Genomic DNA, 228,161 nt, shown 5'->3' with positions numbered 1-228,161 from the left:
GCGAGCTGCGCGAACAACTCGGCCATTGGGCCGCGCAGTTCCAGCAGGTGCTCGACACCCAGGACGAACGCCGCATCCGCGAGGCCCGCAGCGAACTGACCCGTCAACTTGAGCAGCTCGACAACGGGTTCTGGCGCTAAGGGAACAACCACATGGATTGTTGGACCGTACTGCAACTGCCGCAAGAGAGCGACGAACGCAGCATCAAACGCACCTACGCGCGGCTCCTCAAAAACTGCCGCCCGGACGATGACGCCGAAGGCTTCCAGCGCCTGCGCGAAGCCTACGAAGAAGCCCTGGCCTACGCACGCTGGCGGGCAGACTGGGAAGAAGAGGCCGAGACCGTACCGGCCGCCGTGGCCGAATCGGCCTACGGCAACCTCAACGACCTCGCCGAACTGATGGACGTCAACGCCCGCCCTCCTGCCCCGCTTGCAACGCCCCGGCCCGACCCGGCCCAGGCGCTGATCAACGGCCTCACCCTGCACAACCTGGACGAACGCTGGGCCCAGGCCCAACAACAGGGCTGCACCGAGGCGTTCCAGGCCGGCCTGTTGCGCCACTGCTTCGAAAGCCCAGGCGAGCGCGCCGCGATTACCCGTTGGGCGGTGCAGCATCTTGAATGGCTGACACCCTGGCAACAGGTGGCCATGACCCCGTGGCAGCACGACGCGCTGAGCGGCGAGTTGTTGCAGGAGTACCGGCGCACCTTGCAGGAGCTGCTGGAGCAGAAGGCCGAACGCGAGTTCATCACCCAACTCACGCAAATGACCGGCCAACCCTGGCTGCGGGTGTTCGACCTGCAACAACAGTGGCAACGCATCGTCCTGCACCTGCTGCATGACACCACCTGGAGCGTGCCGCTGTTCGAGCGCGTGTGCCAGGCGTTCGGCTGGGACGACCAGGCCGGCGTGTTCCCGGAACCGGCCTGGATGTGGCGCGAACTGGTCACGCGCTGTGAACAGGAGAGCTTTTTCGAACACTTGCAGGCCAAGGCCGAGGACCGCACCTGGAAATCCGCCGATGCCATGGCGGCGCGCCTGCTGCTGACGCCGATGTCCAAGACCCAGCAAAACTGGATGACGGCGCAGTTCAGCGACAACGACTGGCACGCCTGCCAACAGCTGGCCCAAACCCTCAACTGGCGTTACCCGCAGTTGTTGGAACGCCTGCCCCAGGCCGACGTGTTTTTCTGGCGTAAATTCCTGCCACGCCCGGTGTCCCATCGCAGCTGGATAAGGGTGTGGGGCGGTTTGGCCCTGGCCGCGGCACTGGCCGTCGCGCCCGAGACCAAATCGGAGATGATCACCGAAGCGGTGATGGTGGTGCTGCTGACGCTCATTCCAGCGTTCATCGCTATCCGTTCCACACAGCTATGGGCCGCCCTGACCTCTCGCTTGATCATCCCCGACCTGTGGCTGACAGAGCGCCTGCTGCCCGAACGGTTCAACCCGCATCAGCAGTGGCTGGTATTGCGCCACGGCATCCCGCAATTGGGCATGTTGTGGATGTTTGGCCTGCTGCTGGGGGTGATGGGCATGCTGGGCTACCTGGGAATGATCCTGATCCACCTGCTTCACCGCAGGCGCATCGGCCAACCCAGCGAGAACTTCGAGCAGCTTTACCCGTGGATCAGCGGCCTGCACTGGGCCCACTGGAGTCCGTTGCAGGTGGCATTCCTGGCGGTGATGGTGCCCGCTACGCTGCTGTGCCAGCGCTATTTGCCCGAGATCCCCTGGACCAGCCTGATGCACGTGCTCTAGGCGCATAAACGCCGGGCGCCACTGCCCGGCAACTTGCGTGCGATCACCGCCCACAACCCGCCTCCCCCCGATTGAACCGCCTGCATACCGCCCCGCACCATGGCCCGCACCTGCACACCTCCAATAACAATAGGTTCAACGCCATGAGCACGTTCCACCCTCGCCAGCTGTTGCTGGCTGCCGCCGTCACCAGCCTTGCCTTGCCCGTCGTCGCCGAAGAGCACGGCTTCCTGGAAGACGCCAGCGCCAACCTCAACCTGCGCAATTTCTTCTTCAACCGCAATTACACCAACCCGACCAAGACCCAGGGCGGCGCGCAGGAGTGGACGCAGAGTTTCATCCTCGACGCCAAGTCCGGCTTCACCCAGGGCACGGTGGGTTTCGGGGTGGATGTGCTGGGCATGTATTCGTTGAAGCTCGATGGTGGGCGCGGCACCGGCGGCACCCAGTTGTTGCCACTGGACCACGATGGCCGCCCGGCGGACGAGTTCGGGCGTCTGGGCGTGGCGTTCAAGGCGCGGATCTCGAAGACCGAGCTGAAGGTCGGCGAATGGATGCCGGTACTGCCGATCCTGCGCGCAGACGATGGCCGCTCCCTGCCGCAAACCTTGCGCGGCGGGCAGATCACCTCCAAGGAAATCGACGGCCTGACCCTGTATGGCGGCCAGTTCCGCGCCAACAGCCCGCGTGACGACAGCAGCATGAACGACATGTCGATGGTCGGTAAAACCGCCTTCACGTCCGACCGTTTCAACTTCCAGGGCGGTGAATATGCGTTCAACGACAAGCGCACCCAGGTCGGCCTCTGGAACGCCCAGCTCAAGGACATCTACCGCCAGCAATACGTCAACCTGATCCACAGCCAACCCCTGGGCGACTGGACCCTGGGCGCCAACCTTGGTTTCTTCTACGGCAAGGACGACGGCAGCGCCCGCGCCGGCAGCCTCGACAACAAGACCTGGTCCGGCCTGTTCTCGGCCAAATACGGCGGCAACACCTTCTACGTCGGCCTGCAGAAACTCACCGGCAACAACGCCTGGATGCGCGTCAACGGCACCAGCGGCGGCACCCTGGCCAACGACAGCTACAACTCCAGCTACGACAACGCCCAGGAAAAGTCCTGGCAACTGCGCCACGACTACAACTTCGCCGCCCTCGGCGTGCCGGGCCTGACCCTGATGAACCGCTACATCAGTGGCAGCAACGTGCACACCGGCACCATCACTGACGGCAAGGAGTGGGGCCGCGAAACCGAAGTGGGCTATACCGTGCAAAGCGGTGTGGCCAAAAACCTCAATGTGCGCCTGCGCAACTCCAGCATGCGCCGCGACTACAGCAACAACGAGTTCGATGAAAACCGGTTGATCGTCAGTTACCCGATCAGTCTGCTGTAAACCGTCATCGACCTTGCTGTATGGTGCGCGCCTGCCGCTGCTGAGCTGAATCAGCAGCGGCTTTTTATTCGAGCCCGTGCACACCATGAAATCCTTTGCTTTAGCGTGCGCCCTGCTAGCCCTGGCCCTGAGCCTCAGCGGCTGCATCGGCGCACCCATTGCCCTCACGCCGCAGACCGAGCAACGCCTGCAGAGCATGGCGCCGATCCGCTTCCTGCTGACCTTCGATGACGGCCCCAGCGCCTCGGGCTACAACAACCCGAGCCGTTCGGTGATCAACGACCTGGCGCACAACCCGGTATTGCCGGGGATCAAGGCGGTGTTCTTCCTGCAGACCGAATCCTCACGCTCCGGCGGCAGCTCCCGCGGGCGCAAGACCATGGAGCGCGAGTACGCCGGCGGGCATGTCCTGGCCTTCCACACGGCCACAACGTTCCACACCAACCATCGCTGGCTGAACGATACCGAACTGGAAAGCACCCTAACCCAAGGCGCGGCCGACATCGCTTCGATCACAGGCCGCCCGCCCCTGCTGGTACGTCCACCGTTCTGGAACTACGACCGCCGCACCTTCGCCGCCTACCAGCGTCATGGCATGCACGTGCTGCTCACCGACTTGAGTGCCAACGACGGCAAGATCTGGGGTTTCAACGGCAGCCCGCGGCGCCGCGCGAATTTGTATCGCCAACTGTCGGTGGTGCGCGAGCGCATCGCCCTGGGTGAATTGCCGACGGTGGACGGGGTGATTCCAGTGGTGGTGACGTTTCATGACATCAACCGCTATACCGCGCGGCATATGCAGGAGTACTTGCAGATCTTGCTGGACAGCGCACGGATCAACGGCATGAATACTGCCGCCGAGCCGTTCTACACCGACACGGCCCAGCTCGAACGCGCCGCGCTGGCCCGCACGGTGAAGGATGTGAGCGAACCGGTGCACCTGCCGGGCGTGTGGAACTGGGTGTGGGACGCGGATTCCCACTGACACACAAAAATCAATGTGGGAGCGGGCTTGCTCGCGAATGCGGTCTGTCAGTACCAGATGTATTGGCTGATCCACCGCATTCGCGAGCAAGCCCGCTCCCACACTTTTTACTGTGTTTCAGGTTCAGGAGGGTTGGCGGGATTCCACGCCCAGCTCATCCCACACCGACTCCGCCAGGTGGAACGTCGCATTCGCCGCCGGTATCCCGCAGTAGATCGCGCTCTGCATCAGCACTTCCTTGATCTCGGCACGGCTCACGCCATTGCTGGCTGCTGCACGCAGGTGCAGCTTCAACTCGTCATTGCGGTTCATGCCGATCAGCATCGCAATGGTGATCAGGCTGCGGGTGTGCCGAGGCAGGCCCGGACGGGTCCAGATGTCACCCCAGGCGTGGCGGGTGATCATGTCCTGGAACTCGCTGTTGAACTCGGTCAAGGCATTGAGGCTGCGATCGACATGGGCGTCGCCCAGCACTTCGCGGCGCACTTGCAGGCCGTCGGCGTAACGTTGTTTCTCGTCCACAAAAGACTCCTCAGTGGGCCAGCAAAAATTCGACAACCCGGTCGCTGAACGCTGCGCCGGCCTGGACATTGGACAGGTGCGCCGCATAGAACTCGGCGTATTCGGCACCCTGCACATGGTTCTGGATAAAGCGGCTGCCCTCTGGTGGCGTAACAGCGTCGTCGGTACCGGCAATCACCAGGGTCGGGGCCTTGATCAACGCCAGTTGCTCGCGAAAATCCGCATCGCGCACGGCGGCGCAGTTGGCGGCATAACCTTCGGGGGATGTGGCGGCCAGCATGTCGGTGATCTGCTTGGCCTGGTGCGGGTTGGCCGCCGCAAAGTCGGCAGTGAACCAGCGCGCAATCGACGCATCACGCAGGGCGACCATTGCCGCCGTGCCGTCGCGCAGGACCATCTCGATACGCGGGTTCCAGATCTGCGGCGTGCCGATCTTGGCAGCGGTGTTGCACAGCACCAGGCGATGCAGGCGCTCCCCCGCATGGATGCCCAGCCACTGGCCAATCAAGCCGCCCATGGACAAGCCACAGAAATGCGCGCGTTGGATATCCAGCGCATCCAACAGCGCGATCACGTCGCGGCCCAGTTGCTCGATGCTATAGGGCCCTGGCGTGACTAGGGATTTGCCATGGCCACGGGTATCAAAGCGCAGCACACGAAAATGCTCGGTGAACGCCGGGATCTGGATGTCCCACATGTGCAGGTCAGTACCCAGGGAGTTGGACAACACCAAGACCGGCGCGCCCACGGGGCCGTCCAGTTGGTAATGCAGTTCGCCATCGGCGAGTTGTACAAAGGCCACGGTGGTCTCCTCAAGAGAAATGTTCGGTTACCGCGCGGCTGACCCACGTGTGGGCCAGCCCCAGGTAATGGGCAGGGTCGAGCAGGCGGTCGAGTTCGGCCGCTGACAGTTCGGCGGTGACCTGGGGTTCGTCCGCCAGCACCGCACGCAAGTGCCGCCCTTCGGCGACCGCGCGTTTGCAGCAGTGCTCCAGCAGATGGTGTGCGGTCTCACGGCCCAGGCGCTGGGCGAGCACGATGCTCACGGCTTCGGCCAACACCAGGCCTTGGGTCAGATCGAGGTTTTGCGTCATGCGCTCAGAATCGACCTCCAAACCTTCACTCACCAGCAACGCCTGTTGCAGCGCGCCGGACACCAGCCGGCAGATCTCCGGCAGGGTTTCCCATTCGGCATGCCACAGGCCCAGGCTGCGCTCGTGTTCCTGAGGCATGGCGCTGAACATCGTCGCCACCAGCCCGGGCACACGGGTGGCGGCGCTGATCAGCACGGCAGCGCCCACCGGGTTGCGTTTGTGCGGCATGGTGGACGAGCCACCTTTGCCCGGCGCGGAGGGCTCGAACACCTCGGCCGCTTCGGTCTGCATCAACAGGCTGATGTCGCGCCCCAGTTTGCCCAGGCTGCCGGCGATCAGGCCCAGCACGCTGGCGAACTCCACCAGGCGATCGCGCTGGGTGTGCCAGGGTTGTTCGGGCAGGCTCAGTTGCAACTCATCGGCCAGGGCTTGTGCCACCGGCAGTGCCTGCTCGCCAAGCGCCGCCAACGTGCCGGAGGCGCCACCAAATTGCAGCACCAGCAAACGCGGTTTCAATTCGGCCAGGCGTTGCCGGCTACGGGTCACCGCCCCCAGCCAACCGGCGATTTTCATCCCCAGCGTGACCGGCGTCGCATGCTGCAACCAGGTGCGCCCGGCCAGTGGCACGTCGGCATAGCGCTGGGCCTGGGCGGCCAGAATATCGCCCAGGCGCGCCAGGTCCGTTTCGATCAGCGTCAGCGCCTGGCGCAGTTGCAGCACCAGGCCGCTGTCCATCACATCCTGGCTGGTGGCGCCCAGGTGTACATAACGCTCGGCACCGGCGTCTTCACTGGCGATCAACTTACCCAGGGCCTTCACCAGCGGAATCGCCGAGTTGCCCGCCGTGGCAATCGCCACGCCGAGGGCATCGACGTCGTACAGCGAGGCCAGGCACGCCTGGGCAATCGGCGCAACGGCGGCCTGCGGGATCAACCCGACCTTCGCCTCGGCCCGGGCCAACGCAGCCTCGAAATCCAGCATGCCCTGCAAGCGTCCTCTGTCGCAGAACACCTCGGCCATGCTGCTCGCCGTGAAGTAAGCGTCGAACAGTTGATTGCTCGTGCGCAATGTCATAACCCGTCCCTTACAGATCGTGGTGCAGATACGCCGCCTGTTTCGGCAAGCGCAAGCTGAACAGGAAAGCGATTGCCATCATCGCCGTGACGTACCAATAAAAGCTGTTTTCCATACCGATGGATTTGAGGCTCAGCGCGACGAATTCCGCCGAGCCGCCAAAGATCGCATTGGCCACCGCATACGCCAGGCCTACGCCCAACGCACGCACCTGGGGCGGGAACATTTCCGCTTTGACCAGACCGCTGATGGAGGTGTAGAAGCTGACGATCGCCAGCGCCAGGGTGATCAGCACAAAGGCCAGGAACGGGCTGCTGACGGTTTTCAGGGTGAGCAGGATCGGCACGGTGAACAAGGTGCCAAGGCCGGCAAACCAGAGCATCGAGTTACGGCGGCCGATCCTGTCTGCCAGCATGCCAAACACCGGCTGCATGCACATATACAGGAACAGCGCGCCGGTCATGATGTAGCTCGACGTCTTGGCGTGCATGCCGACCGTGTTCACCAGGTACTTCTGCATGTAGGTGGTGAAGGTATAGAAAATCAGCGAGCCGCCAGCGGTGTAGCCCAGCACCGTGATAAACGCCGCCTTATGGTCGCGAAACAAGGCGGCAATGCTGCCGGCGTCCTTGTCTTCGCGCATTTCCTTGCTGGTGGTTTCCTTGAGCGTACGGCGCAGCAGCAACGAGATCACCGCCGCAACGGCACCGATCACAAACGGAATCCGCCAGCCCCAGGCACGCAACTCTTCCTCAGTGAGGATCTGTTGCAGGATGACCACCACCAGCACCGCCAGCAGTTGACCGCCGATCAGGGTCACGTATTGGAAGGAGGCAAAGAACCCGCGCTGGCCCTTGAGCGCGACTTCACTCATGTAGGTCGCGGTGGTGCCGTACTCGCCGCCCACGGACAAACCCTGGAACAGCCGCGCGATCAGCAGCAGGATCGGCGCCCACACGCCGATGTCGTTGTAGGTGGGCAAAAACGCGATGACCAGGGAGCCGGCGCACATCATCAGCACCGAGATCATCATCGAGTTCTTGCGCCCGTGTTTGTCGGCCACGCGACCGAACAGCCAGCCGCCGATGGGGCGCATCAGGAAGCCGGCAGCAAACACGCCAGCGGTGTTGACCAGTTGCACCGTGGGGTTGTCCGAAGGGAAGAAGGCCGGGGCAAAGTAGATGGCGCAGAAGGCGTAGACGTAGAAGTCGAACCATTCTACGAGGTTGCCGGAGGAAGCACCGACAATCGCAAAAATCCGTTTGCTGCGTTCTTCTCCGGTGTAGTGACTGGTGGTTGTTGTCATGATTTTTCACTCAGTGGGAACGGTTATAGCCTAGACATACTTTGCAACAAGCTCGTTCCACAACAAGACCTTTAGAGGTGGGGTGGCCGAACTGGCCCTATCGCAGGCAAGCCAGCTCCCACCTTTGACGGTGTTCACACATCAAGATGTGGGAGCTGGCTTGCCTGCGATGAGGCCCTCAAGACCACTTCAATAATCGAAGAACACCGTCTCCTTGTCGGTCCCCTGCAAAATCACATTCCACTGATGCACACCCTCCGCATCCTGCTTGGCAATCAAAGTCTCACGCCGCTCAGCAGGTACACACGCCAACAACGGGTCATCCCCATTCATTGGCTCGCCCTCAAAGTAGATCCGCGTAAGCAAGTGCTTCACCAGGCCCCGCGCAAACACCAGCACCACCAGGTGCGGCGCCTGGGTCGTGCCCTTGAGCCCCGGCACTGCGCCCGGTTTGATGGTGGTAAAGCGAAACCGCCCTTCCCCATCCACGGGTACGCGGCCGAAGCCTTCGAAGTTCGGGTCGACGGCCTTGTCCTGCTCGTCTTCCGGGTGGTCGTACTTGCCGGCGGCGTTGGCCTGCCAGACTTCCAACATAGCGTCGTTGACGACTTCACCGTTGCCGTCCAGCACTTGCCCGCTGATTACCACGCGTTCGCCGAGGGTGGCGGCGGTGGTCAGGTCTTCGCGGTTCAGCCAGGTCAGGCCGATGTGGTAATACGGCCCGACAGTGTGGGACGTGGTCGCGTTGAGTGTCATCTCATTTCTCCATCGGCGTGGCGTCGCGGCCGCGCAGGACGATGTCCCAGCGGTAGCCGAGGGCATAGGAAGGAATGGTTTTTTCCAGGTCGAAACGGGCGATCAAGCGTTCCTTGGCGCGGGTGTCCGGCACGCAGTTGTAGATCGGGTCGTATTCCAGCAGCGGGTCGCCGGGGAAGTACATCTGCGTGACCAGGCGCGTCAGCACGCTGGGACCGAACAGCGAAAAGTGGATATGCGCCGGGCGCCACGCGTTGTGGTGGTTGCCCCACGGGTAGGCGCCGGGCTTGATGGTCTGGAACTGATACCAGCCATCGGCATCGGTGACGGTACGGCCGGTGCCGGTGAAATTCGGGTCCAGCGGCGCGTCATGCAGGTCGCGCTTATGGTTGTAGCGCCCGGCGGCGTTGGCCTGCCAGATTTCCACCAGAATGCCCGGCACAGGCAGGCCGTTTTCGTCGAGCACGCGGCCGTGAATGATGATGCGTTCGCCCTGGGGCTCGCCGTCATGCTGGGCGGTCAGGTCGTTGTCCTTCGCGTTGATCCGCTCGGCGCCGATGGTCGGGCCGGTGATTTCCGACAAGGAATGGGGCAGAAACACCAACGGCTGGGACGGCGAACGGACGTTCGTCGACTGGTAGGCCGGGTGCAGGTAATCAGGTTGAGTGCCCGCTTGCGGGCGCCGGTATCCAGGCTTGTCACTCATGGTGCAGTCCTCTTTTATTAGATGCGTTCAATCGCCAGGGCCAAGCCTTGGCCGACGCCCACGCACATGGTCGCCAGGCCTTTGCGGCCGCCGGTTTTTTCCAATTGATGCAAAGCCGTCAGGACCAGGCGCGCGCCGCTCATGCCCAGGGGATGGCCGAGGGCGATGGCGCCGCCATTCGGGTTGACCTGCGGCGCATCGTCGGCAATGCCCAGTTCACGCAGTACCGCCAAGCCTTGGCTGGCGAAAGCTTCGTTGAGTTCGATGACATCAAAGTCGGTGACCGCCAAACCGAGGCGCGCCACCAACTTGCGTACCGCTGGCACCGGGCCGATCCCCATTACACGCGGCGCGACACCGGCGCTGGCCATGCCCAGGACGCGGGCGCGGGCAGTCAGGCCGTGTTTTTGCACGGCCTCGGCGCTGGCCAGGATCAAGGCGGCGGCACCGTCATTCACACCGGAAGCATTGCCGGCGGTGACGGTTTTGTCCGGGCCGTTCACGGGTTTGAGCTTGGCCAGGGCTTCCAGGGTGGTGTCCCGTGGATGCTCATCGTGTTCTACCAGCGTCTCGCCTTTTTTATGGGCAACCCGTACCGGCACGATTTCTTCGGCGAAGAACCCGGCGGCTTGTGCGGCGGCGGTGCGTTGCTGGCTGCGCAGGGCGAAGGCGTCCTGGTCGACGCGGGAAACCTGGTAGTCATCGGCAACGTTGTCGGCGGTCTGCGGCATCGCATCCACGCCGTACTGGGCCTTCATCAGCGGGTTGATAAAACGCCAGCCGATGGTGGTGTCTTCCAGTTTCATCGTGCGTGAGAACGCCGCGTCGGCCTTGCCCATCACGAACGGCGCCCGGGACATCGACTCGACGCCGCCGGCAATCGCCAGCTCCATTTCGCCACTGGCGATCGCACGGAACGCGGTGCCGATGGCGTCCATGCCCGAGGCGCACAATCGGTTGAGGGTCACGCCGGGAATACTCTCCGGCAGGCCCGCGAGCAACAGCGCCATGCGCGCGACGTTGCGGTTGTCTTCACCGGCCTGGTTGGCGCAGCCGAGAAATACTTCGTCGACGGCATTCCAATCCACCGACGGGTTGCGCTCGATCAGCGCCTTGATCGGCAACGCCGCCAGGTCATCGGCGCGTACCGTGGCCAGGCCACCGCCGAACCGGCCGATGGGCGTGCGGATCGCGTCACAGATAAATACGTCACGCATCAGGCTTCTCCAGGCGCTTGGCCGTGGGCGGCCGCCGTGCGCGCTTCGAGGTCACGCAGGGCGCTCAGTTCCAGGTCGGTCGGTGCGGCGGTGGTGCTGACCTGGTCGGCAAACCGAATTGCCCAACCAGTGGCAGCCACTACTTGCTCGCGGGTCACGCCGGGGTGCAGCGCGGTGACCACAAACTCATGGGTGCCCGCTTCCGGTTCCATGATGCACAGGTCGGTAATAATCCCGACAGGACCGGCGCCCGGCAGGCCCAGACGCTTGCGCGAATCGCCGCCCTCGCCGTGGCCGACCGAGGTGATGAAGTCCAGCTTGTCGACAAACGAACGCGCCGATTGTTTGAGGATGATCAGCACGCTCTTGGCCGAGCCGGCAATTTCCGGTGCGCCACCGGCACCCGGCAGGCGCACTTTGGGCTGGTGGTAGTCACCGACCACGGTGGTGTTGATGTTGCCGAAGCGGTCAACCTGCGCTGCGCCGAGAAAGCCGACGTCGATGCGCCCGCCTTGCAGCCAGTAGCGAAAGATCTCACCCGTGGGCACGACGGTGTCGGCGGTTTCCGCCAGCTCGCCATCACCGATGGACAGCGGCAACACGCTCGGCTTGGCGCCAATCGGGCCGGACTCGTAGATCAGCACCACGTCCGGCGAGGAGGTCAGGCGCGCCAGGTTGGCAGCCTTGGACGGCAAGCCGATGCCGACGAAACACACGGAGCCATTCTGGAGACGGCGCGCGGCAGCGACGGTCATCATTTCATTGGTCGAGTAAGCCATTACTGGGCCTCCTGCTGTGTGGTCAGCTTGGCCTGGAATTCACTGAAGTCGGCAGTGCCGTGGATGTATTCATCGATCCAGGCGGTAAAGGTCTCGCGGTCACGGGCGATGGGGTCCCACGCCTGGTAGAAACGGTTGTCGCGCTCGTTGTAGCCGTGGGCGTAGGACGGATGCGCGCCACCGGGTACATGGCACACGGCCGTCAGGGCCCAGGTCGGCAATACGCAGCTGTTCATCGGTGCATTCAGGTCATCGACGATTTCTTCCACGGTGACGATGCAGCGCTGGGCCGCCAGGGCCGCCTCCTTCTGCACACCGAGAATGCCCCAGAGCAGCACGTTGCCCTTGCGGTCGGCCTTTTGCGCGTGGATCACGGTCACGTCCGGGCGCACCGACGGCACCGCCGCCAGCACTTCGCCGGTGAACGGGCACGTCACGCTCTTGATCAGCGGGTTGACCTTGGGCAGGTCGGAACCGGCGTAGGCACGCAGCACCGCGAACGGCAGGCCGGAAGCACCGGCGACGTAGGCATTGGCCAGGTCGGCGTGGCTGTGTTCTTCGATCTCCAGCGGTTGCGGCCATTGCTTCTCGACCGCGTCGCGCAGGCGGTGCAGGGAACCCACGCCCGGGTTGCCGCCCCAGGAGAAAATCAGCTTGCGGGCGCAACCGGCACCGATCAATTGGTCGTAGACCAAGTCAGGGGTCATACGCACCAGCGTCAGGTCTTTCTTGCCCTGACGAATGATTTCATGACCCGCTGCCGTAGGGATCAGGTGGGTAAAACCTTCGAGTGCAACGGTATCGCCGTCGTTCACGAAGCGCTTTACCGCGTCGGTCAGGGTGAGCATTTCAGCCATGGGGTTGGGCTCCCGGTGTGGATCAAAAAAGGCGCGGAGGTGGCGCCGAAGTGCTTTGAAGGTTAAGTCGGGGGAATGCGCCAAACAATCCGATAATCGACTCAGTGTTCGATTATCGAACCGATTGTTGTCTAGCTAATCTTTTCTCCATGCAGGCCTAAAGTGGGCACGGCCCCCTGTGGGAGCGGGCTTGCTCGCGAATGCGGTGTATCAGTCAACTCATGTATTCACTGACCCACCGCATTCGCGAGCGAGCCCGCTCCCACATAAACCCGGTCGGCATAGCATCAGCGCCAAGCGCTAGGTCGCATCCGCATGACTGACCATGCCTTTGATCACCACCGCAGCCGTGGCCAGCGCAGCCGGAATCACCAGTGCCGTCAGCACTTGCTCGAAATTCCAGCCCAGCCCCAGCAACGTCGCGCCCATCCACGCGCCGAGGATCGCGCCGAAGCGACCGATGCCGAGCATCCACGACACGCCCGTGGCACGGCCCTGGGTTGGGTAGAAACGTGCGGCCAGCGATGGCATCGCCGATTGCGCACCGTTGACGCACATCCCGGCGATCAACACCAAGGTTGCCAGCAGCGTGATGTTGCCCAGGCTCTGGCCGACCGCGTAGGCAAACACCCCGGCCAACAGGTAGAAAGTGCCGATGACCTTGTGCGGATTGAACCGGTCCATCGCCCACCCCACACCGACCGCACTGAGCACGCCACCAAACTGGAACAGTGCACCGATAAACGCGGCCTGTTCCATGCTGGCGCCGCTGTCGCGCATCAGGGTCGGCAACCAACTGGTCAGCAGGTACACGATCACCAGGCCCATGAAGTAGGTCAGCCACAACAGCAAGGTGCCGGCGCTGTAGGTGCCGGAGAAGATCACCGCGAAGACGTTGCGCGCCTTGACGGTTTTTTGCTCGGGCACGCTGAACGCAGTGGCTTGGGCGACGATATTCGGTTCGATGGGCGCCAGGGTCTTGCGCACCTTGTCGGTGCCACGATTGCGCACCACCAGGTAACGCGCCGACTCCGGCAGCCAGAGCATCAGCACCACCACCAGGATCAAGGGCAGAATGCCGCCGATCATCAACAGGGCATGCCAGCCGAACGCCGGGATCAGCTTGGCCGAGATAAACCCGCCACCGGCCATGCCCAGGTTGAAACCGCAGAACATGCTGGTCACCAGCAGCGACTTGTGGCGCTCGGGGGTGTATTCGGAGAGCAGCGTGGTGGCATTCGGCATGCCCGCCCCCAGGCCGAGCCCGGTGAGAAAGCGCAGCACCAGCAACTGGTCGACGTTACTGCTGTAGGCCGACGCCAGGCTGAACGCACCAAACACCAGCACCGCGCCGACCAACACCACTTTGCGCCCGAAGCGGTCGGCCAGCGGGCCCGAGCCGAGGGCGCCGAAGACCATGCCGATCAACGCGGCGCTCATCACCGGGCCGAGGCTGGCGCGGTCGATGCCCCAGTCCTGGGACAAGGCCGGCGCGATAAAGCCCATGGCCGCCGTGTCGAGGCCATCGAGGAAGACAATCAGGAAACACAGGATCACCACACGCCACTGGTAGCGTGACAACGGCTGGGCGTTGATGAAGGACTGGACGTCCAGGGTAGTACCGACAGAAGGCTGATTCATTATTGTTATTTCCACACCGATGGGCGGGCTGACAACCTTTGGTCATCATTATTATTGGGGCGCGCCCTAGAGCGCTGCCGCACATTAATAAGCCAGGGGAAACATCGTCAATTGACCGAGCCGGGATCTGTGCGGTCACCGAACACCTTAGGTAAACAGCTGCGCGCTCAGTTCGCGACTGGCGCTGAGCATACTCGGCAGGAAACGCTGCTCCAGCTCGTTGCGGCTGACGCGTCCGGCGTGGGTGCTGACGTTGAGCGCGGCCAACACCTGGCCAGACGCGTCATACACCGGCACGGCGATGGAACGCAGGCCCTGCTCCAGTTCCTGATCGACGATGCACCAGCCTTGCTGACGTACTTTTTGCAGGCAGTCGAGCAAGGCCGTCGGCGTGGTCAGGGTGCGGCTGGTCTTGGTTTGCAGGTCGGCGTGGTCGAGGTAGTCCTGTAAAGAGGCGTCGTCCAGTGCGGCAAGGAGGATGCGGCCCATCGAGGTGCAATACGCCGGCAGGCGCCCGCCTACCGACAGGTCGACCGAGATCAGGCGCTGGGTCGTGGCGGAGCGGGCGATGTAGAGGATGTCATCACCCTCGAGGGTGGCCATGTTGCAGGCTTCGTGGAGTTGCTCGCTCATGCGGTCCAGATAAGGCTGCGCCGACACTGCCAGCGGCGTGGACGATAAGTACGCATGGCCGAGGGTCAGCACTTTGGGCAGCAGCGAATAGGTGCGCCCATCGGTGGTGGCGTAGCCGAGCTTGATCAGCGTGTAGAGGCAACGGCGCACGGCGGCGCGGGGGATTTCGGTGCGATGGCTGATTTGCGCAATGGTCAGGTGCCGCTTGCGCTCCTGGAACGCCTGCACCACGGCCAGGCCACGGGCCAGGGAGGTCATGAAATCCGGATCGCCGGTAAACGCCTGAATCCGCTTGGCCGGTGAAGCCACGATCGGTGGCGCCACTGATGCGAAAGAGTTGCGCAGTTGATCGTTCATCTCAGGGATCCTTTTTCTTGTTTTCAACCACAAAAGGTTTGGCCTCTATTACAAGCCCCGCGGGTCGCCAGACACAATGTCCGCCCCGCAACGCTGGGCGATTATCGAACACATATCCGATTATCGCAATTCACCCCGCCCGGATCATAAAGCTGGGTGGCGCCTCGCAACAGCATGAAGAGGAGATATTTCTTGACGCCAGATTTTCAGCAATTACGCACGCGCTCAAGTAACAGAACGCTCACACAAAGTTGTCGATTTTTAACTTTATGGTGATAGTGTTATTCAAATGCGCCGCTATACTGCAAGCTGTGCAGAGGTCAGCCCGGTTTGATAATCGGGACCAGAGCTCGCCAGGCGGCACACTCAGTGTGTGACGTCGGTCACAAGTACCGGTTTATTGAATGGACTCCAGGCACGACTTTCAAACTTGAAGGGTTCAACTTGGAATTGCCTGAGCACGACTGTCCAATACACCCCTGTACGGCAATTAAACTCAACTCACTTCAATCAGGTATTCAATAAAGTGACAAAAGATGAACTGCGCGCGGAACTTGAGCGCCAGGAACAACGTTACAAGGACGTTTACGGCGGGGAAGTCACCACCTACGCCGCCCAGCCAGAACCTGAACGCAAACCTTGGCGTAAACGCGCCAGCCTGCTTGACCAGGCCTTTGCCCAGGAAATCCAAAAGATTGAACAGGAACTCAAAGCCGAAGAGCCATAAGCACTTCGGCCCGAGCGCCAGGATTTGCCACCTTGGCTGGCGTATTGCCAGCTGAGGGCAGCCACTCCTCTAACAAGCGACCTACAGTCGCAGACGAAATTTCATACAAATGTTTCAGGCATGCCATTTTCATGGCAATTCCCTGCCCTGCAAGCCTTGTGCTTTATAAATCAAAGACTTGTCAAAGCCCCGAAAACCCTGGGATAGGCGCCTTTCCCCCAGGCTTTTTCAATGAAGATTGTTACCGATGAGCAGCTAATGCATCGATTACTGAGGTTTTCTGGCATAATCGCGCCCCCTTACGACCGGGTCAGAAAACCTTCATGATCGATTTATTCAGCGGACTGGATGCTTGGGTTCTAGTGAGCCTGTTGCTCGCCCTGGCCTTTGTCCTCGCCTTCGAGTTCATCAATGGCTTTCATGACACCGCAAACGCGGTGGCCACAGTCATCTATACCAAAGCCATGCCGCCACACCTGGCCGTGTTCTTCTCCGGGGTGTTCAACTTCCTCGGCGTTTTGCTCGGTGGTGTCGGTGTCGCCTACGCCATCGTGCACTTGCTGCCGGTGGAGTTGCTGATCAATGTGAACACCGGCCACGGCTTGGCCATGGTCTTCTCCTTGTTGGCGGCGGCGATCACCTGGAACCTGGGCACTTGGTACTTCGGTATCCCGGCGTCCAGCTCCCACACCCTGATCGGCTCGATCCTCGGTGTCGGCCTGGCCAACGCCCTGATCAACGACATCCCGTTGGCCGATGGCGTGAACTGGCAGAAAGCGATCGATATCGGCGCCTCCCTGGTGTTCTCGCCGATGGCCGGCTTCCTGGTCGCAGCCCTGGTGCTGATCGGCCTGAAGTGGTGGCGCCCGCTGTCGAAGATGCACAAGACGCCGGACCAGCGCCGCAAGCTCGACGACAAAAAGCACCCGCCCTTCTGGAACCGCCTGGTCCTGGTGATCTCCGCCATGGCCGTGAGCTTCGTGCACGGTTCCAACGATGGCCAGAAAGGTATCGGCCTGATCATGCTGGTACTCATCGGTATCGTGCCGGCGCAGTTCGTACTCGACCTGGGCAGCACCACCTACCAGATCGAACGCACCCGCGACGCCACGGTGCATTTGAGCCAGTTCTACCAGCGCAACAGTGCCACCCTTGGCGAGTTCCTGGCCCTGGGCAAAAGCGTGAAGGATGACCTGCCGGGCAAGTTCCAGTGCAACCCGCAGCAGACCGAACCCACTATCAGTGCGCTGATGGAGACATTGAAAGGTGTGTCCGACTACCACTCGTTGACCGCCGATCACCGTATCGAAGTACGTCGCTACCTGCTCTGCCTGGACGATACCGCCAAGAAAGTCGGCAAGCTGCCGGGCCTGGAAGCCCGTGAGAAGGCCGACCTGGACAAGCTGCGCAAAGACCTGACCGCCACCACCGAGTACGCACCGTTCTGGGTGATCCTCGCGGTTGCACTGGCCCTGGGCCTGGGCACCATGGTGGGCTGGAAGCGTGTGGTACTGACCATCGGTGAGAAAATCGGCAAGCAGGGCATGACCTATGCCCAGGGCATGTCGGCACAGATCACCACGGCGAGCATGATTGGCCTGGCCAACATCTTCAGCCTGCCGGTGTCGACCACCCACGTGCTGTCGTCGGGCGTCGCCGGCACCATGGTCGCCAACAAGAGCGGCCTGCAAGGCGGTACGGTCAAGACCATCCTGATGGCGTGGGTATTGACCCTGCCGGCAACCGTGGGCCTGTCGGCCGGGCTGTTCTGGCTGGCGTCCAAGGCGCTGGGCAACTGATAGTCTGCTTGCAATAAAAAAGGTGCGATCCGCGAGGGTCGCACCTTTTTTTATGCCTGTAGCCAAGCTCAATAAAAATGTCTTGTTGATTAAATTACAGGCAAAAAAAAGGGCGACCGAAGTCGCCCAAAATGCCTTGCGTGCTCATGTAACCTGGAAAGCCCTATGGTTTTTTACGCTTGTTCGCGTCTTTCCAGATAAAAATTCCAAACCCTACAAAAAACAACACCATGAGGCTGACGGTCAGCACTCCGGCAAATACCACATTGTCGATAAACATGACCGGCCTCCTGCACTTGCCCTGTTGCGATAGGGCTAAGTTAATCGAGAAGGTGGATTGGAAAATTGACGGGGATCAATGTCGCCCACGACGGGGCGTAAAGAAGGGCAATAACTGACCTGCATCAACAGATGCAGGTTGTTTCAACGCTTTTTCGGTTTGTTCTTTGATTTTTTCTTAACTTTGCCCAACGGCATCGCTTGTTCGAATGCCTGGCGCACTTCATTCAGGCGTTTGTCATTGAGGTCATGCACACGCTTGGCACGTTCGGCATTCAGGTCAATCAGCTTGTCGTCATCACTCATGGCTTGGCTTACGTCGTGGCGGAAATGCCTCAATAATGCGGCCTGCCCCGCCCGACGGCAAATCAGCGGGCGACAAAAGGCAGGTCATCGCCCAAAATCGGCACTTCCCATTGGTACTGGAGCGCACGCGAGTGGCACTGCACAAGGACCTTCCGCCGTTGCTGGCCCTGCGCGCCTTCGAAGCCGTGGCGCGGCACTTGAGCTTTATCAAGGCGGCGCAAGAGCTGTCGGTGACCCAGAGTGCGTTGAGCCATCAAGTACAGAAACTTGAACAGCATCTGGGCAAACCGCTGTTCATCCGACGCACCCGTGCGATCGATCTGACTGCCGACGGCCAACGCTACTACGATGAAATCCGCCCTGCCCTCGATGCAATTGCCACCGCCACCCGCACCCAGCGGGCAACACCCAGCGCCACGGTGTTGCGCATCGGCCTGCTCGCCTCCTTCGCTACCCTGTGGCTGGCGCCGCGCCTGGCCGGGTTTCTCAACCGTTACCCGCATATCCAGGTCGAGCTGCTGCCAGCCATCCAACTGGCCGACGTCGCCGGTGCCGAAGTCGACCTGGCGATCCGCTACGGCAAGGGCGATTGGCCCGACGTGCAGGCCACCCGACTGATGGCGGAAGTGATCTCCCCCGTATGCAGCCCGGCATTCAAGGCCCGTCATGACGGCCCGTTGCTGATGGCTACATCGCACAAACCCTTCGAATGGACGGATTGGTCTGCGCATTACCAGGTCGACCTCAGCCGTCACCCCCGCGTGATGCTGCACGACTACAACATCGTGGTCGAAGCCGCCGTGGCCGGCCAAGGCATCGCCATGGGCCGTCATCGCCTTATCGAGCGTCGGCTCCAAGACGGCAGCCTGGTGCAAGCCTTCGACTGGCCGCCCTACCACAGTGACATCGGCTACTGGCTGATCGCCCCCCAAGGCCGCCTCAGCGCAGCGGCCGAGTGTTTCAGCCAGTGGTTGAAGGAAGCCTGCAGCGACGCGTGAGTTATTTTGATACGTCGTGTGAGATCTATCCGTTTGTCGCCAATCCGACCGAGCAACATGATCAGTCCTCCCTAACCCTTGAGGATGGATCATGAGCGACTCCCTGCGCCAACGCGTACACACCCTCGGCCTCACGCTGCCAACGCCCAGCCTGCCGGCGGCCAACTACATCAGCCATGTCATCAGTGGCAACCAGCTGTTGATCTCCGGGCAAATTCCCCTGATCGATGGCCAACCTGCCTATGTCGGCCGCCTCGGGGAATCCCTCAGCGATGAAGAAGGCGCCCACGCCGCAGAACTGGCGGCGTTGAGCCTGCTCGCGCAATTGGGCGATGCACTGGAGGATGACCTGTCACAGCTGGTTCGTACGCTGCGCCTGGGCGTTTACATCGCCAGCAGCGGCGACTTCCAGCGCCAGAGCCTGGTCGCCAACGGCGCGTCGAACCTGTTGGTCAACGCCCTCGGTGAAAAAGGCCGCCATGTGCGCACCGCCGTGGGTGTCTCCAGCCTGCCCGCCGGTGTGGCGGTGGAGATTGACGCCATTTTCGAGCTACGCCCGTGAGCCCGCTCAACATCCAGGCGCTGCGCGACGCCACCCCCGGCTGCCAGTCCGGCATCGCGCACTTCAATCACGCAGGGGCATCGCTACCGAGCCAGGCCACCCTCGATGCCATCATCGAACAACTGCACCGCGAGGCCCGCGACGGGCCGATGGAGGCAGGCGAGTACGGCGCGCAACTGCTGGATAACGCCCGTCACGCCGCCGGGCAATTGCTCAATGCGCCCACCGCATCCATCGCCTTCGCCGGCAGCGGCTCGGCCGCCTGGAACATGGCGTTCCAGGCCCTGGCCCCATGGCAGCCGGGCGACCGTATCCTGGTGGGGCGTCATGAATGGGGCGGCAACCTGGCGAGCATGCAACTGGCAGTGCAAGCCGGTGCCCGCATAGAAGTCATCCCCTGCGACGCAACCGGCGCGGTCTGTCCGCTGGCGCTGGAAGCAATGATCGATGCCAAGGTCAGGCTGATCGACCTCACCTGGCTGCCCGCCAACGGCGGCCTGATCAACCCCGCCCAGGCCATCGGCGAAGTGGCCAGAAGGCACGGTATCCCTTACTTCATCGATGCCGGCCAAGCCGTCGGCCAAGTGCCGGTGGATGTGCAGGCGCTGCACTGCGACGTGCTCAAGTCGGCCGGGCGCAAACACCTGCGCGGGCCACGCGGCACGGCACTGTTGTATGTGCGACCAGACTTTCTCAAGCAACTGAACCCGGCCCAGCGCGATGTATTTTCTGCACCGTGGACAACCGAAGGGTTCGACTTGCGCAACGACGCCCGCCGCTTTGAAACCAGCGAAGCGTCCTACGCCTTATTGGCGGGATTGGGCAATGCGTTGCAGGAAATCAATCAGTTGGGGATTGCGCGGGTATGGGAAACGGTCTCACAGGTCAGCGAGCGAATCCGCGAAGGGCTGCGTCAGATTCCAGGAATTACCCTGCACGACCTGGGCACCTGCCAATCCGGGCTGATCGCTTTCAACCTCGCCGGCTGGGACGCCTTCGAACTCAAGCGGCAATTGGGCCTCAAGCGCATCAATATCGGCGCCAATGACGTGGCGTACACCCCGCTGGACATGCAGGCGCGCGGCCTGGCCAGCATTGCGCGGGTTTCCGTCAGCCCGCTCAATAACACACACGACGTCGAACGGTTGCTGGTAGCCCTGGAGCAATTGCGCGGCTAAACCTCGACGTCCACCCACAAGCCCTGGCGCGGCGCGTCTTCGATCAGCGGCACCACCGGCACGGTGTTGTCGGCGTTGAGCAGGTCGCCCGGAATGGCCAGGTGCTGCTCCGGATCTTCATCGGCTTCGCGGCGGCGTTTTTGCTGCTCTTGCTGGCGGCGTTGTTCTTCGCGCAGCAGAAAGGTCGACTGCTCGGCATCGCCCTTCTTCAGGTCGATGGTGCTTTCGTTGGAGCCCGCCTGAACTGGCACCACGGGCGGAATATCCGGTTTCTGGCGTACCGGATCGAGTTGTGACGTGACCGGCACAACGCTGACGGGCAGCATGGGTGGCAGCATAAGGTTTGTTCTCCTGATCAACAGGCTGTCGGCGCGCCTGCGGGCGACTTGAGCCTACACTCGCCAAGCTGTGACCCAGTCGACACTCCCAAGTGCCCGCCACCCGTCGATCCGACTTCCGGGCAGCCACTCAAACGGAGTAGTTTTTGTCAGGAGTTCTTTGGCTGAGGGCCGTGTTCCGTTAAGATAGTCGGCTTTTTCACGGCGGGAGTCAGGCAGCATGGCGCAGCAGTATCAACCGGGGCAACGCTGGATTAGTGACAGCGAAGCAGAGCTGGGGTTAGGCACCGTTCTGGCACAGGACGGCCGCTTGTTGACCGTGCTCTATCCGGCCACTGGCGACACCCGCCAGTATGCGCTACGGAATGCGCCCCTCACTCGCGTGCGGTTCTCGCCGGGTGACACCATCACCCATTTCGAAGGCTGGAAAATGACCGTGCAGGAAGTCGACGACGTCGACGGCCTGCTGGTGTACCACGGCCTCAATGGGCAGAACGAGCAGGTCACCCTGCCGGAAACCCAACTCTCCAATTTCATCCAGTTCCGCCTGGCCAGCGACCGTCTGTTCGCCGGGCAGATCGACCCGCTGGCCTGGTTCTCGCTGCGCTACCACACCCTGGAACACACCAGCCGCCAATTGCAGTCTTCGCTGTGGGGCCTGGGTGGCGTGCGTGCGCAACCGATTGCCCACCAATTGCACATCGCCCGTGAAGTCGCCGACCGTATCGCGCCGCGGGTATTGCTGGCCGACGAAGTAGGCCTGGGCAAGACCATCGAAGCCGGCCTGGTGATCCATCGCCAACTGCTGTCGGGCCGCGCCAACCGCGTGCTGATCCTGGTCCCGGAAAACCTGCAACACCAATGGCTGGTGGAAATGCGCCGCCGCTTCAACCTGCAGGTTGCGCTGTTTGACGAAGAACGCTTCATTGAAAGCGATGCCGCCAACCCATTCGAAGACACCCAGCTTGCCCTGGTGGCACTGGAATGGCTGGTGGACGACGAGAAGGCCCAGGACGCGCTGTTCGCCGCCGGCTGGGACCTGCTGGTGGTCGACGAAGCTCACCACCTGGTCTGGCACGAAGAAAAGGCCAGCGCCGAATACGCCCTGGTCGAGCAACTGGCCGAAGTGATTCCTGGCGTGCTGCTGCTGACCGCCACCCCGGAACAATTGGGCCAGGACAGCCACTTCGCCCGCCTGCGCCTGCTGGACCCGAACCGCTTCCACGACCTGGCCGCCTTCCGCGCCGAGAGCGAGAACTATCGCCCGGTGGCCGAAGCCGTGCAGGAACTGATGGACAAGGGCCGCCTGTCGCCAGCCGCCCACAAGACCATCCAGGGTTTCCTCGGTGACGAAGGCGAAGCCCTGCTCACCGCCGTCAACGATGGTGACACCGAAGCCAGCGCACGCCTGGTGCGCGAGTTGCTCGACCGCCACGGCACCGGCCGCGTGCTGTTCCGCAACACCCGCGCCGCCGTGCAGGGTTTCCCGGAGCGCAAGCTGCACGCCTACCCGCTGGCGAACCCGGACGAATACCTCGAATTGCCGCTGGGCGAGCACGCCGAGTTGTACCCGGAAGTCAGCTTCCAGGCGCAACCGGACATTGAGGAAGAAAACCGCTGGTGGCGCTTCGACCCACGGGTCGAATGGCTGATCGACCAGCTGAAAATGCTCAAGCGCACCAAGGTCCTGGTGATCTGCGCCCACGCTGAAACCGCCATGGACCTGGAAGACGCCCTGCGCGTGCGCTCCGGCATTCCGGCCACGGTATTCCACGAGGGCATGAACATCCTCGAGCGTGACCGCGCCGCCGCCTACTTCGCCGATGAAGAGTTCGGCGCCCAGGTGCTGATCTGCTCCGAGATCGGCAGCGAAGGCCGCAACTTCCAGTTCTCCCACCACTTGGTGCTGTTCGACCTGCCGTCTCACCCGGACCTGCTGGAACAGCGGATCGGCCGTCTGGACCGGATCGGCCAGAAACACGTGATCGAACTGCACGTGCCGTACCTGGAGACCAGCCCGCAAGAGCGCCTGTTCCAGTGGTACAACGAGGCGCTGAATGCATTCCTCAACACCTGCCCGACCGGCAACGCCTTGCAGCATCAGTTCGGCCCACGCCTGCTGCCGCTGCTGGAAGCAGCCGACGACGGCGAGTGGCAAGCCCTGATCGACGAAGCCCGCACCGAGCGCGAGCGCCTGGAGCAAGAGCTGCACACCGGTCGCGACCGCTTGCTGGAACTCAACTCCGGCGGTGCCGGGGAAGGCGACGCGCTGGTCGAGGACATCCTGGAGCAAGACGATCAGTTCGCCCTGCCGATCTACATGGAAACCCTGTTCGATGCGTTCGGCATCGACAGCGAAGACCATTCGGAAAACGCCCTGATCCTGAAGCCGAGCGAAAAAATGCTCGACGCCAGCTTCCCCCTCGGCGACGACGAAGGCGTGACCATCACCTACGACCGCAACCAGGCACTGTCACGTGAAGACATGCAGTTCATCACCTGGGAACACCCGATGGTGCAGGGCGGCATGGACTTGGTGCTGTCCGGTTCGATGGGCAACACCGCCGTGGCCCTGATCAAGAACAAGGCGCTGAAACCGGGCACCGTGTTGCTGGAACTGCTCTACGTCAGCGAAGTGGTCGCACCGCGCGCCCTGCAACTGGGCCGCTACCTGCCGCCGGCCGCCTTGCGCTGCTTGCTGGATGCCAATGGCAATGACCTGTCGAGCCGTGTGTCGTTCGTGACGCTCAACGACCAGTTGGAAAGCGTGCCACGGGCCAGCGCCAACAAGTTTATCCAGGCCCAGCGCGACCAGCTGACGCCACGGATCAACGCCGGCGAAGAGAAGATCACCCCGCAGCACGCCGAGCGTGTGGCCGAGGCCAAGCGTCGCCTGGCAGCGGACACCGACGAAGAACTGGCACGCCTGACCGCGTTGCAAGCGGTCAACCCAACCGTGCGTGACAGTGAGTTGGTGGCGTTGCGCAATCAGCGCGAGCAAGGTTTGGCGATGCTGGACAAAGCCGCGCTGCGGTTGGAAGCGATTCGAGTCCTGGTCGCAGGCTAGTAATAAAGAAGGCCCGCGCAATGCGGGCCTTCTTTATATGCCTTGAGGGCCTCATCGCGGGCAAGCCCGCTCCCACAGTTGACCGAGTTCCAACGTTGGAATGCAGCCAAATGTGGGAGCTGGCTTGCCTGCGATGAAGTCACCGCGGTCTCAAGCTGTAACCGCCGAAGCCGGCACCTCAATACCCCCCAGCCCCTCCTTCATCTTCTTGGCATCACGCACAAAACACCGCGACGCCTGGAACAGAAACAGCATGGTCAGCAACAGCGCCACCGGGATCAGATACATGGCGTCATGCAACCCCACTGCCTTGTACGCCTCGGTCATCTGCTCCGCCCCCGCCGCATACATCGCCGAATGGGCGAAATGATCGGACAAGCCCCCCACCACGATCGGCCCCATGCCGCCGCCCAGCAAGTACAACCCGGCAAAAAACAGCGCCATCGCCGTGGCCCGCAGACGCGGCTCGACCACGTCTTGAATCGCCGTGTACACGCAGGTGTAGAAGTTATAGGCAAACAGCCAGCCCACACTGAACAACGCCACGAACACCCCGATCTCGATACGCCCGGCGTGCAACGCCCAGGCCGTGGTGACGGTGGAAATGATCAGGCTGAACGCCGCGAACAGCAGGCGGCCGTTGGCAACCCGCTGATGAATCTTGTCGGCCACCCAACCGCCCAGGGTCAGGCCCACCAAGCCGGTCAGGCCGACAATCACGCCCGTGGCGACCGCTGCATCCTGCAATGGCATCAGGAAGTAGCGCTGTAGCATCGGCACCAGGAACGAGTTGCAGGCATAGGTAGCGAAGTTGAAACACAGCCCGGCCAGCACCAGCCAAAGGAACGTCGGCACCGCCAGCACGCGACGGATCGGGCGGTCGACGCGCGCCTGGGAGACTTGCACGGTTTCAGCGGCGCCGCGCTTGGGCTCCTTGATATAGAACATGAACACCGCAAGGATCATCCCCGGCACGGCGGCGATAAAGAACGGCGCGCGCCAGCTGTCGAACGCCTTGACCATCCAACCGATAGTGAAGAAGGCCAACAACAGGCCCAGGGGCAAGCCGAGCATGAAAATGCCCATCGCCCGGGCACGGCGATGGGCAGGAAACAGGTCGCCGATCAGCGAGTTGGCCGCCGGGGCGTAGCTGGCTTCGCCGATACCGATGCCCATGCGCACCAGCAAAAAGCTCCAGAAACTGCCGACCAGGCCATTGACCGCCGTCAGCCCACTCCAGGCGAACAGGCCCCAGCCCATCAATTTGCTGCGCGAACCGGTATCGGCCAGGCGCCCGAGGGGCAGGCCGGCGATGGCATAGACGATGGTGAAGGCGGTACCGATGATGCCGAGCTGGAAGTCGCTCAGGTGCCATTCCATGCGGATCGGCTCGATGATGATCGCGGGAATGGTGCGATCGAAGAAGTTGAATAAATTGGCGAGGAACAGCAGGAACAGAATGCGCCAGGCATTCGCCGCTTGGGTCGAGTTCTGCATGGGTCCGTCTCTTTTATTGTTATGAGAGCTGCGATGCCCGATGCATCCTGCCCGGTCCCTGCAACATAGTGGGGCTGGCAGCGCTTGTCTGTAATGATTCGTAAAGCTGATAGGGCATGATTTCCCCCGGTTTCATGGGACTTTCCCTACGAAAATATATATCTGCTCCCCTCTTCCCAACGGCCATGGCGCAGATAGAATGGCAAGCCTTCCTGTAGTCCCCCTCTTACTTTCTTATCGATGACGCCCATGTCCGAAGCCAGTCCGTGCCTGAGTTGCGGTGCCTGCTGTTCACACTTTCGCGTGTCTTTTTTCTGGGGTGAGTGCGCCTCGTCCGGAGGGACGGTACCCGACGATCTGGTGGTACAGATCAACCCGACCCGCGTGGCGATGATCGGCACCGACCAGAAACCCGTACGCTGCTGCAGCCTTGAAGGTGAAGTGGGCAAGGGCACCAGTTGCTCGATCTACACGCAACGCTCGAGTACCTGCCGCGAATTTGAAGCGTCCTGGCACGAGGGCGTGCACAACGCCGATTGCGATGCAGCCCGCGCCGCCTTCGGCCTGCCGCCCCTGGAAGCGCCCTTCGAGCTGGATCTGCCCATCAGCGCTTAGCATCAAACGCTATGGCCGGCATGCCAAAATCATTCAGAGCAAAGTGCCATTATTCATGGCGAATCCTGCAAGGCTTCTATACTCGACTGCATAGGTCATCGCCGTAGGCAGTGACGAGACTCTATGATGGGGCACGCTATGGAATGGCTTGGTCTGAATTTTTTTACCGAGCTTCCAGCGAACGGGCATTTATTACTCAATTGCAGTCATAACCCCTTCCTGGTGCTACTGGCCTACCTGGTCGCCTGTGCGGCCGGTTTCGGTACGCTCGATATGGCCGAGCGCGTCGGCCACGTCGAAGACCCTACTGCACGTCGCCGCTGGCGCTGGCTCGGTGCCGGTTGCCTGGCCGGTGGTATCTGGTCCACACACTTCATCAGCATGCTGGCCTTCCAGGCGCCCATCGCGATTCACCACGAATTGTTCATGACCTTCATTTCGCTGCTGATCGCCATGATTGCCTCGCTGTTCGCCATGCAAACCCTCAGTCATCCCCGGCTGCGCTTGCACCAGTATCTGCTGGCGTCGGTATGGATGGGCCTGGGCATCGCCCTGATGCACTACGTCGGCATATCCGCCATGCGCTCCCAGGCCCAGGCGTACTTCGAGTCAGCACTGTTCATGGCCTCGATTGGCATCGCCATCGGTGCCAGCCTTGCGGCGCTGCTGCTGTCGAGCTACCTGCGCAACGGCGCCGGGGTGTTTCACCAACTGCTCAAATACGCGGCCAGCCTGGTGCTGGGCGCCGGCATCCTCAGCATGCACTTCACCGGCATGGCGGCCATGCGCCTGATCGTGCCCACCGGCGCAGACCTCTCACTGCCGCTGAACAACAACCCCATCCAACTCGGCCTGTCGGTCGCCGTCATCACCTTGCTGGTGATCGGCAGCAGCGTCAGCGCGGCGCTGGCGGACAAGAAGCTGCAACACAAGGAGCGCGACCTGCGCCGAGTCAACGCCCTGCTCAGCGAGTTGGACCAGGCCCGTGCCTCGCTGCAGCAAGTAGCGCATTTTGACGCCCTGACCAGCCTGCTCAACCGGCGCGGATTCAACCAGATCTTTGCGGAAAAAGTCGCTGAAAAAACCGCATCAAACGGCATGTTGGCGGTTATTTTCCTTGATATCGACCATTTCAAGCGCATCAACGACAGCCTCGGCCACGACGCCGGCGACCAATTGCTCAGCGTCCTCGCCGGGCATATCAAAGGGTCGGTGCGCAGCCATGAAGACGTGGTTGCGCGGTTTGGCGGCGACGAGTTCTGCATCCTGATCAACATCCACCACCGTGACGAAGCGCGGCACATGGCCCAGCGCATCATGCAGAAGATGAAAGACCCGATAGAGTTGGCCGGGCGGCGCATGGTGATGACCACCAGCATCGGCATCAGCCTGTTCCCGGACGATGGGCAGACCTGCGAAGAGCTGCTGAAAACCGCTGACCTGGCGCTGTACCAATCCAAAGACAGCGGCCGCAATACCCTGAACTTCTTCAGCTCCAACCTGAAAACCCGCGCCTTTCTCGAACTGCAACTGGAAGAAGAGCTGCGTGGCGCACTGCGGGCCAGAAACCAGCTGGTGTTGTTCTACCAACCGATCTTCGACATGAAACTGGGCAAAGTCTCGCGCCTGGAGGCCTTGGTGCGCTGGCAACACCCGACACACGGCCTGTTGGCTCCGGACCGGTTTATCGGGATCGCCGAAAGCAACGGCCTGATTGCCGAACTGGACCACTGGGTGTTGCGCCAGGCCTGTCACGATCTGAGCCTGTTGTCTGACCGGGGCTACTACGAACTGACCATGGCGGTGAACTGCTCGGCCTTGAACATGGCCCGCGACGAACTGGCCGATGAAATCGAAGACGCACTGCGTTTCGCCGGTGTAGCGGCCCACCGCCTGGAACTGGAAGTCACCGAAAACGCGCTGATGGGCAATATCAGCAGCACCCTGGCGCTGCTGCGCCAGATCCGTGCACTGGGTGTTTCACTGGCCATCGATGATTTCGGCACCGGCTATTCCTCCCTCGCCTACCTTAAGCGCCTGCCGCTCAATACCTTGAAGATTGATCGCTCGTTTATCCAGGACATCCCCAAATCCACTGCCGACATCGAGATCGTCCAGGCGATTATCGGCATGGCCCACACCCTGCACCTGCAGGTGGTCACCGAAGGCGTGGAAACCCAGGCGCAGTTCGAGTTGCTGCTCAAGCATGGCTGCGATTTCGTCCAGGGCTACCTGCTCAGCCCGGCGGTGTGCGCCGCCGACATCATCGGCGTGATCCAAGGCATTGAAAGGCACAACCCGCTGCATGCGTTGAGCGCGGCGGGCGCGACGGACATTTGCGCCCCCAAGGCGCCCTCCCCCGGCCGTGCCGGTTCCACCTCGGTGGTGCGGCCAATCCGCTGACGTCGAAACTTTGGCATTTCGCCATCATTTGCTTAAAGAAACCCGACCAACGGCCGATTCATCAGAGTCCGGCTACGTTTTCCCTTGAGAACGCAGGGTTAATTTTCACATCCCGGACGAAGACGCGCTGCAAAGTCGCGAACTCCCATTCAGTGATGGCTCCTTGAAATTCTCCAGCCATCCGTCCAGGTACATGGCGCCCAATGACTTCCAAAAATAACTCTGCCACCGTGGTCCCCGACGTGTTGCCGACAGCACCTGTGGAAAAATCCCCAGGTTCAAAGTCATTGAGCAGCGCCCGCCCGCTGGCCACCCAGCAATACCTGTACTTCACCGAAACCAACACCGACCGCATCCTCGACAACCTCGACGGCCTGCGCGACATGGTGTTCCCACGCCTGCCCCAGCAGGAAGGCGACGGCGACCCGCGCAACGAGCAGGAATTTCCTTCGGTCTGCCTGATCGGTCTGGGGCGCTGCGGTTCGAACATCGCGCTGGACGTGGCCGAGCTGGTGTACAACGCGCGCAAGTTCTACCTGAATGAGTTCAGTAACGAAGACAAATCGGCGGACAAGGGCTACAGCCCGGCGCAGTGGATCCGCAACAACCTGCGCCTGGGCGGCGGCAAGGCCAGCAAGCCGGTGTTCCTGGTGGAACCGCTGGTGATGCTCGGCGACCTGGACAAGGACATCGCCGGGCGCATCCGCTTCTCGCGCAAGGGTGAAAAAAGCGGGTTCCTGCGCGACTACAGCAAAATGAAAATCATGGACCTGTCGGAGGTGCATGCCGGTGGCGCGGGTAACGCGCCGATCCTCGGCCAGTACCTGGCCAAGATCATCCTCAACAAAGATACCCAGCGCTTCTCCAGCCCCGACTGGAAAATGATCCACTCGTACCTGATCGACTCCTGCGGCATCAAGGCCAACCAATCGCGCCTGTACTTCTCGATCTTCAGCGCCGGCGGCGGCACAGGTTCAGGCATGGCCTCGGAATTCGGCCTGGCCCAGCAACACTCGTACATGAACAAGACCTTCGACACCAAGCCCGCCGACGAGCACGACAGCAAGAGCGGCCACGCGTTTGTGTTCGAGCCGATCTTCACCAGCGGCATCTGCGTGCTGCCGAACATCTCCGACCACCGCAGCGAAATGTCCGAGGCACTGCATATCAACGCCGGGCGTTTGCTCTGCAAGTATCTGTCGGAAGAATGGGATTTCTCATACAACTTCGCCAATGAAGACAGCAGCGAGGCCAGCGTGAAGGGGCGAATCCGCCCATGGAACGCGATGATGCTGATCTCCAACGACATCATGCGCTACGCCGAAGAGAGCGATGACGGCAACATCCAGAACATTGACGTCAATGCCATGGAAAAACACGCCAATCAGTATATTTCCCAGCAGATCTTCAACATCCTCACCGCCCAGGCGGTGACCACCGACTACGACCAGAACTACTTCCGCCGCGCCGGTATCGACATCGGCGAGACCATCCGCCTGGATGCCAACGACCTGTTTATGAGTCTGGCCGGGCCGGTGGCGATTGCCTACGCCGAGTCGGTGGTGCCGGAAACCCCGGCGCCGTCCAACGACAAGTTCAAGGTGTTCGACAAAGAACCGCAGCGCCTGAACATCGACGACCTGTTCTTCCGCTCCATCGACCTGCCGCACTTCAACAAGGTCACCCAGGCCATCGAAGGCATCAGCTTGCTGCCGATTGAATCCAAGCGCTACAGAGCGTCCCTGGAGCAGTACAAGAACTCCGGCTACGACGCTGCGGCGTTGCACGACCTGCACTTCTTCAAGAACTGCTCGTCGGTGGTGTCGATCGTCTCGCTGCCCAAGGACTACAAACTGTCCTACATGGACCTCAACCGGCTCAAGACCCACCTCAACAGCCTGTTCCCCAATACCACGCTCAAGCGCTATGCCCTGGTGATCGGCGCCTCGGCCAACCTGTCGCTGACCACCTTGATCGCCAAGAGCCCATGCCTGTCGGACGACTTCCTGACCTTGATCGTGGCGTTTATCAAACGCTGCTTTGCGCGCAACCCATACCGCTTCGACGAGACGCTGGACAACTCGATCCTGGACTTCATCATCCACGAGGACTTCGACGAAGACCGCATCGACGAGTTGCTCAACGAGTTTGAAAACCCGGCGAAGATCCTCGATACCAACTGGTACGCGATCAAGCCGATGTATGAGAAGAAGTACCGCGAACTGATCAACGACAAAGAGAAATTCGTGTCGATCAATGACATCCGTCTGTCGCGGGACTGTGTGAAGAAGGCGATCAAGTACCTGCGCGAGATCTACCGTCACCGCATCGGCAAGACCAAGGTTATTTCGCTGAATAACCACACAGGTAAAACGGCCTGACGCCTTGAGACGGCGCCCATCGGCGCCGTCGTTGTTTCAGAGTGCCATGCGCTGGCGCTGCCAGGCCTGTGGCATGGGTTTGACGCGCTCTACCGTGCCGGCTGAAAAAGTACGCCGGCATGGCGTGGAAGAAACGTTTTGCCGCGTAGAAGTGGTGCACGAACTTCCTTGCTTCACCGCTTCACACAGATTTATCTGATAGATACCCGCCGTTTATTCACACCAAGAAACAATTCACCCGCGCTTTTGGCCGCGAGAAAACTGTTCCCATGACGTGCACGTCACCCTGCGCTGTGACCTTTCTCTACGGCAACATGCCATCACGGCGTCAGCGGTTACTCCGCTACACACTTCCTTCGGCGAAAAACACGCACCTTTTTGGTGCCTAGCTTTCTTGTGCTGCCCTTTCCTGGATCAGAATCCACGGCGAAACCACCACCGCCCATAGGCTTGGATCACGTTCCACCAGGTCCAATGCCCGCGTCGCAGACACTTCGCCCAGGCTCCCCGAGGCCAGCCAGGAGGCGACTTTGTCACGGTTATCTTCGGCCATTCCTTCGGCGGCCTCGATCAAATCCAGGCCGGCGTCGACCCACAATAGGGCACCCTTGGCAAAGAACGGTTCAAGCTCCTTCCAGGAAATTTCGGCGGTTTCACCGAGCAGCTTGGCATAGAGGGTGCTAGGTTCTTGCGTCATGGGAATTCACCTGAGTAAAAAATCGGCGCAATCATAACGTCGAGGCTTTCGCATAAAAAGCCAGGCAGAAAAACCCAGTTGCAAATGAGTCATCGATAGAAAGTGTCAGAAAAGCCAAGGATTGCCCGAAACTCTGGCATCAGCCCGCCGCGATTCTGTCTTTTTCTTTCATTTAAGCGACATGCCCGGGTTTTGCCCCCAGCAGCCAGCTTTTCAAGCGATCAACCGGCGCTCTACACTGTACCGGTACAGTTGCCAGGCCGCTGCCGGGGGGATGTCCGAGATATCCGATCCGGTTCTGCAGCTCACAAGGCCGCTAGAACTATAAAAAATACAACAGCAAGAGTGGAGCACTATGAATAAGGCTACTAAGCAGATTTCCAAACTGTTTGCCGCTATGGTCCTGGCTGGGGTTGCCGGCCATTCGTTTGCAGCCGACACCATCAAGATCGGCATCGCCGGCCCGAAGACCGGCCCGGTTACGCAATACGGCGACATGCAGTTCGTAGGCGCAAAACAAGCGATCAAAGACATCAATGCCAAGGGCGGCGTCGATGGCAAGATGCTTGAAGCCAAGGAATACGATGACGCTTGCGATCCAAAACAAGCCGTTGCCGTAGCCAACAAAGTGGTCAACGATGGCGTCAAGTTCGTGGTCGGTCACCTCTGCTCCAGCTCCACTCAGCCAGCGTCGGACATCTATGAAGACGAAGGCGTCATCATGATCACCCCGGCCGCTACCAGCCCGGACATCACCGCCCGTGGCTACAAGCTGGTCTTCCGCACCATCGGCCTGGACAGCGCCCAGGGCCCAGCGGCCGGCAACTACATCGCCGACCACGTGAAGCCGAAAGTCGTTGCCGTACTGCACGACAAACAGCAATACGGTGAAGGCATCGCCACCGCCGTCAAACAGACCCTTGAGAAGAAAGGCACCAAGGTTGCCGTCTTCGAAGGCCTGAACGCCGGCGACAAAGACTTCTCCTCGATCATCCAGAAGCTCAAGCAAGCCAACGTCGACTTCGTCTACTACGGCGGCTACCACCCAGAGCTGGGCCTGATCCTGCGCCAAGCCCAGGAAAAAGGCCTGAAAGCCAAGTTCATGGGTCCGGAAGGCGTCGGCAACGACTCCATCTCGCAAATCGCCCAAGGCGCTTCCGAAGGCCTGCTGGTCACCCTGCCGAAGTCGTTCGACGCCGAGCCTGAGAACAAGGCCATCGTTGACGCCATCAAGGCTGACGGCAAGGACCCAAGCGGCCCGTTCGTGTTCCCGGCCTACTCCGCCGTTGAGCTGATCGCCGGCGGTATCGCTGCCGCGAAGAGCGAAGACACCGCCAAAGTGGCAGCCGCCATCCACGCGGGCACGTTCAAGACCCCTACCGGCGACCTGAGCTTTGACGCCAAGGGCGACCTGAAGGACTTCAAGTTCGTGGTCTACGAATGGCACTTCGGCAAACCAAAAACCGAAGTTTCCCCTCAGTAAGCCAGGCGTTACTGGTCCAACAAGCCCACTGTGAAAGCAGTGGGCTTTGTTTTACGAGGTTTATGGGCCTGTCACCCGCGATCCGGGCGCTGGCTCACCTGAAAATCTTAAAACCGTCACCAGCGGTTCGCTGGCAAACGCTTCGTGCAAATGTGCTCATAGAACACAGCGCGGGGCCGGAACATGACTCCACCAGTGAAATGCGTATCGGGTTTTTAGGAGCGCTGTAATGCCTGAGATCTATCATTTTTTCCAACAGCTGGTTAATGGCCTGACCATTGGCAGCACCTATGCCTTGATAGCCATTGGCTACACAATGGTTTACGGCATCATTGGAATGATCAACTTCGCCCATGGCGAGGTGTACATGATTGGTTCCTACGTGGCCTTTATCGCCCTTGCCGGGCTGGCCATGATGGGAATCCACTCCCTGCCGCTGTTGATGACCGCCGCGTTTATCGCGTCAATCGTTGTAACCAGTGCCTACGGCTACAGTATCGAGCGTGTTGCCTATCGTCCCTTGCGTGGCAGCAACCGTTTGATCCCGTTGATTTCCGCCATCGGCATGTCGATTTTCCTACAGAACACCGTATTGCTGTCCCAGGATTCCAAGGATAAATCCATCCCCAACCTGATCCCTGGGAGCTTCTCCTTCGGCCCGGGCGGCGCGGAGGAAGTGCTGATTTCCTACATGCAGATCCTGGTCTTCGTCGTCACCCTGGTGGCCATGCTGGGCCTGACCCTGTTCATCTCCCGCTCCCGTCTGGGGCGCGCCTGCCGGGCCTGCGCCGAAGACATCAAGATGGCCAACCTGCTGGGCATCAATACCAACAACATCATCGCCCTGACCTTCGTGATCGGTGCCGCGCTGGCGGCGGTCGCGGCGGTGCTGCTGAGCATGCAGTACGGCGTGATCAACCCCAACGCCGGTTTCCTGGTAGGCCTCAAGGCCTTTACCGCAGCGGTATTGGGCGGCATCGGCAGTATCCCGGGCGCGATGCTCGGTGGCCTGGTGCTGGGTGTGGCCGAAGCCTTTGGCGCCGACATCTTCGGCGACCAGTACAAGGACGTCGTGGCGTTCGGCCTGTTGGTTCTGGTGCTGTTGTTCCGTCCGACCGGCATTCTGGGCCGTCCGGAGGTTGAGAAAGTATGAGCAGATATCTTAAATCGGCGTTCTTCAGCGCCCTGCTGGTGTGGGCCGTGGCCTTTCCGGTACTCGGCCTCAAGCTGAGCATTGTCGGCATCAACCTGGAAGTGCATGGCACCGGTCCCGTGACCCTGACCATCATCGCCTTGTGTTCGGTGCTGATGTTCCTGCGCGTGTTGTTCACCCAACAGGTCGGTGCCTTGTTCAAGGGCAACCGTGGGCCGTTGGTATCGCCCAAGGTCAGCCAATTCCTGACCCTGCCGCGTACCCAGCGCTACATCATCATCGCGTTGATCATCGCCGCATTGATCTGGCCGTTCTTCGGCTCGCGCGGCGCCGTCGACATCGCCACCCTGATCCTGATCTACGTGTTGCTGGGCCTGGGCCTGAACATCGTGGTGGGCCTGGCCGGTCTGCTCGACCTCGGTTATGTGGGTTTCTATGCGGTGGGTGCCTACACCTACGCGCTGCTCTCGCACTACCTGGGCTGGAGCTTCTGGATCTGCCTGCCACTGGCGGGCATGGCGGCGGCGACGTTCGGCTTCCTGCTGGGCTTCCCGGTATTGCGCTTGCGCGGTGACTACCTGGCGATCGTGACCTTGGGCTTCGGGGAAATCATCCGACTGTTCCTGCGTAACCTGACCGACATCACCGGTGGCCCGAACGGCATCAGCAGCATCCCCAAGCCGACCTTCTTCGGGCTGACGTTCGACCGCAGCGCCGCAGAAGGCATGCAGACCTTCCACGAGTATTTCGGGATCGACTACAACCCGGTAAGCAAAGTGGTGTTCCTGTACCTGGTGGCGCTGTTGCTGGCGTTGGCGGCCTTGTTCGTGATCAACCGTTTGCTGCGCATGCCGATCGGCCGTGCGTGGGAAGCGTTGCGCGAAGATGAGATCGCCTGCCGTGCCCTGGGCCTGAACCCGACCATCATCAAGCTCTCCGCCTTCACCCTGGGTGCTGCGTTCGCCGGTTTCGCCGGCAGCTTCTTCGCCGCGCGCCAAGGCCTGGTCACCCCGGAGTCGTTCACCTTTATCGAGTCGGCGATCATCCTCGCCATCGTGGTACTGGGTGGCATGGGCTCGCAGTTGGGCGTCATTCTGGCGGCAATCGTGATGATCCTGCTGCCGGAAATGATGCGTGAGTTCAGCGAATACCGCATGTTGATGTTCGGCGCCATGATGGTGCTGATGATGATCTGGCGTCCTCAAGGCCTGCTCCCTATGCAACGTCCACACATGGAGCTGCGCAAATGAGCCGCGAGATCCTGAAGGTTGAAAACTTGAGCATGCGCTTCGGCGGCTTGCTGGCGGTCAACGGCGTGGCCCTGACCGTGAAAGAGAAACAGGTGGTTGCATTGATCGGCCCCAACGGCGCCGGCAAGACCACGGTGTTCAACTGCCTCACCGGTTTCTACAAGCCGAGCGGTGGCAGCATCCTGCTGGACGGCCAGCCGATCCAGGGCCTGGCCGGTCACGAGATCGCCCGCAAGGGCGTGGTGCGGACCTTCCAGAACGTGCGCCTGTTCAAGGACATGACAGCGGTCGAGAACCTGCTGATCGCCCAGCACCGTCACTTGAACACCAACTTCCTGGCGGGCCTGTTCAAGACCCCGGCGTTCCGCAAGAGCGAGCGCGAAGCCATGGAATTTGCCGCGTACTGGCTGGACAAGGTCAACCTGACCGAGTTCGCCAACCGCCCTGCCGGCACCCTGGCCTATGGTCAGCAACGTCGCCTGGAAATCGCCCGTTGCATGATGACCCGTCCGCGCATCCTCATGCTCGACGAACCGGCTGCCGGCCTGAACCCCAAGGAAACCGAAGACCTCAAGGCGCTGATCAGTGTGCTGCGTGAGGAACACAACGTCACCGTGCTGTTGATCGAACACGACATGAAACTGGTCATGAGCATTTCCGATCACATCGTGGTGATCAACCAGGGCACGCCGCTGGCCGACGGGACGCCGGAGCAGATCCGCGACAACCCGGAAGTGATCAAAGCCTATTTGGGGGAAGCGTAAAATGCTGCAATTCGAAAACGTTTCCACTTTCTACGGCAAGATCCAGGCCCTGCACAGCGTCAACGTGGAAGTGCGCCAAGGTGAGATCGTCACGCTGATCGGCGCCAACGGTGCCGGCAAGTCGACCCTGCTGATGACCCTGTGCGGTTCGCCGCAAGCCCACAGCGGCAGCATCCGCTACATGGGTGAGGAACTGGTGGGCCTGCAATCGTCGCAGATCATGCGCAAAAGCATCGCGGTGGTGCCGGAAGGTCGTCGGGTATTTTCCCGCCTGACCGTGGAAGAGAACCTGGCCATGGGCGGGTTCTTTACCGACAAGGGCGACTTCCAGGAACAGATGGACAAGGTGCTGCACCTTTTCCCTCGGCTCAAGGAGCGCTTCAGCCAGCGCGGCGGCACCATGTCCGGCGGCGAGCAGCAAATGCTCGCCATCGGTCGGGCGCTGATGAGCAAGCCCAAGTTGCTGCTGCTCGACGAACCGTCCCTGGGCCTGGCACCGATCATCATCCAGCAGATCTTCGACATCATCGAACAGCTGCGCAAGGACGGTGTAACGGTGTTCCTGGTGGAGCAGAACGCCAACCAGGCCCTGAAAATCGCCGACCGTGCCTATGTGCTGGAGAACGGCCGGGTGGTGATGGAAGGTTCGGGTGAGCAATTGCTGACCGATCCCAAGGTGCGTGAGGCGTACCTGGGCGGTTAACCACCGGTTGCAGCACGAACCGGGTCAAAAAATGTGGGAGCGGGCTTGCTCGCGAATGCGGTGGATCAGCCAAGTATCTGTTGGCTGGCACGCCGCTTTCGCGAGCAAGCCCGCTCCCACATTTGCGTTGTGTGTTTCTTTGAATCCGATGAGACCCGAAATTATTTTGGGTGGGTTTGTAACGGATCCCCCCCTCCTGTCTCTAGTGGTGCAAGCAGGCAATCAAGCCCGCCAACTCAACCCACTGCTGGAGATTCACCATGACCACCAAACTGTCCGCTGCCACCCTCGTCCTGGCCCTCGGTTCCGCCCTGAGCCTGTCCGCGCTGACCACCACCGCCCACGCCGCTGACGATATGCAGAAATGTTTCGGCGTCGCTGAAGCCGGTAAAAACGACTGTGCCGCAGGCGCTGGCACGTCCTGCGCTGGCACCTCGAAAACCAAGGACCAGGCCAACGCCTGGAAGCTGGTCCCCGCTGGCACCTGCACCCAAACCCCAAGCTCCACCTCGCCGACCGGTTTCGGCCAGGAAGCGGCCTTCACCGCCAAGTCCTGAAACCCTGGGCCGCCTGAGTACTGATGATGATTCTTTCATCCCTGCACCCCGCCTCCCAGGCTCAGGCGCCCGGCCTTCCGCGCCGGGCCGGGCTGGGGCTCAAGCACGAGCACTTGAGCGAAGTGCTTGAGACCACCCCCGACATCGGTTTTTTTGAAGTGCACGCCGAAAACTACATGGTCGCCGGCGGGCCCTTTCATCACTACCTGGGATTGATCCGCGCGCAGTACCCGCTGTCGTTGCACGGCGTGGGCCTATCCATCGGCGGCGAAGGCCCCCTGGACCCTGCGCACCTGGCACGCCTGGCCACGCTGATCGAGCGCTATCAACCCCAGTCCTTTTCCGAACACCTGGCCTGGTCGAGCCATGGCCCGGTGTTTCTCCATGACCTGCTGCCCCTGGCCTACGACGCCGCCACCCTCAAGCGTGTGTGCGAACATGTTGACCAGGTCCAAAGCGCGCTCAAGCGCCCGATGCTGCTGGAGAATCCGTCGACCTACCTGCAATTCCAGCGCTCGACCCTGGACGAGACCGACTTCATCAGCGAAATCGTCCGCCGCACCGGCTGTGGTTTGTTGCTGGACGTCAACAACGTCTACGTGTCGTGCATCAATCACCAGCGCGAGCCACTGGCCTACATAGACGCGTTACCGCTGCACGCCGTCGGTGAGATTCATCTGGCTGGTTTTGCCGAAGACACTGACAGTCTCGGCGAACGCCTACTGATCGATGATCACGGCGCGCCCATCGATAACGCCGTATGGCAGTTGTACGAAAGTGTACTGACACGCACCGGACCGGTCGCCACATTGATCGAACGCGACAATCAGGTACCGGCCTTCAGCGTGCTGCAAGCCGAAGCCCGGCACGCGGACTGGCACCTGTCGCAGGTCAGCCCATGAGCCTGCACGCCGATTTTGCCGCCGCCTTGCTGGCCCCCGAAGCGACCTGCCCCGACGGCCTGTTCAGCCGTAACGGCGCCGACCCCGCCAGCCGCTTCGCGGTGTATCGCAACAATGTACACAGCGCGTTGATCAACGCGCTGGCCACCGCGTACCCCGTGACCCTGCAACTGGTGGGCGACAGGTTTTTCCGCGCCATGGCCGGCCTCTACCTACAGAGCTGCCCACCCACCAGCCCGTTGATGTGCGAGTACGGCAGTACGCTCGCCGACTTCATCCAAGGTTTCGAACCGGCGGCCAGCGTGCCCTACCTGGCGGATATGGCACGGCTGGAACGCTTGCGGGTCTGCGCGTATCACGCGGCCGACCATGCGCCGCTGGCCCCTCAAGCGCTACTCCAGGCCCTGCAAGGCCAAGCCGACCTGGGGGCGCTGCGCGTGCAACTGCATCCGTCCGTGACCACGCTGGCTAGCGCGTATGCGCTGGTGGCGATGTGGGCTGCGCATCAGGCAGAGGGTGGCGTAGGCACCCTGGACCCCTGGCATGCCCAGAGTGCCCTGGTATTGCGCCAAGGCCTGGAGGTCAAGGTGTTCGCCATCGACCCTGGATCGCTGGCCTTTATCGACCGCCTGGGCCACGGCTTGCCTTTGCAGAGGGCCGTGGAGTGCGCCCTGGAGGCCAACGCTGAATTCGACCTGCACCAATGCCTGACGCTGCTGATCAGCCAACAGGCCATCATTCATTTGCATCTGGACCAAAAGGTATCGCCATGAACACCTCCGCACCGTGCCTGGTAAGACGGGTCATTCAACTATTCGAAAAAATCCCCTACAGCCTGATCGCCTTCATCGCACGGTTTTCCATCGCCGCGGTGTTCTGGAAATCCGGGCAAACCAAGGTCGAGGGCTTTGCCGTGGACCTGATCGGCGGCACCTTTGAGCTGGGTGAGCCACGCCTGGCCGCGTCGACCTTGCCGCTGTTTCGCAGCGAATACCACGTGCCGTTGCTGTCGCCGGAGGTGGCCGCACATATGGCGGCGTTTGCCGAGCATTTTTTCCCGGTGCTGATTCTGGTCGGGTTCGCCACGCGATTCTCGGCCCTGGCGCTGATCGGCATGACCCTGGTCATTCAGCTCTTCGTCTACCCGGACGCCTACCCGACCCACGGCACCTGGATCGCCGTGCTGTTGCTGCTGGTGGCCAAGGGACCGGGACGCTTGTCCATCGACCAGTTGATCGCCCGCCGCTACCACTAAAGCCGGTCGAGGGCCTCGCCGCTGCGCTTGAACCAGTCCACCAGGTAATCGGCCAACACTTGAGTGCGACGCGGCAGGCCGCCTTGATAGGGATGCACCAGGTACATCGGCATGCTCCGCGTCTGAAAGTCGCGCAGGAGCAAGCGCAAGCGCCCGTCAGCCAATTCCGCGGGTAAGACGTAGGACGGCAGACGGGCAATACCAGCCCCGACCAGCGCAGCCTTTTTCAACAGGTTGTAATGATTGGAGGCGAAGGTGCCACTGACCCGCACCCGCAATAATTCGTGCTGCTGGTGGTACAGCCACTCTTCGCGGCCGCTGTAGTGACTGTTGAGCAGGCAGGTGTGGCGGGCCAGATCCGCCGGGGTCTGCGGCTCGCCATGCTGCTCCAGGTAAGCCGGGCTGGCGCAGGTCATCTCATGCCAGGCCAGCAATGGCTTGGCCACCAGGCGCGCGTTTTCGATGGCACCGGAACGCACCCCCAAATCGAAGCCATCCCGCGCCAGATCGCGATAGTTGTTGTTCAGCTCCAGCTCGAGCTGAACTTGCGGGTACTGCTTGGAAAACTCCAGTAACAAGCCATCAAAGAAGGTTTCGCCCAACGACACCGGAACCGTCATACGCACCGGTCCGACAAGATCGTCTTTGAGCCGCGCCAATGCCTGACGGGCGCGGTCGACCTGGACCACCAGCGCCTGGGCCTGGGGCAGCAGCGCCGCGCCCGCCGCGGTGAGGCTGAGCTTGCGCGTGGTGCGATGCAGCAACACGACCGAGTACTGCGTTTCCAACTGGCTGATGCGCTTGGACAGTTGCCCCTTGCTACAGCCCAACTGCTCCGCCGCCACGGTGAAACTGCCGGCTTCGATCAACACGGCAAAGGCCGCCAGGTCATCCATCTCGCTCATGGATTGTTTCCAAAAGAAAACCAAAGGTTGCCTATTAGCACGTTTATCCAGGGAAAAAGCCACTCTAGACTGAACCCTCACTTACCCCCACTGGAGGAACAGCACCATGAAAATCCTATTGATTGGCGCCAGCGGTACCGTCGGCTCGGCAGTCAAGAGCGAACTGGCGCAGCGTCACGAAGTGATCAGCATCGGCCGCACCAGCGGTGACTTTCAGGTGGACATCAGCGACAGCGCCTCAATCCGCAAGCTGTTCGAGCAGACCGGCACGTTCGACGCGCTGGTCTGCGCCGCCGGCAGCGTGAAGTTCGCGGCACTGGGTGAAATGAGCGCCGCCGACTTTGAACTGGGCCTGCGCGACAAACTGATGGGCCAGGTCAACCTGCTGCTGATCGGCCGCGAGTACGCCAACGACGGCGCGTCGTTCACCTTTACCAGCGGCATCCTCAACCGCGACCCGATCCGCACGGGGGCATCGGCGGCGCTGGTCAACGGTGCGCTGGATGCGTTCGTCAAAGCAGCGGCAATCGAATTGCCACGGGGCCTGCGCGTCAATTCTGTAAGTCCTACGGTACTGGTGGAAGCGATGGGCAGCTACGCGCCTTACTTCCGCGGCTTCAAACCGGCGGCGGGGGCAGATGTGGCGTTGGCCTACGCCAAAAGCGTCGAGGGCTTGCAGACCGGTCAGACCTTTATCGTGGGCTGATCTTCACGTCTGTCAGAATCGCCTGAAGCTGGCAGGCGGGCTTGTGATGCGGCGCCAGCCTGCGTAACGTGGCGGCACTTGTCTGGAGACCCTCTATGCGTGCCGCTCGTACCCTTGCCCTGTTTGCCCTGCTCCCCCTGTTCGCCGCCTGCCAGATGTTCGAAGGCGAGCCGGCCAAGCCGTCGACTGCCGGCCTGACCCGCATGCAGGGCGAACTCACGGCGGTCAACGGCAAGCTGCTGTTCCAGCCGTGCAACGACCAACGCAACTACGTGGTCAACGACACCGGCGGCACCAGCGTCCTGCAGGAAGCCGCCTCCCTGGCCGGCCAGCAAGGCACTTTGTTCGCCGACCTGCGTGGCAAGTTCTCCGGCGTGGCCAGCGGCACCCAGGGCAGCGTCGACCTGCAACAGCTCTACCGCGTGGAGCGTTCGACCTCGGCCTGCAACGACCCGGACTTCAAGCGCATGATCCTGCGCGCCAACGGCCACAAGCCGGCCTGGGCGATGAATGTCACGGCCAAGGGCATGGTGCTGGAGCGCGAAGGCCAGCCGCCACTGGCGGTGCCGTATGTGGAAGAACAGATCGGCGATGGCCGTTTCAACCTGATGACCGAAGCCAACAACCAGCACGTCGAACTGTGGGTAGCCCCGCAACGTTGCGTGGACAGCGTCAGCGGCAGCCTGCAACACATGACCGCCGAATTGCGCGTCAACGGCCAGGTGCAACGCGGTTGCGCGGCGTTTGGCGGCTCGCGCGACGACTGACGCCGCCCTGGGCTGTTTTAACATGACGGAAAATGTCCATTGGGGCTTATAATCGCCGGTTTGCAAAACAGCCGGCCTCTTTGCCCGCCGCCTACCGGATCCCGTCATGCTACGAATCACCGAACTCAAGCTGCCCATCGACCATCCCGAAGAAGACCTGCGCCCTGCCATCGTGCAGCGCCTGGGCATCGCCAGTGATGACCTGCTCGATTTCACCCTGTTCAAACGCAGCTACGATGCACGCAAGAAATCATCGGAGCTGTGCTTCATCTACACCATCGACCTGGATGTCAAAGGCGAAGCCGCCCTGCTGCTCAAGTTCGCCGATGACCGCAACGTCAACCAGGCGCCGGACGTCAGCTACAAAGTGGTCGGCCAGGCGCCTGAAGGCCTGACGGAACGCCCGATCGTGGTCGGCTTTGGCCCGTGCGGTATCTTCGCCGGGCTGCTGCTGGCACAAATGGGCTTCAAGCCGATCATTCTTGAGCGCGGTCGCGAAGTGCGCCAGCGCACCAAGGACACCTGGGGCCTGTGGCGTAAGAATGTGCTGAACCCCGAGTCCAACGTGCAGTTCGGCGAAGGCGGCGCCGGGACCTTTTCCGACGGCAAGCTGTACAGCCAGATCAAGGACCCGAAATTCCACGGGCGTAAAGTCCTGCACGAATTCGTCAAGGCCGGTGCGCCGGAAGAGATCCTTTACGTCAGCAAGCCGCACATCGGTACATTCCGCCTGACCGGCGTGGTGGAAAACATGCGCGAGCAGATCATCGCCCTCGGCGGTGAAGTGCGTTTCGAGCAACGCGTCACCGATGTGCTGATCGAAGATGGCCAACTGCACGGCGTCGTCGTCGACGGCGGTGAGCAGATCCTTTCCAGGCACGTGATCCTGGCGCTCGGCCACAGTGCCCGCGACACCTTCCGCATGCTCCACGGCCGCGGTGTGTACATGGAAGCCAAGCCGTTCTCGGTGGGTTTCCGTATCGAACACCCGCAGTCGCTGATCGACGCGGCACGCCTGGGCAAATACGCTGGCCATCCAAAACTCGGCGCTGCGGACTACAAACTGGTGCACCACGCCAAGAACGGCCGCTCGGTCTACAGCTTCTGCATGTGCCCAGGCGGTACGGTGGTCGCTGCCACCTCCGAGCCGGGCCGCGTGGTGACCAACGGCATGAGCCAATACTCGCGTAACGAGCGCAATGCCAACTCCGGCATCGTGGTTGGCATTACGCCTGAGGTGGATTACCCGGGTGGACCGCTGGCGGGTATCGAGTTGCAGGAGCGTCTGGAGTCCCACGCCTACATCCTCGGCGGCAGCAACTATGAGGCCCCGGCGCAACTGGTGGGCGATTTCATCGCGGGTAAGCCATCCACGGCTATCGGTAGCGTGGAACCGTCCTACAAGCCGGGGGTAGCCCTGGGTGACCTGGCCCTGGCCCTGCCGGACTTCGCCATCGAAGCGATCCGCGAAGCACTGCCGGCGTTCGAGAAGCAGATCAAGGGCTACTCGCTGCACGATGCCGTGCTGACCGGGATCGAGACGCGCACGTCGTCGCCGTTGCGGATCACTCGTAATGAGTCGATGCAGAGCTTGAACGTCAAGGGCCTGTTCCCGGCCGGTGAAGGCGCGGGCTATGCCGGTGGGATTCTGTCGGCGGGTGTGGACGGGATTCGGATCGCCGAAGCGTTGGCGCGGGATATGTTGGGCCTCGAAGCCTGATAACTCGCTTATTTATTGAATGTGAGCGGGCTTGTGTGGGAGCGGGCTTGCTCGCGAAAGCGGTGGATCAGTTGAACAGTGTGTGACTGACACACCGCATTCGCGAGCAAGCCCGCTCCCACATTGGTTTTTGTGTTGAGTCAGATATTAGCGCGCAAGACGCTGGCCGGCAGCGGCTCGCCCCGCTCCACACTCGCCGCAACAGCCGCAATCAAGCCCTCCAATTGATAACCCTGCGTTTTAAGCCACGCCTGATCATAGTAAGTGGTGGCATACCGCTCTCCCCCGTCACACAAGATCGCCACGATCGACCCCGACTTGCCGGCTGCTTTCATCTGCAGCGCAGCCATCAACGCGCCGATCAAGTTAGTCCCACTGGACCCGCCGACCCGCCGCCCCAAGCGCGCGGCCAGGTAATGCATGGCCGCCAGCGATAATGCGTCTGGCACCTTGACCATCGCATCAATCACCTTGGGCAGAAACGACGCCTCGACCCGCGGCCGGCCAATGCCTTCGATGCGCGAACCACAGTCCAGGCGCAAACTGGCGTCGCCGCTCAAGTAGTAATCAAAAAACACTGAGCGCTCCGCATCGGCACACAGCACGCGGGTGCAATGCTGGCGATAACGCACGTAACGCCCCAGGGTTGCCGTGGTGCCGCCGGTACCGGGGCTGGAAATCAGCCAGCTCGGCTCTGGGTAATGCTCAAACCGCATCTGCTGGAAGATCGACTCGGCGATGTTGTTGTTCGCGCGCCAATCGGTGGCCCGTTCCGCGTAGGTGAACTGGTCCATGAAGTGACCACCACTTTCCTGCGCCAACCGTTCGGATTCGGCGTAGATCTGCGTCGGATCGTTCACCAGATGGCTCTTGCCACCGTAAAAGGCGATCTGCGCGATCTTTTCCTGGGAGGTGGTGGCCGGCATCACCGCGATAAACGGCAAGCCGAGCAGGCGGGCGAAGTAGGCTTCCGATATCGCCGTCGAACCGCTGGACGCCTCGATCACCGGTGCGCCCGGCTTCAACCAGCCATTGCACAGCGCATACAGGAACAGCGAACGCGCCAGACGATGCTTCAGGCTGCCGGTGGGGTGGCTGGACTCGTCCTTGAAGTACAACTCGACACCCGGCAAGCCGGGCAGCGGCAAGGGGATCAGGTGTGTGTCGGCGCTGCGCTGGAAGTCCGCTTCGATGATACGAATGGCTTCGCGGGCCCAGGGACGGTGATCGCTCATGAGGAGGTTCTCTAAGGATTTCACGCCCAATCTTAGGAGGTTTCCTACACTCCACACAGATACAGTACCGACTCAATTGGACACACAATTGCTAAGCTTTGGCGCACTGCCCTCCCAATCACTCTCTTATAACAAATAAGAATATAACTTTTGTTTTAACAACTAACGGTACGGGTTAGGGTAGCCACCTATTGAACCTGGATTGGAGAGCATCCCTTGCCTCTGCGTAGCACTTTCACCCGTTTCTTCCAGCTGGAGGCCGCCAGTGGCTTGCTGTTGATCGCCGCTGCCGCACTGGCGCTGATCATCAACAACTCGCCGTTGTCGCACCTCTACAACGCCTTTCTCGATGTGCCGGTGGTGGCACAGATCGGCGCACTGAAAATCGCCAAACCTGCACTGCTATGGATCAACGACGGCCTGATGGCGCTGTTCTTCCTGCTGATCGGCCTGGAGGTCAAGCGTGAGTTGCTTGACGGCCATCTGTCCAAGCCGTCCCAGGTGGTGCTGCCCGGCGCAGCCGCGATTGGCGGCATGGTCGTACCGGCGCTGATCTACTGGGCGATCAACAAGGACTACCCCGCCGCGCTGTCGGGCTGGGCGATCCCCATGGCCACCGACATCGCCTTCGCCCTCGGCGTACTGGCCCTGTTGGGCAAACGCGTGCCGGTGTCGCTCAAGCTGTTCCTGATGACCCTGGCGATCATCGACGACCTGGGCGCAATCATCGTGATTGCGGTGTTCTATTCCTCCGACCTGTCGGGCGCCGCACTGGCGGGCGCGGGCGCTTGCCTGATTGCATTGATCACGATGAATCGCCTCGGTGTGATCAAGCTTGGCCCGTACCTGATCATCGGGTTGATCCTGTGGGTTTGCGTGCTGAAAAGTGGTGTGCATGCCACCCTGGCCGGCGTGACATTGGCCTTCTGCATCCCGATGCGCACCAAGAATGCCGAGCCTTCGCCATTGATGACCCTGGAACACGCCCTGCACCCTTGGGTGGCCTACGGCATCCTGCCGCTGTTTGCGTTCGCCAACGCCGGTGTGTCCCTGGCCGGCGTCAGCCTGGAAAGCTTCACCCACCACGTACCGCTGGGCATTGCCGCCGGCCTGCTGATCGGCAAGACCGTCGGCGTGTTCGGCCTGACCTGGCTGGCCATCAAGACCGGCCTGGCCGCACTGCCCAGCGGCGCCAACTGGGGCCAGGTGTTTGGTGTGGCGATCCTGTGCGGCATCGGCTTTACCATGAGCCTGTTTGTCGGTTCCCTGGCGTTTGTGCCGGGTGCCAGTGAATTTGCCGGGGAAGACCGAATGGGGATTCTGACCGGGTCGATTCTGGCTGCGTGCATTGGCTATGCAATAACGGCGATGGCGAGTCGCAAGAAAGCATAACGAATGCAATGACTGTGGCGAGGGAGCTTGCTCCCTCGCCACATTTCCCTCCTGTTCCCATTCCCTCCTCAGATAAGACCTACATCGCCCCTGCTCGGCTTGCCATAACGTCGGCCCTCGTTATGCAGCACGCTAGGAGGGCACGATGGCAAATACCAAGGATACATTCCAAGTCTGGCGGTCCTACGGAACCGGCACCGGCGGTTATCGCATGCTTGAGCCCATGAACGAGGCCGAATTGGCGGCCCGTGCAGCGCGGCAAAAAGCCCACCAAACCCTGCTCGCCCGCCAGGAAGCCTATGAAAACAGCCGCCTGGCTGATCCGCACCCCGCCCCAACGCCCTTGATAGGCTGCGTTTTTACCAAGTCCTGCAACCTGCCGGACAGCATCATCGACTATCACGACCCCACCGGTTATGTGCCGCTTGATCGCCTTGAGGACTATGGCGAGTACGCGTTGCTGGGCGGTCGCGAGACCGACGAGTCTGGTGTGCTACCTCTCAAGAAAATCAGCGGCAGTGCTTTGCCGGCAGGCCTCGGAACGCTGGCGCTGGCCGGCACTGTTACAGGCTCAGTCGCCGCAGCCGGGGCAAGCACTGCCGGGGCAGCCTTCCTGACGGGCCTGGTGGGGCTGATCTGGCCCTCCAGTCTTGGCGACAGCGCGCTCTACACCGAAGAGCAACTGCGCTCCATGGCGAGAGCACGCACGCGGGTTCGCTTGCATGTCGAGCAACGGGAGGACGGCACGCTCAAGGGATACGCGTTCTACACAGGCAAAAATCGCGACTGGGAAATGGTCGATGTGGTGCAGTTTCAGTTGCAAGAGATGCAGTACATCGCCGACCTGGGTGACGGGATTGAACTGATCTGGACGCCTGCTGCAAATCCCGGTGACACCCTCGGCATCCCGGCGTTGCAAGCCGCGCCTTCGACACCGCATATATGGGTGTACCCGGCCAACGAGAAGGCCGCCAACATTATCGTCGACCCGATATATCCGCCGGACTACAAAGATTTCATCCTGGTGTTCCCGGCGGATTCGGGTGTTAGACCGCTGTATATCGTCGTCAGTTGGAAGTACGAGGACGCGCCTTATCACAGTAAAAAGGGGAATTCGGTTAAAAGTAAAAGGCCTGAAAACGGACTTGATTCACTTGATGCGTCGATAGAGGTGAACCCACCAAATTCGCGCCGCCGTATTGCGATCGATCCGCATACCAAAGAATTCGTAGTGATAGACCGTACCGAAGAGGGTTCGTATCACGCCCATGTAAGACCTTGGAGTGGATTGCGACAAGAAATGAAAAACGCCTTGATCAGAGCTGGTAAAACCAACCGCAAGGGAAAAATACTGGGAGAGACCAAATGACTATGCGATACCACGATCCATCATTGACCCATGATGAAGCAGTACAATATTTAGCCACTTCAGATGTGAGCAAAGTGACAGAAGCGTTGATTTCAATTGGGCTTGATGAAATGGACGGTGCATGGGCACAAGAAACCTGCCTCCAGTTTATCGAACATATTGAAGGTGACATTGCTGCCGCAGCTATTGTCGCTATCGGTCACATTGCACGTCGATTCGGCGAGGTAGATATGGAAAAAATCGCTCCCGCCTTTGAGCAAGCCAGGCGAAGAAGCCCTTCTTTGTCGGCGGCAGTAAATGATGCAATGGACGACATAGAAATGTTCACCTGAACCCCACCAAAAAGCCGCCTTGACCTGAACCAAGACGGCTCCGCCTCTCAGACCTTAAAGGTCATCAAAGCTGTCCCGCAGGAACTTCCAGACGTGATAAGCACGCAGGCCGTTCACTACGAGGTTCCACGTACGTCGTGCAAACTTGGACATACTCGGCCCTCCGTGAGTTGGGCCTTACCTCCAGCACACTTACCGGAACACGTGGGCCTTTGGATGCAGGTCGATGCATCTTTGAAGCCGCAAGCCCAGCCACTAACCGGGCTTGCAACAAAAACCCCCAACCGGTCACCCGATTGGGGGTTTTTCGTTTCTGCGACTAATTCTTAGCGAGTAACCCGGCTAGTCCCATCAACGGTCATGATGCGCACGCGGTCGCCAATGCGGAAGATTTCATTCTCCTGCACGGCCTGCACGTAGGCGCGCATGCTGCCGTCGTCTTCGCGGACGGTGATTTCCACGCCCTGGGTGCGGGTCAGGCCTTCTTCGGTGGCCGAGCCCAGCAGGCCGCCGGCAACTGCGCCGATCACCGCGGTCACGATACTGCCACGGCCGCCGCCGATGGCGCTGCCGCCAACGCCGCCGATGACTGCGCCGGCAGCACCGCCGATTGGGGTCTTGGTACCTTCGATTTTCACTGGGCGCAGGGATTCGATGGTGCCCATGCGAACGCTCTGTACACGACGCGCTTCGTCACGGGAGTACGAGTCGCCGGTCAGACTCGAAGCACAGCCACCCAGCAGAAGTGACAGGGTGGTGAAGCAGGCAACTAGTAAAACGGACTTACGCATAGCATCAACTCCAAAGGACAGGTGGTCATTAAACGCGGCAGCTTGGCGCCTGTCACGGCCCGCACCGCAAAAAATTGCTTTCATTCAGCCTGAGTACAGACTGCCAGTACCAGAAAACTCGACAAACGGTAGCCCAGCTCTTGTGCCAATAGATGTCACGACTGTTTCAACATTGTAGTCACGCAGCCGGATGCGGCCGAAGTCTGTGCAATAGAGACTTCGGCGCAACGGACAATATTCAGGTGAGGTGACGAAAGGTGACGCTCAGGGCGCCAGGCGCTCGCGGGTCCAGTCGGTCCCTTGCAGGCGATAGTTCAGGCGGTCGTGCAGGCGGCTGGCGCGGCCCTGCCAGAACTCGATGCGCTCGGGCAGCAGGCGATAACCGCCCCAGTGCTCGGGGCAGTCGGGCTGGGTATCGCTGAAACGCTGCTCGGTGGCCTTGAGCAAGTCCTGCAGTTCTTCACGGTCACGAATGACCTTGCTCTGCGGCGACGCCCACGCGCCCAAGCGGCTGCCCAATGGGCGGACCTGATAATAAGCGTCCGACTCCTCAGGCGTGACCTTGACCACCCGCCCCTCGATGCGAACCTGGCGCTCCAGGGTTGGCCAGAAGAAAGTCATCGCCGCGAACGGTCGCGCCGCGAGCTGTTCACCCTTGGCGCTCTGATAGTTGGTGAAGAAGGTAAAACCCTGGGCATCCAGGCCCTTGAGCAGCAGGATGCGGCAGTGCGGGCGCCCGTCCTGGTCAACCGTGGCCAGAGTCATGGCATTGGCTTCCACCGGCGGTTGCTCGGTTTTCACCGCATCGCCAAACCACTGGTGGAACAACGCAAACGGCTCGCTCGGGGCCTGCGCCTCGCTCAAACCATCCCGTGTGTAGTCACGGCGCATATCGGCCAGTGCCTGGGTCATGCGGTTTTATCCTTCTTTCAACAGATCAGTTTTTCGCCTGGTCGTTAGCCGGTGCAGCCGCCTTGGCTTTGGCTGGGGCCGCTTTCTTGGCAGCGGGTTTGGCCGGGGCTTTCTTGGCGGCGGGCTTGGCAGCGGCTTTCTTCGCGGCAGGCGCCTTTTTCGCCGGGGTCTTGGCGGCCGGAGCAGGTGCTGGAACGTCCTGCACCGCAACCATCTCAGCCACTGGCGGGGTCTTGCCCGAGTTGTACTTGCTCAGCAAGGCCAACATAGTTGTACGCTGAGTGAACATAATTTCCATGCGACGGTTCAGCGCACGGCCCTGGGAGCTGTCGTTGGCGGCACGTGGCATCAGGTCACCCATGCCGCGCAGCATCAGGCGGTCCTGCTTCAGGCCGCTGAGGCTGAAGATCGATGCGATCGACTGTGCACGTTCCTTGCTCAACGCCTGGCTCGCCGGTGCAGTGCCGGTGGCGTCGACGTGGCCCAGGACCAGTACGGCGGTCTTTGGATCGGCTTCAACAGCCTTGGCGACGCGGGTGAACGGGCCCAGGGTGACCGGCAGCAACATCGACGGACGTTTCGGGTTGTAGGAACCGTCCACCGGGGCGATCACGACCAGTACGTTGTCACGACGTTCCAGTTGCAGGTTGCTGTCCTTGATCGCAGCACGCAGGCGCGGCTCATAGTCGTCCAACCAGGCCTGGGTGATTTTCGGGTCAGGCATTGGGATATTGGTCACGTCGACCTTGGCCAGGGGCTTTGGCTTGCTTTCGAACGGCCACCACCAATGGGTTTCGCTCTCTGCCTTGGCGACAGCTGGCGCGGCGGCAGGTGCAGGGGTAGCAGCCTTGAGGTCGGCTTTCAAGTCAGCGGCCTTGGCGTCGGCGGCAGCCTTGGCGTCCGGCTTGGCGTCCGGCTTGGCGTCGACCTTGGTCACTGCGTCCTTGGCAGCCGTTTTATCCGATCCAAATGACCACCAATGCCCACCGTCGGCATCATTTTGTGGAGTTTGTGCACAGCCGGTAATAGTGAGGCAAAGCGCGAGTGCCAAGGACTTGTTCGATAACATGAGGTATCCACAAAATGAGAAAAAACCAGGGGTCTCGAGGACCCGTTAAACAGACGCCAGGATAAGAATAAAGTTACATACTTTCCGTCAGCGTCTTCTTATAGTTGCCTTTGTAACAAAAAAACGTGAAACAGCAAGGGGTTTACAGACAACCGGCCAATATTCCGACCAACTTCTGTGCACGTGGGTCCATAAGTACATAAGGCCCCAATGTATTAGTCACGAAACCAAACGCTACATCATGCTCCGGATCGGCGAAGCCCACCGAACCACCCGCGCCAGGATGCCCGAACGCACGCGGGCCAAGGCCGAAGGTGGCATTCGGCAGTTGCGGTTGATCCAACATGCAGCCCAGGCCAAAACGGGTTTGTGTCAATAATGTTTTATCCGGCCCGATACTGTGTTCACGGGTCAACTCTTCAAGCATGTCGCTTTCGAGCAAACTACCGTCCAACAAACCGCTATAAAAACCCGCCAGGCTGCGCGCATTACCGTGACCATTTGCCGCCGGCTGCTGCATGCGTCGCCATTCAGGTTTATTAGTGCTGGTCAGAATAGACGGAGGATTGGCAAATGCCCGCGTAGTCATTGCAGTCGGTTCACGCATCATTACTTGCAGTAACCGTTGCGCGGCGGCATCGCCCATATTGCCTTTGCTGCGCGCTATATGCGCAACACGATAAAACTCTTCATCCGCCAGGCCTACGTGGAAGTCCAAGCCCAGTGGCCGTGCAACCCGCGCCACGATGGACTCCCCTGGCCCGCGCCCGTCGGCACGCCGCAACAGCTCGCCGACCAGCCAGCCATAGGTGATCGCCTCGTAGCCATGTCCTTGGCCCGGTGTCCACCACGGGGCCTCGGCCGCCAGGGTGTCGACCATTAATTGCCAGTCGTACAACGCCTCGGCGGGTAGCATCTCGCGGATCGCAGGCAACCCGGCCTGATGGCAGAGCAACTGGCGCAAGGTGATGGCTTCTTTGCCCGCCGCCGCAAATTCCGGCCAGTAGTCGGCCACGGGCGCATCCAGCTTCAGCTTGCCCTCGGCCACCAATTGCAGGGCCGTGACGGCGGTGAAGGTCTTGGTGCAGGAGAACAGGTTGACGATGGTGTCGCTGTGCCACGCCTCGGCACCGTCCTTGTCGGCGGTGCCGGCCCACAGGTCGACGACGGTTTCGCCGCCGACCTGGATGCACAGCCCGGCGCCACGCTCCTGGGGGTCATCGAACAACGCGGCGAACGCTTCACGTACCGCTTCGAACTGGAGCTCGTAATGACCCTGAATCTGCACCTAAGCCCCCTCGGAAAACGCCGTAAAAAGTGGCCGACATTGTTCCAGTCATTCCAGGATTTGGGAACCCGTCAACGCTGAATCAATGACCATTTCCAGCATGCCCGCCGGCATGTCCGGCGCCTTTGCCGTCACCGCCCGAGCGACCGCTTGCATGCTCATGCGCCGCGCTGGCCGCCTTGGCTTTTTCCGCCTCCTTGCCCAACTGCTCGACGGCCGCCAGGTTGCTCTTGCGCACGCTGTCGACAAAGCCCTGGAACGGCACATCGGTGATGCCGACCAGCCCGAAGTGGCCGTTTTCAGCGTCCAGCAGACGCCCGGTCACCGGCTGATCCAGGTACTGGAACCAGTGCACGCCAATAATCGACGGCTCGGCCATGGCCTGCTTGAGGAAGTTGGCGTACGCCGCGCCGCGATCTTCCTCCCTGGCCAATTGGGTCACGCCGCCCCAGAACGGCCCACGGTCCGCCGAGCCGAAGTTGAATTCGGTGATCAGCACGGGTTTGTCCAACGCGCGCAGAGCCGCGAAGTCATAACCGTCCTGGGGTTTGAGGGTGTACATGTTGAAACTCAGCACATCGCAATACTGGGCGCACGACGCCACCGCTTCCGGAGTGCTCACCGCGTAGCGCCCGCCCAGTAGCAACTGGTTCGGCGCGTGCCATTTCAGCGCATCGGAGATGGTCTTGAAGTAGGCGTCGGCGAAGGTCTTCTGGAAATACTTGAAGTCGGCCTCGATTTCCGGGTGCTCGGCATTCGGCATCGGCGCTTCGAAACCCGGGTCTTCCATCAACTCCCAACCCGCCACATGAACGCCCCAGGCTTTCGACAGGCCGTCCTCGTTACGATACTTGTCGCGCAATTGCTTGAGGAACGCGCGTTTGGCCGGCACATCGGTGGTCATGCGCAAAGTGCCGTAGGCCAGGGCGTAACGGGACTTCGGATCATCGCCAGGACCGGCCCAGGCCAATTCATTGTCGGCGAAATAGCCGATCAACCATGGGTCATCACGGTGATCGCGGGCGGCAATGGCCACGGCGCGTTCGGTGGCCATGGCGAAGCGCGGATCAAACGGGTCGGGCATGCCGCCCCACCAGTCGGTGCCGGTGCTGATACTGGCGTAGTCGCCGACAATTGATAGCGGCAAGGTGTACGGCACGCGGTCGGCGCGGGCCAGCGCTTCGTCACTCCAGTTGCCCACAGTGTTGAAACCCCAGGCTTGCAGGCGATCGAGGGTGTGGCTGACCCAACGCTTGTGGTCGAACCCCTCACCGCCATAGGTACGTTGCAGGTTGGCGCCGTAGAAGTCGTACCAGCGCCCGGCACCATAGCTGCGCCCTTCGCCGGCCCCATTGCCGGTGCGGTTATCGCCGCTGCCGTAGTAGTTATCCAACGGCTCGCCGGCCTTGGGTAACGCCGCGAACATCCATTCACGACCGGATACGTAGGTCTGGCTGTTATCCGGGGCCACGGTATTGACGCCCAACGAGTAGAACGGATGGCCTTGCGGCGTCACCAGATACCAGCGACCATCGCGCTTCTCGGTGCGGAAAAAACCGCTGGCCTCGAACGCCGGGCCTTTGTTCCAGCCGCCGTACGGGTCCAGTGCGGATTTATCCCGCGAGGCCAACCAGCCCTGGAGCTGTTGCTGCTCCCTGGCGGCAGCGGCCTTGAGTTGTTCGTCGCTGCCAACCTTCTCCGGCCAGCGCGCACGGGTGGACTGACCATACGCATCCACCAGCTCGCTGTAGGCAGCCTTGATCACCGGCTCGCTGTCCTGCACGCCAAAGCGCTCCAACAGGATGCTCTGGGCCGCGCTGGGCTTGAGCATCGACAAGGTCACCGAAACCACCTGGCTGCGGTCGACTTCGCCAAAACTGCCGCCGAGCAACACGCGTTGGCCGTCCACGGTGATCGGCATCGGCGGGCCAGCCTTCATGCCCTGGCTCAACGGTGAGTTGGCTTGCAACGGGATCAGCAAGGTCTGCGCCGGACCCGCCGGCAGGTCGATGCGGCTGCGCAAGATCTTGCCGTCCGCGCTCTGCACTTTGACGTATAGGGTCAGCGCCCAGTCCATCGCACTCTGGATGCGCAGGCTCATGGCGCCGGACTGCGACCAGTCCCAGACGCCGCTCTGCGGGCTGAGCACCAGGCTCGGTTCGGCGGCCGGGTTGAAGGTGATGCGGCGCAACACCTCGCCTTTAGGGGTTTGTTCGGCGTTGTATTGCGGCAGGCTGGCGTCCTGGGTCGCCACCTTGACCACATCGGCAGGCCGGACGAAATTGAACAGGGTCTGTTGCCCGGCAGGCGCGGCCATCAAGGGCGCGGCGAACAACAGGGCAAATAGAGCGGGCAGCGTGCGAATCATACAGACAAGGTTCTCCCAGACGGCCGATGAATGGCCTGATGAAATACAGTGAGATAGACCACGGAGTGGGCAAAATCGCCCACGGCGGCTTAAGAAATTTCGCGCCTGAATGGCGGCAAGGCATTCAGGATAGCCTTGCCATAGCGCTGGGTGACCAAACGACGGTCGAGCAAGGTGATGGTGCCCCGGTCCTGTTCGGTACGCAGCAAGCGCCCGCAGGCCTGGACCAGCTTCAAGGAAGCGTCCGGCACCGAGATTTCCATGAACGGATTACCGCCCCGCGCTTCGATCCATTCAGCCAACGCCGCCTCGACCGGATCATCCGGCACCGAGAACGGGATCTTGGCGATCACCACGTGTTCGCAGTAGGCGCCCGGCAAGTCCACGCCTTCGGCAAAGCTGGCCAGGCCGAACAGCACGCTGGAGTCGCCGCCATCCACCCGCGCCTTGTGCTTGTTCAGGGTTTCCTGCTTGGACAGGTTGCCCTGGATAAACACCTGCTTGCGCCAGTCGCGGTCGAGACCGTCGAACACGTCCTGCATCTGTTTGCGTGACGAGAACAGCACCAGGGTGCCGCGCGAACCTTCCACCAGCTCCGGCAGGTCGCGGATGATCGCCGCGGTGTGCGCTGCGGCGTCCCGCGGGTCGGCCTTGAGGTCGGGCACTCGCAGCACACCGGCGTCGGCATGATGGAACGGGCTGGGCACCACGGCGGTGACGGCCTTTTTCGGCAGGCCGGCGCGCATGCGGAAGCGGTCGAAGGTGCCCAGGGCCGTCAGCGTGGCGGAGGTCACCAGGCAGCCGTAGGCCACGTTCCACAGATTGCGACGCAGCATTTCGGCGGCGAGGATCGGGCTGGCGTTGACCTCGATGTCAAACAGCGCACCGCTTTCCGACAGGGTCAGCCAGCGGGCCATGGGCGGGTTGTCTTCCGGGTCTTCGACGGTGAAGGCGGTCCACAACTCCCAGTTGCCTTGGGCGCGGGACAGCAGGCTGCCGAACAGCGGATACCATTCCTCGGCCTGGTTGCTGGCGATGCCGATGTTGACCTCGCCGTCCATGCCTTCCTTGAGCAAATCGGTGAGACGGGTAAACAGGTCGGTCAGGCGCGAAAAACCCTTCTTCAACTCGATGCCCATTTCGCGCATATGTTCGGGGATCAAGCCGCCGACGAAACGGTGACGTGGGCGCTCACGGCCTTCCACATCTTCGCCGGGCTTGAAGTCGGCGACCTGCTCGCAGGCGCTGAACATGAATTGCTGCTGGGTCTTGATCTCCCGCGCCAGCTCCGGCACTTGTTCGATCAGCTTGCCGAGGTCGCCGGGCAGTGGGTGCTGGGCCAGCAACTTGGTGAGGTTCTTCGCGGTGCTTTCCAGCCAATCGGCGGTGGATCGCAGGCGCGTGTAATGGGCGAAGTGACCGATGGCCTTGTCCGGCAGGTGATGGCCTTCGTCGAAGACGTAGAGCGTGTCACGCGGATCGGGCAATACGGCACCGCCGCCCAGGGCCAGGTCAGCCAGCACCATGTCGTGGTTGGTGACGATCACATCGACCTTGCCCATGCCCTCGCGGGCCTTGTAGAAGGCGCATTGGCCGAAGTTGGGGCAATGGCGGTTGGTGCATTGGCTGTGGTCGGTGGTCAGGCGCGCCCAGTCGGAGTCTTCCAGGGCGGTGGGCCAGCTGTCGCGGTCGCCGTCCCATTTGTTGCCGGCCAGTTTCTCGATCATGCTGGTGAACAGCTTCTGGCTGACCTCATCCACCTCGATCTTGAAGCCTTCTTCTTCGAACAACGACGCGGTGGCGGTTTGCGCGTGGCCTTCCTGCAACAACACGTCGAGCTTGGACAGGCACATGTAGCGGCCACGGCCCTTGGCCAGGGCGAAGGTGAAGTTCAGGCCGCTGTTGCGCATCAGGTCGGGCAGGTCTTTGTAGACGATCTGCTCTTGCAGGGCCACGGTGGCGGTGGCAATCACCAGGCGCTTGCCGGCGGCCTTGGCGGTCGGGATCGCGGCCAGGCTGTAGGCCACGGTCTTGCCCGTACCGGTGCCGGCTTCGACGGCCACGACCGCGGGCTCACCTTCGCGGCGACCTTCGTCGTCGGTGTCGATATCCCCGAGGACCTTGGCCACTTCGGCGATCATCAGGCGTTGGCCGTAGCGCGGTTTCAAGCTCTTGGCTTCGAGAAAACGCGAGTAGGCGCCCTGGATCGTGGTTTTGAGTTCAGTGCTGATCATGGATAGTCGGGCGCAAAAAAACGCTGGATAAATTTTCAGTGGTTCGGATCGGCCGCTATCATACCCCGCTAATGAATCCCGCGCAGAACGGAGTACCGCAATGACCGCGTTTAGCCTCGCCTACACCCTGCATGTATTGGCCGCCCTGATCTGGGTCGGCGGCATGTTTTTCGCCTGGATGATCCTGCGCCCCGCCGCCGGGGCGGCACTTGAGGGCCCTGCCCGGCTCACGCTGTGGGCAAATGTGTTTCAACGTTTTTTTGTGTGGGTATGGGTCGCGGTGGCGATTTTGCCGATCAGCGGCATTGGCTTGCTGCACCTGCGCTTCAGCGGGTTTGAGACTGCGCCGCGTTATGTGCAGGTGATGATGGGCCTGTATCTGGTGATGACGGCGTTGTTTATCCGCATTCAGGCGTTGAAGTTCCCGGAACTGCGCGCGGCGGTGGCGGCGCAGGACTGGCCGGTGGGGGCGGCGGTGCTGGGGCAGATTCGCCGGTTGGTAGGCATCAATTTGATTGTGGGATTGGTAACAGTGGCAATCGCCTCAGCCCGACCAATGCTCTGAGCTTGTAGTGAGCGGGCTTGCCCCGCGCTGGGTGGCGAAGCCACCCCAACCGGTACGCCGCGGTGTTTCAGAAAGACCGAGGTGTCTGGATTTGGGGCGGCTTCGCCCCCCAGCGCGGGGCAAGCCCGCTCACTACAAGTTACAGGCGTTGGATGGTGACGGAACCTGCGGGACCCGCTGGTCCTGGTTGGCCTTCCAACCCAGGACGGCCCTTCTCGCCGCCATCGGCCTGATACACCAGGCACCCCTTGGACTGCCCGCCTTTGCCCGGCTTACCCGCCGCGCCCGCCAAACCACCCGCGCCACCGTCGACCCAGACCTTGATCTGCTGCGCCGGGAAGTCCTTTGGCAATTCGACCCGCACTTGCGCACCCGCCGCACCCGGCAAGCCATCACCACCGTTGTCGCCATTGGCGCCACGCCCGGCCGCGCCCCAGGTGCAGCCCGGGTCCACGCCGTTGGCACCGTCCAAACCGGCATAACCTTTGGCACCAGCACCACCACGGGCATCCACCGACAACTCATCGGCCGCCAATGATTGAATGCGCAAGGTCAGGTCGCGCCCGGCCTTGGCCGGTTTTTCATGGGTGCCGGGAGCGCCGCGCGAGGTGAACTGGCTGCCGTGGTCAAGTTGCGCATGGCGCACCTGCAATTGCAGCGCGGTATTACCCGGGACGATGGCGATACGCGCGTCACGCCCCAAGTGCAATTCATCCACCGTGACCTGGCTGATACTGGCCGGAATCAGCAACGTGCCGTAGTCCGCCACATCCAGGCGCTCCAATTGCAGCACGCTGGTGCTGTTGGGCAGGCGCATCAACGAGTTGGTTTCAACACTGACGCTCTGGGCCAGGGCAATGGGGCTGACCAACAGGGCCAACAGTAAAACCTTACGCATCTTGGGGCTCCCGAGTTTGTTCTAGTTTTTTCTTTGGACGCACAGTAACGACTTCTACCGGCGATTTGCCAGTGAAGGTTCAAAAAAGTTGGGAAAGGTCGGTTTCGGTAAAGATTGCCGGCAATGCCCCTGTGGCTCCCACAGGGGCAAGGGCTGTCAGCGGTTGATCTGGATTTCCACGCGGCGGTTCAACGCACGGCCTTCAGCGGTTTTGTTGTCGGCGACCGGATGGCTTTCGCCAGCCCCCGTTACCGAGACAAAACTGCTGCGCGGCACACCCGATTGGATGAGGTACTCGGTGACCGAATGCGCACGTTTTTCCGAGAGTTTCTGGTTGTAGGCGTCTTTGCCGACGCTGTCCGTATGACCACTGACCCGCAGTTGCGCGCCCGGTGCTTCTTTTTTCAGGCGGGTGGCGATGGTATCGAGCTTGGCTTTATCCGCCGCCGTCAACTTGGCCGAATCGAACTGGAACAACACATCGCGGATCACGATGGTTTCTTCCTTGACCACGACCACTTCCTCAACCACTGCCGCGACCGGCACCGGCGGGCAACCGTTGGCATCTACATGCACGCCCTTCGGCGTGCCCGGGCACTTGTCGCGGCTGTCCGGTACGCCATCGCCGTCCTCGTCGCCATCGCCATGCACCCAGCAATAGGCGCCGGCCATGCCGCCGACCAACAGCGCGCCATAGCCCGCGTAGGCCGAGCTTTCCGTTGCACCGATCGCCGCGCCGGTCACACCGCCAACGGCGGCGCAGGTGGGCCAATCGGTTTTTTGCAAGCCTGCGCAACCTGTCAATACGCCGGTTAGCAGAATCAAGGGCAGAGCTGTCCGCATGATGCTCATCTGATTTCTCCTGAGGGGATCGGCGGGGGCCGATGGGTGGAGTAAAGACCGCTCTTTTCATCTGCGCCAGTAGGCCGCACCCCCGGTTTCATTGAGGATCGCCGCCAGTGCCTGGCTTTTCGCAATCACCCGCTCTAGGCCAGCACGCTCAGCCGCGCTAGTCTCTATGGTCCTGATGTGAGGATCTGTGATGACCGCTGGTATTTCCGCTCGTACACCCCAACAAGCCTTGGCTGCCCTGCTCGACCTGCACCAGCCCAAGCGCCTGTTGCTGTTGGGGGCCAGCCAGTTCCCGGCGCTGGAGGCTTTTGAAGCCGAACACCCGGACACCCAAGTGTCCATCGCCCCACCCGGCCCCCTGCCCGCCGAACTGGCCGCGCAGCGTTTTGACCTGGCGCTGGTGGTCGACTGCCTGGAACACCTCTCAAAGGCACAAGGCCTGACCCTGCTCGGCGGCATCCGCAACCTCAATGCCAGCCGCATTGCGGTGCTGGTGGACCTCGGCGCGTGCCAATGGCAAGACACCGACTTCTTCTCCCTGGCCCTGCAGGCCGGCGAGCGTTTCCAGCGCGATGAGCAGGTTCTGACGCTGTTTACCTACGATCTGCTTGACTATAAACAGGTGCCGGACTGGCTCAACGCCCGGTTCTGGGCCAACCCGGAAAACTTCGGAAAGTATTGGTGGTAACCCGATGAGTACATCCATTTGCCCCTGCGGCAGTGGCAACCTGCTGGATGCCTGCTGCGGCCATTATCACGCCGGCCACCCGGCGCCCTGCGCCAGCGCGCTGATGCGTTCGCGCTACAGCGCCTATGTGCTGGGCCTGGTGGACTATCTGGTGGCAACCACCCTGCCCGCGCAACAGGCCGGCCTGGACCGTGACGCCATCGGCGCGTGGAGCGCCCAAAGCACCTGGCTGGGCCTGGAGGTGGAAAGCTCCGAGGTGTTCGGCGGCCAGCCGGAGCACGCGTTCGTGACCTTCACCGCCCGCTGGCATGACAGCACTGGCGAACACAGCCACCGCGAACAGTCTTCTTTCGTACAGAATGACGGGCGCTGGTACTTCATCGATCCGACCGTGGAGGTGAAGACCGGGCGCAACGATGCCTGTCTGTGTGGCAGCGGGCAGAAATTCAAGAAGTGTTGTTCCAGTTATCTCTAACCAACACAGGACAAACGCCATGCTTCGGATCTACAGCTTGATGCTGGCGTTAACCCTCGGCCTGAGCGGCTGCGCGTCGTGGTTCGAAGACGACGCGCCACCGCCCCACGTGTCCCTGGTGAAAGTCGAAGTGGTGCGGGCCAAGCTGTTGGAGCAGAAGTTCAAGCTGTACTTTCGCGTGGACAACCGCGACGACGCCGACCTGACCGTACGCGGCCTGGTCTACAAGGTCAGCCTGGACAACTTTGTGCTGACCGAAGGTGAATCCAACGAGTGGCTCACCGTGCCGCCCAGAGGCCATGCTTTTTTCAAGGTTTCGGTACGCACCAACCTCTGGCCACAGATCCGCGATGTGGTGCAGATGCTGAAAAACCCGAGCAAGCCAGTGCCCTATCGCCTTGAAGGCGAGCTGAAAACCGGATTATTCATCGGTTATGACGTGCAGGTGGCCCACAATGGCGAGATAATCCCCGGCGATTTTATTCCGGAGCGACATCAATGACTCAGCAACCCCATGTCCATGGTCCTGACTGCAACCACGATCACGATCACCATGATCACGACCACGGCCATGTCCACGGCCCGAACTGCGGCCACGCTCACCAGGAGCCGGTGCGCAACGCCTTGAAGGACGTGGGTCGCAACGATCCGTGCCCGTGCGGCAGCGCAAAAAAATTCAAGAAGTGCCACGGGGCGTAATACGCCACTTGAATCTGTAAGCGGGCTTGTGTGGGAGCGGGCTTGCTCGCGAAGGCGGTGTGTCAGTCACAGGTATTTCAACTGACCCGCCGCCTTCGCGAGCAAGCCCGCTCCCACATTGGATTGCATCTCAAATCAGGATTTGAGCTGAAACAACAGCTCAACCTCTAGCCCGCCACCGTCTCGATTCCTCAAGCTCAACCGCCCTTCATGCGCCCAGGCTTAGCCCAGCACATCACGGGAGTTGATCACCGTGGCGTATTCGCCGTGCAGGTTGCCCAGGGACATGGCGTGCACCAACTCGGCGGGGTGCGGCGCACCGAAAAAGTCCGGTTTGTCGAAGGTGTAGCACGCGTCCTCAATCACCCAGGTATCAAACCCGAGGTTGCCGCCAGTGCGGGCGGTGGCTTCCACCGAGTTGTGAGTGGCCACGCCCACCAGCACCAATTGCACGATGCCGGCCGCGCGCAACTGCGCTTGCAGCGGCGTACCGCTGAAGGCATCCGGTACGCGTTTTTGAATCAATTGCTCGCCGGGCGCAGGCACGCAATTGTCCTGGAACTCGACGCCGGACTGCCCAGGCCAGAACACCGAGTCCGGCAAATGGGACAAATGCTGCACATGGATCACCGGGCGCCCGGTACTGCGCCAATGCCGCAACAGCGCCTGGATGCGTTCTTCGGCCTGTGGGTTATTACGCCGCCCCAGCTTGGGGTGATGAATGCCTTTTTGCTGATCAATCACGATCAGCGCCGCGTCCTGTCGAAATGTCATAACGATAGACCTAAATGTTTCATTGAATTTTCGCGCTCCCAGCATCACCTATTCCTACAGCCATTCGCGCACTTGGAGAGCGTCATGATCGACTTGTACTACTGGACTACCCCCAACGGTCACAAAGTATCACTGTTCCTGGAAGAAGCCGGCCTGCCTTATGAGGTGCATCCGATCAATATCGGCCAGGGCGACCAGTTCAAGCCGGACTTCCTGAAGATCGCTCCCAACAACCGCATTCCGGCCATCGTCGATCATCAACCGAGCGATGGTGGCGCGCCGATTTCGTTGTTCGAATCCGGCGCCATCCTGCTGTACCTCGCGGAAAAAACCGGCCAGTTCATTGCCAAGGACCTACGCGGTCGTCAGGAAACCCTGCAATGGCTGTTCTGGCAGATGGGTGGATTGGGGCCGATGGCCGGCCAGAACCATCACTTCAGCCAGTTCGCACCGGAAAAGATTCCCTACGCGATCAAGCGTTACGTGGATGAAACCGCGCGCCTGTACGGTGTATTGGACCGGCGCCTGGCAGACCGCGCGTTCGTCGCAGGCGAGGACTACAGCATTGCCGACATGGCCATCTATCCGTGGATCGTTTCCCACAAGTGGCAGAGCCAGCGGTTGGAAGATTTCCCCCATGTGCAGCGTTGGTTCAACAGCATCAAGGAGCGGCCGGCGACAGTGCGGGCCTACGAACTGGTGCAGAAAGTGAATCCGCCCAAGGCCTGACCCCAAAGCATTTGATTTGAGCCCGTCTCAAGATCTGATGCTTTCCCCAAACTCCTGCTTGCGTCGTTCCACCGCGCTCACTAACGTAGCGCCTTTACTGACGCTACCCCCCGCAGGAGCTTTGCCATGGCCTCGCCAGCCCTCTCACATTTTCTTCCCCGGTTCGGCGTTGCCGCGGCAGTGGCCAGTGCATTAAGCCTGGCCGGCTGCCAACTCCAGAGCATCCAGGACACCCTGCCGCCGGTCGCCGGCGTGCAACCGATCAAAGGCCTGGCACAGAATGTGTCGGTGCGTCGCAATGCCCAGGGCATGCCGTTGATCGAAAGCAACACCTTCCATGACGCGCTGTTCAGCCTCGGTTATGTACATGCCAGTGACCGCATCACCCAGATGGTCACGTTGCGCCTGCTGGCCCAGGGCCGTCTGGCGGAGATGTCCGGTCCCGATGTGCTGGATGCCGACCGGTTCATGCGTGCGGTCAACCTGAAAAAAAGCGCCGGCGAGCTGTATAACGCCTCCTCGCCACGCCTCAAGCGGTTCTTCGAGGTGTACGCGCGCGGCGTCAACGCCTACCTGTTCCGCTACCGCGACAAGCTGCCGCCGGACCTCGCCCAGACCGGCTACAAGCCCGAGTACTGGAAACCGGAAGATTCGGCGCTGTTGTTCTGCCTGTTGAATTTCAGCGAGTCGGCCAACCTGCAGGAAGAAATCGCTTCCCTGGTGCTGGCGCAGAAAGTCGGCGTCGACAAACTCGCCTGGCTCACCCCGAGCGCGCCGGATGAAGCGATCCCGCTGGCCGAAGCCGAAAAACTCAAAGGGGTCAACCTGGGCCAGATCACCGGCCTCGCCGGGCTGGACACGGTCAGCCAGCAACTGAACCGCCTCAACGCCCTGGCCGTGACCACCTCGAGCAACTGGGCGATTGGCCCGCAACGCAGCCGCAGCGGCAAAAGCCTGCTGGCCAACGACCTTGCCGCCCAGCCGCAAGCGCCGTCGCCGTGGAGCTACGTGCAGATCCGCGCGCCGAAATACCAGGCGGTCGGTGCCTCGATTGCCGGTCTGCCGACCCTGTTGTCCGGCTTCAACGGCAAAGTCGCGTGGAGCATGAGCACGGTCAAGGGCGACACCCAGGACCTGTTCCTGGAGAAGGTCAAACGTCAAGGCAGCGCGTTGTACTACGAGAACAACGGCAAATGGCTACCGGCCGCTGTGCGTAACGAAACCTTCTTCGTCAAAGGCCAACGCTCGATTCGCGAAGTGGTGTACGAAACCCGCCATGGTGCCCTGCTCAACAGCAGCCAGGCACTGACCAGCGGCCTGGGTCTGGCCTTGCAAACCGCCGACTTCAAGGACGACAAGAGCCTGGACGCGTTCTTCGACCTGTCCCGCGCACAAAACGCCGGCAAGGCCTCGGACGCGACCCGCGAGATTCGCGCCATCGCGTTGAACATGGTGTTTGCCGACGCCAGCAACATCGGCTGGCAAGTCACCGGCCGCTTCCCCAACCGCCGCGAAGGTGAAGGCCTGCTGCCCTCGCCGGGCTGGGACACGCGCTTTGACTGGGACGGTTACGCCGACGCAATGCTGCACCCTTACGACCAAGACCCGGCCCAAGGCTGGATCGGCACCGCCAACCAGCGCACCGCACCACGCGGTTATGGCATGCAGCTGTCCAACTCCTGGGACGCGCCCGAGCGCAGCGAGCGCCTGGCGCAACTGGCCAATGCGGGCAAGCATGACACCCGCAGCATGATCGCCATGCAGTACGACCAGACCACCACCTTCGCCGCCAAGCTCAAGAGCATGTTCCAGGCGCCAGGCATGGCCCAGCCGCTGAAACAGGCGATTGACGCCCTGCCGGCAGCCGAGCAGGCCAAGGCCCGCGAGGCGTTGAGCCGCTTGATGGGGTTCGATGGGCGCCTGGTGTCCACCTCCGCCGACGCGGCGCTCTACGAACTGTTCCTGCAAGAAAGCACCAAGCAGATCTTCCTCGATGAACTCGGCCCGGAAAACAGCGCCAGCTGGAAGGCGTTTGTCAGCAACGCCAGCCTGTCCTACGCCGCCCAGGCCGACCACCTGTTGGGCCGTGAAGATAGCTCGCTCTGGGACGACATCCGGACCCCGCAGAAAGAAGACAAACCGGCAATCCTCGCCCGTAGCCTGGCCGCGGCGATCAGCGCCGGCGACAGCCAACTGGGCAGCGATCACAAGGCCTGGCAGTGGGGCAAGTTGCACAGCACCACCTGGAAAAACGCCGGGGGCCAGGTGATTCGAGGCCCATTGGCATCCGGTGGCGACCACAACACCCTGAACCCGGCACCGTACAACTGGGGGCAGGACTTCACTACCACCCAGGTGCCGGCGCTGCGCATGATCGTCGACTTCGGCCAAGTGGAACCGATGACAGGCCAGGGTGGCATCGGCCAATCCGGCAACCCCGCCAGCCCGAACTATGCCAACGGCATCGACCCATCGCTCAAGGCGCAATACCTGAGCTTCCCGATGCAGCCGCAGAACTTTGACAAGGTGTACGGGAAGACGCGGCTAACCCTGACCCCAGGCAAATAACCCCGCCCCCCTACGAAGGGCAGCCCCGCTGTAGTGAGCGGGCTTGCCCCGCGCTGGGTGGCGAAGCCGCCCCAAACGGTCCGCCGCGGTGTTTCAGGAAAACCGAGGCGCCTGGATTTGGGGCGGCTTCGCCACCCAGCGCGGGGCAAGCCCGCTCACTACAACAGCCCTCCGACATTTTCAGGTGCGCCCGACCCAAGACGGTGCGCTGATTTTCCAATGCCCAATTTCGGGCATCTCCTACACTCAGAAGTATTCCTTCGTACCTTTTAAAACGACTATTCGGAACTATGGTTCAGAAATTGCTATGGGTGTTGGGTCTGACACCGTTCAGTAACAGTCCTAAACGCGCCACAAGCGCTTATCTTGGTTTCAAGGGATTACATAATGAAAAAAGCATTGCTGACCCTTTCTGCACTGGCTCTGTGCATGGCCGCAGGTTCCGCCTTGGCCAAGGAATACAAGGAATTGCGTTTTGGTGTCGATCCGTCCTACGCGCCGTTCGAATCCAAAGCCGCCGACGGCAGCCTGGTGGGCTTCGACATCGACCTGGGCAATGCGATCTGCGCGGAGCTGAAGGTCAAGTGCAAGTGGGTCGAAAGTGATTTTGACGGCATGATTCCGGGCCTCAACGCCAACAAATTCGACGGTGTGATTTCGTCGATGACCGTGACCACCGCCCGTGAAAAGGCGATCGACTTCTCCAGCGAGCTGTTCTCCGGCCCGACGTCCCTGGTGTTCAAGAAAGGCGCCGGCTTCTCCACCCCGGAGTCGCTCAAGGGCAAATCCGTGGGCTATGAGCAAGGCACCATCCAGGAGGCCTACGCCAAGGCCGTGCTGGACAAGGCCGGTGTGACCACCAAGGCCTACGCCAACCAGGACCAGGTGTACGCGGACCTGACCTCCGGCCGCCTCGACGCCTCGGTGCAGGACATGCTGCAAGCCGAACTGGGCTTCCTGAAGTCGCCGGCCGGTGCCGGTTATGAAGTCAGCGCGGCCATCGATGACCCACTGCTGCCGTCCAAAACTGCGATCGGTATCAAAAAAGGTAACAAAGACCTCAAGGCCTTGCTCGATAAAGGTATCAAAGCGTTACACGATGATGGCACCTACGCCACCATCCAGAAGAAACACTTCGGCGACCTGAACCTGTACAGCGGTAAATAACACCCTGGCGCCCACCCCTTTGCGGTGGGCGCTTTTTTATCGCCATAGGTCCTGAAGTCATGTTTGAAGATCTTTTACAAACCCTGGGGCTGGGTGCCTTCAGCTTGAAGGGGTTCGGCCCGCTGTTGCTGCAAGGCACATGGATGACCGTGAAGTTGTCGGTCGCTTCCCTGGCCGTCAGCGTCCTGCTTGGCCTGCTCGGCGCCAGCGCGAAGCTGTCCAGCCTGCGCCTGCTGCGTATCCCCGCCCAGCTCTACACCACCTTGATCCGCGGCGTACCCGACCTGGTGCTGATGCTGCTGATTTTCTACAGCCTGCAAATCTGGCTGACCGGTTTTACCGACTTTATGGAATGGGACTACATCGAGATCGACCCATTCAGCGCCGGGGTCATCACCCTGGGCTTTATCTACGGTGCTTACTTCACCGAAACCTTTCGCGGCGCGATCCTCGCCGTGCCCCGCGGCCAGCTGGAGGCGGCGACAGCCTACGGGCTCAAGCGCGGGCAGCGGTTCCGCTATGTCACCTTTCCGCAGATGATGCGCTTTGCCCTGCCGGGCATCGGCAACAACTGGATGGTGATGCTCAAGGCCACCGCGCTGGTGTCGATCATCGGCCTGGCAGACCTGGTCAAGGCGGCCCAGGATGCGGGCAAGAGCACCTATCAACTGTTCTATTTCCTGGTGGTCGCCGCGCTGATCTACCTGTTGATTACCAGCGCCTCCAACTTCGTGTTGCGCAGGCTTGAGCGGCGCTACTCCGCCGGGGCCCGGGAGGCCGTGCGATGATCGAACTCCTGCAGCAATACTGGCGGCCGTTCCTGTACAGCGACGGCCAGCACATCACCGGCCTGGCAATGACCATGTGGTTGCTCAGCGCCTCGCTGGTGATTGGTTTCCTCGTGTCGATCCCGCTGTCCATCGCACGCGTCTCGCGCAAGCGCCTGGTGCGCTGGCCGGTGCAGTTCTACACCTACCTGTTTCGTGGCACGCCGCTCTATATTCAGTTGCTGATCTGCTACACCGGCATCTACAGCATCGCGGCAGTGCGCGAACAACCGTTGCTGGATGCGTTCTTTCGCGATGCGATGAACTGCACCATCCTCGCCTTCGCCCTCAACACCTGTGCCTACACCACCGAGATCTTTGCCGGGGCGATCCGCAGCATGGCCCACGGCGAAGTCGAAGCGGCCAAGGCCTACGGTCTGAGCGGTTGGAAGCTGTATGCCTACGTGATCATGCCCTCGGCCCTACGCCGTTCGCTGCCGTACTACAGCAACGAAGTGATCCTGATGCTGCATTCGACCACGGTGGCATTTACCGCGACGGTGCCGGACATTCTCAAGGTGGCCCGGGACGCCAATTCGGCTACCTACATGACCTTTCAATCATTCGGCATCGCTGCGCTGATCTACCTGACCGTGACCTTCGCCCTGGTTGGTCTGTTTCGCCTGGCAGAGCGCCGCTGGCTGGCCTTTCTCGGGCCGAGCCACTAAGGAGTCGCAATGCGTCATCAGATTCATCAACTGATTGCGCCGGTGCCAGGTACGGCGCGGCAGATTCACAGTTTCCACTTCGGGCCCGCAGAGGCCGAGGGCAAAATCTATATCCAGGCGTCGCTGCATGCCGACGAACTGCCGGGCATGCTGGTGGCCTGGCACCTGAAGGTGCGCCTGGCCGAGTTGGCCGCGGCCGGGCGTCTGCGCAGTGAGATTGTGCTGGTGCCGGTGGCCAATCCGGTGGGCCTGGAACAGGTGCTGATGGATATTCCATTGGGCCGCTACGAGCTGGAGAGCGGGCAGAACTTCAATCGCCTGTTCGTCGACCTCAGTGAAGCCGTCGGTACTCAGGTCGAGGCGTTGCTCAGCGACGACCCGCAGCACAACGTGCGGGTGATCCGTGCTGCCCTGTGCGACGCGTTGGCGGCGCAGACTGCTGCGACCCAGTTGCAATCCCAACGCCTGGCATTGCAGCGCCTGGCTTGCGATGCCGACATAGTGCTGGACCTGCATTGCGACTTCGAAGCCGTGGCGCACCTGTACACCACGCCCGAAGCGTGGCCGCAAGTGGAGCCGTTGGCGCGCTATATCGGCTCGGAGGCCAACTTGCTCGCCACCGACTCCGGTGGGCAATCCTTCGATGAATGTTTCACCCTGGTCTGGTGGCAGTTGCAGCAACGCTTCGGCGAGCGCTTCCCGATACCCATGGGCAGCTTTTCGGTGACCGTCGAACTGCGCGGCCAGGGCGATGTGAACCACGGCCTGGCCAGCCTCGACTGCCAGGCGATCATCGACTACCTGATCCACTTCGGCGCCATTGCCGGCGATGTCGCCCCGCTGCCCGACCTGCCCTACCCGGCCACGCCGCTGGCCGGTGTCGAGCCGGTGGCTACGCCGGTTGGCGGCCTGCTGGTGTTCAGCGCCCTGCCCGGCGAATACCTGGAGGCCGGGCAACTGATCGCCGAAATCATCGACCCTATTACCGACCGCGTAACGCCCGTGCACTGCCAGAAGGCCGGCCTGCTTTACGCCCGTTCGCTACGCCGCATGGCCACTGCCGGGATGGTCATCGGCCATGTCGCAGGCACCGAGGCCTACCGCAGCGGCTATCTACTTTCGCCTTGAGGATGCACGCCCCATGTACAAATTGACCGTTGAAGGCCTGCATAAAAGCTATGGCGACAATGAGGTGCTCAAAGGTGTTTCGCTCAAGGCCAAGACCGGTGACGTGATCAGCCTGATCGGCGCCAGCGGCTCGGGTAAGAGTACCTTTCTGCGCTGCATCAACTTCCTGGAGACCCCCAACGACGGCGCCATGACCCTGGATGGCAAGCCCATCCGCATGGTCAGCGACCGCCACGGCATGCGCGTGGCCGACGACGCCGAGTTGCAGCGCCTGCGCACGCGCCTGGCGATGGTGTTCCAGCACTTCAACCTGTGGAGCCACATGAGCGTGCTGGAAAACATCACCATGGCCCCGCGCCGGGTGCTGGGCTGCAGCAAGAAGGACGCCGAGGAGCGCGCCCGTCGTTATCTGGACAAGGTCGGCCTGCCGGCACGGGTGGCCGATCAATACCCGGCGTTTCTCTCCGGCGGCCAGCAGCAACGGGTCGCCATCGCCCGCGCCCTGGCGATGGAACCTGAGGTGATGCTGTTCGACGAACCCACTTCGGCCCTCGACCCGGAGCTGGTGGGCGAAGTGTTGAAAGTGATCCAGGGCCTGGCCGAGGAAGGCCGCACCATGATCATGGTGACCCACGAGATGAGCTTTGCACGCAAGGTGTCGAGCCAGGTGCTGTTCCTGCACAAGGGCCTGGTGGAAGAGCAAGGCGCGCCGGCGGATGTGCTGGGCAATCCGCAGAGCGAGCGCTTGCAGCAGTTCTTGAGTGGCAACTTGAAGTAAACCTTTGCGCGCCCAGGAAGGTCTGTGCAATAGACCTTCCAGAGTGTCAGCGCGCCCATGGCAAAACCTACCGACTACGCCAAGCATTGGTTTGCCGCCAAGGGTTGGAAGCCGTTCGCTTTTCAAAAAGATGTGTGGGCGGCGGTCAGGAGCGGCCAGTCGGGGCTGCTGCACGCCAGCACTGGCGCCGGTAAGACCTACGCCCTGTGGTTTGCTGCCCTCAACCGCTTTGCCATCTCGCGCCCGCCCGCGACCGGCAAGCGTAAACCCCTTGCCGAACCGCTGAGCGTGCTGTGGATCACGCCGATGCGCGCCCTGGCCGCCGACACAGCCCGTGCCCTCGAAGCGCCGCTGGAGTCACTACAGATTCCGTGGAGCGTCGGCCTGCGCACCGGCGACACCAGCAGCAGCGAACGCGCACGCCAGACCCGGCGCCCGCCCACCGCACTGGTCACCACCCCGGAAAGCCTGACCCTGATGCTCGCCCGTGCCGACAGCGAAACGAGCCTGGCGCACCTGCGCATGGTCATAGTGGATGAATGGCATGAATTGATCGGCAACAAGCGCGGCGTCCAGTTGCAACTGGCGCTGGCACGGCTGCGACGCTGGCATCCCGAACTGATGGTGTGGGGGATTTCCGCCACGCTGGGCAATCAATCCCACGCCTTGGAAGTGTTGGTCCCACAGGGCGGCGGGATCAATGTGCAGGGGCAAACAGCCAAGCAGCTGAAGGTCGACACCTTGCTGCCAGCGCACGCCGAACGCTTTCCCTGGGCCGGGCATATCGGCCTGAAGATGTTGCCCCAGGTGCTGGCGGAAATAGACGCCAGCAGCAGTTGCCTGGTGTTTACCAATACGCGGGCGCAGTCGGAAATCTGGTTCCAGGCATTGCTGGATGCGCGTCCCGATTGGGCCGGGGTGATTGCACTGCACCATGGTTCACTGTCGCGGGAAACCCGAGACTGGGTAGAGCGGGCGTTGAAAGACGGCCAGCTCAAGGCGGTGGTCTGCACCTCCAGCCTGGACCTGGGGGTGGATTTTTTGCCGGTAGAGCGTGTGCTGCAGATTGGCTCGGCCAAAGGCGTCGCACGCCTGATGCAGCGCGCTGGGCGCTCGGGGCATGCGCCGGGTCGGCCGTCGCGAGTGACGCTGGTGCCGACCCACAGCCTGGAACTGGTGGAAGCGGCGGCGGCCCAGGATGCAATTGCCCAGCGGCGTATTGAAGCGCGGGAGTCGCCCTACAAGCCATTGGACGTGCTCGTACAACATTTGGTGAGCATGGCGTTGGGCGGCGGCTTCACGCCGGATGCGCTGCTGGAAGAGGTACGCGGCACCTGGGCTTATCGCGACCTCGGTAAAGAGGATTGGGGCTGGGCGCTGGGATTTGTGCGGCATGGCGGTCTGTCCCTGACCGCCTATCCCGATTACCGCCGGGTGGAACCCGATGAACAGGGCATCTGGCGTGTCCCTGATGCACGACTGGCGCGGCGTCACCGCATGAGTGTGGGCACAATCGTCAGCGACGCCAGCATCCAACTGAAATTCTGGAGCAAAGGCGGCGGGGGCAAGAACCTGGGCAGTGTCGAGGAAGGTTTTATTGCGCGGCTCAAGCCAGGTGATGGCTTCCTGTTTGCCGGACGCTTGCTCGAGCTGGTCCGCGTGGAAAACATGACCGCCTATGTACGCCGCAGCAGCGCGAAAAAAGCCGCCGTACCGCGCTGGAACGGCGGGCGCATGCCACTCTCCAACGAGCTGGCACAGGCCGTGGTGGCACGCTTTGACGCGGCGGCCCAGGGGCACTTTGACGGCCCTGAAATGCGCGCGGTGCAACCTTTGCTACAGACGCAGTTGCACTGGTCCGGCCTGCCGACGCGCACATGCTTACTGGCCGAAGCACTCAAATCCCGCGAGGGCTGGCACCTGTTCCTCTACCCGTTCGGCGGGCGCCAGGTGCACCAGGGGTTGGCCGGTTTGCTGGCGTGGCGGGTCAGCCAGGGGCAACCCGTGACCTTCTCGATTGCGGTGAACGACTACGGGTTGGAGCTACTGAGTGCTACCGAGGTGGATTGGCCTGCATTGTTGAACAGCGCATTGCTGAGCCCCGAGAACCTGCGCCACGACGTGGCCGCCAGCCTGAATGCCGGTGAGTTGGCCTTGCGCCGCTTTCGTGAGATCGCGCGCATCGCCGGGCTGGTGTTTGCCGGTTACCCCGGCGCACCGAAAAGCACGCGGCAGGTGCAGGCGTCCAGCGGGCTGTTCTTCGAGGTGTTCAAGCAATATGACCCACAGAACCTGTTGCTGACCCAGGCGGGGGAAGAAGTCCTGCGTGACGAGCTGGATATGCGGCGGCTGGAAGAGACCTTGTGCCATCTGTCGACACTGAAGCTGGATTTGCACTTGATCGAACGCCCGACGCCACTGGCGTTCCCATTGCTGGTGGAGCGAATGCGCGAAAGCATGAGCTCGGAAAAGCTCTCGGCGCGCATCGCACGGATGGTCAAGGACCTGGAAAAGGTCGCGGATAACAGGAAGCGTTGATGGTTTGCAAGGTGCTGCTGGAAGGTGAATGGCTATGGTTGCTGGCGGACAAGGCGGTTTACTGGCCCGCGCGGCGGTGCCTGTTGATTGCCGATGCACATTTTGGCAAAGCCTCGGCCTATCGCAGCCTGGGGCAGCCAGTGCCCGAGGGGACGACAACAGCCAATCTGGCACGCCTGGATCGACTGTTGTCGGCGTATGCCTGTGAGCAGTTGATCTTTCTTGGCGACTTCTTGCACGGCCCTGGGTCACAGGCCAGTGGCACCCTGAACGCAATGAGGGCCTGGCGTGAGCGCAATGCTGCCCTGGAGATGACCTTGATTCGTGGCAATCACGATAAACGCGCAGGCGACCCACCCGCCGACTTGAGGATCGACGTGGTGACTGAGCCACTGCTGATGGGGCCTTTCGCCTTGCAACACGAACCGCACGCCCACCCCGTTCACCACGTGCTGGCAGGGCATGTGCATCCGGTGTATCGGCTGCGTGGCAAAGGGCACCAGAGCCTGCGGCTGCCCTGCTTCCAGATCGGGGGGCGGATCAGTCTGTTGCCAGCGTTCGGCGCATTCACCGGGGGGCATGGGGTGGAGCAGGACAATGATCGCCGAATCTATGTGATTGGCGATCATGAAGTCTGGCCACTGGGCTAGATGTCAGACAACGGGAGCGGGAGGCGGCTCGTCCGGCAGGGTTGGAACACCGTTTTCATCGGGCTGCTCGGGTTGACCTGGGGCGGGGTCAGGATCCGGCTGCCCCGGCACTCCCCCATCGAAGGATGGGTTTGCCATCAGGGACCAGGCCATGACACCAATCTGGTTGGGTTCAAGCCGGGCAAGTTCGGCGCTGATTCGCGGGTCGATCTTCATAAGGTACTCCTCAAGCGTGGCCCGGCGCGTTGTGCACGCGCCGAGGCAGTACACCCAATAGAGTGCCTACCCGCTGACAAATTCCCTTTACGTGTAAGACCTTTCGATCAAGCGCGTGGGAGGGTAACGCCGCGCTGGCCCTGGTACTTGCCTGCACGGTCTTTATAGGACACTTCACAAGCCTCGTCGGACTGCAGGAACAGCATCTGTGCCACACCTTCGTTGGCATAGATCTTCGCCGGCAACGTGGTGGTGTTGGAGAACTCCAGGGTCACGTGACCTTCCCACTCGGGCTCAAGCGGCGTCACGTTGACGATGATGCCGCAGCGCGCGTAGGTGCTCTTGCCCAGGCAGATGGTCAGCACGTCGCGGGGAATGCGGAAGAACTCCACGGTGCGCGCCAGGGCGAAGGAGTTTGGCGGAATGATGCACACGTCGCTCTTGACGTCGACGAAGCTCTTTTCGTCAAAGTTCTTCGGATCGACAATCGCCGAGTTGATGTTGGTGAACACCTTGAACTCATCGGCGCAGCGCACATCGTAGCCGTAGCTGGAAACACCGTAGGAAATCACCGGGGCATCGCCTTGACCACGGATCTGGCGCTCGACGAACGGTTCGATCATGCCGTGCTCTTGCGCCATGCGGCGAATCCACTTGTCCGATTTGATGCTCATGGCGGGTGTCCTGAATAGCGAGGTGGAAAAATTCTGTTGGGCATCTTACCGGGGCCGGCGTTGGGGTTCAAAGGGCGCCGGACTTTTCTTGACGATAGGCCTGCCTGCCGGAGGCCGCAGCCAGCGGGGCCGGGACCCGGCTCAGGGTGACCGATGGCAGTAAATACCACCGCCAGTCACGAAATTAGAGAAACCTTCGGAAATACCATTGGCACGTTCCGGAAAAAGGGTTAAGGTGGCGCCACTGTGCTGCTTGTGTCACTGAGAATCTCTACACGATATGTTGAATTTCGATCCAACCATCTCCAAGAATTTTTCCTGCTCTTTGCACTCAGTCTCGGCCAGGGCTTTTCCTGAGTCGCAGTTAACTTTGTCCAAGGAGATACACCATGTCTAATCGCCAAACTGGTACCGTTAAGTGGTTCAACGATGAAAAAGGCTTCGGCTTCATCACTCCACAATCCGGTGACGACCTGTTCGTTCACTTCAAAGCTATCCAATCCGACGGCTTCAAAAGCCTGAAAGAAGGCCAACAGGTTTCTTTCATCGCTACCCGCGGTCAGAAAGGCATGCAAGCTGAAGAAGTTCAAGTTATCTAACTTGTACTGACTTAGTCGAAAAGACCCCGCCCTTAAAAGCGGGGTTTTTTTATGCCTGGGATTTGGCATTGTCGCCGATGTAATGGCCAGGCAAAAAAATGTGGGAGCCAAACCTATGTGGGAGCTGGCTTGCCTGCAATAGCATCACCTTGGTGTCACTGACAAACCGAGGTACTGCTATCGCAGGCAAGCCAGCTCCCACACAAGCCTGGCTCCCACACTTTCAACGTGCGCCGCTATTGGAACAACGACTCACTCGACAAGCCATTCTTCTCCAGGATCTCACGCAAGCGCTTGAGGCCCTCCACCTGGATCTGCCGCACCCGCTCACGGGTCAAGCCGATTTCCAGGCCGACATCCTCCAAGGTACTGCTCTCATGGCCGCGCAGGCCGAAGCGGCGAATCACCACCTCACGCTGCTTGTCCGTAAGCTCGGATAACCACTGGTCAATGCTTTGCGACAGATCATCGTCCTGCAACAGCTCGCAAGGATCTGTGGGACGATCATCGGTCAAGGTATCCAGCAGGGTTTTATCCGAATCCGGACCCAGCGAGACGTCGACCGAAGACACGCGCTCGTTCAAGCCGAGCATGCGCTTGACCTCACCCACCGGCTTCTCCAGCAGGTTGGCGATCTCTTCAGGCGACGGTTCGTGATCGAGTTTTTGCGTAAGCTCACGTGCCGCCCGCAGGTAGACGTTAAGCTCCTTGACCACATGGATCGGCAACCGGATCGTGCGGGTCTGATTCATGATCGCCCGTTCGATGGTCTGGCGAATCCACCAGGTAGCGTAGGTCGAAAAGCGGAAGCCCCGCTCCGGATCAAACTTCTCCACCGCCCGGATCAAGCCGAGGTTGCCCTCCTCGATCAGGTCCAACAGGGATAGCCCACGATTGACATAGCGTCGGGCGATTTTCACCACCAGCCGCAGGTTGCTTTCAATCATGCGCTTGCGCCCAGCCGGATCACCTTTTTGCGACAAGCGCGCAAAATGGACTTCTTCTTCGGGAGTGAGCAGAGGGGAAAAGCCGATTTCATTGAGGTACAACTGGGTCGCGTCGAGCGCCCGGGTGTAGTCAATGTACTTGTGTTGCTTTAACGCAGTGGAGTTCTTGGATTTGGTGCGAACTGAAGGTGTTGCAGGTCCCTCATTCGACATCGAATCCTCAGCGATACCGGTCTCCATAAGGAGGACCTCATCGTCGATGTCAAACTCCGGCGCTTCTTTACTGAGAGCCATTGTTATAGTCCTTTGGTGAGTTCGACCTCAAGCTCAAGCATCGCCTTTATCCTTGGCAACGCTGGAGCCTGTTCCTTCTACGTGAGGGAACAGGCTGGCAACACATCAACGACGGGGTAGGAATTGCAGTGGATCTACAGGCTTCCCTTGGCGGCGAATCTCAAAGTGCAGTTTCACCCGGTCTGTACCAGTTGACCCCATTTCGGCAATTGTTTGTCCGACTTTGACTTGCTGCCCCTCCCGAACCAACAGCCTGCGGTTGTGACCGTAAGCACTGACGTAGGTATCGCTGTGTTTGATGATGACCAGCTCGCCGTAGCCCCGTAAACCACTCCCGGCGTACACCACTGTCCCATCAGACGCAGCTAAAACAGGCTGTCCCAAATCCCCGGCAATATCAATGCCTTTATTCAAACTGCCGTTTGAAGAGAATTTTCCAATAAGCACTCCGTTTGAGGGCCATCCCCAACCGGTCGGTGCAGGCCCTGCCGGAGGCAGCGGCGCAGAGGTCGGCTTGCTCGCAACCGCAGGCGCAGCGGTGCCTGCAGGCCGGGTGATGATCGTGGTTTTGCTCGAAGACGACGGCGACGAAGTGCTGTTTGTGACAACCGCAGCAGGCGTTGAGCCGGTGCGCCCGTCAAAGCGAATCGTCTGACCCGGATGTATCGTGTAGGGCACCGGAATATTGTTACGTGCTGCAAGCGCCTTGTAATCCCAGCCATAACGGAAGGCGATCGAGAACATCGTGTCGCCCTTGCGTACCACATATTGCCCGGTGGTCACCGTCGGCTTTTGCGGAGCCGCGCTATTGCGGTCGACCACCCGTGCGCCGCTGCTTGGCGAGCTGGAGCACGCCACCAGGGAGGAACTCAAGACAAGGCCAAGCACCAGTCGCTGAAAGCTTGTTTTACTCATACGCTGCGCAAGACCTGTGAGACTCACCCGCCGCTCCCTTTGTGGTGGCTGAACATGAACGCCTGTATCAGGCTTGAAATATGACGCAAGTATAACTGGGCATTGGCTTTTTTCCGGCACACGACTGAAACGAAACATTCAGCATGTTTAACCCGGATGGCCAATCATGTTGACTCAACAGGCCCCGGCATAAGACACATCCCGGCCAACAGAATTCACTGCCGGTAGACAAATGATCAGGCCAGCGGACCATTGAGCAACGGGACGAAGCGTACGGCGCCCAGCACATGCCGTGAAAACCCTTCGTCCTCACGGATAATGAGCATCAATTGTTGCACTTCGCCGGAGCCCACCGGGATGACCAACCGCCCACCAGGGGCCAATTGATCAAGCAAGGCTTGCGGCACATCGGTGGCCACGGCGGTGACGATGATGCCGTTGTAAGGCGCCAACGCCGGCCAGCCTTCCCAGCCGTCACCCCAGCGGAACACCACGTTGCGCAGGTTCAACTCTGCCAGGCGCTCCTTGGCGCGGTCCTGCAGGACCTTGATGCGCTCCACCGAGAACACCCGTTCCACCAACTGCGACAGCACCGCGGTCTGGTAGCCCGAGCCGGTGCCGATCTCCAGCACCTTGTCCAACGGCCCGGCCGCCAGCAGCAGCTCGCTCATGCGCGCGACCATGTACGGCTGGGAGATGGTCTGGTTGTGGCCGATGGGCAGCGCGGTGTCTTCATAGGCACGGTGCGCCAGGGCTTCATCGACAAACAGATGCCGTGGTGTACGGCGGATCACTTCCAGCACCTGGGCGTTGGACAAGCCCTCCTCGTACAGGCGCTGGATCAAACGCTCACGGGTGCGTTGGGAGGTCATCCCGATGCCGCGGCGCAGTAGGTCGTCTTGTTCACGGCCCATCAGTTCAGCGCCTCCAGCCAGCCATCGAGACTACTGAAGGCATCACTGAAGGTGCGATCAAGTTGCAACGGGGTAATCGATACATAACCTTGCATCACCGCGTGAAAGTCCGTGCCCGGGCCGCCATCTTCGGCATCGCCGGCGGCGGCGATCCAATAACCCTCCTTGCCGCGCGGATCGACCACCTTCAACGGCGCCGCCGCACGGGCACGATGGCCCAGGCGCGTCAGCTGGATGCCGCGGATATGGTCGAGGGGCAAATTGGGGATATTGACGTTGAGCACCGTTCGCGGCGGCAGGTCCAGGGAACCATGGGCCTCCACCAGCTTGCGCGCGAAATAGGCGGCAGTAGGCAGGTTGTCCAATTGGCGCGAAGCTAACGAGAAGGCAAACGAGGTCCGCCCCAGGAAGCGCCCTTCAAGGGCCGCCGCCACCGTGCCGGAATACAGCACGTCGTCACCCAGGTTGGCGCCGAGGTTGATGCCCGACACCACCAGGTCCGGCTCGTGCTCCAAGAGGCTGTTGATCGCCAGGTGGACACAGTCGGTGGGGGTGCCGTTCACGCTGATAAAGCCGTTGGCCAGAACCTGCGGGTGCAGCGGACGGTCGAGCGTCAGCGAACTGCTGGCGCCGCTCTTGTCCTGGTCGGGGGCAACCACCATGCACTCGGCATAATCTTCCAGCGCAGCATAGAGCGCGGCAAGACCGGGTGCGGTGGCACCGTCATCGTTTGATATCAGAATACGCATGGGCTGTCCGTCTGCCCCACCGGCACCAGATCAACAAGCTCGCGCACCAAGACAGTGGCGAAGCATCCGGCCGGCAGGACGAATTCCAATTGCAGAATGTCAGGACCGGGATAATGCCACGTCAACCCGCCAATGGGCAGTCGCAGAATGCGACGCTCCTGGCTCATGCCGGCATTCACCAGCCAATCGCGCAGGTCGGCTTCGCCGGCGGCAATGGCCTGTTCCAGCGCATGGGTTGCGCCTGAGGCGGGCGAGTCGCCCTCGCCCCACTGCGGCCCGGTGGGGTGCAGGTCCAGAATTGCCAGGCGCGGGTCGCTGCATTCAGCTTCGCCCGCCGGGAAAAAGCTGCGGCTGTCGGTAAACGCCAACAGGTCGCCGACTTGGGCACGCTGCCAGGAGCCGTCGGCAACACGCGCCGCCAGCACCTTGTTGAACAGGAAACTGCGGGCGGTGGACAACAGCCGCGAACGCACATTGCGCTGCTCCGGCAGGGCCTTGCGCGCAGCCCACTCGCGGGCGTCGACGACATTGCCGCCGTTGTGGCCAAAGCGCTGGGCGCCAAAATAATTGGGAATGCCGTGCTGGGCGATCAATTGCAAGCGCGCATCGATGGCGGCGGTGTCGCCAGCCAACTGGGTCAGGCGCAAGGTGAAGCCATTGGCCGAATGCGCACCGCGCTGCAGTTTGCGCTTGTGCCGTGCAGTCTTGAGGATCTTGAGGGTGTCGTTTTCTGCCGCGCTCATGTCCGGGTCGGCCTTGCCTGGCAGCTGCACGCTGAACCATTGGCGGGTCAGCGCCTGGCGATCCTTGAGCCCGGCATAACTGACGGTGCGCAACGGCACACCGGCGGCCTTGGCGATACGCCGAGCCGCTTCCTCAGTGTTCAGGCCGCGCTTTTCCACCCACAACCACAGGTGTTCGCCCTCGCCGGTCAGCGGGATGTCGAGTACCTCATCGACTTGAAAATCTTCCGCCGTCGCCTTCAGTACCGCGCTGCCCAAGGCCTCGCCATAGGCCCGTGGGCCCAACAGTTGCAGGTCGTTCATGCGCGCAGCAACAAGGCGACGGAGTGCACGGCGATGCCCTCTTCACGACCGGTAAACCCGAGCTTTTCGGTGGTGGTGGCTTTCACGTTCACTTGATCCAATTCTATTTGCAGATCCGCGGCGATCAGCGCGCGCATCGATTCGATATGGGGGGCCATTTTCGGCGCCTGGGCCACGATGGTGTTGTCGACGTTGGCGACCTTCCAGCCCTTGGCGTGGATCAGGCCGACCACATGCCGCAGCAGCACGCGACTGTCCGCACCCTTGAAGGTCGGGTCGGTGTCTGGAAAGTGTTTGCCGATGTCACCCAATGCCGCCGCGCCGAGCAAGGCATCGCTCAAGGCATGCAGCACGACATCGCCGTCGGAATGAGCCAGCAACCCGTGGTGATGCGCAATGCGCACGCCGCCCAGGGTGATGAAATCGCCTTCAGCGAAACGGTGCACATCGTAGCCGTGGCCAATACGCATAAAAAAACGCCCCGATTTAATTCAGGGCGTGATTCTACCTACTTTTGCCTCACATTAACCGAGCAAAGCACGGCCATGATGTCGCAAATGCTCTTCGATGAAGCTGGCGATAAAGAAGTAGCTGTGATCGTAGCCAGGCTGCAGGCGCAGTTCGAGCGGATGGTTGGCCGCTTTCGCAGCTTGCTGCAAGGCTTCGGGCTTGAGCTGCACCGCGAGGAAGTCGTCACGATCCCCCTGATCCACCAGCAACGGCAGCTTTTCCGAGGCTTCGCCGAGCAACACGCAGGCATCCCATTCGCGCCATTTGGAACGTTCTTCGCCGAGGTAGCGGGAGAAGGCTTTCTGGCCCCACGGGCAATCCATCGGGTTGTTGATCGGCGAAAACGCCGACACCGACAGGTAACGCCCAGGGTTGCGCAAAGCACACACCAGCGCACCGTGGCCGCCCATGGAGTGGCCGCTGATACCGCGTTTATCCGAAGCCGGGAAATGCGCTTCGACCAAAGCCGGCAACTCCTGCACCACGTAGTCATGCATCCGATAGTGCTTGGCCCAGGGTTCCTGGGTAGCGTTCAGGTAAAAGCCCGCACCGAGGCCGAAATCCCACGCGTTATCCGGATCACCCGGCACACCAGGGCCGCGTGGACTGGTGTCCGGCGCGACGATGATCAGCCCCAGCTCGGCGGCCATGCGCTGGGCACCGGCCTTCTGCATGAAGTTCTCATCGGTGCAGGTCAAGCCGGACAGCCAGTACAGCACAGGCAACTTGCCGCCCTGCTCCGCTTGCGGCGGCAGGTAGACGGCGAAGGTCATGTCGCAACCGAGCACATCGGAATGATGCTTGTAGCGTTTATGCCAGCCGCCGAAGCTCTTCTGGCACGACAGGTTTTCCAGACTCATGGCCGACCTCAGAAGTGGATGACGGTGCGGATGCTCTTGCCTTCATGCATCAGGTCAAACGCTTTGTTGATGTCTTCCAGACCCATGGTGTGGGTGATGAAGGTGTCCAACGGGATCTCGCCGGTCTGGGCCATTTCCACGTAGCTTGGCAACTCGGTCCGACCGCGCACGCCGCCGAATGCCGAACCGCGCCAGACGCGACCGGTCACCAACTGGAATGGACGGGTGGAAATTTCCTGGCCGGCGCCGGCAACACCAATGATCACCGACTCGCCCCAGCCTTTGTGGCAGCACTCAAGGGCGGCGCGCATCAGTTGCACGTTGCCGATGCATTCGAAGGAAAAGTCCACACCGCCGTCGGTCAAATCGACAATCACGTCCTGAATTGGGCGGTCGTAGTCTTTCGGGTTGATGCAGTCGGTAGCCCCCAGTTGCTTGGCGATCTCGAACTTGGCCGGGTTGATGTCGATGGCAATGATGCGCCCGGCCTTGGCCTTGACCGCACCGATCACCGCCGACAGGCCGATACCGCCGAGGCCGAAGATGGCCACGGTATCGCCCGGCTTGACCTTGGCGGTGTTGATTACCGCGCCGATGCCGGTGGTGACGCCGCAACCCAGCAGGCAGACTTTCTCCAGCGGGGCTTCTTTGGGAATCTTGGCCACGGAAATTTCCGGCAGCACGGTGTACTCGGAGAAGGTCGAGGTCCCCATGTAGTGGAAAATCGGCTGGCCTTTGTAAGAGAAGCGCGTGGTGCCGTCCGGCATCAGGCCCTTGCCCTGGGTCGAGCGGATGGCTTGGCACAGGTTGGTCTTGCCCGACAGGCAGAATTTGCACTTGCCGCATTCCGGGGTGTACAGCGGGATCACGTGGTCGCCAACCGCCACCGACGTCACGCCCTCGCCAATCGCTTCAACCACCGCACCGCCTTCGTGGCCGAGGATCGACGGGAAGATGCCTTCCGGATCGGCACCGGACAGGGTGTACGCGTCGGTGTGGCAAACGCCGGACGCAACTACGCGCAACAGCACTTCACCCGCCTGGGGCATGGCGACATCCACTTCAACGATCTCAAGAGGCTTCTTGGCTTCGAAGGCTACGGCGGCGCGGGACTTGATCATCCGGGTTTCTCCATCGGGTTAAAAACTAAGGCACAGAGTGTAAAACATGGCTGACTGATGAATAATCCAGCCAAAAGCAAAACTTTATTGCTGTACAGGGATAATCATCATGTTGGAAAACCGCTGGGAAGGCATTGATGAATTCGTCGCGGTAGCCGAATGCAGCCAATTCACCGCGGCAGCCGAGCGCCTGGGCGTGTCCTCATCCCACATCAGCCGGCAGGTGGCACGCCTGGAAGAACGCTTGCAGACGCGCTTGCTCTATCGCAGTACGCGCAAGGTCACGCTGACCGAGGCCGGCCAGACCTTTCTGCAACATTGCCAACGTTTGCAGGACGGGCGCGAAGAAGCCCTGCGCGCGGTCGGCGACCTCACCAGCGAACCCAAGGGCATGTTGCGCATGACCTGCGCCGTGGCGTACGGCGAGCGATTCATCGTGCCGCTGGTGACGCGGTTCATGGCGTTGTACCCGCAGTTGCGCGTGGATATTGAGCTGAGCAACCGTCAACTGGACTTGGTGCACGAAGGCCTCGACCTGGCGATTCGCCTCGGGCGCCTGCAGGATTCGCGCATGGTCGCCAGCCGCCTGGCGCCGCGGCGCATGTACTTGTGTGCGTCGCCGTCCTACCTGGCACGGTATGGTCGGCCACACAGTTTGTCGGAATTGAGTCGGCACAACTGCCTGATCGGTAGCTCGGACATTTGGCAACTGGCCCAGGATGGGCGGGAATTTTCCCAGCGTGTACAGGGAAACTGGCGTTGTAACAGTGGGCAGGCGGTGCTGGATGCAGCGCTGCAAGGCGTCGGGCTGTGCCAGTTGCCGGATTATTACGTGCTGGAGCATCTGCACAGTGGTGCGCTGGTGTCGTTGCTGGAGGCGCATCAGCCACCAAATACAGCGGTGTGGGCGTTGTATCCGCAGCAGCGGCATTTGTCGCCGAAGGTCAGGAAGTTGGTGGATTTCTTGAAGGCGGGGTTGGCTGAAAGGCCGGAGTACAGCAGCTGATTGTGGGGGTGTTTGTAATGGCCTCTTCGCGAGCAAGCCCGCTCCCACACTTGACTGCATTCACAAATCAAAATGTGGGAGCGGGCTTGCTCGCAAAGGGGTCGATGCGGTCTATCTGACTACCTACGGTTAGCCCACCGCAACCGCAACCACTCCAGATCTTCGGGCCGGGTCACCTTGATATTGTCCGAGCGCCCTTCAATCAAGCGCGGCGCCTGGCCGGCCCATTCCATGGCCGAGGCCTCATCAGTGATCACCGCATCCGCCACCAAGCTATCGGCCAACGCACGGTGCAAGGCGCCCAGGCGAAACATCTGTGGCGTGTAGGCTTGCCAGATCAGACTGCGGTCGACGGTTTCCACCACCCGCCCATGCTTGTCCACGCGCTTGAGGGTGTCGCGGGCCGGCACGGCCAGCAGGCCGCCGACCGGGTCATCCGCCAGTTCGCTTAATAACTTGTCGAGATCATCACGACTCAGGTTCGGCCGCGCAGCATCGTGCACCAGCACCCAATCGTCATCGCTGGCGCCGAGGGCATTCAGATGCAGCAGCGCATTGAGCACCGAGCCCGAACGCTCCGAACCACCGTCCGCACGCTGAATGCGCGGGTCGGCAGCACAAGCCAGGCTGGGCCAATAAGGATCATCGACAGCAAGACTGACCACCAACCCGTTGAGGCAAGGATGGTCGAGAAAACAGCCGAGGCTGTGTTCGAGAATTGTGCGCCCGCCCAGCTGCAAATATTGCTTGGGACGGTCCGCAGCCATACGAGCACCAACGCCCGCGGCAGGAATCACGGCCCAGAAGGCCGGCAAACCATTACTCATTGGGCCAACTGGTAGAGGGTTTCGCCCTCCTTGACCATACCCAACTCATGGCGAGCCCGTTCTTCAACAGTCTCCGTGCCTTTTTTCAGCTCAAGCACTTCGGCGTCGAGGACGCGGTTTCGCTCCAGCAGGCGTTCGTTTTCGGCGTGCTGGTCGGCAATTTGCTGGGTCAGATCCTTTACCTGCGCAAAGCTGCCATTACCCACCCATAGGCGGTACTGCAGGCCAGCCAGCAACAGGAGCAAGATGAGGAACAACCAATTGGGACTGCGCATCGAAATCCGGGTATCCAGTGAAAAAAGACAGCCATGTAAAACTTTTGCAGCAACTGATAGCACGAAGCCTGGAAGAACCAGGCTTGTGCTCGGTAGCCATGAGATTAGCGTCGAAATTCACTTCATCGTGAAATTTGCGACGCTATCAGACGACTTTTACCATTTAACCATCAGCCGCGAAACTCGCCGCGACCGTTGTACTTGGCCTTGCCTGCCAGTTGCTCTTCGATACGCAGCAATTGGTTGTACTTGGAAACGCGGTCCGAACGGCACAGGGAGCCGGTCTTGATCTGGCCAGCCGAAGTGCCCACGGCCAGGTCGGCAATGGTCGAATCTTCGGTTTCGCCGGAGCGGTGCGAGATCACGGCGGTGTAGCCCGCAGCCTTGGCCATCTGGATGGCTTCCAGGGTTTCGGTCAGGGTGCCGATCTGGTTGAACTTGATCAGGATCGAGTTGGCGATCTTTTTATCGATGCCTTCTTTCAGGATCTTGGTGTTGGTCACGAACAGGTCGTCGCCCACCAGTTGGATCTTCTCGCCGATCTTGTCGGTGAGGATTTTCCAACCGTCCCAGTCGGACTCGTCCAGGCCGTCTTCGATCGAGATGATCGGGTAGCGCTGGGTCAGGCCCTTCAGGTATTCAGCGAAACCTTCGGAGTTGAACACCTGGCCTTCGCCGGACAGGTTGTACTTGCCATCTTCGTAGAACTCGCTGGCCGCGCAGTCCAGGGCCAGGGTCACGTCGGTGCCCAGCTTGTAGCCAGCGTTGGCCACGGCTTCGGAGATCACTTTGAGTGCATCTTCGTTGGACGCCAGGTTCGGTGCGAAACCACCTTCGTCACCCACCGCAGTGCTCAGGCCACGGGCCTTCAGCACAGCCTTGAGGTGGTGGAAAATCTCGGTGCCCATGCGCAGGCCTTCGGAGAAGGACTTGGCGCCAACCGGCTGCACCATGAATTCCTGGATGTCGACGTTGTTATCAGCGTGCTCGCCACCGTTGATGATGTTCATCATCGGTACTGGCATCGAGTAGACACCCGGGGTGCCGTTCAGGTTGGCAATGTGCGCGTACAACGGCAGGTCCTGGTCCTGTGCAGCAGCCTTGGCGGCAGCCAGGGACACGGCGAGGATGGCGTTGGCGCCCAGGCTGCCTTTGTTTTCGGTGCCGTCGAGCTTGATCATCGCGTGGTCCAGGGCTTTCTGGTCCAGCGGGTCCTTGCCCAGCAACAGGTCACGGATCGGGCCGTTGATGTTGGCAACAGCTTTCAGTACACCCTTGCCCAGGTAACGGCTCTTGTCGCCATCACGCAGTTCCAGCGCTTCGCGCGAACCGGTAGAAGCACCGGACGGCGCGCAGGCGCTGCCGATGATGCCGTTATCGAGAAGCACGTCGGCTTCGACGGTGGGGTTGCCACGGGAGTCGAGAACTTCACGACCTTTGATGTCGACGATTTTTGCCATTGTTGTAAACACTCCAAAGTTGACGAAAACGACGCAGCTGAAGGAAAACTTTTGACCGACCGCAAGGGTGGAACAACGGGGCAGGCTTGCAGGCGACAAGGCTCAGGCCCGGGGGCCTGAGCTTTTAGCGTGGGATACTTTACCGGAGAAACGCGGCTTACGCGGTCTCTACCGTCGGAAAACTCTTGACCAGTTCGTCCAACTGCTTGAGCTGGGCCAGGAACGGCTCCAGCTTGTCCAGGCGCAGGGCGCATGGGCCGTCGCATTTGGCGTTGTCCGGGTCCGGGTGGGCTTCCAGGAACAGGCCAGCCAGGGACTGGCTGATGCCGGCCTTGGCCAGGTCCAGCACCTGGGCACGGCGCCCACCGGCGGAATCGGCACGACCACCGGGCATTTGCAGCGCGTGGGTCACGTCGAAGAACACCGGGTATTCGAACTGTTTCATGATGCCGAAACCGAGCATGTCCACCACGAGGTTGTTGTAGCCGAAGCTCGAACCGCGCTCGCAGAGGATCAACTGGTCGTTACCCGCTTCCACGCACTTGTTCAGGATGTGTTTCATCTCCTGGGGCGCGAGGAACTGGGCTTTCTTGATATTGATCACAGCGCCGGTCTTGGCCATCGCCACGACCAGGTCGGTCTGGCGCGACAGGAAGGCCGGCAACTGGATGATGTCGCACACCTCGGCGACCACGGCAGCCTGTTCAGGCTCGTGGACGTCGGTGATGATCGGCACGCCGAAGGCTTGCTTGATGTCCTGGAAGATCCGCATGCCTTCTTCAAGGCCCGGGCCGCGATAGGACGTCACGGACGAACGGTTGGCCTTGTCGAAGCTGGCCTTGAATACGTAAGGGATACCGAGTTTCTCGGTGACCTTCACGTACTCTTCACAGACCTGCATCGCCATGTCGCGGCTTTCCAGCACGTTCATGCCGCCAAACAGCACCATGGGCTTGTCGTTGGCAATCTCGATGTCGCCGACGCGAATGATCTTCTGGGCCATCAGGGTTACGCCTTCTTCTGGTGTTGCGTCAGTGCCGCCTTGACGAAACCGCTGAACAACGGGTGACCGTCGCGCGGCGTCGAGGTGAACTCCGGGTGGAACTGGCAAGCGACGAACCATGGGTGATCCGGTGCTTCAACCACTTCAACCAGTGCGCCATCACCGGAGCGACCGGAGATTTTCAGGCCGGCTTCTTTGATTTGCGGCAGCAGGTTGTTGTTCACTTCGTAGCGGTGACGGTGACGCTCGACGATCACGTCCTTGCCGTAGCAATCGTGAACCAGCGAGCCCGCTTCCAACAGGCAGTCTTGCGCGCCAAGGCGCATGGTGCCGCCCAGGTCGGAGGCTTCGGTACGGGTTTCGACCGCGCCGGTGGCATCTTCCCACTCGGTGATCAGGCCCACGACCGGGTGGCCGCTCTTGCTGTCGAACTCGGTGGAGTTGGCGTCTTTCCAACCCAGCACGTTACGGGCGAACTCGATAACGGCCACTTGCATGCCCAGGCAAATCCCCAGGTACGGCACCTTGTTCTCACGAGCGTACTGCACGGCAGTGATCTTGCCTTCCACGCCACGCAGGCCGAAGCCGCCTGGAACGAGGATCGCGTCCACACCTTCGAGCAAGGCGGTGCCTTGGTTCTCGATGTCTTCGGAATCGATATAGCGCAGGTTGACCTTGGTACGGTTGCTGATGCCCGCGTGGCTCATCGCTTCGATCAGCGACTTGTAGGCGTCCAGCAGTTCCATGTACTTGCCGACCATGGCGATGGTGACTTCGTGCTCGGGGTTGAGCTTGGCGTCAACCACGGCTTCCCACTCGGACAGGTCCGCGCCGTTGCATTGCAGGCCGAAACGCTCGACCACAAAATCATCCAGGCCTTGCGAATGCAGGATGCCCGGGATCTTGTAGATGGTGTCGGCGTCTTCCAGCGCGATCACCGCACGTTCTTCAACGTTGGTGAATTGCGCGATCTTGCGACGCGAGGAAATGTCGATCGGGTGATCGGAGCGGCACACCAGCACGTCCGGCTGCAGGCCGATGGAACGCAGTTCCTTGACCGAGTGCTGGGTAGGCTTGGTTTTGGTTTCGCCAGCGGTGGCGATGTACGGCACCAGTGTCAGGTGCATCAACATCGCGCGCTTGGCGCCGACTTCGAAACGCAACTGGCGGATGGCTTCGAGGAACGGTTGGGATTCGATGTCACCCACGGTGCCACCGATCTCGACCATCGCCACGTCGGCATCGCCTGCACCCTTGATGATGCGGCGCTTGATTTCGTCGGTGATGTGCGGGATCACCTGGATGGTTGCACCCAGGTAGTCACCACGGCGCTCTTTGCGCAGCACGTGCTCGTAGACACGGCCTGTGGTGAAGTTGTTGTTCTGGGTCATGGTCGTGCGGATGAACCGCTCGTAGTGGCCCAGGTCCAGGTCGGTCTCGGCGCCGTCATGGGTGACGAACACTTCACCGTGCTGGAACGGGCTCATGGTGCCCGGGTCAACGTTGATGTACGGGTCCAGCTTGAGCATGGTGACCTTAAGTCCCCGCGCCTCCAGGATGGCCGCCAATGAAGCCGATGCGATGCCTTTCCCCAATGAAGAAACAACACCGCCCGTGACGAATATGTAGCGCGTCATGAAAAACCCTAGAAGTCTGCGTTAAAGCGGTCCGAGCCGCCGGGGAAAGCGAAGAGAGGCCGAAGCCCCCGATCACCTGCATTAATCACAGTGCACCTTTCAAAAAAACCGCCGCGTTGTGACAGACCAGCAATGAAACACCGGTACGTTGATCGCTACACATTTTTTGGAATCGCCCAGCAAAGACTGCTTGGTAATCGGCAACTGCTGCGATTCAGGCGAATCCACAGAAGTTGTATCAAGAAGGGAGCGTAGTCTACCGGAAAGGCGCTATCAGCTCAAACCTTGATCGCAGTTCTGTGGCATCCAATGTAATTGCCAGTCGCTGGCCGAGTTGGGCCATAGCCCGGCGAGGGTTGGGATACCCAGCAATTGCTCACCCCGATACAGCAGCGGCAATCTGCCACGGACAAAGCCCGGCAAGCCGCATTCATTCAGCAGGCGCTTCACGTCACGCCGGCCACGGCCCGGCACTTCGATGGCTTCGCCGCCCTGGCGATAGCGGATCACCAGTGGGCCGTCAGGGGCCGTGCCGATCAGTCTCAGGCGACCATTGCCGGGTAACTCTAGTGGGATTTGTGGATCGGGCCAGCTCACCGATGCGTCGGAAAATTCCGACCAAGCGGTAGGCAGCCACCAGATGCGCTCGCCACAACGGTGCAACTCGCCATCGGCAAGGTGCCACAGGGGCTGCGCGTCGCCCTTGGCGTCCCGCAGGGAATGCCAGCTGGCCCAATGGTCACTGTCGGGTAACCGAGTCAGCGGCGTCAGCCAATGACGCAGGGTGTTGCGTTGGCGGGCATCGGAAAGTTCGCGCAACGGCGCAAGGGCCAATGACGGCAATGGCAACCAGGGAAAGGCTGAGGGCTGGTCAGCGGTACGCAGGTCCAGTTGCGCCAATTCGTCGAGCAACCCTTGCGCCTCCCCCAGGTGCTCGGCGGCGCGCGCCAGGCTGGAGACCGCTTGCGGCCAACGCTCCGTGAGTACCGGGAACACTCGGTGGCGCAGGTAGTTGCGCGAGAACCGCGGGTCGGTGTTGGACGGATCTTCAATCCACGTGAGTTGATGTTCGCTGGCATAGGCTTGCAACTCAGCCCGCGATACCTCCAGCAACGGTCGCACCAGATGACCGCCCGCCAAGGGGCGATGCGCAGGCATTGCCGACAACCCCCGCACGCCTGCCCCGCGCAACAGGCGAAAAAGCAGGGTTTCGGCCTGATCATCACGATGCTGGCCAGTGAGCAACACCTCCCCTGCCCCGGTCACCTCGGCAAACACCTGGTAGCGCGCATCACGGGCGGCACGCTCAAGGCTGGCGCCGGGCCGGACTTGCACGCGCATGACGCGCAGGGGCACGCCCAGAGCGTCACACATCGACTGACAATGCGCTGGCCAGGCGTCGGCGACAGCTTGCAGGCCGTGGTGGACATGGATGGCGCTGAGGGGAGGAAGATGCTCAGTGTTAGCGAGCAGGTGCAGCAGGACAGTGGAGTCGAGCCCGCCGGAGAAAGCGATATGCCAGGCCGGGGCGTTGCGCCAGGCAGAGAGGGCGTGAAGGAGCTTGGCGGACAAGGAGGATTTCATGAAAAACACCGCCACTGATCTGGCATACGATAACCCAGCATACACAAAGCAAATGTGGGAGCGGGCTTGCTCACGAATGCAGAGTGTCAGTCACTGAAAAGGTTGACTGATCCACCGCTTTCGCGAGCAAGCCCGCTCCCACATTTTAGGGCTATGTCGAATTACAGACCGTAGCTCATCAAGCGCTCGTAACGACGGGCCAGCAGCGCTTCGTTATCCAGCTTCTTGAGCATCGCCAGTTGCGAGCCCAATTCTGCGCGGATGGTCGCAGCGGCGGCAGCCGGGTCACGGTGGGCGCCGCCCAGTGGCTCGGCGATCACTTTGTCCACGATCCCCAGGCCCTTGAGACGATCGGCAGTGATGCCCATGGCTTCGGCAGCGTCCGGCGCCTTTTCTGCGGTTTTCCACAGGATCGAGGCGCAACCTTCCGGCGAGATCACCGCGTAGGTCGAATATTGCAGCATGTTCAGCTGATCGCAGACACCGATGGCCAGTGCACCGCCGGAACCACCTTCACCAATCACGGTGGCGATGATCGGGGTCTTCAGGCGGGACATGACGCGCAGGTTCCAGGCAATCGCTTCGCTCTGGTTGCGTTCTTCAGCGTCGATACCCGGGTACGCACCCGGGGTGTCGATGAAGGTCAGGATCGGCATCTTGAAGCGCTCAGCCATCTCCATCAGGCGGCACGCCTTGCGGTAGCCTTCCGGGCGCGGCATGCCGAAGTTGCGACGTACTTTCTCGCGCACTTCACGACCTTTCTGGTGACCGATCACCATCACTGGCTGGTCGTCCAGGCGAGCGATACCGCCCACGATGGCCGCGTCGTCGGAGAAGTGGCGGTCGCCATGCAGCTCGTCGAACTCGGTGAAGATGTGGTCAATGTAGTCCAGGGTGTATGGACGGCGCGGGTGGCGGGCCAGGCGCGCGATCTGCCAGCTGGTCAGCTTGCCGAAGATGTCTTCGGTCAGCGTCTTGCTCTTGTCTTGCAGGCGCGAGATTTCATCGCCGATATTCAGCGAATTGTCATTGCCGACCAGGCGCAGCTCTTCGATCTTGGCTTGCAGGTCAGCGATCGGCTGTTCGAAATCAAGAAAATTCGGGTTCATAAGCGTCCGTCTTGGGTCGACGGCCAGGGAGTGCCTGGCCAGCCGGTTGTCTATTCGCGCCCTACCTTAAGGGAGAGGCGCGTTTAGGTCGAGATTAAATATTTAGTCGAGATCAGACATATCTGACCGTCAACGGTATTGGAGGAAGACGTTGTCACGGCCGAACTGGTCACGCAAAGCTTGAATCAAGCCATCCGCAGGATCAATTCGCCAGGTCTCGCCGAACTGCAACATCGCCTTGGCATCGCTGCCGGTGTACTCCATGGTCACCGGGCACGCGCCACGATGGCGTTTGAGCAATTCGCCCAACAGGCGTAGCTGATCGCCCTTGAGCGCCTCGGTCTTGACCCTCAGGCGCAGGCTTTCGGCAAGATTGGTGCGCGCATCTTCCATGCTCATCACCCGCTTGATCCGCAGGCGCAGGCCGCCGGAAAAGTCGTCATTGCTGACCTCCCCCTCCACGACGACCATGGCATCGGTCTGCAACAACGACTGGGCCGAGTGGAAGGCATCGGCAAACAGCGACGCTTCGATCCGCCCCGAGCGGTCATCGAGGGTGATAAAGCCCATCTTGTCGCCTTTCTTATTTTTCATCACCCGCAGGGCGATGATCATGCCGGCGACGGTCTGGGTGTCTCGCGCCGGCTTCAGGTCGATGATGCGTTGACGGGCGAAACGACGGATTTCGCCCTCGTATTCGTCAATCGGATGACCAGTGAGGTAAAGGCCCAGGGTGTCTTTTTCACCCTTGAGACGCTCCTTGAGGGTCAACTCCTTGGCCTTGCGGTGGTTAGCGTACACATCCGCATCTTCTTCGACGAACAAACCGCCAAACAAGTCGGCGTGGCCGCTGTCGTGGGTGCGGGCGGTCTGTTCGGCGGCCTTGATCGCCTCTTCCATGGCGGCGAGCAACACCGCGCGGTTACGGTCGATATTGGCTTGGTAAGCTTTCGGTTCATCGTGGAAATACGGGCCGAGACGGTCGAGTGCACCGCTGCGGATCAGGCCATCAAGGGTACGTTTGTTGATGCGCTTGAGGTCGACCCGCGCGCAGAAGTCGAACAGGTCCTTGAACGGCCCGTCCTGACGCGCTTCGACAATCGCTTCCACCGGGCCTTCGCCCACACCTTTGATCGCGCCCAGGCCGTAAATGATGCGACCTTCGTCGTTCACCGTGAACTTGAACTCCGAGGCGTTCACATCCGGTGCGTCGAGGCGCAGCTTCATGGTGCGCACTTCCTCGATCAAGGTCACGACCTTGTCGGTGTTGTGCATATCCGCCGAGAGTACCGCCGCCATGAATGGCGCCGGGTAGTGGGCCTTCAGCCAAGCGGTCTGGTACGACACCAGGCCGTAGGCGGCGGAGTGGGATTTGTTGAAACCGTAGCCGGCGAACTTTTCCACCAGGTCGAAGATGTTACCCGCAAGGTCGGCGTCGATATTGTTGGTCGCGCAACCTTCAATGAAGCCGCCGCGCTGCTTGGCCATCTCCTCGGGTTTTTTCTTACCCATGGCCCGACGCAGCATGTCCGCACCGCCAAGGGTGTAACCGGCCATGACCTGGGCGATCTGCATCACCTGTTCCTGATACAGGATGATGCCGTAGGTCGGTGCCAGTACGGGCTTGAGGCCTTCGTACTGATAGTCCGAGTGCGGGTAAGCCAGCTCGGCACGTCCGTGCTTACGGTTGATGAAGTCATCCACCATGCCCGATTGCAGCGGGCCCGGACGGAACAGCGCCACCAGTGCGATCAAGTCTTCCAGGCAGTCGGGCTTGAGCTTTTTGATCAGCTCTTTCATGCCGCGCGACTCAAGCTGGAACACCGCCGTGGTCTCGGCTTTTTGCAGCAACTGGTACGTTGGTTTGTCGTCCAGCGGGATAAAGGCAATATCCAGTGGCGCTTCGTTGACCTTGGCGCGGTCACGGTTGATGGTCTTGAGCGCCCAGTCGATGATCGTCAGGGTCCGCAGGCCGAGGAAGTCGAACTTCACCAGGCCGGCCGCCTCCACGTCGTCCTTGTCGAACTGGGTTACCAGGCCGTCACCGGCCTCGTCGCAATAGATCGGCGAAAAGTCGGTGAGCTTGGTAGGCGCAATTACCACACCACCCGCGTGTTTACCGACGTTACGCACCACACCTTCGAGCTTGCGCGCCATGTCCCAGATTTCGGCGGCCTCTTCATCGACCTTGATGAAGTCGCGCAGGATTTCTTCCTGCTCGTAAGCCTTTTCCAGGGTCATGCCGACTTCGAACGGAATCATCTTCGACAGACGATCCGCCAGGCCGTAGGACTTGCCCTGCACCCGCGCCACGTCGCGAATTACAGCCTTGGCAGCCATGGAGCCGAACGTGATGATCTGACTTACCGCATTGCGGCCATATTTCTCGGCCACGTATTCGATTACGCGGTCGCGGCCGTCCATGCAGAAGTCGACGTCGAAGTCGGGCATGGAAACCCGTTCCGGGTTGAGGAATCGCTCGAACAGCAGGTCATATTCCAGCGGGTCGAGGTCGGTGATCTTCTGTACATAGGCCACCAACGAACCGGCACCCGACCCCCGGCCGGGCCCAACGGGTACGCCATTGCTTTTGGCCCACTGGATAAAGTCCATCACGATCAGGAAGTAACCGGGGAACCCCATCTGGATGATGATATCCAGCTCGAAATTCAACCGATCCACGTAGACCTGGCGCTTGGCCTCGTAGTCCTCGGTGGTGTCCTTGGGCAGCAGAACGCTCAACCGCTCTTCCAGACCGTCGAACGAGACTTTGCGGAAATATTCGTCGATGGTCATGCCATCGGGAATCGGGAAGTTGGGCAAAAAGTGCTTGCCCAGCTTCACTTCGATATTGCAGCGCTTGGCGATCTCCACCGAGTTTTCCAGCGCTTCCGGCAGGTCGCTGAACAGCTCGGCCATCTCGTCGGCGCTTTTGAGGTATTGCTCCTCGCTGTAGTTCTTCGAGCGACGCGGGTCATCCAGGGCCCGGCCTTCGCCGATGCACACGCGGGTTTCGTGGGCCTCGAAATCTTCCTTCTTGATAAAGCGCACATCGTTGGTCGCCACCAACGGCGCGCCCAGCTTGTCGGCCAGGGCGACGGCGGCGTGCAGATGCTCTTCGTCGTTGGGGCGGTTGGTGCGTTGTACTTCCAGGTAGAAACGGTCGGGGAAGACCTGCATCCACTCGCGGGCCAGTACTTCGGCTTCCTGGGGGTTGCCGCCGAGCAGCGCGAGACCGATCTCACCCTCTTTGGCGGCCGACAGCATGATCAGGCCTTCACTGGCCTCGGCGACCCATTCGCGCTCGATAATGATCGAGCCATTGCGCTGGCCGTCGATGAAACCGCGGGAAATCAGTTCAGTGAGGTTGCGATAACCGACGCCGTTCATCGCCAGCAGGCTGATGCGGCTCAGGGCGTTGTCCGGATCTTTGTTGGACAACCACAGGTCGGCACCACAGATCGGCTTGATGCCGGCGCCCATGGCATTTTTGTAGAACTTGACCAGGGAACACATGTTGTTCTGATCGGTCACCGCCACCGCTGGCATGTTCATGCCCACCAGGGTTTTGACCAGCGGTTTGATCCGTACCAGGCCGTCGACCAGGGAGTATTCAGTGTGCAGGCGCAGGTGAACGAATGAAGCCGGCATAGTGATCTCTTATACGTGGAAACAACAAGGCCCGGATTGTACCGGGCCTTGGCAAAAACATCAGCCTCGCGACTACACCTCTGCGAGACGCTCCCGTGCCTCGTAAGCCAGGCGCACCGGGGCGAACGAGCGACGATGGATCGGCGTTGGACCCAGGCGGGCCAAGGCTTCCAGATGAACGGGCGTCGGGTAGCCTTTGTGACCACCGATGCCGTAGCCGGGGTAGGTCAATTCGAAAGCAGCCATTTCACGGTCACGGCTGACCTTGGCCAGGATCGACGCCGCGGCAATCGCCGGCACTTTGCTATCACCCTTGACCACGGCTTCAGAGGGCATCGCCAGTTTGGGGCAGCGGTTGCCGTCGATCATCGCCATTTTTGGCGTGATGTGCAGGCCTTCGACCGCGCGCTGCATGGCGAGCATGGTGGCGTGGAGAATGTTCAGCTCGTCGATTTCCTCGACTTCGGCACGGGCAATGTGCCAACTCAAGGCTTTTTCACAGATCTCGTCGAAGAGCTTTTCGCGGCGGGCTTCGGTGAGTTTTTTCGAGTCGTTGAGACCGAGGATCGGACGGTTCGGATCAAGGATCACCGCCGCCGTGACTACCGCGCCGCACAGCGGCCCGCGACCGACTTCGTCGACACCGGCCACCAGTTCGTGGGCTTCGGCAACCAAGCTGAAGTCCAGGCCCATTTGCGTGGTCATAGGGTTTCCTGTTTTTTACCGATCAACGTCAGCACGGCGTCCGCCGCCTGGTTGGACGCATCACGGCGCAGGGTGCGGTGAATCTCATCAAAACCGCGGGTCTGCTCTTCGCCGCCATCGATCAAGGGGAGTACGGTTTGCGCCAGGGCTTCGGGCGTTGCGTCGTCCTGCAACAACTCCGGCACCAACAGGCGTTGAGCCAGCAGGTTCGGCAAGGAGATGTAGGGGCTTTTGACCATGCGCTTGAGAATCCAGAACGTCAGCGGCGCCAAGCGGTAGGCCACGACCATTGGGCGCTTGTACAGCAGCGCTTCCAGGGTCGCGGTGCCCGAGGCGATCAGTACCGCATCACAGGCCGCCAGGGCCAGGTGCGATTGGCCGTCGAGCAAGGTCAGCGGCAGGTTGCGCCCTTCAAGCAAGGTTTCGATCTGGGCCCGTCGTTGCGGGCTGGCGCACGGCAGCACGAAGCGTACGCCTGGCTTCAAGGCCAGCAGGCGTTCGGCCGCATCAAAAAACAACGCCCCCAGGCGCCCGACTTCGCCGCCACGGCTGCCCGGCATCAGCGCGACCAACGGCCCGTCAGCCAAACCCAGTTCGGTACGGGCTGCTGCGCGGTCGGCGTGCAGCGGAATGGTGTCGGCCAGGGTATGCCCAACAAACCGCACCGGCACGCCCTTCTCCTCGTAGAAACGGGCCTCGAACGGCAGCAGGGTCAGCATCAGGTCGCAGCCTTCCCGGATCTTCAACACGCGCTTCTGTCGCCACGCCCACACGGACGGGCTGACGTAGTGCACCGTCTTGATCCCGGCCTGACGCAATTTGAGTTCGATGTTGAGGGTGAAGTCCGGCGCATCGATTCCGATAAAGACGTCGGGTTTTTCTTCGATGAGGGTCTGAATCAGCAGTTTGCGCCGAGCCAGAAGCTCACGCAGACGCCCCAGCACTTCCACCAACCCCATGACCGACAAGCGCTCCATGGGGAAATAGGAAGTGAGGCCTTCGGCCTGCATCAGCGGACCACCCACACCGATAAACTCAACCGCAGGATGCTGGGCCTTGAGGGCTCGCATCAGGCCTGCGCCCAAGATGTCGCCGGAAGCTTCTCCGGCCACCAACGCAATACGCAGATTGGCCATGATCAGCGCGTGATGCCGCGGGTCGACGCCTGGATCGAGTCACGGAATACCGCGACTTCCGGGAACAACGCTGACGGCTCGGCCAGTTCGGTCAAGGCTTGGTCAACGGTGAGCCCCTGGCGGTAGACCACCTTGTAGGCGCGACGCAGGGCGTGGATCGCCTCTTCGCTGAAACCACGACGGCGCATGCCCTCGAAGTTCATGCTGCGGGCTTCGGCCGGGTTGCCGAACACGGTGACGAACGCCGGAACGTCCTTGCCGATGGCGGTCCCCATGCCGGAAAAGCTGTGGGCGCCGATGTGGCAATACTGATGCACCAGGGTGAAACCGGACAGGATCGCCCAATCATCAACGTGCACGTGGCCTGCCAACGCGGTGTTGTTGACCAGGATGCAGTGGTTGCCGATCACGCTGTCATGGCCGATATGGGCATAGGCCATGATCAGGTTGTGATCACCCAGCGTGGTCTCGGCACGATCCTGAACGGTGCCACGGTGAATGGTCACACCTTCACGAATGATGTTGTGGTCACCGATTACCAGGCGCGTTTCTTCACCCTTGTACTTCATGTCCGGGGTGTCTTCGCCTACCGAGGAAAACTGGTAGATGCGATTGTGTTTGCCAATGCGGGTCGGTCCCTTGAGGATCACGTGCGGCCCGATGACAGTCCCCTCGCCGATTTCAACACCTGCGCCGATGATCGACCAAGGGCCGACCTCAACGTCGGCGGCCAGAACGGCCGACGGATCGATGATTGCACGAGGGTCAATCAAACTCATAGTTTGCGTTCCGCGCAGATGATCTCGGCGGAGCACACCGGCTTGCCATCTACCGACGCCTGGCATTCAAACTTCCAGATCTGGCGCTTGCAGCTGATGAACTTGGCTTCCAGGATCAACTGGTCACCCGGGGTGACCGGATTGCGGAAACGCAATTTGTCGGAACCGACAAAATAGTAAAGCGTGCCGTCGGCAGGCTTGAGGTCGAGCATTTTGAAACCAAGGATACCGGCAGCCTGGGCCATCGCTTCAATGATCAATACGCCCGGCATGATTGGATGCGCAGGAAAGTGACCGTTGAAGAACGGTTCGTTGATGCTGACATTCTTGTAGGCACGAATGCGCTTTTCCTCAACATTGAGGTCCACTACGCGGTCCACCAGCAGGAACGGGTAACGGTGAGGCAGGTATTCGCGAATCTCGTTGATGTCCATCATTTCGGGGGGAAGCCTGTAATAAAGATTGGGGGCGGGCGGACTAAAAGCACGCCCCGCTAGCAAATCAAGGAGGCAAGTCTAGCGGCTGTGCACACTTGATATGGAAATGGTATCAGCCTTCTGATGAAACATTACCGCCAGGGGTCACGTCACCAACACGCTTTTCCAGCTGTTTGAGGCGTCGTGCCATGTCGTCCAGATGCCTCAAGCGTGCTGCACTCTTGCGCCATTCAGCTGCGGGCTGCATGGCCGTACCGGAGGAATAGGCGCCTGGCTCGGTAATCGAGTGGGTCACCATGGTCATCCCGGTAATGAAGACGTTGTCGCAAATATCGATATGGCCCACCAGCCCAACGCCACCGGCGAGCATGCAATGCTTGCCGATCTTGGTGCTGCCGGAGATGCCGACACACGCCGCCATGGCGGTGTGATCACCGATCTGCACGTTGTGGGCGATCTGGATCTGGTTGTCGAGCTTCACGCCATTGCCGATCACGGTATCGGCCAAGGCCCCGCGATCGACAGCAGTGTTCACACCGATTTCCACATCGTCGCCGATCAATACACCACCGACCTGGGCAATCTTGTGCCAGACACCTTTGGAGTTGGCAAAGCCGAAGCCTTCGCCACCGATCACGGCACCCGACTGAATGACTACACGCTCACCAATACGCACATCGTGGTACAGGGTAACGCGCGGGGCCAGCCAGCCACCGGCGCCGATTACGCAGCGCGCGCCGATAAAGCAATGGGCTCCGACCGTGACACCGGCAGCAATGCGCGCACCACTCTCGACCACCGCAAAGGCGCCAATGCTGGCCGCAGGGTCAACCTGGGCATCATCCGCAATTACCGCCGACGGATGAACACCGCCCGCCGCCTTGGGTTTTGGATCGAACAAGTGCGAAGCCTTGGCGTAGGCCAGGTACGGATCAGCCACCACCAGCGCGTCCCCGGCAAACCCTTCGGCATCAGCGGCTTTGAGCAACACGGCGGCGGCTCTGCTGTCGACCAGGTATTTACGGTATTGGGGATTTGCGAGGAAGCTCAACTGAGCTGGGCCAGCCTCCTGCAAGGTGGCTAGCCCAGTGATTTCTTTCTCCGGGGAGCCGCGCAAGGCGGCTCCCAGGAACTCGGCCAACTCGCCGAGCTTGATAGTCGCGGTCATGGCTTACTTCAGCTGGTTCATGCGCTCGATCACCTGGCGGGTGATGTCGTATTGAGGCTTGACGTCGATCACGGCGCCGCGTTCGAACACCAGGTCAAAGGCACCTTTCTTGATGACTTCTTCCACGGCGCTGTCGAGTTTCGGCTTCAACTGCTTGAGCATTTCACGGTCGGCAACGGCCTTGGCTTCGTTCAGCTCCTTGGATTGGAACTGGTAGTCACGGGCCTTTTGCTTGAATTCAAGCTCCAAACGCTCGCGCTCGCCTTGCTGCATCTTGTCGCCACCAGCCACCAGACGATCCTGGATGCCCTTGGCACTGCTTTCCAGGGTCTTGAGCTTGGTCAGTTGCGGACCGAATTTCTTCTCGGCATCCACGGCGTACTTCTTGGCCGCATCGGATTCCAGCAGAGCCATCTGATAGTTCAGGACGGCGATTTTCATTTCGGCGAAGGCCGGGGTGGTTACCAGCACGGTGGCCAGCAGAACCAATTGAGTCAACTTACGCACGATGTACTCCTACAGAATCCGTTGTCGTTATCTTGGGTCAGACGCTTAGAACGTCTGGCCGAGGGAGAATTGGAAAATCTGGGTTTCAGCGTTATCCGGTTTCTTGATCGGCATGGCCAGAGCAAAGCTCAATGGGCCAAGCGCAGTCACCCAAGTCACACCCACACCAACGGAGCTCGCCAGGTTGCTCAGGCTCACGTCGTTGCACTGGGTCTGAGATTTCACGCCGCTTGGGTTGGTGATCTGCTCACACTTGGAATCGAATACGTTACCCACGTCCCAGAATACCGAAGTACGCAACGAACGCTGGTCCTTGACGAACGGCAGCGGGAACAGAATCTCCGCACCACCCTGAATCAACACGTTACCACCGAACGGCAGAGGCTTGTTGTCGGAGTCGACCACAGTGCCCTGGTTACCGGTTACACCAACACCACGGCTCGGCGTACCACGCGGGCCCAGGGTGCTGTCCTTGAAACCACGTACGGAGTTGAAGCCACCCGCATAGTAGTTCTCGTAGAACGGCAGGCCATTGGTCGAACCATAACCGTCACCGTAGCCCAACTCAGTGTGCAGGCGCATGGTGTAGTTGTCGCTCAACGGCTGGAACAGCTGGCCGCGGTAGTCGAGTTTGAAGAACGACAGGTCACTGCCCGGCGTGGTGGTTTCCAGGGTCAGGCTCTGGGAATGGCCACGGGTTGCCAGTACACCTTTGTTCAGGGTCGACTCAGACCAGCCGGCGGACGCCTTGAAGTTCAGGAACTTGTCACCTTCACGACGGGTGAAGTCGAAGATTTCGTCCACGGTGTAGACACCGGTCTTGATCTCATCCTGTTGCGCGGTCAGGCCGAAGGTCAGACGCGAGGTCTCACTGATCGGGTAACCGATGTTCACGCCAGCACCCAGGCTGTCGATCGCATAGCTTGCAACGTCGACGTCGAGGTCTTTGTAGTCGGTGGTACGGTAGAAGGCGTTGTAGCCCAGGCTCACACCGTCAGCAGTCCAGTAGGGGTCGACATAACCAAAGTTATAGCGGCTCTGGTATTCGCTGCGGGTCAGGCCGATGGAGACCTTGTTACCGGTACCTAGGAAGTTATTCTGGGTAATCGAACCACCAAGGATCAGACCGGCACTCTGTGCAAAGCCGACACTCGCGGTGATCGAACCCGAGGCTTGTTCTTCTACGGCGTAGTTCACGTCAACCTGGTCATCCACACCTGGCACGGCCGGGGTTTCGACGTTGACCTCTTTAAAGAAGCCCAGGCGCTCAAGACGGGTCTTGGACTGGTCGATCAGGTATGTCGACGCCCAGCCACCTTCCATCTGACGCATTTCACGACGCAGCACTTCGTCCGCAGACTTGGTGTTGCCACGGAAGTTGATGCGGTTCACGTAGGCACGCTTGCCCGGGTCGACGACAAAGGTGATGTCCACGGTGTGGTCATCATCATGTGGGGTCGGCACGCCGTTGACGTTGGCGAAGGTATAGCCTTCGTTGCCCAGGCGACGGGTGATCAGCTCGGAGGTCGTGGTCATCAGTTTGCGCGAGAACACCTGGTCCTTCTGCACCAGCAGCAAGGCCTTGACCTGATCTTCGGGAACTTTCAGATCACCGCTCAGCTTGACGTCACGAACCTTGTACTTCTCGCCTTCGTTGACGTTGACGGTGATGTAGACGTGTTTCTTGTCCGGGGTGATGGACACCTGGGTGGAGGCAATATCCATGTTGATATAGCCACGGTCCAGGTAGTAGGAACGCAGGCGCTCCAGGTCACCGGAGAGTTTTTCGCGGGCGTACTTGTCATCGTTCTTGAAGAACGACAGCCAGTTGGTGGTCTTCAGTTCGAACAGGTCGATCAGGTCTTCATCGGCGAACTTGGTGTTGCCCACCACGTTGATGTGCTGAATGGCCGCCACGGTGCCTTCGTTGATGTTGACCTTGAGGCCGACACGGTTACGAGGCTGCGGGATCACTTCGGTTTCCACGGACGCGGAGTAGCGGCCCTGGGCAACGTACTGGCGTTGCAGTTCGTTACGCACACCTTCAAGGGTGGCACGCTGGAAGATCTCGCCCTCGGCCAGGCCGGATTGCTTGAGGCCTTTCATCAGGTCTTCAGTGGAGATCGCCTTGTTGCCCTCGATCTCGATACTGGCGACGGAAGGTCGCTCGACCACGGTGATAACGAGGACGTTGCCTTCGCGACCCAGTTGGATATCTTGAAAGAAGCCGGTTTTGAACAGCGCACGAGTGGATTCCACCAGGCGACGGTCATCAGCCTGTTCCCCGACGTTCAACGGCAACGCACCAAAGACGCTACCTGCGGATACCCGCTGGAGGCCGTTGACGCGAATATCGGAGATGGTGAAGGACTCGGCGTGAACTTCGGCGATCATCAATACGGTGAGAACCGCAGTTAGCAGCAGACGTTTCATGAAGTCCTTTCTTATTCCAACTGGCAATAAACAAACTGCCGCAAAATGCGGCAGATTCGCAATTCAGCGAAGCGTTACAGACGTCCCAGATCGTTGACCAAGGCTAACAACATCACCCCGACCACCAAACTGATACCGATCTGTATCCCCCAACCTTGCACCCGATCCGACAAGGGGCGACCACGCACCCACTCGACCAGATAAAACAACAGATGCCCCCCATCCAATACTGGGATGGGCAGCAAATTCAGAACCCCCAGGCTAATACTCAGATAAGCCAGGAAATTCAGGAAATCCGCGACACCCGACTGGGCAGAAGCGCCCGCCACTTTAGCAATGGTTATCGGTCCACTCAAGTTTTTTACCGAGAGCTCGCCGAACAACATTTTCTTCAGGGATTCGAGGGTCAGCACACTCATGGTCCAGGTGCGTTTCGCAGCCTCGCCAATCGCCGCCACCGGCCCGTAACTGACCTCGCGCAGCATCGACGGCGGCCACTCCGGACTCTTCACCCCGGCGCCCAGGTAACCCCCGGCCGCCTTGGCTTCCCCACGCACCGACAGGGTCACGGGGACATCGATTTGAGCACCCTCGCGCTCAACTTTCAGCACAATTTTGGTATCAGGGCGTACACGCACCAGATCGACCACTTGCTGCCAATCGGCCAGCGCCTGACCATCAAGCGCCAACAAACGGTCGCCGGTTTTCAGGCCGGCCGCCTGGGCCGGACCTTTCGGATCCAGCTCGGCGAGGACCGGCGGCAGGCTCGGACGCCACGGACGAATGCCCAGGGACTTGATCGGATCAGGCTCATCCGCGCCCTGGAGCCAACGGTCCAGCTTGAGCTCACGTGGCGATTCGGCCGTGAAGTCCTGCTCACGTACCACCACATTGATGGTGCCACTCTCCCCCAGGCGACGCACCAACTGCAGGTTGACCGCGCCCCAACCTGTGGTTGGCTCGCCATCAATCGCAACAATTTCCTGGCCGCTGGTCAAGCCAGCCCTGGCCGCAATACTGTCCGCCTCGACCGCACCGATGATCGGACGCAGTTGCTCGCTGCCCAGCATGGCCAAGACCCAGAAAAAAAACATCGCCAGCAGGAAGTTGGCGATCGGGCCGGCAGCAACGATGGCAATACGCTGACGAACGGTCTTGCGATTGAAGGATTGGTCCAGCTGATCGGCCGGCACTTCGCCTTCGCGCTCATCAAGCATCTTGACGTAGCCGCCCAGCGGAATCGCCGCGATCACGAACTCGGTACCCTGGCGGTCATGCCAGCGCAGCAACGGCATGCCGAAACCGACGGAAAAGCGCAATACCTTGACGCCGCAACGACGCGCAACCCAGAAGTGGCCGAATTCGTGGAAGGTAACCAGCACGCCCAGAGCAACCAGGGTGCCGACAATCATGTAGAGCGCACTCATCTAATTTCTCCGCATTCCAATCCAGTGCCTGAAGGCTCAAACGCGCCCGCAGACTAACGCGCGTTGCGGTTCAACCATTGCTCGGCCAGGGCCCGCGCCTTTGCATCAGCCTCGAACACTGCCGCCAAATCATTTACAGCGACCACAGGCTCAAGACCCAGTACGTCCTCGATGATACTCGCGATCTGCGGAAAGCGGATGCGCCCATCAAGAAACGCCGCCACAGCCACTTCATTCGCCGCATTGAGCATCGCCGGCGCGCTGTTACCCGCCTCGGCCGCTTGCCGCGCCAGGCGCAGGCAAGGGAAACGCTGCTCGTCCGGTGCTTCGAAGTCCAGGCGGGCAATGGCAAACAGGTCCAACGGCGCCACGCCGGAATCGATCCGCTCAGGCCAGGCCAGGGCGTTGGCGATCGGCGTGCGCATATCGGGGTTACCCAGCTGCGCCAATACCGAACCGTCCACATAATCGACCAGGGAATGAATCACACTTTGTGGGTGAATCACCACCTCGACCTGATCAGGCCTGGCATCGAACAACCAGCACGCCTCGATCAACTCAAGGCCCTTGTTCATCATGCTCGCCGAGTCAACGGAGATCTTGCGCCCCATCGACCAGTTCGGATGGGCACACGCCTGGTCAGGCGAGACGTGCTCCAGCTCGGCCAGCGGAGTCTGTCGGAACGGACCACCGGACGCAGTCAGCAGAATCCGGCGCACACCGACCTGGCTCAAGCCACGGGCAAAATCACCCGGCATGCACTGGAAGATTGCATTGTGCTCGCTGTCGAGCGGCAGCAACACAGCACCGCTCTTGCGCACCGCCTGCATAAAGAGTGTGCCGGACATCACCAGCGCCTCTTTATTGGCCAACAAGATCTTCTTGCCGGCGTCGACAGCCGCCAAGGTTGGGCGCAGGCCCGCGGCACCCACGATGGCAGCCACAACGGTGTCTACCTCGGCATCCGCCGAGACCTGGCACAGCCCTTCCTCTGCGACCAACACCTCGGTCGCCAGGCCCGCGGCCCGCAGATCATCCTGCAAGCCTCGCGCGGCGACTGCCTCAGGCACCACGGCATAGCGAGGCGCATGGCGCACACACAGGGCCAGCAGCTCTGCCAAACGCGAGAAGCCGGTCAGGGCAAACACCTGGTAACGATCAGGATGACGAGCGATCACGTCCAGGGCGCTCAGCCCGACCGAGCCGGTGGCGCCCAGCACGGTCACCTGTTGCAGGCGGCTCACGAAGCGATCATCCACAACAGCACAGCAAAGATCGGAATAGCGGCGGTCAGGCTATCAATACGATCCAGCACACCGCCGTGACCCGGCAGCAGGTTGCTGCTGTCCTTGATCCCAGCCTGGCGCTTGAACATGCTTTCAGTGAGATCACCCACCACCGAGATAAAGACGACGATGGCCGTACCCAGCAGGCCCAGGAAAATCTCCTTCACCGACCAGTCACGCACGAGGCCGACCACCAGCGTGATGACCAGCGTCAATGCCAGGCCGCCATACACGCCCTCCCAGCTTTTGCCGGGACTGACCGCCGGCGCCAGCTTACGCTTGCCGAAGGCCCGACCGGAGAAGTAGGCACCAATATCGGCGCCCCACACCAATACCATTACCGCCAGAATCAGCCAATTACCGATGGGATAACGCTTGATCTCTACCAACCCCTGCCAGGCCGGCAGCAGGATCAGCAAACCGATCACCAGCTTGCAGGCAACGCTGGACCACTGGCTGCTGGTACGCGGATAGGTCAGCACCAGGAACGTCGCCAGTGCCCACCACAACACCGCCGCCCCCAGCACCCAGGGTGCGATGTCCGGCAGGATGTACATCAGGAACAGCAGAAGCGCCACGACAGCGGCGTACACCACCCGCGGCAGTTGAGCATTGAAACCCGCCAGGCGCGCCCATTCCCAGGCTCCCAGGGTCACGACCAGGCCGATAAACAGCGCAAAGCCGGAACCGTCGAGCAGGAAAAACCCACACAAGGCAATCGGCAGCAGGATCAGTGCTGTGATGATTCGTTGTTTAAGCATTTAAACCCGGGCTCCAGCTTCGATCTGCTCGCTCGTTTTACCAAAGCGACGCTGACGGGAAGCGAAATCGGCCAGCGCATTGCGCATGGCATCGTGTTTGAAGTCCGGCCAGAACAGGTCGGAGAAGTACAGCTCGGTGTAGGCCAATTGCCACAGGAGGAAATTGCTGATGCGGTGCTCGCCACCGGTACGGATGCACAAGTCCGGCAACGGCAGGTCGCCGGTCACCAGGCAGGTTTGCAACAGCTCGGGCGTGATGTCGTCCGGGCGCAGGTGACCGGCCTGTACTTCACGGGCCAAGCGTTGCGCGGCCTGGGCGATGTCCCACTGGCCGCCGTAATTGGCGGCGATCTGCAGCACAAACCGGCCGGAGCCGGCAGTAATGGCTTCAGCCTCGCGCATGGCCGCCTGCAACTCCGGATGGAACCGTGAGCGGTCACCAATGATTCGCAGGCTGATGTTGTTGTCGTTGAGGCGCTTGGCTTCGCGACGCAGAGCCTTGAAGAACAGATCCATCAGGGCACTGACTTCATCGGCCGGGCGCTGCCAGTTTTCACTGGAGAAGGCAAAGAGGGTCAATACCTCGACCTTGGCCTCGGCACACACCTCAATCACAGCCCGCACCGCATCGACACCCGCTTTATGCCCGGCAACACCCGGCATAAAGCGTTTTTTCGCCCAGCGATTATTCCCATCCATGATGATCGCGACGTGACGCGGCACCATAGAAGGTACAGTCTGCTTGGTCTTTTCCATGAAGGCGTCCTGACCCCTTATACGGCCATCAGGTCCTTTTCTTTTTCTTCCGTGGCCTTGGTGATCTGGGCCTCGGCATCTTTGGTCAGCTTGTCGATGTCAGCGACGGCACGACGCTCTTCGTCTTCGCTGATTTCCTTGTCCTTGACCAGCTTCTTCAGCTCACCCAGGGCATCGCGACGGATGTTACGCACCGCTACACGTGCATCTTCAGCGGCGCTGCGAGCCTGCTTGGTGAAGCCCTTACGGGTTTCTTCAGTCAGGGCCGGCATGGAGATCAACAGCAACTCGCCCAGGTTGGTCGGGTTGAGGTTCAGGCCGGCGCTCTGGATGGCCTTGTCGACAGCACCCAGCATGTTGCGCTCAAACGCTACGACCTGCAGGGTGCGCGAGTCTTTAACGGTAATGTTGGCGACGCTGCTGATCGGTGTATCGGAACCGTAGTAAGGCACCATCACGCTACCCAGGATGCTCGGGTGCGCCTTGCCGGTGCGAATCTGGCCGAATGCGTGGCTCAGGGATTCCAGGGATTTTTGCATACGCGCCTGGGCGTCTTTCTTGATTTCGTTGATCATTGTTGGCCTTCCTCGATCAGAGTCCCTTCAGCGCCGCCGTGTACGATATTCAGCAGGGCGCCGGGCTTGTTCATGTTAAATACGCGCAGCGGCATCTTGTGGTCGCGGCACAGGCAAATAGCCGTCAGGTCCATCACACCCAGCTTGCGATCCAGCACTTCATCGTAGGTCAGATGATCGAACTTCTCGGCATGCGGGTCTTTGAATGGATCTGCAGTGTATACGCCATCGACCTTGGTCGCCTTCAGCACGACGTCGGCGTCGATTTCGATCGCGCGCAGGCACGCAGCCGAATCGGTGGTGAAGAACGGGTTACCCGTGCCAGCGGCAAAGATCACCACTTCCTTGGAGTTCAGGTGGCGCATGGCTTTGCGGCGATCATAGTGATCAGTCACGCCAACCATGGAAATAGCCGACATCACGATAGCCGAGATATTGGCACGCTCCAGGGCGTCGCGCATGGCCAGGGCGTTCATCACAGTAGCCAGCATGCCCATGTGGTCGCCAGTGACCCGATCCATACCCGCCGCACTCAGTGCCGCGCCGCGGAACAGGTTACCGCCACCAATCACCAGACCGACCTGCACACCGATGCCAACCAATTGGCCGACTTCCAGCGCCATGCGGTCGAGCACCTTGGGATCGATCCCGAACTCTTCCGAGCCCATCAGGGCCTCGCCGCTGAGCTTGAGTAGAATGCGTTTATAGCGAGCCTGATAACCACTGCCCTGCTGAGCCATTGCGAATCTCTCCTGCGGCGTATTTTAAAAATTCTTGGCGAGCCGTTTACGGCTTGCGTTCACTCTAGCTGGACGCTCTCACAGCGCCATCGGAACACGGCTTTGTAAGCCAGTTCCGAAGGGAATCCAAATAAAATTGGCCTTCCCATTTGAAAAGAGGCTGCGCGCGTGAGCGGGCAGCCTCTTTCGGGCGACAGTTGAAAACTGTCTTATTGCTTGGCGGCAGCCAGCTGGGCAGCAACTTCTTCAGCGAAGTTGTCGACCGGCTTCTCGATGCCTTCGCCTACTTTGAAGTAAGTGAAGGAAACGATTTCTGCACCGGCTTTCTTGGCCAGTTCGCCAACCTTGATTTCAGGGTTCTTGACGAACGCCTGCTCAACCAGGCTTGCTTCGGCCAGGAACTTGCTGATACGGCCTTTGACCATGTTCTCAACAATGTTTTCTGGCTTGCCTTTGATTTTTTCTTCGTTCAGCTGCAGGAACACAGCTTTTTCACGCTCGATCGCTTCGGCAGAAACTTCCGAAGGCAGCAGGAACTCAGGGTTGCTGGCTGCTACGTGCATGGCGATGTCTTTGGCCAGCTCGACGTTGCCGCCTTTCAGGACAACTGCAACACCGATCTTGTTGCCGTGCAGGTAACCACCAACAACATCACCTTCAACGCGAACCAGGCGACGGATGTTGACGTTTTCGCCAACCTTGCCGACCAGTACCAGGCGAGCAGCTTCTTGAGCTTCGATCAGAGGCTCAACGGTAGTCAGCTTGTCAGCGAATGCTTTTTCAACGCTGGCAGCAACGAATGCCTTGAAGTCATCTTGCAGAGCCAGGAAGTCGGTCTGCGAGTTCACTTCCAGCAGAACGGCGGACTTGCCGTCTTCTTTCAGAGCGATCGCGCCTTCAGCAGCTACGTTGCCTGCTTTCTTGGCAGCCTTGATGGCGCCGGAAGCACGCATGTCATCAATGGCTTTTTCGATGTCGCCGTCAGCCTTTTCCAGGGCTTTCTTGCAATCCATCATGCCTTCGCCGGTACGCTCACGCAGTTCTTTAACCAACGCTGCAGTAATTGCTGCCATTTTCAAATTCCTCTTGGATAGGTTTTCAACCATTCCACCCGATCGAACGGGGGATCAATTCTTCCCGAACCACCTTTGTAGGCCGCTGCACGTTACAGATGATGTAGCTGCGCTGCCGACAAATGGTTTTCGAGGTGGCAAAAAGGGGGCCAAGCCCCCTTTTTGCTTACTGAGTCAACGCCAGGGCGTCAATTACTCAGCTGCGGCTACCGGAGCTTCTTCAACGAACTGCTCGGTACCACCAGCAACGTGGTTGCGACCACGGATTACAGCGTCAGCCATCGAACCCATGTACAGCTGGATAGCGCGGATTGCGTCATCGTTGCCTGGGATGATGTAGTCAACGCCTTCCGGGCTGCTGTTGGTATCGACTACGCCGATAACAGGGATGCCCAGCTTGTTGGCTTCGGTGATCGCGATGCGCTCGTGATCAACGTCGATAACGAACAGTGCGTCAGGCAGACCGCCCATGTCCTTGATACCACCCAGGGAACGATCGAGCTTTTCCAGGTCACGGGAGCGCATCAGCGCTTCTTTCTTGGTCAGCTTGGCGAAAGTACCGTCTTCGGCTTGTACTTCAAGGTCACGCAGACGCTTGATGGAAGCACGGATGGTTTTGAAGTTGGTCAGCATGCCGCCCAACCAGCGGTGATCGACGTACGGCGAACCGCAACGTGCTGCTTCTTCAGCAACGATCTTGCCAGCGGAACGCTTGGTGCCGACGAACAGAATCTTGTTTTTGCCCTGGGCCAGGCGCTCTACGAAAGTCAGAGCTTCGTTGAACATTGGCAGGGTTTTTTCAAGGTTGATGATGTGGATCTTGTTACGTGCGCCGAAAATGTATTTACCCATTTTCGGGTTCCAGTAACGGGTCTGGTGACCGAAGTGCACACCGGCCTTCAGCATATCGCGCATGTTGACTTGGGACATGATAGTTCCTTAATAAGTCGGGTTTGGCCTCCACGTATCCCAATGACCAACCAGCGGCATCAAGGCCTCCGGCACCCAGGTCATCGTGTCGACACGTGTGTGGATTTAAGCTTTGCGGGGTATCCCCGGAAAGCGGCGCATTTTATACCACAGCATCGACGAAAACGAAACCCGCAATCACATTTGCCGCCCAGCGCATTTACCCAAGCCCTTGAATAGAGCCAACATCACCCTACCTTATAGAGAGAAGCGATCATCAGGGGCTCATGATTTGACGCCAGCGTCTGTTAGAATCGCGTTTTTTGGGGCTTGTGCGAATTCTGTAACCTTTTGTCGCACGCCCGTGAACCGTATTGATTTCAGCGCGTCGCGCTAGAGAGAGCCTGTATGACCGTTAGTTTGAAAACCGCCGAAGACATTGCTGGCATGCGCATCGCCGGCAAACTGGCTGCCGACGTACTGGAAATGATTGCAGAACACGTCAAGCCCGGCGTCACCACCGAAACCCTGAACCAGATCTGCCACGACTATATAGTCAACGTGCAGGGCGCCATCCCCGCGCCGTTGAACTACAAGGGTTTCCCCAAGTCGATCTGCACCTCGGTCAACCACGTGGTCTGCCACGGGATTCCGGGCGACAAGCCGTTGAAGGACGGCGACACCCTGAACATCGACGTCACCGTGATCAAGGACCGCTACTTCGGCGACACCAGCCGCATGTTCCACGTCGGCACCGTGCCGGTCTGGGCCGAGCGCCTGTCCCAGGTCACCCAGGAATGCATGTACAAGGCCATCGAAATCGTCAAGCCAGGCTGCCGCCTGGGCGACATCGGTGAAGTGATCCAGAAGCACGCGGAAAAGAACGGCTTCTCGGTGGTCCGCGAATTCTGCGGCCACGGCATCGGCACTGTGTTCCACGAAGAACCGCAGATCCTGCACTACGGCCGCGCCGGCACCGGCATGGAACTGAAGGCCGGCATGACCTTCACCATCGAACCGATGATCAACCAGGGCAAGGCCGACACCAAGGTACTGGGCGACGGCTGGACCGCCATTACCAAGGACCGCAAGCTCTCGGCCCAGTGGGAACACACCCTGCTGGTCACGGAAACCGGCTACGAGATCTTCACCCTGCGCGCCGACGATACGATCCCACGCGTTTCGGCTGCCGTTTAGGTATAAGCAGGGTTGCTCAGGTTTTCCCACAGCGTGTTGTGACTGACTGAATAGATAGAAAGGAAAGCCGATCGATGCCCCAGGTGGATCCCGAACTCTTCGACCGTGGCCAGTTCCAGGCCGAACTGGCCCTGAAGGCAAGCCCCATTGCCGCTTTCAAGAAGGCGATCCGCCAGGCCCGCGAGGTGCTCGATGAGCGCTTTCGCAACGGTCGCGATATTCGCCGGCTGATCGAAGATCGCGCCTGGTTCGTCGACAACATCCTGCAAAAGGCCTGGGAGCAGTTCAACTGGAGCGAGGACGCCGACATCGCCCTGGTGGCCGTCGGCGGCTATGGTCGTGGGGAGCTGCACCCCTACTCCGACATCGACCTGCTGATCCTGCTGGACAGCGCCGACCATGAGATCTTTCGCGATTCCATCGAGCGCTTTCTGACGCTGCTGTGGGACATCGGCCTGGAAGTCGGCCAGAGCGTGCGCTCCGTCGACGAATGCGCCGAAGAGGCCCGCGCCGACCTCACCGTCATCACCAACCTGATGGAAAGCCGCACCATCGCCGGCCCCGAGCGCTTGCGCCAACGCATGCTCGAAGTCACCAGCACTGCGCACATGTGGCCGAGCAAGGATTTTTTCCTCGCCAAGCGCGCCGAACAGAAAGCCCGCCACCACAAGTACAACGACACCGAATACAACCTGGAACCCAACGTCAAAGGCTCGCCCGGCGGGCTGCGGGACATCCAGACGATTCTGTGGGTGGCCCGTCGCCAGTACGGCACCCTGAACCTGCGCGCCCTGGCTGGCGAAGGCTTCCTGGTAGAGAGCGAAAACGCCCTGCTGGCCTCGTCCCAGGAATTCCTGTGGAAAGTGCGCTACGCCCTGCACATGCTCGCCGGGCGCTCCGAAGACCGCCTGTTGTTCGACCATCAACGCTCCATCGCCACCCTGCTGGGCTTTGAGGGCGAGGACGCGAAGACCAGCATCGAAAGCTTCATGCAGCAGTACTACCGGGTGGTCATGAGCATTGCCCAGCTCAGCGACCTGATCATCCAGCACTTCGAAGAGGTGATCCTGGCTCCCGAAGACGAAGCGCCGCCGCAGCCGATCAATGCGCGCTTCCAGCTGCACGATGGCTATATCGAGGCCCGCAACGACAACGTGTTCCGGCGCACGCCGTTCGCCATGCTGGAAATCTTCGTGCTGATGGCCCAGCAGCCGGAAATCAAAGGCGTGCGCGCCGACACCATCCGCCTGCTGCGGGAGAACCGTCACCTGATCGACGATGAGTTCCGCAACGACATCCGCAACACCAGCCTGTTTATCGAGCTGTTCAAGTGCAAGATCGGCATCCACCGCAACCTGCGCCGGATGAACCGTTACGGCATCCTCGGGCGCTACCTGCCGGAGTTCGGTTTTATCGTCGGGCAGATGCAGCACGACCTGTTCCACATCTACACCGTGGACGCCCACACCCTGAACCTGATCAAGCACCTGCGTAAGTTGCAGTACACCCAGGTATCAGAGAAATTCCCGCTGGCCAGTAAGCTGATGGCCAAGCTGCCCAAGCCCGAACTGATCTACCTGGCCGGCCTGTACCATGACATCGGCAAAGGTCGGCATGGCGATCACTCGGAAGTCGGCGCCGTCGACGCCGAGGCGTTCTGCCAGCGCCACCAGTTGCCGCTGTGGGACAGCCGCCTGATCGTCTGGCTGGTACAAAACCACCTGGTGATGTCGACCACCGCCCAGCGCAAGGACTTGTCCGACCCGCAGGTGATCCACGATTTCGCTGGCATCGTCGGCGACGAAACCCGCCTCGACTACCTGTACGTGCTGACCGTCTCCGACATCAACGCCACCAACCCGACCCTGTGGAACTCCTGGCGCGCCAGCCTGTTGCGCCAGCTCTACACCGAGACCAAGCGTGCCTTGCGCCGCGGCCTGGAAAACCCGGTCGACCGCGAAGAACAGATCCGTCGCACCCAAAGCGCGGCGCTGGACATCCTGGTACGTGGTGGCAATGACCCGGACGACGTCGAGCAACTGTGGTCGCAACTGGGCGACGATTACTTCCTGCGCCACACCGCCGGCGACGTGGCCTGGCACAGTGACGCGATCCTGCAGCAGCCGGCCGATGGCGGCCCGCTGGTGTTGATCAAGGAAACCACCCAGCGCGAATTCGAAGGCGGTACGCAGATCTTCATCTACGCGCCGGACCAGCACGACTTCTTTGCCGTGACCGTGGCGGCCATGGACCAGCTCAACCTGAACATCCATGACGCGCGAGTGATCACCTCCAGCAGCCAGTTCACCCTCGACACCTACATCGTGCTCGACACCGAAGGCGAGTCCATCGGCGACAACCCGGCACGGGTGAAAAAAATCCGCGAAGGCCTGACCGAGGCCCTGCGCAACCCGGACGACTACCCGACCATCATCCAGCGCCGGGTGCCGCGCCAGCTCAAACACTTTGCGTTTGCGCCCCAGGTGACCATTTCCAACGACGCCCAGCGCCCGGTCACGGTGCTGGAGCTCAGCGCGCCGGACCGTCCAGGCCTGCTGGCACGCATCGGCGGGATATTCCTGGAGTTCGACCTGTCGCTGCAGAACGCCAAGATTGCGACCCTTGGTGAGCGCGTGGAAGACGTGTTCTTCATCACCGACGCCGACAACCAGCCGCTGTCCGACCCTGAGCTGTGCCTGCGCTTGCAGGAAGCCATCGTCCAGCAACTGAGCGTGCCCCAGGAGCCCGGCGTCGAACTGACGCGCCTGACCATTTGAATTGTTAACTTTGTGAACACGATCCCTGTGGGAGCTGGCTTGCCTGCGATGCGGGCGCCGCGGTGCAACAGATGACTGGCGGCGATGCGATCGCAGGCAAGCCAGCCCCCACAGGTTCGGTGCTCACCGTGATAGAGGCTTACATGAACAACGCCCTGAACCAGTTGCAACCCTACCCGTTCGAGAAACTGCGCGCCCTGCTCGGCAGCGTCACGCCGAACCCGGACAAGCGCCCGATTGCGCTGTCCATCGGCGAACCCAAGCACAAGTCCCCGGAATTCGTGGCCAAGGCCCTGGCCGACAACCTCGATCAGATGGCCGTCTACCCAACCACCCTGGGCATCCCGGCCCTGCGCGAGGCCATCGGCGCCTGGTGCGAACGCCGCTTCGACGTGCCCAAGGGCTGGCTCGACCCGGCACGCAATATCCTACCGGTCAACGGCACCCGTGAAGCGCTGTTCGCCTTCACCCAGACCGTGGTCAACCGTGGCGACGACGCGCTGGTGGTCAGCCCGAACCCGTTCTACCAGATCTACGAAGGTGCTGCGTTCCTGGCCGGGGCCAAGCCGCATTACCTGCCATGCCTGGATGCCAACGGCTTCAACCCGGACTTCGACGCCGTGACCCCGGACATCTGGAAACGCTGCCAGATCCTGTTCCTGTGCTCCCCCGGCAACCCGACCGGTGCGCTGATCCCGGTCGACACCCTGAAGAAGCTCATCGCCCTGGCCGACGAATACGACTTCGTGATCGCCGCCGACGAGTGCTACAGCGAGCTGTACTTCGACGAACAGACCCCGCCGCCGGGCCTGCTGAGCGCCTGCGTCGAACTCGGCCGCCAGGACTTCAAGCGTTGCGTGGTGTTCCACAGCCTGTCCAAGCGCTCCAACCTGCCGGGCCTGCGCTCGGGTTTCGTGGCCGGTGACGCCGACATCCTCAAGGCCTTCCTGCTGTACCGCACCTACCACGGTTGCGCGATGCCAGTGCAAACCCAACTGGCCAGCATTGCCGCCTGGCAGGACGAGGCCCACGTCTTGGCCAACCGTGACCTGTACCGCGAGAAGTTCGACGCGGTGCTGGCCATCCTCAAGCCAGTACTGGACGTACAAAGCCCGGACGGTGGTTTCTACCTGTGGCCGAATGTAAAGGGCGACGATGCCGCGTTCTGCCGTGACCTGTTCGTGGAAGAACACGTGACCGTGGTGCCAGGTTCTTACCTATCGCGGGAAGTGGACGGTTTCAACCCTGGCGCCGGGCGTGTGCGCCTAGCGCTGGTTGCACCGTTGGCGGAGTGTGTGGAAGCGGCGGAGCGGATTCGCGATTTCATTCAGCGTCGCAAGTAACCCTGTAATACCCGCACTGTGCAACGCAGTGCGGGGCATCCAGGCGCACGTCGAGACGGAGCACTTTGCTCACTGCACATGGAACCAGACTTCAGGACTTACCACCCAACGGACGGACTCATAAACTGAATGGATGCTCTTGCCGGCCGACGACGGTCCTGGAACATTAATGATCAATAATCTCTCGCGCTACTCTTACAACATCCCCGCACTCCCATCCCCCCAAACAGCCGCCCCCGTGCTGATCAGGCACGAACGTGGCATTGCCTCGACCCAACACTTATGGCCCCAAGGCTCAACGCTTAATATTTCATTGTTCGACATGCCGGATAAAGCAAAAGAATACATAAAGAAAAATATTAATCTTTGGCAGCCTTATACAAACTTGAAGTTCAACTTTATCAACACCAATGACGGTGACATTCGAATATCGGGCAAAAATGACGGTACAGGCAATTGGTCGGTCATTGGCACAGAGGCAAAACAAATGCCTCTGCACGAACCCACCCTGCACATCGACCTGGTGCAGACTGCCGATATGCTCAACCACTCAATACGGCACGAATTCGGGCACGCATTGGGGCTGTTGCATGAACACCAACATCCGGATAACGACATACAGTGGAACAAGGAAAAACTGTACTCGGAATCCGAAAGTCTTGGTCATACAAAAGAGGTCACCGACGAGAATTTTCTAAACCCTCCCGATTCGAGCACCACTCTCACATCAGCCTACGACTCAAAGTCAGTGATGCACTACAAAGTTCCGCCGCACGTAACAACCAATGGCGTCGGCGTGGATTTCAATGAGGATATATCGGAAGGCGATAAGCAATTTATCGCGCTCCTATACCCACCCGCTTCCGTCGACAAACCAGTGATCCATTTATTGGCCGATTGATATTCAGCCAGGTGAGGACACCACGCCTGCACGCTGCCAGTAAGGTGCGAGGTATAGGATACTGACGGGTCATTTCAGCGAGCCCAGGTTCGCCTCGCTCATATCCAACTCGGCCAACACCTCCCGCAACACGTCATCACCAATCTGGTGATGACGGCTCAAGCTGTACAACTCCAGGCGCTGCGCCCGCAGGGCCTTGAGGCGTAACTTGCGCTCAAGCAGGTCCATCTGGCGAGCCAGCGCCTGGGCTTCGGCGGAGTCGTTGAACACGTCCAACTGATGGCGATACTCCGACATCAGGCGTGCCTTCAACTCAGCAGCAAGCGCGGCCTGGGCGGCGTCCTGGTTGTCGCTTTCCACAGGCTCTTCGGCTTCCAGGGCATGGATCGCGGCCACGGCGGTTTTCTTCCAGGCCTCGCGAACCTCGTTGTGGCGCTTCTCATCGGGGCTCTTTTCGACGCCGCGCAACAACAGCGGCAAGGCGATGCAGGCGGCGACCAGCGACAGCAGGATCACGCCAGCGGCGATAAAGATCAGCAAGTCGCGCTCAGGGAAGGCCTGGCCCGGCGCCAGCAGCAACGGCACCGACATCACACCCGCCAGGGTCACCGCCCCCCGCACACCGCCGACCGTCAGAAGCCAGCATGAGCGCGCGGTCGGCACCAGGGTCAGCTCACTTTTCCCACGCAGCCTGCGCAACAAACCCGACAGCCGCCAGATGCTCTGCACCCAGATAAATCGCAGCACCAGCAACACCAGGAAGATCGCGATCACGTCCAGGCAGCGATACAACAACGTCGGCCACAGCGTCGGCTCATGACTGACCACCGCCTTGATGATGTCCGGCAGTTGCAAGCCCAGCAGCAGGAAGATCAAGCCGTTGAAAGCAAACTCCAACAGCGACCAGACGCTGCGATTGAGCAAGCGCGTACTGGTCTGGCGCGGCAACAGGTCGAGCCAGCTTTGCATCATGCCCGCTGCCACCGCCGAGAGAATCCCCGATGCCCCCAAACGCTCAGCCAGCACATACGCGGCGAAGGGCAGCAGCAACATGAACACCACGTGAGTCGCCGGGTCGTCCCAACCCCGCGCGATCATCCACGCACGCAAGCGACCGACCAGCCAGCTCAACGCCACGCCAACGGCCAAGCCGCCGGCGGCCACCAACACAAACGTGAGGCCGGCATCCGCCAGGGAAAACACTCCGGTCAACGCCGCAGCCAGGGCGAACTTGAACGTCACCAGGCCCGAAGCATCATTCATCAAGGCCTCCCCCTGAAGCATATGCATCAACGGCGTGGGCAAACGATTCTGGGAAATGGCCGACACTGCCACGGCATCCGTCGGCGACAGCACTGCCGCCAGGGCGAAGGCCACAGGCAGTGGGATCGTAGGCAAAAGCCAATGAATGAAGTAACCGGCGCCGACCACGGTAAACAGCACCAGCCCCACCGCCAACGTCAGGATCGGCCCGCGCAGCCGCCACAACTCACGCTTGGGCATGCGCCAGCCATCGGAAAACAACAGCGGCGGCAGGAACAGAAACAGGAACAACTCCGGGTCAAGCGCCACATGCAACCCCAGCGTCGGCCAGGCCAGCAAGGCGCCTGCGCCGATCTGCACCAAGGGCAACGGCAAAGGAATGACACGCCCGACCAGACGCGAAACGCTGACCAGCATCAGCATGATTAGAACGGTATAGGCGGTTTGCATAACGCGGGGTTCCCGGACAATCGACTTGCTATGAAACACATAAGGCAATGCCGCGCCTTTGAAGTGCCATATTAGCCAGCTATGTTACCTGCCTCGGCTGCCGCCCGGCATTTGCACATAAGTCGCACGCTGGCATGACGAGCGGCACCACAGGCCGCCGGTCGTGGCATAATCCGTGACCTTGCGTTTTCATTGGTCCAAAGGGGGGCAATTCCTTGACCGTTTCAAGCAAAACCTTGCACCTTTTCGGCATCAAAGCCTGCGACACCATGAAAAAGGCGCGCACCTGGCTCGATGAGCACGGGGTGAGCTACGAGTTCCACGACTACAAAACGGCCGGTATCGACCGCGAACACTTGACCCAATGGTGCAATGAGCACGGTTGGCAGGTGGTTTTGAACCGTGCGGGCACCACCTTTCGCAAACTCGAAGACGAACGCAAAGCCGATCTCGATCAGTCGAAAGCCATTGAATTGATGCTCGCACAACCCTCGATGATCAAGCGCCCGGTGCTCGATCTCGGTGACAGAACCCTGATTGGCTTCAAGCCAGATAGCTATTCGGCGGCCCTCAAGTAGGCCAGCCCTTTCCATTTTTGTAGAGGTAACAGCATGTCCAATTCCCTGTTCAGCCTGGGCTTCGGCGTCGGCACTCAGAACCGCCAAGGTGCTTGGCTGGAAGTGTTTTACGCACAACCGCTGCTCAACCCGTCGGCAGAGATCGTCGCCGCCATCGCGCCGATCCTCGGCTACACCGAAGGCAACCAGGCGATCACCTTCACCATCAGCCAGGCGCTGCAACTGGCCGATGCACTCAAGAACGTCGACGCCACCCAGGCTGCACTGCTCAATCGCCTGGCTGAAAGCCACACCCCGCTGGTCGCCACCCTGCTGGCCGAAGACGCCGCGCTGACCTCCACGCCTGAGGCCTACCTCAAGCTGCACCTGCTGTCCCATCGCCTGGTCAAGCCCCACGGCCTGAGCCTGGCCGGTGTGTTCCCGCAGCTGCCGAACGTGGCGTGGACCAGCCAGGGCGCGATCGATCTCGGCGAACTGCCAGAGCGCCAGCTGGAAGCCCGCCTGCGTGGCGAGCTGCTGGAAGTGTTCTCGGTGGACAAGTTCCCGAAAATGACCGACTACGTGGTCCCGACCGGCGTGCGTATCGCTGACGCCGCGCGGATCCGCCTCGGCGCCTACGTGGGCGAAGGCACCACCGTGATGCACGAAGGCTTCGTTAACTTCAACGCCGGCACCGAAGGCCCGGGCATGATCGAAGGCCGTGTGTCGGCTGGCGTGTTCGTCGGCAAGGGTTCCGACCTGGGCGGCGGTTGCTCCACCATGGGTACCCTGTCGGGCGGCGGCAACATCGTGATCAAGGTGGGCGAAGGCTGCCTGATCGGCGCGAACGCCGGTATCGGTATCCCGTTGGGCGACCGCAACACCGTGGAATCGGGCCTGTACGTCACCGCCGGGACCAAGGTCGCGCTGCTGGACGAGCAGAACCAACTGGTCAAGGTGGTCAAGGCACGTGATCTGGCCGGCCAGCCGGACCTGCTGTTCCGCCGCAACTCCGAGACCGGTGCCGTGGAGTGCAAAACCCACAAATCGGCCATCGAACTGAACGAAGCGCTGCACGCTCACAACTAAGCAGCCACTCGATGCCACTAGCGGGCCCCGACCCTGGGGCTCGCTTATACGAGTCTTGAACACCATGCTAGTGCCCTCTCCCTGGCGCGCCGATTTCCCGGCCATCGCCACCCTGCAACGGCAAGACCAGACCTACCTGGACAACGCCGCAACCACGCAAAAACCCCAGGCCTTGCTGGACGCCATCAGCCATTACTACGCCAATGGCGCAGCCAATGTGCACCGCGCCCAGCACCTGCCGGGGGCCCATGCGACCCAGGCATTCGAAGACAGCCGCAGCAAGGTCGCGCAGTGGCTGAACGCAGGCGACAGCGGGCAGATCGTCTTCACCCACGGCGCAACCTCTGCGCTGAACCTCTTGGCCTATGGCCTGGAGCATCTATTCAATGCGGGCGATGAGATTGTCATCAGCGCCCTGGAACACCACGCCAACCTGTTGCCCTGGCAGCAACTGGCCAAACGCCGCGCGCTGACGCTGGTGGTATTGCCACTGGGCGATGACGGCGTGATCGACCTCGCCGCCGCCAGTGAGTTGATCGGCCCGCGCACGCGCCTGCTGGCGGTGAGCCAGCTGTCCAACGTACTCGGCGCCTGGCAGCCGTTGGACGCCTTGCTCGCACTGGCCAAGGCCCATGGCGCCCTGAGCGTGGTGGACGGCGCCCAGGGCATCGTCCACGGCCGCCACGACGTGCAGGCCCTGGCTTGCGATTTCTACGTTTTCTCCAGCCACAAACTCTACGGCCCGGATGGCGTCGGCGTGTTGTTTGGCCGCAATGAAGCGCTGCATCACCTGCGCCACTGGCAGTTCGGCGGCGAGATGGTGCAACAGGCCGATTACCACAGCGCCAGCTTCCGTCCGGCGCCCCTGGGGTTTGAAGCCGGTACGCCGCCGATTGCAGGCGTGATCGGCCTGGGCGCCAGCCTGGATTACCTGAGTTCACTGGACGCCGACGCCGTGATCGCCCATGAAGCGGCCCTGCACGACTACCTGTTGCGCGGGCTCAAAGCACGCAACGGCGTACAGGTATTGGGATCGCCCCAGGTGGCCCTGGTCAGCTTCGTGGTCGAAGGCGTGCACAACGCTGATCTCGCCCACCTGCTGACTGAACAAGGTATTGCCGTGCGCGCCGGGCACCATTGCGCGATGCCGTTGCTCAAGGCGATGCATTTGTCGGGGGCAATCCGTGTATCGCTGGCGCTGTATAACGATTCCGACGATCTGGAGCGCTTTTTTGAAGCACTGGATCAGGCGCTGGATATGCTGCGATGAGCCTGCCGGTGGAGGCAGTCGCTGCACTGGAGGCCTTCCAGGCGGTAGGCAGTTGGGAACAGCGCGCGCGCATGCTGATGCAATGGGGCGAGCGTTTGCCGGCCCTGGCCGCGGAAGATAAAGTCGACGCCAACCTGGTGCAGGGCTGTGAAAGCCTGGTGTGGTTGGTGGGGCGCTTGCAAGACGGGCATTGGCAGTTTGCTGCCGCCAGTGATGCACGGATGATTCGGGGACTGGTGGCGTTGCTGCTGGCGCGGGTGAATGGGTTGTCGGCCGTTGAACTGCAAGCCGTCGATCTGCACGACTGGTTCAATCAATTAGGACTTTCCCGCCAATTATCATCGTCGCGCAGCAATGGCTTGAATGCAGTGCTGCAGCGCATGCGAGAACTAAGCCGTACACAAGGCTAACTGTGGGAGCGGGCTTGCTCGCGAAAGCAGTGTGCCAGTCGATACATCATTGCCTGAACCAGCGCATTCGCGAGCAAGCCCGCTCCCACATTTTGAATTGTGCAAGGTTCTGGAACCTAGGCGGGTTTAACACGCTCTGAAGGCCTGCGCACCCCGGCCACAATCTTGTCCACGGCCTTGGTCGCCGCCACCATGCCGAACGTGGCCGTCACCATCATCACCGCCCCAAACCCACCGGCACAGTCCAGCTTCACCCCATCGCCGACAAAACTCTTCTGCAAACAGATGCTGCCATCCGGCTTGGGATAGCGCAGCTGCTCGGTGGAGAACACGCACGGCACGCTGTAATGGCGCGTCACGGTGCGCGAGAAACCGTAGTCCCGACGCAAGGTCGAGCGCACTTTCGACGCCAGCGGGTCGTTGAACGTGCGGTTCAGGTCACACACCTGGATCAGCGTCGGGTCGATCTGCCCGCCGGCGCCGCCAGTGGTGATGATCTGGATCTTGCGGCGCTTGCACCAGGCGATCAGCGCCGCCTTGGCATTCACGGCATCGATGCAGTCGATCACGCAGTCGATGTTCGGCGTGATGTATTCGGCCATGGTGTCGCGGGTGACGAAGTCCGCCACCGCATGCACCACGCAATCCGGATTAATGCCGCGCAAGCGATCGGCCATCACCTCGACTTTGGGTTTGCCTACGGTGCTGTCCAGCGCATGCAACTGGCGGTTGCTGTTGCTGACGCACACGTCATCCAGGTCAAACAGCGAAATCTCGCCCACACCGCAACGGGCCATGGCTTCCGCCGCCCAGGAGCCCACGCCGCCGACGCCGACGATCGCCACATGGGCCGCTTTCAAGCGTTCCAGGCCTTCAATGCCATACAAGCGGGCGACGCCTGCAAACCGTGGATCTTCTGTACTCATGACCATTACCCCAAAAACCGGCGCGCATTATGGACTACAGAGCGACAAGTTCGAAGCGACAAGCTACAAGTAAAGAACTTAGATGGCCTTTCGCTGACTAACGTCCGGCTTTTCTCTGTCTGCTATACGCTCAGGGAAAGGCCGGTGTAGGATGCGCGCCGTTCGGCGCAGGCCGACACCTCTTTTCGTTCCACACCCTTTGGAACCCGACATAACCATGGCATCGCGTAAATTTGGACTCAATCTGGTGATCGTGCTGGCAATTGCCGCGCTGTTCACCGGCTTCTGGGCGCTGATCAACCGCCCGGTCACCGCTCCCAACTGGCCTGAACAGATCTCCGGTTTTTCCTACTCGCCGTTCCAGCAAGGCCAGTACCCACAGAAAAACCAGTTCCCAAGCGACGACGAGATGCGTCGTGACCTTGAGATCATGAGCAAGCTGACGGACAACATCCGTACCTACTCGGTGGACGGCACCCTGGGTGACATCCCCAAACTGGCCGAAGAGTTCGGCCTGCGGGTGACCCTGGGGATCTGGATCAGCCCCGACCTTGAACGCAACGAACGGGAAATCCAGCGCGCCATCGAAATCGCCAACAGCTCGCGCAGCGTGGTGCGGGTCGTGGTGGGTAACGAAGCCGTGTTCCGCAAGGACATCACTCCAGAAGCGCTGATCGTGCTGCTGGATCGGGTGCGCGCCGCCGTCAAAGTGCCGGTCACCACATCCGAGCAATGGGACATCTGGGAAAAGAACCCGCAACTGGCCAAGCACGTCGACCTGATCGCCGCGCACATCCTGCCGTTCTGGGAATACATTCCGATGGACAAGGCCGGCCAGTACGTACTCGACCGTGCCAAGGATCTGAAGAAGCTGTTCCCGAAAAAGCCGCTGCTGCTGTCGGAAGTTGGCTGGCCGAGTAACGGGCGCATGCGCGGTGGCAACGAAACGTCGCCGGCCGACCAGGCGATTTACCTGCGTACGCTGGTGAATAAGCTGAACCGCCAGGGCTACAACTACTTCGTGATCGAGGCCTTCGATCAGCCGTGGAAAGTCAGCGACGAAGGCTCGGCCGGTGCTTACTGGGGCGTATTCAACGGCGCGCGCCAGCAGAAATTCAACTTTGAAGGCCCGGTCGTCGCGATCCCGCAGTGGCGCGTACTCGCCATCGGTTCGGTGGTGCTCGCGCTGCTGTCCCTGACCCTGCTGATGATCGACGGCTCGGCGCTGCGCCAGCGGGGTCGGACCTTCCTGACCTTTATCGCGTTCCTGTGCGGTTCGGTGCTGGTGTGGATCGGTTACGACTACAGCCAGCAATACAGCACCTGGTTCAGTGTCACCGTTGGCATTCTCCTGGCCCTTGGCGCGCTGGGCGTGTTTATCGTGTTGCTGACCGAGGCCCACGAACTGGCGGAAGCGGTGTGGACCCACAAGCGCCGGCGTGAATTCCTGCCGGTTGAAGGGGATTCGGACTACCGCCCGAAAGTGTCGATCCACGTGCCCTGCTACAACGAGCCGCCGGAGATGGTCAAACAGACCCTCGACGCCCTGGCCGCCCTCGATTACCCGGACTACGAAGTCCTGATCATCGACAACAACACCAAGGACCCGGCCGTCTGGGAGCCGGTGCGCGACTACTGCGAAACCCTCGGCCCGCGCTTCAAGTTCTTCCACGTCGCGCCCCTGGCCGGTTTCAAGGGTGGCGCGTTGAACTACTTGATCCCGCACACCGCCAAGGATGCCGAAGTGATCGCGGTGATCGACTCCGATTACTGCGTATCGCCGAACTGGCTCAAGCACATGGTGCCGCACTTCGCCGACCCGAAAATCGCGGTGGTGCAGTCGCCGCAGGATTACCGCGACCAGAACGAAAGCACCTTCAAGAAGCTCTGCTACGCGGAATACAAGGGCTTCTTCCATATCGGCATGGTCACCCGCAACGACCGTGACGCGATCATCCAGCACGGCACCATGACCATGACCCGTCGCTCGGTGCTCGAAGAACTCGGCTGGGCCGACTGGTGCATTTGTGAAGATGCCGAACTCGGCCTACGGGTGTTCGAGAAAGGCCTGTCGGCAGCGTATTACCACGACAGCTACGGCAAGGGCTTGATGCCGGATACCTTTATCGACTTCAAGAAACAGCGTTTCCGCTGGGCCTATGGTGCAATCCAGATCATCAAGCGCCACACCGCAAGCCTCTTGCGTGGCAAGGGCACCGAGCTGACCCGTGGCCAGCGTTACCACTTCCTCGCGGGCTGGTTGCCGTGGGTGGCGGACGGCATGAACATCTTCTTCACCGTCGGCGCGCTGTTGTGGTCGGCGGCGATGATCATCGTGCCGACGCGGGTCGACCCGCCGCTGCTGATTTTCGCGATTCCGCCGTTGGCGCTGTTCGTGTTCAAGGTGGGCAAGATCATCTTCCTGTACCGCCGTGCCGTAGGCGTGAACCTCAAGGACGCGTTCTGCGCAGCATTGGCCGGCCTGGCGTTGTCCCACACCATCGCCAAGGCGGTGCTGTATGGCTTCTTCACCAGCAGTATTCCGTTCTTTCGTACACCGAAAAACGCGGATAACCACGGCTTCTGGGTAGCGATTTCCGAAGCCCGCGAAGAAATGTTCATCATGCTGCTGTTGTGGGGTGCCGCACTGGGGATCTATCTGGTGCAAGGCCTGCCGAGCAATGACATGCGCTTCTGGGTGGTGATGCTGCTGGTACAGTCGCTGCCGTACGTGGCGGCGCTGATCATGGCGTTCCTGTCGTCGTTGCCGAAACCTTCGGCAGCCGTGGAGCCCGCGCCAGCTGCGTAAAAACTTGCGCAATGCACTAAACGGCGGCCTCTGGCCGCCGTTTTGCTATAAGATAACGGCCATTTTATGAGTCTTGGCCCTGCCTTTGCTCTGTGTGGGAGCTGGCTTGCCTGCGATGCAGACGCCGCGGTCTGGCTGGCACACCGCGGCGATACTATCGCTGGCAAGCCAGCTCCCACATTGGCTCTGCGTCGCCCCGAGCTCTGTATTCCACATTCGTCCTGCGCCCACAACACGCTTCCCGGAGTTTTCCCATGACGGCCCATGCCGACCTTTCGCCGACCCTTCAACTTGCCATCGACCTGATCCGTCGCCCCTCTGTGACGCCGATCGACGCCGATTGCCAGAAGCTGATGATGCAGCGCCTGGGCGACGCCGGTTTTGCGCTTGAGCCGATGCGTATTGAAGACGTGGACAACTTCTGGGCCACCCATGGCAAGCACGATGGCCCGGTGCTGTGCTTTGCCGGTCACACCGACGTGGTGCCGACCGGCCCGGTGCAGGCCTGGCAGAACGACCCGTTCGACGCGCTGATCGATGACAACGGCATGCTCTGCGGCCGTGGCGCAGCGGACATGAAAGGCAGCCTGGCCGCGATGCTCGTCGCGTCCGAGCGTTTTGTCGCCGACTACCCGGACCACAAGGGCTCGGTCGCCTTCCTGATCACCAGCGATGAAGAAGGCCCGGCGCACCACGGCACCAAGGCCGTGATCGAACGCCTGGCCGCACGCAAGGAACGCCTGGACTGGTGCATCGTCGGCGAACCGTCGAGCACAACGCTGGTGGGTGACGTGGTCAAGAACGGCCGTCGCGGCTCCCTCGGCGCCACCCTGACCGTGCGCGGCGTACAAGGCCACGTGGCCTACCCACACCTGGCGAAGAACCCGATCCACCTGGCCGCTCCGGCCCTGGCTGAACTGGCCGCCGAGCATTGGGACGACGGCAACACCTTCTTCCCGCCGACCAGCTTCCAGATTTCCAACCTGAATTCCGGCACCGGCGCGACCAACGTGATCCCGGGCGACCTGACGGCGGTGTTCAACTTCCGCTTCTCCACCGAATCCACCGTCGAAGGTCTGCAGCAGCGGGTCGCGCAGATTCTCGACAAGCATGGCCTGGACTGGCACGTGGAGTGGGCGCTGTCGGGCCTGCCGTTCCTCACCGAGCCGGGCGCGCTGCTGGATGCGGTATCCGCGAGCATCAAGGCGATCACCGGGCGTGCGACCCAGGCGTCCACCAGCGGTGGCACCTCCGATGGGCGTTTCATCGCCACCCTCGGTACCCAGGTGGTCGAACTGGGCCCGGTCAACGCGACGATCCACCAGGTCAACGAGCGCATTCTGGCCAGCGACCTCGACGTGCTGACCGAAATCTACTACCAGACCCTGATCAAGTTGCTCGCCTGATGCTGGCCTGCCCCATTTGCAGTGCGCCGCTCAACGCGGTCGACAATGGCGTCGCATGCCCCGCCGGGCACCGTTTCGACCGCGCACGCCAGGGTTACCTGAACCTGTTGCCGGTGCAGCACAAAAACAGCCGCGACCCGGGCGATAACCTCGCCATGGTCGAGGCGCGCCGCGACTTCCTCAACGCCGGCCATTACGCGCCGGTCGCCAGGCGCCTGGCCGAACTGGCCGCTGAGCGCGCCCCGGCGCGCTGGGTGGACATCGGCTGCGGCGAGGGTTACTACACCGCGCAAATCGCCGACGCCCTGCCCCGCGCCGACGGCTATGCGCTGGACATATCCAAGGAAGCGGTCAAGCGTGCGTGCAAACGCAACCCGGCGCTGACCTGGTTGATCGCCAGCATGGCCCGCGTGCCCTTGGCGTCAGGCAGTTGCCAATTCCTCGCCAGCGTATTCAGCCCGCTGGACTGGGAAGAGGCCAAGCGCCTGCTGAGCCCCGGCGGCGGTTTGATGAAAGTCGGCCCGACCAGCGGTCACCTGATGGAACTGCGCGAGCGCCTTTACGACGAGGTGCGTGAGTACACCGACGACAAACACCTGGCCCTGGTGCCGGAAGGCATGAGCCTGGCGCACAGCGAAACCCTCGAGTTCACGCTGAGCCTGGCGCAACCCCAGGACCGCGCCAACCTGCTGGCCATGACACCCCATGGCTGGCGCGCCAGTGCCGAACGCCGCAGCGACGTGATCGAGGCCGCCGAGCCGCTGATCGTCACCGTGTCGATGCGCTACGACTATTTCGTGCTTCAATAACCGACTTTTCCGCGAATGGATTTTTTAAATCCCGCAACGAGGAACATCCATGCGCCAACCCGATATCGAGATTTACCTGAAGGACGCCGACGTCGACTACAAGGCTATCGCCGCCTGGCTGGGCGCCGCCCTGGGCCCGTGCACCGACTGGGTCCAGAAAGGCCAGACCTACAAGTGCAAGGCCGGTAACGTGCCTGTCACCTGGCTGCCGAAGGCTGTAGGCAAATGGAACAGCCTGTACCTGGAAAGCGACCAGACCCCGTGGGACGACGACATCGCCTGCGCCCGCGCTGCATTTGCTGCGCTGAACGTCGAAGTGCGTTGCGCACCGGGTACGTGGGTTGAGGAAGAAGGCGAAGAAAGCGCCGACACCTGGATTCGTATCAGCGCGGACGGTGAAGAACAGATCACCTGGAAAACTGCATAGAAAGCCGAATTGTGAACCCAATCAAATGTGGGAGCGGGCTTGCTCGCGAAAGCGGTGGATCAGTCAACATCTCTTGTGACTGACACACCGCTTTCGCGAGCAAGCCCGCTCCCACATGGGTTCAGCGATGTAACAAAAATCAGGTTACAGGCCCACCACATCCTCCGCCTGCAAGCCCTTCTCGCCGGTCACCACGGCGTATTCCACCTGCTGGCCCTCGGCCAACGAACGATGGCCTTCACCGCGAATGGCGCGGTAGTGCACAAACACATCCTTGCCATCATCCCGCTGAATAAACCCGTAACCCTTTGCATCGTTGAACCACTTCACATTGCCGGTTTCGCGCGTTGTCATCTGTCTTCCTCCCATATGCTTTTTATTGTTGAGTCGGTCGCATTGAACTGCCGAGTATAAGACAGGTTCAAAAACCATCAACTCAAGTTTACTTCGCGGCTTTTTTGCCGATTTTCGGCGAATACGGCACACTACCCGCCCGAGCACCTGCTCGGTTTTTCCCACTTGAAGCAGCACGCCTATGACCCGCTCCCCGTTCCGCCGTCTGGTGTTTGGCACCTTGCGCCGACTGTTGTACCTCTGGGTTCGCTCGGAGACGATCAACCAGTCGTCCCTTACCCTTAACCTCGACCGCAGTCGGCCGGTGTTCTACGTCCTGCAATCGCCCTCCCTCACCGAATTGGCCGTGGTCGATGCCGAGTGCACCAAGGCCGGCCTGCCGCGCCCGGTGCTGCCGGTATCGGTGGGCCCGTTGATGGAGCCGGCGGCGTTCTTCTACCTCACGCCCGAGCCGGACTGGCTCGGCCGCCAGGACAAGCGCGGCGCGCCGCCGACCCTGACCCGACTGGTCAACACCCTCAGCGAGCACGCCGAAGAGAATGCACAAATCATTCCGGTCAGCGTGTTCTGGGGCCAGTCGCCGGAAAGCGAGTCCAGCCCGTGGAAACTGCTGTTCGCCGACAGCTGGGCGGTCACCGGCCGCCTGCGCCGGTTGCTGAGCATCCTGATCCTCGGTCGCAAGACCCGTGTGCAATTCTCCGCGCCTATCAACCTGCGTGAGTTGATCGAGCACAATAAAGGCCACGAACGCACCGTCCGCATGGCCCAACGGATCCTGCGGGTGCACTTTCGCAACCTGAAGACCGCCGTGATCGGCCCCGACCTGTCCCACCGACGCAACCTGGTCAAAGGCCTGGTCAATATGCCGCTGGTGCGCCAAGCCATTGCGGACGAGGCCGAACGCGAAAAAATCGCCCCGGACAAAGCCAAGGCCCTGGCCCTGCGCTACGGCAACGAGATCGCGTCGGACTACACCTACACCGCGATCCGCTTCCTCGAAGTGGTGCTGAGCTGGTTCTGGAACAAGATCTACGACGGCATCAAGGTCAACAACATCGAAGGCGTGCAAAAGGTTGCCCAGGGCTACGAGGTGATCTACGTACCGTGCCACCGCAGCCACATCGACTACCTGCTGCTCTCCTACCTGCTGTTCAAGAATGGCCTGACCCCGCCGCACATCGCCGCCGGGATCAACCTGAACATGCCGGTGATCGGCAGCCTGCTGCGCCGTGGCGGTGCGTTTTTCATGCGCCGCACCTTCAAGGGCAACCCGCTGTACACCTCGGTGTTCAACGAATACCTGCATACCCTGTTCACCAAAGGCTTCCCGGTGGAGTACTTCGTCGAAGGCGGCCGCTCGCGTACCGGGCGCATGCTGCAGCCAAAGACCGGCATGCTGGCAATCACCCTGCGCAGCTTCCTGCGCTCTTCGCGCATGCCCATCGTCTTCGTGCCGGTGTACATCGGCTATGAGCGCGTGCTCGAAGGCCGGACCTATCTCGGTGAGTTGCGCGGCGCGAGCAAGAAGAAAGAGTCGATCTTCGATATTTTCAAAGTGGTCGGCGCGCTCAAGCAGCGCTTTGGCCAAGTCGCGGTCAACTTCGGCGAGCCGATCAAACTGGCGGAGTTCCTCGACGCCGAGCAACCGGACTGGCGCGCCCAGGAGCTGGGCCCGAACTACAAACCGGCATGGCTCAACGAAACCACCAACCGCCTCGGCGAGCGGGTGGCCCGCCACCTCAACGAAGCCGCTGCGGTCAACCCGGTCAACCTGGTGGCCCTGGCGTTGCTCTCAACCACACGCCTGGCCCTGGATGAACAGGCCATGGCACGCCAGTTGGACCTGTACCTGGCGCTACTGCGCCGCGTGCCCTACTCGCCCCACACCACGTTGCCCGAAGGCGATGGCCTGGCGCTGATCAAGCACGTCAAGGACATGGATCTGCTGTCGGAACAGAGCGACGCCCTCGGTAAGATTGTGTACCTGGGCGAGCAAAACGCTGTCCTGATGACCTACTACCGCAACAACGTGCTGCACATCTTTGCCCTCCCGGCATTGCTCGCCAGTTTTTTCCAGAGCAGCTCGCGGATGAGCCGCGAACAGATCCTGCGCTACACCCACGCGCTGTACCCGTACCTGCAATCGGAGCTGTTTATCCGCTGGTCGCTGGATGAGCTGGACAGCGTGGTCGACCAGTGGCTGGAAGCCTTCGTCGAGCAAGGCCTGCTGCGCTTCGAGAACAACGTGTACCTGCGCCCGGCCCCGAGTTCAACGCACTTCGTGCTGCTGACGCTATTGTCCAAGAGCATCGCCCAGACCCTGCAACGCTTCTACATGGCGATCTCGCTGCTGCTCAACAGCGGCCAGAACAGCATCAGCGCCGAGGAGTTGGAGGACCTGTGCACGGTGATGGCCCAGCGCCTGTCGATCCTGCATGGTCTCAACGCACCGGAGTTCTTCGACAAGAGCCTTTTCCGACATTTTATTCAGACGTTGCTGGAGCAAGATGTGCTGCGCCGCGATGAAGCCGGCAAGCTGAGCTACCACGACCTGCTCGGCGAACTGGCCGAAGGCGCGGCCAAGCGCGTGTTGCCGGCGGAAATTCGCCTGTCGATCCGCCAGGTCGCACTGCATCGCGTCGATGGCGCGGCGCAAACGCCGCTCGAACCTGACGCCCCCACGCCTGAAGAAAGCCGCTAGATTGAATAAGGCGCCGGGCGGTTTCCGGCGCCGTTGACAAGGAGCAACACCATGAAAAAGATCATCCTCCTCGGCCTCACCGCCCTGCTCGGAGCCTGCCAATCCATGACGCCCGCCCCCAAGGCCAGCCTCGATGGCGAAGTGTTCTACCTGCAACGCATCGCCCTGCCGCCCACCGCCATCTTGAGTGTCAGCCTGCAAGACGTGTCCCTGGCCGACGCGCCAGCCGTGACGCTGGCGGAGCAGAAAGGCCCGGTCAAAGGTCAGGTGCCCCTGGCGTTTCACCTGAGCTACGACCCAGCACAGGTCAAGCCTGGCCACAGTTATTCGGTCAGCGCTCGCATCGAAGTGGATGGCAAGCTAATGTTTATCACCACCGAACGGCACTCTGTGCAGCTCAACGGCCAGGACCCGCAACCCCTGCGCTTGCGCGTTGACGCCGCGGCCCACTGATAGCCTCCAGAACACACGCCCCATCAAAAGGAAGCGCCCATGCTCCGCAACTCCCTTCGCTTTACTGCCCTGTGTGCCGGCCTGCTGCTCGGCGCCAACGCCATGGCCCTGGACCTCAGCAGCCTGTCCCAGGGCGACGCCAGCGGCGGCCTGAAGGACGCCCTGACCCAAGGCGCACAGATCGCCGTGAAACAACTGGGTGTACCGGGAGGTTTCAGTAACAATCCGCAAGTGAAGATCGGTTTGCCGGGCAAGTTGGGCAAAGTGGCCGACAAGCTGAAGATGTTCGGCATGGGTGACCAGGTCACGCAGTTGGAAACCAGCATGAACAAAGCTGCGGAGTCCGCCGTGACCCAGGCCCAGCCGATCCTGGTAAATGCCGTGAAAAACATGAGCGTGACCGACGCCAAGGGCATCCTCAGCGGCGGCCAGGACTCGGCCACCCAATACCTGAACAAAAGCAGCCGCGAGCAGATCCGCGCCAAGTTCCTGCCCATCGTGAAAGCGGCGACCGACAAGGTCGGCGTGGCCCAGCAGTACAACGCCCTGGCCGGCAAGGCTGCGGCGTTTGGCGCAGTGGACGCCAAAAGCGCCAACGTCGAAAACTACGTGACCGAGCAGGCGCTGGATGGCTTGTTCAAGATGATCGCGCAACAGGAAGAAACCATTCGCAAGAACCCGGCGGCCGCGGCCACCAGCCTGGCGAAGAAGGTGTTCGGCGCGCTGTAAACGTTGGAAGGATCGCTCCCTGCAACGGGGAGCGATCTAATGCAGGACCGATTCCGCCAACCGCCCCACCATCAACGTGGCAAAGCAGCCAATCGCGATCGAGGTGGCGCGGTTGATCTTCAACGGCGTCAGCCAGGCCTTTTGAATCCCTTCGAAGCGACTGCCCAGCACAATCCACGCCGACCCTACCGGGATCACCACCAACACCAGGGTGAGCATGAACCCGGCATAGCCTGGCAACGTGGCAAAGGCGCCGACCGGCGCGATGAACGACACGATCAACAGGCCTTTGGGATTCATCACCGTCAGCCAGAAGAAATACAGCCCGGAGAAACGGTCGCGGCTCGGGTCGGCCGCGCTGTTCTTGCGTTGCCAGAGTTTGTACGAGACATACAGCAGGTAACACGCCGCCGCCAGTTGCGTGGCCTTCAACGCCCATGGCGAATACGCCGCCAGATACAGCAAGGCCACACCCCACAGCGAAACCTGCAGCAGGTAGGCCAGGCACTCGACAAATGCCAGTTGCCACGAGGCCCGCCAGCCGAACAACAGCCCTGCGCGAAACAGCAGGGTGTTGGTCGGGCCAGGGGCAAGCAATAACAACATCAGGGCTGAAACAGTGGCCAACATGATTACGCGACGTCCTTCCTCACTCGGAACCACGCAGCATACAGGGCCGGCAGGAACAATAGGGTCAACGCCGTCGCCACAATCAACCCACCCATGATCGCCACTGCCATCGGCCCGAAGAACACGCTGCGCGACAGCGGGATCATCGCCAGCACCGCCGCGAGGGCGGTGAGAACAATCGGACGGAAGCGTCGGACGGTAGCTTCGATAATGGCCTGCCATGGCGCCAACCCGGCCTTGATGTCCTGCTCGATCTGATCCACCAGGATCACCGAGTTGCGCATGATCATGCCCGACAGCGCGATGGTGCCAAGCATGGCCACAAAGCCGAAGGGCTGGCGGAACACCAACAGGAATAGTGTCACGCCGATCAGGCCCAGCGGCGCCGTCAGAAACACCATCGCCGTACGTGAGAAGCTGCGCAGTTGCAGCATCAGCAAGGTCAGCACCACCACGATAAACAGCGGTACGCCGGCTTTGACCGAGTTTTGCCCACGGGCAGAATCCTCGACGGTACCGCCGACTTCCAGCAAGTAGCCATCCGGCAGTTCGGCGCGCACGCCTTCAAGGGTCGGCTGGATCTGCTGGACCAGGGTCGCCGGTTGCTCCTTGCCATAGATGTCGGCGCGGATCGTCACCGTCGGCAGACGATTGCGGTGCCAGATGATGCCCTCTTCGAAGCCGTATTCGAGGGTGGCGATTTGCGACAGCGCCACACTTTTACGGTTGTCGGTCGGCACGGCGAGGCTTGGCAGCAGCGACAACTCGGTGCGCTCGTGGACGGTGCCGCGCAGGAGGATTTCGATCAACTCGTTGTCCTCCCGGTATTGGCTGACGCTGGAACCTGTCAGCGAACTCTGTAGGAATTTCGACAGATTGGCGGTGCTCACACCGAGGGCGCGGGCGCGGTCCTGGTCGATATTGAGGTAGACGATCTTGCTCGGCTCTTCCCAATCCAGGTGCACGTTGGCCACGTGGGTATTTTCGCGAACCTTGGCCGCCACTTTCCGCGCCAGGGCGCGGACTTCTTCTATGTGTTCGCCAGTCACGCGGAACTGCACCGGGTAGCCTACAGGCGGGCCGTTTTCCAGGCGCGTGACCCGCGAGCGCAGCTCGGGGAATTGTTCGTTGAGGGTTTCGATCAGCCAGGTGCGCAGGCTTTCACGTTCCTCGATGGTTTTGGCCAACACCACAAACTGGGCGAAACTGGCGGCCGGCAACTGCTGGTCCAGGGGCAGGTAGAAACGCGGCGAACCGGTGCCTATGTAAGCCACGTAGTTGTCGATACCGACGTGATCCTTGAGCAGCGCTTCCAGACGTTTGACCTGCTCGGCGGTGTTGCTCAGGGAGGTGCCTTCGGCCAGCTTCAGGTCGACCATCAGCTCCAGGCGACCTGAGGCCGGGAAGAACTGTTGCGGCACAAAACGGAACAGCGCCACCGAGCCGATAAACAGCAGCAGGGTCAGTACGATCACGGTTTTACGCCGGCGCACGCACCACTCCACCAAACGTCTTACACGCTGGTAGAAGGGGGTTCCGTAGGGATCAGGACCGTCGGCGCCATGTTTGGCCGCATGAATCTTCGCCAGGTCCGGCAGGAGTTTTTCCCCCAGGTACGGCACAAACACCACGGCCGCGACCCAAGAGGCCAGCAAGGCGATGGTCACCACCTGGAAAATCGAGCGGGTGTATTCACCAGTGCTCGACTGCGCTGTGGCAATCGGCAGAAAACCCGCGGCGGTGATCAAGGTACCGGTGAGCATCGGGAACGCAGTGCTGGTCCAGGCGAAACTCGCGGCCTTGAGCCGGTCATAGCCCTGCTCCATTTTGATCGCCATCATTTCCACGGCGATGATCGCATCATCCACCAGCAGGCCCAGGGCCAATACCAATGCGCCGAGGGAGATCTTGTGCAGGCCGATCCCGAGGTAATACATACTGGCAAAGGTCATCGCCAGCACCAGCGGAATTGCCAGGGCGACCACCATGCCGGTGCGTACACCGAGGGAGAAGAAGCTGACCAGCAACACGATGGCCAGTGCCTCGGCCAGGACCTGGACGAATTCGCCGACACTGGTTTTCACCGCAGCCGGTTGATCCGACACCTTGCGCAGCTCCATGCCTGCCGGAAGGTTCTTCTGCAGGCGTGCGAATTCGCCTTCAAGCGCCTTGCCCAGCACCAGGATGTCGCCGCCGTCGCGCATGGCCACGGCCAGGCCGATGGCGTCCGCGCCCATATAGCGCATGCGCGGTGCCGGAGGATCGTTGAAGCCCCGGTGGATGTCGGCGACATCGCCGATACGGAAGGTGCGGTCACCCACACGAATCGGGAAGTTGCGGATCTCTTCCACCGTCTTGAAATTACCCGACACCCGCAGTTGCACGCGTTCGGTCGGGGTTTCGAAGAAGCCGGCGGTAGAGACCGCGTTCTGTTCTTGCAACGCCTGCTGTACCGCCGCCAACGGCAGGCCGAGGGTCGCCAGCTTGAGGTTGGACAACTCGATCCAGATCTTCTCGTCCTGTAGGCCAAGCAACTCGACCTTGCCCACATCCGGCACGCGTTGCAGTTGAATCTGGATACGGTCGGCGTAGTCCTTGAGCACGGCGTAGTCAAAACCATCGCCGGTCAGGGCGTAGATGTTGCCGAAGGTGGTGCCGAACTCATCGTTGAAAAACGGCCCCTGGATGTCCGGCGGCAAGGTCTGGCGGATGTCGCTGATCTTTTTGCGCACCTGATACCACAGCTCGGGGATCTGCGCCGAGTGCATGGAGTCGCGGGCCATAAAGGTGACTTGGGATTCGCCGGGACGCGAGAAGGAGACAATGCGCTCGTAGTCGCCGGTCTCCATCAGTTTTTTCTCGATGCGCTCGGTGACCTGGCGCGAAACCTCCTGAGCCGTAGCGCCGGGCCAGTTGGTCTTGATCACCATGGCCTTGAAGGTGAACGGCGGGTCTTCGCTTTGCCCCAGCTTGGTGTAGGACAAGGTGCCGACCACTGCCAGCAGGATCATCAGGAACAGTACGATCTGGCGATTACGCAACGCCCATTCGGAAAGATTGAAACCCATCGGGGACTACTCCTTGGCCGCCAGATTCACTATCCGGTTGGAGCGATCCACCGGGCGCACTTGCTGGCCCTCATGGAGCACATGCACGCCGGCGGCGATCACCCAATCAGTGGGACTCAAGCCTTCCAGCACCGGCACGGATTTTTCGCCGAACGCACCGATGCGCACCGGGGTGCGTTTAAGCGTGTTGTCTGCCTGTACACGCCACACGTAGGACGCACCGTTCTCCGCACTGAGGGCAGACAACGGCACCGACAGCGGAATCACACCGTCAGCCTGTATGAAAACCCGCGCACTCTGGCCCAGTTCGGCAGGGACTTTGCCGCCGGTAAATGCCACACGCGCGGCAAAGGTGCGCGATTTCGGGTCGGCTGCTGGCGACAGTTCACGGATACGCCCGGCGAAACGCTGATCCGGCTGGCTCCACAATTCGACGGACACCGGCTGGCCGATCTTGAACCGGGCGAAGCCTTGCTCGGGCAGGCTGATCAACACCTCACGCTCGCCATCGGTGGCCAGGGTGAATACGGTCTGGCCGGCGGATACCACCTGGCCCACTTCCACGGCGCGCTTGGCGACCACACCGTCCTGGGGCGCGCGCAACGTGGCGTAACCGGCCTGGTTGCTCGACACGTCGAACTCGGCCTTGATCTGTTTGAGACGTGCTTCGCCGGATCGGTAGAGGTTTTCAGAATTGTCGTACTGGGAACGGCTGACCATCTGACGGTCCATCAGGGTCTTGTAGCGATCACGCTCGGCGCGCACCAGGCTCAGGTTGGCCTCGGCGGCGGCGACCTGGGCGCGGGTGGCTTCCAGTTGCAGGCGCACATCCTGAGGGTCCAGCTCGGCCAGCGGCTGATTGGCCTTGACCCGCTCGCCCTCCTCGACCAGGCGCTTGCTGACTTTGCCGCCGATGCGAAAGGCCAGGTCCGGCTCATAGCGCGCACGGACTTCACCGGGGTAGCTGTCACTCGCCTGCGCCGAAGGCTGCGGCTGCACCACCATGGCCGGGCGGATAACGGTCTGGGCCGCTTCTTCATGGCCGCAAGCGGCCAAGAGGAACGCCAAGCTGGCAGGCAACGCAAGGGGCAGGAAAGTGCTGCGCATGCTGAAGGACCTTTCGCAAATGGAGCTAGGAATAATTATACTGGCCAGTATGTTATTAATACCAAACTCACCAGTCCAGTATTAAAGGTGAAAATGTCCGACAATCCTGCCAACACCAATAGCCCCGGGCGTCCCAAGGACATGGCAAAACGCCAGGCTATCCTCGAAGCAGCGAAAATCCTGTTTTTGAGCAATGGTTACGCCAGTACCAGCATGGATGCTGTCGCCCTTGAGGCCGGCGTGTCGAAACTGACCGTCTACAGCCACTTCACCGACAAAGAGACCTTATTCACCGCCGCCGTGGTCGCCACGTGCGAGGAACAATTGCCGGTGATGTACTTCGAGTTGCCCGCCGACATGCCTGTGGAAACCGTGCTGTTGAACATTGCGCGGGGCTTCCATCGGCTGATCAACAGCAAGGAATCGGTGAACCTGCATCGCCTGATGATGACCACGGGCAACCAGGACGTAAAACTCTCACAGATCTTCTTCGAGGCGGGGCCGATGCGCATGCTGCAAGGCATGGAGCGCTTGTTGGGCAAGATCGACCAAAGTGGCGCGCTGAGCATCGACAAACCGTTTACGGCGGCCGAGCACTTCTTCTGCCTGCTCAAGGGCACGGCGAATTTCTGCTTGTTGTATGGCTGTGGCGGGCCGTTGAGTGAGGAGGCGGCCGAGGAGCATGTGCGGGAGGTGGTGGGGTTGTTTATGCGGGCTTATCGGGCTTGAAGTTTTGTGGTGGCTGGGCGGTCGCTTTCGCGAGCAAGCCCGCTCCCACATTTGGCCGCATTCCAAAGTTGGAACTCGGTCAAATGTGGGAGCTGGCTTGCCTGCGATGAGGCCCTAAGGGCCAATGAACATTCAGCCCTTGAGCGCCTTCTTCGGGTAGATGTCATACCGGCTGGACTTGCCATCCAACGCATGGCTCGGCTTGGGCCCCTCGATACACGGTGCCTTGCGCGGCCGTTTCACCACCACCCTATGGCTGGCCAACGCCAGTGCCGCTGCGAGCAATGCCGGGGCATCCGGATCATCCCCCACCAACGGCCGGAACAGGCGCATTTCCTTCTTCACCAGGGCAGTTTTCTCACGATGCGGGAACATCGGGTCGAGATAGATCACCTGGGGCGGCTCGCCCTCCCAATTACGCATCACCTCGATGGAGTTGCCCTTGAGCAGCTGCATGCGCGCCACAATCGGTGCCACCTCAAAATCATCCGCGCCGCGCGCCAGGCCGTCTTCAAGCAAGGCGCCGATCAACGGCTGGCGCTCGATCAGGCTCATTTCGCAGCCCAGGCTCGCGAGTACAAACGCGTCCTTGCCCAGGCCCGCGGTAGCGTCTAGCACCCGTGGGCGCACGCCTTGGGCGATGCCCACGGCCTTGGCAATCATCTGCCCGCTGCCACCGCCATACAAACGCCGGTGCGCCGCGCCACCTTCGACAAAATCCACGCGCACCGGCCCCGGTGCATCCGGCCCGAGCTGTTGCAGCTGTAGGCCCTGTTCACCGACTTGCAGGGAAAAATCCGCATCCGCCTGCTGCAAAGGCAGGCCAAGCCGCGTCGCCCATTGCTCGGCAAGGGCCTGAAAACCTTCGGCCAAGGCCTCGACCCTGATGCGGCTGGCCGCTGGTTGTTCGCTCATCAATCGCTACGCTCAAAAATATTAAGGATCGGCAAATACCGGCCGATAAAAACAACAGTCAGGTATTTTGCCAGAGCTGAGCGTCGACCGAGAAAAATGTCAGACATTCTTCCCCTAACCATCGGTGTACTGCCGACCCACAACCACTACGGCCTGCGCAATACCCAAGCGCTGGCCGGGGTGAGTCATGTGTGGCAGGACTTCTTTGCCCGGGCGTTGGCCGAGCAGCTCGGCGACACGCCGGGCGCGCTCGCCGCCCAGGCGCCTGCACCGCTGGACCCGGAAGTTGAACCCAGTGCCGGCGCCGACCTGCTGTCGCAGATCCTCACCCAGCGTGAATGCGACGTGAAAGACACCGAAATCGCCCCGCCTGAGCCGTTGTTCCTGCCGATTGCCGAGTTCGAGACCGAACTGCTGCCACCGGCTGCGACACCATTGCCCGAAGAAGAAATCGTCGCCCAACAGCGCCAGCAAAACTTCGAAAGCGGCTGGGTTCGCCCAATCGTGCTGAGCGCCGGCCAACCGCTGCCGGAACCCGGCCCGGCGCCCGAGCCCCGCCCGCTGCACCTGCCGATTGCCGAGTTCGAACTGGACCTGCTGCCACCGGCCGCCACGCCGTACCCGACCGAAGAACTGCTGGCGCAACAAAAGGCCCTGGACTTCGATTACCACTGGGCTCGCCCGCTGATCACTCAGAACCTGCGCCTGGCCGCCTGATTCAGCGCTTGAAAAACTCGTTGGCCTGGTTGAACGGCATCTTGCGTTCAGTGAAGGTAAACGTCCCCAACTCATACACCTCCTGCGCTGCGCGATAAAACTCGCCATAGGCTGCCAGCGCCATGGCTGAGCCGACGCTGATCCGTCGCACGCCCATCGCACTCAACTGCGCCACGCTGAGGTTCAAGCCGCCGGACATCAACACGTTGACCGGCTTGGGCGCCACCGCCTTGACTACCGCCAATACTTCCTCGGCACTGCGCAGAGCTGGCGCGTAGAGCACGTCGGCACCGGCTTCGGCGTAGGCTTGCAGCCGGCGGATGGTGTCAGGCAAATCCAGACGACCATGCAGGAGGTTTTCCGCACGGGCGGTCAGGGTGAAGGCGAATGGCAGGCTGCGCGCGGCGGCAACGGCGGCTTCTACACGCGCCACAGACAGGTCAAAGGCATAGATCGGCTCAGCGGCGATGCCGGTGGCGTCTTCGATGGAGCCGCCGACAATGCCCGTGGCCGCCGCACGCAGGATGGTCTGGGCGCAGCCTTCAGGGGTGTCGCTGAAGCCGTTTTCGAGGTCGGCGGCCACTGGCAATGGGGTGGCTTGGGCAATCAGCGTGGCATTGACCAATGTGTCGTCCAGGGACAACGCCCCTTCCGCATCCGGCCGTCCGAGGCTGAACGCATAGCCTGCGCTGGTGGTGGCCAGGGCTTCAAAGCCCAGGCTGGCGAGCATCACGGCGGAGCCCGCATCCCATGGGTTGGGCATCACGAAGGCACGATCACGCGCGTGCAAGGCCTTGAAGGTTTCGGCGCGAAGGGCTTGGGCATCCATGTCTGACTCCTGGCGATAAAAGGAGCCCTAGAGTAACCCCAGTTGCTCCACTTCAGGCGCTCGATTCAGGGTCGGCAGGGGTGGCAGGCCGGGCAGGCGCGCCATCAATTGTTCGTGAAAGCGCAGGGCCAGTTGTGCGGCCAGGCGGTTGTCCGAGGTGTGCAGGAAGATGTACGGCGTGCGGCCCTCTTCGATCCAGAAGGCGATTTTTTCCACCCACGGGACCAGGAACGGGTCGTTGGCTTGCAGTTCGGGATGACCGATGAAACGTACTTGGGGAAACAGGGTCAACGCCGCCGGACGTGGTGGCACCTTGGGTTTCTTCGACTGGGCATGCAACACCGCCGCCGAAGTCGACGTGCAGCTGAACAGCGCACGCGGGTCCAGGCAGATGCGCTCCACGCCTCGATCACGCAACAAACGGTTGAGCGTGCGCTCGGCGTCGCCCTTGGCGAAGAACTCCGGGTGGCGCACTTCAACGGCCATCGGGCGTTCAAGGCCGTCGATAAACCCGACCAATTCGGCAAGGCGCTGCGGCGCAAAGCCTGCCGACAACTGCAGCCACAGCGGCGAAACACGCTCCCCCAGCGGGCTCATCAGGCCGACAAAACTTTCCGCCGCCGGCAGTTGCTCACGCAAGTCGCCAGCATGGCTGATGTCACCGGGGAACTTCGCCGTGAAGCGAAAATCGGCAGGCATGATCTCGGCCCAGCGCTGCACCGTGGCGGCCGAGGGGCGGGCATAAAACGTGGTGTTGCCTTCAACGGCGTTGAAGACTTGGGAATACAGCGCGAGGTAATCGTTGGAACGTGCGTCGGCCGGGTACAGGTATTCGCGCCAGGCGTTTTCACTCCAGGATGGGCAACCGATGAAGTAAGGCAGGCGCATCAGATGTGGATGTCGAGGCCCAGCACTTCCATATCCCATTCGACAAAACCGGCGGTGGTCAGGTAGCTGGCCAGGGCGGTCGCGACGCTTTTGCTCATGGAGCGCGGGAAGACCATGTCTTGCTGACGGGCGGGAAGGCCGCTGATACGGGCTTGGGAGCTGGCTTGCGCATCGGATTGGACTTCGATGAAGTCCGGCGAATCCTCGACGGAGTCGTCCACCGTAGCGTTTGCCTTGCGCGGCTTGCGCTTGATTGGATAGGACGGTGAGGAAAAGCCATCAATACGCATAGGCGCGAACTCGCTATCAGTAATGGCATTTTAGTGGCGCAATCCGTAGCGCGCAAATGCTCTGGTGATAACTAGAACACATAATTTGAAAAAGGTTTAAAACCTCGGGCAAATTCTGACGATTGGCGTTTTTTGTCAGAAAATACCCGCACTTTTGGCGTCAAATAATCCCGCGAGGCCCACACCATCACTGTGGCAAGGGAGCTTGCTCCCGCTGGACTGCGCAGCAGTCCCTGCTCCCTCGACAAAAAGCGGGAGCAAGCTCCCTCGCCACAATTACAGGCCGCGCTCAGCCTTGGTCTGCGCAACCTTATCGCGCAGGTACACCGGCGCCGCCTGGTCGGCGGGAATCGCCTCGCCCCGCTCAAAAGCAAAGCGCGCCAACGTCAGCAGGTCTTCGGCGTGGGGCAACATGGCGGCGTCCTGCCCCACCAGCGTGACCCCAATGCGCTCGCCATAACCCCAACCGGTGCCGGCACCGAACCAGTCACCGCTGGCATCTGGTGGCAATACCGAGGATTCCGGCGGCTGCACGGCTTCCACGCCGACCAGGCACATTTCGCCAGCGGTCTCGCGATAGCAACCCCAATAGACCTCATCCATGCGCGCGTCGATCGCCGCAGCCACCTGATACGCGCCGTGTTCGCGCAACGCGCGCTGGGCCAGCACGGCCAGGTTGGACACTGGCAACACCGGCCGCTCCAAGGCAAACGCCAAGCCCTGCACCACGCCGATAGCGATCCGCACGCCAGTAAACGCACCTGGCCCGCGGCCAAATGCGATGGCATCAACCGCCGCCAGGGTGGTGCCGGCGTCTTCGAGCAGTTGCTTGATCATCGGCAACAGCTTCTGCGCATGCAGGCGGGGGATCACCTCGTAGTGGCTTGTTACCTTGCCATCGTGCAGCAGGGCAACGGAGCAAGCTTCAGTCGCGGTGTCCAGGGCCAGCAGGGTGCTCATCGGTGTGGGTGTCCAAGTCGAAAAAAAGTGCGCCAGTATAAACAACAACGGCCCGCAAGCGGGCCGTTGTACACAAAGCTGAACGAAGGATCAGCTCAGTGCTTGCAACACCTTGGCGGTGATGGCTTCAACCGAGCCAACGCCAGGGATGTGGCTGTACTTGGGCTTGCCTTGGGCAGCCGACAGCTTCTGGTAGAAATCCACCAAAGGCTTGGTCTGGGAGTGGTAGACCGACAGGCGATGACGCACGGTTTCTTCGGTGTCGTCCTTACGCTGTACCAGCTCTTCGCCGGTCACATCGTCCTTGCCTTCGACTTTTGGCGGGTTGTACAGGGTGTGGTACACGCGGCCCGAGGCTTCGTGAACGCGACGACCGGCAATACGCTGTACGATTTCTTCATCTTCAACCGCGATTTCAACCACGGCATCCAGCTCAACGCCAGCCTTCACCAGGGCTTCAGCCTGGGGAATGGTGCGTGGGAAGCCGTCGAACAGGAAACCGTTCTTGCAGTCTTCCTGGCTGATGCGTTCCTTGACCAGGTTGATGATCAAGTCATCGGAGACCAGGCCACCGCTGTCCATCACGCTCTTGGCGATCAGGCCCAGCTCGGTGCCGGCCTTGACCGCTGCACGCAGCATGTCGCCGGTGGAGATTTGTGGAATGCCGAATTTTTCAGTGATGAACTTTGCCTGAGTACCTTTACCGGCCCCGGGAGCTCCCAGCAGAATGACGCGCATTGATGTGCTCCTCAATTTTTTATAGAGATGTCGCTCGGATTCGCCGCGTGGGGCCAATCGCGTAAAAATAGGATTCGGGCCGCCCAAACGGCCAAAGGCTGATCAAGATACACAGCGGGCGGTCACCATACAAGCCGCCAAAAGTCGCAGGAACCCGCGCAGGGCATGCGTCATAGGTAGGGTGTGCCTGAGTGCAACCCGCCCGCATAAACGCTGACCGCCCGTTTCCGGGCGGCCGTCGTGGTTTATCTGCAAGCCGTTGAGAACGCTTGGAAAACCTCAGCCGGTGTTGCGCAAACCGGCGGCAATACCGGCCACGGACACCAGCAGCGCCTGTTCCAGAGGGCTGTCCTGCGCCGCCTCTTGTTGACGCGAGCGCGCCAGCAACTCGGCCTGCAACAGGTGCAGGGGGTCGAGGTAGGTGTTGCGCAGACGGATGAACTCCAGGGTGTCCGGGCTATGGGCCAGCAGTTGCGACTGGCCAGTCAGGCCAAGCACCACACTGCATGCCTGCGACAATAGGTCGCGTAAGTGCGCCCCCAATGGCAGCAGGTCAGGCTGCACCAGACGCTCATCGTACAGTCGCGCAATGTCGGCATCGGCCTTGGCCAGCACCATTTCCAGCATATCGATGCGGGTGCGGAAGAATGGCCACTGCTCACGCATCTGCCCCAGCAGCTCGCCCTCACCGCGCTCCAGCGCCTTGCTCAGCGCCGCTTCCCAGCCAAGCCAGGCCGGCAGCATCAGGCGGGTCTGGGTCCAGCCGAAGATCCACGGAATCGCGCGCAGGCTTTCGATACCGCCCGCCCGGCGCTTGGCCGGACGGCTGCCCAAGGGCAAACGCCCCAACTCCTGCTCCGGGGTGGACTGGCGGAAGTACTCGACGAATTGCGGATTTTCCCGCACCACGGCGCGGTATGCGCTGACACCGTCTGCCGCCAATTCGTCCATCAAATGGCGCCACGCCGGTTCCGGCGGTGGTGGCGGCAACAGCGTGGCTTCCAACACGGCGGCGAGGTAGAGGTTGAGGTTTTGCTCGGCGATGTCTGGCAGGCCGAACTTGAAGCGGATCATCTCGCCTTGCTCGGTAGTACGGAAGCGCCCCGCCACCGACCCCGGCGGCTGCGACAGGATCGCCGCATGCGCCGGGCCACCACCCCGTCCAACGGTGCCACCGCGACCGTGGAACAACAGCAATTCCACCTGCTGCTCGCGGCAGATGTCGACCAGGCGTTCCTGGGCACGGTACTGCGCCCAGGCGGCGGCGGTGGTGCCGGCATCCTTGGCCGAGTCCGAGTAGCCGATCATCACTTCCTGCGGGCCTTGCAACCGCGCGCGATAGCCGGGCAGCAGCAACAGCCGCTCGATCACCGGGCCGGCGTTGTCCAGGTCAGCCAGGGTTTCGAACAGTGGCACCACACGCATCGGCCGCTGCACGCCCGATTCTTTGAGCAACAGTTGCACGGCGAGCACGTCCGACGCAGCTCCGGCCATGGAGATGACATACGAACCCAACGAAGCAGCAGGCGCGGCGGCAATTTCCTTACAGGTATTCAAGACCTCAGCGGTGTCCGCCGATGGCTTGAAATAGCCCGGCAACAGTGGCCGACGGTTGCTCAGTTCCTTGCTCAGGAAGCTGATGCGCGCGTCTTCATCCCACTCTTCATAGCGGCCCAAGCCAAGGTAGTCGGTGATTTCGGTCATGGCTGACGAATGCCGACTGGAATCCTGGCGCACATCCAGACGCACCAGGAACAAACCGAAGGTCACCGCACGGCGCAGGCAATCGAGCAGCGGCCCATCGGCGATCACGCCCATGCCGCATTCGTGCAGCGACTGATAGCACAGTTCCAGCGGATCGAGCAGGTCGCGGTTGTATTGCAGTACCTCCACGGGGGCCGGGGCGGCGGCGGTCAATGATGCGTGGGCCCATTGCCGGGTCGCGCGCAGACGTTCGCGCAGTTGTTTAAGCAGCGCACGATAGGGCTCGACACTGTCACCCACCTTGGCCTGCAACGCCGGGCTGGCTTGTTGCATCGACAGCTCCGAGGCCAGATGGTCGATATCGCGCAAGTACAAGTCCGCCGCCATCCAGCGTGCCAGCAGCAACACTTCGCGAGTCACCGGCGCGGTGACGTTCGGGTTGCCGTCCCGGTCGCCGCCCATCCACGAAGCAAAGCGGATTGGCGCAGCTTCCAGCGGCAAACGCAGGCCAGTGGCGGCGTGCAGGGCCTGGTCGGCCTTGCGCAAGTAATTGGGGATGGCGTGCCACAGCGAATGCTCGATCACCGCAAAGCCCCATTTGGCTTCGTCGACCGGGGTTGGCCGGACACGGCGGATCTCTTCGGTGTGCCAGGCCTCGGCGATCAACCGTTGCAGGCGCTCGCGGATCTGCGTGCGCTCGGCGGTGGTGAGATCACGGTGATCCTGCAGCGCCAGTTGCGCGGCAATCGCATCGTATTTCTGGATCAGGGTGCGGCGCGCCACTTCGGTGGGGTGGGCGGTGAGGACCAACTCGATCTCCAACCGCGCCAGTTGGCGGGCCAGGGATTCATTGCTGTGGCCTTCGCTTTGCAGGCGCGCAAGCAGTTCAGGCAACACGCGGGATTCGAACGGCGCCGGCTGCGACTCATCGCGCCGGTGAATCAGTTGGTATTGCTCGGCGATGTTGGCGAGGTTGAGGAACTGGTTGAAGGCACGGGCCACCGGCAACAGTTCGTCTTCCTGCAACTGGTTGAGGCTGCTGCTCAACTCATCGCCAGCGCCACGTCGATCGGCCTTGGCGCCTTTGCGGATCTGCTCGATCTTGTCGAGAAAAGCATCGCCGTACTGCTCTCGAATGGTGTTGCCCAACAGTTCACCCAGCAGGTGAACATCCTCACGCAAGCGTGCATCGATATCACTCATCAGCCAATCTCCAGCCAGAAATCCGGGACGCGCAGGTCTTGCAGAGTGCCGCCAGCATTCATTTATGACAAGACTTTAAACCTTGCGCGATGCAGCTAGTCTGAAGACTAAGGCGCCTGTGTTTACCCACACGGGCGACTGGTCACTCATCACCGCCCGCCATCCCGGGCTTTATTGAGGTTGCCATGAAAATTCGAGAATTGGCCCAGCATTGGGAAGAGAACGCCAAGGGTCGCTTGACCAAGAACGCGTACGCCGTCCACTTGGATCTGGAAGCCGCCGCCCGGCTGGCGGCCATCGCCGAGATGTACCCCAAGCGCCAGCCTGAAGAACTGCTCGCCGAGTTGATCGGCGCCGCCCTGGAAGAGCTGGAAGCCAGCTTCCCCTACATCAAGGGCCAGCAGGTGATTGCCACCGATGAAGAGGGCGACCCGCTGTATGAAGATGTCGGCCCCACCCCGCGTTTCCTGACCTTGTCGCGACGCTATCTGCATGACTTGTCGGCCGCCGCCGACGAACCGACACACTGATACATCCCTTCAAACCCCTTGTATTCCGGGCCTTGAACAGGCCCGGCGTACCACTGCGCAACGCAGAAGTTCCAATTTTTTGTGCTGACCGATCAGTCAGATATTTTTTTAGGCAAATCGCCATCTTCTCTGAACTATTCAAAAAAGCCTTCGGTCACACCCAGTAAGCCATCATTTGGAACGGTCGTTTCAACAGGCGTCATGTGCCTTATCCGCCGGGCCCGCAATCGACCTTACAAGATGGATTTTAAGTTTTTCAGGAGTTATCCAATGGAGTTGAAGACGATGAAGACCAGCACTGCCAAATCCTCGTTTAACCACCTGCGCGGGCTCAAATTGGCCGCGCTGGCAATCGGCACCAGCTTCGTCCTGGCGGGCTGCGCCGGCAACCCGCCAACCGAGCAATACGCGGTGACCCAGTCTGCGGTGAACAGCGCAGTCAGCGCTGGCGGCACCGAATATGCGGCCGTGGAAATGAAGTCGGCCCAGGACAAGCTCAAGCAAGCCGAAATCGCCATGCACGACAAGAACTACGAAGAGGCCCGTCGCCTGGCCGAACAAGCTGAATGGGACGCTCGCGTGGCTGAGCGCAAATCCCAGGCGGCCAAGGCTGAACAGGCTGTGAAGGATTCCCAGAAAGCTGTTCAGGAGCTGCGTCAGGAAGGCATGCGCCCGGCTGTGATCAAACAGCAATAAGCCGCCGCCCCCGATTGCACTGCACCCGATATCGAATTGAAAGGACGACACGACTATGCGTAAACAATTGATGATCCCTGCCCTGCTGGCGATGAGCGTTGCCCTGGCGGCCTGCTCCACCCCGCCGAACGCGAACCTGGAAAACGCACGGACCAACTTCTCGGCCCTGCAAACCAACCCGCAAGCCACCAAGCTGGCGGCACTGGAAACCAAGGACGCCAGCGAATGGCTGGACAAGGCTGACAAAGCCTACCGTGATAAGGAAGACCAGAAGAAAGTCGACCAACTGGCCTACCTGACCAACCAGCGTGTTGAAGTGGCCAAAGACACCATCGTGTTGCGCGAGTCCGAAGCCAAGCTGAAAAACGCCGGCGACGAACGTGCCCGCGCCCTGCTTGAGGCCCGCGACGCGCAAATCAAGCAACTGCAAGACAGCCTGAACGCCAAGCAGACCGAGCGCGGTACGCTGGTGACCTTTGGTGACGTGCTGTTCGCCACCAACAAGTCCGACCTCAAATCCAGCGGCCTGGTCAACATCACCAAGCTGGCGCAGTTCCTGCGCGACAACCCGGACCGTAAAGTGATCGTCGAAGGCTATACCGATAGCACCGGGTCCGATTCGTACAACCAGAGCCTGTCCGAGCGCCGTGCGGCTTCGGTACAGCGCGCACTGGCACAGCAAGGCGTGGATATTTCGCGCATCGTGACCCAGGGTTACGGCAAGGAATACCCGGTAGCCGACAACGGCAGCGTGTCGGGCCGTGCCATGAACCGCCGTGTTGAAGTGACTATTTCCAACGACAACCAGCCGGTCAAGCCACGGTCTTCCGTCGCCAATTGATTGAAGCTGGATAGAAAAACCCACCTCACGGTGGGTTTTTTTTGAGTATCAGAACTTGATCTGCTGGCCGGTATTCTCATCTCGCAGCTTCACGCTTTGAGTGTCGTATGAATTGTCCGAGAGCTTGGCCAACAAGGTCTCGATCTTCTGTTCCTGCGCGTCGCGCCGCTCCAGCGCCGCTTGACATCTGGCCATGTCCAGCATGTTGCGTATTGCACCAATGACTATCGCCACATTCTTACCCCGCCCTGTGTAAGTGTCCTCGCCTTCTGTGGCTTCTTACACAATACGGTTCCAGATATTTCCGTGTACGGCCTATTGCTGCAATTGCGGGGTTTCCTGACCCAGGCAACGCACGGCTTGCTTCTTGTTGTTCACCAGCACACCGCTCAAGCCTTTCTGTTCGGTATCAAACATCACCAGCACGCCATCGACGCACTGCGCCACTTGCGCGGCCGGTGTCAGGGAAATCTTGTAATCCTCGCCGGGCACGGTCTTGAGCATGGTGAAGTCGCTGAGCAGCAACGCATCTTCGGGCTTGGCGAAGTGCAGGTAGCCATAGAACCACAGGCAGCCAACGGTGCCGATAATAGTGCCGATGCCGGTGAGGATCAGGGGGATCATGTTGCGTTCTTCGCTCATTGCGGGCTCTCTGATGAATCAACTTTGGGAATCGGATAGTTCGGAATTTCGCCCAGGCGGCGTAGGCCGTTGAAGTGCTGCGGGTCATCCAGATAACGCAGCATCACGGTCTGCCAGGTCTTGTCGGCAAAAGTCTGCACATGACCGCCACGGGTCAACTGCAGCACTCTCGGTGGCGGCGCCGCCTGATACAGGCGGATGCCATTGGCCAGGGGCACGATCGGGTCGTCCAGGCTGTGGAACAGCAGCTTCGGCACGCCGGTCAGCCTGGGCATGTCATGGATGGCGCTGTCGCGGTCCGGCACCAGCCAGGACAAGGGCACTTGCAACGGCCATGTTATCCAGGAGGTGCTCAGCGCGAATTGTCCTACATCACGATAACTGGCGGGCACTCCGTCCAGCACCAGCGCCTTGAGCTGCGCCTGACGCTCCGGATGGCCCGCCAGGTAATGCACCGCCAGCGCACCGCCGAGACTTTGGCCGAGGACGATCAACGGTTGGTGCTGGGTTTCGGCGGCGGTGTCGATCCAGCTGAACGCCGCGTCGAGGTCCTGGTAGACCGCCGGCAGTGATGGCTTGCCTTCGGACAGGCCATAACCGCGATAGTCCAGGAGCAGCACCTGGTAGCCCTGTTCCGGCAACCACCAACTGCCACCGAGGTGCCAGGCCAGGTTGCCGCCGTTGCCGTGCAGGTGCAGTACGGTGCCCTTGAGCGCCACACCAGGCTTGGCCGGCAGCCACCAGGCGTGGAGTTTCACCCCATCGGCGGTGGTGAGGGTCACGTCACGGTAGGCCAGGTGGGCTTTTTCCGGGGTGAACGGCAGGCCGGGCTCGGGGTAGAACAGCAGGGAGCTGCAACCGTTCAAGGTCAGTAGCAGGCACAGAATGCCGAGGATTCTCATCCGTTGAAGCCTCGCTATTATTCGATTTTCAGACTCACAGTGATTCAACAGTGGCAGCGGGGTTCTGTGGGAGCGGGCTTGCTCGCGAAGACGGAGTGTCAGCCAACTCATGTGTATCTGAAACACCGCCTTCGCGAGCAAGCCCGCTCCCACACAAGCTCTCTACCACATTGAGATCCGGTTTGGTCAGAGGATGTTGGAGTAATCCGCCTCGATCCGATCCAGGCTCAAGTGATTGAGGAAGTTGGAGAAGCACATCCACGCCGCCAGCGCGTTCATGTCGCGGAACTGCTCCGGCAGGTACTTCGGCGGCACCACCAGGCCTTCATCCACCAGTTGGCGCAAGGTGCGCATGTCTTCCAGGGTGGTCTTGCCGCAGAACAACAGCGGCACTTGCTCCAGCTTGCCTTTACGCACGGCCAGCTGGATGTAGTTGTAGACCATGATAAAGCCCTTGAGGTAGGACAAATCCTTGGTAAACGGCAGCCCCGTCGGCACCGAGCCACGGAAGACGCGACTGGCGTTGCCGTAGCTTTCGGCCATTTCAAAGCCCTGCTCACGGAAGAACTCGAATACCTGCAAGAAGTCGGCGCCCTCCTCCACCATGTGGATGGCGCGGGTGCGGTTGGTCAGTTTGCGCAGGCGGCTTGGGTAGGAGGCAAAGGTGATGATCTCCATCAGGATCGCCAGGCCTTCCTGGGTCACGGTGGAGGACGGCGGGCCCTTGGACAGGAAGGTGCAGATCGGCTGGTTCTGGCCGTTGAGGGTGGTACCCACGTGCACCAGGCCTTCATGCACCTCCAGGGCACGCACGTCGCGGTCGTTGAACATCGCGTCGGCGCGGATCTTGATGTAGTCGGCGCCGGCGGCGGCATCGGCGACGATGCCGTCGGACTCGAACACGCGGATGGTTTCTTCGGCCTCGCCAAACACCTTGTTCAGACGGGTTTGCAGCAGGGCCACGGCGTCCTTGGCGGTGAGGGTCTTGGCCTCATCCTTCAAGTCGCCACGGCCGTCGATATTGTTCAGGTAATCGGAAAGCATCAGGCCCAGGTCAGCCAGGGTCGGGTCGCCGGCGTGGAAGGCATCGGAAGCGGCGCCGTAGAGCTCCTGGGAAATCAGGCCGAAATCCTCGGTGCCACGCGCTTCGAGCATGCGCACCACCATGCGGTATTCCTTGCACATGCGGCGCATGATCTGCCCCACCGGGCTGAACTGGCCGAGGCGACGGGTGATGTCGCGCTCGATGTTCTGGAATTCCAGCTTGACCGCACTGGAGTCGAACGACAGCGGTCGGTTCTGGTAATAGTCGCGGCTCACGGCAGGCATTTCCTTGCCCTTGGCCTTGAGGAATCCCTGGCGAATGTTGTCGTCCCACTTCACAGCGTCGAGGACGCGAATCGGTGTTTGTGCCAGCACAATGCGATCAGACAAGGTGCGTATCGTCTGCTGGTAATCGTCCACCTGATGCTTCCTCTTTAAACGTTATGTGCCCGCGCGCGGCCCCGCGTGTCAGCAGCCTACGTCAGACCGAAGCCAACACCAAATGCATGTAGCGCTTGAGGATCTCAAGCATCTCCTCAGCGGTCAGCGGTTCGGGGCTGCCCAGCAGGCCCTGATACTCCATCCGACCGATTATAGCCGTCAACACCTTGGCATCCTGTTGTGGCTCGCGCGAACCCAGTACCCGGAAAAACTGCTCGGTGCCCTGCAACAGGATCTGCTGGTGGGAACGCACCAGTTCGGCCAGGCGCGGGTTCAACAGAGCCTCCTGGCGAAAGGCCTGCTCGGCCATCAGGTGTTCGCGCCGGTTGGTCAGCTGACGCAGCACGTAATCGGCGGTCAACCGCGCAATGTCGTCGGCCAACTGCGAACGCGACTGCGGGCTGCCATCGCCATAAGCGACCATTTCCCGCAGCAGGCCCTCGTTGCGCACCCACAGCTTGCCCATGAACTCGGCGCTGCGTTCGACGTACTGAGCAAAGGTATCGGTGAGCAGATCATCGATGTCCTTGAAGTAATAGGTGGTGGCCGACAATGGCACCCCCGCCTCCGCCGCCACTGCCCGATGGCGAACGGCGCGAACGCCATCACGCACGACGATGCGCATGGCCGCATCGAGAATATCTTGCCGGCGCTGCTCGCTGCCCCGGCGGCTGGCCTTACGGCCCTGATACTGGACGCTTTCCACCACAGCGGCAGCAATGCCGGCGGCGCTTTCTTGAGCGGTTACGCGGTTCACCCAAACACATCCTTGAATAGATCAAAACCTGGCGCTGTTTGCTTGACGCTTAAATACGCCGCATAAAAAAGCCGCCTTATAAAAGGCGGCTTCGGATTTCACTACGCTTACGCTTGTGGCCGCATGTGCGGGAACAAGATCACATCACGGATCGACGGTGAGTTGGTCAACAGCATCACCAGGCGGTCGATACCGATACCTTCACCTGCGGTCGGCGGCATGCCGTATTCCAGGGCGCGGACGAAGTCGGCGTCGTAGTGCATGGCTTCGTCGTCACCGGCGTCCTTGTCGGCCACCTGGGCCATGAAACGCTCGGCCTGGTCTTCCGCGTCGTTCAACTCGGAGTAGGCGTTGGCGATTTCGCGGCCACCGATGAACAGTTCGAAACGGTCGGTGACGTTCGGGTTGTCATCGTTGCGACGGGCCAGCGGCGACACTTCGAACGGGTACTGGGTAATGAAGTGCGGCTGTTCCAGCTTGTGCTCCACCAGTTCTTCGAAAATCATCACCTGCAGTTTGCCCAGGCCTTCGAAGCCCAGCACCTTGGCGCCGGCTTTCTTGGCGATGGCGCGGGCCTTGTCGATGTCGTTCAGGTCGTCAGCGGTCAACTCAGGGTTGTACTTGAGGATCGAATCGAACACCGACAGACGCACGAACGGCTCGCCGAAGTGGAACACCTTGTCGCCGTACGGCACGTCGGTGCTGCCCAGGACCAGCTGTGCCAGCTCGCGGAACAGCTCTTCGGTCAGGTCCATGTTGTCTTCGTAGTCGGCGTAGGCCTGGTAGAACTCCAACATGGTGAATTCTGGGTTGTGACGGGTCGAAACGCCTTCGTTACGGAAGTTGCGGTTGATCTCGAACACCTTTTCAAACCCGCCAACCACCAGGCGCTTGAGGTACAGCTCGGGGGCGATACGCAGGAACATTTCCATGTCCAGCGCGTTGTGGTGCGTCTCGAACGGCTTGGCTGCGGCACCACCGGGGATGGTTTGCAGCATCGGGGTTTCAACTTCGAGGAAGTCACGCTGCATCAGGAAGCTGCGGATATGCGCGATGACTTGCGAACGTACGCGGAAAGTGTGGCGCACGTCTTCGTTGACGATCAGGTCAACGTAGCGCTGACGGTAGCGCTGCTCGGTGTCGGTCAGGCCGTGGTGCTTGTCCGGCAGCGGGCGCAGGGATTTGGTCAGCAGGCGCACTTCGGTCATTTCGACGTACAGGTCGCCCTTGCCGGAGCGGGCCAGGGTGCCGACGGCGGCAATGATGTCGCCCATGTCCCAGGTTTTCACCGCTGCCAGGGTTTCTTCCGACAGGGTCTTGCGGTTGACGTAGACCTGGATGCGACCGGTCATGTCCTGGATCACCATGAACGAGCCACGGTTGAGCATGATGCGACCGGCAACCTTGACCGGGATTGCAGCTTCTGCCAGTTCTTCCTTGGTCATGTCCGCGTATTTCTTCTGCAGTTCTTCGCAGTAGTGTTCGCGACGGAAGTCGTTCGGGAAGGCATTGCCCTTGGCGCGCTCGGCAGCAAGCTTTTCCTTGCGCAGGGCGATCAGGGAGTTTTCTTCCTGTTGCAGGGCTTGCGGGTCGAGTTGTTGGTCGCTCATGTCTTTAAATATTCCATCAGGTTCGTTGCCCCAGCCTGCGGCTGGGGATCGCGGGCAAGCCCGCTCCCACAGGGATCGAGGGGTGTCAGGCAATCCCGCATTGCATGTGTTACAGGCCTGATTTCAGGCTGGCTTCCAGGTATTCGTCGATGTCGCCGTCGAGCACCTTGTCGCAGTCACTGCGTTCGATGTTAGTGCGCAAATCCTTGATCCGCGATGCATCAAGCACATAGGAGCGGATCTGGTGACCCCAGCCGATGTCCGACTTGGTGTCTTCCAGCGCTTGCGAGGCGGCATTGCGCTTCTGCATTTCCTGCTCGTACAACTTGGCCCGCAGCATTTTCATGGCGGTGTCTTTGTTGGCGTGCTGGGAACGTTCGTTCTGGCAGCTGACCACGGTGTTGGTCGGTACGTGGGTGATACGTACGGCCGAGTCGGTGGTGTTTACGTGCTGGCCACCGGCACCGGAGGAACGGTAGGTGTCGATGCGCAGGTCGGCCGGGTTGATCTCGATTTCGACCTTGTCGTCGATCTCTGGCGAGACGAACACCGCGCAGAACGAGGTGTGGCGACGGTTGCCGGAGTCGAACGGGCTCTTGCGTACCAGGCGGTGCACGCCGATCTCGGTGCGCAACCAACCAAAGGCGTATTCACCCTTGATATGCACGGTCGCGCCCTTGATACCGGCGACTTCACCGGCGGACAGTTCCATGATGGTCGCGTCGAAACCGCGCTTGTCGGCCCAGCGCAGGTACATGCGCAGCAGGATGTTGGCCCAGTCCTGGGCCTCGGTACCACCGGAGCCGGCCTGGATGTCCAGGTAGGCGTTGTTGGGGTCCATTTCATGGCTGAACATGCGGCGGAATTCGAGTTTGGCGAGGTTCTCCTCGAGACGGGCCAGCTCGGCGATGACATCGCCCACTGCGCCTTCGTCGTTTTCCTCGACGGCCATGTCCAGCAGGTCACGGCAATCGGCCAGACCGGTGTTCAGTTCGTCGAGGGTGTCGACGATCTGCGCCAGCGCAGCGCGCTCGCGGCCCAGTTCCTGGGCGTATTCAGGTTTGTTCCAGACAGCAGGATCTTCAAGCTCGCGATTGACTTCGGTCAGACGCTCATGCTTTTGATCGTAGTCAAAGATACCCCCGAATAGTTTCGGAGCGCTCGGACAGGTCCTTGATGGTGTTAAGGATCGGGTTGATTTCCATGGCGGGCAGCACTCGTTGGCGAACTTTTGAAAGCCGGCGAGTATAACGGGAAATGGGGGGCAGCGGCAGCCCGCTTGGCGAAAAGGCTCGGGGTTGGTGGTGGTTTGTTGGTGGTGGGCATATCCGTTGCTGCGGTAACGGCCACTTAGGGTTTCGCGCTTACAGCGACTCACTTTTGGAAAGAGCCCAAAAGTAAGCAAAAGGCTCTTGCCCCAACACTCGGCACCTCGCCCAGGCTCGGTGTGCCCGTAATCCGCCATGGATTTGGGGGGCCGCCTAAGATCAAGATCAAAAGCCAGAGCCAGAGCCAGAGCCAGAGCCAGAGCCAGAGCCAGAGCCAGAGCCAGAGCCAGAGCCAGAGCCAGAGCCAGAGCCAGAGCCAGAGCCAGAGCAAACTACAGTTCCATTTGAATACATGGAGATCCAAATGTGGGAGCGGGCTTGCTCGCGAATGCCGTGTGTCAGTCAACTCATTCATTGACTGATCCACCGCATTCGCGAGCAAGCCCGCTCCCACAGTTTTGACCCCGTTCAACCCGCCCATGCCGGTCGGCTCCAAGGCCGCCGCGCTCTGGCTTTTGATCTTGGGTCGCCCCGTCAAACACGCTGGCCGTTTGGTTACTTTTGGGTCCCTCCAAAAGTGACCCGCTGTAAGAGCGGAACCATAAGCAGCCGTTACCGAAGAAACGGATATGTACCCAGCAAAACCCAGCGAAACCCAGCCCTACTCGATCCCCACCTGATTGCGCCCATTATGCTTGGCCGTATACAACCCCTTGTCCGCCGCCAATATCAACTGCCGGCAATCACCGCCCTGCTGCGGCGTAACGGTGGACAGGCCAATACTGACGGTCAGGCTCGCACCTTCCGTCGGCGCAATGTGCGGGATCTTCAGCGCCGCAACCGCCATGCGCAGCTTCTCGGCCACCAGGCGCGCGCCACCCGGCGAGGTGTTCGGCAGCACCAGCGCAAACTCTTCGCCGCCATAACGCGCCGGCAGGTCCGAAGGACGACTGCTGGCATCGCGGATGGTCGCGGCGACTTTACGCAGGGCTTCGTCGCCTTCGACGTGGCCAAAGCTGTCGTTATAGGTCTTGAAGAAGTCCACATCGATCATCAGCAACGACAACTGGGTCTGGTCACGCATGGCGCGGCGCCATTCCAGCTCCAGGTATTCGTCGAAGTGGCGACGGTTGGACAGCCCGGTGAGGCCATCGGAGTTCATCAACCGTTGCAGCACCAGGTTGGTGTCGAGCAACTGCTGCTGGCTGACCCGCAGTGCGCGATACGCCGCATCACGCTGCAGCAGGGTCATGTAGGAGCGCGAGTGATAGCGGATACGCGCCACCAGCTCGATGTTGTCCGGCAACTTGACCAGATAGTCGTTGGCCCCGGCCGAGAACGCCGCGCTCTTGATCAGCGGGTCTTCCTTGGTCGAAAGCACGATGATCGGGATGTTTGCCGTGGCCGGGTGGTTGCGGTAGTCGCGCACCAACGTCAGCCCGTCGAGACCGGGCATGACCAGGTCTTGCAGGATCACTGTCGGCTTGATGCGGATCGCCTGGGCGATGGCCTGGTGCGGGTCGGCGCAAAAATGGAAGTCGATGTTTTCTTCGTGGGCCAGCCCACGCCGTACGGCTTCGCCGATCATGGCCTGGTCGTCGACCAGCAACACCATGGCGGCGTTTTCGTCGGTCTTGATGTCGTCGATCTGTAAATCATTCATGTGCAATCACCTGAATTACTGCCTGCAAGCCAGCACCGCGAGAGGTCATGTTCACTTTGCAAAGACCTCCAGCAGTCGGGGCGCAATTCTATCCAGTGGGCGAATTTCAACAGCAGCATCAATCGCCGCCGCCGCTTTGGGCATGCCATACACCGCACAGCTCTGCTGATCCTGGGCGATGGTCAAATATCCTTGTTCACGCATGAGTTTGAGACCCTGGGCACCGTCGCGGCCCATGCCGGTCAGCAATACACCGACCGCGTCGCCGTTCCAGTGGCTGGCAACGCTCTCGAAGAACACATCGATGGACGGCCGGTAAATCTCGTTCACCGGCTCGGCGGTGTAGGCCAGGGTGCCGTTTTTCAACAGGCGGATATGGTGGTTGGTGCCGGCCAGCAACACCACGCCACTTTGCGGCGGCTCGCCTTCGCGGGCCAGGCGCACCGGCAGGCCCGAGGCGCTGCTCAACCATTCGGCCATGCCGGCGGCGAACACCTGGTCCACATGCTGCACTAGTACGATGGCCGCGGAAAAGTCCCGGGGCAAGCCCTTGAGCAGGATTTCCAGGGCAGCCGGCCCACCCGCTGACGAACCAATCGCCACCAGGCTCTCGCGTTTGCCGGGGCTGCGCGGGGCTGTGGTCTCGGCGCGCACGCGGCTGCCGCGCTGGCCGATCAGCCAGCCGATATTGAGGATCTTGCGCAGCAACGGCGCCGCCGCGTCCTTGGGATTGCCCACGCCGAGCGCCGGCGTATCGACCACATCCAGGGCGCCATGGCCCATGGCTTCGAACACGCGGCTGACGTTGGCCTGGCGGTCCACGGTGACAATCACGATGGCGCATGGGGTCTCGGCCATGATCTGGCGCGTCGCCTCCACGCCGTCCATCACCGGCATGATCAGGTCCATCAGGATCAGGTCCGGGGTTACTTCAGCGCAGCGCTGCACCGCTTCCAGGCCATTGCTGGCCACCCACACCACCTGATGCGCAGGCTCGAAACTCAGGGCACGGCGCAAGGCCTCCACGGCCAGGGGCATGTCATTGACGATCCCAATCCTCATGCCCGCGCCCCTCCAATCAGCTCGACTACGGCGTCGAGCAGGGCGTCGTCATGGAAACTGGCCTTGGCCAAATAATAGTCGGCGCCGGCATCGAGGCCACGCCGTCGGTCTTCTTCGCGATCCTTGTACGACACCACCATCACCGGCAGCGATTGCAGGCGACTATCACGACGCAACAATGTGACCAATTCAATACCGTCCATGCGAGGCATATCAATATCAGTGATCAACAGGTCGAACTCTTCCGAACGCAGGGCATTCCAACCATCCATGCCATCCACCGCCACGGCGACTTCATACCCACGGTTCAACAGCAATTTGCGTTGCAGCTCACGTACGGTGAGCGAGTCGTCCACCACCAGCACACGCTTGCGCGGCGCTTCGGTGGCCTGCTGGCTGCGCCGGGCGATACGCTCCAGGCGGCCGGTATTGAGCAACTTGTCCACCGAGCGCAGCATGTCTTCGACATCGACGATCAGCACCACCGAGCCATCATCGAGCAAGGCGCCGGCGGAAATATCCTGGACCTTGCCCAGGCGATCATCCAGCGGCAACACCACCAGGGTGCGTTCGCCGATAAAGCGCTCCACGGCAATCCCGTACACCGCATCGCGCTCGCGGATCACCACGACCTTCAACGTATCCGCCGGATTCTGCCCCGCAGGGCGCTGCAACAGCTGGCTGGCAGCGACCAGGCCGACATGGCGGCCCTCGTGCCAGAAGTGCTGGCGGCCTTCCAGTTGCACGATGTCCTCGGGCGCCAGGTCGCACATGCGTTCGATATGCGCCAGTGGGAACGCATAGGCTTCCTCGCCGACTTCCACCACCAGGCTGCGCACCACCGACAGGGTCAGCGGTACCTCAAGATGGAAACGACTGCCCTGCCCCGCCGTTTGCTCCAGCTCAACCGCACCGCGCAGTTGGCGCACCATGTGCTGCACCGCATCGAGGCCGACGCCACGCCCGGACACTTCGGTGACCTTGTCGCGCAGGCTGAACCCCGGCAGGAACAGGAACGTCAGCAATTCCTCTTCGCTCAGGCGCAGGGCGGTTTCCAGCGGCGACAAATGCCGATCGACGATGGTGCCGCGCAAGCGCTCCAGGTCGACACCGGCGCCGTCGTCGCTCAGTTCAAGCACCAGCAACCCGGCCTGGTGCGAGGCGCGCAGGCGGATCAAGCCTTCCGCCGGCTTGCCCGCCAGCAGGCGTTGTTCGGGCATTTCGATACCGTGGTCGACGGCGTTGCGCAATAAATGGGTCAGCGGCGCTTCGAGCTTTTCCAGTACGTCGCGGTCGACCTGGGTCTTTTCACCCTCGATCTCCAGGCGCACTTGCTTGCCCAGGCTGCGGCCGAGGTCGCGGACCATACGCACCTGGCCCGCCAGCACGTCGGCAAACGGGCGCATGCGACAGGCCAGTGCGGTGTCGTAGAGCACCTGGGCGCGCTGCCCGGCCTGCCAGCCGAACTCATCCAGCTCGGCGGTTTTTTCCGCCAGCAGGGCCTGGGCTTCGCTCAGCAGGCGGCGAGTGTCGGCCAGGGCTTCCTGGGCTTCGAGGTTCAGGCCCAGGGTCTTGAGCTGGCCATCCAGGGTGTCCAGGGCGCGCACGCTCTGGCTTTGGATACGCTTGAGGCGCTGCATGCTGGACAGATAAGGCTTGAGCCGCTGGGTTTCCACCAAGGACTTACTCGACAGGTCGAGCAGGCTGTTCAAGCGTTCGGCGGTCACGCGCAATACACGCTCGCCACCTTCGGTCATGCGTCGATTGTGACGCGGCAGCTCAGCGCTCATGGGCGGCGCGGGCTCGGGCTCGGGCTCGACGGGCAGCTCTTCGACAACCGCAGCCGCCAAGGGCTCTGGCGCAGGCGGTGCTGGCGGCGGCGAGGCCTTGACGGGCGCCTGGGACGGATCGAGCAAGCGCTCCATCAATGTCACATACGCTTCAATGTCCGCCGGGCCCACGGTGTTGCCCGGCGTGGCGATGCGCATCAGCAGGTCGGTGCCTTGCAGCAAGGCGTCGATGTGTTCGGGTTGCAGGTACAGGCGGCTTTCCTGGGCGCTGACCAGGCAGTCTTCCATCACGTGGGACACGCTGACCCCGGCGTCCACCCCGACAATCCGCGCCGCGCCCTTGAGCGAATGGGCGGCGCGCATGCAGGCTTCGAGCTGGTCGGCCTGGGTCGGGTTGCGTTCCAGGGCCAGCAGGCCCGCGCTCAATACCTGGGTCTGGGCATCGGCTTCCAGGCTGAACAGTTCCAGCAGCGACGCGTCGCGCATCTGGTCGGGGGTCATGTGAGGCTCCGGGTCACGGCAGACAACAATTGCGCCTCGTCCAGCCACCGCAGGCTACGGCCTTTCCACTGCAACACACCCTGGGTGTAACGCGCGCTGGCCTGGGTGCCGGAGGCCGACGCCGCCTTCAAAGTGCGCTCATCGATGGCATGAATGCCATCGACTTCATCCACCGGCACCACCACCGGGCCGTCCTGCGCGGCGATGATCAACATGCGCGGCATGATCCGCCCGCCGCTCGCGCCATTGCCGGTGGCATCCAGGCCGAGCAGTTCCACCAGCGACAAGCACGCCACCAGCGCACCGCGCACATTCGCCACGCCGAGCAGCGCACGCGAGCGTTGGTGCGGCAGGGAGTGGATCGGTTGCAACGGGGCGACTTCCACCAGGCAGCGGGTGGCGATGCCCAGCCATTCCTCGCCGAGGCGGAACATCAGCAGCGAGCGGGTGACCACCTCTTCGCCGACTTCGACGGCCGCCCGTGGGCGATGATCGTCCTGCTGCAACGCGTAACGGTCGAGCAAGCGCGTGGCCGCCGCGGAATACACCGCGCAGTTGCGGCAATGGATATGGTCCACCAGCAGCGGGCAGGATTTGTCGCCATGGATACCGATACGGTTCCAGCAATCGTCGATGGCTTGGGTGTCGGCCAGGGTCAGATCCAGGCCGGCGGTATCGAGCGCTTCGGTGTTACTCATCGTTTGGACTCACTCTCAGCTCGCTCGCTACGCGCGGCACGCGCCTGCAAACGGCGCGCCCCCGCACTGTCGCCCTGGGACTCAAGCAACGCGGCCAGGTGCATCAGCGCCTGCGGGTGCTGCGGTTCCAGGTACAAGGCCTTGCGGTAAAACCCCTGGGCTTGCAGGGCACTGCCGGCCACATCGCTGAGCAGGCCCAGCCAGTAGAACACCTGGGCGGCCGGCGGGTGATTGCTCAAATAGCGCTCGCACGCGGCGCGGGCCTCGGCGCTTTTGCCTTCGTTGGCCAGGGTGGCGATCTGGCTGAGCAAATCGCCCGCATCGGACGGCGACGTCTTGATCGGCACCACCTGGGCACTGACCGTGCTGAACGGGCGCGGCTTGACCGGCTGCGAAGCTGCCGTGCGCAGCGGTGGCGGCGCTGGAATCGGCGCGAACACCGGTTCGGGCTTGAGCGGTTCGGCATGTCGGCTGAACGCAAAGGACTGCGGCACACCAATCGACTTCATGCCGTGACGCCCCAGCAGGCTACCTTCGGCGGGGCCGATGAACAGCACCCCGTCGACGTGGGTCAGCTCCTTGAGCACATCGAAGACTTGCTTCTGGGTCGGCTGGTCGAAGTAGATCAGCAGGTTGCGGCAGAACACAAAATCGTAGCTCGCCTCATTCGCCAGCAGCGTCGGGTCGAGCAGGTTGCCGACTTGCAGGCGCACCTGCTCACGCACGCGCTCGCGGATATGAAAGCCGTCGGCGGACTCGTTGAAGTGCCGGTCACGAAAGCCTATATCGGCACCCCGAAACGAATTCTTGCCATACACCCCGCGTCGCGCGCGCTCCACCGACAGCGGGCTGACGTCCAGGCCGAGCACCTTGAACTGGTGCGGTGCCAGGCCGGCATCAAGCAAGGCCATGGCAATCGAATAGGGTTCTTCGCCGGTGGAACACGGCAGGCTGAGGATACGCAAGGCGCGCATCTGCTTGATCTCGGCCAGGCGCGCCTTGGCCAGGCGGGCCAGGGTGGCAAAGGATTCGGGGTAACGGAAAAACCAGGTTTCGGGGACGATCACCGCTTCGATCAGCGCCTGCTGCTCATCATGGGAGCATTGCAGGTGCTGCCAGTAATCATCCGCCGTCTGCGCCTGCACAGCCTGGCTGCGTTGGCGCACGGCACGCTCGATGATCGCTTCGCCGACGGACGCGACGTCCAGGCCGATGCGTTCCTTGAGGAAGTTGAACACCCTTTGGTCGCTGCTCATAGGCTCGACTCGGCAGAAAACAGCAAGGCGCGCACGTCGTCGGTCAGCAGGTCGTCGACGCCAATCCACTGCATCAGGCCCTGGGGATCTTCCCGCACCGGCCCGAGGTACGGCGCCTGGTGATTGTCCAGGCCATAGGGCTGGAACTCAGCGGGATCGCAGCGCAAGGTGCCGGTGGCTTGCTCCAGGATCAACCCCAGCCAGCGCGGCGCAACCTCGGGCACGGGCTGGTAATTGACCAGCACCAGCCGCGTGCTGGTACGGGCCTGGGCCGCGCAGCCAAAGGTCAACGCACTCAGGTCGATCACCGGCACCAACGCACCACGATGGGCAAAGATCCCGGCGACCCACGCCGGCGCATGGGCGATGGGTTTGAGCGGCAGACGCGGCAGCACCTCGGCCACTTCCGTGGCCTTGAGGGCGTAGCGTTCGCTGCCGATGTGGAACACCAGGAACAACGCCTTTTTCGCTGCCGGGACGGCGCCGCGTTTAGCCGCGAGGTCGCTCATCAGACTTTGAAACGCGACACGCCGCTGCGCAGACCCACCGCAACCTGGCTCAGTTCATCAATGGCAAAGCTGGCCTGGCGCAGGGACTCGACGGTCTGGCTGCTGGCATCTCCCAACTGCACCAGCGCGTGGTTGATCTGCTCGGCGCCGGTGGCCTGGGCCTGCATGCCTTCGTTGACCATCAACACCCGCGGCGCCAAGGCCTGTACCTGGTGGATGATCTGCGACAGCTGCTCGCCGACTTGCTGCACTTCAAACATGCCGCGACGCACTTCTTCGGAGAATTTGTCCATGCCCATCACCCCGGCGGACACCGCCGACTGGATCTCGCGCACCATCTGCTCGATGTCGTAGGTGGCCACGGCGGTCTGGTCGGCCAGGCGCCGCACTTCGGTGGCGACCACGGCAAACCCGCGCCCGTATTCACCGGCCTTCTCGGCCTCGATGGCAGCGTTGAGGGACAGCAGGTTGGTCTGGTCGGCGACCTTGACGATGGTCACCACCACTTGGTTGATGTTGCCGGCCTTCTCATTGAGGATCGCCAGCTTGGCGTTGACCAGATCGGCGGCGCCCATGACCGAGTGCATGGTTTCTTCCATGCGCGCCAGGCCTTGCTGGCCGGAACCGGCGGCCACCGAAGCCTGGTCGGCGGCGGTGGAAACTTCGGTCATGGTGCGGACCAGGTCCTTGGAAGTGGCCGCGATCTCACGGGAAGTGGCGCCGATCTCGGTGGTGGTCGCCGCGGTTTCAGTGGCGGTGGCCTGTTGCTGCTTGGACGTGGCGGCAATCTCGGTGACCGAGGTCGTGACCTGTACCGACGAGCGTTGGGCCTGGGAAACCAGGGCCGTGAGTTCGGTCATCATGTCGTTGAAGCCGGTTTCGACGGCGTTGAATTCGTCCTTGCGCTCCAGGTTCAGGCGCTTGCTCAGGTCGCCGTCGCGCATGGTGCCGAGGATTTCGACGATGCGCTGCATCGGCGCCATGATCGCGCGCATTAGCAACAGACCGCACAGGCCGGCGGCCAGGATCGCCACGACGAGGGACAGGAACATGCTGATTTTCGCCGCCGATACCGCGTCATCGATGGCATTGGTCGCACGGTCGGCGACGTCTTTGTTTTGGGTGATGATGTCGTTGAGCTTCATGCGGCCTGCGGTCCAGGTCGGCGTGAGCTGGGCATCGAACTCTTTGCGGGCGCCCACCTGGTCACCGCGCTGCAGGCTGTCGAGCACTGTGGCCAGGCTCTTGTTATAGGCCTGGTGCAGGGCTTCGAATCTGTCGAACTCGACCCGATCTTCAGTGGTGGCGATGGTTTTTTCGTAATTGCGCAGTTCCTGCAAGACGCGCCCTTCATAGGACTTGAACTCGGCCCGGTCGGCGTCGCTCAGCTGCTTGTCGGCGCGCAGGCCAAGCAATTCCAGGGTTTGCAGGTAACTGTCGACCCAGGCGCTGCGGATCATCGAACTGAGATAGACCCCCGGCACCGCGTCGTCACGCACCGCGACTTCGCTGGTTTCGATCTTGAGCAACCGTGAATAAGAGACCACAACCATTAACAGCATGATGGCGATAATGACCGCAAAACTTGCCAAGATCCGTTGGCGCAGGGTCCAGTTCTTCACAGTAATTCCTCGAAGGGCCATTCAAATGGAGGGGAGTATAGCTGAGCAGAAGCCCTCATTAATCAACGGGTTTTGCTGGAATGCTCACATAATCCAAAAACTACCCGGGTAACCCATAGAGACGGGAGCCGCCCTCCTTCGGAACAACGCCTGACGCGGAAAAAAATGTGGGAGCGGGCTTGCTCGCGAAGGCGGTGGATCAGTCAGCACATTCAGTGACTGAAACAGCGCATTCGCGAGCAAGCCCGCTCCCACAGTTTAATCGGTGTTTTGCAGGGAGTTATTGGCTCAGGCGCACCTGTTTTTCCAGCTCGGCCTTCAAGCCGGGCTCTAGCTTGAGCTGACGGGCCAATTCATCCAGATAGGCCTTTTCCATATAGTTTTCCTCGTCCACCAGCATCACGCTGGCGATATACATCTCGGCGGCCATCTCAGGGGTGCCTGCGGCACGGGCCACGTCGGCCGGGTCCAGGGGTTTGTTGAGCTCGGCGTGCAGCCAGCCCTGCAGCTCGCGGTCGTTGTCCAGCTTGGTGAACTCGCCTTCGATCAGCGCGCGCTCGCGCTCATCGACGTGGCCATCGGCCTTGGCCGCCGCCACCAGTGCCTTGAGGATGGCCTGGCTGTGCTGCTCGATCTGGGCCGGGGGCAGGCGGTCGACGGTCTGTGGCTCGCCCTTTGGCGCATTGGCCTGTTGCGCCTGCCAGTTGCCATAGGCTTTGTAGGCAATCACACCCAATGCAGCCAGGCCGCCGTAGGTCAGGGCCTTGCCGCCGAACTTGCGCGCCTTTTTATTGCCCAGCAACAGGCCCATGGCGCCCGCCGCCAGGGCGCCGCCGCCCGCACCGCCCAACAGGCTGCCCAGACCTGCGCCGCCGAGCAGGCCGCCCAATGCGCCCTTTTCGTCTGATTTACGCTGCCCACCGGCCTTGTTTTGCAGCATGTCCTGGCCAGACTTGAGCAGTTGATCGAGCAATCCACGGGTATTCATTCGTAGCCTCCAGACACTGGGTTCGTAGGACCAATAGGCCACCAGCGTAAAACTAAGTGCCAAAAACCCCCGATCTAGAGTGCTTCCAGATGTAACGCGGCTACCCTTCGCTAAAACCGATATACACTCGGGTAAATCTATAAAAACACCCCACTGGTAATTCCAGCATGATGACCTTGCGTCAAATCCGGCACTTTATCGCCGTGGCCGAGACCGGCTCGATCTCGGCCGCCGCACAGACCGCGTTTATTTCCCAATCGACCCTGACCCTCGCTATCCAGCAACTGGAGCAGGAAATCGGCGTCAACCTGTTCAATCGCCACGCCAAGGGCATGACCCTGACTCACCAGGGCCATCAATTCCTGCGCCAGGCCCACCTGATCCTCGCAACCGTCGATAACGCCAAGCGCAGCCTGCAACAGAGTACCGACCAGGTGGCCGGGCAGTTGATCATCGGCGTGACCAGCCTGGTGGCCGGCTATTACCTGGCGGACCTGCTCACACGTTTCCAGCGTGCCTACCCCAACGTGGAAATCCGCGTGATGGAGGACGAGCGCCCATATATCGAACATTTGCTGGTCAGCGGTGAAATCGACGTGGGCGTGCTGATCCTCTCCAACCTCGAAGACCGCCACGCCCTGCAGACCGAAGTGCTGACCCACTCGCCGCACCGCCTATGGCTGCCGGCGCAGCACCCCCTGCTGGAACACGACAGCATCAACCTCGCCGACGTAGCGCGCGAACCGCTGATCCAACTGAACGTCGACGAAATGGGCCACAACGCCCAGCGCCTGTGGACCAGCGCCGGCCTGCAACCCCGGGTAACCCTGCGCACGGCCTCCACCGAGGCCGTGCGCAGCCTGGTGGCCGCGGGCCTGGGCGTGTCGATCCAGCCGGACATGACCTACCGCCCCTGGTCACTGGAGGGCGACATCATCGAAGCGCGGCCGATTGCCGACCTCAGCCAGACCCTCGATGTGGGCCTGGCCTGGCGCCGTGGCACCGCACGCCCGGCGCTGGTGGACCCGTTCCTGACGGTCGCCCGCGAACAGCCGCACCCCCGCAAGCCATCTATTTAATCGAATGCTGCATTCAGTATTTAGTATTTGTTGACCTCGTGCCTGACCTCTAGTCTCTGTACATCCATAAGAGAAAGGTCAGGCCCTCGTAAGAGAACGCCCATGGCCACACAAGAAAAGAGATCGCGAAAAATGTCCGGCGCGCCCACCCCGCTGCTCACTGCGTTGCTGATCGACGGCGAACTGGTCCAGGGCCAGGGCTTTGTCGAACCGATCCTCAACCCGGCCACCGGCGAAGTGCTCACCCAGATCGCCGAGGCCAGCACCGAGCAGGTCGAAAGCGCGATCCTCGCGGCCCACCGCGCCTTTGCCGGTTGGTCGCGCACCACGCCGCAACAACGTTCGAACATTTTGCTCGGCATTGCCGATGCCATCGAGAAACAAGCCGACTACCTGGCCCGCCTGGAATCCCTGAACTGCGGCAAGCCCTTGCACCTGGCGCGCCAGGATGACTTGAGCGCCACCATCGATGTGTTCCGCTTCTTTGCCGGTGCCGTGCGTTGCCAGACCGGCCAGCTCAGCGGCGAGTACCTGCCGGGCTACACCAGCATGGTGCGCCGCGACCCGATCGGCGTTGTCGCCTCGATTGCGCCGTGGAATTACCCACTGATGATGGCCGCGTGGAAAATCGCCCCGGCCCTGGCCGCCGGCAATACCCTGGTGTTCAAGCCGTCGGAACACACGCCGCTGTCGATCCTGGCCCTGGCCCCAGCCCTCGGCCAATGGCTGCCACGCGGGGTGATCAACATTGTGTGTGGCGGTGGTGAAGGCGTCGGCAGCCATTTGGTCAGCCACGCCAAAGTCCGCATGGTCTCGCTGACCGGCGACATCGTCACCGGGCAGAAAATCCTGCAAGCCGCGTCAAAAACCCTGAAACGCACGCACCTGGAATTGGGCGGCAAGGCCCCGGTGATCGTATGCAACGACGCCGACCTGCAAGCCGTGGTCGAGGGCGTGCGCGCCTATGGTTACTACAACGCCGGCCAGGACTGCACCGCCGCCTGCCGCATCTACGCCCAGGCCGGGATCCACGACAAACTGGTCGCCGAACTGGGCGCCGCGGTCAGCAGCCTGCGCTTCGCCGGCAAGCGCGACGCCGACAACGAACTCGGCCCGCTGATCAGCACACGCCAGCGCGATCGCGTGGCCAGTTTTGTCGAGCGCGCCCTTGGTCAACCGCACATCGAGCGTGTAACCGGCGCCGCCGTGCATTCCGGCGCGGGTTTCTATTACCAGCCGACCTTGCTTGCCGGCTGTAAACAAAGCGATGAAATCGTGCAGCGTGAAGTGTTCGGCCCGGTGGTCACCGTGACCCGCTTCGAAGAACTGGAACAAGCCGTGGACTGGGCCAACGACTCCGAATATGGCCTGGCCTCCTCGGTCTGGACCCAGAACCTGGACAAGGCCATGCAGGTGGCGGCGCGCCTGCAATACGGCTGCACCTGGATCAACAGCCATTTCATGCTGGTCAGCGAAATGCCCCACGGCGGCTTGAAGCGTTCGGGGTATGGCAAGGATCTGTCCAGCGATTCGCTACAGGACTACAGCGTGGTGCGCCACATCATGGCGCGCCACGGCCAGCATCTTTAAAACAACAACTAAGCTCATGCGTCACCGGCTGCAAAAAACTGCCCCGACCATAATTAAAGAAGAGGGAACCCCCATGTCCGCGCACAAGACCGCACTGCTCAGTGCCCTGGCCACCGCGCTGCTGGCCAGCGCCAGTCTGCAGGCCGCCGAACCGCTCAAGGCCGTAGGCGCTGGTGAAGGCCAGCTGGATATAGTCGCCTGGCCCGGCTATATCGAGCGTGGCGAAAGCGACAAGGCCTACGACTGGGTCACAGGCTTCGAGAAGGAAACCGGCTGCAAGGTCAACGTGAAAACCGCTGCCACTTCTGACGAAATGGTCAGCCTGATGGCCAAGGGCGGCTACGACCTGGTCACCGCCTCGGGCGATGCGTCGCTGCGTCTGATCGTTGGCAAGCGCGTTCAGCCGATCAACACCGCGTTGATTCCCAATTGGAAGAACATCGACCCGCGCCTCAAGGATGCGCCGTGGTATGTGGTCGGCCAGCAAACCTTTGGCACCCCGTACCAGTGGGGCCCGAACGTGTTGATGTACAACACAAACGTATTCAAGACCGCGCCCACCAGTTGGAACGTGTTGTTCGACGCGCAGAACCTGCCGGACGGCAAGCCGAACAAGGGGCGCGTGCAGGCCTATGACGGCCCGATCTACATCGCCGACGCAGCGCTGTACCTCAAGTCGACCAAGCCCGAACTGGGCATCCAGAACCCCTACGAGCTGACCGAAACCCAGTACAAGGCCGTGCTCGACCTGTTGCGCGCCCAGCAACCGTTGATCCACCGCTACTGGCACGACACCACCGTGCAAATGAGTGACTTCAAGAACGAAGGCGTGGTGGCCTCCAGCGCCTGGCCGTACCAGGTCAACGGCCTGCAAAACGAGAAACAGCCGATTGCCTCGACCATCCCCAAGGAAGGCGCCACCGGCTGGGCCGACACCACCATGTTGCACAGCGAGGCCAAGCACCCGAACTGCGCCTACAAGTGGATGGATTGGTCGTTGCAACCGAAGGTGCAGGGTGATGTGGCGGCCTGGTTCGGCTCGCTGCCGGCTGTACCTGCGGCGTGTAAGGAAAGTGAACTGCTCGGCGCCGAAGGCTGCAAGACCAATGGCTTCGATCAGTTCGACAAGATCGCCTTCTGGAAAACTCCGCAGGCTGAAGGCGGCAAGTTCGTGCCGTATAGCCGCTGGACCCAGGACTACATTGCGATCATGGGCGGCCGCTGAGCCCTCCAGATAACACAGGCCCCATGTGGAGCGGGCTTGTGTGGGAGCGGGCTTGCTCGCGAATGCGGTGTGTCAGCCAACACATCCATAACTGACCCACCGCATTCGCGAGCAAGCCCGCTCCCACATTTGGGCCGAGCCAGATTCAGTACCGCATTGATATTTCAGAAGTCCAGGCCGGGCCGCTGCGACGACCCGTGTCTTTTTGGAGCACCGCACCATGACACTTGCAGTCCAATTCACCCACGTTTCCCGTCAGTTCGGCGAAGTGAAGGCCGTTGACCGGGTTTCCATCGACATCCAGGACGGCGAGTTCTTTTCCATGCTCGGCCCTTCCGGCTCGGGCAAGACCACCTGCCTGCGCCTGATCGCCGGGTTCGAGCAACCGAGCGCAGGCTCGATCCGCATCCATGGCGAGGAGGCCGCCGGCTTGCCGCCGTATCAGCGCGACGTGAACACCGTGTTCCAGGATTACGCGCTGTTCCCCCATATGAATGTGCGCGACAACGTGGCCTATGGTCTCAAGGTCAAGGGCGTGGGCAAGACCGAGCGCCTGAACCGTGCCGAGGAAGCCTTGGGCATGGTCGCCCTCGGCGGTTATGGCGAGCGCAAGCCGGTGCAACTGTCCGGCGGCCAGCGCCAACGCGTGGCCCTGGCCCGAGCATTGGTCAATCGCCCACGGGTATTGCTGCTCGATGAACCACTGGGCGCCCTCGACCTCAAGCTGCGCGAGCAGATGCAAAGCGAGCTGAAGAAACTGCAACGCCAGCTCGGCATCACCTTTATCTTCGTGACCCACGACCAGACCGAAGCGCTGTCGATGTCCGACCGTGTGGCGGTGTTCAACAAAGGCCGCATCGAACAGGTCGACACCCCACGCAACCTCTACATGAAGCCGGCCACGGCGTTTGTCGCCGAGTTCGTCGGCACCTCCAATGTGATTCGCGGCGAACTGGCCCAACGCATCAGCGGCAACGCCCAACCCTTTTCGATCCGCCCGGAACACGTACGTTTTGCCGAAGGCCCGCTGGGTGCCGGTGAGGTGGAGATCAGCGGTTTGCTGCATGACATCCAGTATCAGGGCAGCGCCACCCGCTACGAGCTGAAACTCGAAAACGGCCAAGCCTTGAATATCAGCCAGGCCAACAACCAGTGGCTGGACATCAGCAGCGGCCATCAGGTCGGCCAGTCGATCACCGCGCGCTGGGCCCGTGAAGCCATGACGCCGCTGACCGAAACCGCAGGCGAGGTGTGAGATGAACCTGGCCCTGTCCCAACCGCCGATGCGCAGGTTTTCCAACCTGCTGTACCGCAAGCCCAATTTGTACCTGGCGATGCTGCTGATACCGCCGCTGATCTGGTTCGGCGCGATCTACCTCGGCTCGCTGCTGACTCTGCTCTGGCAAGGTTTCTACACCTTCGACGACTTCACCATGGCGGTCACGCCCGACCTGACCCTGGCCAACTTCGCCGCACTGTTCCAGCCATCGAACTTCGACATCATCCTGCGCACCTTGAGCATGGCGATCGTGGTGTCGATCGCCAGTGCCATCGTCGCCTTCCCCATTGCCTACTACATGGCGCGCTACACCACCGGCAAAACCAAGGCGTTTTTCTACATCGCGGTGATGATGCCGATGTGGGCCAGCTACATCGTCAAGGCGTATGCCTGGACCTTGCTGCTGGCCAAGGGCGGCGTGGCGCAGTGGTTCGTGCAGCACCTGGGGCTGGAGCCGCTGTTGCAGTTCGTGCTGGGCATTCCCGGCGTGGGTGGCAGCACTTTGAGCACCTCGCACCTGGGGCGCTTCATGGTGTTTGTCTACATCTGGCTGCCGTTCATGATCCTGCCGATCCAGGCCTCGCTGGAGCGCCTGCCGCCATCATTGCTGCAAGCCTCCGCCGACCTGGGCGCCAAGCCGCGCCAGACCTTTATGCAGGTGATTCTGCCGCTGTCGGTGCCGGGGATTGCCGCCGGTTCGATCTTCACGTTCTCGCTGACCCTCGGCGACTTCATCGTGCCGCAACTGGTGGGCCCGCCGGGCTACTTCGTCGGCGGCATGGTCTACGCCCAGCAAGGTGCCATTGGCAACATGCCCATGGCCGCGGCGTTCACCCTGGTGCCGATCGTGTTGATTGCGGTGTACCTGTCCATCGTCAAACGCCTGGGGGCCTTCGATGCACTCTGAAAAATCTTCCATCGGTCTGAAGATCGCCGCTTGGGGTGGCCTGGTTTTTCTCCATTTCCCGATCCTGATCATCTTCCTCTACGCCTTCAACACCGAAGAAGCGGCGTTCAGCTTTCCACCCCAGGGTTTCACCCTGAAGTGGTTCAGCGTGGCCTTTGCCCGGCCGGACGTGCTGGAGGCGATCAAGCTGTCGCTGCAGATTGCCGCCATCGCCACCCTGATCGCCATGGTGCTCGGCACGCTGGCTTCGGCGGCGTTGTATCGCCGGGAGTTCTTCGGCAAGCAAGGCGTGTCGCTGATGCTGATCCTGCCGATTGCGCTGCCGGGGATCATCACCGGTATCGCCCTGCTGGCGACGTTCAAGACCCTGGGCATCGAGCCTGGGATGTTCACCATCATTGTCGGCCACGCGACCTTCTGCGTGGTGATCGTCTACAACAACGTCATCGCCCGCTTGCGCCGCACTTCCCACAGCCTGATCGAAGCGTCGATGGACCTCGGCGCCGACGGCTGGCAGACCTTCCGCTACATCATCATGCCCAACCTCGGCTCGGCGCTGCTGGCCGGCGGCATGCTCGCGTTTGCGCTGTCGTTTGACGAAATCATCGTCACCACCTTCACCGCCGGCCACGAACGCACCTTGCCGCTGTGGTTGCTCAACCAGTTGAGCCGGCCACGGGATGTGCCGGTGACCAACGTGGTGGCGATGCTGGTGATGCTGGTGACGATGTTCCCGATTCTGGGTGCCTATTACCTGACGCGCGGTGGTGAAAGCGTGGCGGGGAGTGGCGGTAAATAACTGACTGGAGGAATGCGCTCCCACATTTAGGGCCGATTCTTTCAGGGAAATATGAATAGTTTTTGGAGGACAGAAGCATGCAAACCAAACTCTTGATCAACGGCCAACTGGTCGCAGGCGAAGGCCCGACCCAGGCCATCTTCAACCCGGCACTCGGCCGTGTGCTGGTGGAAATCAACGAAGCCAGTGAAGCCCAGGTCGACGCCGCCGTGCGTGCGGCCGATGCGGCTTTCGAAAGTTGGTCGCAAACTGCACCGAAGGATCGCTCGCTGCTGCTGCTGAAATTGGCGGACGCCATCGAAGCCCATGGCGAAGAACTGGCCAAGCTGGAATCGGACAACTGCGGCAAACCCTACAGCGCCGCGCTGAACGATGAGATCCCGGCGATTGCCGACGTGTTCCGCTTCTTTGCCGGCGCCAGCCGTTGCATGAGCGGTTCGGCCGGTGGCGAATACCTGCCCGGCCACACCTCGATGATCCGCCGCGACCCGGTGGGCGTGATCGCCTCCATCGCACCGTGGAACTACCCGTTGATGATGGTCGCCTGGAAAATCGCCCCGGCCCTCGCCGCGGGTAATACCGTGGTGCTCAAGCCATCGGAACAAACCCCGCTGACCGCGTTGCGCATGGTCGAACTGGCCGCTGAAATTTTCCCTGCGGGCGTACTCAACCTGGTGTTTGGTCGTGGGCCAACGGTGGGAAGCCCGCTGGTGAGCCACCCGAAAGTACGCATGGTGTCACTGACCGGCTCCATCGCCACCGGCGCAAATATCATCGCCAGCACCGCCGACAGCGTGAAGCGCATGCACATGGAACTGGGCGGCAAGGCGCCGGTGATCATCTTCAACGATGCGGACATCGACGCCGCCGTGGAAGGCATTCGCACCTTCGGTTTCTACAACGCCGGACAGGATTGCACCGCCGCCTGCCGGATCTATGCGCAAGCGGACATCTACGACGCGTTTGTCGAGAAACTCGGCGCGGCGGTCGCCAGCATCAAGTACGGCTTGCAGGATGATCCCGCCACCGAACTGGGCCCGCTGATCACCGCGCAACACCGTGACCGCGTGGCCGGGTTTGTCGAGCGCGCGGTGGCGCAGCCGCATATCCGCTTGGTCACGGGCGGTAAAGCCGTGGAAGGCAACGGCTACTTCTTCGAACCGACCGTCTTGGCCGATGCCCAGCAAGATGACGAGATCGTGCGCCGCGAGGTGTTCGGGCCGGTGGTCTCGGTGACCAAATTCACCGACGAAGCCCAGGTGCTGGGCTGGGCCAACGATTCGGACTACGGCTTGGCCTCGTCCGTATGGACCGCCGATGTAGGACGCGCCCACCGTTTGGCCGCACGTTTGCAGTACGGCTGCACCTGGGTGAATACCCACTTTATGCTGGTCAGCGAAATGCCCCATGGCGGTCAGAAACTGTCGGGCTATGGCAAGGACATGTCCATGTACGGGCTAGAGGACTACACCACTGTGCGGCATGTGATGTTCAAGCACTGACGCTTTTTCTCCTGTGGACGCCCGCTCCCACAAAAAGCCGAGCTCACCCAAGATCCCTCTCATAACAATAAAAACTCAGGTTATCCCCATGGACATCACCCGCCGCGACTTCCTCAACGGCGTCGCCATCACCCTTGCCGCCGGCATGACCCCGCTGCAAATCCTGCAAGCCGCGCCCGATGGCCGCTACTACCCACCCGCCCTCACCGGCCTGCGTGGTAGCCATGTCGGCGCGTTCGAAGTGGCGCACCAGATGGGCTGGGAAAAGAAGGCTTTCGACACCGACAAGCTGCCGATCACCGAGCGCTATGACCTGGTGGTGGTCGGCGGCGGCTTGAGCGGTTTGGCGGCGGCGTGGTTCTACCGCGAGAAGCACCCCAAGGCGAAGATCCTGATCCTGGAAAACCATGACGACTTCGGCGGCCATGCCAAGCGCAATGAGTTCCAGGCAGGCGGACGCATGATCATCGGTTACGGCGGCAGCGAGGCGTTCCAGTCGCCCAACCACCTGTACAGCAAAGAAGTGAACGGGCTGTTGAAAAAACTCGGGGTGAATATCAAGCGCTTCGAAACGGCGTTTGACCGTCAGTTCTACCCCGGCCTGGGCCTGTCGCGCGGGGTGTTTTTCGACAAGGAAAACTTCGGCGAAGACAAACTGGTGACCGGCGACCCAACGCCGATGGTGGCCGACGATATTGCGCCGGACCGCTTGAATGCGCGCTCCATCGGCGATTTCATCAACGACTTCCCCCTGCCCCAGGCAGATCGCCAGGCGCTGATCGAATTACACACCGCCCCCAAGGATTACCTGCCAGGCAAGAGTGCCAAAGAAAAGGCCGACTACCTGGCCGCCACCAGTTACCGCGATTTCCTGCTCAAGAACGTCGGTTTGTCGCAAGCGGCAGTGAAATATTTCCAGAGCCGCACCAATGACTTCATGGCCCTGAGCATTGATGCCGTGGCGGCTACTGATGCCTACAACGTGGGGTTCCCGGGTTTTGCCGGGATGAACCTGGCGCCGATCAGCGAAGAAGCGGCGGCAGAAATGGAAGAGCCCTACATCTACCACTTCCCCGATGGCAACGCGTCGGTGGCGCGCCTGCTGGTGCGCAGCCTGATCCCGGGCGTGGCGCCAGGGCACACCATGGACGATATCGTGCTGGCGCCGTTTGACTACGCCAGGCTCGACCAGCCGACATCCGCCGTGCGGCTGCGCCTGAACAGCACGGCAGTCAGCGTGCGCAACGTCGGTGATGGCGTGCATATCGGCTACAGCCGTGGCGGACAACTCGCACAGGTGCGTGGCAAGCGCTGCATCCTGGCCTGCTACAACATGATGATTCCGTACCTGCTCAAAGACCTGCCGGCCGCACAAGCCCATGCCCTGAGCCAGAACGTGAAATACCCGCTGGTGTACACCAAGGTGGTGATCCGCAACTGGCAGTCGTTCCAGAAGCTGGGGGTGCACGAGATTTACGCGGCGACCCAGCCTTACAGCCGGATCAAGCTGGACTACCCGGTGAGCATGGGCGGCTACGACCACCCGCGCGACCCGACGCAGCCGATCGGCCTGCACATGGTGTACGTGCCCACCAGCCCCAACAGCGGCATGAACGCCCGCGACCAGGCCCGCGCCGGTCGCGGCCGGTTGTACGGGCAGACGTTCGAACAACTGGAGGCGCAGTTGCGTGACCAGTTGCAACGCATGCTCGGCCCGGGTGGGTTCAACCACGAGACCGACATTCTGGCGATCACTGTCAATCGTTGGTCACATGGGTATGCGAGCTTCTCCAACAGCTTGTTCGATGACGCCGATGAGAGCGAAGCGTGGATGAAGCTGGCACGCAAGCCGGTGGGGCATGTGAGCATCGCCAACTCGGATGCGGCGTGGAGTGCGTATGCCCATGCAGCGATTGATGAGGCTTACAGAGCGGTGGGTGAAGTGAGCTGAAATGTGACCTGACGGCCAACGCAGAACCCAATGTGGGAGCGGGCTTGCTCGCGAAAGTGGTGTGTCAGTCAACACATGTGTGTCTGATGTACCGTCTTCGCGAGCAAGCCCGCTCCCACATTGGATCTTCATCATTCTTGAGTTGAGTGATCATCCAAGCCCCCGGAAATGTCTTGTCGCACTTGCAATGCCATCACCCCGCTATCAATCAATTTTCCTACACCTGCGAACCGCTTAAGCTATCCGGCGTCTGTTTATTGTCCGTTGCGTTTGGCCGAAGGCATGTCCGAACCGTAATTTCTGATCCGCTACGTGCCAGGAACGGCGCGGGATTTGCTCACGACAGGTTGTCTCTATGCACCGCAGGAATTTGCTCAAAGCGTCCATGGCCATTGCGGCTTACACCGGTTTGTCGGCCAGCGGCCTGCTGGCCGCCCAGGCCTGGGCCGGGAACCGTGCCGCCGATGGCAAGGCCGTGGCGTTCGATTTCGATACGCTCAAGACCCAGGCCAAGCAGCTCGCTGGAACCGCCTATAAAGACACCAAGCAGGTGCTGCCGCCGACCCTGGCGAGCATGACCCCGCAGAATTTCAACGCCATCGGCTACGACGGCAAGCATTCGCTGTGGAAGGAATTGAACGGCCAGTTGGACGTGCAGTTCTTCCACGTCGGCATGGGTTTCAAGACGCCGGTGCGCATGCACAGCGTCGACCCCAAGACCCGTGAGGCGCGCGAGGTGCATTTCCGCCCTTCGCTGTTCAACTACGAAAAAACCACGGTCGACACCAAGCAATTGACCGGCGACCTGGGTTTCTCAGGCTTCAAGCTGTTCAAGGCCCCGGAGCTGGATCGCCATGACGTGCTGTCCTTCCTCGGCGCCAGCTACTTCCGCGCGGTGGATTCCACCGGCCAGTACGGCCTTTCCGCACGCGGCCTGGCGATCGATACCTACGCGAAAAAGCGCGAAGAGTTCCCCGACTTAACCCAGTTCTGGTTCGAAACCCCGGACAAGGACGCCACCCGCTTCGTGGTCTACGCCCTGCTCGACTCACCAAGCGCCACCGGCGCCTACCGCTTCGACATCGACTGCCAGGCCAACCAGGTGGTGATGGCCATCGATGCCCACATCAATGCACGTACCACCATCGAACAACTGGGCATCGCACCGATGACCAGCATGTTCAGCTGTGGCACCCATGAGCGCCGCATGTGCGACACCATCCACCCGCAGATCCACGATTCGGATCGCCTGGCGATGTGGCGCGGCAATGGCGAGTGGATCTGCCGCCCGCTGAACAACCCGGCCAAACTGCAATTCAACGCGTTCGCCGACAAAGACCCGAAAGGCTTCGGCCTGGTGCAGACCGACCATGAGTTCGCCAGCTACCAGGACACCGTGGACTGGTACAGCAAGCGGCCGAGCCTGTGGGTCGAACCGACCACCGCGTGGGGCGAAGGCTCTATCGACCTGTTGGAAATTCCTACCACCGGCGAAACCCTGGATAACATCGTGGCCTTCTGGACCCCGAAAAAACCCGTGGCCGCCGGCGACTCCCTCAACTACGGCTACAAACTGTACTGGAGCGCCCTGCCCCCGGTGAGTACGCCGTTGGCCCAGGTCGACGCGACCCGTTCCGGCATGGGGGGCTTCACCGAGGGCTGGGCACCGGGCGAGCATTACCCGCCGGTGTGGGCGCGCCGTTTTGCCGTGGACTTCAAGGGCGGCGGCCTCGATCGCCTGCCACCGGGCACCGGGATCGAGCCGGTGGTGACCTGCTCCCACGGTGAGGTGAAGGATTTCAGCGTACTGGTGCTGGATAACATCAAGGGCTACCGCATCCTGTTCGACTGGTACCCGACCAGCGACAGTGTGGACCCGGTGGAACTGCGCCTGTTCATCCGCACCCAGGACCGCACCCTGAGTGAAACCTGGCTGTACCAGTACTTCCCACCGGCGCCGGAGCAGCGCAAGTACACCTGATCAACTGAGCTGTGGCGAGAGAGCCTGCTCCCTCGCCACACGTTGGATCTAAAAGCGCGACACACTTTTCATTGCCCCAATCAGATACCGCATCGCCACTTGATCGTTCTCGGTCAGGGCGCGGTACTGCGCCAGCAATTCGGCCTCATCCGAGCTCAACCTTCGACCCCGCAACGACACTCTGCGGGTCAGAAAAAACGCAACCGCACCCGCAACCCCATAGGACTTGGCCATGGACTACTACTCCTGATTTCAATCAACTGTTCCTGATGCCCATCACCTGCCTCCCGTGAAGCGCAATGCCTCAGTGAGCGAACCGACTGACTCCCTGGGCCAGAAATCAGACGTACCCTAAGCGTAGAAACGATCTCGCCAAGCGTGCGACTTTTTTAGAGTAATCACTTAAATAATTGGTTTTGAGCAAAAAGCTTGCAGATTTTTCCTACTCGCCATTTAATTAAGTGACCACTCAATTAATCAATGAGGCGAGCATGCGTACCGTCGATCCGCAACAACGTGAAAACAAACGCATGGCCCTGCTCGATGCCGCTTCGCGCTGTTTTGCCGAAGCCGGCTTTGTCGCCACGCGCACGGCCGACATCTGCACCGCCGCCGGGATGAGCGCCGGCAACCTGTTCCACTATTTCGCAAGTAAATACGAGCTGCTGTTGGCACTGGTGGCCCGCGAAGGCGAGCAGATCAAACAAGGCATGGCGCCCTTGGCTGCCGCCGCAGATCCGATGGCCGCACTGCTGGCGTTTGTGGACTACACCTGTGAATTGGCCTGCGACCGCCATTACGCGGGCCTGGCCTTGGAAATCTCGGCATTGGGCCACCGCGATGAGGCCGTCGCACACTTGATGAAGGCCAACGACCGCTACCTGCGCGAAGGCTTGGAGGCGCTGATCAAGGCCGCCGAGAACGCCGGGCAACTGCACACCTCGTTGACCGCGCCGGAGGCGGCCAGTTGGGTGGTTACCCTGATCGATGGCATGTTTGCCCGGGTGGCGGCCGATGCGGACTTCCACCCAGACCAACAGACTGACGTGCTGCGCGGCTTGGTGGTGCACCTGCTGCAAGGCCGTTGAACATGACGCCGACACGCCTGATACACGTCGACGCGTTGCGCGGTTTTGCGCTGCTGGGCATCCTGGTGGTGAACATTTGTGCATTTGCCGACCCTTACTACGCCTCGCCCCTCAGCAATCCCGACTACGCGAGTACGGCCGATCACTGGGTGCGCCTGGGGATTTCACTGCTGTTCGAAACCAAGTTCTACCTGCTGTTTTCCTTTCTGTTCGGCTACAGCTTTACCTTGCAGATGGCCGCCGCAGAACGCGCCGAGGCGGCGTTTGTACCGCGCATGGTGCGCCGGCAACTGGCGTTGCTGGCCCTGGGCGTCGCCCACGGCGCCCTGCTCTACTATGGCGAAATTCTGTCCACCTACGCATTGCTTGGCCTGGTGCTGCTGGCGGCGCGCAATCTGTCGCCGGCCACGGCATGTCGCTGGGGCGTCGGCCTGGTAACGGTTGCCTGTTCGGCATGGATGGCGCTCGGCGTGCTGCAAGCGCTGGCCGGCGACTTCAGCGCGACCTCGAGCAGTGAGGCCTCGACCAAACTCGCGGCATTCAGCGGCAGTGCCCTGGAGACCTTGCGCTTTCACAGTGCTCACCTGTGGCAGACCGTGCAGGCGTTATGGCTGCTGCAAGGACCGAGCGCCCTGGCGATGTTCTTCTTCGGTTATGCCGCTGGGCGCAACCAATTACTGGTCACACCTTATCGCTGGGAACCGCACCTGCGGCGCCTGCTGCTCATCACACTTGCCGTGGGCCTGCCGGGTGCGCTGATCTATGCCGTGAGCGCCGCCTATGCACCCGGCGGCGGCCTCGAAACCTTCGCCTTTGGCCTCGGCCAACTCACCGCACCGCTGTTGAGCGCGGCCTATGCGATGTCGATGCTGGCACTGTTCAGCACTGCCGCCGGCGCCCGCTTATGCCAGTGGTTGGCGCCCATGGGCAAGATGGCCCTGAGTAACTACCTGCTGCAATCGGCGCTGTTGGGGGTGCTGTTCAGCGGTTATGGCGCAGGCTTGATCAACCGGCTCGAACCGCTGCTGATGCTGCCCGTGGTGCTGGGGATCTTTGCCTTGCAACGGTGGTGCAGCGCACGCTGGCTGCGCAGTCATCCCTACGGGCCGTTGGAATGGTTGCTGCGGGCGGCCACCTTGTGGGCGTGGCCAAGCTGGCGGCGCAGCCTGTAAAAAACCCACCTGTTGCGGTGGGTTTCGACTCGACACAAGGGGTCAGTCGCGCAGGTCCGACTCATGGATCGGCTGGTCCCGATGCGTCGCCCGTTGGTACTGCGCCGGCCAGATCGCCTTGCGCCCACCCAAGTCATCGTCGGCATGCAGCGGCCAGTACGGGTCGCGCAGCAACTCACGGGCGAGGAAGATGATGTCGGCCTGACAGGTGCGCAGGATGTGCTCGGCCTGGGCCGGTTCGGTGATCATGCCAACGGTGCCGGTGGCGATCCCCGATTCCTTGCGCACCCGCTCGGCGAAGCGCGTCTGGTAGCCGGGGCCGGTAGGAATCTCGGCATTGGCGGCGGTACCACCGGACGAGACGTCGATCAAATCCACGCCGAGGTCCTTGAGGCGGCGCGCCAATTCCACGGTTTCGTCAGGGTTCCAGCCGTCTTCGACCCAGTCGGTGGCCGATACTCGCACAAACAGCGGCAGCTCTTGCGGCCAGACGTCGCGCACCGCTTGGGTTACCTGCAAGACCAGGCGGATGCGGTTTTCAAACGATCCGCCGTACAGATCCTGGCGCTGATTGCTGATCGGCGAGAGAAATTGATGCAGCAGGTAACCATGGGCGGCATGGATTTCCACCACTTCAAAACCTGCGGTCAAGGCACGCTTGGCGGCGGCGACAAAGTCGGCGATCACCTGCTGGATCTGCGCTTCATCGAGTTGCCTGGGTTGGGTGTGCTGAGGGTCGAAGGCAATCGGCGATGGCCCCACCGGCACCCAGCCGCCGTCCTCCGGCTTGACGCTGCCATGCTTGCCGATCCACGGCCGATGGGTGCTGGCCTTGCGCCCGGCGTGGGCCAGTTGAATCCCGGCCACCGCGCCCTGGGCCGCGATAAAACGGGTGATGCGTTGCAATGGTTCGATCTGTGCGTCATTCCACAGGCCCAGGTCCTGGGCGGTGATACGGCCGTCGGCGGTCACGGCGGTGGCTTCGGTGAAGATCAGGCCTGCGCCACCCACGGCACGACTGCCGAGGTGCACCAGGTGCCAGTCATTGGCCAAGCCGTCATCGGACGAATACTGGCACATCGGCGATACCGCGATGCGGTTGAGCAGGGTCAATTGGCGCAGGGTATAGGGTTCGAGCAGCTGACTCATGGCGCACCTCTTCTGGGTTCTATGGGCACTGTTCAACAGTGTTTAGAGCCTAGTCGACAACGGTGGTTTGCACAGGGTTCAGAACATCAAGCGGGGGCCGATTGCCGGCCCCCGTGCTGCAAAAACCTACATTTCGACCTGGGTGCCCAGCTCGATCACGCGGTTTACAGGGAGTTTGAAGAAGCGCAGGTTGCCGTTGGCATTCTTCAACATGAAGGCGAACAGACTTTCGCGCCAGCGCGCCATGCCTTCGATCTTCGACGCGATCACGGTCTCGCGGCTGAGGAAGTAGGTGGTGCGCATCGGGCTGAAATCCAGGTTATCCAGGTGGCACAGTTTCAGCGCCTCAGGCACATCCGGCTCATCGGTAAAACCGAAATGCAGGATCACGCGGAAGAAGCCGTCGCCAAACGAATCCACCTCGAAGCGCCGCTCCACCGGCACCCGAGGAATATCTTCATACACCACTGTCAGCAGCACCACTTGCTCATGCAGCACCTGGTTATGCAGCAGGTTGTGCAACAGCGCGTGGGGCACGGCGTCCGGGCGGGCGGTGAGGAACACCGCGGTGCCCTGCACGCGATGGGGCGGCTGCACGCGGATGCTGCTGATAAAGATCGGCAACGGCAGGCCGCCTTCGTCGAGGCGGTCCACCAGCAATTGCTTGCCGCGCTTCCAGGTGGTCATCAGGATGAACAGCACGATCCCCGCCAGCACCGGGAAGGCGCCGCCCTGGATGATCTTCGGTACGTTGGCAGCAAAGTACAGGCCGTCGACCAACAGGCAGCAGACCAATACCGGCACCGCCAGGATCGGCGGCCATTTCCACAGCAGCAGCATCACCGCCGATACCAGGATGGTGGTCATCAACATGGTGCCGGTCACCGCCACGCCGTAGGCCGAAGCCAGTGCGTTGGAGGACTCGAAGCCCAGCACCAGCAAAATCACGCCGACCATCAGCGACCAGTTCACCGCACCGATGTAGATCTGGCCCTGCTCGGCACTGGAGGTGTGCTGGATATGCATGCGCGGGATGTAGCCCAACTGGATCGCCTGGCGCGTCAGCGAGAACGCACCGGAGATGACCGCCTGGGACGCAATCACCGTGGCCAGGGTGGACAGCACCACCAGCGGGATCAACGCCCAGCTCGGCGCCAGCAGATAGAACGGGTTGCGCGCGGCTTCCGGGTCGCCCAGCAACATCGCGCCCTGGCCGAAATAGTTGAGCACCAGCGCCGGCAGCACCAGCATGAACCAGGCACGGGCGATGGGTTTACGGCCAAAGTGGCCCATGTCGGCATACAGCGCTTCGGCGCCGGTCAGTGCCAGCACCACCGCGCCGAGGATCGCCACGCCGATGCCGGGATGGGCCTGGAAGAAGCGCACGGCCCAGATCGGGTTCATGGCATTGAGCACCTCCGGGTGCAAGGTGATGCCATACACACCGAGACCGCCCAGCACCAGGAACCAGGTCACCATCACCGGCCCGAACAGCTTGCCGATGTGGTCGGTGCCGTGTTTCTGGATCAGGAACAGCGCCACCAGCACGACCAGGGCGATGGGCACGACCCATTTCTCCAGGCCGTCGAATGCCAGTTCCAGGCCTTCCACCGCCGACAACACGGAAATCGCCGGGGTGATCATGCTGTCGCCGTAGAACAACGCCGCCCCGCAGAGGCCGCACACCACCAGGAAGCTGCGCAGCTTCTTGCGCTCCCCCGCCGCCCGACGCGCCAAGGCAGTCAGCGCCATGATGCCGCCCTCGCCCTGGTTGTCGGCGCGCAGCACGAACAACATGTACTTGATCGATACCACCCAGATCAGCGACCAGAAGATCAGCGCCAGGATACCCAGCACACCGTCATGGTTGACCTGAACCCCATAACCACCGTTGAACACCTCTTTAAGGGTGTAGAGCGGGCTGGTCCCAATATCGCCATAAACCACCCCGACCGCTGCCACCAGCATGCCAATCGGCTTTGCAGTGGAATGCGCGGCGCCTGCCGCCGGACTACTTGCCTGACCCATCAACCACTCCTGCCCTTTGACCTGAGGTCTCTTATAAACAACGCTTCTAAGCTGACCCTAGCATGCGCTGTTTTACTTCTCGTAACAGACGTTTTATTGACCTTGGCGTTTTACCTATGGGCAACGGCGCGAAGCATAGCGCAGCACTCGTCGCATTTCCCTGCATAAAGCTGGTCAAGTGCGCTGCCCGTCGCTAGAATTGCGCACTTTTTGATCAGAGGCGCACCAAGCGCCCGTCTACCGCCTCGTCGTGCCCGACTGGCGGCGTCATTTAATACCGAGGTTAGACATGTCCACCACCATCGCAAAAGCCAACCCCAAGGTTGGCTTTGTTTCCCTGGGGTGCCCTAAAGATATTCACCCTACACATTAATCCACTGCCCTCCCTTCGATCAGAACAACCCGCCCAAAGCCGCTGGCTCCCAGTTCATTATCACCAGCTCACCGCTGACCTCAGCCTTCCCCTGCCGCTGGTTGGTCGTGCTGTACCGAATGTCTACGGTCTCAAAATGAAAGCCCTCAAACACCCGACGAATGTCCGGGTGGTCGTTGATGCTGACCATGACCTTGCCCTTGCAGCGCCGCATAAAGTCGGCCATGCGCTCGTAGTTATCAAATGCGAAGTCCACTCCGTAACCTGCGGTCTGCCAGTAAGGCGGGTCCATGTAATGGAAGGTGTGGGCGCGATCATAGCGCTCCGCACACTCCAACCAGGACAGGTTCTCCACGTAGGTGCCAGATAGGCGTTGCCACGCGGCAGATAGGTTCTCCTCGATCCGCAGCAGGTTGATGGCAGGGGCTGTAGTAGCGGTGCCGAACGACTGGCCGGAGACCTTGCCCGCAAAGGCGTGATGCTGCAGGTAGAAGAAACGGGCAGCTCGCTGGATGTCAGTGAGGGTTTCGGGGCGAGTCATTTTTTGCCATTCAAACACCTGCCGCGAGCTGATTGCCCACTTGAACTGGCGCACGAACTCTTCCAGGTGGTTTTGCACAACTCGGTAAAGCGTCACCAGGTCACCGTTTATATCGTTGAGGACTTCAACTGGTGCGGCCTGCGGACGCATGAAGTAGAGCGCGGCGCCGCCGGCAAAGACTTCGACATAGCATTCATGGGGAGGGAAAAGCGGGATAAGTCGGTCGGCCAAGCGGCGTTTTCCGCCCATCCATGGAACGATTGGTACAGACATTTAAACTAGATCCTTACTGTATATATAAACAGTATTCATCATACTTTAATGCTGCCTCCCTGGGTTCAATTAGTGCAAAGAATCTTTGAACCAGTACTCTTCTGTAAGCCACGGTTTATAAGGGCTTTGCCGGTTTTTCGGTTACCAGACCAGATAAATTACCCATCACTTTTTGGATCACACCCAAAAACAAAAATCTCTGATTTTCTGGATTTTCTAATTTTCGTCCCCACGGGCCGGGGGCCTTTGGGTTTGCAGCATTTGGGAGGATCTCAGGCTGATCGTGCAGATGTTTTGCATTCCACTGAAAATCTTTGCAATGAGTGAAAAGGCTGGCTCCCCTACAAGACGCCCGGCCGGCGCGGGCTGCGGGGTTGATTGCACTACCCCACCGCTTTGCACAAAAAAAGCACGCAAAGCCCGTCGGCGGGAGGGGGATAAGTGCTTTTCATGACTATTTTTTTTCAATGAACCGCTTCTGTGTTGTTAAATGTCCTGATGTACCGTCTCGCCGTTGCCGGTTTAACGACTGCAAGGCAGACTCCAAATCCACATGCAAACAAGTGAGCCACTAACATATCTATTGCTTTTCGTACCACTTTTGCATGCGACGATTTATGCATACAGATCAATCATCACTGTAAAAAATTAATCCCACAGCCTTAAATCTAGGAAGACGAATGAGAATTTCGCTGATTGAAAATGGACTTGACTCTTTAAAAAAAGGCTACAGCCACTTGGAAACATACGAGCGCCTACTTGGAGAGCGCGCGGAAGATCCCTTGCGTTTCTCAGCGTTAAAAGACTCTGTACTTTCCATCCAGCATGGAATAGAAATACTTTTCAAGCTTGCATTGAAAGAAAATAACGAACTCCTATTATTTAGTGACATCACAAGGCTTAAACAAGCATTTATAAGCCGTAGGGAAGGAACGATAAACGAGCTATACGAAGCCGACGGCGTACACACCATAACATTCAAAGAGTCAATTGACCGACTCAAAGATATATGCGGCTTTGCCATGACGGACAAATTCAAAAAAACTCTATTAAAAGTTGAAGGCTGGAGAAATAGCATCACACATAGCGCAGTACTATTACGGGAGAACGAAGTTTCAAGAGTACTAATCAACCTCCTATCAGATCTTGATAACTTCTTCGGCCCAGTGATTGGCGCACCATATTTAGAGGGCCAAGGCAGAACAGACTTAGACCGGGCATATCGCCTTACCAAAGCGGTATATGGAGAGCTAGACAACAAAATAAAGGCTATTACTGTTGAGCGCCTGATTCATGCATTGCAAGTAAACAATATAAAAAACGTAACTGCGCCAGATGTTTTTTTGATAAGCGAACCAAAGAAAGCGCACTCCATTCTACAGCTTATACAGGGAGACGAAATAACCTATGGTTGCGACTTCATAAACGGCCACTGCTCTGGTCTAGCTAGCATCGTAGACTTCTCGAAAGATGGCATCCTAACTATGGACACCATCGACAACCATACCAAATATCAGTTCAAATTGGCCGCAATAGTAGTATACATTCCAAAAATACAAGACGACCAATCACCTCTAATTTTTATATACGGGCAAAACACAGACACTCAAGGCGACCAACCATACTTACGAAAACATAGCACCTGCACACTCCAGCATGGCATAACATTAGATAATGACAACACCGAACTATGGGAAGCCGAAAACTTCGAGCAATCTAACAAAGATTTCAGCTCTGACGCCCCTGTACTTCCGCCACATCAAGAAACAATTCGATTCCTATCAGAGGGTCCAATTTGTTTCATGAACGTCCAACAACTTGATTTCGGCTCTGCTCAATACCTTTTAAGTAAAGAACACTTCCCTCATCCAGACGATTTATACAACGCCTTTAAAAAAGATCTAGAAACACCATAACACTGCAGCAAAACTTATAGAAAGCAGGAGCCAAGGATGGACTCCTACGAACTCCATTGCAGCACCAGACAACTAATACTCATGCTACACCTTCTTTTCTTCCACCATTATATCCGCAGGCTTTAAGTCCTCACTACCCTCGACCAAAAAGGAGTCATATCCAACGCTCAAACCAATTAATCTATAGAACAAATCTAGACAACTTTCTATGTCTAAAAAAAATTGATTGGTAGTCACCGGGTCCGACTCTGAGTTTCCGGCATGGGCGAGTGAGTGGCGTAGATCATTCCAGCTTTTCACATGAGTAGTTTCTATAACACCTTCCTTCTCCAATACTCTTAATATATTAGGAGCGCTAAGCTTTTTCATAGCTCCCAATACATTTTTAATGCGAGAATTAGTACTACCTGGAAGCTTCAAAGACTTTATTAGTTTCTTGCTATGACGTACCTCCCCCAAAACACGTTCTGAAGGCACCCTACCCTCAGAAAAGTAATTGTTCACAAGCCCTTCAATATTCACAGTCAAAACTAAAGCAGCCACATCTCCAATCCTACTAGAAACATGATACAGGCGGCGCCAGTAATATACTAAATGACGATGCTCCTCCTGACGATTATTGACATAGCAATTCACGAAAGATACTAACTTAGCGATCTTATATGGAAATACATCCACAAGAGGCTTTATCATACCAAGCCCCTTTACATCCGGCCTTCCGCTAATGAACGACCTAGTAACACCGTTATTATACAACCTATAATACGCAGGCCACGCATCCCGTCCAATTGCAATACTGATCGACTCAGAAATAGTCATGAGTAGCTCATGATCTATTTCCCTAATGCTGCTCTCAACCTCAAGCTCCAAATGCTTAGCCTTCTGCGAAAGCTTTAATTTTGCTCCATCAATTTCAAAATCAAGTGCAGATACTGAACTGGAACCGTCAGATTGGTCTTGCCACTTATTAAACGGCATGCGAAATTTTCCAGCAATAACAGCACTGGCAATGCTAATCCCGTCTAAATCTGAACGAGGGTGACTACGCTCAGTACGAATATCGGGAATTTGAAACTCGACTATGGTTCCATGAGAAGTCATCCTTAACCCGTCATATATATAGAGACGCGGAGCCACCCAAATATTTCCTGAAGAGTCTATGGCACGCAGTGAAAAATAATCTGATTCAGGCACAATTCCAGTTTGACTATACAACCCATACCGTATCATCTGGCTCATAGAGCTTTTCTTTGTAGTGTCGTACATCTTTAACGAAAGCTGCCCATCTGATTGAGTTTCAATGCTTCCAGGACCACAGAATATAAATGGAGACTCATCAACATTCTGCATTAGAGTAATTTCAAAGCACTCAATAACCAGACTTCTACTTACCAGACTTTCAATATCAGCACTATTAAACCGCATACAACCACCCAAGCCCTATAGTGGCAAAAGCATCCACTGCTTCACCTCAGAGGGTTATATGCTTAAGTCCTATGGAAAGCAAAGTCGCATCAGCGGACATCTTCTGGAAGCTACTAGCGTCCAATGGGCTTGGACTTGACCCAGGAGCGTGCGTGTGTACCGACAATAGGCGATTCATCTCAGATACCAAGTCAATCAACTCGCATAAGACTCTCAACGAGTTTACCTCTACAGAACCAACCCAGCTTTTTGGCGAGACCATGCTCTGACTAATCCCGGAAACGCTCTCGCGCAGCCCCTGAATCCGTTCCTCCATATCACCACCCACCGTGGCGTTATGCTTCTGCCCCACCACCAGGTTCAAATCCCGTCCGGTCGCCTGGTGCAGATCATCCACCGCCGCCAGGCTCGCAGATCCGCCTGACAGCAGCTTGAGTGCGCCCAGCGCCTCGATCTTCTTGATCCCACCCACTGACTCGGTTGAATGGTCGTCCACCGTCCTGGTGTGGCTCTGGAAGCTCTCGGTGTTCTCCATTGCCTCCACTTCCCGCTGGACCGCCTTGTCCTGGATCTTGCCGTCCGTTTGGCGTAGCCAGTTGCCGTCCGCGTCGACGCGCTGCTGGCAGGCTTCGCTGTGCTGCCACACCTGGTCGCCTTTCGGCACACTTGGCAGGGTCAGGCCGTGGGGCAGCACCGTCTGGATATAGGGCTTGTGCGGCAACCCATACGCAAAGCACACCACAACCGTGGTGCCCTCCTCCGGGAAGGCATAGAAGCCCATTTCGTCGCCACCAACCGGCACAGGCAGCGGCACGCCAGACAGCACCGGCAGGCTCGCGTCCACCTCTCCGTCCGGGCCGAGCACCTGCAGGTCAACGCCAAAGCGCGGCCGGAAGTCGTCACAGACGCCGGCGCCGGCAGGTGCATCAGGCACGGCAATCACCTTGGCGAACCGTGGCAGGTGATAGCCACCGGTCAATTCGGGAAACTGGCGTTCTACCGCTCGTTTTATTGCGTCTTCCATTTCAATGCCATCTGAGTGCCGGCCAGCGTCACCGAAGTGACCCGCTCGCCCTGGTTGATTGTCGCGCCTGGGCGCATGCCTGGGAGCGCCGCGATCATGGCGCTCTGGTTGTCCTGGTAGCCGTCGAACAGCTCGGTGGGCAGCTGCAGGGGCGCACGGGCGCTGAAAAAGCTATCGGCCCACTTGCCCACGAACACTTCGCCGTTGCCCTGTTGCTGCCAGATCAAGTCGTCGATAGAGAAAACCCGAGCCAGGCTGTCCATCGCCTCGTAGCCGGTGGCCAGGCTGTAGAAGAACGGGGCTTTGACCCGCGTGTATGAGCTGTCCGGCACGCGGAGTTTCAAGTCCGTGTGCTTGCTTATCTTTTCAAGTACGGCGCGCAGATCGAAGCGGCACTGGTTCAGCACCCACTACTCACTAACGTGCTGTGCTTCGCCTAGCTGATGTCGGCGCTGCTCAGCTACTCTGTTGACCTAGGTTTGAACGCTGGAAGATTCCGATCGGAAATTAGATGCCCCAAAAGGCACCTTCTGTTTTCGACAGACGGCTCGAAGAATGCCGCTGAGGTTGTGCAAGCACTGACTGAAGAGTATCCGTAGGCAATCGCAAATCCTGCAGCGCAGCACTCGTCGCATTTCCCTGCATAAAGCTGGTCAAGTGCGCTGCCCGTCGCTAGAATTGCGCACTTTTTGATCAGAGGCGCACCAAGCGCCCGTCTACCGCCTTGTCGTGCCCGACTGGCGGCGTCATTTAATACCGAGGTTAGACATGTCCACCACCATCGCAAAAGCCAACCCCAAGGTTGGCTTTGTTTCCCTGGGGTGCCCGAAGGCACTCGTCGACTCCGAGCGCATCCTCACGCAACTGCGTATGGAAGGCTATGACGTCGTGTCCACTTACCAGGACGCCGATGTGGTGGTGGTCAACACCTGCGGTTTCATCGATTCGGCCAAGGCTGAGTCCCTGGAAGTGATCGGCGAAGCCATCAAGGAAAACGGCAAGGTTATCGTGACCGGCTGCATGGGCGTGGAAGAAGGCAATATCCGCAACGTGCACCCGAGCGTGCTGGCCGTGACCGGTCCGCAGCAGTATGAGCAGGTGGTCAACGCCGTGCACGAGGTGGTGCCGCCGCGCCAGGATCACAATCCGTTGATCGACCTGGTACCGCCACAGGGCATCAAGCTGACCCCGCGTCACTATGCGTACCTGAAGATTTCCGAAGGCTGCAACCACAGTTGCAGCTTCTGCATCATCCCGTCGATGCGCGGCAAGTTGGTCAGCCGTCCGGTCGGTGATGTGCTGGACGAGGCCCAACGCCTGGTCAAATCTGGCGTGAAAGAGCTGTTGGTGATCTCCCAGGACACCAGCGCCTACGGCGTCGACGTGAAGTACCGCACCGGTTTCTGGAACGGCGCGCCGGTGAAAACCCGCATGACCGAACTGTGCGAAGCCTTGAGCAGCCTGGGTGTGTGGGTGCGCCTGCACTACGTTTACCCGTACCCGCACGTGGACGAGCTGATCCCGCTGATGGCCGCCGGCAAGATCCTGCCGTACCTGGACATCCCGTTCCAGCACGCCAGCCCGAAAGTCCTGAAAGCCATGAAACGCCCGGCCTTCGAAGACAAGACCCTGGCGCGTATCAAGAACTGGCGCGAGATCTGCCCGGAGCTGATCATCCGTTCCACCTTCATCGTCGGCTTCCCTGGCGAAACCGAAGAAGACTTCCAGTACCTGCTGGACTGGCTGACCGAAGCGCAACTGGACCGCGTAGGCTGCTTCCAGTACTCGCCGGTGGAAGGCGCCCCGGCCAACCTGCTGGACCTGGCCGTGGTGCCGGACGACGTCAAGCAAGACCGTTGGGAGCGCTTCATGGCGCACCAGCAGGCGATCAGCTCGGCGCGCCTGCAACTGCGCATCGGCAAGGAAATCGAAGTGTTGATCGACGAAGTCGACGAGCAAGGCGCCGTTGGCCGTTGCTTCTTCGATGCGCCGGAGATCGACGGTAACGTGTTTATCGACGATGCCAGCGGTTTGAAGCCGGGCGACAAGGTCTGGTGCACCGTGACCGATGCCGACGAATACGACCTGTGGGCTGAAAAGCGCGACTGATGCGGTAAAGATTTGAAAAAGCCCTGCTTCTGGACAAGATGCAGGGCTTTTTTACGTCTATCGTTTTGCCCATCGGCATCAATCATCGGCAAGGGGCAGCGGGCATGCGTCAGCATTCGGTTATCTACACACCTAACGTCAGCGACTACCCGCAGTTGGCGCAGATCTGGGAGACCTCGGTGCGGGCGACCCATGATTTCCTGCCGGACAGTTACATCGTGTTGCTAAAAGACTTGGTGCTGACGCGCTATCTGGACACCGTCATGCTGATCTGCACCAAAGACCCGCGCCAACGCATCACCGGGTTTGCCGGGGTGGCGGCGGGCAAGGTGGAGATGTTGTTTATCGACCCGCAGTACCGGGGCCAGGGCCTTGGTCGGCAACTTCTGCGCTATGCCATTGAACACATGAATGCCGATGAACTGGACGTGAATGAGCAGAACCCACAGGCCCTGGGCTTCTACTTCAAGCAGGGCTTCGAGGTGATCGGACGGACAGAGCATGATGGTCTCGGGCAACCGTACCCTTTGCTGCACATGCGTTTGCGCTCTTCTGTGGGAACTGGCTTGTCGGACCCCACAAAAAACCACAGCACCGAAATGGGGCCGGGATTAACCGGCCCCACACAGGTACAATAGCCGCCCCCTTTTGTTACGGCCCTTGTCATGACTGACCCCATACGCCTCTCCAAACGCCTTATCGAACTGGTCGGTTGCTCCCGTCGGGAGGCTGAGCTGTTCATCGAAGGCGGCTGGGTCTCGGTGGACGGTGAAGTGATCGACGAGCCGCAGTTCAAGGTCACCACCCAGAAGGTCGAACTCGACCCCGAGGCCAAGGCCACCGCGCCGGAGCCTGTGACCATCCTGCTGCACGCCCCGGCCGGCGTAGACGCCGAGACCGCACTGGCCTCGATCAGCGCCGAAACCCTGTCCGAAGAACACCGTTTCGGCAAACGCCCGCTAAAAGGCCACTTCCTGCGCCTGACAGCCAGCGCCGACCTGCAAGCCAAGGCCAGTGGTCTGCTGGTGTTTACCCAGGACTGGAAGATTCTGCGCAAGTTGACCGCCGATGCCGCCAAGATCGAGCAGGAATACGTGGTGGAGGTCGAAGGCGACATGGTTGCCCACGGCCTCAACCGCCTGAACCACGGCCTGACGTACAAAGGCAAGGAACTGCCGGCGGTCAAAGCCAGCTGGCAGAACGAAAACCGCCTGCGCTTTGCGATGAAGAACCCGCAGCCGGGCGTGATCGCACTGTTCTGCGAAGCGGTTGGCCTGAAGGTCATCGCCATTCGTCGTATCCGCATCGGTGGCGTGTCCATCGGCAAAGTGCCGGTCGGCCAGTGGCGCTACCTGTCCACCAAAGAAAAGTTCTAAACCGCCGCCCTTTTCTCGACACCGCCTGTTTTCGGCGGTGTCCCCAGTTGAATACCAGGATTACCCACCATGATTCACAACGACGTACTGCGTAGCGTGCGCTACATGCTCGACATCAGCGACAACAAGATGGTCGAGATCATCAAGCTCGGCGGCATGGACGTGACCAAGGACGACCTGCTGACCTACCTCAAGAAGGACGAGGAAGAAGGCTTCGTGTTCTGCCCGGATGAAGTCATGGCGCACTTCCTCGATGGCCTGGTGATCTTCAAGCGTGGCAAGGACGAAAGCCGTCCGCCGCAGCCGATCGAGACTCCGGTGACCAACAACATCATCCTCAAGAAACTGCGCGTGGCCTTCGAACTGAAAGAAGACGACATGCACGCCATCCTCAAGGCCGCTGAGTTCCCGGTGTCCAAGCCTGAGCTGAGCGCGTTGTTCCGCAAGTTCGGCCACACCAACTACCGCACCTGCGGCGACCAGTTGCTGCGTAACTTCCTCAAGGGCCTGACCCTGCGAGTGCGTGCGTAAGCCATGAGCTACAACGTCTCGCCCGTCGGCTTTGTGCGCTCCTGCTTCAAGGAGAAGTTCGCCATCCCGCGCCAACCGCAACTGGCGCCAGCCGCTCGGGGCGTGCTGGAACTGGTGGCGCCGTTCGACGGCGGCGAGGCGGTACAGGGCCTGGAGCAGGTCAGCCATGTGTGGCTGCTGTTCCTGTTCCACCAGGCCCTGGAAGACAAACCGCGCCTGAAAGTGCGCCCGCCGCGCTTGGGTGGCAACACCTCCATGGGCGTGTTTGCCACCCGCGCGACCCACCGGCCCAATGGTATTGGTCAGTCGGTGGTAAAGCTGGACAAGGTCGAGCCGGGGCGGCTGTGGATTTCCGGGATTGATCTGCTCGATGGCACGCCGGTGCTGGACATCAAGCCTTATGTGCCCTATGCCGACATTATCGACACCGCCACCAACAGCATGGCCAGCGGCGCGCCGGCACTGATTCCCGTGCAGTGGCTGAAGACCGCCTTGCACCAGGCACAGGGCCACGCCCAGCGGCTGGATGAGCCGTTGGTGGCGTTGATTGAGCAGTGTCTGGCGCAGGACCCGCGGCCGGCATATCAGACGCCAGGGCCGGAGCGGGAGTACGGTGTGCAGTTCTGGGATGTGGATGTGCGCTGGCACTATCCTGAAGCTGGAACCATATGCGTGCTGGAAGTGCTTGCAGCTGAATAAAGCGCAAACCAAATGTGGGAGCGGGCTTGCTCGCGAATACGGTGGTTCAGTCAATACAGCTGTGACTGACACACCGCATTCGCGAGCAAGCCCGCTCCCACATTTTTGGATCTGCGTTGTTACTGACCCAGTATTACTTCTCGACGAATGCACGCTCGATCAAGTAGTCACCCGGCTCACGCATCCGCGGCGAAACCTTCAGGCCGAAGCTGTTCAGCACTTCGCTGGTCTCGTCCAACATGCTTGGGCTGCCGCACAGCATGGCGCGGTCGTCCTCGGGGTTGATCGGTGGCAGGCCGATGTCGCGGAACAGCTTGCCGCTGCGCATCAGGTCGGTCAGGCGGCCTTCGTTTTCGAACGGCTCGCGGGTCACGGTTGGGTAGTAGATCAACTTCTCACGCAGGGCCTCGCCGAAGAACTCGTTCTGCGGCAGGTGCTCGGTGATGAATTCGCGGTAGGCGACTTCGTTGACGTAACGCACGCCGTGGCACAGGATCACTTTCTCGAAACGCTCGTAGGTTTCCGGGTCCTGGATCACGCTCATAAATGGCGCGAGGCCAGTACCGGTGCTGAGCAGGTACAGGTGCTTGCCCGGCTTCAAATCGTCAAGCACCAGGGTGCCTGTCGGTTTTTTGCTGATGATGATCTCGTCGCCTTCCTTCAAGTGTTGCAATTGGGAAGTCAGCGGGCCATCCGGCACCTTGATGCTGAAGAACTCCAGATGCTCTTCCCAGTTCGGGCTGGCGATGGAGTAAGCGCGCATGAGCGGGCGGCCGTTGGGCTGTTGCAGGCCGATCATCACGAACTGACCGTTCTCGAAGCGCAGGCCCGGATCGCGGGTGCACTTGAAGCTGAACAGAGTGTCGTTCCAGTGATGAACACTGAGGACACGCTCGTGGTTCATGTTGCTCATGTACGGGGGACTCCTGGAAATGGGTCTGCGCAGTATTGAGGCGCGCAATTGCACCGCATTCTAATCGCGGCGACAATATCTGTTAACTGGATTATTAAGATAAGGGTTATCGGTTATATCGATATGCGATTTACTCTCCGTCAACTGCAAGTCTTCGTCGCCGTCGCCCAGCAGGAAAGCGTCTCACGCGCTGCTGGCCTTCTGGCCTTATCTCAATCCGCCGCCAGCACCTCGATCACCGAGCTGGAGCGCCAATCCAGCTGCCAATTGTTCGACCGCGCAGGCAAACGCCTGAGCCTCAACGCCCTCGGCCATCAGCTGTTACCCCAGGCGGTGGCGCTGCTGGACCAGGCCAAGGAGATCGAGGACCTGCTCAACGGCAAGTCCGGCTTCGGTTCCCTGGCGGTCGGTGCCACGCTGACCATCGGCAATTACCTGGCGACCCTGCTGATCGGCAGCTTCATGCAGCAGCATCCCGAGAGCCAGGTGAAGCTGCATGTGCAGAACACTGCGCATATCGTGCACCAGGTAGCGCATTACGAAATTGATCTGGGTCTAATCGAAGGCGACTGCAGCCACCCGGATATCGAGGTGCAGACCTGGGTCGAGGACGAACTGGTGGTGTTCTGCGCCCCGCAACATCACCTGGCCAAGCGTGGCGTGGCGTCCATGGACGAGCTGACCCATGAAGCGTGGATCCTGCGCGAACAGGGCTCGGGCACGCGCCTGACGTTTGACCAGGCCATGCGCCATCACCGCAGCGCGCTGAACATCCGTCTGGAGTTGGAGCACACCGAGGCGATCAAACGCGCGGTAGAGTCAGGCCTGGGGATCGGCTGCATTTCCCGGCTGGCGCTGCGCGATGCGTTCCGCCGCGGCAGCCTGGTACCCGTGGAAACCCCGGACCTGGACCTGGCCCGGCAGTTCTATTTCATCTGGCATAAACAGAAATACCAGACCTCAGCCATGCGCGAGTTTCTGGAACTGTGCCGCGCCTTTACCGCAGGGGTTCAGCGCAGCGACGAGATCGTGTTGCCGAGCATTGCCTGATCGTTAGATCAGGATCACGGCCCACACCAGGGTGATCATGGTCAGCGCAACGAATTGCGCAGCGCTGCCCATATCCTTGGCGTTTTTCGACAAGGGGTGACGGTCCAGGGAAATCCGGTCGATGGCCGCTTCCACCGCGGAGTTGAGCAACTCGACAATCAAGGCCAGCAGGCATACCGCGATCAACAAGGCGCGTTCCACCCGGCTGACGTGCAGGAAGAAACTCAATGGGATCAGGATCACGTTGAGCAACACCAACTGGCGGAAGGCCGCCTCGCCGGTGAAGGCCGCACGCAGGCCGTCCAGGGAATAGCCCCCTGCATTGAAGATACGTTTGATACCGGTTTGACCCTTGAAAGGCGACATAGACGTAGGCAACTGAACCAAAGAAGTGGGGAAACTAGATCACGCCAAGTCAAAAAAGCGTGAAGCGGCTACAACTTAATGCTGTGAAATTGACTCAAGTTGTTGCAAGAGCAGCGCCGCCTGGGTCCGGGTACGCACCCCCAACTTACGGAAGATCGCGGTAACGTGGGCCTTGATGGTCGCTTCCGACACGCTCAGCTCATAGGCAATCTGTTTGTTCAACAAGCCTTCGCACACCATCGTCAGCACGCGGAACTGCTGGGGCGTCAGACTGGCCAGGCCATCGCGGGCGGCCTTGGCTTCGTCGGACACATTGATTTCTTCAAACGCCTGCGGCGGCCAGGACACGTCGCCGTCCAGCACCCTGCGCACGGCCTTCTGAATATCTTCCATGGCGCTGGATTTTGGAATGAAACCGCTGGCGCCAAATTCCTTGGAACGCACCACCACGTCGGCTTCTTCCTGGGCCGATACCATCACCACCGGAATCTGCGGGTATTGCCCACGCAACAGCACCAGCCCCGAAAAACCGTAGGCACCCGGCATGTTCAGGTCGAGCAGCACCAGGTCCCAATCGGATTTTTCGGTGAGACGGGCTTCCAGCTCGGCAATGCTGGCCACTTCGACCAGGCGCACATCCGGGCCAAGGCCCAGGGTCACTGCCTGGTGCAGGGCGCTGCGAAACAGCGGATGGTCATCGGCTATCAGGATTTCGTATGTGGCCATTGATTAAATGATCCTGTTTTTTATGGGAGCCCTGATGGGTTCAGGGTTCACCAGTACACAAGATGACAGCCAGGCAGCCATCACCAGAGGGCACGTTCAGCGTCGAAAACACCTTGAACGACGTTGAAAAATTCACGCTTACGCCCAATCGGCGCCCAGCATGCCCAGCGTAGCCTGGGGGGTCAAGTACTACGCCCGTGGGCATTTTAGCGGGTTGCGGGCTCAAGGTGCCATCATGCAAACGTCGTCTGGCTATACCGCTGGGATATAGGGTGCAAGACGAGTATGGACGATGTCTGCCGGGTCCAGCGGCAGTTGGAACTTGGCCGCCAGGTAGTGGGTGCTGAACACATCGAGGTAAGCGTCCAGCACCTCGCTGGCGACGCCGTCGTCGGCCAGCTCCAGACATAGCGCCGCCACTTCAGCGGTGCAGAAATGATCATCACGCTTGGAGCGCCGCAGCTTGTAGCGTGACAGTTGCTCGGGCGCCAGGCTCAGTACCGGCAAATGCTCCAGGTACGGGCTTTTGCGGAACATCTTGCGCGCCTCACTCCAGGTGCCATCGAGCAGGATGAACAGCGGGCGCTTGCCCTCCTCCACCCGCACCTCGCTGACGACACGCTCAGGGGCGACGAATTCGCCGGGGAACACGATATACGGCTGCCACTGCGGATCGGCCAGCAAGGTCAGCAAATCGGGGTCGACTTCGGTGCGCGACCAGGCGAACGCGGTGGTGTCTTCAATCACATCGGCGATCAGCCAGCCGGTGTTGCTGGGTTTCATCGGCTCGACGTCATGCATCAACAGGCACATGGCGGAACGGGCCTCGACCTTGGGGCGCCAGGCGCACAGACAGTACTCGGGGATGACCCGGCAGCCGCTGCAGCGTTCGGCACGGGAGCCACGGTTGAGGAACGGCCTGACGGCACGTGCCAGGCGCTGTGTACGCAGGCGGGAGACGGCGTGACTCATAGGGTGCGCCGTTGGGACGGGTAAATCGACACGGTGAAAACTCGTGGAGGGCTTCAAGTGGCGGCAGTCTACCAGCGATACGCCTGGCTGTAGTGGCAAGGGCTCACCTATAATTGCGCGCCACTGAACGCACAGCGCAGTGGTTGGTCTATGCACCAGTACCCGAATCAGGAGATTTTCATGTTGCGTTCCATGCTGCGCCTTGCCGCCCCGTCCATCGCCCTTGCGCTGGTATTGCCCGTGGGCGCCCAGGCGGCCTCGCTGCTGGAGGCCCAAATGAACCGCAAGCTGCAAAGCGTCGCGGCGGAGAGCAACAAAGACCTGCCCCGGGAAATCGACGAAAAAACCCTCGAGGTCGCCTACACCGTCGAAGGCATGCAACTGATCGATCACCTCAGTGTACTGCCCGACCGTGCTGAGCAGATGCGTGCCAACCCCAAGGCGGTGTACTTCCAACTGGGCCAAGCCGTGTGCCTGAACAAGGGTTACCGCGAGCTGATGGCCAAGGGTGCGGTGATGCGCTATGAAATCACCGAGAACAAGACCAACCGTCCGGTGGCGTCGGTGAAATTCGTCGAAGCGGATTGCCCTGCACCGGCTGCCGCGAAGAAGAAAAAGTAAGCCTGGCGTGACCCTCGCGCGCTGCTGCCCAGCGGCGCGCACTCCCCCGTTTCAATTCTCCTGCACCGGCTAGACTGCGTGGTGAGCGACCAATAAGCGGTTGCCAGCCAAGGGTTTTTCGGCTCATGATCGAGCCATCCCTCCCGTCCATTCCCAGCGTTTCTCTTAGCTGTTTTGTCACATTTTCAGGGCAAAAGAGGGTTGCCCACCTGCGGTATGCAGCGACACATGCAGTGTCGTGGCCTTCGACGAACCTCTCGTCGAGCACCCGGGCCCTGTGTAGAAGGAGAAGTTGAATGCCTTACGAATCGAATGAGCAACTGCTCCGTCATTTTGAACAACACGGAGCCGACCTTGCGCAGCAAGTCGACGCTCAACTCCAGCTGATTGCTCCGAACAGCCCGAATATCCCCCTTTATCGCGACATGATGCTCACCGTTCTGCGCATGGCCCAGGACGACCGCGACCGTTGGAACGCGAAGATCACCTTGCAGGCCATCCGCGAACTGGATAACGCCTTTCGCGTGCTGGAACAGTTCAAGGGACGACGCAAAGTCACGGTGTTTGGTTCGGCACGTACCCCGGCTGAAAGCCCCCTGTATGCCTTGGCCCGCGAAGTCGGCACGTTGCTCGCCCAATCGGAGCTGATGGTGATCACTGGCGGCGGCGGTGGCATCATGGCCGCCGCCCACGAAGGCGCTGGCCTGGAACATAGCCTCGGTTTCAACATCAACCTACCCTTCGAGCAGCACGCCAACCCGACCATTGATGGCACCGACAACCTGCTGTCTTTTCACTTTTTCTTTACGCGCAAGCTGTTCTTCGTCAAGGAGGCCGATGCGCTGGTGTTGTGCCCGGGCGGGTTCGGCACCCTGGATGAAGCGTTGGAAGTGCTGACACTGATCCAGACCGGCAAAAGCCCATTGGTGCCCGTTGTGTTGCTGGACGCGCCAGGTGGCAGCTTCTGGCAAGGCGCCCTGGACTTTATCCGCAGCCAGCTGGAAGCCAATCGCTATATCCTGCCTACCGACCTCAAGCTGGTACGCCTGGTTTACAGCGCCGAAGAAGCAGTGGCCGAGATCAATCAGTTTTACGCCAACTTCCACTCAACACGTTGGTTGAAGCGCGAGTTTGTGATGCGCATGAACCACCCACTCAGTGACCGTGCCCTGGCCCATTTGCAGAGTGAGTTTGCCAGCCTGCGATTGAGCGGGGAGTTCCAGCAACTCGCCTACACCGCTGAAGAGCATGATGAGCCACGGTTCAGCCATTTGACGCGTTTGGTGTTTAACTTCAATGGCCGCGATCAGGGCCGTTTGCGAGAGTTGGTGGATTACATCAACTTGCCGGAAAACTGGGCACAGGCTCAGGGGAAGACGCAGCAGCGGGTAGCGCCGGAGCCGGCTTGAGTTTTTGAGTGCAAAAAAAAGGCCCACTATTTTCATAGTGGGCCTTTTTTGTGGCGCTGGGATGAAACATTCGGGGCCGCTACGCAGCCCAGCGGGAGCAAGCGCCCTCGCCATGACAAGCCCTTGCAAAATCCCAACTCAGTCGTCCATGTCCCGGCCACTCAACAGGCGGCTGATCATCTCCATCGAAAACCCGCGATAGCTCAGGAAACGCCCCTGTTTCGCACGCTCCTTGGCATCGATCGGCAGATGACCAGAGAACTTGCGACGCCAGGTGTCTTCCAACTGCGCCTGCCAACTGATACCGCATTCACGCAGGGCAAGGTCGATGTCGGCACGTTGCAGGCCGCGCTGGCTGAGTTCTTCACGAATCCGCGCCGGACCGTAGCCAGAGCGCGCTCGGTAGGAAACAAAACTTTCAAGGTAACGGGATTCCGACAACAGCCCCTCTTCCGTTAATCGGTCGAGGGCCGTGTCGATCATCTCGGGCTCCGCACCGCGCTGACGCAGCTTACGCGTCAGCTCGACTCGACCATGCTCGCGGCGAGCGAGCAGGTCCATTGCAGTGCGCCGAACGGCAACGAGTGTATCCAGTACAACTGTCATCGTTTGCTTCAGATATCAGTGTCGGCTTCTTCCACTTCTTCAACCGGCTCGCGGTTTGCAGCAGCCTTCACATCTGGCGCTGCGGTCAGCAGCTTGTCGCGGATCTGCTTCTCGAGCGTGGCCGCGATGTCCGGGTTGTCCGCCAGGAACTTGGCCGAGTTGGCCTTGCCCTGACCGATCTTGCTGCCGTTATAGGCATACCAGGCACCGGATTTCTCGACGAAGCCGTGCAGCACGCCCAGGTCGATCATCTCGCCGTTCAGGTAGATACCCTTGCCGTAGAGAATCTGGAACTCGGCCTGACGGAAAGGCGGGGCTACTTTGTTCTTCACGACCTTGACGCGGGTTTCGCTACCGACAACCTCGTCACCTTCCTTCACCGCGCCAGTACGGCGGATGTCCAGACGGACCGAAGCGTAGAACTTCAACGCGTTACCACCAGTGGTGGTTTCCGGGCTGCCGAACATCACGCCGATCTTCATACGGATCTGGTTGATGAAGATCACCAGGCAGTTCGCGTTCTTGATGTTACCGGTGATTTTACGCAGCGCCTGGGACATCAGGCGGGCTTGCAGGCCCACGTGCATGTCGCCCATTTCGCCTTCGATTTCAGCCTTTGGCACCAATGCAGCCACGGAGTCGACCACGATCACGTCGATGGCGTTGGAGCGCACCAGCATGTCGGTGATTTCCAGGGCTTGCTCACCGGTATCCGGCTGGGACACCAGCAGGTCGTCAACGTTGACGCCCAGCTTGCCGGCGTATTCAGGGTCCAGGGCGTGCTCGGCATCGACGAACGCGCAGGTGGCGCCCATTTTTTGCGCCTGGGCAATCACCGACAGGGTCAGGGTGGTTTTACCGGAAGATTCAGGACCGTAGATTTCAACGATACGGCCTTTTGGCAGGCCGCCAATGCCGAGCGCGATGTCCAGACCCAGAGAGCCCGTGGAAATAGCCGGGATCGCCTGACGGTCGTGATCGCCCATACGCATTACGGCACCCTTGCCGAATTGACGTTCGATCTGACCCAGGGCCGCAGCCAAGGCTTTCTTCTTGTTGTCGTCCATTAAAGTCCTCACGTAATCAATAAGGCCTGACGGCCAACACCTGTATAAGTAGACAGTATTGTTCCACAAAGATCGGGGATCGCCTACCCCTGATTTTCTATTTCTGCTGCAGCTCGTCGCAACAAGCCCTCTAGCGCGGCCTTTACCGTTTGTCGGCGGACCTCGTCGCGGTTGCCGCTGAAGTGCGCCAGTTCCGCCGTGACCTCGTCGCCAACGCCAAAAGCCAGCCACACGGTGCCCACCGGTTTGTCCGGCGAACCGCCGTCCGGCCCGGCCACACCGCTGACCGCCACGGCAAATCGCGCCAGGCTTTTTTCCTGGGCGCCACGGACCATCGCTTCCACCACTTCCTGGCTGACGGCGCCCACTTTGGGAAACAACGTCTCCGGCACATTCAACTGCCGGGTCTTCTGACGATTGGAATAGGTGACATAACCCGCTTCGAACCAGGACGAACTCCCCGGAATCCGCGTGATCGCTTCGGCAATACCGCCGCCGGTGCAGGACTCGGCAGTGGTGACATGAGCATTGAGCACCTGTAAACGGCGTCCCAGTTCAGCGGCCAGTTGAGTGATTTCCTTCACGGTCGTCTCCGGAGATAGGCAGGGGATTCGTCTACCCTACAGCAGCCCATCGGCCATGCAAGTTACAGATTGCATCAGGAGACTAAAGCGCGGGTGAAACGCCTAACACCGCCTGCGCCCGCGCCCACAACCGCAAGCGGTCCTCCAAGCCATTGAGCCCACCGTTGATCCGTCGCGTAATGGTGTTGAACTGGTCTTTGTCAGCCAGTTCATTCAACCCATTGCTCTGCCAGAACCACGCAGCGGATTCGCATGCCCATTGCGCCTGCTCCAACAAGTGCGGGTGCAGCAACAACCGCTCATCGCCGAATACTGCGCGGCTGCACGCCAGGTAATTGCGGCGGCCCGTCACCTGAATCAACCCCCTCCCCCGGTACTTCTGGCCATCGCCGTCCGCCTCGGGGCTATTGCCCAGGCGGACGGCCAAAATGCCGGTGTCGTATTGACTCAAATATTGATCACTGCCGAGTTCACGCACGTAACGCAGCTCGCCGGACTCATGGGCGATTTGTGCGAGAAAGGCCGCGATGCGCCGAGGACTGTTGATCTCGTATCGCGCACAAGCGGCATTTAGCGCGGGCAAAAAAATGCCCGCTCTCAGACGGGCTCCAGGCATGATTTGAATCAATTCCTGCAGTGTCATTAACATCAGCGCCCTCCCGAAAACACGCTATATCGACAATCCACCCGCCGTGATCGCACTGCGGTAGCCCGTTGCCGGGTCCCCCTCGTTCACCACCTTGGTGATCGACCATAGCCCCTGCATATACAAAGGCCAGGTTTCATCCAGCCGCAACAGACCTTCGGCGGCCAATAACGGGTTGCCAGGGCAATCGACCTGCAACTCCAACCCTTCACGGCCGACGCGGCGCAACTCAGCTTCGGCCACGGCGCGGGCCTCGGCTTCGTTCTGGCAACGCTGGCGCAAGGTCTTGAACGGTGCAATACCGATCTGGACCACCTGCTGCTTGCCGCCGCCGCTGTCCCACCACGTCACGCGACAGCCCTGGTAGCTAGAGCGGGTATTCTCGTTCAGTACGGCAGTGATGAAGGCCTGGTCACCGGGACGGTTATCCTGGGTCACAGACAACTTCACCTCGGGCAATTGTTGCAGGGAAATCGACTTGACCTGCCCGGCTTCGGCCAACACATACAACTCGTTGAACGGCTTGGTGACCGCGCAGTAGCGCCTGGCAAGGCGGGTGATGAACGCCATGTCACTCTCATTGGACTGGTCGACATGGGCAATCGCAATCCCCTCCAGTGACGCGGCTACGCGCGGTGAAAAACCATGCCGGCTGACCAGTTGCCGAAACAGTGCGCCCAAGGTCGTCGGACCATGACTGGCGGAACGGCGCTGGCGGTACTCACTCGGGTCCACGCTGCTGAAAGGTGCTGCCGTGGCAACGATCATCAAGCGCATGGGAAACAGCACGGGGGTTCGCTGGGTAATCAGGAACTGCCCTTTCTCCACCAACCCTGACTCTTTATAACCAACGCGCAATCCGATCTTGCCACTCATGCTCGGCAGGCCTTCGAGCCCCTCGATATTCAGCGTCAGCTCCAGCCGATCCGACTCGATGCCCGCGGCGTCTGTGTGCTTCCAGCGCAGGATGCGTTGATTGAGCAGTGCCGCGTTGGCACCGTAAAACTCCACGATTGGCGTAAATCCCTGTGCCATGCAGCCTCCTTAATCCCACGCCAGAACGGGGCGTACCGCGACCGGCCGCGCTTGCATTTCCGGCACGATCACCCAGACTCCCGCCGGCAGCGCCGGGCCATACTCGGCAAGCGTGGGGTTCAGGCGCCACAGGGTTTCTTCAGCCACATCATCGCAACGCCCCAGCTCGCGGTAGAGCAGCAGGTTGACCGAGTCACCGGCGATACTTCGTACTCTACGCATTGACAAATTCCTCCAGTTCAAGCGTCCAGGCCATCACCATCGCAGTGCCGTCATCGATCACGTTGCTCTGGTTTTCCACCACCGAATTGATCCGCCACAGGCCCCAGTTACGGCCGATTCCATCGACCAGCGGCAACGGCGCCCGCAGACCTTGCAGGGCACGCAATTGATCCAGGCGTTGCATACCGATGCCGTACATGGCCGTACCACTGAACGTGAGTTTTTCCAGCCTCTGGCCGCTCTGTCGCGACTGCGGCTTGCTGGCGATAATCGCGAGATCGCTCCAGCCGCCGTCGCTGTTTCGGACCAGCGAGGAATAGGCAAACCCTCGGGACAAACCAAAGATGAAATCACCCAACACCATCTGTTGTCGCATCAGTCACCTCCTGGGTCGGCGAGTGCCGCGTTGCGTCGAATTCCCAGCGAGTCCGTGAGCATCGGCACGCATTGCAATTGCAGGGCCTGGATAACCTGGCTGACAACCTGTCGAGCATCGGCAGGGTTCACACCAGTGATCTGGATACTGGGCGCGATGGAAACCTGAACGTTATCCGCGCGGGCACTGTTGAGTACCTTGCTCACGCCACTCGGCGCCGGCAGGCGATCGCTGGGCCCGAACACCTTGTCACCCAGCCAGGCGCCAGCTTCACTGCCCAACAAGCCACCGATGGCACCACCGAGCACAGTGCCGGCACCGGGGAAAATCATCGTACCGATGGCCGCACCGGCGGATGCGCCGGCCCAGGCGCCACCGGCAGTACCCAGGCCGGTGGCGATGGCGTTGGCGTCACCGTTGCGTACACCCTGGACCACGTCGAGGGTGGCTGCGGCCGTCCTCAATGGCCCCAGCCGCCGGATGCCGACGGATTGAAATGTGGCGAGAGCATCGGCCAAGGCACCTGCGGGTACGTTTGCCAGGTTGGGCGTGGGCACTGCAACGCTAGCCCTGGCATAGGGTTGGGGGCTTTGCGAGGTCGCTCCCACATGAAAGCCGTTTGACGAGCCACCCAAGGCCTGGCGACTTTGCTCGTACAGATTGCGCACCCCTGCGCTGCGCCCTCCGATTTTTTTGCGACCTTTGTATTGCTTGGCTGCCGAGTCGATGACCAGATCAATGGCTTTTTCTACGACCTTACTTTTCAGCGTATCCCACAACTGCGCGCCAGCCGCCTTGAGCGTGCCCACCACCTCACCATCCGCGGGCTCCTTGGGCTGATCCTTGCCCGAACTCGCGGCGACATCCGCGGCCTTGGGCATCAGCGCATCGCTGTTGATGAACAGCGTACTGTTGAGCGTCTCCAACGTCTCGCGCAGCCGCACTTGTTCCTGGGTCAACGCGTTGATGTCCACACTCAATGTGAGCAACGCAGAGCGCAGCTCCAACGGCGGCGGGCCAGCGTCCAGGCTCAGGGGCGGCGCAGCGCTTGTGGAAAACGGTGCCAGCACGTTGCCAAGGTCCGCGTCGCCGACCATCCAGCGCAAGTCCTCCTGGGCGAGCCTTGTCCCATATTTTGTTTCTTGCATCCCGCTCTACTCCTGTTTAACGCCAAGGCGAGTGATCGCGATGTCGTAGCGGCGCATGGCTTTGACGGCATCCCATTCCAGGATCTCCGCTTCATTGACCGAGTAAACCAGCGGCACCACATCGAGGATTACGTCGATGTCGCGTTGCGAAAGAAGGCCGCCGGTTGATTTAAAAAATCGTCGATGCGCTCCTGCAGTTCGGTCCAGTCGGGCACACTCAGGCCGGCGAGGTCGGGGATCATCAGCCCGGTGCAATGGGCGGTAATGAATTCGGCTCGCTCTTTGGCAGTGGCGAGTTTTTTCATCACTTTGGTCGCGCGCAGGGCGGGCATTTCCAGTTCGAGTGCGGTATGGGTGCGGCCGGCGGCATCGACCGGCAGCAGCAGTTGCACGGGATGTCCGTGGCTCGATTGCGCCTGCTCGTCGAGGAAGAACGACGCAGGACGTGTCGACATTTCATGCACGTATTGGGCGATGGTCACGTAGTCCGGGCGTTTGAGTTGGTCGAGCTCTTTTTCCGACAGGCCGGTGGCGAGTTTCGCCAGTTCAAAGAACTGGTCGTCCTCGTCCTCACCGGCCCGGGCCAGCGCGTCTTTTTGCGCGGCGTAGTACAACGGCTTGAGTTGAACCTGTTCAATCGCCGCGCCAGTGTCGGCAGTGATCGGCGAGAGCAGGCGGTGTAACGGTGGCATCCAGGCCATGGGGCAATTCCTTGGTTAACACGTTGTAGAAAAGGGCAAGCGCAGCCCCCTGTGGGAGCCGGGCTTGCCCGCAATGCAGACGACTCGGTACCTCAGGCTGACCGAGGTGTCGCTATCGCAGGCAAGCCAGTTCCCACACTGACCGCGCCCACTTCAAGCCATGGTCGTTATCAAGGCATCAGCACAGCGCGGCGCGCATCGCCAAGGATGTCGACGCCATTGAGCACGAACTTCTGGGTACGTACGTCGATGTCGATCACCGGAATGCCGTTTTCCAGGCGGGTATAGGTGCGGCAGGACAGGTCCAGGGTGGTGATGGCCTTTTCCCCCATTTTCAGCTTGCCCTCCTCCAGGGATTTGAGCTTGCCGCCGACCGTGTGGTAGGTGAAATAGGTCTTGCCGTCCTGGTCCTGACCGGCTTCACGCACGTTCAACAGGATGTCATCGCCCAGGCGCACACCCAGGGCCAGCATGATTTCCGGGCCGGCGCCTTGCAGGATCAACTTGGCGTTGAGCACCTTGCCGCTCTTGGCCATTTCCTCGGCGATAAAACGCCCGCCGGACATGGGCTCCATATCGAACTCGATCTTCGGCGGGTTGAACTCTTCCACCGTCGCGGACAACGGCAGGCCTTGAAGGGTGGCCGCAATGGCCTGTCTGACTCGGTTGGTAAACATTAGAGAACGTCCTCCAGGAACTGCTCGATGATTTCATCGCGAGCGTTGAGTTGATAAACCATATGTTCGTTCGGCGCGTAGCGGCCGTAGTCGATGACGATGAACCACGTGCCGTTCTTGTACTTCTCGACACTGTTCAGTTCCGGGTGCAGGTACACGCTACCGCCGGGGATGGTTTCGTCGGCAACCAGGGTTTGCAGCCAGTCGTTGATGCGCTTGACCTCCTGGTCCATGAACGACTTGGTGAGGTTCTTGGCCATGGCTTTCTGGCCGGCCTTGACCAGCTTGCGGCTGATGGCGTCTTCCAGGCCGACATAGCTGATGAACTTGCCGGTGATGGAGCGGTTGCCCAGCAGCGAGAAGCCGCCAAGGATGGTGCGGGCGTAGTAGCTCACGCCGTAGCGGTTGAGCAGGTCGCCTTCGGTGGAGGTGTCGAGGATGTTGTACTCGACGACGCGGGAAACATCCTCGGCGAACGTCACCTGATTGCCTGGGCTTTCCCACTGCTTGACCTTGGCCAATGCGGCGATGGCCAGGGACGACGGCGCGAGGAACACGTTCTTCTTCGCGGCCTTGGAGTACACCGACGGCATGTTGTGCACCAGCAGGCAACGGTCGAAACCGAGATCGGCGCCACCCAGCTCACCGCTGTAGGTCACTTGGTCGGCGACCGCCACGTCCTTGCCATCCAGCACCACACGGGCCTTGATGCGCTTGCCGAAAGCCGCGAACTCACCAGCCACCGCCTTGACGCCGGTGAAACCCGGCGCGCCGATGATGGTCAGGTCTTCCGGCGCGCTGGCCAATGCAGCGAGGCCCAGCTTGCGGCCAGTGACCGGCTCGTCGCCGCCAATCACGTTGTTCTGCGTATCGGCCGCAGTTGCGCCCTCCTCCACGATCACCACGTAGACCGGCACCTTCACCACTTTGAGGATCTGGTACACCGCATGAAACAACGTGCCCGACTCAGCGCCAGTAGGATCCAGCAACGCCTGGGTGGTGAAACTGTTGATACGGAACGGCGAATTTTTCGGGATCGACGCGTGAGCCTTCGGCGCGGTGCCGACCAGGCCGATGACGTTATCGCCCAGGCCGCCCATGGCCTCGGGGGATTCGCTCGCGTTGACGGTGATGCCGTTGTGCTCGAAGTTCAAAACCTCAGCCATGATTAGTCAGCCTTCTGGGTAGCGGCCTTTCGGGCCGGGGTGGCGTTGAGGACGCTGGTCAGTTCCAGGCGTCCGGCGGTGCGCAGGGCGGTTGCTTCGACGTCCAGCAGGTCCAGTTCCTCGCCAACGACAGACCAATGGCCGGCGTGGGTGGGGAAAGGGACTAGGACGGTGTAGGTTTGGCGGGTAGGCATTGGGGAAAATCTCCAGGCGAAAAAAAACCGCGAAAGCGGTTTGAGAGGACGTTAAACAGGGTATTTATTCGGTTTGAGCAGCGATCCAGGAAGGCGCAACAGGCCGATGTTCGCTGTACGGAAAGTCGGGCGACTGAGGCCAATCGCGCAACGCCTGCATATAAACCAGCAGTTCCTTGAACTGCTCCTCGGAGAGCGTTGGATCAACTTCGATTTCAAGCTGATCACGATGACGCTCACGCAGCCATTTCACTGACGACAACTCGTAGCCACGCCAGGCTCGTTCCCGAGCGCCCACGTCTTCAACGGTTGGAGAAGCGCCTTGATCCGGAATGGCAAATCCCCGCGCGCTGAGATCTGCATAGTCTTTTTCCGACATTTCAATCACATCGGGCGGCATGTTCTTGCCATGTAGCGACAACGAGTAAAGCCCGTGGGTGGACGGTGAATAAAACATGAAACCTCCTCAATATCCGATTGCGATCACCAGCGGAAAGTTAAGCCCTTGATTCCCAGTACCGAACCACTGAGGAAAGAGTTTGATGGTCTCTTTGCTCCAGCTACTCACCTGGTAGACCTGATCGGAAAAGACCGTGTCATTGCCCATGGTCGATACAGAAGGAATCAAACACGCATTGGGAAACGCGAGCGGAAAACTAACCGCTGGATAAGCCACCGATTCGAGACCGCTGACGGGCCCTTTGAACCACTGGATAATCAACCCGCCCAACCAAGTGGGAAACGCGATATACCCCGGCATCCCAAGCGAAATGGAAAACCCCGCGCGCAGTTTTTTCGGTGTCACAACAGCCGCGTCATCCACCCCGGCATTCAGTTGTGCCTGAGTTGCAACCTTGACAGTGCCTTGATTGGTTTCCGTGGCCTGAGCCGCCAAAGGCACCAGGGCCGCAACATCAATGCTTCCCTGGTTAACCGGCGCATTCCAGGCCTTGATGCACCACATTACCGCCAGGTTACGCGGACGGGTTTCACTGCCACCGGTGAAACCCACGTCCTTGAGGACATCAAACGTGGTACCGCCGAGAGCTTTAGCCCCACCGGGGGTGATCTCAGAATTGATACCGGTTTGATTGAGCGGTGTATGGGTGTGGCTCTTGAACGCATCGGCCTGGAAACTGGGAATCGCGCGCCCCGCATCCACTCCGCGCCCATGATCCCAGCCCCGGAAAAACTCCCCTCGCGACTCCGGCAACCGGGTGAACCCGACCGCATCACCCGCGACATTGAATTTCTTCGCCAGATACCCCGCCAGGTCTGGATAAACAGAATCCTTGAACAGGCTGTTATCCACCTCCAGATACCCCGATGGAACGATGCCCAGTGGAAACGGCACCATCGCCCCGACGGGCAACGCCGATGCCTTGGCGATCAACGCCTCAATCTCAAGCTTGGTGTACGTCCCCTTCGCCAACTGCTGCGCCAGATAATCCACCACCCACGCCCGAGTGGCCTTCACCACCGTGTCATCAATCAACAACGTCACATTGGCGGCATTGGTCGTCTCGAAAATCGAGCGAATGTAAAACTCTTTGCCCGCCCCCGACGTCGTCAACACCGGCTTGTATGACTCCGGGTATTTCACGATGGCGTACAAGATCCCGCTATCCGTCCACAACCCGGCTTCCCGCACATACCAGCCGCCGACATTCGACGGAATGGTGACCTCAGCCAACAGCCAGTTGGCATTTTTCTCATCTTGGAACAGCGCGCTCAACGGCCCACGCCAGACCTCGCGTTTCAGCGCTTTTGCGCTGGCATCGGGGTTGTAGACCGCGCCGTTGCCGTCGCCAACAGAGATTTGCGCAAGTTTGATCGCGACGCCGGCAGCCTTGCAGGCGGTTTCGTAGGCGATCCCCGCGTTAGTGAGCAGCGTGTAATAGTCAGCCATTTAGTGCTCCTGTGGATAAAGGGTAGTGGTTTCGACGGTGTAGAGCCCGGCCGCCAAACAGGTGCGGCCCGTGGCCTCAACGCCGGCCAGCAAGTTCGGGTAGATCGTGGTGAGTTCGCCGCACAGCGTGGCGCCGCCGATGCTGTGGCGGCCCGACGCGCTCAGGCCGACAGAGACCGCGAAGATGTCGCGCTCACTTTTGGCATCGGCCAGGCGTCGATCAAGTCGGAGGTCGGTGGCTTCGCTGTAGGGCAAATCGGTCCAGATCCGGACGACAAAGCTGTAGGGCACACCTCGCGGCGCCTGTTCGTACCAGGCACGTACTTCGGGGCGTAGTTGCAGGCCTTTGACGGCATTTTCCAGGGCTTGGCGAGTGCCAGCCTGGCGGGCGGTGGGCCAGGCGAGTTTGACGGTCAGGCGTTTCTCGGCGTCGGGGGCGGTGGTGCTCCATTCGTTCACCGCGCGGTCCGCTGCCAAGTAGGGCAAAAACGCCGCCGGTGTACGATCCGGGTCCATCAGTTGGGGAAACGGCGGGGCTACCCGCTCCAGCAGGTGACCAAAACCGAGGTCCAGAGCCTTTTCCAGCGGAGAACTGTTGGCGGGCAACAGGCTCGTCTTGGGTTCATTCATAGCGTGCGCACCTCCACCTCGACACCCGTGCAGTACGGGGCCTGGAATGCCGAACTGATGATCGGCGCCAGCGGTTCGAGGACCTGCAGTTGCGCGGCGCCGGCACTGTGGATGGCGTAGTCGATCCAGCTCGGGTCGACCCGACCTTCCAGGCGATGGCAGGAGTCGGCGTAGGTTTGCAGCAGCTGTTGCGCGGCAACCTGGGTCAACCCCGAATCGGGGCCCGCGTTGATTTTGGCGATCACGCGGATCTTGTAACGTTGAATCTGCGCACCTTGAACAGTGACCAGATCGGTCTCCGGCCGCACATCAGGCCTTGCGAAATGTCTGCGCACGCCGTCAAGCAAGTCGGCCGACGCACTGCCATCGCCATCCCTGGAAAGCACCGTAACCATCACCTCGCCAGGTGCGGTGCGGCGACCGTTGCCATCCTTGACTCGCGCCGCATAACCGTCCGGATCGAAGGTGTAGCTGACCGTCACCACGCCCGGCGTGGCGCTTTGCACTTTGACCACCGGCCGCTCGCCAAGGGTGAACACTTCGCGACGATATTGCATACGCGAACCCGCCGCCGGGGCGTGGGGTGCCAGGTAATAGCGCAGGCGCGCGTCGTCATCGCTTTCCAGAGTCGGCGGCACAGGCGGGAAAGCGGCTGTGTCGCCGGGGTCGAGCACCTGGCGCTCCAGGCCCATATCCGCCAGGCGCGCATCCAGATTGCTGCCGGTGGCCCACCACGCCAGCATCTGCTTGATACGCGCGTTGTACTTGCGCTCGTGGGTTTGCAGGCGCACGCAAAACGCTTCCAGGGCCAAGGTCAACAGCTCGCTTTCATTGTCGAGGCTGACTTTGAGCTTGGCCGCACTTTGCGGCGCACGGGCGGCTACGTAATCAACAACGAACGCCTTGAATTGCGCCAGCAACGGCTCGAAGGCGTCGACCGCGATAATCGCCGGTTCCGCCAGTTGGTTCTGGCCAGGGATCAGCATGCTCATGTGACGACCTCGAAAGATTGTTGGCGGTTTTTCCAGGTGCCGGCAAAACGCAGCAACAAACCCGCTCCCTGACGGGTGGCGACGATGACCTGGGGTTGAAAGTCGGCGATGCCGTTCTGGGCGTTGTAGAACGCGTCGGCGGCGTGGCTCTGGGCGAGGATCAACAGGTCATCGCCCAGGTTCTGGCCGAGCAGTTGCGAGATCTTCGAGCCGTACAGCGGACGCTTCTGGCGAGTGCCCAAGGGGGTGGTCAGCGCTCGGGTGGCACGCTGTACGAATTGCAGCCAGTCATCGACCGCTACCCCGGTGTTCCTATCGATTCCGATCATGGCAAGTCCTTATGCGCTGCTGATCACGCGGCCTTGGTGATCCACCAACGGGCCGCTCAAGTGCACGCCGGCGGCATCCAGCAACAAGCCGGTGGCGCCGAGTTGCAGGGTGATGCTGTCCTTTGTCAGCGCCAGCATGGCGGCGCCGAGGCTGACGTTCAGCTGCTCGCGGGAACCGCTGACGCTGGTCGGCCCGTTGCTCCAGGTGAACGTGTGGCTGGCATCGTCATAGTCACTTTGAGTGCCGTCCTGATAACGACGCCGGGTCAGCGAGGCCACGCTGGAGACTGGCGGAAACAGACTACTGTTGAGTCCGAACAAGGCCACAGACTGCGCCCCTCCTTCCCCACCGCCGTAGTTCAGCAACAGGCATTGCTCACCGACCGAGGGAATGCGGGTCTCGCTCTGTGCACCGGCGCTGGGGTTGAAAAAGCGGATGGCCGGGCTGAGCAGGTCCCCATGACTGACCTTGCAGGTGTTGCTCGCCGCGTCGACCTCCTGGCACACACCAATCCGGCAGTAACTTTCCGCACGCCGATACAGGTCTTCGAGCTGGGCTTCCATTTCCACCAGGCGCTCGACAATCGGCCCGAGTTGCATGCGCAGTAATGCGTCAAACATGGATTACTCCTGGAGTGGGCGATATTGGTCCGGATCGTTGATGTCGAATACTTCCCAAGTGCGGGCAAACAACGGTTTGCCTGTGGGATCTTCGACGAGGGATGGGCCAAGGTAGAGGGTTTGGCTGAAGGACACGGTCCAGGTGTCGTAGTCCGTATCCCCACCACTCGGCGCGGCAGGCGCCGCGACGATAGCAGTAGGCAAGTCGCACTGGTCCGGTGGCAAACCCCAGCGGTTATCCAGGGCCAGGTCCATCAGTTGGCTGGCCAGGTCACACGCTTCAAAAGGAGCAGACTCGCTGGCGACCATGGCTTTGAGTGAAAGCGACAACGCATGAGCCTTGCGCCCTTCAAGAGAGCGAACGCCAGGCCCGTTGCGTTCCATGCTGATCAGTACACCAGTCGTGTCGCCGGGCCCCGTGAAGTCGTGGTGATTACCTACATGCAATTGCGGGAAAGCGCTCTTCAGCGCCGCCTCAATCGCCATAGGCAGTTGGGAGACTTTTTCGATGAGAGTCATTTTTTGCGTCCTTGCGGCGGTTATTGCTGATCCGGGCGGGAGGGCGGGGTTTCGTCGACCCCGATACGCTTGGCCGCCCAACGTTCATAAAGACCGATGGCGACGTCCGCACCGGCCATGGCGGTCAGGCAACCAATGGCGCCGGCGGTCCAGACCGACAGGCCGGCGGCGTACGACAGCATCAATGCCGAAACCCCGCAGACCATGCACGCCCCGGATCGCAGGGCCAGGCGCCGTACCAGCGACCAGCCGCGGGCGCCGTCCTTGTCAGCGCGCCACATTTCGCCGCTGACTCCGCCGATCAAGGCCAGTACAATCACCAGCCAGATTGGCATTTCCGCTAACGCTTGCTGCTCGTTTGTCATGTCACGCCTCCTGGCTGAGCAATGCCGGCAACGTGCCGGTGTGTGGGTACTTCCGTGTGTGGGCAGGCATTCCAAAAAGCCCGGTCGCCCAGGCTTTTCAGTAATGATTTCCACGAACCTTCGGCGCTACTGGCGCAATACGGTTCTTTCCTGAATGTTTTTCCGACCACGATCCCTGTCCGCCGGATAACTGCTTCTGGTGCTTTACGCTGCACACCCGGGTCAGTTGCCAACCCTCTGAACCGTCAAGGCCGGTTCATCGCTGCCTGTTCTTGTATTGCCTTGAAACTAAAGAGCGTCGGCATCCTTGCCGGTGTTACCTGGCGTCCTTGCCATCGCTCGGATGGCGTCCTTGCCGATGTTGCGTGCCTTCCTTGTCTTGACTGGCAGCATCCTTGCCGCCTCCACCAGGCCTTGTTGGCTGGCTTGAGATGAAGAATATGCATGTATGCATATACAGTCAATGCACTAATGCATTTATTTTCAGCGCAGACATGCACTGGCGCATTAGAGGCCTTACAGGCAAAGGGTTAGGTGACTTTTGCCAAGCGAAAAAAAACCCGCACGACGGCGGGTTTTGTCTTACGCAAGGAGGTCAGCGGGCGTACATGCCCCACCAGAACACATGACCAAGGATGCTGATCTGTTCATCCTGGATGTCCTGGAAGCTGTAGTCCTCATCCGGATGCTCATCACGGTTGAAACTGCGCAGGCGAATCCCGGAAGGCAGGCGATAGAGCTGTTTGACGCGAAGTTGGCCATTGTGATTGATGGCATACAAGTCGCCATCAACGATGTCACCAATCCCACTCTTGCCCGCATTTACCCCGACCGTCGCCCCATCCCGCAGCACCGGCAACATGCTGTTGCCGCGCACGGTCACACACTTGGCCTGGTCAAACTGCACCCCGTTGTGCCGCAGGCTACGTTTGCCGAATCGCAGGCTGGCCTTTTCGCTTTCTTCGATGACGAATCTTCCTGATCCAGCAGCCAACTCAACCTCGCGTAGAAAGGGGATCGACACCTCGTCGTCATTCACGGGGGTGTCGTCGTCCCAAAGGCTTATGTCCTTGAGTTCCGAATGCGTCGGGCCGCGCGCGTCTTCGCGCAAGACACCCACCGCCACGCGCCCGCGCAGTTGGTCGGTGCTGATGCGGAAGTACTCGGCGATGCGCGAGATGTGTTTGTCCGACGGATCAACGATCTTGCCGTTGAGGATCCGCGACAGCGTGGATTGAGGTACGCCAGTGCGCCGGTGAAGCTCCGTGGGGGAGATCCGGTCGCGGTCCAGCAGTTCTCGTAAGACGATAGAAACGTTGCGTTTTTGCATAACGCGAATAATGAAGGGGGTTTTGGGGGTTGGCAAATGCAAATTTGCATATTGTGTGCGTCGATAGATATGTATTAGGTGAAGTTGCGACCAGTAGGGCGGTATGAATCGTGTAATAGCCTTGCGCATATCGCTGAAGATGAGGGCCGGTTGCTGGAACAGGCAGCGCATCCCGTGGACGGCAGCATGACTCCTGCTGAGACTGAGGTTCTTTCGATCAAGCTAGGCCTGTCCCAACGGGTGAAAAGCTCTTTTGCCGACTTTATTCGTGATGCAAAATCCGATCAGAAAAAGCGTGTTTACCGTGAAGTGCTCACCGAGGCGACCAAGCAACAGAACCTCGTGATGATGAAGGCTGAGACGAAACGAGCCTGACTACCTACATGCCAACGACTTCCCGAAGCCCGGCCCTGCGCCGGGCTTTTTATTGAGTCAACGGTTACCCCGGACGTACCGCTACGAAGCCCCGACCTCGCGTGTTAACCTTGCCGCCATTGCAAAATCAGCAGGGCCGAGCGCCCCCTTTGCCCCACTCATTTCAACGAATTTGCCTACTATCCAATGAGTAAAAACACTTCCGACCTGTCCTCCCACACCCCGATGATGCAGCAGTACTGGCGACTCAAAAACCAGCACCCTGATCAGCTCATGTTCTACCGCATGGGCGACTTCTACGAGATCTTCTATGAAGATGCGAAGAAGGCCGCCAAGCTGTTGGACATCACCCTGACTGCCCGTGGGCAATCGGCTGGGCAGTCGATTCCGATGTGTGGGATTCCTTACCATTCGTTGGAAGGTTATCTGGTCAAGCTGGTGAAGTTGGGCGAATCGGTGGTGATCTGTGAGCAGATCGGCGACCCAGCCACCAGCAAAGGGCCGGTGGAGCGTCAGGTGGTGCGCATTATTACGCCGGGGACGGTGAGTGATGAGGCGCTGCTGGATGAGCGTCGCGACAACCTGATTGCGGCGGTGTTGGGCGATGAGCGTTTGTTCGGCCTGTCGGTGCTGGACATCACCAGCGGTAACTTCAGCGTGCTGGAAATCAAGGGCTGGGAGAACCTGCTGGCAGAACTGGAGCGTATCAATCCGGTGGAGTTGTTGATCCCGGATGACTGGCCGAAGGATTTGCCGGCGGAAAAGCGTCGTGGGGCCAAGCGTCGTGCACCGTGGGATTTCGAGCGTGATTCGGCGCTGAAAAGTCTGTGCCAGCAGTTTTCCGTGCAAGACTTGAAGGGGTTCGGCTGCGAAACCCTGACCCTGGCCATTGGCGCTGCCGGTTGCCTGCTCAGCTACGCCAAGGAAACCCAGCGCACCGCCCTGCCGCACTTGCGCAGCCTGCGCCATGAGCGCCTGGACGATACCGTGGTGCTCGATGGCGCCAGCCGTCGCAACCTGGAGTTGGACACCAACCTGGCCGGCGGGCGCGATAACACCCTGCAATCGGTGGTCGACCGTTGCCAGACCGCCATGGGCAGCCGCTTGCTGACCCGCTGGTTGAACCGCCCGCTGCGGGATTTGAGCGTGCTGCAGGCGCGTCAGTCGTCCATTACTTGCCTGCTGGACGGCTATCGCTTTGAAAAGCTGCAGCCGCAGCTCAAGGAAATCGGCGACATCGAACGCATCCTGGCGCGGATCGGCCTGCGCAATGCGCGCCCCCGTGATTTGGCGCGCCTGCGCGATGCCCTGGGTGCACTGCCGCAATTGCAGGCCGCGATGACCGATCTGGACACGCCGCACCTGCAACAGCTGGCCGTGACCACCAGCACCTACCCGGAACTGGCGGCGCTGCTGGAAAAAGCCATCATCGACAACCCGCCAGCGATCATTCGTGACGGCGGTGTGCTGAAGACCGGTTACGACAGCGAGCTGGACGAGCTGCAAGCCTTGAGTGAAAACGCCGGGCAGTTCCTGATTGACCTGGAAGCCCGCGAAAAAGCGCGTACCGGCCTGGCCAACTTGAAGGTCGGCTACAACCGTGTGCACGGCTACTTTATTGAGTTGCCGAGCAAGCAGGCCGAGTCGGCGCCTATCGACTATCAACGTCGCCAGACCCTCAAGGGCGCCGAGCGCTTTATCACTCCGGAGCTCAAAGAGTTCGAAGACAAGGCGCTGTCGGCCAAGAGCCGTGCACTGGCTCGGGAAAAGATGCTGTATGAAGCCTTGCTTGAGGACTTGATCAGCCAATTGGCACCACTGCAAGACACCGCCGCCGCCCTGGCCGAGCTGGATGTGTTGAGCAACCTCGCCGAACGTGCGCTGAACCTTGACCTGAACTGCCCGCGTTTTGTCAGCGAGCCGTGCATGCGCATCGTGCAGGGCCGCCACCCGGTGGTAGAGCAAGTGCTGACGACACCGTTCGTCGCCAACGACCTGTCGCTCGACGACGACACCCGCATGCTGGTAATCACCGGTCCGAACATGGGCGGTAAATCCACCTACATGCGTCAGACCGCGTTGATCGTGCTGTTGGCGCATATCGGCAGCTTTGTGCCGGCGGCCAGTTGCGAGCTGTCCCTGGTGGACCGCATCTTCACCCGGATCGGCTCCAGCGATGACCTGGCCGGTGGCCGTTCGACCTTCATGGTGGAAATGAGCGAAACCGCCAACATCCTGCACAACGCCACCGAACGCAGCCTGGTGCTGATGGACGAAGTCGGTCGTGGCACCAGCACCTTCGACGGCCTGTCCCTGGCCTGGGCGGCAGCCGAGCGCCTCGCGCATCTGCGCGCCTATACATTGTTCGCCACCCACTACTTCGAACTGACCGTATTGCCGGAAAGCGAGCCGCTGGTGGCCAACGTGCACCTCAACGCGACCGAGCACAACGAGCGCATCGTGTTCCTGCACCACGTGCTGCCAGGGCCGGCGAGCCAGAGCTACGGCCTAGCCGTGGCGCAACTGGCCGGCGTACCGAACATCGTGATCAGCCGCGCCCGCGAGCACCTCAGTCGCTTGGAAACCACGGCGCTGCCCCATGAAAACGTGGTCGCCAGCCCCGCCAAAGCCACGAGCAAAAACGCCGCGCCGCACCAGAGCGATATGTTCGCCAGCCTGCCTCACCCGGTGCTGGATGAATTGGCAAAGCTTGACCTGGATGACTTGACGCCGCGAAAAGCGCTCGAAATGTTATATGCACTGAAGACTCGGATATAACGCTGAGGCTTGCAAGCTGGTAGACTCTCGCGCGGTTTGGGATGCTGCGGGCTCTTAGCCTGGTCCGCAGACTACCACTCCCGAACCTCGCGAGCCCTGCCACAAAGGGTTTCGCCGCCGCCGCCTGAGGAGAGAATTAGAAATGACCTTCGTCGTCACCGACAACTGCATCAAGTGCAAGTACACCGACTGCGTGGAAGTATGTCCGGTGGACTGCTTCTACGAAGGCCCGAACTTCCTGGTCATCCACCCGGACGAGTGCATTGACTGCGCCCTGTGTGAACCGGAATGCCCGGCCGTCGCAATTTTCTCCGAGGACGAAGTCCCGGCAGGTATGGAACAGTTCATTCAGCTCAACGTCGAGCTGGCGGAAATCTGGCCAAATATCACCGAGAAGAAAGATTCGCTGCCAGATGCAGCTGAATGGGATGGCAAGCCCGGCAAGATCGCCGATCTGATTCGCTGATCGGTTTGCTACGACTTAAAAGGCCCTCAAGGGCCTTTTTTGCGTTTTGCAGGCTAGGGTTCACTTTTCTACAGGCAAAAAAAGGGGCGGTATGACCCGCCCACATTTTTTCCCTAGTCCCTGTATTCCTTTTCATCATCCTGATGAATCGCATCCTGCGACGTTCCTTCAAACCATCGTTCCTTGATGGCTGTGTCAATCCGTGGACACGGGGCCGATCTTAAAGAGTTCCAAAGGAAGTTCAACGGCAACCCAGCCGCCGGCCGAGAGATTTGCGCCTCAGAACAAAAGTAAATAATTGTTATTATTCAATAGGATAGAAAACAACCCGAGTGTATCGAGACGCCCATGGCGGCTAAAAAAACCAAACACTTACGAGAAAGTAAGTAATTGCTTACACGAGCAATTGCGTAAAAGCGTAACTGGCAGGCCTTGAGCGCTCTTCAGACATGAAAAAGCCCCGACACCGTCGAGGCTTTTCTCCTTCACGTCGCTTAGTCGTCGCTGACGGTAATCGTCGGCATTGCCGGTGAAGCCGCTTCCTGCAGGACGATCCGCGCGCCTACGTGGCGGGCCAGTTCCTGATAAATCATGGCAATCTGGCTGTCAGGCTCGGCGACAACGGTAGGCTTGCCTCCGTCGGCCTGCTCACGAATCAGCATGGACAACGGCAACGAGGCCAGCAGCTCGACCCCGTACTGGGTGGCCAGCTTCTCGCCGCCGCCCTCGCCGAACAGATGCTCGGCGTGACCGCAGTTGGAGCAGATGTGCACCGCCATGTTTTCCACGACGCCCAGCACCGGGATGTTGACCTTGCGGAACATCTCCACACCTTTTTTCGCGTCCAGCAGCGCCAGGTCCTGGGGCGTGGTGACGATCACAGAGCCGGCCACCGGGACTTTCTGCGCCAGGGTCAGCTGGATGTCGCCGGTGCCTGGCGGCATGTCGATCACCAGGTAATCCAGGTCGCCCCAGGCAGTCTGGGTTACCAGTTGCAACAGCGCGCCGGAAACCATCGGGCCGCGCCAGACCATCGGCGTGTTGTCGTCAGTGAGGAAGGCCATGGACATGACTTCCACGCCCAGGGACTCAATCGGCACAAACCATTTCTGGTCCTTGACCTTCGGTCGGGTGCCTTCGGCGATGCCGAACATCACGCCTTGGCTCGGGCCGTAGATGTCGGCGTCGAGAATACCCACGCGGGCGCCTTCACGCGCCAGGGCCAACGCCAGGTTGGCGGCGGTGGTGGATTTGCCGACGCCGCCCTTGCCGGAAGCGACAGCAACGACGTTCTTGACATTGGCCAGGCCCGGAATCTGCGCCTGGGCCTTGTGCGGTGCAATCACGCACTGGATGTCGACCCTGGCCGAGCTCACGCCGTCCAGGCCTTCGATCGCCATCTGCAGCATCTGCGCCCAGCCGTTCTTGAACAGACCGGCGGCATAACCCAGTTCCAACTGGACCGACACCCGCTCGCCCTCGATCTCGATGGCGCGCACACAGCCGGCACTGATCGGGTCCTGGTTCAAATAGGGGTCGGTGTACTGGCGAAGAACGGCTTCCACCGCTGCGCGATTCACGGCGCTCATGGGCTACTCCCGAAAAAGACTGACTGAAACAGGCGGCTATCCTAACCGTTCCTATGGCTCAACGGCATGCTTTCGCAGGTTTGGAAGATGTTGAAACAGCGCCACGGGGTGAAATATATTTCCCGGCGCTTTATAGTGGCCGACCTCCGTTTCATCAAGTAGCCGAGCCCCATGTCCGAGCCACGCAAGATCCTCGTCACCAGCGCCCTGCCCTATGCCAATGGTTCCATCCATCTTGGCCATATGCTTGAGTACATCCAGACCGATATGTGGGTGCGCTTCCAGAAGCATCGCGGCAACCAATGCATCTATGTCTGCGCGGACGACGCCCACGGTTCGGCCATCATGTTGCGCGCCGAAAAGGAAGGCATCACCCCGGAACAACTGATCGCCAACGTGCAGGCCGAACACAGCGCCGACTTTGCCGAGTTCCTGGTGGATTTCGACAACTTCCACTCGACCCACTCCGAAGAAAACCGCGAGCTGTCGAGCCAGATCTACCTGCGCTTGAAGGATGCCGGGCACATCGACCAGCGTTCGGTCACCCAGTATTTCGACCCGGAAAAGAAGATGTTCCTGGCCGACCGCTTCATCAAGGGCACCTGCCCGAAATGCGGCACCGAAGACCAGTACGGCGACAACTGCGAAAAATGCGGTGCGACCTACGCACCGACCGAGCTGAAGGATCCGAAGTCGGCGATCTCCGGCGCCACCCCGGTGCTCAAGGATTCCCAACACTTCTTCTTCAAGCTCCCGGACTTCCAGCAGATGCTGCAAACCTGGACCCGCAGCGGCACCCTGCAGGACGCCGTGGCGAACAAGCTCTCCGAGTGGCTCGACAGCGGCCTGCAACAGTGGGACATCTCCCGCGACGCGCCGTACTTCGGCTTCGAGATCCCGGGCGAGCCGGGCAAGTACTTCTATGTGTGGCTGGACGCGCCAATCGGCTACATGGCCAGCTTCAAGAACCTGTGTGATCGCACCCCGGAGCTGGACTTCGACGCGTTCTGGAACAAGGATTCCACCGCCGAGCTGTACCACTTCATCGGCAAGGACATCGTCAACTTCCACGCCCTGTTCTGGCCGGCCATGCTTGAGGGTTCGGGCTACCGCAAGCCGACCGGCATCGCCGTGCACGGCTATCTGACGGTCAACGGCCAGAAGATGTCCAAGTCCCGTGGCACCTTTATCAAGGCGCGCACCTACCTGGACCACCTGTCGCCGGAATACCTGCGCTACTACTACGCCTCCAAGCTGGGCCGTGGCGTAGACGACCTCGACCTGAACCTGGAAGACTTCGTACAGAAGGTCAACTCGGACCTGGTAGGCAAGGTCGTCAACATCGCCAGCCGTTGCGCCGGTTTCATCCACAAGGGCAACGCTGGCCTGCTGGTGGCCGAAAATGCCGCACCGGAACTGACCGACGCGTTCCTGGCCGCCGCACCGAGCATCGCCGAAGCCTATGAAGCCCGCGACTTTGCCCGCGCCATGCGCGAAATCATGGGCCTGGCCGACCGCGCCAACGCTTGGATCGCCGACAAGGCACCGTGGTCGCTGAACAAGCAGGAAGGCAAGCAGGCGCATGTCCAGGCGATCTGCGCCACCGGCGTCAACCTGTTCCGCCAGTTGGTGATCTTCCTCAAGCCGGTGCTGCCGCTGCTGGCCGCCGACGCCGAGGCGTTCCTCAACGTTGCGCCGCTGACCTGGAAGGACCACGCGACCCTGCTCAGCAACCATCAGTTGAACGAGTTCAAGCCGCTGATGACCCGCATCGACCCGGTCAAGGTCCAGGCCATGACCGACGCATCGAAAGAAGACCTGGTCGCCAGCCAGACCGACACCGGCTCGGCTGCGCCAGTAGGCAATGGTGAATTGGCCAAAGACCCGATCTCTGCGGAAATCGACTTTGACGCTTTCGCCGCAATCGACCTGCGTGTCGCGCTGATCGTAAAAGCCGAAGCCGTGGAAGGTGCCGACAAGCTGCTGCGCCTGACGCTGGACCTTGGCGGCGAGCAACGCAACGTGTTCTCCGGGATCAAGAGCGCTTATCCGGACCCGTCCAAACTCGATGGTCGCCTGACCATGATGATCGCCAACCTCAAGCCACGGAAAATGAAGTTCGGCATCTCCGAAGGCATGGTGATGGCGGCCGGTCCTGGCGGTGAAGAGATCTACCTGCTGAGCCCTGACGGCGGCGCCAAGCCCGGTCAACGGATCAAGTAAGCCTGCAAGACGGCCCTGTCGCTTCGGCGACAGGGCTTTTCAGCTAGTTCCCCTTTCTCGCTTGCCGGATAATCAGACCCTGTTTGTCTAACCTACCGGCACGCCAATGATCACAGCATGAACCTCATTCAACGTATCGACGCGCTGCTACCGCAGACCCAATGCGGCAAATGCGGGCACCCCGGATGCAAGCCTTACGCAGAGGGCATCGCCAGCGGCGAAGCCATCAACAAGTGTCCGCCTGGTGGACAGGAAACCATCGCCGGCCTGGCGCACTTGCTGAACGTGCCGGTGCTGGCGCTGGATACCTCCCGTGGCGAAGCTGCGGCGCAGATTGCGTACATCCGTGAAGCCGAGTGCATCGGCTGCACCAAGTGCATCCAGGCGTGCCCGGTGGATGCGATTGTGGGCGCCGCCAAGTTGATGCACACAGTGATCGTCGACGAATGCACGGGTTGTGATTTGTGTGTGGCGCCGTGCCCGGTCGATTGCATTGAAATGCGCCCATTGGTCAGCGTGCTGCCGATCGTGGGAGGTCTGGCAGCCAATGATCACGAGCGCCACGAACGCAGCCTCAAGCGTGACCGGGCACGGCGTCGCTACGAACAACGCAACGCGCGCTTGCAGCGGGAAGAGGAGCATCGGCTCGCCGAGCGCCAGGCACGGACCAAACGACCGGCACCGATGGAAACCGCGCCGGTAGATGCCCTGCAAGCGATTACGGACGCAGCGGTGAAGAAGGCCAAGATTGAGGTGGCGATGAGCCGCGCACAGCTGCACAAGTCCTTGAAAGCCTTTGGTCATCCACCGACCTTTGAACAGCAATCTCAGTTGATCGTCCTGCAACAGCAGTTTGAGGCCGCTGAACGCGCATTGGCTGCACTGGAACCAGACAGCACGCCAGCAATGCCACGGTCGCCCGTGAATACTGCCGAACTCAAACGCGCCAAAATCCAGCTGGCGATGCGCCGCGCCGAGCTGAAGAAAGCGCAGGATCGGCTGGCCGCCCCGCAAGAACTGGCCGACGCACAAAACCGGCTCGATGAAGCGCAACGTCAAGTCGATGCCCTGGGCACGTGACCTGCAACGTTGAGACGGGTCAGCAACTGTTTGCTGCATTGCGCTCACGCTAGGGTTGTTACGCGGCGAGGCAGACACCACTTTGATGCCTACCGGGTTTATGCTGCTGGGGTTACTACTGGCAGGGGGCCCGGCCTGGACCCTTTTCACCTTCACGCTGAACACCGGCAAGGAACCACTCGTCCCATGAACGCCGTAAAACGCCTGGAAATTTTCCGCAGGTTTCACGAAGACAATCCGGAACCCAAAACCGAACTGGCCTACTCCTCGCCGTTCGAGCTGCTGATTGCGGTGATCCTGTCGGCACAATCCACCGACGTAGGCGTCAACAAGGCCACGGCCAAACTGTACCCGGTAGCCAACACGCCAGCGGCAATCCATGCCTTGGGTGTCGATGGGTTATCGGAGTACATCAAGACGATCGGCCTCTACAACAGCAAGGCCAAGAACGTGATTGAGACCTGCCGGATGCTGGTTGAGCTGCACGGCGGTGAAGTGCCACAAACTCGCGAAGCGCTGGAAGCCCTCCCCGGTGTAGGGCGCAAAACCGCCAATGTTGTGCTCAACACCGCGTTCCGACAGTTGACCATGGCGGTGGACACGCACATTTTCCGGGTCAGTAACCGAACTGGTATCGCCCGCGGCAAGAACGTGGTCGAGGTGGAAAATCAATTGATGAAGTTCGTGCCCAAGCCGTATCTGCTCGACTCCCATCACTGGCTGATCCTGCATGGGCGCTATGTTTGTCAGGCGCGCAAGCCGCGCTGCGGCAGCTGTCGCATCGAGGACCTGTGCGAATACAAGGACAAGACATCAGACGATTGAGCAATCATTGGTTTTTTTGATCTGTCGATTGAAAAAATCTTTTTTACCCATTCATGGATTATCGTTATAAGGAGCGCCAACGGCAGTCTTAGCCCGGAGTGAACCTTATGAGCACTGGCAAAGAACAATTGGATGTAGAAGACGACCTCGTTGCAGAGCCGGATGACGATGGCGAAGCCCCCGTTGCGGAGGTGGCCAAGACCAATCTGAGCAAACGTCGCACTATCGACAATCTTCTGGAAGAGCGACGCTTGCAAAAACAACTGGCCGATTACGACTTCGACCTCTGACCTGGCCGTTGACGACCAGAAGCCTCCCTGACGGAGGCTTTTTTCCAACGAGTACTCTGGTTACCTATCAGCGTTTTGATGGACCCCTTCCCACCTATACCAACCCATTGCGCTGGGCCAGTTCAATCAGGTCCACCAGGGAGCGGGCATTGAGCTTGAGCAACAAGCGCGTCTTGTAGGTGCTGACGGTCTTGTTACTGAGGAACATGCCATCGGCGATCTCCTTGTTGGTTTTACCACGGGCCAACTGCTGCAACACCATCATCTCCCGGCCCGAAAGGCGTTCAACCATGTCGGCCTCGCTGGCATTGCCCATGGTAGAGCGCACCGAATTCAGCGCCTGGTTCGGGAAATAGCTGTAGCCGGAAAGCACCGCCTTGATAGCGCTCAGCAACTCGGTCAGGTCCTGTTGCTTGCATACATACCCTGCCGCCCCCGCCTGCATGCATCGCATGGAGAAATGCCCCGGAGCCTGCGACGTCAGCACCAACACCTTGAACGGCGCAGGCTGTTTGACCGAGGAGAGCCGGCAAATAACTTCCAACCCATCGAGCTTGGGAATTCCAATATCCAGTATGACAATGTCCGGCATATGTTCCCGTGCAAGTTGCAACGCATCGACACCGTTATCGGTCTCGGCAACGACCTCATAACCATGACGCTCCATTAGCATACGCACAGCAAGACGAATGACGGGATGATCATCCACGATCAGCACTTTATTCATAAGAAAGTCCAATTTCGCTGTTCGAATTATTCAGAGCAAGCACAATAGCCTAGTCGTTTCCTAGTTGGCATAGTATTCCCCCCCGCGCAACAGCAAGCAGAGACCCAACCCACAACGTAATAGGAATTGACCTACAAAAAAACGCAAAGTCGACCGTAGCGAGTTGTATGAGGCCTTTCAGATCTTTCCGGCCCCACACATATTTTGAATAAATTACCCCACGGATATGGGATGGACGGCGAAAGTAACGCACACGACTTTCAGGAAATATCCCTTGCTTGTGGTCATCGCTCCCTTGAGAAGCCAAGAAAACCACCACCTTTTTAGTTCCATTAAACATATTTATTTACACCCATATTTCCTACAGAACATTCAGCGCACAACAATTAAATTGTGCTTACTTGTGTGATTTATCTGTAAGACATAGTTCCTTGTCAGGTGTAATTAATTCATTTCACCTCGCAAACAAGCCATCACGTGCAGTTGGCCCGGCAGACAAATTTCCTGTCACCTTAACTTCAACAAAGTTTAAACATCGATAAACAAAAGATCGAATCAAGGCTGCCTGGTTTTTCATCGGGCAAAAAAAAGCCCCTTCAACAAGGGGCTTTCCTTAGAGTGTCTTGAGCACTCAGAACAACTTGCGACCTTTGTTGGCCGCAATGCGCATGCGCAGTGCGTTCAACTTGATAAAGCCCGCTGCGTCCGCCTGGTTGTAGGCGCCGCCGTCTTCTTCGAAGGTGGCGATGTTGGCGTCGAACAGCGACTCATCGGATTTACGCCCGGTGACGATCACGTTACCTTTGTACAGCTTCAGGCGCACAACGCCGTTCACGTGGACCTGGGAAGCGTCGATCATCTGTTGCAGCATCAGACGCTCAGGGCTCCACCAGTAGCCGGTGTAGATCAGGCTGGCGTACTTAGGCATCAGCTCGTCTTTGAGGTGAGCCACTTCACGGTCCAGGGTGATGGACTCGATGGCGCGGTGAGCGCGCAGCATGATGGTGCCGCCCGGAGTTTCGTAGCAGCCACGGGACTTCATGCCCACGTAACGGTTCTCGACGATGTCGAGGCGGCCGATACCGTGTTCGCCACCGATACGGTTCAGGGTCGCCAGCACGGTAGCCGGAGTCATTTCGACGCCGTCCAGCGCGACGATGTCGCCGTTGCGGTAGGTCAGTTCCAGGTACTGTGGCTTGTCTGGCGCGTTCTCCGGGGAGACGGTCCATTTCCACATGTCTTCTTCGTGCTCGGTCCAGGTGTCTTCCAGCACGCCGCCTTCATAGGAGATGTGCAGCAAGTTGGCGTCCATCGAGTACGGGGACTTCTTCTTGCCGTGGCGCTCGATCGGGATTGCGTGCTTTTCAGCGTAATCCATCAGCTTTTCACGGGACAGCAGGTCCCATTCACGCCAAGGGGCAATCACTTTGACGCCCGGCTTGAGCGCGTAGGCGCCCAGTTCGAAACGCACTTGGTCGTTGCCCTTGCCGGTCGCGCCATGGGAAATGGCGTCGGCGCCGGTTTCGTTGGCGATTTCGATCAGGCGTTTGGCGATCAGCGGACGTGCGATGGAAGTACCCAGCAGGTACTCGCCTTCATAGACGGTGTTGGCGCGAAACATCGGGAAAACGAAATCGCGGACGAATTCTTCGCGCAGGTCGTCAATGTAGATCTCTTTCACGCCCATGGCTTGCGCCTTGGCACGTGCAGGTTCGACCTCTTCGCCCTGACCCAGGTCAGCGGTGAAGGTCACCACTTCACAGTTATAAGTATCCTGCAGCCACTTGAGGATCACCGAAGTGTCCAGGCCGCCGGAATACGCGAGAACGACCTTGTTTACGTCGGCCATGCCATCACTCCACGGGGTTGTACGGAAAGGCGACGATTCTACCGATCAAAACCGTGAAATTACAGGGGCGCGACAGCAAATGAAGATAAAGCGACAGATTATGTCGAGAGGGCGACCGGTGGTCGCACCTTATGAGGTTGCCGCGGGATTGCTCCGGACCGCAGCCTGGGGTGCCGGTTTCTCGGGGGTTGCGACCCGCTCCAGCTGAATATTGACGCGGCGGTTGCGTGCGCGGTTGGCAGCATTGGTGTTGGGCGCCAGCGGGTAGCTTTCGCCGTGGAAGCGCAGGGTAATCTGCGACTCCTCGATGCCGTTGGCCTTGAAGTAGTCCATCACCGCCAATGCACGACGCCGTGAAACATCACGATTGGTCAGGCGGTTGCCGCTGTTGTCCGAGTGGCCGTTCAACTCGATGTGGTTGACGGTCGGGTCGGCCTTCATGAATTCAAGAATCACTGCCAGCTTCTGCTTGGCCGCCGCATCCAGTTCGATGCCACCGCCCGGAAAGCCGACTTCGGTCTGCTTGACCTGATCGTAATTCATCGGCAGCAGCTTGGCGGTGCACAGTTGATAGTCGCTGTAGGCCTTGTTGAACTTCACCGGCAACAGGCGGATTTCCGAGTAGCCGCCCTCACGCCCGTAATGCCGTACGGTCGGCGAACGCCCCTCGAGCAAACCATTGAACAGGCGCCCGGCCTGGGCCTGTGAGCTGTTGAACAGCACTTCGCCACTGCCGGCACGCACGGCTCCCAGATTGATGTCGCCGCGTCCGGGCTGCCAAGGTGCGGCAGCGGCCAGCAAGGTGGCCGAACCTGCGCCCAGCGAACCATTAAAGGCTTTCAGACGAAACGTCGCCTGCTCGCCGGCCCGGCGCACGAACTCACCCGAACCAAAATCGGTGATCGGTTGGCTCAGACGACACTCAAACTTGTCGCCCTCTACCTTCCACTCAATATTCTCCAGACGTGTCTGGAACGTGAGGGCCATCGCAGGCAGGCTGGCGAACACACTGAGCAGGGCTAGATAATGCTGGCGCACGGGAGGCTCCACTGGTTTCTACAACACTTCAAAGCGTCATACATCGATAAGGCATACGAAAGGCTATCGGATGCATCCTGTAAAACTTGATAGCGAGTGCCTGCAAGAGTCTTTTCCGGTAGCATTCCCACCAGATTGACCCGCCTGGAATCCCCAATGTCCGACCGCCTGACCCTGCTGCGTCCCGACGACTGGCATATTCATCTTCGCGATGGTGCTGCGTTGCCCCAAACCGTGGCCGATGTTGCGCGCACGTTTGGCCGTGCCATCATCATGCCTAACCTGGTACCTCCGGTGCGTAACGCCGCTGAAGCCGACGCCTATCGCCAGCGTATCCTCGCTGCGCGCCCGGCCGGCAGCCGCTTCGAACCGCTGATGGTGCTCTACCTCACCGACCGCACCCAGCCCGACGAGATTCGCGAGGCCAAGGCCAGCGGCTACGTGCACGCCGCCAAGCTGTACCCGGCTGGCGCGACCACCAACTCCGATTCCGGTGTGACAAGTATCGACAAGATCCTGCCGGCCATCGAAGCCATGGCCGAAGTCGGCATGCCGCTGTTGATCCACGGTGAAGTCACCCGTGGCGAGGTGGACGTGTTCGATCGCGAGAAGATCTTCATCGACGAGCACATGCGTCGCGTGGTCGAACTGTTCCCGACCCTCAAGGTAGTGTTCGAACACATCACCACCGCCGATGCCGTGCAGTTCGTCACCGAGGCCTCGGCCAACGTCGGCGCGACCATCACTGCGCACCATCTGCTGTACAACCGCAACCACATGCTGGTGGGCGGGATTCGGCCGCATTTCTATTGCCTGCCGATCCTCAAGCGCAACACCCATCAGGTGGCACTGCTGGATGCCGCCACCAGTGGCAATCCGAAGTTCTTCCTCGGCACCGACTCCGCGCCACACGCCCAGCATGCCAAGGAAGCCGCGTGCGGCTGTGCCGGTTGCTACACGGCCTACGCGGCGATCGAGCTGTACGCCGAAGCGTTCGAACAACGCAATGCCCTGGACAAGCTCGAAGGTTTCGCCAGCCTCAACGGCCCGCGTTTCTACGGCCTGCCGGCGAATACCGACCGCATCACCCTGGTCCGTGAAGACTGGACCGCCCCTGCCAGCCTGCCGTTTGGCGAGTTGACTGTTATCCCGCTGCGCGCCGGTGAAACACTGCGCTGGCGCCTGCTGGAGGAAAGCAAGTGAGTGAAGACCATTACGACGACGAACACGAGCACAGCGGTGGCGGTTCACGCCACCCGATGGCCGAGCGGTTCCGCGGCTATCTGCCGGTTGTCATCGACGTAGAAACCGGTGGTTTCAATTGCGCCACCGACGCCTTGCTGGAAATCGCAGCCACCACCATCGGCATGGATGAACAGGGTTTCGTGTTCCCGGAACACACCCACTTCTTCCGCGTCGAGCCGTTCGAAGGCGCCAACATCGAGGCGGCGGCCCTGGAATTTACCGGGATCAAGCTCGATCACCCGCTGCGCATGGCCGTGAGTGAAGAAGCGGCACTGACCGACATCTTCCGTGGCGTGCGCAAGGCGTTGAAGGCCAATGGCTGCAAACGCGCGATCCTGGTCGGCCACAACAGCAGCTTCGACCTGGGCTTCCTGAACGCCGCCGTGGCGCGGTTGGACATGAAGCGCAATCCGTTCCACCCGTTCTCCAGCTTCGACACCGCTACCCTCGCGGGCCTGGCTTACGGCCAGACCGTACTGGCCAAAGCCTGTCAGGCAGCCGGAATCGACTTTGACGGTCGCGAAGCCCACTCGGCGCGCTATGACACCGAGAAGACCGCCGACCTGTTCTGCGGCATCGTCAATCGCTGGAAGCAGATGGGCGGCTGGGAAGACTTCAACGACTAACAGCGCTGTTGTAGTGAGCGGGCTTGCCCCGCGCTGGGGGGCGAAGCCGCCCCAAATCCAACCGCCTCCGTTTTACTGATACACCGAGGTGCCTGGGTTTAGGGCGGCTTCGCCCCCCAGCGCGGGGCAAGCCCGCTCACTACAGCCATTTCCCGCCCATAAAAAAACGGCCTTCTCAGGCCGTTTTTTTGTACCTCAAATCTGGCTTACA

At 60.6% G+C, this 228,161-nt stretch carries 217 protein-coding genes and 1 pseudogene (2 of these 218 cut by a window edge); 93 read left to right on the top strand and 125 right to left on the bottom strand.

Features of this window, described 5'->3' with window-relative positions:
• From PSH81_RS06900 to PSH81_RS06885, 4 genes are all read left to right on the top strand, one after another.
• On the top strand, positions 1-140 hold the 3' end of the coding sequence (locus PSH81_RS06900; RefSeq protein ID WP_192299273.1) for a molecular chaperone HscC. Its footprint begins 1,558 nt before the window's first position; 140 of the gene's 1,698 nt are visible here — the last part of the coding sequence; its start codon lies off the left edge, out of view; its stop codon occupies positions 138-140.
• 12 nt (positions 141-152) lie between these two features.
• Positions 153-1,763, top strand: a complete 1,611-nt coding sequence (locus PSH81_RS06895; RefSeq protein ID WP_305392216.1) for a J domain-containing protein — start codon at positions 153-155, stop codon at positions 1,761-1,763.
• A gap of 143 nt (positions 1,764-1,906) precedes the next feature.
• On the top strand, positions 1,907-3,157 hold the full coding sequence (locus PSH81_RS06890) for an OprD family porin (RefSeq protein ID WP_305392215.1): 1,251 nt from the start codon (positions 1,907-1,909) through the stop codon (positions 3,155-3,157).
• 85 nt (positions 3,158-3,242) lie between these two features.
• Positions 3,243-4,142 (top strand): polysaccharide deacetylase family protein, encoded by a 900-nt coding sequence (locus PSH81_RS06885; RefSeq protein WP_305392214.1) that lies wholly within the window; start codon positions 3,243-3,245, stop codon positions 4,140-4,142.
• 123 nt (positions 4,143-4,265) lie between these two features.
• On the opposite strand, the gene pcaC is transcribed toward PSH81_RS06885, so the two are convergent.
• From pcaC to pcaR, 11 genes are all read right to left on the bottom strand, one after another.
• Positions 4,266-4,664 carry a 4-carboxymuconolactone decarboxylase gene (gene pcaC / locus PSH81_RS06880; protein WP_226455229.1) on the bottom strand — a complete coding sequence of 133 codons (399 nt, stop codon included), beginning with the start codon at positions 4,662-4,664 and terminating at the stop codon, positions 4,266-4,268.
• A gap of 10 nt (positions 4,665-4,674) precedes the next feature.
• On the bottom strand, positions 4,675-5,466 hold the full coding sequence (pcaD, locus tag PSH81_RS06875) for a 3-oxoadipate enol-lactonase (RefSeq protein WP_226455228.1): 792 nt from the start codon (positions 5,464-5,466) through the stop codon (positions 4,675-4,677).
• 10 nt (positions 5,467-5,476) lie between these two features.
• Positions 5,477-6,832, bottom strand: a complete 1,356-nt coding sequence (locus PSH81_RS06870) for a 3-carboxy-cis,cis-muconate cycloisomerase (RefSeq protein WP_305392213.1) — start codon at positions 6,830-6,832, stop codon at positions 5,477-5,479.
• Positions 6,833-6,842: 10 nt separating this feature from the next.
• Positions 6,843-8,138 (bottom strand): MFS family transporter, encoded by a 1,296-nt coding sequence (locus PSH81_RS06865; RefSeq protein WP_226455226.1) that lies wholly within the window; start codon positions 8,136-8,138, stop codon positions 6,843-6,845.
• Between the two features lie 189 nt (positions 8,139-8,327).
• Positions 8,328-8,894 (bottom strand): protocatechuate 3,4-dioxygenase subunit alpha, encoded by a 567-nt coding sequence (pcaG, locus tag PSH81_RS06860; RefSeq protein ID WP_305392212.1) that lies wholly within the window; start codon positions 8,892-8,894, stop codon positions 8,328-8,330.
• Position 8,895: 1 nt separating this feature from the next.
• The gene (gene pcaH, locus PSH81_RS06855; protein WP_192299283.1) at positions 8,896-9,600 is read right to left on the bottom strand and encodes a protocatechuate 3,4-dioxygenase subunit beta; all 705 of its coding nucleotides are present in this window, start codon (positions 9,598-9,600) and stop codon (positions 8,896-8,898) included.
• Positions 9,601-9,617: 17 nt separating this feature from the next.
• The gene (gene pcaF / locus PSH81_RS06850; protein WP_226455439.1) at positions 9,618-10,820 is read right to left on the bottom strand and encodes a 3-oxoadipyl-CoA thiolase; all 1,203 of its coding nucleotides are present in this window, start codon (positions 10,818-10,820) and stop codon (positions 9,618-9,620) included.
• Complete coding sequence (locus tag PSH81_RS06845) at positions 10,817-11,596, bottom strand: CoA-transferase subunit beta (protein WP_192299284.1); 780 nt, start codon at positions 11,594-11,596, stop codon at positions 10,817-10,819. The genes pcaF and PSH81_RS06845 overlap by 4 nt, the downstream gene beginning before the upstream one ends.
• Positions 11,596-12,453, bottom strand: a complete 858-nt coding sequence (locus PSH81_RS06840; protein ID WP_226455225.1) for a CoA transferase subunit A — start codon at positions 12,451-12,453, stop codon at positions 11,596-11,598. Before PSH81_RS06840 ends, PSH81_RS06845 begins: the two co-directional genes overlap by 1 nt.
• A gap of 300 nt (positions 12,454-12,753) precedes the next feature.
• Complete coding sequence (locus tag PSH81_RS06835) at positions 12,754-14,094, bottom strand: MFS transporter (RefSeq protein WP_226457709.1); 1,341 nt, start codon at positions 14,092-14,094, stop codon at positions 12,754-12,756.
• Positions 14,095-14,241: 147 nt separating this feature from the next.
• On the bottom strand, positions 14,242-15,084 hold the full coding sequence (pcaR, locus tag PSH81_RS06830; protein WP_305392211.1) for a pca regulon transcriptional regulator PcaR: 843 nt from the start codon (positions 15,082-15,084) through the stop codon (positions 14,242-14,244).
• A 526-nt stretch (positions 15,085-15,610) separates the two neighbouring features.
• Here pcaR and PSH81_RS06825 point away from each other — a divergent pair.
• Positions 15,611-15,811: a hypothetical protein gene (locus tag PSH81_RS06825; protein ID WP_003172389.1), complete on the top strand. Its 201-nt coding sequence runs from the start codon at positions 15,611-15,613 to the stop codon at positions 15,809-15,811.
• Positions 15,812-16,134: 323 nt separating this feature from the next.
• Positions 16,135-17,610, top strand: coding sequence for an inorganic phosphate transporter (locus PSH81_RS06820; RefSeq protein ID WP_192299288.1), 1,476 nt, complete (start codon positions 16,135-16,137; stop codon positions 17,608-17,610).
• A 163-nt stretch (positions 17,611-17,773) separates the two neighbouring features.
• Here PSH81_RS06820 and ccoM read toward each other — a convergent pair whose 3' ends face one another.
• Together ccoM and PSH81_RS06810 are read right to left on the bottom strand one after the other, a co-directional pair.
• The gene (gene ccoM / locus PSH81_RS06815; protein WP_003172387.1) at positions 17,774-17,890 is read right to left on the bottom strand and encodes a cytochrome c oxidase subunit CcoM; all 117 of its coding nucleotides are present in this window, start codon (positions 17,888-17,890) and stop codon (positions 17,774-17,776) included.
• A gap of 143 nt (positions 17,891-18,033) precedes the next feature.
• The gene (locus tag PSH81_RS06810; RefSeq protein WP_010563587.1) at positions 18,034-18,195 is read right to left on the bottom strand and encodes a hypothetical protein; all 162 of its coding nucleotides are present in this window, start codon (positions 18,193-18,195) and stop codon (positions 18,034-18,036) included.
• Positions 18,196-18,326: 131 nt separating this feature from the next.
• Here PSH81_RS06810 and PSH81_RS06805 point away from each other — a divergent pair, with 131 nt between their 5' ends.
• The 3 genes from PSH81_RS06805 to PSH81_RS06795 all read left to right on the top strand — a co-directional run bounded on the left by PSH81_RS06805 (position 18,327) and on the right by PSH81_RS06795 (position 20,933).
• Complete coding sequence (locus PSH81_RS06805; protein ID WP_226457708.1) at positions 18,327-19,193, top strand: LysR substrate-binding domain-containing protein; 867 nt, start codon at positions 18,327-18,329, stop codon at positions 19,191-19,193.
• Between the two features lie 91 nt (positions 19,194-19,284).
• Entirely contained in the window at positions 19,285-19,755 is a 471-nt protein-coding gene (locus tag PSH81_RS06800; RefSeq protein WP_226457707.1) for a RidA family protein, read from the top strand.
• A complete protein-coding gene (locus PSH81_RS06795) occupies positions 19,752-20,933 on the top strand; it encodes an aminotransferase class V-fold PLP-dependent enzyme (protein ID WP_305392210.1) in 1,182 nt (393 codons plus the stop codon). The genes PSH81_RS06800 and PSH81_RS06795 overlap by 4 nt, the downstream gene beginning before the upstream one ends.
• On the opposite strand, the gene PSH81_RS06790 is transcribed toward PSH81_RS06795, so the two are convergent.
• Entirely contained in the window at positions 20,930-21,271 is a 342-nt protein-coding gene (locus PSH81_RS06790; RefSeq protein WP_025855310.1) for a hypothetical protein, read from the bottom strand. The genes PSH81_RS06795 and PSH81_RS06790 overlap by 4 nt on opposite strands.
• Positions 21,272-21,491: 220 nt before the next feature.
• On the opposite strand from PSH81_RS06790, the gene rapA reads away from it, so the two are divergent.
• Positions 21,492-24,338: an RNA polymerase-associated protein RapA gene (rapA, locus tag PSH81_RS06785; RefSeq protein ID WP_192299292.1), complete on the top strand. Its 2,847-nt coding sequence runs from the start codon at positions 21,492-21,494 to the stop codon at positions 24,336-24,338.
• 150 nt (positions 24,339-24,488) lie between these two features.
• Here the strand turns inward: rapA and PSH81_RS06780 are convergent, their stop codons facing one another.
• Complete coding sequence (locus PSH81_RS06780; protein WP_305392209.1) at positions 24,489-25,835, bottom strand: MFS transporter; 1,347 nt, start codon at positions 25,833-25,835, stop codon at positions 24,489-24,491.
• A 249-nt stretch (positions 25,836-26,084) separates the two neighbouring features.
• Here PSH81_RS06780 and PSH81_RS06775 point away from each other — a divergent pair, with 249 nt between their 5' ends.
• The 3 genes from PSH81_RS06775 (at position 26,085) to PSH81_RS06765 (ending at position 31,234) form a co-directional block, all read left to right on the top strand.
• Complete coding sequence (locus PSH81_RS06775) at positions 26,085-26,450, top strand: YkgJ family cysteine cluster protein (RefSeq protein WP_192299294.1); 366 nt, start codon at positions 26,085-26,087, stop codon at positions 26,448-26,450.
• Between the two features lie 138 nt (positions 26,451-26,588).
• Positions 26,589-28,853, top strand: a complete 2,265-nt coding sequence (locus PSH81_RS06770) for a bifunctional diguanylate cyclase/phosphodiesterase (RefSeq protein WP_226457702.1) — start codon at positions 26,589-26,591, stop codon at positions 28,851-28,853.
• 203 nt (positions 28,854-29,056) lie between these two features.
• Positions 29,057-31,234 carry a hypothetical protein gene (locus PSH81_RS06765; RefSeq protein ID WP_192299296.1) on the top strand — a complete coding sequence of 726 codons (2,178 nt, stop codon included), beginning with the start codon at positions 29,057-29,059 and terminating at the stop codon, positions 31,232-31,234.
• Positions 31,235-31,619: 385 nt separating this feature from the next.
• Here PSH81_RS06765 and PSH81_RS06760 read toward each other — a convergent pair whose 3' ends face one another.
• Positions 31,620-31,931 (bottom strand): DUF2288 domain-containing protein, encoded by a 312-nt coding sequence (locus tag PSH81_RS06760; RefSeq protein ID WP_192299297.1) that lies wholly within the window; start codon positions 31,929-31,931, stop codon positions 31,620-31,622.
• A gap of 355 nt (positions 31,932-32,286) precedes the next feature.
• Between PSH81_RS06760 and PSH81_RS06755 the strand changes: the two genes are divergently transcribed.
• The 9 genes from PSH81_RS06755 to PSH81_RS06715 all read left to right on the top strand — a co-directional run bounded on the left by PSH81_RS06755 (position 32,287) and on the right by PSH81_RS06715 (position 39,998).
• Entirely contained in the window at positions 32,287-33,414 is a 1,128-nt protein-coding gene (locus tag PSH81_RS06755; protein ID WP_226457699.1) for a branched-chain amino acid ABC transporter substrate-binding protein, read from the top strand.
• A 229-nt stretch (positions 33,415-33,643) separates the two neighbouring features.
• Positions 33,644-34,567, top strand: a complete 924-nt coding sequence (gene livH, locus PSH81_RS06750) for a high-affinity branched-chain amino acid ABC transporter permease LivH (protein WP_060753800.1) — start codon at positions 33,644-33,646, stop codon at positions 34,565-34,567.
• Positions 34,564-35,817, top strand: coding sequence for a high-affinity branched-chain amino acid ABC transporter permease LivM (locus tag PSH81_RS06745; RefSeq protein ID WP_305392208.1), 1,254 nt, complete (start codon positions 34,564-34,566; stop codon positions 35,815-35,817). Before livH ends, PSH81_RS06745 begins: the two co-directional genes overlap by 4 nt.
• Complete coding sequence (gene livG / locus PSH81_RS06740; protein WP_017735934.1) at positions 35,814-36,581, top strand: high-affinity branched-chain amino acid ABC transporter ATP-binding protein LivG; 768 nt, start codon at positions 35,814-35,816, stop codon at positions 36,579-36,581. The genes PSH81_RS06745 and livG overlap by 4 nt, the downstream gene beginning before the upstream one ends.
• A 1-nt stretch (position 36,582) precedes the next feature.
• Positions 36,583-37,284, top strand: a complete 702-nt coding sequence (locus PSH81_RS06735; protein WP_017735935.1) for an ABC transporter ATP-binding protein — start codon at positions 36,583-36,585, stop codon at positions 37,282-37,284.
• A 260-nt stretch (positions 37,285-37,544) separates the two neighbouring features.
• The gene (locus PSH81_RS06730; RefSeq protein WP_024073886.1) at positions 37,545-37,841 is read left to right on the top strand and encodes a DUF2282 domain-containing protein; all 297 of its coding nucleotides are present in this window, start codon (positions 37,545-37,547) and stop codon (positions 37,839-37,841) included.
• Between the two features lie 23 nt (positions 37,842-37,864).
• Entirely contained in the window at positions 37,865-38,743 is an 879-nt protein-coding gene (locus tag PSH81_RS06725; protein WP_192299301.1) for a DUF692 domain-containing protein, read from the top strand.
• Positions 38,740-39,516 (top strand): DUF2063 domain-containing protein, encoded by a 777-nt coding sequence (locus PSH81_RS06720; RefSeq protein ID WP_305392207.1) that lies wholly within the window; start codon positions 38,740-38,742, stop codon positions 39,514-39,516. Before PSH81_RS06725 ends, PSH81_RS06720 begins: the two co-directional genes overlap by 4 nt.
• On the top strand, positions 39,513-39,998 hold the full coding sequence (locus PSH81_RS06715) for a DoxX family protein (RefSeq protein ID WP_226457697.1): 486 nt from the start codon (positions 39,513-39,515) through the stop codon (positions 39,996-39,998). The genes PSH81_RS06720 and PSH81_RS06715 overlap by 4 nt, the downstream gene beginning before the upstream one ends.
• On the opposite strand, the gene PSH81_RS06710 is transcribed toward PSH81_RS06715, so the two are convergent.
• Positions 39,995-40,903, bottom strand: a complete 909-nt coding sequence (locus PSH81_RS06710) for a LysR family transcriptional regulator (RefSeq protein WP_192299304.1) — start codon at positions 40,901-40,903, stop codon at positions 39,995-39,997. The two genes, PSH81_RS06715 and PSH81_RS06710, sit on opposite strands and share 4 nt — an antisense overlap.
• A gap of 106 nt (positions 40,904-41,009) precedes the next feature.
• Here PSH81_RS06710 and PSH81_RS06705 point away from each other — a divergent pair, with 106 nt between their 5' ends.
• The 3 genes from PSH81_RS06705 (at position 41,010) to PSH81_RS06695 (ending at position 44,096) form a co-directional block, all read left to right on the top strand.
• Positions 41,010-41,609 carry a short chain dehydrogenase gene (locus PSH81_RS06705; protein WP_305392206.1) on the top strand — a complete coding sequence of 200 codons (600 nt, stop codon included), beginning with the start codon at positions 41,010-41,012 and terminating at the stop codon, positions 41,607-41,609.
• A 95-nt stretch (positions 41,610-41,704) separates the two neighbouring features.
• Complete coding sequence (locus PSH81_RS06700) at positions 41,705-42,376, top strand: COG3650 family protein (RefSeq protein ID WP_226457694.1); 672 nt, start codon at positions 41,705-41,707, stop codon at positions 42,374-42,376.
• 106 nt (positions 42,377-42,482) lie between these two features.
• A complete protein-coding gene (locus PSH81_RS06695; protein WP_226457693.1) occupies positions 42,483-44,096 on the top strand; it encodes an NAD(P)/FAD-dependent oxidoreductase in 1,614 nt (537 codons plus the stop codon).
• Between the two features lie 140 nt (positions 44,097-44,236).
• Here the strand turns inward: PSH81_RS06695 and PSH81_RS06690 are convergent, their stop codons facing one another.
• Positions 44,237-45,331 carry a PLP-dependent cysteine synthase family protein gene (locus PSH81_RS06690; RefSeq protein WP_226457692.1) on the bottom strand — a complete coding sequence of 365 codons (1,095 nt, stop codon included), beginning with the start codon at positions 45,329-45,331 and terminating at the stop codon, positions 44,237-44,239.
• Positions 45,332-45,547: 216 nt separating this feature from the next.
• On the opposite strand from PSH81_RS06690, the gene nhaA reads away from it, so the two are divergent.
• From nhaA to PSH81_RS06675, 3 genes are all read left to right on the top strand, one after another.
• The gene (gene nhaA / locus PSH81_RS06685; protein ID WP_226457691.1) at positions 45,548-46,723 is read left to right on the top strand and encodes a Na+/H+ antiporter NhaA; all 1,176 of its coding nucleotides are present in this window, start codon (positions 45,548-45,550) and stop codon (positions 46,721-46,723) included.
• A gap of 145 nt (positions 46,724-46,868) precedes the next feature.
• Positions 46,869-48,092, top strand: a complete 1,224-nt coding sequence (locus tag PSH81_RS06680; protein WP_226457690.1) for an S-type pyocin domain-containing protein — start codon at positions 46,869-46,871, stop codon at positions 48,090-48,092.
• Positions 48,089-48,424 carry a hypothetical protein gene (locus PSH81_RS06675; protein ID WP_226457689.1) on the top strand — a complete coding sequence of 112 codons (336 nt, stop codon included), beginning with the start codon at positions 48,089-48,091 and terminating at the stop codon, positions 48,422-48,424. The genes PSH81_RS06680 and PSH81_RS06675 overlap by 4 nt, the downstream gene beginning before the upstream one ends.
• Positions 48,425-48,750: 326 nt before the next feature.
• Here PSH81_RS06675 and PSH81_RS06670 read toward each other — a convergent pair whose 3' ends face one another.
• The 6 genes from PSH81_RS06670 to dinG form a co-directional block, all read right to left on the bottom strand.
• Positions 48,751-49,215, bottom strand: coding sequence for a glycine zipper 2TM domain-containing protein (locus PSH81_RS06670; protein WP_026136695.1), 465 nt, complete (start codon positions 49,213-49,215; stop codon positions 48,751-48,753).
• A gap of 264 nt (positions 49,216-49,479) precedes the next feature.
• A complete protein-coding gene (pdxH, locus tag PSH81_RS06665) occupies positions 49,480-50,127 on the bottom strand; it encodes a pyridoxamine 5'-phosphate oxidase (RefSeq protein WP_226457688.1) in 648 nt (215 codons plus the stop codon).
• Positions 50,128-50,152: 25 nt separating this feature from the next.
• Entirely contained in the window at positions 50,153-51,196 is a 1,044-nt protein-coding gene (locus tag PSH81_RS06660; RefSeq protein WP_305392205.1) for an OmpA family protein, read from the bottom strand.
• Positions 51,197-51,338: 142 nt separating this feature from the next.
• Positions 51,339-52,484 carry a serine hydrolase domain-containing protein gene (locus tag PSH81_RS06655; RefSeq protein WP_305392204.1) on the bottom strand — a complete coding sequence of 382 codons (1,146 nt, stop codon included), beginning with the start codon at positions 52,482-52,484 and terminating at the stop codon, positions 51,339-51,341.
• Positions 52,485-52,566: 82 nt separating this feature from the next.
• Positions 52,567-54,852 carry a beta-galactosidase gene (locus PSH81_RS06650; RefSeq protein ID WP_305392203.1) on the bottom strand — a complete coding sequence of 762 codons (2,286 nt, stop codon included), beginning with the start codon at positions 54,850-54,852 and terminating at the stop codon, positions 52,567-52,569.
• An 89-nt stretch (positions 54,853-54,941) separates the two neighbouring features.
• Entirely contained in the window at positions 54,942-57,086 is a 2,145-nt protein-coding gene (gene dinG / locus PSH81_RS06645) for an ATP-dependent DNA helicase DinG (RefSeq protein WP_135288038.1), read from the bottom strand.
• 100 nt (positions 57,087-57,186) lie between these two features.
• On the opposite strand from dinG, the gene PSH81_RS06640 reads away from it, so the two are divergent.
• Positions 57,187-57,651, top strand: a complete 465-nt coding sequence (locus PSH81_RS06640; RefSeq protein ID WP_305392202.1) for a CopD family protein — start codon at positions 57,187-57,189, stop codon at positions 57,649-57,651.
• 139 nt (positions 57,652-57,790) lie between these two features.
• Here the strand turns inward: PSH81_RS06640 and PSH81_RS06635 are convergent, their stop codons facing one another.
• Together PSH81_RS06635 and PSH81_RS06630 are read right to left on the bottom strand one after the other, a co-directional pair.
• Positions 57,791-58,549: a collagen-like protein gene (locus tag PSH81_RS06635; RefSeq protein ID WP_305392201.1), complete on the bottom strand. Its 759-nt coding sequence runs from the start codon at positions 58,547-58,549 to the stop codon at positions 57,791-57,793.
• Positions 58,550-58,705: 156 nt separating this feature from the next.
• Positions 58,706-59,401, bottom strand: coding sequence for an OmpA family protein (locus tag PSH81_RS06630; RefSeq protein WP_305392200.1), 696 nt, complete (start codon positions 59,399-59,401; stop codon positions 58,706-58,708).
• Positions 59,402-59,591: 190 nt separating this feature from the next.
• On the opposite strand from PSH81_RS06630, the gene PSH81_RS06625 reads away from it, so the two are divergent.
• The 4 genes from PSH81_RS06625 to PSH81_RS06610 are packed head-to-tail and all read left to right on the top strand — an operon-like array spanning position 59,592 to position 61,263.
• Positions 59,592-60,089: a DUF6231 family protein gene (locus PSH81_RS06625; protein ID WP_305392199.1), complete on the top strand. Its 498-nt coding sequence runs from the start codon at positions 59,592-59,594 to the stop codon at positions 60,087-60,089.
• A 4-nt stretch (positions 60,090-60,093) separates the two neighbouring features.
• Positions 60,094-60,564: a YchJ family protein gene (locus PSH81_RS06620; protein WP_192299320.1), complete on the top strand. Its 471-nt coding sequence runs from the start codon at positions 60,094-60,096 to the stop codon at positions 60,562-60,564.
• Positions 60,565-60,583: 19 nt separating this feature from the next.
• Positions 60,584-61,066, top strand: a complete 483-nt coding sequence (locus PSH81_RS06615) for an LEA type 2 family protein (protein WP_192299321.1) — start codon at positions 60,584-60,586, stop codon at positions 61,064-61,066.
• A complete protein-coding gene (locus PSH81_RS06610; protein ID WP_026136698.1) occupies positions 61,063-61,263 on the top strand; it encodes an SEC-C metal-binding domain-containing protein in 201 nt (66 codons plus the stop codon). The genes PSH81_RS06615 and PSH81_RS06610 overlap by 4 nt, the downstream gene beginning before the upstream one ends.
• Positions 61,264-61,485: 222 nt before the next feature.
• On the opposite strand, the gene PSH81_RS06605 is transcribed toward PSH81_RS06610, so the two are convergent.
• The gene (locus PSH81_RS06605) at positions 61,486-62,037 is read right to left on the bottom strand and encodes a cysteine hydrolase family protein (RefSeq protein WP_305392198.1); all 552 of its coding nucleotides are present in this window, start codon (positions 62,035-62,037) and stop codon (positions 61,486-61,488) included.
• An 84-nt stretch (positions 62,038-62,121) separates the two neighbouring features.
• Here PSH81_RS06605 and PSH81_RS06600 point away from each other — a divergent pair, with 84 nt between their 5' ends.
• The 9 genes from PSH81_RS06600 (at position 62,122) to pdeM (ending at position 73,090) form a co-directional block, all read left to right on the top strand.
• Positions 62,122-62,766, top strand: a complete 645-nt coding sequence (locus PSH81_RS06600) for a glutathione S-transferase N-terminal domain-containing protein (RefSeq protein WP_192299323.1) — start codon at positions 62,122-62,124, stop codon at positions 62,764-62,766.
• A 126-nt stretch (positions 62,767-62,892) separates the two neighbouring features.
• On the top strand, positions 62,893-65,334 hold the full coding sequence (locus tag PSH81_RS06595) for a penicillin acylase family protein (RefSeq protein WP_305392197.1): 2,442 nt from the start codon (positions 62,893-62,895) through the stop codon (positions 65,332-65,334).
• A gap of 387 nt (positions 65,335-65,721) precedes the next feature.
• Positions 65,722-66,501 (top strand): transporter substrate-binding domain-containing protein, encoded by a 780-nt coding sequence (locus PSH81_RS06590; protein WP_017739082.1) that lies wholly within the window; start codon positions 65,722-65,724, stop codon positions 66,499-66,501.
• A gap of 59 nt (positions 66,502-66,560) precedes the next feature.
• Positions 66,561-67,289 carry an ABC transporter permease gene (locus PSH81_RS06585; protein WP_192299325.1) on the top strand — a complete coding sequence of 243 codons (729 nt, stop codon included), beginning with the start codon at positions 66,561-66,563 and terminating at the stop codon, positions 67,287-67,289.
• Positions 67,286-67,996 (top strand): ABC transporter permease, encoded by a 711-nt coding sequence (locus PSH81_RS06580; RefSeq protein ID WP_192299326.1) that lies wholly within the window; start codon positions 67,286-67,288, stop codon positions 67,994-67,996. Before PSH81_RS06585 ends, PSH81_RS06580 begins: the two co-directional genes overlap by 4 nt.
• 9 nt (positions 67,997-68,005) lie before the next feature.
• On the top strand, positions 68,006-69,124 hold the full coding sequence (locus PSH81_RS06575) for a succinylglutamate desuccinylase/aspartoacylase family protein (protein WP_305392196.1): 1,119 nt from the start codon (positions 68,006-68,008) through the stop codon (positions 69,122-69,124).
• Positions 69,125-69,137: 13 nt separating this feature from the next.
• Entirely contained in the window at positions 69,138-69,902 is a 765-nt protein-coding gene (locus tag PSH81_RS06570; RefSeq protein WP_192299328.1) for an ABC transporter ATP-binding protein, read from the top strand.
• Positions 69,903-69,959: 57 nt separating this feature from the next.
• Positions 69,960-72,440, top strand: coding sequence for a ligase-associated DNA damage response DEXH box helicase (locus tag PSH81_RS06565; RefSeq protein ID WP_305392195.1), 2,481 nt, complete (start codon positions 69,960-69,962; stop codon positions 72,438-72,440).
• On the top strand, positions 72,440-73,090 hold the full coding sequence (pdeM, locus tag PSH81_RS06560) for a ligase-associated DNA damage response endonuclease PdeM (RefSeq protein WP_305392194.1): 651 nt from the start codon (positions 72,440-72,442) through the stop codon (positions 73,088-73,090). Before PSH81_RS06565 ends, pdeM begins: the two co-directional genes overlap by 1 nt.
• Positions 73,091-73,093: 3 nt before the next feature.
• On the opposite strand, the gene PSH81_RS06555 is transcribed toward pdeM, so the two are convergent.
• Positions 73,094-73,306, bottom strand: a complete 213-nt coding sequence (locus PSH81_RS06555; RefSeq protein WP_305392193.1) for a hypothetical protein — start codon at positions 73,304-73,306, stop codon at positions 73,094-73,096.
• Between the two features lie 107 nt (positions 73,307-73,413).
• The gene (gene dcd / locus PSH81_RS06550) at positions 73,414-73,980 is read right to left on the bottom strand and encodes a dCTP deaminase (RefSeq protein ID WP_010212421.1); all 567 of its coding nucleotides are present in this window, start codon (positions 73,978-73,980) and stop codon (positions 73,414-73,416) included.
• A 389-nt stretch (positions 73,981-74,369) separates the two neighbouring features.
• Here dcd and PSH81_RS06545 point away from each other — a divergent pair, with 389 nt between their 5' ends.
• Positions 74,370-74,579 (top strand): cold-shock protein, encoded by a 210-nt coding sequence (locus PSH81_RS06545; protein ID WP_002554837.1) that lies wholly within the window; start codon positions 74,370-74,372, stop codon positions 74,577-74,579.
• A 236-nt stretch (positions 74,580-74,815) separates the two neighbouring features.
• Here PSH81_RS06545 and rpoS read toward each other — a convergent pair whose 3' ends face one another.
• From rpoS to PSH81_RS06505, 8 genes are all read right to left on the bottom strand, one after another.
• On the bottom strand, positions 74,816-75,820 hold the full coding sequence (gene rpoS, locus PSH81_RS06540; RefSeq protein WP_192299332.1) for an RNA polymerase sigma factor RpoS: 1,005 nt from the start codon (positions 75,818-75,820) through the stop codon (positions 74,816-74,818).
• 105 nt (positions 75,821-75,925) lie between these two features.
• Positions 75,926-76,762: a peptidoglycan DD-metalloendopeptidase family protein gene (locus PSH81_RS06535; protein ID WP_192299333.1), complete on the bottom strand. Its 837-nt coding sequence runs from the start codon at positions 76,760-76,762 to the stop codon at positions 75,926-75,928.
• Positions 76,763-76,971: 209 nt separating this feature from the next.
• Positions 76,972-77,607 (bottom strand): protein-L-isoaspartate(D-aspartate) O-methyltransferase, encoded by a 636-nt coding sequence (locus PSH81_RS06530; protein ID WP_177325361.1) that lies wholly within the window; start codon positions 77,605-77,607, stop codon positions 76,972-76,974.
• 41 nt (positions 77,608-77,648) lie between these two features.
• On the bottom strand, positions 77,649-78,398 hold the full coding sequence (surE, locus tag PSH81_RS06525; protein WP_192299334.1) for a 5'/3'-nucleotidase SurE: 750 nt from the start codon (positions 78,396-78,398) through the stop codon (positions 77,649-77,651).
• Positions 78,386-79,444, bottom strand: a complete 1,059-nt coding sequence (truD, locus tag PSH81_RS06520; protein ID WP_192299335.1) for a tRNA pseudouridine(13) synthase TruD — start codon at positions 79,442-79,444, stop codon at positions 78,386-78,388. Before truD ends, surE begins: the two co-directional genes overlap by 13 nt.
• Entirely contained in the window at positions 79,441-79,914 is a 474-nt protein-coding gene (gene ispF, locus PSH81_RS06515) for a 2-C-methyl-D-erythritol 2,4-cyclodiphosphate synthase (protein WP_058412401.1), read from the bottom strand. Before ispF ends, truD begins: the two co-directional genes overlap by 4 nt.
• 54 nt (positions 79,915-79,968) lie before the next feature.
• Positions 79,969-80,814 carry an S-formylglutathione hydrolase gene (gene fghA, locus PSH81_RS06510; RefSeq protein ID WP_305392192.1) on the bottom strand — a complete coding sequence of 282 codons (846 nt, stop codon included), beginning with the start codon at positions 80,812-80,814 and terminating at the stop codon, positions 79,969-79,971.
• Positions 80,815-80,822: 8 nt separating this feature from the next.
• Entirely contained in the window at positions 80,823-81,935 is a 1,113-nt protein-coding gene (locus PSH81_RS06505; RefSeq protein ID WP_305392191.1) for an S-(hydroxymethyl)glutathione dehydrogenase/class III alcohol dehydrogenase, read from the bottom strand.
• Between the two features lie 109 nt (positions 81,936-82,044).
• On the opposite strand from PSH81_RS06505, the gene PSH81_RS06500 reads away from it, so the two are divergent.
• Positions 82,045-82,941: a LysR substrate-binding domain-containing protein gene (locus PSH81_RS06500; protein WP_305392190.1), complete on the top strand. Its 897-nt coding sequence runs from the start codon at positions 82,045-82,047 to the stop codon at positions 82,939-82,941.
• Positions 82,942-83,060: 119 nt separating this feature from the next.
• On the opposite strand, the gene ispD is transcribed toward PSH81_RS06500, so the two are convergent.
• The 23 genes from ispD to rpsB all read right to left on the bottom strand — a co-directional run bounded on the left by ispD (position 83,061) and on the right by rpsB (position 109,200).
• Positions 83,061-83,768: a 2-C-methyl-D-erythritol 4-phosphate cytidylyltransferase gene (gene ispD / locus PSH81_RS06495; RefSeq protein WP_305392189.1), complete on the bottom strand. Its 708-nt coding sequence runs from the start codon at positions 83,766-83,768 to the stop codon at positions 83,061-83,063.
• Complete coding sequence (gene ftsB / locus PSH81_RS06490; protein WP_192299339.1) at positions 83,765-84,043, bottom strand: cell division protein FtsB; 279 nt, start codon at positions 84,041-84,043, stop codon at positions 83,765-83,767. The genes ispD and ftsB overlap by 4 nt, the downstream gene beginning before the upstream one ends.
• 170 nt (positions 84,044-84,213) lie before the next feature.
• The gene (gene eno, locus PSH81_RS06485; RefSeq protein WP_003189193.1) at positions 84,214-85,503 is read right to left on the bottom strand and encodes a phosphopyruvate hydratase; all 1,290 of its coding nucleotides are present in this window, start codon (positions 85,501-85,503) and stop codon (positions 84,214-84,216) included.
• Positions 85,504-85,660: 157 nt separating this feature from the next.
• Positions 85,661-86,506, bottom strand: a complete 846-nt coding sequence (gene kdsA, locus PSH81_RS06480; protein ID WP_010212442.1) for a 3-deoxy-8-phosphooctulonate synthase — start codon at positions 86,504-86,506, stop codon at positions 85,661-85,663.
• A gap of 5 nt (positions 86,507-86,511) precedes the next feature.
• Positions 86,512-88,143 (bottom strand): CTP synthase, encoded by a 1,632-nt coding sequence (locus PSH81_RS06475; RefSeq protein ID WP_226455865.1) that lies wholly within the window; start codon positions 88,141-88,143, stop codon positions 86,512-86,514.
• 273 nt (positions 88,144-88,416) lie between these two features.
• Entirely contained in the window at positions 88,417-89,727 is a 1,311-nt protein-coding gene (gene tilS / locus PSH81_RS06470; RefSeq protein WP_305392188.1) for a tRNA lysidine(34) synthetase TilS, read from the bottom strand.
• A gap of 161 nt (positions 89,728-89,888) precedes the next feature.
• Positions 89,889-90,836, bottom strand: a complete 948-nt coding sequence (locus tag PSH81_RS06465) for an acetyl-CoA carboxylase carboxyltransferase subunit alpha (protein WP_192299342.1) — start codon at positions 90,834-90,836, stop codon at positions 89,889-89,891.
• Between the two features lie 129 nt (positions 90,837-90,965).
• Entirely contained in the window at positions 90,966-94,487 is a 3,522-nt protein-coding gene (gene dnaE, locus PSH81_RS06460; RefSeq protein ID WP_192299343.1) for a DNA polymerase III subunit alpha, read from the bottom strand.
• A 72-nt stretch (positions 94,488-94,559) separates the two neighbouring features.
• On the bottom strand, positions 94,560-95,192 hold the full coding sequence (gene rnhB / locus PSH81_RS06455; protein ID WP_226455868.1) for a ribonuclease HII: 633 nt from the start codon (positions 95,190-95,192) through the stop codon (positions 94,560-94,562).
• Complete coding sequence (gene lpxB, locus PSH81_RS06450; protein ID WP_226455869.1) at positions 95,189-96,328, bottom strand: lipid-A-disaccharide synthase; 1,140 nt, start codon at positions 96,326-96,328, stop codon at positions 95,189-95,191. Before lpxB ends, rnhB begins: the two co-directional genes overlap by 4 nt.
• Before the next feature lie 2 nt (positions 96,329-96,330).
• Positions 96,331-97,107, bottom strand: coding sequence for an acyl-ACP--UDP-N-acetylglucosamine O-acyltransferase (gene lpxA, locus PSH81_RS06445; protein ID WP_192299346.1), 777 nt, complete (start codon positions 97,105-97,107; stop codon positions 96,331-96,333).
• Positions 97,104-97,544, bottom strand: a complete 441-nt coding sequence (fabZ, locus tag PSH81_RS06440; protein WP_003172281.1) for a 3-hydroxyacyl-ACP dehydratase FabZ — start codon at positions 97,542-97,544, stop codon at positions 97,104-97,106. The genes lpxA and fabZ overlap by 4 nt, the downstream gene beginning before the upstream one ends.
• Before the next feature lie 112 nt (positions 97,545-97,656).
• Complete coding sequence (lpxD, locus tag PSH81_RS06435; RefSeq protein ID WP_226455870.1) at positions 97,657-98,712, bottom strand: UDP-3-O-(3-hydroxymyristoyl)glucosamine N-acyltransferase; 1,056 nt, start codon at positions 98,710-98,712, stop codon at positions 97,657-97,659.
• 3 nt (positions 98,713-98,715) lie between these two features.
• Positions 98,716-99,219 (bottom strand): OmpH family outer membrane protein, encoded by a 504-nt coding sequence (locus PSH81_RS06430; RefSeq protein WP_003172279.1) that lies wholly within the window; start codon positions 99,217-99,219, stop codon positions 98,716-98,718.
• Positions 99,220-99,264: 45 nt separating this feature from the next.
• Positions 99,265-101,652 (bottom strand): outer membrane protein assembly factor BamA, encoded by a 2,388-nt coding sequence (gene bamA, locus PSH81_RS06425; RefSeq protein WP_226455871.1) that lies wholly within the window; start codon positions 101,650-101,652, stop codon positions 99,265-99,267.
• A 74-nt stretch (positions 101,653-101,726) separates the two neighbouring features.
• Complete coding sequence (gene rseP / locus PSH81_RS06420; protein WP_305392187.1) at positions 101,727-103,079, bottom strand: sigma E protease regulator RseP; 1,353 nt, start codon at positions 103,077-103,079, stop codon at positions 101,727-101,729.
• Between the two features lie 53 nt (positions 103,080-103,132).
• A complete protein-coding gene (ispC, locus tag PSH81_RS06415; RefSeq protein WP_305392186.1) occupies positions 103,133-104,323 on the bottom strand; it encodes a 1-deoxy-D-xylulose-5-phosphate reductoisomerase in 1,191 nt (396 codons plus the stop codon).
• A complete protein-coding gene (locus PSH81_RS06410; RefSeq protein ID WP_226455874.1) occupies positions 104,320-105,126 on the bottom strand; it encodes a phosphatidate cytidylyltransferase in 807 nt (268 codons plus the stop codon). Before PSH81_RS06410 ends, ispC begins: the two co-directional genes overlap by 4 nt.
• Positions 105,127-105,882 (bottom strand): polyprenyl diphosphate synthase, encoded by a 756-nt coding sequence (uppS, locus tag PSH81_RS06405; RefSeq protein ID WP_226455875.1) that lies wholly within the window; start codon positions 105,880-105,882, stop codon positions 105,127-105,129.
• 17 nt (positions 105,883-105,899) lie between these two features.
• The gene (gene frr, locus PSH81_RS06400) at positions 105,900-106,457 is read right to left on the bottom strand and encodes a ribosome recycling factor (RefSeq protein ID WP_192299353.1); all 558 of its coding nucleotides are present in this window, start codon (positions 106,455-106,457) and stop codon (positions 105,900-105,902) included.
• Positions 106,454-107,197 carry a UMP kinase gene (pyrH, locus tag PSH81_RS06395; RefSeq protein WP_003189161.1) on the bottom strand — a complete coding sequence of 248 codons (744 nt, stop codon included), beginning with the start codon at positions 107,195-107,197 and terminating at the stop codon, positions 106,454-106,456. Before pyrH ends, frr begins: the two co-directional genes overlap by 4 nt.
• 209 nt (positions 107,198-107,406) lie before the next feature.
• A complete protein-coding gene (gene tsf / locus PSH81_RS06390) occupies positions 107,407-108,270 on the bottom strand; it encodes a translation elongation factor Ts (protein ID WP_017739118.1) in 864 nt (287 codons plus the stop codon).
• 192 nt (positions 108,271-108,462) lie between these two features.
• Complete coding sequence (rpsB, locus tag PSH81_RS06385) at positions 108,463-109,200, bottom strand: 30S ribosomal protein S2 (RefSeq protein ID WP_003189158.1); 738 nt, start codon at positions 109,198-109,200, stop codon at positions 108,463-108,465.
• A 387-nt stretch (positions 109,201-109,587) separates the two neighbouring features.
• Here rpsB and map point away from each other — a divergent pair, with 387 nt between their 5' ends.
• From map to PSH81_RS06365, 4 genes are all read left to right on the top strand, one after another.
• The gene (gene map, locus PSH81_RS06380; RefSeq protein ID WP_135287993.1) at positions 109,588-110,376 is read left to right on the top strand and encodes a type I methionyl aminopeptidase; all 789 of its coding nucleotides are present in this window, start codon (positions 109,588-109,590) and stop codon (positions 110,374-110,376) included.
• Between the two features lie 74 nt (positions 110,377-110,450).
• A complete protein-coding gene (locus tag PSH81_RS06375) occupies positions 110,451-113,153 on the top strand; it encodes a [protein-PII] uridylyltransferase (RefSeq protein ID WP_192299354.1) in 2,703 nt (900 codons plus the stop codon).
• A 143-nt stretch (positions 113,154-113,296) separates the two neighbouring features.
• Positions 113,297-114,496, top strand: a complete 1,200-nt coding sequence (gene dapC, locus PSH81_RS06370) for a succinyldiaminopimelate transaminase (RefSeq protein ID WP_226455877.1) — start codon at positions 113,297-113,299, stop codon at positions 114,494-114,496.
• Positions 114,497-114,665: 169 nt separating this feature from the next.
• Positions 114,666-115,397, top strand: a complete 732-nt coding sequence (locus tag PSH81_RS06365; RefSeq protein WP_305392185.1) for a M12 family metallopeptidase — start codon at positions 114,666-114,668, stop codon at positions 115,395-115,397.
• A 69-nt stretch (positions 115,398-115,466) separates the two neighbouring features.
• Here the strand turns inward: PSH81_RS06365 and PSH81_RS06360 are convergent, their stop codons facing one another.
• Positions 115,467-117,110, bottom strand: a complete 1,644-nt coding sequence (locus PSH81_RS06360; RefSeq protein WP_305392184.1) for a Na+/H+ antiporter — start codon at positions 117,108-117,110, stop codon at positions 115,467-115,469.
• Positions 117,111-117,379: 269 nt separating this feature from the next.
• Between PSH81_RS06360 and PSH81_RS06355 the strand changes: the two genes are divergently transcribed.
• The 4 genes from PSH81_RS06355 (at position 117,380) to PSH81_RS06340 (ending at position 120,436) form a co-directional block, all read left to right on the top strand.
• On the top strand, positions 117,380-117,688 hold the full coding sequence (locus PSH81_RS06355) for an arsenate reductase (RefSeq protein ID WP_229999207.1): 309 nt from the start codon (positions 117,380-117,382) through the stop codon (positions 117,686-117,688).
• A gap of 33 nt (positions 117,689-117,721) precedes the next feature.
• Entirely contained in the window at positions 117,722-118,756 is a 1,035-nt protein-coding gene (dapD, locus tag PSH81_RS06350) for a 2,3,4,5-tetrahydropyridine-2,6-dicarboxylate N-succinyltransferase (protein ID WP_192299357.1), read from the top strand.
• A gap of 64 nt (positions 118,757-118,820) precedes the next feature.
• A complete protein-coding gene (locus PSH81_RS06345) occupies positions 118,821-120,026 on the top strand; it encodes an aminotransferase class V-fold PLP-dependent enzyme (protein WP_305392183.1) in 1,206 nt (401 codons plus the stop codon).
• Positions 120,023-120,436 carry a SufE family protein gene (locus PSH81_RS06340; protein WP_305392182.1) on the top strand — a complete coding sequence of 138 codons (414 nt, stop codon included), beginning with the start codon at positions 120,023-120,025 and terminating at the stop codon, positions 120,434-120,436. Before PSH81_RS06345 ends, PSH81_RS06340 begins: the two co-directional genes overlap by 4 nt.
• A gap of 116 nt (positions 120,437-120,552) precedes the next feature.
• On the opposite strand, the gene tcdA is transcribed toward PSH81_RS06340, so the two are convergent.
• Entirely contained in the window at positions 120,553-121,362 is an 810-nt protein-coding gene (gene tcdA, locus PSH81_RS06335) for a tRNA cyclic N6-threonylcarbamoyladenosine(37) synthase TcdA (RefSeq protein WP_370694889.1), read from the bottom strand.
• Between the two features lie 217 nt (positions 121,363-121,579).
• Between tcdA and PSH81_RS06330 the strand changes: the two genes are divergently transcribed.
• The 4 genes from PSH81_RS06330 to PSH81_RS06315 all read left to right on the top strand — a co-directional run bounded on the left by PSH81_RS06330 (position 121,580) and on the right by PSH81_RS06315 (position 126,813).
• Entirely contained in the window at positions 121,580-124,171 is a 2,592-nt protein-coding gene (locus PSH81_RS06330) for a glycosyltransferase (protein ID WP_192299361.1), read from the top strand.
• 254 nt (positions 124,172-124,425) lie between these two features.
• Entirely contained in the window at positions 124,426-125,577 is a 1,152-nt protein-coding gene (gene dapE / locus PSH81_RS06325; protein WP_305392181.1) for a succinyl-diaminopimelate desuccinylase, read from the top strand.
• Positions 125,577-126,386 carry a putative RNA methyltransferase gene (locus tag PSH81_RS06320; RefSeq protein ID WP_226455883.1) on the top strand — a complete coding sequence of 270 codons (810 nt, stop codon included), beginning with the start codon at positions 125,577-125,579 and terminating at the stop codon, positions 126,384-126,386. Before dapE ends, PSH81_RS06320 begins: the two co-directional genes overlap by 1 nt.
• A 49-nt stretch (positions 126,387-126,435) precedes the next feature.
• On the top strand, positions 126,436-126,813 hold the full coding sequence (locus tag PSH81_RS06315) for a hypothetical protein (protein WP_078731861.1): 378 nt from the start codon (positions 126,436-126,438) through the stop codon (positions 126,811-126,813).
• Between the two features lie 144 nt (positions 126,814-126,957).
• Here the strand turns inward: PSH81_RS06315 and PSH81_RS06310 are convergent, their stop codons facing one another.
• On the bottom strand, positions 126,958-127,167 hold the full coding sequence (locus PSH81_RS06310) for a cold-shock protein (protein WP_226455884.1): 210 nt from the start codon (positions 127,165-127,167) through the stop codon (positions 126,958-126,960).
• 181 nt (positions 127,168-127,348) lie between these two features.
• Here PSH81_RS06310 and plsB point away from each other — a divergent pair, with 181 nt between their 5' ends.
• The 3 genes from plsB to PSH81_RS06295 are packed head-to-tail and all read left to right on the top strand — an operon-like array spanning position 127,349 to position 131,050.
• Positions 127,349-129,868 carry a glycerol-3-phosphate 1-O-acyltransferase PlsB gene (plsB, locus tag PSH81_RS06305; RefSeq protein ID WP_226455885.1) on the top strand — a complete coding sequence of 840 codons (2,520 nt, stop codon included), beginning with the start codon at positions 127,349-127,351 and terminating at the stop codon, positions 129,866-129,868.
• A 51-nt stretch (positions 129,869-129,919) separates the two neighbouring features.
• Positions 129,920-130,321, top strand: coding sequence for a YbaY family lipoprotein (locus PSH81_RS06300; RefSeq protein ID WP_192299365.1), 402 nt, complete (start codon positions 129,920-129,922; stop codon positions 130,319-130,321).
• Between the two features lie 39 nt (positions 130,322-130,360).
• The gene (locus PSH81_RS06295) at positions 130,361-131,050 is read left to right on the top strand and encodes a DUF4197 domain-containing protein (RefSeq protein WP_226455886.1); all 690 of its coding nucleotides are present in this window, start codon (positions 130,361-130,363) and stop codon (positions 131,048-131,050) included.
• Positions 131,051-131,086: 36 nt separating this feature from the next.
• Here PSH81_RS06295 and PSH81_RS06290 read toward each other — a convergent pair whose 3' ends face one another.
• Genes PSH81_RS06290 through PSH81_RS06280 form a run of 3 tightly spaced genes read right to left on the bottom strand, consistent with a single transcriptional unit; the run spans position 131,087 to position 135,855 of the window.
• A complete protein-coding gene (locus tag PSH81_RS06290) occupies positions 131,087-131,680 on the bottom strand; it encodes a LysE family translocator (protein ID WP_192299367.1) in 594 nt (197 codons plus the stop codon).
• Between the two features lie 2 nt (positions 131,681-131,682).
• Positions 131,683-134,748, bottom strand: a complete 3,066-nt coding sequence (locus tag PSH81_RS06285; RefSeq protein WP_305392180.1) for an efflux RND transporter permease subunit — start codon at positions 134,746-134,748, stop codon at positions 131,683-131,685.
• A gap of 6 nt (positions 134,749-134,754) precedes the next feature.
• Positions 134,755-135,855 carry an efflux RND transporter periplasmic adaptor subunit gene (locus PSH81_RS06280; RefSeq protein ID WP_192299369.1) on the bottom strand — a complete coding sequence of 367 codons (1,101 nt, stop codon included), beginning with the start codon at positions 135,853-135,855 and terminating at the stop codon, positions 134,755-134,757.
• Positions 135,856-135,948: 93 nt separating this feature from the next.
• Between PSH81_RS06280 and PSH81_RS06275 the strand changes: the two genes are divergently transcribed.
• Positions 135,949-136,584, top strand: a complete 636-nt coding sequence (locus tag PSH81_RS06275) for a TetR/AcrR family transcriptional regulator (RefSeq protein WP_305392179.1) — start codon at positions 135,949-135,951, stop codon at positions 136,582-136,584.
• Between the two features lie 132 nt (positions 136,585-136,716).
• On the opposite strand, the gene PSH81_RS06270 is transcribed toward PSH81_RS06275, so the two are convergent.
• Entirely contained in the window at positions 136,717-137,499 is a 783-nt protein-coding gene (locus tag PSH81_RS06270) for a class I SAM-dependent methyltransferase (RefSeq protein ID WP_192299371.1), read from the bottom strand.
• 96 nt (positions 137,500-137,595) lie between these two features.
• Between PSH81_RS06270 and PSH81_RS06265 the strand changes: the two genes are divergently transcribed.
• Positions 137,596-138,216: an energy transducer TonB gene (locus tag PSH81_RS06265; protein WP_226455888.1), complete on the top strand. Its 621-nt coding sequence runs from the start codon at positions 137,596-137,598 to the stop codon at positions 138,214-138,216.
• 1 nt (position 138,217) lies between these two features.
• Here PSH81_RS06265 and PSH81_RS06260 read toward each other — a convergent pair whose 3' ends face one another.
• The 6 genes from PSH81_RS06260 to ppc all read right to left on the bottom strand — a co-directional run bounded on the left by PSH81_RS06260 (position 138,218) and on the right by ppc (position 144,828).
• Entirely contained in the window at positions 138,218-139,045 is an 828-nt protein-coding gene (locus PSH81_RS06260) for an oxaloacetate decarboxylase (protein ID WP_192299373.1), read from the bottom strand.
• 27 nt (positions 139,046-139,072) lie between these two features.
• On the bottom strand, positions 139,073-139,933 hold the full coding sequence (locus tag PSH81_RS06255) for a DUF72 domain-containing protein (protein WP_226455890.1): 861 nt from the start codon (positions 139,931-139,933) through the stop codon (positions 139,073-139,075).
• Positions 139,933-140,223 (bottom strand): hypothetical protein, encoded by a 291-nt coding sequence (locus tag PSH81_RS06250; RefSeq protein ID WP_192299375.1) that lies wholly within the window; start codon positions 140,221-140,223, stop codon positions 139,933-139,935. The genes PSH81_RS06255 and PSH81_RS06250 overlap by 1 nt, the downstream gene beginning before the upstream one ends.
• A gap of 276 nt (positions 140,224-140,499) precedes the next feature.
• Complete coding sequence (gene tsaB / locus PSH81_RS06245) at positions 140,500-141,183, bottom strand: tRNA (adenosine(37)-N6)-threonylcarbamoyltransferase complex dimerization subunit type 1 TsaB (protein WP_305392178.1); 684 nt, start codon at positions 141,181-141,183, stop codon at positions 140,500-140,502.
• A gap of 90 nt (positions 141,184-141,273) precedes the next feature.
• Entirely contained in the window at positions 141,274-141,921 is a 648-nt protein-coding gene (gene adk, locus PSH81_RS06240) for an adenylate kinase (protein WP_192299377.1), read from the bottom strand.
• Between the two features lie 279 nt (positions 141,922-142,200).
• A complete protein-coding gene (gene ppc / locus PSH81_RS06235) occupies positions 142,201-144,828 on the bottom strand; it encodes a phosphoenolpyruvate carboxylase (protein ID WP_192299378.1) in 2,628 nt (875 codons plus the stop codon).
• A 185-nt stretch (positions 144,829-145,013) separates the two neighbouring features.
• On the opposite strand from ppc, the gene PSH81_RS06230 reads away from it, so the two are divergent.
• From PSH81_RS06230 to PSH81_RS06220, 3 genes are all read left to right on the top strand, one after another.
• On the top strand, positions 145,014-145,358 hold the full coding sequence (locus PSH81_RS06230) for a pilin assembly protein (protein WP_192299379.1): 345 nt from the start codon (positions 145,014-145,016) through the stop codon (positions 145,356-145,358).
• Positions 145,359-145,628: 270 nt separating this feature from the next.
• On the top strand, positions 145,629-146,054 hold the full coding sequence (locus PSH81_RS06225; protein ID WP_192299380.1) for a DUF4398 domain-containing protein: 426 nt from the start codon (positions 145,629-145,631) through the stop codon (positions 146,052-146,054).
• Positions 146,055-146,109: 55 nt separating this feature from the next.
• Positions 146,110-146,895: an OmpA family protein gene (locus PSH81_RS06220; RefSeq protein ID WP_226455892.1), complete on the top strand. Its 786-nt coding sequence runs from the start codon at positions 146,110-146,112 to the stop codon at positions 146,893-146,895.
• Between the two features lie 48 nt (positions 146,896-146,943).
• On the opposite strand, the gene PSH81_RS06215 is transcribed toward PSH81_RS06220, so the two are convergent.
• The 15 genes from PSH81_RS06215 to PSH81_RS06145 all read right to left on the bottom strand — a co-directional run bounded on the left by PSH81_RS06215 (position 146,944) and on the right by PSH81_RS06145 (position 163,648).
• Positions 146,944-147,090, bottom strand: a complete 147-nt coding sequence (locus PSH81_RS06215; protein WP_226455893.1) for a hypothetical protein — start codon at positions 147,088-147,090, stop codon at positions 146,944-146,946.
• 120 nt (positions 147,091-147,210) lie between these two features.
• Positions 147,211-147,537, bottom strand: a complete 327-nt coding sequence (locus tag PSH81_RS06210) for a hypothetical protein (RefSeq protein WP_104995690.1) — start codon at positions 147,535-147,537, stop codon at positions 147,211-147,213.
• Positions 147,534-148,439, bottom strand: coding sequence for an alpha/beta hydrolase (locus PSH81_RS06205; protein ID WP_305392177.1), 906 nt, complete (start codon positions 148,437-148,439; stop codon positions 147,534-147,536). The genes PSH81_RS06210 and PSH81_RS06205 overlap by 4 nt, the downstream gene beginning before the upstream one ends.
• A gap of 186 nt (positions 148,440-148,625) precedes the next feature.
• Complete coding sequence (locus tag PSH81_RS06200; RefSeq protein WP_192297249.1) at positions 148,626-149,903, bottom strand: flavohemoglobin expression-modulating QEGLA motif protein; 1,278 nt, start codon at positions 149,901-149,903, stop codon at positions 148,626-148,628.
• 61 nt (positions 149,904-149,964) lie between these two features.
• Positions 149,965-150,681 (bottom strand): TetR/AcrR family transcriptional regulator, encoded by a 717-nt coding sequence (locus PSH81_RS06195; RefSeq protein ID WP_305392176.1) that lies wholly within the window; start codon positions 150,679-150,681, stop codon positions 149,965-149,967.
• A gap of 107 nt (positions 150,682-150,788) precedes the next feature.
• On the bottom strand, positions 150,789-152,291 hold the full coding sequence (gene lysS, locus PSH81_RS06190) for a lysine--tRNA ligase (RefSeq protein ID WP_192297251.1): 1,503 nt from the start codon (positions 152,289-152,291) through the stop codon (positions 150,789-150,791).
• 109 nt (positions 152,292-152,400) lie between these two features.
• Positions 152,401-153,496 (bottom strand): peptide chain release factor 2 gene (prfB, locus tag PSH81_RS06185; protein ID WP_192297252.1). Its coding sequence is split into 2 segments (ribosomal slippage): positions 152,401-153,423 and positions 153,425-153,496, totalling 1,095 coding nucleotides; the frame shifts between segments, so codons are not numbered across the junction.
• Positions 153,497-154,220: 724 nt separating this feature from the next.
• Entirely contained in the window at positions 154,221-155,222 is a 1,002-nt protein-coding gene (locus PSH81_RS06180; protein ID WP_192297253.1) for a diguanylate cyclase, read from the bottom strand.
• 51 nt (positions 155,223-155,273) lie between these two features.
• Positions 155,274-156,284 carry a chemotaxis response regulator protein-glutamate methylesterase gene (locus PSH81_RS06175; RefSeq protein ID WP_226455895.1) on the bottom strand — a complete coding sequence of 337 codons (1,011 nt, stop codon included), beginning with the start codon at positions 156,282-156,284 and terminating at the stop codon, positions 155,274-155,276.
• Positions 156,281-158,575: a hybrid sensor histidine kinase/response regulator gene (locus PSH81_RS06170; protein WP_305392175.1), complete on the bottom strand. Its 2,295-nt coding sequence runs from the start codon at positions 158,573-158,575 to the stop codon at positions 156,281-156,283. The genes PSH81_RS06175 and PSH81_RS06170 overlap by 4 nt, the downstream gene beginning before the upstream one ends.
• Positions 158,572-159,273, bottom strand: a complete 702-nt coding sequence (locus PSH81_RS06165) for a chemotaxis protein CheW (RefSeq protein ID WP_226455897.1) — start codon at positions 159,271-159,273, stop codon at positions 158,572-158,574. Before PSH81_RS06165 ends, PSH81_RS06170 begins: the two co-directional genes overlap by 4 nt.
• Positions 159,270-160,529 carry a protein-glutamate O-methyltransferase CheR gene (locus tag PSH81_RS06160; protein ID WP_305392174.1) on the bottom strand — a complete coding sequence of 420 codons (1,260 nt, stop codon included), beginning with the start codon at positions 160,527-160,529 and terminating at the stop codon, positions 159,270-159,272. The genes PSH81_RS06165 and PSH81_RS06160 overlap by 4 nt, the downstream gene beginning before the upstream one ends.
• A complete protein-coding gene (locus tag PSH81_RS06155) occupies positions 160,526-161,038 on the bottom strand; it encodes a chemotaxis protein CheW (RefSeq protein ID WP_226455899.1) in 513 nt (170 codons plus the stop codon). Before PSH81_RS06155 ends, PSH81_RS06160 begins: the two co-directional genes overlap by 4 nt.
• Positions 161,038-162,660, bottom strand: coding sequence for a methyl-accepting chemotaxis protein (locus tag PSH81_RS06150; RefSeq protein ID WP_226455900.1), 1,623 nt, complete (start codon positions 162,658-162,660; stop codon positions 161,038-161,040). The genes PSH81_RS06155 and PSH81_RS06150 overlap by 1 nt, the downstream gene beginning before the upstream one ends.
• Positions 162,661-162,940: 280 nt before the next feature.
• Positions 162,941-163,648 (bottom strand): tellurite resistance TerB family protein, encoded by a 708-nt coding sequence (locus tag PSH81_RS06145; RefSeq protein ID WP_305392173.1) that lies wholly within the window; start codon positions 163,646-163,648, stop codon positions 162,941-162,943.
• A gap of 167 nt (positions 163,649-163,815) precedes the next feature.
• On the opposite strand from PSH81_RS06145, the gene PSH81_RS06140 reads away from it, so the two are divergent.
• The 9 genes from PSH81_RS06140 (at position 163,816) to PSH81_RS06100 (ending at position 175,961) form a co-directional block, all read left to right on the top strand.
• A complete protein-coding gene (locus tag PSH81_RS06140; RefSeq protein ID WP_071488759.1) occupies positions 163,816-164,727 on the top strand; it encodes a LysR family transcriptional regulator in 912 nt (303 codons plus the stop codon).
• Between the two features lie 132 nt (positions 164,728-164,859).
• Positions 164,860-166,317 carry a gamma-aminobutyraldehyde dehydrogenase gene (locus PSH81_RS06135; RefSeq protein ID WP_226455902.1) on the top strand — a complete coding sequence of 486 codons (1,458 nt, stop codon included), beginning with the start codon at positions 164,860-164,862 and terminating at the stop codon, positions 166,315-166,317.
• 73 nt (positions 166,318-166,390) lie between these two features.
• Positions 166,391-167,542: a putative ABC transporter substrate-binding protein YdcS gene (gene ydcS, locus PSH81_RS06130; RefSeq protein ID WP_305392172.1), complete on the top strand. Its 1,152-nt coding sequence runs from the start codon at positions 166,391-166,393 to the stop codon at positions 167,540-167,542.
• Between the two features lie 220 nt (positions 167,543-167,762).
• The gene (locus PSH81_RS06125) at positions 167,763-168,797 is read left to right on the top strand and encodes an ABC transporter ATP-binding protein (protein WP_226455904.1); all 1,035 of its coding nucleotides are present in this window, start codon (positions 167,763-167,765) and stop codon (positions 168,795-168,797) included.
• A gap of 1 nt (position 168,798) precedes the next feature.
• A complete protein-coding gene (locus PSH81_RS06120; protein WP_192297264.1) occupies positions 168,799-169,728 on the top strand; it encodes an ABC transporter permease in 930 nt (309 codons plus the stop codon).
• Entirely contained in the window at positions 169,718-170,527 is an 810-nt protein-coding gene (locus PSH81_RS06115) for an ABC transporter permease (RefSeq protein WP_016977919.1), read from the top strand. Before PSH81_RS06120 ends, PSH81_RS06115 begins: the two co-directional genes overlap by 11 nt.
• Positions 170,528-170,604: 77 nt before the next feature.
• A complete protein-coding gene (locus tag PSH81_RS06110) occupies positions 170,605-172,029 on the top strand; it encodes a gamma-aminobutyraldehyde dehydrogenase (RefSeq protein WP_305392171.1) in 1,425 nt (474 codons plus the stop codon).
• A gap of 88 nt (positions 172,030-172,117) precedes the next feature.
• Positions 172,118-173,980 (top strand): NAD(P)/FAD-dependent oxidoreductase, encoded by a 1,863-nt coding sequence (locus PSH81_RS06105; protein WP_305392170.1) that lies wholly within the window; start codon positions 172,118-172,120, stop codon positions 173,978-173,980.
• A 355-nt stretch (positions 173,981-174,335) separates the two neighbouring features.
• A complete protein-coding gene (locus PSH81_RS06100) occupies positions 174,336-175,961 on the top strand; it encodes a glucan biosynthesis protein D (RefSeq protein WP_305392169.1) in 1,626 nt (541 codons plus the stop codon).
• Positions 175,962-176,009: 48 nt separating this feature from the next.
• Here the strand turns inward: PSH81_RS06100 and PSH81_RS06095 are convergent, their stop codons facing one another.
• Entirely contained in the window at positions 176,010-176,195 is a 186-nt protein-coding gene (locus PSH81_RS06095) for a hypothetical protein (RefSeq protein WP_105520645.1), read from the bottom strand.
• Between the two features lie 257 nt (positions 176,196-176,452).
• Between PSH81_RS06095 and PSH81_RS06090 the strand changes: the two genes are divergently transcribed.
• Both PSH81_RS06090 and PSH81_RS06085 read left to right on the top strand, forming a co-directional pair.
• Complete coding sequence (locus PSH81_RS06090; protein WP_305392168.1) at positions 176,453-177,049, top strand: TetR/AcrR family transcriptional regulator; 597 nt, start codon at positions 176,453-176,455, stop codon at positions 177,047-177,049.
• A gap of 2 nt (positions 177,050-177,051) precedes the next feature.
• The gene (locus tag PSH81_RS06085; RefSeq protein WP_305392167.1) at positions 177,052-178,221 is read left to right on the top strand and encodes a DUF418 domain-containing protein; all 1,170 of its coding nucleotides are present in this window, start codon (positions 177,052-177,054) and stop codon (positions 178,219-178,221) included.
• A gap of 42 nt (positions 178,222-178,263) precedes the next feature.
• Here the strand turns inward: PSH81_RS06085 and PSH81_RS06080 are convergent, their stop codons facing one another.
• The 3 genes from PSH81_RS06080 to PSH81_RS06070 all read right to left on the bottom strand — a co-directional run bounded on the left by PSH81_RS06080 (position 178,264) and on the right by PSH81_RS06070 (position 182,585).
• A complete protein-coding gene (locus PSH81_RS06080; RefSeq protein ID WP_226455909.1) occupies positions 178,264-179,370 on the bottom strand; it encodes an NADH:flavin oxidoreductase/NADH oxidase in 1,107 nt (368 codons plus the stop codon).
• A gap of 126 nt (positions 179,371-179,496) precedes the next feature.
• The gene (locus PSH81_RS06075; protein ID WP_192297271.1) at positions 179,497-181,398 is read right to left on the bottom strand and encodes a potassium transporter Kup; all 1,902 of its coding nucleotides are present in this window, start codon (positions 181,396-181,398) and stop codon (positions 179,497-179,499) included.
• Between the two features lie 392 nt (positions 181,399-181,790).
• The gene (locus tag PSH81_RS06070) at positions 181,791-182,585 is read right to left on the bottom strand and encodes a DNA adenine methylase (RefSeq protein ID WP_305392166.1); all 795 of its coding nucleotides are present in this window, start codon (positions 182,583-182,585) and stop codon (positions 181,791-181,793) included.
• A gap of 680 nt (positions 182,586-183,265) precedes the next feature.
• On the opposite strand from PSH81_RS06070, the gene PSH81_RS06065 reads away from it, so the two are divergent.
• Positions 183,266-184,501 carry a hypothetical protein gene (locus tag PSH81_RS06065; protein WP_305392165.1) on the top strand — a complete coding sequence of 412 codons (1,236 nt, stop codon included), beginning with the start codon at positions 183,266-183,268 and terminating at the stop codon, positions 184,499-184,501.
• A gap of 84 nt (positions 184,502-184,585) precedes the next feature.
• Here the strand turns inward: PSH81_RS06065 and PSH81_RS06060 are convergent, their stop codons facing one another.
• From PSH81_RS06060 to PSH81_RS06050, 3 genes and pseudogenes are all read right to left on the bottom strand, one after another.
• The gene (locus PSH81_RS06060) at positions 184,586-185,926 is read right to left on the bottom strand and encodes a hypothetical protein (protein WP_305392164.1); all 1,341 of its coding nucleotides are present in this window, start codon (positions 185,924-185,926) and stop codon (positions 184,586-184,588) included.
• Between the two features lie 46 nt (positions 185,927-185,972).
• Entirely contained in the window at positions 185,973-186,950 is a 978-nt protein-coding gene (locus tag PSH81_RS06055; protein ID WP_305392163.1) for a phage baseplate assembly protein V, read from the bottom strand.
• Positions 186,935-187,342, bottom strand: a pseudogene (locus PSH81_RS06050) (hypothetical protein); the annotation flags it as partial. The gene PSH81_RS06055 and the pseudogene PSH81_RS06050, both read right to left, overlap by 16 nt.
• Before the next feature lie 376 nt (positions 187,343-187,718).
• On the opposite strand from PSH81_RS06050, the gene rimO reads away from it, so the two are divergent.
• The 5 genes from rimO to tsaA all read left to right on the top strand — a co-directional run bounded on the left by rimO (position 187,719) and on the right by tsaA (position 191,665).
• A complete protein-coding gene (gene rimO, locus PSH81_RS06045; protein WP_003231334.1) occupies positions 187,719-189,059 on the top strand; it encodes a 30S ribosomal protein S12 methylthiotransferase RimO in 1,341 nt (446 codons plus the stop codon).
• A gap of 104 nt (positions 189,060-189,163) precedes the next feature.
• Entirely contained in the window at positions 189,164-189,697 is a 534-nt protein-coding gene (locus PSH81_RS06040) for a GNAT family N-acetyltransferase (protein WP_226455910.1), read from the top strand.
• A 27-nt stretch (positions 189,698-189,724) separates the two neighbouring features.
• On the top strand, positions 189,725-190,435 hold the full coding sequence (locus tag PSH81_RS06035) for an rRNA pseudouridine synthase (protein ID WP_192297272.1): 711 nt from the start codon (positions 189,725-189,727) through the stop codon (positions 190,433-190,435).
• Between the two features lie 69 nt (positions 190,436-190,504).
• Positions 190,505-190,966, top strand: a complete 462-nt coding sequence (locus PSH81_RS06030; protein ID WP_032893248.1) for a DUF1456 family protein — start codon at positions 190,505-190,507, stop codon at positions 190,964-190,966.
• 3 nt (positions 190,967-190,969) lie between these two features.
• Positions 190,970-191,665 (top strand): tRNA (N6-threonylcarbamoyladenosine(37)-N6)-methyltransferase TrmO, encoded by a 696-nt coding sequence (gene tsaA, locus PSH81_RS06025; protein WP_305392162.1) that lies wholly within the window; start codon positions 190,970-190,972, stop codon positions 191,663-191,665.
• Positions 191,666-191,798: 133 nt separating this feature from the next.
• On the opposite strand, the gene fpr is transcribed toward tsaA, so the two are convergent.
• Positions 191,799-192,578: a ferredoxin-NADP reductase gene (fpr, locus tag PSH81_RS06020; protein WP_024073760.1), complete on the bottom strand. Its 780-nt coding sequence runs from the start codon at positions 192,576-192,578 to the stop codon at positions 191,799-191,801.
• A gap of 123 nt (positions 192,579-192,701) precedes the next feature.
• Between fpr and PSH81_RS06015 the strand changes: the two genes are divergently transcribed.
• Positions 192,702-193,628 (top strand): LysR family transcriptional regulator, encoded by a 927-nt coding sequence (locus tag PSH81_RS06015; protein ID WP_010212678.1) that lies wholly within the window; start codon positions 192,702-192,704, stop codon positions 193,626-193,628.
• A 3-nt stretch (positions 193,629-193,631) separates the two neighbouring features.
• Here PSH81_RS06015 and PSH81_RS06010 read toward each other — a convergent pair whose 3' ends face one another.
• The 3 genes from PSH81_RS06010 to PSH81_RS06000 form a co-directional block, all read right to left on the bottom strand.
• Entirely contained in the window at positions 193,632-193,994 is a 363-nt protein-coding gene (locus tag PSH81_RS06010; protein WP_017137081.1) for a diacylglycerol kinase, read from the bottom strand.
• A gap of 75 nt (positions 193,995-194,069) precedes the next feature.
• On the bottom strand, positions 194,070-194,720 hold the full coding sequence (gene erdR, locus PSH81_RS06005) for a response regulator transcription factor ErdR (protein WP_057723263.1): 651 nt from the start codon (positions 194,718-194,720) through the stop codon (positions 194,070-194,072).
• 252 nt (positions 194,721-194,972) lie between these two features.
• A complete protein-coding gene (locus PSH81_RS06000) occupies positions 194,973-195,692 on the bottom strand; it encodes a tRNA-uridine aminocarboxypropyltransferase (protein ID WP_226455912.1) in 720 nt (239 codons plus the stop codon).
• A gap of 180 nt (positions 195,693-195,872) precedes the next feature.
• Here PSH81_RS06000 and PSH81_RS05995 point away from each other — a divergent pair, with 180 nt between their 5' ends.
• Both PSH81_RS05995 and PSH81_RS05990 read left to right on the top strand, forming a co-directional pair.
• Positions 195,873-196,313, top strand: coding sequence for a PA3611 family quorum-sensing-regulated virulence factor (locus PSH81_RS05995; protein ID WP_192297276.1), 441 nt, complete (start codon positions 195,873-195,875; stop codon positions 196,311-196,313).
• A gap of 296 nt (positions 196,314-196,609) precedes the next feature.
• Complete coding sequence (locus PSH81_RS05990) at positions 196,610-197,722, top strand: TIGR00730 family Rossman fold protein (protein ID WP_305392161.1); 1,113 nt, start codon at positions 196,610-196,612, stop codon at positions 197,720-197,722.
• 138 nt (positions 197,723-197,860) lie between these two features.
• Here PSH81_RS05990 and recX read toward each other — a convergent pair whose 3' ends face one another.
• The 21 genes from recX to PSH81_RS05885 all read right to left on the bottom strand — a co-directional run bounded on the left by recX (position 197,861) and on the right by PSH81_RS05885 (position 212,839).
• Positions 197,861-198,328 (bottom strand): recombination regulator RecX, encoded by a 468-nt coding sequence (recX, locus tag PSH81_RS05985; RefSeq protein ID WP_078731805.1) that lies wholly within the window; start codon positions 198,326-198,328, stop codon positions 197,861-197,863.
• Between the two features lie 8 nt (positions 198,329-198,336).
• On the bottom strand, positions 198,337-199,395 hold the full coding sequence (recA, locus tag PSH81_RS05980) for a recombinase RecA (RefSeq protein ID WP_003189042.1): 1,059 nt from the start codon (positions 199,393-199,395) through the stop codon (positions 198,337-198,339).
• An 83-nt stretch (positions 199,396-199,478) separates the two neighbouring features.
• Positions 199,479-199,979: a CinA family protein gene (locus PSH81_RS05975; RefSeq protein ID WP_192297279.1), complete on the bottom strand. Its 501-nt coding sequence runs from the start codon at positions 199,977-199,979 to the stop codon at positions 199,479-199,481.
• Positions 199,980-200,061: 82 nt separating this feature from the next.
• Positions 200,062-200,628 carry a glycoside hydrolase family 19 protein gene (locus PSH81_RS05970; protein ID WP_305392160.1) on the bottom strand — a complete coding sequence of 189 codons (567 nt, stop codon included), beginning with the start codon at positions 200,626-200,628 and terminating at the stop codon, positions 200,062-200,064.
• Positions 200,629-200,649: 21 nt separating this feature from the next.
• A complete protein-coding gene (locus PSH81_RS05965; RefSeq protein WP_192297281.1) occupies positions 200,650-201,660 on the bottom strand; it encodes a contractile injection system protein, VgrG/Pvc8 family in 1,011 nt (336 codons plus the stop codon).
• 9 nt (positions 201,661-201,669) lie between these two features.
• The gene (locus tag PSH81_RS05960) at positions 201,670-201,882 is read right to left on the bottom strand and encodes a tail protein X (protein ID WP_226455916.1); all 213 of its coding nucleotides are present in this window, start codon (positions 201,880-201,882) and stop codon (positions 201,670-201,672) included.
• A complete protein-coding gene (locus PSH81_RS05955; protein WP_192297283.1) occupies positions 201,875-202,258 on the bottom strand; it encodes a phage tail protein in 384 nt (127 codons plus the stop codon). Before PSH81_RS05955 ends, PSH81_RS05960 begins: the two co-directional genes overlap by 8 nt.
• Complete coding sequence (locus PSH81_RS05950) at positions 202,258-203,406, bottom strand: hypothetical protein (RefSeq protein WP_305392159.1); 1,149 nt, start codon at positions 203,404-203,406, stop codon at positions 202,258-202,260. The genes PSH81_RS05955 and PSH81_RS05950 overlap by 1 nt, the downstream gene beginning before the upstream one ends.
• A 128-nt stretch (positions 203,407-203,534) precedes the next feature.
• Positions 203,535-204,107, bottom strand: a complete 573-nt coding sequence (locus PSH81_RS05945; protein WP_192297285.1) for a phage tail assembly protein — start codon at positions 204,105-204,107, stop codon at positions 203,535-203,537.
• A 170-nt stretch (positions 204,108-204,277) separates the two neighbouring features.
• Positions 204,278-204,784, bottom strand: coding sequence for a phage major tail tube protein (locus PSH81_RS05940; RefSeq protein ID WP_226455918.1), 507 nt, complete (start codon positions 204,782-204,784; stop codon positions 204,278-204,280).
• Positions 204,784-205,950, bottom strand: coding sequence for a phage tail protein (locus PSH81_RS05935; RefSeq protein ID WP_305392158.1), 1,167 nt, complete (start codon positions 205,948-205,950; stop codon positions 204,784-204,786). The genes PSH81_RS05940 and PSH81_RS05935 overlap by 1 nt, the downstream gene beginning before the upstream one ends.
• Before the next feature lie 2 nt (positions 205,951-205,952).
• The gene (locus PSH81_RS05930) at positions 205,953-206,144 is read right to left on the bottom strand and encodes a hypothetical protein (protein ID WP_305392157.1); all 192 of its coding nucleotides are present in this window, start codon (positions 206,142-206,144) and stop codon (positions 205,953-205,955) included.
• A gap of 64 nt (positions 206,145-206,208) precedes the next feature.
• Positions 206,209-206,601, bottom strand: a complete 393-nt coding sequence (locus PSH81_RS05925) for a phage tail assembly chaperone (RefSeq protein ID WP_305392156.1) — start codon at positions 206,599-206,601, stop codon at positions 206,209-206,211.
• 9 nt (positions 206,602-206,610) lie between these two features.
• Positions 206,611-208,053, bottom strand: coding sequence for a phage tail protein (locus tag PSH81_RS05920; protein WP_226455920.1), 1,443 nt, complete (start codon positions 208,051-208,053; stop codon positions 206,611-206,613).
• Positions 208,054-208,683 (bottom strand): phage tail protein I, encoded by a 630-nt coding sequence (locus PSH81_RS05915; protein WP_305392155.1) that lies wholly within the window; start codon positions 208,681-208,683, stop codon positions 208,054-208,056.
• Positions 208,680-209,675, bottom strand: a complete 996-nt coding sequence (locus PSH81_RS05910; RefSeq protein WP_305392154.1) for a baseplate J/gp47 family protein — start codon at positions 209,673-209,675, stop codon at positions 208,680-208,682. The genes PSH81_RS05915 and PSH81_RS05910 overlap by 4 nt, the downstream gene beginning before the upstream one ends.
• Entirely contained in the window at positions 209,672-210,004 is a 333-nt protein-coding gene (locus PSH81_RS05905; RefSeq protein ID WP_305392153.1) for a phage baseplate protein, read from the bottom strand. Before PSH81_RS05905 ends, PSH81_RS05910 begins: the two co-directional genes overlap by 4 nt.
• Positions 210,005-210,013: 9 nt before the next feature.
• Positions 210,014-210,625, bottom strand: a complete 612-nt coding sequence (locus PSH81_RS05900) for a phage baseplate assembly protein V (protein ID WP_226455924.1) — start codon at positions 210,623-210,625, stop codon at positions 210,014-210,016.
• Between the two features lie 3 nt (positions 210,626-210,628).
• Complete coding sequence (locus PSH81_RS05895) at positions 210,629-211,144, bottom strand: hypothetical protein (RefSeq protein WP_305392152.1); 516 nt, start codon at positions 211,142-211,144, stop codon at positions 210,629-210,631.
• 20 nt (positions 211,145-211,164) lie between these two features.
• Positions 211,165-211,509 carry a phage holin family protein gene (locus PSH81_RS05890; RefSeq protein ID WP_226455925.1) on the bottom strand — a complete coding sequence of 115 codons (345 nt, stop codon included), beginning with the start codon at positions 211,507-211,509 and terminating at the stop codon, positions 211,165-211,167.
• A 595-nt stretch (positions 211,510-212,104) separates the two neighbouring features.
• Positions 212,105-212,839 carry an XRE family transcriptional regulator gene (locus tag PSH81_RS05885; RefSeq protein WP_226455926.1) on the bottom strand — a complete coding sequence of 245 codons (735 nt, stop codon included), beginning with the start codon at positions 212,837-212,839 and terminating at the stop codon, positions 212,105-212,107.
• Positions 212,840-212,989: 150 nt separating this feature from the next.
• On the opposite strand from PSH81_RS05885, the gene PSH81_RS05880 reads away from it, so the two are divergent.
• From PSH81_RS05880 to fdxA, 3 genes are all read left to right on the top strand, one after another.
• Entirely contained in the window at positions 212,990-213,214 is a 225-nt protein-coding gene (locus PSH81_RS05880; protein WP_305392151.1) for a hypothetical protein, read from the top strand.
• 186 nt (positions 213,215-213,400) lie between these two features.
• On the top strand, positions 213,401-215,992 hold the full coding sequence (gene mutS, locus PSH81_RS05875; protein WP_192297298.1) for a DNA mismatch repair protein MutS: 2,592 nt from the start codon (positions 213,401-213,403) through the stop codon (positions 215,990-215,992).
• A gap of 142 nt (positions 215,993-216,134) precedes the next feature.
• Complete coding sequence (gene fdxA / locus PSH81_RS05870) at positions 216,135-216,458, top strand: ferredoxin FdxA (protein ID WP_192297299.1); 324 nt, start codon at positions 216,135-216,137, stop codon at positions 216,456-216,458.
• A gap of 494 nt (positions 216,459-216,952) precedes the next feature.
• On the opposite strand, the gene apbC is transcribed toward fdxA, so the two are convergent.
• Complete coding sequence (gene apbC / locus PSH81_RS05865) at positions 216,953-218,047, bottom strand: iron-sulfur cluster carrier protein ApbC (protein WP_226455943.1); 1,095 nt, start codon at positions 218,045-218,047, stop codon at positions 216,953-216,955.
• A 171-nt stretch (positions 218,048-218,218) separates the two neighbouring features.
• On the opposite strand from apbC, the gene metG reads away from it, so the two are divergent.
• The 4 genes from metG to PSH81_RS05845 all read left to right on the top strand — a co-directional run bounded on the left by metG (position 218,219) and on the right by PSH81_RS05845 (position 222,465).
• Positions 218,219-220,270, top strand: a complete 2,052-nt coding sequence (metG, locus tag PSH81_RS05860; protein ID WP_305392150.1) for a methionine--tRNA ligase — start codon at positions 218,219-218,221, stop codon at positions 220,268-220,270.
• A gap of 117 nt (positions 220,271-220,387) precedes the next feature.
• Positions 220,388-221,350 carry an electron transport complex subunit RsxB gene (gene rsxB, locus PSH81_RS05855; protein ID WP_226455945.1) on the top strand — a complete coding sequence of 321 codons (963 nt, stop codon included), beginning with the start codon at positions 220,388-220,390 and terminating at the stop codon, positions 221,348-221,350.
• A gap of 186 nt (positions 221,351-221,536) precedes the next feature.
• The gene (gene nth / locus PSH81_RS05850) at positions 221,537-222,175 is read left to right on the top strand and encodes an endonuclease III (protein ID WP_192297303.1); all 639 of its coding nucleotides are present in this window, start codon (positions 221,537-221,539) and stop codon (positions 222,173-222,175) included.
• Between the two features lie 107 nt (positions 222,176-222,282).
• Positions 222,283-222,465, top strand: a complete 183-nt coding sequence (locus tag PSH81_RS05845) for a PA3496 family putative envelope integrity protein (RefSeq protein ID WP_192297304.1) — start codon at positions 222,283-222,285, stop codon at positions 222,463-222,465.
• Between the two features lie 94 nt (positions 222,466-222,559).
• Here PSH81_RS05845 and PSH81_RS05840 read toward each other — a convergent pair whose 3' ends face one another.
• The 3 genes from PSH81_RS05840 to PSH81_RS05830 form a co-directional block, all read right to left on the bottom strand.
• A complete protein-coding gene (locus PSH81_RS05840; protein WP_122719714.1) occupies positions 222,560-223,192 on the bottom strand; it encodes a response regulator transcription factor in 633 nt (210 codons plus the stop codon).
• Positions 223,193-223,823: 631 nt separating this feature from the next.
• Positions 223,824-225,041 carry an argininosuccinate synthase gene (locus tag PSH81_RS05835; protein WP_029295244.1) on the bottom strand — a complete coding sequence of 406 codons (1,218 nt, stop codon included), beginning with the start codon at positions 225,039-225,041 and terminating at the stop codon, positions 223,824-223,826.
• Positions 225,042-225,170: 129 nt separating this feature from the next.
• The gene (locus PSH81_RS05830) at positions 225,171-226,079 is read right to left on the bottom strand and encodes an OmpA family protein (protein ID WP_192297305.1); all 909 of its coding nucleotides are present in this window, start codon (positions 226,077-226,079) and stop codon (positions 225,171-225,173) included.
• A gap of 156 nt (positions 226,080-226,235) precedes the next feature.
• Here PSH81_RS05830 and pyrC point away from each other — a divergent pair, with 156 nt between their 5' ends.
• Together pyrC and rnt are read left to right on the top strand one after the other, a co-directional pair.
• Positions 226,236-227,282, top strand: a complete 1,047-nt coding sequence (gene pyrC / locus PSH81_RS05825; RefSeq protein ID WP_305392149.1) for a dihydroorotase — start codon at positions 226,236-226,238, stop codon at positions 227,280-227,282.
• A complete protein-coding gene (rnt, locus tag PSH81_RS05820) occupies positions 227,279-227,950 on the top strand; it encodes a ribonuclease T (RefSeq protein ID WP_083359903.1) in 672 nt (223 codons plus the stop codon). Before pyrC ends, rnt begins: the two co-directional genes overlap by 4 nt.
• 206 nt (positions 227,951-228,156) lie before the next feature.
• On the opposite strand, the gene PSH81_RS05815 is transcribed toward rnt, so the two are convergent.
• Positions 228,157-228,161, bottom strand: the 3' portion of a protein-coding gene (locus PSH81_RS05815) for a peroxiredoxin (RefSeq protein WP_003172097.1). 598 nt of this gene lie beyond the right edge of the window; the window shows 5 of its 603 coding nt (coding positions 599-603); its start codon lies off the right edge, out of view; the stop codon is at positions 228,157-228,159.

This window comes from Pseudomonas sp. FP2335 (assembly GCF_030687535.1).
Classification (GTDB): domain Bacteria; phylum Pseudomonadota; class Gammaproteobacteria; order Pseudomonadales; family Pseudomonadaceae; genus Aquipseudomonas.
This window is presented reverse-complemented; position numbering and strand designations above follow the sequence as displayed.

Excerpts from the sequence above, each read along its gene's own strand:
- PSH81_RS06895 (WP_305392216.1), top strand. The coding sequence starts at position 153 with ATGGATTGTTGGACCGTACTGCAACTGCCGCAAGAGAGCGACGAACGC.
- PSH81_RS06890 (WP_305392215.1), top strand. The coding sequence starts at position 1,907 with ATGAGCACGTTCCACCCTCGCCAGCTGTTGCTGGCTGCCGCCGTCACC.
- PSH81_RS06885 (WP_305392214.1), top strand. The coding sequence starts at position 3,243 with ATGAAATCCTTTGCTTTAGCGTGCGCCCTGCTAGCCCTGGCCCTGAGC.
- PSH81_RS06870 (WP_305392213.1), bottom strand. The coding sequence starts at position 6,832 with ATGACATTGCGCACGAGCAATCAACTGTTCGACGCTTACTTCACGGCG.
- PSH81_RS06865 (WP_226455226.1), bottom strand. The coding sequence starts at position 8,138 with ATGACAACAACCACCAGTCACTACACCGGAGAAGAACGCAGCAAACGG.
- pcaG (WP_305392212.1), bottom strand. The coding sequence starts at position 8,894 with ATGACACTCAACGCGACCACGTCCCACACTGTCGGGCCGTATTACCAC.
- pcaH (WP_192299283.1), bottom strand. The coding sequence starts at position 9,600 with ATGAGTGACAAGCCTGGATACCGGCGCCCGCAAGCGGGCACTCAACCT.
- PSH81_RS06845 (WP_192299284.1), bottom strand. The coding sequence starts at position 11,596 with ATGGCTTACTCGACCAATGAAATGATGACCGTCGCTGCCGCGCGCCGT.
- PSH81_RS06840 (WP_226455225.1), bottom strand. The coding sequence starts at position 12,453 with ATGGCTGAAATGCTCACCCTGACCGACGCGGTAAAGCGCTTCGTGAAC.
- PSH81_RS06835 (WP_226457709.1), bottom strand. The coding sequence starts at position 14,094 with ATGAATCAGCCTTCTGTCGGTACTACCCTGGACGTCCAGTCCTTCATC.
- pcaR (WP_305392211.1), bottom strand. The coding sequence starts at position 15,084 with ATGAACGATCAACTGCGCAACTCTTTCGCATCAGTGGCGCCACCGATC.
- PSH81_RS06820 (WP_192299288.1), top strand. The coding sequence starts at position 16,135 with ATGATCGATTTATTCAGCGGACTGGATGCTTGGGTTCTAGTGAGCCTG.
- ccoM (WP_003172387.1), bottom strand. The coding sequence starts at position 17,890 with ATGTTTATCGACAATGTGGTATTTGCCGGAGTGCTGACCGTCAGCCTC.
- PSH81_RS06810 (WP_010563587.1), bottom strand. The coding sequence starts at position 18,195 with ATGAGTGATGACGACAAGCTGATTGACCTGAATGCCGAACGTGCCAAG.
- PSH81_RS06800 (WP_226457707.1), top strand. The coding sequence starts at position 19,285 with ATGAGCGACTCCCTGCGCCAACGCGTACACACCCTCGGCCTCACGCTG.
- PSH81_RS06790 (WP_025855310.1), bottom strand. The coding sequence starts at position 21,271 with ATGCTGCCACCCATGCTGCCCGTCAGCGTTGTGCCGGTCACGTCACAA.
- rapA (WP_192299292.1), top strand. The coding sequence starts at position 21,492 with ATGGCGCAGCAGTATCAACCGGGGCAACGCTGGATTAGTGACAGCGAA.
- PSH81_RS06780 (WP_305392209.1), bottom strand. The coding sequence starts at position 25,835 with ATGCAGAACTCGACCCAAGCGGCGAATGCCTGGCGCATTCTGTTCCTG.
- PSH81_RS06775 (WP_192299294.1), top strand. The coding sequence starts at position 26,085 with ATGTCCGAAGCCAGTCCGTGCCTGAGTTGCGGTGCCTGCTGTTCACAC.
- PSH81_RS06770 (WP_226457702.1), top strand. The coding sequence starts at position 26,589 with ATGGAATGGCTTGGTCTGAATTTTTTTACCGAGCTTCCAGCGAACGGG.
- PSH81_RS06765 (WP_192299296.1), top strand. The coding sequence starts at position 29,057 with ATGACTTCCAAAAATAACTCTGCCACCGTGGTCCCCGACGTGTTGCCG.
- PSH81_RS06760 (WP_192299297.1), bottom strand. The coding sequence starts at position 31,931 with ATGACGCAAGAACCTAGCACCCTCTATGCCAAGCTGCTCGGTGAAACC.
- PSH81_RS06755 (WP_226457699.1), top strand. The coding sequence starts at position 32,287 with ATGAATAAGGCTACTAAGCAGATTTCCAAACTGTTTGCCGCTATGGTC.
- livH (WP_060753800.1), top strand. The coding sequence starts at position 33,644 with ATGCCTGAGATCTATCATTTTTTCCAACAGCTGGTTAATGGCCTGACC.
- PSH81_RS06745 (WP_305392208.1), top strand. The coding sequence starts at position 34,564 with ATGAGCAGATATCTTAAATCGGCGTTCTTCAGCGCCCTGCTGGTGTGG.
- livG (WP_017735934.1), top strand. The coding sequence starts at position 35,814 with ATGAGCCGCGAGATCCTGAAGGTTGAAAACTTGAGCATGCGCTTCGGC.
- PSH81_RS06735 (WP_017735935.1), top strand. The coding sequence starts at position 36,583 with ATGCTGCAATTCGAAAACGTTTCCACTTTCTACGGCAAGATCCAGGCC.
- PSH81_RS06730 (WP_024073886.1), top strand. The coding sequence starts at position 37,545 with ATGACCACCAAACTGTCCGCTGCCACCCTCGTCCTGGCCCTCGGTTCC.
- PSH81_RS06725 (WP_192299301.1), top strand. The coding sequence starts at position 37,865 with ATGATGATTCTTTCATCCCTGCACCCCGCCTCCCAGGCTCAGGCGCCC.
- PSH81_RS06720 (WP_305392207.1), top strand. The coding sequence starts at position 38,740 with ATGAGCCTGCACGCCGATTTTGCCGCCGCCTTGCTGGCCCCCGAAGCG.
- PSH81_RS06715 (WP_226457697.1), top strand. The coding sequence starts at position 39,513 with ATGAACACCTCCGCACCGTGCCTGGTAAGACGGGTCATTCAACTATTC.
- PSH81_RS06710 (WP_192299304.1), bottom strand. The coding sequence starts at position 40,903 with ATGAGCGAGATGGATGACCTGGCGGCCTTTGCCGTGTTGATCGAAGCC.
- PSH81_RS06705 (WP_305392206.1), top strand. The coding sequence starts at position 41,010 with ATGAAAATCCTATTGATTGGCGCCAGCGGTACCGTCGGCTCGGCAGTC.
- PSH81_RS06700 (WP_226457694.1), top strand. The coding sequence starts at position 41,705 with ATGCGTGCCGCTCGTACCCTTGCCCTGTTTGCCCTGCTCCCCCTGTTC.
- PSH81_RS06695 (WP_226457693.1), top strand. The coding sequence starts at position 42,483 with ATGCTACGAATCACCGAACTCAAGCTGCCCATCGACCATCCCGAAGAA.
- PSH81_RS06690 (WP_226457692.1), bottom strand. The coding sequence starts at position 45,331 with ATGAGCGATCACCGTCCCTGGGCCCGCGAAGCCATTCGTATCATCGAA.
- PSH81_RS06680 (WP_226457690.1), top strand. The coding sequence starts at position 46,869 with ATGGCAAATACCAAGGATACATTCCAAGTCTGGCGGTCCTACGGAACC.
- PSH81_RS06675 (WP_226457689.1), top strand. The coding sequence starts at position 48,089 with ATGACTATGCGATACCACGATCCATCATTGACCCATGATGAAGCAGTA.
- PSH81_RS06670 (WP_026136695.1), bottom strand. The coding sequence starts at position 49,215 with ATGCGTAAGTCCGTTTTACTAGTTGCCTGCTTCACCACCCTGTCACTT.
- pdxH (WP_226457688.1), bottom strand. The coding sequence starts at position 50,127 with ATGACCCAGGCACTGGCCGATATGCGCCGTGACTACACACGGGATGGT.
- PSH81_RS06660 (WP_305392205.1), bottom strand. The coding sequence starts at position 51,196 with ATGTTATCGAACAAGTCCTTGGCACTCGCGCTTTGCCTCACTATTACC.
- PSH81_RS06650 (WP_305392203.1), bottom strand. The coding sequence starts at position 54,852 with ATGATTCGCACGCTGCCCGCTCTATTTGCCCTGTTGTTCGCCGCGCCC.
- dinG (WP_135288038.1), bottom strand. The coding sequence starts at position 57,086 with ATGATCAGCACTGAACTCAAAACCACGATCCAGGGCGCCTACTCGCGT.
- PSH81_RS06640 (WP_305392202.1), top strand. The coding sequence starts at position 57,187 with ATGACCGCGTTTAGCCTCGCCTACACCCTGCATGTATTGGCCGCCCTG.
- PSH81_RS06635 (WP_305392201.1), bottom strand. The coding sequence starts at position 58,549 with ATGCGTAAGGTTTTACTGTTGGCCCTGTTGGTCAGCCCCATTGCCCTG.
- PSH81_RS06630 (WP_305392200.1), bottom strand. The coding sequence starts at position 59,401 with ATGAGCATCATGCGGACAGCTCTGCCCTTGATTCTGCTAACCGGCGTA.
- PSH81_RS06625 (WP_305392199.1), top strand. The coding sequence starts at position 59,592 with ATGACCGCTGGTATTTCCGCTCGTACACCCCAACAAGCCTTGGCTGCC.
- PSH81_RS06620 (WP_192299320.1), top strand. The coding sequence starts at position 60,094 with ATGAGTACATCCATTTGCCCCTGCGGCAGTGGCAACCTGCTGGATGCC.
- PSH81_RS06615 (WP_192299321.1), top strand. The coding sequence starts at position 60,584 with ATGCTTCGGATCTACAGCTTGATGCTGGCGTTAACCCTCGGCCTGAGC.
- PSH81_RS06610 (WP_026136698.1), top strand. The coding sequence starts at position 61,063 with ATGACTCAGCAACCCCATGTCCATGGTCCTGACTGCAACCACGATCAC.
- PSH81_RS06605 (WP_305392198.1), bottom strand. The coding sequence starts at position 62,037 with ATGACATTTCGACAGGACGCGGCGCTGATCGTGATTGATCAGCAAAAA.
- PSH81_RS06600 (WP_192299323.1), top strand. The coding sequence starts at position 62,122 with ATGATCGACTTGTACTACTGGACTACCCCCAACGGTCACAAAGTATCA.
- PSH81_RS06595 (WP_305392197.1), top strand. The coding sequence starts at position 62,893 with ATGGCCTCGCCAGCCCTCTCACATTTTCTTCCCCGGTTCGGCGTTGCC.
- PSH81_RS06590 (WP_017739082.1), top strand. The coding sequence starts at position 65,722 with ATGAAAAAAGCATTGCTGACCCTTTCTGCACTGGCTCTGTGCATGGCC.
- PSH81_RS06585 (WP_192299325.1), top strand. The coding sequence starts at position 66,561 with ATGTTTGAAGATCTTTTACAAACCCTGGGGCTGGGTGCCTTCAGCTTG.
- PSH81_RS06580 (WP_192299326.1), top strand. The coding sequence starts at position 67,286 with ATGATCGAACTCCTGCAGCAATACTGGCGGCCGTTCCTGTACAGCGAC.
- PSH81_RS06575 (WP_305392196.1), top strand. The coding sequence starts at position 68,006 with ATGCGTCATCAGATTCATCAACTGATTGCGCCGGTGCCAGGTACGGCG.
- PSH81_RS06570 (WP_192299328.1), top strand. The coding sequence starts at position 69,138 with ATGTACAAATTGACCGTTGAAGGCCTGCATAAAAGCTATGGCGACAAT.
- PSH81_RS06565 (WP_305392195.1), top strand. The coding sequence starts at position 69,960 with ATGGCAAAACCTACCGACTACGCCAAGCATTGGTTTGCCGCCAAGGGT.
- pdeM (WP_305392194.1), top strand. The coding sequence starts at position 72,440 with ATGGTTTGCAAGGTGCTGCTGGAAGGTGAATGGCTATGGTTGCTGGCG.
- PSH81_RS06555 (WP_305392193.1), bottom strand. The coding sequence starts at position 73,306 with ATGAAGATCGACCCGCGAATCAGCGCCGAACTTGCCCGGCTTGAACCC.
- dcd (WP_010212421.1), bottom strand. The coding sequence starts at position 73,980 with ATGAGCATCAAATCGGACAAGTGGATTCGCCGCATGGCGCAAGAGCAC.
- PSH81_RS06545 (WP_002554837.1), top strand. The coding sequence starts at position 74,370 with ATGTCTAATCGCCAAACTGGTACCGTTAAGTGGTTCAACGATGAAAAA.
- rpoS (WP_192299332.1), bottom strand. The coding sequence starts at position 75,820 with ATGGCTCTCAGTAAAGAAGCGCCGGAGTTTGACATCGACGATGAGGTC.
- PSH81_RS06530 (WP_177325361.1), bottom strand. The coding sequence starts at position 77,607 with ATGACCTCCCAACGCACCCGTGAGCGTTTGATCCAGCGCCTGTACGAG.
- surE (WP_192299334.1), bottom strand. The coding sequence starts at position 78,398 with ATGCGTATTCTGATATCAAACGATGACGGTGCCACCGCACCCGGTCTT.
- truD (WP_192299335.1), bottom strand. The coding sequence starts at position 79,444 with ATGAACGACCTGCAACTGTTGGGCCCACGGGCCTATGGCGAGGCCTTG.
- ispF (WP_058412401.1), bottom strand. The coding sequence starts at position 79,914 with ATGCGTATTGGCCACGGCTACGATGTGCACCGTTTCGCTGAAGGCGAT.
- fghA (WP_305392192.1), bottom strand. The coding sequence starts at position 80,814 with ATGAGTCTGGAAAACCTGTCGTGCCAGAAGAGCTTCGGCGGCTGGCAT.
- PSH81_RS06505 (WP_305392191.1), bottom strand. The coding sequence starts at position 81,935 with ATGATCAAGTCCCGCGCCGCCGTAGCCTTCGAAGCCAAGAAGCCTCTT.
- PSH81_RS06500 (WP_305392190.1), top strand. The coding sequence starts at position 82,045 with ATGTTGGAAAACCGCTGGGAAGGCATTGATGAATTCGTCGCGGTAGCC.
- ispD (WP_305392189.1), bottom strand. The coding sequence starts at position 83,768 with ATGAGTAATGGTTTGCCGGCCTTCTGGGCCGTGATTCCTGCCGCGGGC.
- ftsB (WP_192299339.1), bottom strand. The coding sequence starts at position 84,043 with ATGCGCAGTCCCAATTGGTTGTTCCTCATCTTGCTCCTGTTGCTGGCT.
- eno (WP_003189193.1), bottom strand. The coding sequence starts at position 85,503 with ATGGCAAAAATCGTCGACATCAAAGGTCGTGAAGTTCTCGACTCCCGT.
- kdsA (WP_010212442.1), bottom strand. The coding sequence starts at position 86,506 with ATGGCCCAGAAGATCATTCGCGTCGGCGACATCGAGATTGCCAACGAC.
- PSH81_RS06475 (WP_226455865.1), bottom strand. The coding sequence starts at position 88,143 with ATGACGCGCTACATATTCGTCACGGGCGGTGTTGTTTCTTCATTGGGG.
- tilS (WP_305392188.1), bottom strand. The coding sequence starts at position 89,727 with ATGAAATCCTCCTTGTCCGCCAAGCTCCTTCACGCCCTCTCTGCCTGG.
- PSH81_RS06465 (WP_192299342.1), bottom strand. The coding sequence starts at position 90,836 with ATGAACCCGAATTTTCTTGATTTCGAACAGCCGATCGCTGACCTGCAA.
- dnaE (WP_192299343.1), bottom strand. The coding sequence starts at position 94,487 with ATGCCGGCTTCATTCGTTCACCTGCGCCTGCACACTGAATACTCCCTG.
- rnhB (WP_226455868.1), bottom strand. The coding sequence starts at position 95,192 with ATGACCACGCAAATGGGCCTGGACTTCAGCTTGGTTGCCGAAGCCCAC.
- lpxB (WP_226455869.1), bottom strand. The coding sequence starts at position 96,328 with ATGGCCAATCTGCGTATTGCGTTGGTGGCCGGAGAAGCTTCCGGCGAC.
- lpxA (WP_192299346.1), bottom strand. The coding sequence starts at position 97,107 with ATGAGTTTGATTGACCCTCGTGCAATCATCGATCCGTCGGCCGTTCTG.
- fabZ (WP_003172281.1), bottom strand. The coding sequence starts at position 97,544 with ATGATGGACATCAACGAGATTCGCGAATACCTGCCTCACCGTTACCCG.
- lpxD (WP_226455870.1), bottom strand. The coding sequence starts at position 98,712 with ATGACCGCGACTATCAAGCTCGGCGAGTTGGCCGAGTTCCTGGGAGCC.
- bamA (WP_226455871.1), bottom strand. The coding sequence starts at position 101,652 with ATGAAACGTCTGCTGCTAACTGCGGTTCTCACCGTATTGATGATCGCC.
- rseP (WP_305392187.1), bottom strand. The coding sequence starts at position 103,079 with ATGAGTGCGCTCTACATGATTGTCGGCACCCTGGTTGCTCTGGGCGTG.
- PSH81_RS06410 (WP_226455874.1), bottom strand. The coding sequence starts at position 105,126 with ATGCTTAAACAACGAATCATCACAGCACTGATCCTGCTGCCGATTGCC.
- uppS (WP_226455875.1), bottom strand. The coding sequence starts at position 105,882 with ATGGAAAAGACCAAGCAGACTGTACCTTCTATGGTGCCGCGTCACGTC.
- frr (WP_192299353.1), bottom strand. The coding sequence starts at position 106,457 with ATGATCAACGAAATCAAGAAAGACGCCCAGGCGCGTATGCAAAAATCC.
- pyrH (WP_003189161.1), bottom strand. The coding sequence starts at position 107,197 with ATGGCTCAGCAGGGCAGTGGTTATCAGGCTCGCTATAAACGCATTCTA.
- tsf (WP_017739118.1), bottom strand. The coding sequence starts at position 108,270 with ATGGCAGCAATTACTGCAGCGTTGGTTAAAGAACTGCGTGAGCGTACC.
- rpsB (WP_003189158.1), bottom strand. The coding sequence starts at position 109,200 with ATGTCCCAAGTCAACATGCGCGATATGCTGAAGGCCGGTGTGCACTTC.
- map (WP_135287993.1), top strand. The coding sequence starts at position 109,588 with ATGACCGTTAGTTTGAAAACCGCCGAAGACATTGCTGGCATGCGCATC.
- PSH81_RS06375 (WP_192299354.1), top strand. The coding sequence starts at position 110,451 with ATGCCCCAGGTGGATCCCGAACTCTTCGACCGTGGCCAGTTCCAGGCC.
- dapC (WP_226455877.1), top strand. The coding sequence starts at position 113,297 with ATGAACAACGCCCTGAACCAGTTGCAACCCTACCCGTTCGAGAAACTG.
- PSH81_RS06365 (WP_305392185.1), top strand. The coding sequence starts at position 114,666 with ATGATCAATAATCTCTCGCGCTACTCTTACAACATCCCCGCACTCCCA.
- PSH81_RS06360 (WP_305392184.1), bottom strand. The coding sequence starts at position 117,110 with ATGCAAACCGCCTATACCGTTCTAATCATGCTGATGCTGGTCAGCGTT.
- PSH81_RS06355 (WP_229999207.1), top strand. The coding sequence starts at position 117,380 with ATGAAAAAGGCGCGCACCTGGCTCGATGAGCACGGGGTGAGCTACGAG.
- dapD (WP_192299357.1), top strand. The coding sequence starts at position 117,722 with ATGTCCAATTCCCTGTTCAGCCTGGGCTTCGGCGTCGGCACTCAGAAC.
- PSH81_RS06345 (WP_305392183.1), top strand. The coding sequence starts at position 118,821 with ATGCTAGTGCCCTCTCCCTGGCGCGCCGATTTCCCGGCCATCGCCACC.
- PSH81_RS06340 (WP_305392182.1), top strand. The coding sequence starts at position 120,023 with ATGAGCCTGCCGGTGGAGGCAGTCGCTGCACTGGAGGCCTTCCAGGCG.
- tcdA (WP_370694889.1), bottom strand. The coding sequence starts at position 121,362 with ATGAGTACAGAAGATCCACGGTTTGCAGGCGTCGCCCGCTTGTATGGC.
- PSH81_RS06330 (WP_192299361.1), top strand. The coding sequence starts at position 121,580 with ATGGCATCGCGTAAATTTGGACTCAATCTGGTGATCGTGCTGGCAATT.
- dapE (WP_305392181.1), top strand. The coding sequence starts at position 124,426 with ATGACGGCCCATGCCGACCTTTCGCCGACCCTTCAACTTGCCATCGAC.
- PSH81_RS06320 (WP_226455883.1), top strand. The coding sequence starts at position 125,577 with ATGCTGGCCTGCCCCATTTGCAGTGCGCCGCTCAACGCGGTCGACAAT.
- PSH81_RS06315 (WP_078731861.1), top strand. The coding sequence starts at position 126,436 with ATGCGCCAACCCGATATCGAGATTTACCTGAAGGACGCCGACGTCGAC.
- PSH81_RS06310 (WP_226455884.1), bottom strand. The coding sequence starts at position 127,167 with ATGACAACGCGCGAAACCGGCAATGTGAAGTGGTTCAACGATGCAAAG.
- plsB (WP_226455885.1), top strand. The coding sequence starts at position 127,349 with ATGACCCGCTCCCCGTTCCGCCGTCTGGTGTTTGGCACCTTGCGCCGA.
- PSH81_RS06300 (WP_192299365.1), top strand. The coding sequence starts at position 129,920 with ATGAAAAAGATCATCCTCCTCGGCCTCACCGCCCTGCTCGGAGCCTGC.
- PSH81_RS06295 (WP_226455886.1), top strand. The coding sequence starts at position 130,361 with ATGCTCCGCAACTCCCTTCGCTTTACTGCCCTGTGTGCCGGCCTGCTG.
- PSH81_RS06290 (WP_192299367.1), bottom strand. The coding sequence starts at position 131,680 with ATGTTGGCCACTGTTTCAGCCCTGATGTTGTTATTGCTTGCCCCTGGC.
- PSH81_RS06285 (WP_305392180.1), bottom strand. The coding sequence starts at position 134,748 with ATGGGTTTCAATCTTTCCGAATGGGCGTTGCGTAATCGCCAGATCGTA.
- PSH81_RS06280 (WP_192299369.1), bottom strand. The coding sequence starts at position 135,855 with ATGCGCAGCACTTTCCTGCCCCTTGCGTTGCCTGCCAGCTTGGCGTTC.
- PSH81_RS06275 (WP_305392179.1), top strand. The coding sequence starts at position 135,949 with ATGTCCGACAATCCTGCCAACACCAATAGCCCCGGGCGTCCCAAGGAC.
- PSH81_RS06270 (WP_192299371.1), bottom strand. The coding sequence starts at position 137,499 with ATGAGCGAACAACCAGCGGCCAGCCGCATCAGGGTCGAGGCCTTGGCC.
- PSH81_RS06265 (WP_226455888.1), top strand. The coding sequence starts at position 137,596 with ATGTCAGACATTCTTCCCCTAACCATCGGTGTACTGCCGACCCACAAC.
- PSH81_RS06260 (WP_192299373.1), bottom strand. The coding sequence starts at position 139,045 with ATGGATGCCCAAGCCCTTCGCGCCGAAACCTTCAAGGCCTTGCACGCG.
- PSH81_RS06255 (WP_226455890.1), bottom strand. The coding sequence starts at position 139,933 with ATGCGCCTGCCTTACTTCATCGGTTGCCCATCCTGGAGTGAAAACGCC.
- PSH81_RS06250 (WP_192299375.1), bottom strand. The coding sequence starts at position 140,223 with ATGCGTATTGATGGCTTTTCCTCACCGTCCTATCCAATCAAGCGCAAG.
- tsaB (WP_305392178.1), bottom strand. The coding sequence starts at position 141,183 with ATGAGCACCCTGCTGGCCCTGGACACCGCGACTGAAGCTTGCTCCGTT.
- adk (WP_192299377.1), bottom strand. The coding sequence starts at position 141,921 with ATGCGCGTCATTCTGCTGGGAGCTCCCGGGGCCGGTAAAGGTACTCAG.
- ppc (WP_192299378.1), bottom strand. The coding sequence starts at position 144,828 with ATGAGTGATATCGATGCACGCTTGCGTGAGGATGTTCACCTGCTGGGT.
- PSH81_RS06230 (WP_192299379.1), top strand. The coding sequence starts at position 145,014 with ATGAAAATTCGAGAATTGGCCCAGCATTGGGAAGAGAACGCCAAGGGT.
- PSH81_RS06225 (WP_192299380.1), top strand. The coding sequence starts at position 145,629 with ATGGAGTTGAAGACGATGAAGACCAGCACTGCCAAATCCTCGTTTAAC.
- PSH81_RS06220 (WP_226455892.1), top strand. The coding sequence starts at position 146,110 with ATGCGTAAACAATTGATGATCCCTGCCCTGCTGGCGATGAGCGTTGCC.
- PSH81_RS06215 (WP_226455893.1), bottom strand. The coding sequence starts at position 147,090 with ATGGCCAGATGTCAAGCGGCGCTGGAGCGGCGCGACGCGCAGGAACAG.
- PSH81_RS06210 (WP_104995690.1), bottom strand. The coding sequence starts at position 147,537 with ATGAGCGAAGAACGCAACATGATCCCCCTGATCCTCACCGGCATCGGC.
- PSH81_RS06205 (WP_305392177.1), bottom strand. The coding sequence starts at position 148,439 with ATGAGAATCCTCGGCATTCTGTGCCTGCTACTGACCTTGAACGGTTGC.
- lysS (WP_192297251.1), bottom strand. The coding sequence starts at position 152,291 with ATGAGCGACCAACAACTCGACCCGCAAGCCCTGCAACAGGAAGAAAAC.
- PSH81_RS06180 (WP_192297253.1), bottom strand. The coding sequence starts at position 155,222 with ATGAATGATTTACAGATCGACGACATCAAGACCGACGAAAACGCCGCC.
- PSH81_RS06175 (WP_226455895.1), bottom strand. The coding sequence starts at position 156,284 with ATGAGGATTGGGATCGTCAATGACATGCCCCTGGCCGTGGAGGCCTTG.
- PSH81_RS06170 (WP_305392175.1), bottom strand. The coding sequence starts at position 158,575 with ATGACCCCCGACCAGATGCGCGACGCGTCGCTGCTGGAACTGTTCAGC.
- PSH81_RS06165 (WP_226455897.1), bottom strand. The coding sequence starts at position 159,273 with ATGAGTAACACCGAAGCGCTCGATACCGCCGGCCTGGATCTGACCCTG.
- PSH81_RS06160 (WP_305392174.1), bottom strand. The coding sequence starts at position 160,529 with ATGAGCAGCGACCAAAGGGTGTTCAACTTCCTCAAGGAACGCATCGGC.
- PSH81_RS06155 (WP_226455899.1), bottom strand. The coding sequence starts at position 161,038 with ATGAGCGACCTCGCGGCTAAACGCGGCGCCGTCCCGGCAGCGAAAAAG.
- PSH81_RS06145 (WP_305392173.1), bottom strand. The coding sequence starts at position 163,648 with ATGAATACCCGTGGATTGCTCGATCAACTGCTCAAGTCTGGCCAGGAC.
- PSH81_RS06140 (WP_071488759.1), top strand. The coding sequence starts at position 163,816 with ATGATGACCTTGCGTCAAATCCGGCACTTTATCGCCGTGGCCGAGACC.
- PSH81_RS06135 (WP_226455902.1), top strand. The coding sequence starts at position 164,860 with ATGTCCGGCGCGCCCACCCCGCTGCTCACTGCGTTGCTGATCGACGGC.
- ydcS (WP_305392172.1), top strand. The coding sequence starts at position 166,391 with ATGTCCGCGCACAAGACCGCACTGCTCAGTGCCCTGGCCACCGCGCTG.
- PSH81_RS06125 (WP_226455904.1), top strand. The coding sequence starts at position 167,763 with ATGACACTTGCAGTCCAATTCACCCACGTTTCCCGTCAGTTCGGCGAA.
- PSH81_RS06120 (WP_192297264.1), top strand. The coding sequence starts at position 168,799 with ATGAACCTGGCCCTGTCCCAACCGCCGATGCGCAGGTTTTCCAACCTG.
- PSH81_RS06115 (WP_016977919.1), top strand. The coding sequence starts at position 169,718 with ATGCACTCTGAAAAATCTTCCATCGGTCTGAAGATCGCCGCTTGGGGT.
- PSH81_RS06110 (WP_305392171.1), top strand. The coding sequence starts at position 170,605 with ATGCAAACCAAACTCTTGATCAACGGCCAACTGGTCGCAGGCGAAGGC.
- PSH81_RS06105 (WP_305392170.1), top strand. The coding sequence starts at position 172,118 with ATGGACATCACCCGCCGCGACTTCCTCAACGGCGTCGCCATCACCCTT.
- PSH81_RS06100 (WP_305392169.1), top strand. The coding sequence starts at position 174,336 with ATGCACCGCAGGAATTTGCTCAAAGCGTCCATGGCCATTGCGGCTTAC.
- PSH81_RS06095 (WP_105520645.1), bottom strand. The coding sequence starts at position 176,195 with ATGGCCAAGTCCTATGGGGTTGCGGGTGCGGTTGCGTTTTTTCTGACC.
- PSH81_RS06090 (WP_305392168.1), top strand. The coding sequence starts at position 176,453 with ATGCGTACCGTCGATCCGCAACAACGTGAAAACAAACGCATGGCCCTG.
- PSH81_RS06085 (WP_305392167.1), top strand. The coding sequence starts at position 177,052 with ATGACGCCGACACGCCTGATACACGTCGACGCGTTGCGCGGTTTTGCG.
- PSH81_RS06080 (WP_226455909.1), bottom strand. The coding sequence starts at position 179,370 with ATGAGTCAGCTGCTCGAACCCTATACCCTGCGCCAATTGACCCTGCTC.
- PSH81_RS06075 (WP_192297271.1), bottom strand. The coding sequence starts at position 181,398 with ATGGGTCAGGCAAGTAGTCCGGCGGCAGGCGCCGCGCATTCCACTGCA.
- PSH81_RS06070 (WP_305392166.1), bottom strand. The coding sequence starts at position 182,585 with ATGTCTGTACCAATCGTTCCATGGATGGGCGGAAAACGCCGCTTGGCC.
- PSH81_RS06065 (WP_305392165.1), top strand. The coding sequence starts at position 183,266 with ATGAGAATTTCGCTGATTGAAAATGGACTTGACTCTTTAAAAAAAGGC.
- PSH81_RS06060 (WP_305392164.1), bottom strand. The coding sequence starts at position 185,926 with ATGCGGTTTAATAGTGCTGATATTGAAAGTCTGGTAAGTAGAAGTCTG.
- PSH81_RS06055 (WP_305392163.1), bottom strand. The coding sequence starts at position 186,950 with ATGGAAGACGCAATAAAACGAGCGGTAGAACGCCAGTTTCCCGAATTG.
- rimO (WP_003231334.1), top strand. The coding sequence starts at position 187,719 with ATGTCCACCACCATCGCAAAAGCCAACCCCAAGGTTGGCTTTGTTTCC.
- PSH81_RS06040 (WP_226455910.1), top strand. The coding sequence starts at position 189,164 with ATGCGTCAGCATTCGGTTATCTACACACCTAACGTCAGCGACTACCCG.
- PSH81_RS06035 (WP_192297272.1), top strand. The coding sequence starts at position 189,725 with ATGACTGACCCCATACGCCTCTCCAAACGCCTTATCGAACTGGTCGGT.
- PSH81_RS06030 (WP_032893248.1), top strand. The coding sequence starts at position 190,505 with ATGATTCACAACGACGTACTGCGTAGCGTGCGCTACATGCTCGACATC.
- tsaA (WP_305392162.1), top strand. The coding sequence starts at position 190,970 with ATGAGCTACAACGTCTCGCCCGTCGGCTTTGTGCGCTCCTGCTTCAAG.
- fpr (WP_024073760.1), bottom strand. The coding sequence starts at position 192,578 with ATGAGCAACATGAACCACGAGCGTGTCCTCAGTGTTCATCACTGGAAC.
- PSH81_RS06015 (WP_010212678.1), top strand. The coding sequence starts at position 192,702 with ATGCGATTTACTCTCCGTCAACTGCAAGTCTTCGTCGCCGTCGCCCAG.
- PSH81_RS06010 (WP_017137081.1), bottom strand. The coding sequence starts at position 193,994 with ATGTCGCCTTTCAAGGGTCAAACCGGTATCAAACGTATCTTCAATGCA.
- erdR (WP_057723263.1), bottom strand. The coding sequence starts at position 194,720 with ATGGCCACATACGAAATCCTGATAGCCGATGACCATCCGCTGTTTCGC.
- PSH81_RS06000 (WP_226455912.1), bottom strand. The coding sequence starts at position 195,692 with ATGAGTCACGCCGTCTCCCGCCTGCGTACACAGCGCCTGGCACGTGCC.
- PSH81_RS05995 (WP_192297276.1), top strand. The coding sequence starts at position 195,873 with ATGTTGCGTTCCATGCTGCGCCTTGCCGCCCCGTCCATCGCCCTTGCG.
- PSH81_RS05990 (WP_305392161.1), top strand. The coding sequence starts at position 196,610 with ATGCCTTACGAATCGAATGAGCAACTGCTCCGTCATTTTGAACAACAC.
- recX (WP_078731805.1), bottom strand. The coding sequence starts at position 198,328 with ATGACAGTTGTACTGGATACACTCGTTGCCGTTCGGCGCACTGCAATG.
- recA (WP_003189042.1), bottom strand. The coding sequence starts at position 199,395 with ATGGACGACAACAAGAAGAAAGCCTTGGCTGCGGCCCTGGGTCAGATC.
- PSH81_RS05970 (WP_305392160.1), bottom strand. The coding sequence starts at position 200,628 with ATGTTAATGACACTGCAGGAATTGATTCAAATCATGCCTGGAGCCCGT.
- PSH81_RS05965 (WP_192297281.1), bottom strand. The coding sequence starts at position 201,660 with ATGGCACAGGGATTTACGCCAATCGTGGAGTTTTACGGTGCCAACGCG.
- PSH81_RS05960 (WP_226455916.1), bottom strand. The coding sequence starts at position 201,882 with ATGCGTAGAGTACGAAGTATCGCCGGTGACTCGGTCAACCTGCTGCTC.
- PSH81_RS05955 (WP_192297283.1), bottom strand. The coding sequence starts at position 202,258 with ATGCGACAACAGATGGTGTTGGGTGATTTCATCTTTGGTTTGTCCCGA.
- PSH81_RS05950 (WP_305392159.1), bottom strand. The coding sequence starts at position 203,406 with ATGCAAGAAACAAAATATGGGACAAGGCTCGCCCAGGAGGACTTGCGC.
- PSH81_RS05945 (WP_192297285.1), bottom strand. The coding sequence starts at position 204,107 with ATGGCCTGGATGCCACCGTTACACCGCCTGCTCTCGCCGATCACTGCC.
- PSH81_RS05940 (WP_226455918.1), bottom strand. The coding sequence starts at position 204,784 with ATGTTTACCAACCGAGTCAGACAGGCCATTGCGGCCACCCTTCAAGGC.
- PSH81_RS05935 (WP_305392158.1), bottom strand. The coding sequence starts at position 205,950 with ATGGCTGAGGTTTTGAACTTCGAGCACAACGGCATCACCGTCAACGCG.
- PSH81_RS05930 (WP_305392157.1), bottom strand. The coding sequence starts at position 206,144 with ATGCCTACCCGCCAAACCTACACCGTCCTAGTCCCTTTCCCCACCCAC.
- PSH81_RS05925 (WP_305392156.1), bottom strand. The coding sequence starts at position 206,601 with ATGTTTTATTCACCGTCCACCCACGGGCTTTACTCGTTGTCGCTACAT.
- PSH81_RS05920 (WP_226455920.1), bottom strand. The coding sequence starts at position 208,053 with ATGGCTGACTATTACACGCTGCTCACTAACGCGGGGATCGCCTACGAA.
- PSH81_RS05915 (WP_305392155.1), bottom strand. The coding sequence starts at position 208,683 with ATGAATGAACCCAAGACGAGCCTGTTGCCCGCCAACAGTTCTCCGCTG.
- PSH81_RS05910 (WP_305392154.1), bottom strand. The coding sequence starts at position 209,675 with ATGAGCATGCTGATCCCTGGCCAGAACCAACTGGCGGAACCGGCGATT.
- PSH81_RS05905 (WP_305392153.1), bottom strand. The coding sequence starts at position 210,004 with ATGATCGGAATCGATAGGAACACCGGGGTAGCGGTCGATGACTGGCTG.
- PSH81_RS05900 (WP_226455924.1), bottom strand. The coding sequence starts at position 210,625 with ATGTTTGACGCATTACTGCGCATGCAACTCGGGCCGATTGTCGAGCGC.
- PSH81_RS05895 (WP_305392152.1), bottom strand. The coding sequence starts at position 211,144 with ATGACTCTCATCGAAAAAGTCTCCCAACTGCCTATGGCGATTGAGGCG.
- PSH81_RS05890 (WP_226455925.1), bottom strand. The coding sequence starts at position 211,509 with ATGACAAACGAGCAGCAAGCGTTAGCGGAAATGCCAATCTGGCTGGTG.
- PSH81_RS05885 (WP_226455926.1), bottom strand. The coding sequence starts at position 212,839 with ATGCAAAAACGCAACGTTTCTATCGTCTTACGAGAACTGCTGGACCGC.
- mutS (WP_192297298.1), top strand. The coding sequence starts at position 213,401 with ATGAGTAAAAACACTTCCGACCTGTCCTCCCACACCCCGATGATGCAG.
- fdxA (WP_192297299.1), top strand. The coding sequence starts at position 216,135 with ATGACCTTCGTCGTCACCGACAACTGCATCAAGTGCAAGTACACCGAC.
- apbC (WP_226455943.1), bottom strand. The coding sequence starts at position 218,047 with ATGAGCGCCGTGAATCGCGCAGCGGTGGAAGCCGTTCTTCGCCAGTAC.
- metG (WP_305392150.1), top strand. The coding sequence starts at position 218,219 with ATGTCCGAGCCACGCAAGATCCTCGTCACCAGCGCCCTGCCCTATGCC.
- rsxB (WP_226455945.1), top strand. The coding sequence starts at position 220,388 with ATGAACCTCATTCAACGTATCGACGCGCTGCTACCGCAGACCCAATGC.
- nth (WP_192297303.1), top strand. The coding sequence starts at position 221,537 with ATGAACGCCGTAAAACGCCTGGAAATTTTCCGCAGGTTTCACGAAGAC.
- PSH81_RS05845 (WP_192297304.1), top strand. The coding sequence starts at position 222,283 with ATGAGCACTGGCAAAGAACAATTGGATGTAGAAGACGACCTCGTTGCA.
- PSH81_RS05840 (WP_122719714.1), bottom strand. The coding sequence starts at position 223,192 with ATGAATAAAGTGCTGATCGTGGATGATCATCCCGTCATTCGTCTTGCT.
- PSH81_RS05835 (WP_029295244.1), bottom strand. The coding sequence starts at position 225,041 with ATGGCCGACGTAAACAAGGTCGTTCTCGCGTATTCCGGCGGCCTGGAC.
- pyrC (WP_305392149.1), top strand. The coding sequence starts at position 226,236 with ATGTCCGACCGCCTGACCCTGCTGCGTCCCGACGACTGGCATATTCAT.